The 227,582-nt window shown below is 67.5% G+C and carries 196 protein-coding genes, 1 tRNA gene and 1 pseudogene (1 of these 198 running past the window's edge); 77 read left to right on the forward strand and 121 right to left on the reverse strand.

Going from position 1 to position 227,582, the window contains the following annotated elements:
• The 3 genes from CHB69_RS20745 to CHB69_RS06045 all read left to right on the forward strand — a co-directional run.
• Positions 1 to 390, forward strand: a 390-nt coding sequence (locus CHB69_RS20745) for an IS30 family transposase (RefSeq protein WP_141133923.1), incomplete at its 5' end; no start/stop codon positions are given.
• A gap of 117 nt (positions 391 to 507) precedes the next feature.
• Positions 508 to 1,221 carry a hypothetical protein gene (locus CHB69_RS06040; RefSeq protein WP_089215107.1) on the forward strand — a complete coding sequence of 238 codons (714 nt, stop codon included), beginning with the start codon at positions 508 to 510 and terminating at the stop codon, positions 1,219 to 1,221.
• Between the two features lie 84 nt (positions 1,222 to 1,305).
• Entirely contained in the window at positions 1,306 to 1,920 is a 615-nt protein-coding gene (locus CHB69_RS06045; RefSeq protein ID WP_089215108.1) for a hypothetical protein, read from the forward strand.
• 13 nt (positions 1,921 to 1,933) lie between these two features.
• On the opposite strand, the gene CHB69_RS06050 is transcribed toward CHB69_RS06045, so the two are convergent.
• The gene (locus CHB69_RS06050; RefSeq protein WP_245836575.1) at positions 1,934 to 2,542 is read right to left on the reverse strand and encodes a hypothetical protein; all 609 of its coding nucleotides are present in this window, start codon (positions 2,540 to 2,542) and stop codon (positions 1,934 to 1,936) included.
• Positions 2,543 to 2,573: 31 nt separating this feature from the next.
• On the opposite strand from CHB69_RS06050, the gene CHB69_RS20050 reads away from it, so the two are divergent.
• The 3 genes from CHB69_RS20050 (at position 2,574) to CHB69_RS06060 (ending at position 3,959) form a co-directional block, all read left to right on the forward strand.
• On the forward strand, positions 2,574 to 2,723 hold the full coding sequence (locus CHB69_RS20050; protein WP_170935454.1) for a hypothetical protein: 150 nt from the start codon (positions 2,574 to 2,576) through the stop codon (positions 2,721 to 2,723).
• Between the two features lie 236 nt (positions 2,724 to 2,959).
• The gene (locus CHB69_RS06055) at positions 2,960 to 3,439 is read left to right on the forward strand and encodes a hypothetical protein (RefSeq protein WP_089215109.1); all 480 of its coding nucleotides are present in this window, start codon (positions 2,960 to 2,962) and stop codon (positions 3,437 to 3,439) included.
• A 178-nt stretch (positions 3,440 to 3,617) separates the two neighbouring features.
• Positions 3,618 to 3,959 (forward strand): TraR/DksA family transcriptional regulator, encoded by a 342-nt coding sequence (locus CHB69_RS06060; protein WP_089215110.1) that lies wholly within the window; start codon positions 3,618 to 3,620, stop codon positions 3,957 to 3,959.
• 273 nt (positions 3,960 to 4,232) lie between these two features.
• On the opposite strand, the gene CHB69_RS06065 is transcribed toward CHB69_RS06060, so the two are convergent.
• Positions 4,233 to 4,490 carry a DUF2171 domain-containing protein gene (locus CHB69_RS06065; RefSeq protein ID WP_089215111.1) on the reverse strand — a complete coding sequence of 86 codons (258 nt, stop codon included), beginning with the start codon at positions 4,488 to 4,490 and terminating at the stop codon, positions 4,233 to 4,235.
• Between the two features lie 148 nt (positions 4,491 to 4,638).
• Here CHB69_RS06065 and CHB69_RS06070 point away from each other — a divergent pair, with 148 nt between their 5' ends.
• A complete protein-coding gene (locus CHB69_RS06070; protein ID WP_089215112.1) occupies positions 4,639 to 5,298 on the forward strand; it encodes a hypothetical protein in 660 nt (219 codons plus the stop codon).
• A 1-nt stretch (position 5,299) separates the two neighbouring features.
• Here the strand turns inward: CHB69_RS06070 and CHB69_RS06075 are convergent, their stop codons facing one another.
• From CHB69_RS06075 to mnmA, 6 genes are all read right to left on the reverse strand, one after another.
• Positions 5,300 to 5,851 carry a thermonuclease family protein gene (locus CHB69_RS06075; RefSeq protein ID WP_089215113.1) on the reverse strand — a complete coding sequence of 184 codons (552 nt, stop codon included), beginning with the start codon at positions 5,849 to 5,851 and terminating at the stop codon, positions 5,300 to 5,302.
• A 296-nt stretch (positions 5,852 to 6,147) separates the two neighbouring features.
• Positions 6,148 to 6,453, reverse strand: a complete 306-nt coding sequence (locus CHB69_RS06080) for a hypothetical protein (RefSeq protein ID WP_089215114.1) — start codon at positions 6,451 to 6,453, stop codon at positions 6,148 to 6,150.
• A gap of 51 nt (positions 6,454 to 6,504) precedes the next feature.
• The gene (locus CHB69_RS06085) at positions 6,505 to 7,197 is read right to left on the reverse strand and encodes a DsbA family oxidoreductase (protein WP_089215115.1); all 693 of its coding nucleotides are present in this window, start codon (positions 7,195 to 7,197) and stop codon (positions 6,505 to 6,507) included.
• Positions 7,198 to 7,234: 37 nt separating this feature from the next.
• Entirely contained in the window at positions 7,235 to 7,375 is a 141-nt protein-coding gene (locus tag CHB69_RS20055; protein ID WP_170935453.1) for a hypothetical protein, read from the reverse strand.
• A 98-nt stretch (positions 7,376 to 7,473) separates the two neighbouring features.
• The gene (locus CHB69_RS06090; RefSeq protein ID WP_089215116.1) at positions 7,474 to 7,884 is read right to left on the reverse strand and encodes a hypothetical protein; all 411 of its coding nucleotides are present in this window, start codon (positions 7,882 to 7,884) and stop codon (positions 7,474 to 7,476) included.
• Positions 7,885 to 7,938: 54 nt separating this feature from the next.
• Positions 7,939 to 9,066: a tRNA 2-thiouridine(34) synthase MnmA gene (gene mnmA / locus CHB69_RS06095; RefSeq protein ID WP_089215299.1), complete on the reverse strand. Its 1,128-nt coding sequence runs from the start codon at positions 9,064 to 9,066 to the stop codon at positions 7,939 to 7,941.
• 145 nt (positions 9,067 to 9,211) lie between these two features.
• On the opposite strand from mnmA, the gene CHB69_RS06100 reads away from it, so the two are divergent.
• The 3 genes from CHB69_RS06100 (at position 9,212) to CHB69_RS06110 (ending at position 10,369) form a co-directional block, all read left to right on the forward strand.
• Entirely contained in the window at positions 9,212 to 9,595 is a 384-nt protein-coding gene (locus CHB69_RS06100) for a hypothetical protein (RefSeq protein WP_141133924.1), read from the forward strand.
• 2 nt (positions 9,596 to 9,597) lie between these two features.
• Positions 9,598 to 9,897 carry a CtrA inhibitor SciP gene (gene sciP / locus CHB69_RS06105; RefSeq protein WP_089215118.1) on the forward strand — a complete coding sequence of 100 codons (300 nt, stop codon included), beginning with the start codon at positions 9,598 to 9,600 and terminating at the stop codon, positions 9,895 to 9,897.
• A gap of 175 nt (positions 9,898 to 10,072) precedes the next feature.
• Entirely contained in the window at positions 10,073 to 10,369 is a 297-nt protein-coding gene (locus CHB69_RS06110; RefSeq protein ID WP_089215119.1) for a hypothetical protein, read from the forward strand.
• 158 nt (positions 10,370 to 10,527) lie between these two features.
• On the opposite strand, the gene CHB69_RS06115 is transcribed toward CHB69_RS06110, so the two are convergent.
• Positions 10,528 to 11,145, reverse strand: coding sequence for a GNAT family N-acetyltransferase (locus CHB69_RS06115; RefSeq protein WP_089215120.1), 618 nt, complete (start codon positions 11,143 to 11,145; stop codon positions 10,528 to 10,530).
• Positions 11,146 to 11,277: 132 nt separating this feature from the next.
• Between CHB69_RS06115 and CHB69_RS06120 the strand changes: the two genes are divergently transcribed.
• From CHB69_RS06120 to CHB69_RS06130, 3 genes are all read left to right on the forward strand, one after another.
• A complete protein-coding gene (locus CHB69_RS06120) occupies positions 11,278 to 12,486 on the forward strand; it encodes a hydrolase (protein ID WP_089215121.1) in 1,209 nt (402 codons plus the stop codon).
• Positions 12,483 to 13,484, forward strand: a complete 1,002-nt coding sequence (locus tag CHB69_RS06125) for an arginine N-succinyltransferase (RefSeq protein WP_089215122.1) — start codon at positions 12,483 to 12,485, stop codon at positions 13,482 to 13,484. The genes CHB69_RS06120 and CHB69_RS06125 overlap by 4 nt, the downstream gene beginning before the upstream one ends.
• A 148-nt stretch (positions 13,485 to 13,632) precedes the next feature.
• Positions 13,633 to 14,883, forward strand: coding sequence for an N-succinylarginine dihydrolase (locus tag CHB69_RS06130; protein ID WP_089215123.1), 1,251 nt, complete (start codon positions 13,633 to 13,635; stop codon positions 14,881 to 14,883).
• Between the two features lie 507 nt (positions 14,884 to 15,390).
• Here CHB69_RS06130 and CHB69_RS06135 read toward each other — a convergent pair.
• The 3 genes from CHB69_RS06135 to CHB69_RS06145 all read right to left on the reverse strand — a co-directional run bounded on the left by CHB69_RS06135 (position 15,391) and on the right by CHB69_RS06145 (position 20,424).
• Entirely contained in the window at positions 15,391 to 17,205 is a 1,815-nt protein-coding gene (locus CHB69_RS06135) for a winged helix-turn-helix domain-containing protein (protein WP_089215124.1), read from the reverse strand.
• Positions 17,206 to 17,209: 4 nt separating this feature from the next.
• Positions 17,210 to 18,073 (reverse strand): winged helix-turn-helix domain-containing protein, encoded by an 864-nt coding sequence (locus CHB69_RS06140; protein ID WP_089215125.1) that lies wholly within the window; start codon positions 18,071 to 18,073, stop codon positions 17,210 to 17,212.
• Between the two features lie 215 nt (positions 18,074 to 18,288).
• Positions 18,289 to 20,424: a TonB-dependent receptor gene (locus tag CHB69_RS06145; RefSeq protein WP_089215126.1), complete on the reverse strand. Its 2,136-nt coding sequence runs from the start codon at positions 20,422 to 20,424 to the stop codon at positions 18,289 to 18,291.
• 91 nt (positions 20,425 to 20,515) lie between these two features.
• Between CHB69_RS06145 and CHB69_RS06150 the strand changes: the two genes are divergently transcribed.
• Both CHB69_RS06150 and CHB69_RS06155 read left to right on the forward strand, forming a co-directional pair.
• A complete protein-coding gene (locus tag CHB69_RS06150) occupies positions 20,516 to 21,079 on the forward strand; it encodes a hypothetical protein (protein ID WP_141133925.1) in 564 nt (187 codons plus the stop codon).
• Positions 21,080 to 21,224: 145 nt separating this feature from the next.
• Positions 21,225 to 22,553 (forward strand): Gfo/Idh/MocA family protein, encoded by a 1,329-nt coding sequence (locus CHB69_RS06155; RefSeq protein WP_089215128.1) that lies wholly within the window; start codon positions 21,225 to 21,227, stop codon positions 22,551 to 22,553.
• Positions 22,554 to 22,744: 191 nt separating this feature from the next.
• Here CHB69_RS06155 and lepA read toward each other — a convergent pair whose 3' ends face one another.
• Entirely contained in the window at positions 22,745 to 24,568 is a 1,824-nt protein-coding gene (gene lepA, locus CHB69_RS06160) for a translation elongation factor 4 (protein WP_089215129.1), read from the reverse strand.
• A 41-nt stretch (positions 24,569 to 24,609) separates the two neighbouring features.
• Between lepA and CHB69_RS06165 the strand changes: the two genes are divergently transcribed.
• Entirely contained in the window at positions 24,610 to 28,317 is a 3,708-nt protein-coding gene (locus CHB69_RS06165; RefSeq protein WP_212541895.1) for a type ISP restriction/modification enzyme, read from the forward strand.
• Positions 28,318 to 28,344: 27 nt separating this feature from the next.
• On the opposite strand, the gene CHB69_RS06170 is transcribed toward CHB69_RS06165, so the two are convergent.
• The 4 genes from CHB69_RS06170 to argH form a co-directional block, all read right to left on the reverse strand.
• Positions 28,345 to 29,115, reverse strand: a complete 771-nt coding sequence (locus CHB69_RS06170) for a precorrin-2 dehydrogenase/sirohydrochlorin ferrochelatase family protein (RefSeq protein ID WP_089215300.1) — start codon at positions 29,113 to 29,115, stop codon at positions 28,345 to 28,347.
• 149 nt (positions 29,116 to 29,264) lie between these two features.
• Positions 29,265 to 30,524 (reverse strand): diaminopimelate decarboxylase, encoded by a 1,260-nt coding sequence (lysA, locus tag CHB69_RS06175; RefSeq protein ID WP_089215131.1) that lies wholly within the window; start codon positions 30,522 to 30,524, stop codon positions 29,265 to 29,267.
• A gap of 18 nt (positions 30,525 to 30,542) precedes the next feature.
• On the reverse strand, positions 30,543 to 30,800 hold the full coding sequence (locus tag CHB69_RS06180) for a hypothetical protein (RefSeq protein WP_089215132.1): 258 nt from the start codon (positions 30,798 to 30,800) through the stop codon (positions 30,543 to 30,545).
• A 1-nt stretch (position 30,801) separates the two neighbouring features.
• Entirely contained in the window at positions 30,802 to 32,172 is a 1,371-nt protein-coding gene (gene argH / locus CHB69_RS06185) for an argininosuccinate lyase (protein ID WP_089215133.1), read from the reverse strand.
• Between argH and CHB69_RS06190 the strand changes: the two genes are divergently transcribed.
• The 3 genes from CHB69_RS06190 to CHB69_RS06200 all read left to right on the forward strand — a co-directional run bounded on the left by CHB69_RS06190 (position 32,171) and on the right by CHB69_RS06200 (position 35,942).
• Positions 32,171 to 32,800, forward strand: a complete 630-nt coding sequence (locus CHB69_RS06190; protein WP_089215134.1) for a TlpA family protein disulfide reductase — start codon at positions 32,171 to 32,173, stop codon at positions 32,798 to 32,800. The two genes, argH and CHB69_RS06190, sit on opposite strands and share 2 nt — an antisense overlap.
• 181 nt (positions 32,801 to 32,981) lie before the next feature.
• On the forward strand, positions 32,982 to 34,136 hold the full coding sequence (locus tag CHB69_RS06195) for an acyl-CoA dehydrogenase family protein (protein ID WP_089215135.1): 1,155 nt from the start codon (positions 32,982 to 32,984) through the stop codon (positions 34,134 to 34,136).
• A gap of 267 nt (positions 34,137 to 34,403) precedes the next feature.
• The gene (locus CHB69_RS06200; protein WP_089215301.1) at positions 34,404 to 35,942 is read left to right on the forward strand and encodes a glycerol-3-phosphate dehydrogenase; all 1,539 of its coding nucleotides are present in this window, start codon (positions 34,404 to 34,406) and stop codon (positions 35,940 to 35,942) included.
• Positions 35,943 to 36,218: 276 nt separating this feature from the next.
• Here CHB69_RS06200 and ahpF read toward each other — a convergent pair whose 3' ends face one another.
• From ahpF to CHB69_RS06215, 3 genes are all read right to left on the reverse strand, one after another.
• Positions 36,219 to 37,802 (reverse strand): alkyl hydroperoxide reductase subunit F, encoded by a 1,584-nt coding sequence (ahpF, locus tag CHB69_RS06205; protein ID WP_089215136.1) that lies wholly within the window; start codon positions 37,800 to 37,802, stop codon positions 36,219 to 36,221.
• 140 nt (positions 37,803 to 37,942) lie between these two features.
• Positions 37,943 to 38,506, reverse strand: coding sequence for an alkyl hydroperoxide reductase subunit C (ahpC, locus tag CHB69_RS06210; protein WP_089215137.1), 564 nt, complete (start codon positions 38,504 to 38,506; stop codon positions 37,943 to 37,945).
• 115 nt (positions 38,507 to 38,621) lie between these two features.
• Positions 38,622 to 39,803: an MFS transporter gene (locus CHB69_RS06215; RefSeq protein WP_089215138.1), complete on the reverse strand. Its 1,182-nt coding sequence runs from the start codon at positions 39,801 to 39,803 to the stop codon at positions 38,622 to 38,624.
• Between the two features lie 204 nt (positions 39,804 to 40,007).
• Here CHB69_RS06215 and CHB69_RS06220 point away from each other — a divergent pair, with 204 nt between their 5' ends.
• Positions 40,008 to 40,919, forward strand: coding sequence for a LysR family transcriptional regulator (locus CHB69_RS06220; protein ID WP_089215139.1), 912 nt, complete (start codon positions 40,008 to 40,010; stop codon positions 40,917 to 40,919).
• Between the two features lie 141 nt (positions 40,920 to 41,060).
• Here the strand turns inward: CHB69_RS06220 and CHB69_RS06225 are convergent, their stop codons facing one another.
• From CHB69_RS06225 to CHB69_RS06270, 10 genes are all read right to left on the reverse strand, one after another.
• Positions 41,061 to 42,470, reverse strand: a complete 1,410-nt coding sequence (locus tag CHB69_RS06225) for an efflux transporter outer membrane subunit (protein WP_089215140.1) — start codon at positions 42,468 to 42,470, stop codon at positions 41,061 to 41,063.
• Positions 42,471 to 42,607: 137 nt separating this feature from the next.
• Positions 42,608 to 45,784, reverse strand: a complete 3,177-nt coding sequence (locus CHB69_RS06230) for an efflux RND transporter permease subunit (RefSeq protein WP_089215141.1) — start codon at positions 45,782 to 45,784, stop codon at positions 42,608 to 42,610.
• Positions 45,785 to 45,878: 94 nt separating this feature from the next.
• The gene (locus CHB69_RS06235) at positions 45,879 to 47,162 is read right to left on the reverse strand and encodes an efflux RND transporter periplasmic adaptor subunit (RefSeq protein WP_089215142.1); all 1,284 of its coding nucleotides are present in this window, start codon (positions 47,160 to 47,162) and stop codon (positions 45,879 to 45,881) included.
• A gap of 31 nt (positions 47,163 to 47,193) precedes the next feature.
• The gene (locus CHB69_RS06240; RefSeq protein ID WP_089215143.1) at positions 47,194 to 47,625 is read right to left on the reverse strand and encodes a hypothetical protein; all 432 of its coding nucleotides are present in this window, start codon (positions 47,623 to 47,625) and stop codon (positions 47,194 to 47,196) included.
• Positions 47,626 to 47,922: 297 nt separating this feature from the next.
• Positions 47,923 to 48,534: a TetR/AcrR family transcriptional regulator gene (locus CHB69_RS06245; RefSeq protein ID WP_089215144.1), complete on the reverse strand. Its 612-nt coding sequence runs from the start codon at positions 48,532 to 48,534 to the stop codon at positions 47,923 to 47,925.
• Positions 48,535 to 48,588: 54 nt separating this feature from the next.
• Entirely contained in the window at positions 48,589 to 49,959 is a 1,371-nt protein-coding gene (locus CHB69_RS06250; protein ID WP_089215145.1) for an efflux transporter outer membrane subunit, read from the reverse strand.
• Positions 49,959 to 51,053 (reverse strand): HlyD family secretion protein, encoded by a 1,095-nt coding sequence (locus CHB69_RS06255; protein ID WP_089215146.1) that lies wholly within the window; start codon positions 51,051 to 51,053, stop codon positions 49,959 to 49,961. The genes CHB69_RS06250 and CHB69_RS06255 overlap by 1 nt, the downstream gene beginning before the upstream one ends.
• Complete coding sequence (locus CHB69_RS06260) at positions 51,050 to 52,729, reverse strand: MFS transporter (RefSeq protein ID WP_089215147.1); 1,680 nt, start codon at positions 52,727 to 52,729, stop codon at positions 51,050 to 51,052. Before CHB69_RS06260 ends, CHB69_RS06255 begins: the two co-directional genes overlap by 4 nt.
• Positions 52,722 to 53,354 (reverse strand): TetR/AcrR family transcriptional regulator, encoded by a 633-nt coding sequence (locus CHB69_RS06265; RefSeq protein WP_245836577.1) that lies wholly within the window; start codon positions 53,352 to 53,354, stop codon positions 52,722 to 52,724. The genes CHB69_RS06260 and CHB69_RS06265 overlap by 8 nt, the downstream gene beginning before the upstream one ends.
• An 88-nt stretch (positions 53,355 to 53,442) precedes the next feature.
• Positions 53,443 to 55,080, reverse strand: a complete 1,638-nt coding sequence (locus tag CHB69_RS06270) for a sulfatase-like hydrolase/transferase (RefSeq protein ID WP_245836579.1) — start codon at positions 55,078 to 55,080, stop codon at positions 53,443 to 53,445.
• Positions 55,081 to 55,207: 127 nt separating this feature from the next.
• On the opposite strand from CHB69_RS06270, the gene CHB69_RS06275 reads away from it, so the two are divergent.
• A complete protein-coding gene (locus CHB69_RS06275) occupies positions 55,208 to 55,816 on the forward strand; it encodes a TetR/AcrR family transcriptional regulator (protein ID WP_089215149.1) in 609 nt (202 codons plus the stop codon).
• 171 nt (positions 55,817 to 55,987) lie between these two features.
• On the opposite strand, the gene CHB69_RS06280 is transcribed toward CHB69_RS06275, so the two are convergent.
• The 7 genes from CHB69_RS06280 to CHB69_RS06310 all read right to left on the reverse strand — a co-directional run bounded on the left by CHB69_RS06280 (position 55,988) and on the right by CHB69_RS06310 (position 65,355).
• A complete protein-coding gene (locus CHB69_RS06280) occupies positions 55,988 to 57,757 on the reverse strand; it encodes an arylsulfatase (RefSeq protein WP_245836581.1) in 1,770 nt (589 codons plus the stop codon).
• Positions 57,758 to 58,258: 501 nt separating this feature from the next.
• Positions 58,259 to 59,050 (reverse strand): enoyl-CoA hydratase/isomerase family protein, encoded by a 792-nt coding sequence (locus CHB69_RS06285; protein ID WP_089215150.1) that lies wholly within the window; start codon positions 59,048 to 59,050, stop codon positions 58,259 to 58,261.
• Positions 59,047 to 59,823, reverse strand: a complete 777-nt coding sequence (locus CHB69_RS06290; protein ID WP_089215151.1) for an SDR family NAD(P)-dependent oxidoreductase — start codon at positions 59,821 to 59,823, stop codon at positions 59,047 to 59,049. Before CHB69_RS06290 ends, CHB69_RS06285 begins: the two co-directional genes overlap by 4 nt.
• A gap of 687 nt (positions 59,824 to 60,510) precedes the next feature.
• On the reverse strand, positions 60,511 to 63,048 hold the full coding sequence (locus CHB69_RS06295; RefSeq protein WP_089215152.1) for a hypothetical protein: 2,538 nt from the start codon (positions 63,046 to 63,048) through the stop codon (positions 60,511 to 60,513).
• Between the two features lie 115 nt (positions 63,049 to 63,163).
• On the reverse strand, positions 63,164 to 63,433 hold the full coding sequence (locus CHB69_RS06300) for a hypothetical protein (protein ID WP_245836582.1): 270 nt from the start codon (positions 63,431 to 63,433) through the stop codon (positions 63,164 to 63,166).
• Positions 63,434 to 63,561: 128 nt separating this feature from the next.
• Positions 63,562 to 64,602: a serine hydrolase domain-containing protein gene (locus CHB69_RS06305; protein WP_089215153.1), complete on the reverse strand. Its 1,041-nt coding sequence runs from the start codon at positions 64,600 to 64,602 to the stop codon at positions 63,562 to 63,564.
• Between the two features lie 15 nt (positions 64,603 to 64,617).
• Positions 64,618 to 65,355: a GntR family transcriptional regulator gene (locus tag CHB69_RS06310; protein ID WP_089215154.1), complete on the reverse strand. Its 738-nt coding sequence runs from the start codon at positions 65,353 to 65,355 to the stop codon at positions 64,618 to 64,620.
• A 136-nt stretch (positions 65,356 to 65,491) separates the two neighbouring features.
• Between CHB69_RS06310 and CHB69_RS20485 the strand changes: the two genes are divergently transcribed.
• A complete protein-coding gene (locus CHB69_RS20485) occupies positions 65,492 to 66,790 on the forward strand; it encodes a hypothetical protein (RefSeq protein ID WP_089215155.1) in 1,299 nt (432 codons plus the stop codon).
• 103 nt (positions 66,791 to 66,893) lie between these two features.
• On the opposite strand, the pseudogene CHB69_RS20660 reads toward CHB69_RS20485, so the two are convergent.
• The 3 genes and pseudogenes from CHB69_RS20660 to CHB69_RS06325 all read right to left on the reverse strand — a co-directional run.
• Positions 66,894 to 67,124 (reverse strand): annotated as a pseudogene (locus tag CHB69_RS20660) (BCCT family transporter); the annotation flags it as partial.
• Positions 67,049 to 69,583 (reverse strand): glycoside hydrolase family 9 protein, encoded by a 2,535-nt coding sequence (locus CHB69_RS06320; RefSeq protein ID WP_245836584.1) that lies wholly within the window; start codon positions 69,581 to 69,583, stop codon positions 67,049 to 67,051. The gene CHB69_RS06320 and the pseudogene CHB69_RS20660, both read right to left, overlap by 76 nt.
• An 80-nt stretch (positions 69,584 to 69,663) precedes the next feature.
• Positions 69,664 to 70,632 carry an alpha/beta hydrolase gene (locus CHB69_RS06325; protein WP_089215157.1) on the reverse strand — a complete coding sequence of 323 codons (969 nt, stop codon included), beginning with the start codon at positions 70,630 to 70,632 and terminating at the stop codon, positions 69,664 to 69,666.
• Positions 70,633 to 70,810: 178 nt separating this feature from the next.
• Between CHB69_RS06325 and CHB69_RS06330 the strand changes: the two genes are divergently transcribed.
• Positions 70,811 to 71,509 (forward strand): acetylxylan esterase, encoded by a 699-nt coding sequence (locus tag CHB69_RS06330; protein ID WP_089215158.1) that lies wholly within the window; start codon positions 70,811 to 70,813, stop codon positions 71,507 to 71,509.
• Between the two features lie 37 nt (positions 71,510 to 71,546).
• Positions 71,547 to 72,989 (forward strand): family 43 glycosylhydrolase, encoded by a 1,443-nt coding sequence (locus CHB69_RS06335; RefSeq protein ID WP_089215159.1) that lies wholly within the window; start codon positions 71,547 to 71,549, stop codon positions 72,987 to 72,989.
• A 39-nt stretch (positions 72,990 to 73,028) separates the two neighbouring features.
• Here the strand turns inward: CHB69_RS06335 and xylA are convergent, their stop codons facing one another.
• The 3 genes from xylA to CHB69_RS06350 are packed head-to-tail and all read right to left on the reverse strand — an operon-like array spanning position 73,029 to position 76,930.
• Complete coding sequence (gene xylA / locus CHB69_RS06340; protein ID WP_089215160.1) at positions 73,029 to 74,348, reverse strand: xylose isomerase; 1,320 nt, start codon at positions 74,346 to 74,348, stop codon at positions 73,029 to 73,031.
• Positions 74,349 to 75,800, reverse strand: a complete 1,452-nt coding sequence (xylB, locus tag CHB69_RS06345) for a xylulokinase (protein ID WP_089215161.1) — start codon at positions 75,798 to 75,800, stop codon at positions 74,349 to 74,351.
• Complete coding sequence (locus CHB69_RS06350; protein WP_394357148.1) at positions 75,800 to 76,930, reverse strand: glycoside hydrolase family 43 protein; 1,131 nt, start codon at positions 76,928 to 76,930, stop codon at positions 75,800 to 75,802. The genes xylB and CHB69_RS06350 overlap by 1 nt, the downstream gene beginning before the upstream one ends.
• 187 nt (positions 76,931 to 77,117) lie before the next feature.
• Between CHB69_RS06350 and CHB69_RS20390 the strand changes: the two genes are divergently transcribed.
• Both CHB69_RS20390 and CHB69_RS06360 read left to right on the forward strand, forming a co-directional pair.
• Complete coding sequence (locus tag CHB69_RS20390) at positions 77,118 to 78,689, forward strand: alpha-N-arabinofuranosidase (protein ID WP_425442409.1); 1,572 nt, start codon at positions 77,118 to 77,120, stop codon at positions 78,687 to 78,689.
• Positions 78,690 to 78,691: 2 nt separating this feature from the next.
• Positions 78,692 to 81,049: a glycoside hydrolase family 95 protein gene (locus CHB69_RS06360; RefSeq protein ID WP_089215162.1), complete on the forward strand. Its 2,358-nt coding sequence runs from the start codon at positions 78,692 to 78,694 to the stop codon at positions 81,047 to 81,049.
• On the opposite strand, the gene CHB69_RS06365 is transcribed toward CHB69_RS06360, so the two are convergent.
• From CHB69_RS06365 to CHB69_RS06380, 4 genes are all read right to left on the reverse strand, one after another.
• Positions 81,050 to 81,847, reverse strand: coding sequence for a FadR/GntR family transcriptional regulator (locus CHB69_RS06365; RefSeq protein ID WP_089215163.1), 798 nt, complete (start codon positions 81,845 to 81,847; stop codon positions 81,050 to 81,052).
• A gap of 67 nt (positions 81,848 to 81,914) precedes the next feature.
• On the reverse strand, positions 81,915 to 84,578 hold the full coding sequence (locus CHB69_RS06370; RefSeq protein ID WP_089215306.1) for a glycoside hydrolase family 3 C-terminal domain-containing protein: 2,664 nt from the start codon (positions 84,576 to 84,578) through the stop codon (positions 81,915 to 81,917).
• Between the two features lie 56 nt (positions 84,579 to 84,634).
• Positions 84,635 to 86,173 carry a tryptophan halogenase family protein gene (locus tag CHB69_RS06375; RefSeq protein WP_089215164.1) on the reverse strand — a complete coding sequence of 513 codons (1,539 nt, stop codon included), beginning with the start codon at positions 86,171 to 86,173 and terminating at the stop codon, positions 84,635 to 84,637.
• Positions 86,174 to 86,256: 83 nt separating this feature from the next.
• Entirely contained in the window at positions 86,257 to 89,169 is a 2,913-nt protein-coding gene (locus CHB69_RS06380) for a TonB-dependent receptor (protein ID WP_089215165.1), read from the reverse strand.
• Positions 89,170 to 89,409: 240 nt separating this feature from the next.
• On the opposite strand from CHB69_RS06380, the gene CHB69_RS06385 reads away from it, so the two are divergent.
• Together CHB69_RS06385 and CHB69_RS06390 are read left to right on the forward strand one after the other, a co-directional pair.
• Entirely contained in the window at positions 89,410 to 90,087 is a 678-nt protein-coding gene (locus CHB69_RS06385) for a SapC family protein (RefSeq protein WP_170935456.1), read from the forward strand.
• Positions 90,084 to 91,088: a cupin-like domain-containing protein gene (locus CHB69_RS06390; protein WP_089215166.1), complete on the forward strand. Its 1,005-nt coding sequence runs from the start codon at positions 90,084 to 90,086 to the stop codon at positions 91,086 to 91,088. The genes CHB69_RS06385 and CHB69_RS06390 overlap by 4 nt, the downstream gene beginning before the upstream one ends.
• A 127-nt stretch (positions 91,089 to 91,215) precedes the next feature.
• Here the strand turns inward: CHB69_RS06390 and CHB69_RS06395 are convergent.
• Both CHB69_RS06395 and CHB69_RS06400 read right to left on the reverse strand, forming a co-directional pair.
• Positions 91,216 to 91,290 (reverse strand) — tRNA-Gln (locus CHB69_RS06395).
• Positions 91,291 to 91,362: 72 nt separating this feature from the next.
• Positions 91,363 to 92,448, reverse strand: coding sequence for a branched-chain amino acid aminotransferase (locus CHB69_RS06400; RefSeq protein ID WP_089215167.1), 1,086 nt, complete (start codon positions 92,446 to 92,448; stop codon positions 91,363 to 91,365).
• 141 nt (positions 92,449 to 92,589) lie between these two features.
• Here CHB69_RS06400 and CHB69_RS20060 point away from each other — a divergent pair, with 141 nt between their 5' ends.
• On the forward strand, positions 92,590 to 93,051 hold the full coding sequence (locus CHB69_RS20060; RefSeq protein ID WP_170935457.1) for a MarR family winged helix-turn-helix transcriptional regulator: 462 nt from the start codon (positions 92,590 to 92,592) through the stop codon (positions 93,049 to 93,051).
• A 176-nt stretch (positions 93,052 to 93,227) separates the two neighbouring features.
• Here the strand turns inward: CHB69_RS20060 and proC are convergent, their stop codons facing one another.
• Complete coding sequence (gene proC / locus CHB69_RS06410; protein WP_089215169.1) at positions 93,228 to 94,058, reverse strand: pyrroline-5-carboxylate reductase; 831 nt, start codon at positions 94,056 to 94,058, stop codon at positions 93,228 to 93,230.
• A 23-nt stretch (positions 94,059 to 94,081) separates the two neighbouring features.
• Positions 94,082 to 95,749: an alkaline phosphatase family protein gene (locus CHB69_RS06415; RefSeq protein ID WP_245836585.1), complete on the reverse strand. Its 1,668-nt coding sequence runs from the start codon at positions 95,747 to 95,749 to the stop codon at positions 94,082 to 94,084.
• A gap of 97 nt (positions 95,750 to 95,846) precedes the next feature.
• On the opposite strand from CHB69_RS06415, the gene CHB69_RS06420 reads away from it, so the two are divergent.
• The 5 genes from CHB69_RS06420 to CHB69_RS06440 all read left to right on the forward strand — a co-directional run bounded on the left by CHB69_RS06420 (position 95,847) and on the right by CHB69_RS06440 (position 100,463).
• Positions 95,847 to 97,913 (forward strand): protein-disulfide reductase DsbD family protein, encoded by a 2,067-nt coding sequence (locus CHB69_RS06420; RefSeq protein ID WP_245836586.1) that lies wholly within the window; start codon positions 95,847 to 95,849, stop codon positions 97,911 to 97,913.
• Between the two features lie 103 nt (positions 97,914 to 98,016).
• Positions 98,017 to 98,754, forward strand: coding sequence for a TlyA family RNA methyltransferase (locus CHB69_RS06425; protein ID WP_089215308.1), 738 nt, complete (start codon positions 98,017 to 98,019; stop codon positions 98,752 to 98,754).
• Between the two features lie 257 nt (positions 98,755 to 99,011).
• The gene (locus tag CHB69_RS06430; RefSeq protein WP_089215172.1) at positions 99,012 to 99,563 is read left to right on the forward strand and encodes a TspO/MBR family protein; all 552 of its coding nucleotides are present in this window, start codon (positions 99,012 to 99,014) and stop codon (positions 99,561 to 99,563) included.
• A 38-nt stretch (positions 99,564 to 99,601) separates the two neighbouring features.
• Positions 99,602 to 99,904 (forward strand): accessory factor UbiK family protein, encoded by a 303-nt coding sequence (locus CHB69_RS06435; protein WP_089215173.1) that lies wholly within the window; start codon positions 99,602 to 99,604, stop codon positions 99,902 to 99,904.
• A 55-nt stretch (positions 99,905 to 99,959) separates the two neighbouring features.
• Positions 99,960 to 100,463: a type III secretion system chaperone family protein gene (locus tag CHB69_RS06440; RefSeq protein ID WP_089215174.1), complete on the forward strand. Its 504-nt coding sequence runs from the start codon at positions 99,960 to 99,962 to the stop codon at positions 100,461 to 100,463.
• Positions 100,464 to 100,620: 157 nt separating this feature from the next.
• Here the strand turns inward: CHB69_RS06440 and CHB69_RS06445 are convergent, their stop codons facing one another.
• On the reverse strand, positions 100,621 to 101,580 hold the full coding sequence (locus tag CHB69_RS06445; RefSeq protein ID WP_089215309.1) for a right-handed parallel beta-helix repeat-containing protein: 960 nt from the start codon (positions 101,578 to 101,580) through the stop codon (positions 100,621 to 100,623).
• A gap of 168 nt (positions 101,581 to 101,748) precedes the next feature.
• Between CHB69_RS06445 and CHB69_RS06450 the strand changes: the two genes are divergently transcribed.
• Positions 101,749 to 102,948: a cation:proton antiporter gene (locus tag CHB69_RS06450; protein ID WP_089215175.1), complete on the forward strand. Its 1,200-nt coding sequence runs from the start codon at positions 101,749 to 101,751 to the stop codon at positions 102,946 to 102,948.
• A gap of 349 nt (positions 102,949 to 103,297) precedes the next feature.
• Here the strand turns inward: CHB69_RS06450 and metH are convergent, their stop codons facing one another.
• The 5 genes from metH to CHB69_RS06475 are packed head-to-tail and all read right to left on the reverse strand — an operon-like array spanning position 103,298 to position 109,458.
• Positions 103,298 to 105,919, reverse strand: coding sequence for a methionine synthase (gene metH, locus CHB69_RS06455; RefSeq protein ID WP_089215310.1), 2,622 nt, complete (start codon positions 105,917 to 105,919; stop codon positions 103,298 to 103,300).
• A gap of 19 nt (positions 105,920 to 105,938) precedes the next feature.
• On the reverse strand, positions 105,939 to 106,463 hold the full coding sequence (locus CHB69_RS06460; RefSeq protein WP_089215176.1) for a GNAT family N-acetyltransferase: 525 nt from the start codon (positions 106,461 to 106,463) through the stop codon (positions 105,939 to 105,941).
• A 3-nt stretch (positions 106,464 to 106,466) separates the two neighbouring features.
• Positions 106,467 to 107,534 (reverse strand): homocysteine S-methyltransferase family protein, encoded by a 1,068-nt coding sequence (locus CHB69_RS06465; RefSeq protein WP_089215177.1) that lies wholly within the window; start codon positions 107,532 to 107,534, stop codon positions 106,467 to 106,469.
• The gene (gene metF / locus CHB69_RS06470) at positions 107,531 to 108,469 is read right to left on the reverse strand and encodes a methylenetetrahydrofolate reductase (protein WP_089215178.1); all 939 of its coding nucleotides are present in this window, start codon (positions 108,467 to 108,469) and stop codon (positions 107,531 to 107,533) included. Before metF ends, CHB69_RS06465 begins: the two co-directional genes overlap by 4 nt.
• The gene (locus CHB69_RS06475) at positions 108,466 to 109,458 is read right to left on the reverse strand and encodes an ArsR/SmtB family transcription factor (protein WP_089215179.1); all 993 of its coding nucleotides are present in this window, start codon (positions 109,456 to 109,458) and stop codon (positions 108,466 to 108,468) included. The genes metF and CHB69_RS06475 overlap by 4 nt, the downstream gene beginning before the upstream one ends.
• Positions 109,459 to 109,694: 236 nt before the next feature.
• On the opposite strand from CHB69_RS06475, the gene CHB69_RS06480 reads away from it, so the two are divergent.
• From CHB69_RS06480 to CHB69_RS06495, 4 genes are all read left to right on the forward strand, one after another.
• Positions 109,695 to 110,015 (forward strand): hypothetical protein, encoded by a 321-nt coding sequence (locus tag CHB69_RS06480; RefSeq protein ID WP_089215180.1) that lies wholly within the window; start codon positions 109,695 to 109,697, stop codon positions 110,013 to 110,015.
• 191 nt (positions 110,016 to 110,206) lie between these two features.
• Positions 110,207 to 110,503: an entericidin EcnAB gene (locus tag CHB69_RS06485; protein ID WP_089215181.1), complete on the forward strand. Its 297-nt coding sequence runs from the start codon at positions 110,207 to 110,209 to the stop codon at positions 110,501 to 110,503.
• Positions 110,504 to 110,592: 89 nt separating this feature from the next.
• Positions 110,593 to 110,808 carry a hypothetical protein gene (locus CHB69_RS06490; RefSeq protein ID WP_089215182.1) on the forward strand — a complete coding sequence of 72 codons (216 nt, stop codon included), beginning with the start codon at positions 110,593 to 110,595 and terminating at the stop codon, positions 110,806 to 110,808.
• Between the two features lie 159 nt (positions 110,809 to 110,967).
• Entirely contained in the window at positions 110,968 to 111,645 is a 678-nt protein-coding gene (locus CHB69_RS06495) for a DJ-1/PfpI family protein (RefSeq protein WP_089215183.1), read from the forward strand.
• On the opposite strand, the gene CHB69_RS06500 is transcribed toward CHB69_RS06495, so the two are convergent.
• From CHB69_RS06500 to CHB69_RS06520, 5 genes are all read right to left on the reverse strand, one after another.
• Positions 111,642 to 112,424, reverse strand: a complete 783-nt coding sequence (locus CHB69_RS06500; RefSeq protein WP_089215184.1) for a glutaminyl-peptide cyclotransferase — start codon at positions 112,422 to 112,424, stop codon at positions 111,642 to 111,644. The genes CHB69_RS06495 and CHB69_RS06500 overlap by 4 nt on opposite strands.
• A 113-nt stretch (positions 112,425 to 112,537) precedes the next feature.
• A complete protein-coding gene (gene groL / locus CHB69_RS06505; protein WP_089215185.1) occupies positions 112,538 to 114,184 on the reverse strand; it encodes a chaperonin GroEL in 1,647 nt (548 codons plus the stop codon).
• Between the two features lie 79 nt (positions 114,185 to 114,263).
• Positions 114,264 to 114,551: a co-chaperone GroES gene (groES, locus tag CHB69_RS06510; RefSeq protein ID WP_089215186.1), complete on the reverse strand. Its 288-nt coding sequence runs from the start codon at positions 114,549 to 114,551 to the stop codon at positions 114,264 to 114,266.
• A gap of 129 nt (positions 114,552 to 114,680) precedes the next feature.
• Positions 114,681 to 116,078 carry an MATE family efflux transporter gene (locus CHB69_RS06515; RefSeq protein ID WP_170935458.1) on the reverse strand — a complete coding sequence of 466 codons (1,398 nt, stop codon included), beginning with the start codon at positions 116,076 to 116,078 and terminating at the stop codon, positions 114,681 to 114,683.
• Between the two features lie 334 nt (positions 116,079 to 116,412).
• Complete coding sequence (locus CHB69_RS06520) at positions 116,413 to 116,970, reverse strand: Pycsar system effector family protein (protein ID WP_089215187.1); 558 nt, start codon at positions 116,968 to 116,970, stop codon at positions 116,413 to 116,415.
• A 144-nt stretch (positions 116,971 to 117,114) separates the two neighbouring features.
• Between CHB69_RS06520 and CHB69_RS06525 the strand changes: the two genes are divergently transcribed.
• The 3 genes from CHB69_RS06525 to CHB69_RS06535 all read left to right on the forward strand — a co-directional run bounded on the left by CHB69_RS06525 (position 117,115) and on the right by CHB69_RS06535 (position 120,760).
• Positions 117,115 to 117,351: an acyl carrier protein gene (locus CHB69_RS06525; protein ID WP_089215188.1), complete on the forward strand. Its 237-nt coding sequence runs from the start codon at positions 117,115 to 117,117 to the stop codon at positions 117,349 to 117,351.
• A gap of 137 nt (positions 117,352 to 117,488) precedes the next feature.
• Entirely contained in the window at positions 117,489 to 118,691 is a 1,203-nt protein-coding gene (spt, locus tag CHB69_RS06530) for a serine palmitoyltransferase (protein ID WP_089215189.1), read from the forward strand.
• Between the two features lie 113 nt (positions 118,692 to 118,804).
• The gene (locus CHB69_RS06535) at positions 118,805 to 120,760 is read left to right on the forward strand and encodes an ATP-binding protein (protein ID WP_089215190.1); all 1,956 of its coding nucleotides are present in this window, start codon (positions 118,805 to 118,807) and stop codon (positions 120,758 to 120,760) included.
• Here CHB69_RS06535 and CHB69_RS06540 read toward each other — a convergent pair.
• The 3 genes from CHB69_RS06540 to CHB69_RS06550 form a co-directional block, all read right to left on the reverse strand.
• Complete coding sequence (locus CHB69_RS06540) at positions 120,757 to 121,644, reverse strand: hypothetical protein (protein WP_089215191.1); 888 nt, start codon at positions 121,642 to 121,644, stop codon at positions 120,757 to 120,759. The two genes, CHB69_RS06535 and CHB69_RS06540, sit on opposite strands and share 4 nt — an antisense overlap.
• A gap of 111 nt (positions 121,645 to 121,755) precedes the next feature.
• The gene (locus CHB69_RS06545) at positions 121,756 to 122,727 is read right to left on the reverse strand and encodes a diacylglycerol/lipid kinase family protein (protein WP_089215192.1); all 972 of its coding nucleotides are present in this window, start codon (positions 122,725 to 122,727) and stop codon (positions 121,756 to 121,758) included.
• 17 nt (positions 122,728 to 122,744) lie between these two features.
• On the reverse strand, positions 122,745 to 123,260 hold the full coding sequence (locus CHB69_RS06550) for a DUF2141 domain-containing protein (RefSeq protein ID WP_089215193.1): 516 nt from the start codon (positions 123,258 to 123,260) through the stop codon (positions 122,745 to 122,747).
• Between the two features lie 132 nt (positions 123,261 to 123,392).
• Between CHB69_RS06550 and lptF the strand changes: the two genes are divergently transcribed.
• From lptF to CHB69_RS06585, 7 genes are all read left to right on the forward strand, one after another.
• Complete coding sequence (gene lptF / locus CHB69_RS06555) at positions 123,393 to 124,601, forward strand: LPS export ABC transporter permease LptF (protein ID WP_089215194.1); 1,209 nt, start codon at positions 123,393 to 123,395, stop codon at positions 124,599 to 124,601.
• The gene (lptG, locus tag CHB69_RS06560; protein WP_089215195.1) at positions 124,601 to 125,698 is read left to right on the forward strand and encodes an LPS export ABC transporter permease LptG; all 1,098 of its coding nucleotides are present in this window, start codon (positions 124,601 to 124,603) and stop codon (positions 125,696 to 125,698) included. The genes lptF and lptG overlap by 1 nt, the downstream gene beginning before the upstream one ends.
• A gap of 253 nt (positions 125,699 to 125,951) precedes the next feature.
• Positions 125,952 to 126,290, forward strand: coding sequence for a P-II family nitrogen regulator (locus tag CHB69_RS06565; RefSeq protein WP_089215196.1), 339 nt, complete (start codon positions 125,952 to 125,954; stop codon positions 126,288 to 126,290).
• Between the two features lie 61 nt (positions 126,291 to 126,351).
• The gene (gene glnA / locus CHB69_RS06570; RefSeq protein ID WP_089215197.1) at positions 126,352 to 127,764 is read left to right on the forward strand and encodes a type I glutamate--ammonia ligase; all 1,413 of its coding nucleotides are present in this window, start codon (positions 126,352 to 126,354) and stop codon (positions 127,762 to 127,764) included.
• Positions 127,765 to 127,941: 177 nt separating this feature from the next.
• Positions 127,942 to 129,468 carry an NAD(P)/FAD-dependent oxidoreductase gene (locus CHB69_RS06575; protein WP_089215198.1) on the forward strand — a complete coding sequence of 509 codons (1,527 nt, stop codon included), beginning with the start codon at positions 127,942 to 127,944 and terminating at the stop codon, positions 129,466 to 129,468.
• Between the two features lie 52 nt (positions 129,469 to 129,520).
• Positions 129,521 to 129,892: a GtrA family protein gene (locus CHB69_RS06580; protein WP_245836587.1), complete on the forward strand. Its 372-nt coding sequence runs from the start codon at positions 129,521 to 129,523 to the stop codon at positions 129,890 to 129,892.
• Between the two features lie 143 nt (positions 129,893 to 130,035).
• The gene (locus CHB69_RS06585; RefSeq protein ID WP_141133927.1) at positions 130,036 to 131,700 is read left to right on the forward strand and encodes a hypothetical protein; all 1,665 of its coding nucleotides are present in this window, start codon (positions 130,036 to 130,038) and stop codon (positions 131,698 to 131,700) included.
• Here the strand turns inward: CHB69_RS06585 and msrB are convergent.
• A complete protein-coding gene (gene msrB, locus CHB69_RS06590; RefSeq protein ID WP_089215201.1) occupies positions 131,681 to 132,169 on the reverse strand; it encodes a peptide-methionine (R)-S-oxide reductase MsrB in 489 nt (162 codons plus the stop codon). The genes CHB69_RS06585 and msrB overlap by 20 nt on opposite strands.
• Positions 132,170 to 132,212: 43 nt before the next feature.
• On the reverse strand, positions 132,213 to 133,469 hold the full coding sequence (locus tag CHB69_RS06595) for a cytochrome P450 (protein WP_089215202.1): 1,257 nt from the start codon (positions 133,467 to 133,469) through the stop codon (positions 132,213 to 132,215).
• A gap of 188 nt (positions 133,470 to 133,657) precedes the next feature.
• On the opposite strand from CHB69_RS06595, the gene CHB69_RS06600 reads away from it, so the two are divergent.
• The 4 genes from CHB69_RS06600 to argJ all read left to right on the forward strand — a co-directional run bounded on the left by CHB69_RS06600 (position 133,658) and on the right by argJ (position 138,501).
• Positions 133,658 to 134,182 (forward strand): SRPBCC family protein, encoded by a 525-nt coding sequence (locus tag CHB69_RS06600; protein WP_089215203.1) that lies wholly within the window; start codon positions 133,658 to 133,660, stop codon positions 134,180 to 134,182.
• A gap of 67 nt (positions 134,183 to 134,249) precedes the next feature.
• The gene (locus tag CHB69_RS06605) at positions 134,250 to 135,554 is read left to right on the forward strand and encodes a M20/M25/M40 family metallo-hydrolase (RefSeq protein ID WP_089215204.1); all 1,305 of its coding nucleotides are present in this window, start codon (positions 134,250 to 134,252) and stop codon (positions 135,552 to 135,554) included.
• Between the two features lie 216 nt (positions 135,555 to 135,770).
• A complete protein-coding gene (locus CHB69_RS06610; RefSeq protein WP_089215205.1) occupies positions 135,771 to 137,204 on the forward strand; it encodes an aldehyde dehydrogenase family protein in 1,434 nt (477 codons plus the stop codon).
• A 70-nt stretch (positions 137,205 to 137,274) separates the two neighbouring features.
• A complete protein-coding gene (gene argJ / locus CHB69_RS06615) occupies positions 137,275 to 138,501 on the forward strand; it encodes a bifunctional glutamate N-acetyltransferase/amino-acid acetyltransferase ArgJ (protein WP_089215206.1) in 1,227 nt (408 codons plus the stop codon).
• Between the two features lie 96 nt (positions 138,502 to 138,597).
• Here argJ and trxA read toward each other — a convergent pair whose 3' ends face one another.
• From trxA to CHB69_RS06650, 7 genes are all read right to left on the reverse strand, one after another.
• Positions 138,598 to 138,918: a thioredoxin TrxA gene (gene trxA, locus CHB69_RS06620; protein WP_089215207.1), complete on the reverse strand. Its 321-nt coding sequence runs from the start codon at positions 138,916 to 138,918 to the stop codon at positions 138,598 to 138,600.
• A gap of 34 nt (positions 138,919 to 138,952) precedes the next feature.
• Positions 138,953 to 142,516 (reverse strand): UvrD-helicase domain-containing protein, encoded by a 3,564-nt coding sequence (locus CHB69_RS06625; protein WP_089215208.1) that lies wholly within the window; start codon positions 142,514 to 142,516, stop codon positions 138,953 to 138,955.
• A complete protein-coding gene (gene addB, locus CHB69_RS06630) occupies positions 142,516 to 145,488 on the reverse strand; it encodes a double-strand break repair protein AddB (protein WP_089215209.1) in 2,973 nt (990 codons plus the stop codon). Before addB ends, CHB69_RS06625 begins: the two co-directional genes overlap by 1 nt.
• A 108-nt stretch (positions 145,489 to 145,596) precedes the next feature.
• Positions 145,597 to 146,316 carry a nucleotidyltransferase family protein gene (locus CHB69_RS06635; protein ID WP_089215210.1) on the reverse strand — a complete coding sequence of 240 codons (720 nt, stop codon included), beginning with the start codon at positions 146,314 to 146,316 and terminating at the stop codon, positions 145,597 to 145,599.
• Positions 146,313 to 147,314 carry an aminoglycoside phosphotransferase family protein gene (locus tag CHB69_RS06640; protein WP_245836589.1) on the reverse strand — a complete coding sequence of 334 codons (1,002 nt, stop codon included), beginning with the start codon at positions 147,312 to 147,314 and terminating at the stop codon, positions 146,313 to 146,315. Before CHB69_RS06640 ends, CHB69_RS06635 begins: the two co-directional genes overlap by 4 nt.
• Positions 147,299 to 147,751, reverse strand: coding sequence for a tRNA (adenosine(37)-N6)-threonylcarbamoyltransferase complex ATPase subunit type 1 TsaE (tsaE, locus tag CHB69_RS06645; protein ID WP_089215211.1), 453 nt, complete (start codon positions 147,749 to 147,751; stop codon positions 147,299 to 147,301). Before tsaE ends, CHB69_RS06640 begins: the two co-directional genes overlap by 16 nt.
• Positions 147,748 to 150,105 carry a PAS domain-containing sensor histidine kinase gene (locus CHB69_RS06650; protein ID WP_089215212.1) on the reverse strand — a complete coding sequence of 786 codons (2,358 nt, stop codon included), beginning with the start codon at positions 150,103 to 150,105 and terminating at the stop codon, positions 147,748 to 147,750. The genes tsaE and CHB69_RS06650 overlap by 4 nt, the downstream gene beginning before the upstream one ends.
• Positions 150,106 to 150,486: 381 nt before the next feature.
• On the opposite strand from CHB69_RS06650, the gene CHB69_RS06660 reads away from it, so the two are divergent.
• The 3 genes from CHB69_RS06660 (at position 150,487) to CHB69_RS06670 (ending at position 156,059) form a co-directional block, all read left to right on the forward strand.
• On the forward strand, positions 150,487 to 153,588 hold the full coding sequence (locus CHB69_RS06660; protein ID WP_170935459.1) for a TonB-dependent receptor domain-containing protein: 3,102 nt from the start codon (positions 150,487 to 150,489) through the stop codon (positions 153,586 to 153,588).
• 85 nt (positions 153,589 to 153,673) lie between these two features.
• The gene (locus tag CHB69_RS06665; protein ID WP_089215215.1) at positions 153,674 to 154,459 is read left to right on the forward strand and encodes a hypothetical protein; all 786 of its coding nucleotides are present in this window, start codon (positions 153,674 to 153,676) and stop codon (positions 154,457 to 154,459) included.
• Positions 154,460 to 154,475: 16 nt separating this feature from the next.
• The gene (locus CHB69_RS06670) at positions 154,476 to 156,059 is read left to right on the forward strand and encodes a tetratricopeptide repeat-containing sulfotransferase family protein (RefSeq protein ID WP_170935460.1); all 1,584 of its coding nucleotides are present in this window, start codon (positions 154,476 to 154,478) and stop codon (positions 156,057 to 156,059) included.
• Positions 156,060 to 156,117: 58 nt separating this feature from the next.
• On the opposite strand, the gene ahcY is transcribed toward CHB69_RS06670, so the two are convergent.
• Entirely contained in the window at positions 156,118 to 157,524 is a 1,407-nt protein-coding gene (gene ahcY / locus CHB69_RS06675; RefSeq protein WP_089215217.1) for an adenosylhomocysteinase, read from the reverse strand.
• A gap of 406 nt (positions 157,525 to 157,930) precedes the next feature.
• On the opposite strand from ahcY, the gene CHB69_RS06680 reads away from it, so the two are divergent.
• Complete coding sequence (locus CHB69_RS06680; RefSeq protein ID WP_089215218.1) at positions 157,931 to 158,329, forward strand: hypothetical protein; 399 nt, start codon at positions 157,931 to 157,933, stop codon at positions 158,327 to 158,329.
• A 45-nt stretch (positions 158,330 to 158,374) separates the two neighbouring features.
• Here CHB69_RS06680 and CHB69_RS06685 read toward each other — a convergent pair whose 3' ends face one another.
• Positions 158,375 to 158,938 carry a YqgE/AlgH family protein gene (locus CHB69_RS06685; protein ID WP_089215219.1) on the reverse strand — a complete coding sequence of 188 codons (564 nt, stop codon included), beginning with the start codon at positions 158,936 to 158,938 and terminating at the stop codon, positions 158,375 to 158,377.
• A 68-nt stretch (positions 158,939 to 159,006) separates the two neighbouring features.
• Positions 159,007 to 160,116, reverse strand: coding sequence for a DNA replication/repair protein RecF (recF, locus tag CHB69_RS06690; protein WP_089215313.1), 1,110 nt, complete (start codon positions 160,114 to 160,116; stop codon positions 159,007 to 159,009).
• A gap of 238 nt (positions 160,117 to 160,354) precedes the next feature.
• On the opposite strand from recF, the gene CHB69_RS20665 reads away from it, so the two are divergent.
• The 5 genes from CHB69_RS20665 to CHB69_RS06710 all read left to right on the forward strand — a co-directional run bounded on the left by CHB69_RS20665 (position 160,355) and on the right by CHB69_RS06710 (position 163,377).
• Positions 160,355 to 160,483 (forward strand): hypothetical protein, encoded by a 129-nt coding sequence (locus CHB69_RS20665; protein ID WP_281252654.1) that lies wholly within the window; start codon positions 160,355 to 160,357, stop codon positions 160,481 to 160,483.
• A gap of 61 nt (positions 160,484 to 160,544) precedes the next feature.
• On the forward strand, positions 160,545 to 160,724 hold the full coding sequence (locus tag CHB69_RS06695) for a PspC domain-containing protein (protein WP_089215220.1): 180 nt from the start codon (positions 160,545 to 160,547) through the stop codon (positions 160,722 to 160,724).
• A 168-nt stretch (positions 160,725 to 160,892) separates the two neighbouring features.
• On the forward strand, positions 160,893 to 161,687 hold the full coding sequence (locus tag CHB69_RS06700) for an ABC transporter ATP-binding protein (protein ID WP_089215314.1): 795 nt from the start codon (positions 160,893 to 160,895) through the stop codon (positions 161,685 to 161,687).
• Between the two features lie 106 nt (positions 161,688 to 161,793).
• The gene (locus CHB69_RS06705; protein ID WP_089215221.1) at positions 161,794 to 162,939 is read left to right on the forward strand and encodes a cell wall hydrolase; all 1,146 of its coding nucleotides are present in this window, start codon (positions 161,794 to 161,796) and stop codon (positions 162,937 to 162,939) included.
• A 48-nt stretch (positions 162,940 to 162,987) separates the two neighbouring features.
• Entirely contained in the window at positions 162,988 to 163,377 is a 390-nt protein-coding gene (locus tag CHB69_RS06710) for a VOC family protein (RefSeq protein ID WP_089215222.1), read from the forward strand.
• Between the two features lie 102 nt (positions 163,378 to 163,479).
• Here CHB69_RS06710 and CHB69_RS06715 read toward each other — a convergent pair whose 3' ends face one another.
• The 5 genes from CHB69_RS06715 to CHB69_RS06735 form a co-directional block, all read right to left on the reverse strand.
• Positions 163,480 to 165,162: an ATP-binding protein gene (locus CHB69_RS06715; RefSeq protein WP_394357147.1), complete on the reverse strand. Its 1,683-nt coding sequence runs from the start codon at positions 165,160 to 165,162 to the stop codon at positions 163,480 to 163,482.
• A 125-nt stretch (positions 165,163 to 165,287) separates the two neighbouring features.
• Positions 165,288 to 166,061 (reverse strand): TIGR02186 family protein, encoded by a 774-nt coding sequence (locus CHB69_RS06720; protein ID WP_089215223.1) that lies wholly within the window; start codon positions 166,059 to 166,061, stop codon positions 165,288 to 165,290.
• On the reverse strand, positions 166,058 to 166,966 hold the full coding sequence (locus CHB69_RS06725; RefSeq protein ID WP_089215224.1) for a sulfite exporter TauE/SafE family protein: 909 nt from the start codon (positions 166,964 to 166,966) through the stop codon (positions 166,058 to 166,060). Before CHB69_RS06725 ends, CHB69_RS06720 begins: the two co-directional genes overlap by 4 nt.
• Before the next feature lie 104 nt (positions 166,967 to 167,070).
• Positions 167,071 to 168,150, reverse strand: coding sequence for a hypothetical protein (locus CHB69_RS06730; protein WP_089215225.1), 1,080 nt, complete (start codon positions 168,148 to 168,150; stop codon positions 167,071 to 167,073).
• Entirely contained in the window at positions 168,150 to 169,574 is a 1,425-nt protein-coding gene (locus CHB69_RS06735; protein ID WP_089215226.1) for a glycosyl transferase family protein, read from the reverse strand. The genes CHB69_RS06730 and CHB69_RS06735 overlap by 1 nt, the downstream gene beginning before the upstream one ends.
• Before the next feature lie 148 nt (positions 169,575 to 169,722).
• Here CHB69_RS06735 and nhaA point away from each other — a divergent pair, with 148 nt between their 5' ends.
• The 4 genes from nhaA to CHB69_RS06755 all read left to right on the forward strand — a co-directional run bounded on the left by nhaA (position 169,723) and on the right by CHB69_RS06755 (position 174,508).
• Entirely contained in the window at positions 169,723 to 171,006 is a 1,284-nt protein-coding gene (gene nhaA, locus CHB69_RS06740) for a Na+/H+ antiporter NhaA (RefSeq protein WP_089215227.1), read from the forward strand.
• Positions 171,006 to 172,466, forward strand: a complete 1,461-nt coding sequence (locus tag CHB69_RS06745) for a hypothetical protein (protein ID WP_089215228.1) — start codon at positions 171,006 to 171,008, stop codon at positions 172,464 to 172,466. The genes nhaA and CHB69_RS06745 overlap by 1 nt, the downstream gene beginning before the upstream one ends.
• A gap of 147 nt (positions 172,467 to 172,613) precedes the next feature.
• Complete coding sequence (locus CHB69_RS06750; RefSeq protein WP_089215229.1) at positions 172,614 to 173,381, forward strand: tryptophan 2,3-dioxygenase family protein; 768 nt, start codon at positions 172,614 to 172,616, stop codon at positions 173,379 to 173,381.
• Complete coding sequence (locus CHB69_RS06755) at positions 173,378 to 174,508, forward strand: aminotransferase class V-fold PLP-dependent enzyme (RefSeq protein ID WP_170935462.1); 1,131 nt, start codon at positions 173,378 to 173,380, stop codon at positions 174,506 to 174,508. Before CHB69_RS06750 ends, CHB69_RS06755 begins: the two co-directional genes overlap by 4 nt.
• Positions 174,509 to 174,637: 129 nt before the next feature.
• Here CHB69_RS06755 and CHB69_RS06760 read toward each other — a convergent pair whose 3' ends face one another.
• Positions 174,638 to 176,386, reverse strand: coding sequence for an N-acyl-D-amino-acid deacylase family protein (locus CHB69_RS06760; RefSeq protein ID WP_089215231.1), 1,749 nt, complete (start codon positions 176,384 to 176,386; stop codon positions 174,638 to 174,640).
• A 123-nt stretch (positions 176,387 to 176,509) separates the two neighbouring features.
• Between CHB69_RS06760 and CHB69_RS06765 the strand changes: the two genes are divergently transcribed.
• On the forward strand, positions 176,510 to 177,298 hold the full coding sequence (locus tag CHB69_RS06765) for a methyltransferase (protein WP_245836590.1): 789 nt from the start codon (positions 176,510 to 176,512) through the stop codon (positions 177,296 to 177,298).
• 198 nt (positions 177,299 to 177,496) lie between these two features.
• Here the strand turns inward: CHB69_RS06765 and CHB69_RS06770 are convergent, their stop codons facing one another.
• The 14 genes from CHB69_RS06770 to CHB69_RS06835 all read right to left on the reverse strand — a co-directional run bounded on the left by CHB69_RS06770 (position 177,497) and on the right by CHB69_RS06835 (position 193,796).
• Positions 177,497 to 178,792, reverse strand: a complete 1,296-nt coding sequence (locus CHB69_RS06770; protein ID WP_089215232.1) for an acyl-CoA dehydrogenase family protein — start codon at positions 178,790 to 178,792, stop codon at positions 177,497 to 177,499.
• A 66-nt stretch (positions 178,793 to 178,858) separates the two neighbouring features.
• Positions 178,859 to 180,190 (reverse strand): phosphotransferase family protein, encoded by a 1,332-nt coding sequence (locus CHB69_RS06775; RefSeq protein ID WP_089215233.1) that lies wholly within the window; start codon positions 180,188 to 180,190, stop codon positions 178,859 to 178,861.
• Positions 180,191 to 180,296: 106 nt separating this feature from the next.
• Positions 180,297 to 181,208 (reverse strand): energy transducer TonB, encoded by a 912-nt coding sequence (locus CHB69_RS06780; protein WP_170935463.1) that lies wholly within the window; start codon positions 181,206 to 181,208, stop codon positions 180,297 to 180,299.
• A 74-nt stretch (positions 181,209 to 181,282) separates the two neighbouring features.
• Positions 181,283 to 182,275, reverse strand: a complete 993-nt coding sequence (locus tag CHB69_RS06785) for a cupin-like domain-containing protein (RefSeq protein WP_089215235.1) — start codon at positions 182,273 to 182,275, stop codon at positions 181,283 to 181,285.
• 71 nt (positions 182,276 to 182,346) lie between these two features.
• Positions 182,347 to 183,588, reverse strand: coding sequence for a serine hydrolase domain-containing protein (locus CHB69_RS06790; RefSeq protein WP_212541897.1), 1,242 nt, complete (start codon positions 183,586 to 183,588; stop codon positions 182,347 to 182,349).
• A gap of 149 nt (positions 183,589 to 183,737) precedes the next feature.
• Entirely contained in the window at positions 183,738 to 184,667 is a 930-nt protein-coding gene (locus tag CHB69_RS06795; protein WP_089215237.1) for an electron transfer flavoprotein subunit alpha/FixB family protein, read from the reverse strand.
• Positions 184,664 to 185,413 (reverse strand): electron transfer flavoprotein subunit beta/FixA family protein, encoded by a 750-nt coding sequence (locus CHB69_RS06800; protein ID WP_089215238.1) that lies wholly within the window; start codon positions 185,411 to 185,413, stop codon positions 184,664 to 184,666. Before CHB69_RS06800 ends, CHB69_RS06795 begins: the two co-directional genes overlap by 4 nt.
• Before the next feature lie 269 nt (positions 185,414 to 185,682).
• Positions 185,683 to 186,891: an ADP-forming succinate--CoA ligase subunit beta gene (sucC, locus tag CHB69_RS06805; RefSeq protein ID WP_089215239.1), complete on the reverse strand. Its 1,209-nt coding sequence runs from the start codon at positions 186,889 to 186,891 to the stop codon at positions 185,683 to 185,685.
• Between the two features lie 126 nt (positions 186,892 to 187,017).
• On the reverse strand, positions 187,018 to 187,335 hold the full coding sequence (locus CHB69_RS06810; protein WP_089215240.1) for a hypothetical protein: 318 nt from the start codon (positions 187,333 to 187,335) through the stop codon (positions 187,018 to 187,020).
• 2 nt (positions 187,336 to 187,337) lie between these two features.
• Positions 187,338 to 188,480 (reverse strand): serine hydrolase, encoded by a 1,143-nt coding sequence (locus CHB69_RS06815; protein ID WP_089215317.1) that lies wholly within the window; start codon positions 188,478 to 188,480, stop codon positions 187,338 to 187,340.
• 136 nt (positions 188,481 to 188,616) lie between these two features.
• Positions 188,617 to 189,285 carry a peptide-methionine (S)-S-oxide reductase MsrA gene (gene msrA / locus CHB69_RS06820; RefSeq protein WP_245836602.1) on the reverse strand — a complete coding sequence of 223 codons (669 nt, stop codon included), beginning with the start codon at positions 189,283 to 189,285 and terminating at the stop codon, positions 188,617 to 188,619.
• A 771-nt stretch (positions 189,286 to 190,056) separates the two neighbouring features.
• A complete protein-coding gene (locus CHB69_RS06825; RefSeq protein ID WP_089215242.1) occupies positions 190,057 to 191,268 on the reverse strand; it encodes a pyridoxal phosphate-dependent aminotransferase in 1,212 nt (403 codons plus the stop codon).
• A 116-nt stretch (positions 191,269 to 191,384) separates the two neighbouring features.
• The gene (pabB, locus tag CHB69_RS06830) at positions 191,385 to 193,214 is read right to left on the reverse strand and encodes an aminodeoxychorismate synthase component I (protein WP_425442408.1); all 1,830 of its coding nucleotides are present in this window, start codon (positions 193,212 to 193,214) and stop codon (positions 191,385 to 191,387) included.
• Between the two features lie 45 nt (positions 193,215 to 193,259).
• Complete coding sequence (locus tag CHB69_RS06835) at positions 193,260 to 193,796, reverse strand: hypothetical protein (RefSeq protein ID WP_089215243.1); 537 nt, start codon at positions 193,794 to 193,796, stop codon at positions 193,260 to 193,262.
• Positions 193,797 to 193,943: 147 nt separating this feature from the next.
• Between CHB69_RS06835 and CHB69_RS06840 the strand changes: the two genes are divergently transcribed.
• From CHB69_RS06840 to CHB69_RS06865, 6 genes are all read left to right on the forward strand, one after another.
• Complete coding sequence (locus tag CHB69_RS06840) at positions 193,944 to 195,626, forward strand: AMP-binding protein (RefSeq protein ID WP_089215319.1); 1,683 nt, start codon at positions 193,944 to 193,946, stop codon at positions 195,624 to 195,626.
• A 97-nt stretch (positions 195,627 to 195,723) separates the two neighbouring features.
• Positions 195,724 to 196,155 (forward strand): MerC domain-containing protein, encoded by a 432-nt coding sequence (locus tag CHB69_RS06845; protein ID WP_170935464.1) that lies wholly within the window; start codon positions 195,724 to 195,726, stop codon positions 196,153 to 196,155.
• A 91-nt stretch (positions 196,156 to 196,246) separates the two neighbouring features.
• The gene (locus tag CHB69_RS06850) at positions 196,247 to 196,711 is read left to right on the forward strand and encodes a Fur family transcriptional regulator (protein ID WP_089215244.1); all 465 of its coding nucleotides are present in this window, start codon (positions 196,247 to 196,249) and stop codon (positions 196,709 to 196,711) included.
• Positions 196,712 to 196,715: 4 nt separating this feature from the next.
• The gene (locus CHB69_RS06855; protein ID WP_212541898.1) at positions 196,716 to 197,597 is read left to right on the forward strand and encodes a hypothetical protein; all 882 of its coding nucleotides are present in this window, start codon (positions 196,716 to 196,718) and stop codon (positions 197,595 to 197,597) included.
• A 190-nt stretch (positions 197,598 to 197,787) separates the two neighbouring features.
• Positions 197,788 to 199,311: a fumarate hydratase gene (locus CHB69_RS06860; protein WP_089215245.1), complete on the forward strand. Its 1,524-nt coding sequence runs from the start codon at positions 197,788 to 197,790 to the stop codon at positions 199,309 to 199,311.
• A gap of 4 nt (positions 199,312 to 199,315) precedes the next feature.
• A complete protein-coding gene (locus CHB69_RS06865) occupies positions 199,316 to 199,771 on the forward strand; it encodes a VOC family protein (protein ID WP_089215246.1) in 456 nt (151 codons plus the stop codon).
• Between the two features lie 157 nt (positions 199,772 to 199,928).
• Here the strand turns inward: CHB69_RS06865 and CHB69_RS06870 are convergent, their stop codons facing one another.
• Positions 199,929 to 201,098 (reverse strand): DUF481 domain-containing protein, encoded by a 1,170-nt coding sequence (locus tag CHB69_RS06870; RefSeq protein WP_089215247.1) that lies wholly within the window; start codon positions 201,096 to 201,098, stop codon positions 199,929 to 199,931.
• A gap of 445 nt (positions 201,099 to 201,543) precedes the next feature.
• Here CHB69_RS06870 and CHB69_RS06875 point away from each other — a divergent pair, with 445 nt between their 5' ends.
• Positions 201,544 to 201,768 carry a hypothetical protein gene (locus tag CHB69_RS06875; RefSeq protein ID WP_141133929.1) on the forward strand — a complete coding sequence of 75 codons (225 nt, stop codon included), beginning with the start codon at positions 201,544 to 201,546 and terminating at the stop codon, positions 201,766 to 201,768.
• A 16-nt stretch (positions 201,769 to 201,784) separates the two neighbouring features.
• Here the strand turns inward: CHB69_RS06875 and CHB69_RS06880 are convergent, their stop codons facing one another.
• The 8 genes from CHB69_RS06880 to CHB69_RS06915 form a co-directional block, all read right to left on the reverse strand.
• Positions 201,785 to 203,038 (reverse strand): multidrug effflux MFS transporter, encoded by a 1,254-nt coding sequence (locus CHB69_RS06880; protein ID WP_089215249.1) that lies wholly within the window; start codon positions 203,036 to 203,038, stop codon positions 201,785 to 201,787.
• A gap of 92 nt (positions 203,039 to 203,130) precedes the next feature.
• A complete protein-coding gene (locus CHB69_RS06885; protein ID WP_089215250.1) occupies positions 203,131 to 204,258 on the reverse strand; it encodes an MBL fold metallo-hydrolase in 1,128 nt (375 codons plus the stop codon).
• Positions 204,259 to 204,265: 7 nt separating this feature from the next.
• Positions 204,266 to 204,925, reverse strand: coding sequence for a DUF1013 domain-containing protein (locus CHB69_RS06890; protein ID WP_245836592.1), 660 nt, complete (start codon positions 204,923 to 204,925; stop codon positions 204,266 to 204,268).
• A gap of 158 nt (positions 204,926 to 205,083) precedes the next feature.
• Positions 205,084 to 205,956 (reverse strand): phenylalanine 4-monooxygenase, encoded by an 873-nt coding sequence (gene phhA, locus CHB69_RS06895; RefSeq protein WP_089215251.1) that lies wholly within the window; start codon positions 205,954 to 205,956, stop codon positions 205,084 to 205,086.
• 39 nt (positions 205,957 to 205,995) lie between these two features.
• The gene (locus tag CHB69_RS06900; protein WP_089215252.1) at positions 205,996 to 206,616 is read right to left on the reverse strand and encodes a molybdenum ABC transporter ATP-binding protein; all 621 of its coding nucleotides are present in this window, start codon (positions 206,614 to 206,616) and stop codon (positions 205,996 to 205,998) included.
• Positions 206,606 to 207,301 (reverse strand): molybdate ABC transporter permease subunit, encoded by a 696-nt coding sequence (modB, locus tag CHB69_RS06905; RefSeq protein WP_089215253.1) that lies wholly within the window; start codon positions 207,299 to 207,301, stop codon positions 206,606 to 206,608. Before modB ends, CHB69_RS06900 begins: the two co-directional genes overlap by 11 nt.
• A gap of 123 nt (positions 207,302 to 207,424) precedes the next feature.
• The gene (modA, locus tag CHB69_RS06910) at positions 207,425 to 208,195 is read right to left on the reverse strand and encodes a molybdate ABC transporter substrate-binding protein (RefSeq protein WP_089215254.1); all 771 of its coding nucleotides are present in this window, start codon (positions 208,193 to 208,195) and stop codon (positions 207,425 to 207,427) included.
• An 18-nt stretch (positions 208,196 to 208,213) separates the two neighbouring features.
• Entirely contained in the window at positions 208,214 to 208,864 is a 651-nt protein-coding gene (locus CHB69_RS06915; RefSeq protein WP_170935465.1) for a Crp/Fnr family transcriptional regulator, read from the reverse strand.
• 69 nt (positions 208,865 to 208,933) lie between these two features.
• Between CHB69_RS06915 and CHB69_RS06920 the strand changes: the two genes are divergently transcribed.
• Positions 208,934 to 209,818, forward strand: a complete 885-nt coding sequence (locus tag CHB69_RS06920; protein WP_089215256.1) for a sterol desaturase family protein — start codon at positions 208,934 to 208,936, stop codon at positions 209,816 to 209,818.
• Positions 209,819 to 209,883: 65 nt separating this feature from the next.
• Here the strand turns inward: CHB69_RS06920 and CHB69_RS06925 are convergent, their stop codons facing one another.
• The 9 genes from CHB69_RS06925 to CHB69_RS06965 form a co-directional block, all read right to left on the reverse strand.
• On the reverse strand, positions 209,884 to 211,881 hold the full coding sequence (locus CHB69_RS06925) for a TonB-dependent receptor family protein (protein WP_089215257.1): 1,998 nt from the start codon (positions 211,879 to 211,881) through the stop codon (positions 209,884 to 209,886).
• A 74-nt stretch (positions 211,882 to 211,955) separates the two neighbouring features.
• On the reverse strand, positions 211,956 to 212,345 hold the full coding sequence (locus tag CHB69_RS06930; RefSeq protein ID WP_089215258.1) for a hypothetical protein: 390 nt from the start codon (positions 212,343 to 212,345) through the stop codon (positions 211,956 to 211,958).
• A 392-nt stretch (positions 212,346 to 212,737) separates the two neighbouring features.
• Complete coding sequence (locus CHB69_RS06935) at positions 212,738 to 213,907, reverse strand: sterol desaturase family protein (protein WP_089215259.1); 1,170 nt, start codon at positions 213,905 to 213,907, stop codon at positions 212,738 to 212,740.
• 102 nt (positions 213,908 to 214,009) lie between these two features.
• Positions 214,010 to 216,253 carry an NAD-dependent DNA ligase LigA gene (gene ligA / locus CHB69_RS06940; RefSeq protein ID WP_089215260.1) on the reverse strand — a complete coding sequence of 748 codons (2,244 nt, stop codon included), beginning with the start codon at positions 216,251 to 216,253 and terminating at the stop codon, positions 214,010 to 214,012.
• Positions 216,250 to 216,981, reverse strand: a complete 732-nt coding sequence (locus CHB69_RS06945; RefSeq protein WP_170935466.1) for a GNAT family N-acetyltransferase — start codon at positions 216,979 to 216,981, stop codon at positions 216,250 to 216,252. The genes ligA and CHB69_RS06945 overlap by 4 nt, the downstream gene beginning before the upstream one ends.
• The gene (locus CHB69_RS06950) at positions 216,978 to 217,340 is read right to left on the reverse strand and encodes an ADP-ribosylation/crystallin J1 (protein WP_089215261.1); all 363 of its coding nucleotides are present in this window, start codon (positions 217,338 to 217,340) and stop codon (positions 216,978 to 216,980) included. Before CHB69_RS06950 ends, CHB69_RS06945 begins: the two co-directional genes overlap by 4 nt.
• A complete protein-coding gene (gene recN / locus CHB69_RS06955) occupies positions 217,337 to 219,007 on the reverse strand; it encodes a DNA repair protein RecN (protein ID WP_089215262.1) in 1,671 nt (556 codons plus the stop codon). Before recN ends, CHB69_RS06950 begins: the two co-directional genes overlap by 4 nt.
• A 307-nt stretch (positions 219,008 to 219,314) precedes the next feature.
• Positions 219,315 to 220,109 (reverse strand): outer membrane protein assembly factor BamD, encoded by a 795-nt coding sequence (locus CHB69_RS06960; RefSeq protein WP_089215263.1) that lies wholly within the window; start codon positions 220,107 to 220,109, stop codon positions 219,315 to 219,317.
• A gap of 68 nt (positions 220,110 to 220,177) precedes the next feature.
• Complete coding sequence (locus CHB69_RS06965) at positions 220,178 to 220,843, reverse strand: peptidylprolyl isomerase (protein ID WP_245836594.1); 666 nt, start codon at positions 220,841 to 220,843, stop codon at positions 220,178 to 220,180.
• Between the two features lie 108 nt (positions 220,844 to 220,951).
• On the opposite strand from CHB69_RS06965, the gene CHB69_RS06970 reads away from it, so the two are divergent.
• Both CHB69_RS06970 and CHB69_RS06980 read left to right on the forward strand, forming a co-directional pair.
• Positions 220,952 to 221,326 carry an ArsR/SmtB family transcription factor gene (locus CHB69_RS06970; RefSeq protein ID WP_089215265.1) on the forward strand — a complete coding sequence of 125 codons (375 nt, stop codon included), beginning with the start codon at positions 220,952 to 220,954 and terminating at the stop codon, positions 221,324 to 221,326.
• A gap of 276 nt (positions 221,327 to 221,602) precedes the next feature.
• A complete protein-coding gene (locus CHB69_RS06980) occupies positions 221,603 to 222,136 on the forward strand; it encodes an SRPBCC family protein (RefSeq protein ID WP_089215323.1) in 534 nt (177 codons plus the stop codon).
• Between the two features lie 260 nt (positions 222,137 to 222,396).
• Here the strand turns inward: CHB69_RS06980 and pnp are convergent, their stop codons facing one another.
• The 6 genes from pnp to CHB69_RS07010 all read right to left on the reverse strand — a co-directional run.
• The gene (gene pnp / locus CHB69_RS06985) at positions 222,397 to 224,706 is read right to left on the reverse strand and encodes a polyribonucleotide nucleotidyltransferase (RefSeq protein ID WP_089215267.1); all 2,310 of its coding nucleotides are present in this window, start codon (positions 224,704 to 224,706) and stop codon (positions 222,397 to 222,399) included.
• Between the two features lie 192 nt (positions 224,707 to 224,898).
• Complete coding sequence (gene rpsO / locus CHB69_RS06990) at positions 224,899 to 225,168, reverse strand: 30S ribosomal protein S15 (protein WP_089215268.1); 270 nt, start codon at positions 225,166 to 225,168, stop codon at positions 224,899 to 224,901.
• Positions 225,169 to 225,192: 24 nt separating this feature from the next.
• Complete coding sequence (truB, locus tag CHB69_RS06995; RefSeq protein ID WP_170935467.1) at positions 225,193 to 226,194, reverse strand: tRNA pseudouridine(55) synthase TruB; 1,002 nt, start codon at positions 226,192 to 226,194, stop codon at positions 225,193 to 225,195.
• 32 nt (positions 226,195 to 226,226) lie between these two features.
• Positions 226,227 to 226,643, reverse strand: a complete 417-nt coding sequence (locus CHB69_RS07000) for a DUF6491 family protein (protein ID WP_245836596.1) — start codon at positions 226,641 to 226,643, stop codon at positions 226,227 to 226,229.
• A gap of 72 nt (positions 226,644 to 226,715) precedes the next feature.
• Complete coding sequence (locus tag CHB69_RS07005; protein ID WP_089215269.1) at positions 226,716 to 227,258, reverse strand: GNAT family N-acetyltransferase; 543 nt, start codon at positions 227,256 to 227,258, stop codon at positions 226,716 to 226,718.
• Positions 227,251 to 227,582: the 3' portion of a thymidine kinase gene (locus CHB69_RS07010; RefSeq protein ID WP_089215270.1), read on the reverse strand. Its footprint extends 271 nt past the window's final position; only the last 332 of its 603 coding nucleotides appear in the window; its start codon lies beyond the right edge, outside the window — the gene reads right to left on this strand; the stop codon is at positions 227,251 to 227,253. Before CHB69_RS07010 ends, CHB69_RS07005 begins: the two co-directional genes overlap by 8 nt.

A 227,582-nucleotide genomic window follows, 5' to 3' on the forward strand; every position in this document is an offset into this window, starting at 1 on the left:
CAAAACAGCCTCAAGGCCGATCCCGTCGCCGACGCCATCGTCCAGTTGCTCCAGCCAATGCCCGCGTCGCTGCGACGGTCGATCACCTTCGACAATGGCACCGAATTTACCCGCCATCACCGCATCGAAAGGCAACTCGCTATCCAGGCCTTCTTCTGCGATCCGCACGCCCCATGGCAGAAAGGCGGCATCGAAAACGCCATCGGTCGCCTCCGTCGATACCTCCCCCGAAAAACCAGCCTCGACGACTTGCCCCCCAACGCCTTCGACGCCATCATCGCAATCTACAACAATACTCCCAGAAAATGCCTCGGCTTCCAAACCCCAGCCGAAGTCTTCATACCGTTGCACTTCAAATGTGAATCCACACCCGGATCAAGTCCGGGGTGACGAACGCGGGAATAGGCCGCCGTCGCCCCGTTCAAAACCGAATGCCTGTCCCACACGCGACCCACCCCCAAAAAAAATCCCTTTCCTACACGTTCCTTTTATGTTCCAAACTGGCGGATGAGCCACATTGCCCCCATCCCCTCGCCCGGCGCGGTGCCCACGCCCGCCGCCGAACCCGCCGCCACCCCCGCGCTCGACGCGCACGGGCACGACCCCGCCGCCTATGAGTGGGTGCCGGTGCTGCGCAAGCGGCGCAAGGATGGCTGGTCGCCCGACAAGCAGCGCGCCTTTATCGAGGTGCTTGCCGATACCGGATCGGTCGCCACCGCGGCGCAGCGCGTCGGCATGTCCGAATCCTCCGCCTATCGCCTGCGCCGGTCGCCCGGCGCCGAGGCGTTCGACCGCGCCTGGTCGGCGGCGATCGACGCCGCGGCCAAGAAATTGCTCGACGCCGCCTTCGAACGCGCGCTCGTCGGCACCGACGAGCCGGTGTTCGACCGCGAGGGTAACCGCGTCGGCCGCCGCTTTCGCCAGAGCGACCGGCTGCTGATGTTCCTGCTGCGCGCTTATGGCCCCGATTGTTTTCGCGGCAACGCGGCGGACGGGCGGACCGATCCCGCGCCCGTCGCGGTGGCCGAGGCGCTGGTCCATCTGCACCCCGCGCCGCCCGCCGCCCTCGAAGCCCCCGAAGCATCGCTGGCGCCCGGCGACCTGGCGGCGGCGCTGGAGGTGGCCGATCTGTGTGATGGCGCGCTGCCGCCCTGTCCTTCCGACGATCGCGACAGCGCAGCGCCGCCCTCCACCGGCGGCGGCGATGTGCAGAGCGCATGAGGCTGAACTTTACTGAACTTTGGTCCGGCCCAGCCGCCCCACGCCCCCCTTCCCCCCGCCGCCCCGGCGCGCTACCCCTTCCCCATGCGCCTGCCGACCTATATCTACGGCCTCCTCTATCCCGCCTTGCTCGGCAGTTTCCTGTTCGGCGCGCTCACCGCGCCCTTTCCCGACCGTTACCAGCTGTGGGCGGCGGGGTTGATGATCCTCTATTTCGCCGCGCAATATGGCGAGGGGGCGATCGTCGCCTATCAGGTCGATCCCGACGGCAGCCCGCGCTACGGCCCGGCCGAGGCGGCGATCGACCTCGTCGAGATTTTCGCGATGCTCGCGATCATGGCGGCGATCGGCCTGTTCGGCGCCGCGCCCACCGGGCTCGTCGCGCGGATCTTCAATCCCGACAGCGTCTTCAACCACTGGGGGTGGATGGCGCTCGCCTTTGCGGTGCCGCCGCTCGCGCGCATCGCGCTGTCGCTGCGCGGCCGGCGGCTGCGGCGCAAGACGCACGACATAAAGGCGCACGGCCGCCTGACCGCGCTGTCCTTCGCCGCCGCCTTCGGCGCGATCCTCGGCTATGCCAATCCGGCGCTCGGGCTCGGGGTGATCAGCGCCGCGCTGCTCACCTACCTCGCCATCTATCTCGGTTGGCCGCACCTTGGCGAGCGGCCGCTGCAGGCGTTTTGGGGGCGGCGGGGTTGAACCGCGCCGCGCCTCAATGCAGCGTCGGCGACAGCGGAACCGGGCGCCCGGTCGCGAACAGCACCGCGCCGCGCACCGCCTCGACCGGACCCTCCAGCATATAGAGCTTTGCCAGCTCGCGCGTCGTCTCGCTGTCATCGTCGACCACCAGCCGCAGCGAGCCGATGCCCAGCGCGCCCCGCGTCACCACGACGTCGCGGATATTGGCGAGCGGCCACGAGCGGTCGGCGCCGCGATAGAGGCGCACCCCGTCGTGGCGCAGATAGCGCCGCCGCAGCGCGAACATCCGCCCGAAATCGAAGGTCGCATAGCCGAAGATCGCAACGATCAGCGGCCCGGTCAGCGGCCCGAGCAACCGGTAGAAGCCGCTCGCGGCAAAACCGCCGCCCCACAAAAGCTCCCACAGCGCCCAGACGAGCCCCGCCGCCGCCGCACCCGCCCACGCGAGCACCGGCGCCGTGCGCAGCCGGCCGAGCACCACTTCGCGCGATCGCCGCCCTCGTGCCGTCTCCATGTCCATCGCGCCGCCATAGCGCGCCGCTGCGCCGGCGCAAAACAGGATTGCCCGCCCGCGCCTTGCGGCCAGTCGCGCCCGGCGCTTTGCCCGACTCCGGGCGGCCATGCTATGCAGGCGATCGGAAAGGAGAAAGCCCATGCAGGCCGTAACCGAAGGCGACCGCCGCAAGGAGGTCCGCTCGCTCCTCGACCGGATTCAGGCGCATCCCGAGCGCGACTGGACCGGCGCGCGGCGGCGTATCGCCACGCTCAACAAGCTGATCGCCACCGACCGTCAAGCGCACTGACGAGCGGCGGCGCGGGCGCGGCGGAGTTCGTCGCATATTTTCGGCGACCCGCCGCGTTACCGCATCTCTCCTCGCCGCCAGCTCTATTCACCAACAACCTGTGAAATCACGACATTTATCCTTTCCGGTGACCGGCTGAACGCGCGTTTTCTCCGGCGTTCATGAAACAAGCCCCTCGCTTCATTCGTTTCTTCCGCATCCCCGTCCCCGAACGGACACACGACAGGAGAGAGACGATGCGTACCACCCTCATTCTTCTCGCCGCGGGCAGCGCGGCGCTCGCCACCCCCGCTTTCGCACAGGTCGGCGGCGTCGCCGGGCAGGTCACCGGCGACGTCACCGGTCAGGTCAATCCCGGCGAGGTCGCGAGCGACACCGCCGGCCGCGTCACTCAGCCCGTCGGCGACGTCGTCGGCCAGACCGACGATATGGTGAACGACACGGCCGACTCGGCGAACCTCAAGCTCGCGACGCAGGATCAGGTCCGCGCCGGCGCCAATGTCACCGACATGAACGGCAACAGCATCGGCACGGTGCAGAGCGTCGATGGCGACAATGCGGTCGTCGTCAGCGGCGGCAAGCTCTACAACATCCCGCTGTCGGAGCTCTACAGCAAGGCCGACGGCGCCGCGGGCAGCCTCGTCAGCAAACTTCCGAAGGATTCGCTGACGCTCCATGCCGGTGCCGATGCGGGCGCCGACGCCGACGTTCGCTAAGCCGTTTCCTTTACCCGCGATCGCTTCCCCCCATGATCGCAAGCAAAGGCGCCGGGTTCCCCTTCCCGGCGCCTTTTCGCTTGCCTCGCGCCCCTGCGCGCGCATGATGCGTCGTTGACGCCGCGCAAAGACGCCCTCGTCCAGTCCGGCTAACCCGGGCGCAGCGAAAGGAATTGCCATGGCTTTCTCGACCACCGAACTCGCCGCGATCCGCGCCGGCCTCGCCGATCGCCTCGCCGACCTTCACGCCCGCGGCGCGCGCGTCGAAAGCGACATGACCGCGCCGGTCAGCCCCGACGGCGAAGACGCGGCGACCGAGCGCGAGGACGACGACGCGCTCGCCGGCGAGGATGCGCTGCTCACGCGCGAGGCGCGCGCGGTCGCCGCCGCGCTCGCGCGCATCGACGCGGGCGATTACGGCGCCTGCACCCGCTGCGGCCAGGCGATCGCCCCCGCGCGGCTCGAGGCGAAACCCGAAGCCGCGCTCTGCATCGACTGCGCCCGCGAAGTCGGGGGCTAGAGCAAATTGCAGGAAATCTGAATCATCCGCATCCCCGAGCGAAGACGAGGAGCTCGTTCGAGCGGAGCGAGAACCGCAGCGTCGCCGCCTCGACTTCGCTCGGCAGAGCCCCTCGTCTTCGCTCGGGGACACGGTGCAGATTTAAGGCTCGCTGCTCTAGACTACCGCGCCACGCCAAGAAAATGGCCCGCGCCGGAAAGGGGTCGGGCGGGCCAGTTGCGTGCCGGGGCGCCGGATTGCGCCGCGCGGCCCTCTGGTTTTTCGGGCGAGGGGCTATTCGGCCTCCTCGAACATCTCGACCGCATTGGCGGCGGTGGCCGACAGGCGCACCGTGTCGCCCTCGACCGACGCGACGAGACCGGCAGGCAGATAATGATGCTTCGCGCCTTCGCCGTCCTCGGCCTGCGGGCTGTCGCGCTTGGTCAGCTTGATCCGCTCGCCGTCGAGATGGTCGACGGTCCCGACATGGACGCCATCGGCGCCGACGACGGTCATATGTTCCTTGATCGCGCTGTGGTCATGCTCGGCCATGCTCATTCTCCTCGCTGTGAAAACGATGATACGCCTGGGTTGTGCGATTCGATGCATAGCATGGGACGGGCCGCGACGAAATTTCGCCGGGCTGGGTAATACCAAGTTGCACCTTGGTCTGGCGCGCCGCGCCCGCTAGCATCGCGGCATGCGCGCGCTCCTTCTCGTCGGCCTGGCGCTCCTCGCCGCCCCCTCGCCGGCGGCCGCCTGCTCGCCCGTTCCGGGCTACCGCGTGCCCACCAATCTCGACCTCACCGCGGCGGCCGACATGATCCTGCTCGCGGTGGTCGAAGGGCCGGCAGCGGGCAACGGCTCCGATGCGATGCGCGTCCGCATCCGCCCGGTCGCGGCGCTCAAGGGCGATGCCTCCGACGCGCCGGCAACGCTGCCCGTCGGACTCGCGAGCGGCGACTTCGCGCTGCTCAGCAATCCCTATCAGCTCGAACAGGCGCATCCGCTCGCTTATGCCGGGGGCTGCATCCGCACCATGGTGCCGCGCGGCTCGCGCCTGCTTTTCTTCCTCCGTCGCCAGGGCGGCGACTGGCTTCCCGCGGGTGGCCCGTTCAGCCGCTGGGCCGAGGATGCGCTGACCGACGACGCGCCGTGGCTGCGCGCGGTGCGCTTCTATCTGCGCGTCCTCGCGCTGCCCGAAGGCGAGCGTGCCGCCGCGCTGGAGACGCGCCGCAGCGAATGGCGCGCGATGGCGGACGATCCGGTCGCCCAGCTCCTCGCCGACGAAGTGGGCCGCCAGATCGCCGGCTCCAACCCGCCGCTGCGCGAGGAACTGCCGCCGCCGCCCGCCGGGTGAATCAGCACCACGGCCGGCGACGGCCCTCCCACGGCCGCGCCAGCCCTTCGGCGACGAGCACCGACCCGACACTCGTGCCGCCGCGCACCACGACGCGCAGCTTGCGGCCATAGCGGTCGCTGTCGCGGTCGATTTCTTCGAGGCTGAAGGCGCCCGCGTTGAGCCACACCCGCAGCCGGTCGGTCGCGGCGCGGCCGAGCCGCGCTTCCTCGGCACAGCGCGGCGGGTGCGTTTCGGGGGTGTCGATGTCGGCGATGCGATATTTCTCGCCCGCGAACCAGAAGGTGTCGCCATCGACGACGCAGTTGCGCCCGCCGCCGCTGTGGCAAAAGCCGAACTGCGCCGAAAGCGCGTCGGGCTCTGTCGAGCGGATCGCAATATCGGCGAATGCCGTTGGTCCGTCGGGCGCAAGGTGCAGCGCCGCGAGCGTGCCGCAGAAGCCGCCGACTGCCACGACCGCCAGCCATTCGGCGAAACGAAGGCGGCGGCGACGCCGTCGCTGCCGCAGCCAGCGCGGCGGCGGATAGCGGGACGGGGAATAGCGGCGGGTCATGGCGCCGACCCTGCCAGCGCGGGATTAGCAAATGGCAAAGACTCGGCTCCACTCCGGCAACGGCCTCGCGCCGATCGTCACCGGCGCGGCGCCATTTTGACCGGCATCAATGCAGCGATGGGCCGCCCGCGCGATGACGGGCCTCGAAAGGAGCGACCCCGATGTCCCACCCCCTCTTGCAGGCGCCGGTCCTGATCTTCACCTTGATGACGATCGGCTTCATGCTCGTCCTCGGCCCGGTCGCCGCGATCGACATCATCCGAGCGCGCAAGGACTGACCACAGGCGCGGGGTTAGCTAGGGCGCGCCGCGCGGCTCGTCGTCGTCGACCCCGCCGGGGCCGAGCTCATCCTCTTCGTCGTCGTCGCTGCGCTCGCCGCGATAGGCGTCCATGTCGATGCGCCCCGAATGGTCCATCTGGCGCATATGGTCGACCAGATCCTGCGCATCGTCGGTCTGGTCGCGCGCGGGGGTCTTGTCCGAATCCTCGAGGCCGCGCGCGCGGCGCGCCTCGTCGGCGACGCTTTGCGCCTGCGCGGGGTCGTCGCGTTGCTCGCGGTTGATCGCCTCGGGCGCCTCCGGGTTGCGGGGATCGTCGGTCATCGGGGGGCTCCTTTCTTTGCCCCCTCAACGCGCCGCCGCGCCGCCGGTTGCTCAGGCCGCGTCGGCCAGCACCTTGCGCTCGATCACCCGGATGAAGACCTCGGGGTCCTGCGCCCCCGGCACCAGCATCCGCCCGTCCAGAATGAAGGCCGGAACGCCGGTGATATTCTGGTCGGCCCACCAGGCTTCTTCGACACGCACCATCTCGGCATAATCGTCGCTCGCCAGAATCGCGGCGGCGCGCGCGCCGTCGAGCCCGGCCGATGCCGCGACTTCGGCGAGCACGCCATGGTCGCTCACATCGCGATTGTCGGTGAAATGCGCGCGGAACAGCGCGAGCTTGAGCGCGGTCTGCACCCCCGTCGCCGCGGCCTGTTCGGGCTCCTCGAGCGCCCCCGCCCAGCTCAGCAGCCGGTGCGCGTCGAAGCTGTTGCGCATGCGAAAGCCGGGGCCGCGGTTGAAGGTGAAGCCGAGCTCGGCCGCGATCGCCGCCATCTTGCCGCTGTTCGCGCGCGACTGCTCGGCGCTGATGCCATATTTGCGCTGCACATGGGCCGCCGCATCCTCGCCCTCGGGCGGCATGTCGGGGTTGAGTTCGAACGGATGCCATTGCACCCGGAAATCGAGCCGGCCGGCGAAATGCGCCATCACCGCCTGAAAGCGCAGCCAGCCGATGATGCACCACGGACACATCACGTCGGACACGATATCGACCGAAAGGCGCGGCGTGGCAGGGTCGCTCATCTCAAACTCCTCGCGCGCCGCGGCCTTCCGGGCGCGCTCAATCGGGCGGCGAACGGCGATCCTTGCCCGACCGCCGGTCGCCCTTGCGGCGCTCCGGTCCGCTATAGTTCGGATCGTCGGCCACCCGCCGGTCCTTCTTGCGCCGGTCGGCGTCGCGCTTGTCCTGGTCCATCGGCATCGTCGTTCCTCCCCACTCAAAGGGAATATGAGATCCGACCCGATACACAATAGCTCACACTATTGCGTAAATGACAAGTCGCCGCCGGGACCGCCCCGTCACGCCGACTCGGCGCTCCCGGGCCCGGCGGGCCGCGACAACAGGCGCCAGCTGCCCGCCATCAGCAGCGTCGACAGCGCCTCGACGATCATCGCCTGCACGATCGCGCCATTGACCGGATCGCCGCTCGCAACGCCGACCAGCCGGCCGACGAGCGCGGTGCCATAGAGCGCCGCGGGCACGAGCAGCGCGCCGCGCCACCGCGGCATCAGCGCGCCGATCGCCGCGCCGCCCGCGGAGACGAGGAAAAAGGCCGACAGGTCGGCGCGCACCGTATTCGCCGCGCCGCCGTCGACCGCGATGCCGAACATGTCGGTGAAGGTCGCGGGATCGAGGATGCCCCGCACGCCCAAAATGAAGAAGAAGGCCGCCCACAACAGGACGACGCCGCGCAATACCCAGTGAACCATCTTCGCTCTCCCCTGATTGCGCGCAGGCTGCGCGATCCGCGGGAAAGTTTCAATCTATTCCGCTGCGAAGGTTTCCTCGATCCAGCCGCCGCCGAGCACCCGGCTTCCGTCCGCCGCATCGTAAAGCACCGCCGCCTGCCCCGGCGCGACGCCATATTCGGGGGCCGCGAAGACCAGCCGGTCGCCCGTCATATGCGCGGGCACGGGCTTTGCCATGCTGCGCACCTTCGCGAGCACCGGGCGCCCCTCGACCTCGGCGAGCCAGTTCGCCTCGCCGAGCCGCGCGCCCGAAACGGCAAGCGCGCGCCGCGGCCCGACGATCACCTGCTTCGCCGCGGCGTCGAGCCGCACGACATAGAGCGGCTCGGCCTGCCCGCCGATATCGATTCCGCGCCGCTGCCCGACCGTATAATGGATCAGCCCCTTGTGCGCGCCGAGCAGCGTCCCGTCGACATGGACGATTTCGCCCTTGTCGTCGGCGTCGGGCCGCAGCTTGCGGACGAGACCGGCATAATCGCCGTCGGGAACGAAACAGATGTCCTGGCTGTCGGGCTTGCCCGCGACGCCGAGGCCCAGCTCGCGCGCGATCTCGCGCACCACGCTCTTTTCGAGCCCGCCGAGCGGAAAGCGCAGATAGTCGAGCTGCGCCTGCGTCGTCGCAAAGAGGAAATAGCTCTGGTCGCGCGCCGGATCGACCGCGCGGTGCAGCTCGGCGCCCGCGGGCCCCATCACCCGCCGCACATAATGGCCCGTCGCCAGGCAATCGGCGCCCAGATCGCGCGCGAGGTCGAACAGGTCGGTGAACTTCACCCCCATGTTGCAACGCACGCAGGGGATCGGCGTCCGGCCGGCGAGATATTCGTCGGCGAACTGGTCGATCACCGTGTCGCGGAAGCGGCTTTCATGGTCATGGACGTGATGCGCAAAGCCCAGCCGGTCGGCGACCGCGCGCGCGTCGCGAATATCCTGCCCGGCGCAGCAGGCGCCGACGCGCTTCGCCTTCGCGCCATGGTCATAAAGCTGGAGCGTGACCCCGATCACTTCGGCGCCCGAGCGCGCGGCGAGCGCGGCGACGACGCTCGAATCGACGCCGCCCGACATGGCGACGACGATTCGCCGGGCGTTCATCGGCCCGGCGAGCTGAAAATCGCCGAGTCGCGCGGGGGCAAGGGTGGTGGTCATCACGGGCGCCATCTAGGGGCGATGTTGCAAAAAAGCCAGCTTTTCGGCGCTGCGCGTCAAAATATTGACGGCGATTAAGCTTCGCTAACAGGTGCTGAAACCGGCATTTACGGGACTTTAGGCGGTTCGCGATAGAGCGATGCTCATGAACCTTGCAGCCTCCGATTTCCCGCAACCCGCCGGCACCGCGAGCCTGTCGAAGCCCGGCTTCGACATCATATTGGCGGTGTCGGGCGCGCGTCAGGCGGCGCTGCCGACGGCGTGCCTTCTCCGCGCGCGGGCGCAGCGCGCATCGCAGGCGGCAAGGCTTCATGCACGCTGCAGGACTCTGGGCGGACATGCGGGTGGGGCCCGTTCCGTCGACCAGGGGCCGGCGCGCTTCCTCGATCTGTCCGATCGCGGGGGCATGCTGCCCGAAACCGTGAACAGCCCGTTTACCAGAGGGTTTCAGCCGATGTTGAATCCCTCGCGAATAGGCAGGTGGCTGTCGGTCGAACCGATCCCCCCCGTTGAAGACTTTATGGAATGATTATGATCGAGAACCAGAAAATCCGCCCCGCCCAGGTCATCGGTCCGCTCGGCGAACCGCTGACGCTGGACTCGCTGCCGCCGCCCAACACGACGCGCTGGGTCGTGCGCCGCAAGGCCGAGGTCGTCGCCGCGGTCAACGGCGGCCTGCTCACCGTAGACGAGGCGTGCGAGCGCTACGGGCTCAGCCTCGAGGAATTCGCAAGCTGGCAGCGGTCGATCGACCGCAGCGGGATGCCGGGCCTGCGCGTCACGCGCATCCAGCATTATCGCGACCTCTACGAGCGCCAGCAGCGTTTCTGAGCCGCGCTCCGATCGGAAGGGAAGAGGGCGCTTCGGCGCCTTCTTTTTTGCCCGCCGTCGCCGCCGCGGACGCGGCACAACGGAATAACCCGCGGTTTCCCGCAGTTTGACGATTTTGTTGCAACCCACGGGTTCACCCGGCGTTAAGGCCGGGCGTAATCAAGGAGACATTCACATGCGCAAGATCATCATCTCGCTTTCCGCCGCTTCGGCGCTCGCGCTGGGAGCCTGCCAGAGCCCGCAGGCCGACAAGGTCGAGGACCAGGCCGAGACGCAGGCCGACGCCATCGACGATCAGGCCGATGCCATGCCCGAAGGCCCGGCGCAGGACGCCATGGAAGAAAAGGCCGACAAGGTCGAGGAAATGGGCGAAGAAAAGGCCAATCAGATGGACGACAGCGGCGAAATCGCCCCGTCCGAGAGCGGCACCGGCGACACCCAGACCGCGCCTGCGGATCAGACCAAGCAATAAGCCTCTCTTCGCACGAAGACGGCAAAGGGTGTCGGCGGCCATGCCCCGGCGCCCTTTTTCATTGGTGCGGGAGGGCGACGTCCGCTTTGCGGGTAGGGAGCGGACATCCTCCCCGTGCCGGGGAGGACCCTTATGACCGCAATCGGTCGAAAGCCGCCCTAAACCCCGCCCTCCAGCGCCCGGAACACATCCTGCACCCCACGCGCGTCGCGGTCCTGCCGCAGCGCTTCGACCCCCGCCGCGACGTCGAGCCGATATTCGGCGACGCCCGCCGATTCCTGCATCCAGCGCGCGGCGAGCGCGCGCACCAGCCGGGCGGCGGCGCGATTTTCGGACAGGATATGGACGTCGAGCTCGGCCAGTCCTTCGGCGCGGCACTGGATCAGCAGCGCCGCGCTCATCATCCGCGCGAGGCCCTGGCCGTGATAGGCGTCGACCACTGCGACCGAATATTCGCCGATCGGCCCGTCGGGACGGTGCCGCACCGCGCGCACCGCGCCGATCACCGGCCGCCCTTCGCATTCGGTGCAGATCGCGCCCCAGGCGATATGGTCGTGGCCGTCGACGTCGGCGAGCCGCTCGACGACATGATCGGGCGGCATCGGGGCGGGCGAGAAAAAGCGCAGATAGCGCGATTCGGCCGACAGCCTCGCGATCGCGGCGCGCAGCAGCGGTTCGTCCTTCCGGGTGATCGCCCGCAGGCAGACGGCGGTGCCGTCGTGGAGCATGCTATGCACTTCGATGCCGCTGAGCGGCGGAGCCGCCTTCGTCGCCATGCCCTGCCTCCGGCCGCTGCTGGGCGGCCACGATAGGTGCGTTTCGACAAGCGGACAAGCCGCGACGCGGCGCGGCCGGCGTTCGCGTGCGGGGGGTCGCCAAACCCCACCGTGTCTGGCTATACGCGCTCCATGACCAGCCTTTCATCCACCGAAGCCGCGGCGATCGAGCGCGCGGGCGATGCGCCGATGCTCGCGCAGGTCGAGGCGTGGGCGGCGGTAAACAGCGGCACGGGCAATCTCGCCGGCCTCAAAACCGTCGCCGGCCTGCTCGCCGACGCCTATTCGGCGCTGCCCGGCGATCTTCGCCTCGTCGCCCCCGATCCGGTCGAAAGCGTCGATGCCGCAGGTCGGGTCCAGACGATCGAGCGCGGCGCGCACCTTCACCTCAGCGTCCGGCCCGACGCGCCGGTGCAACTGCTGCTCACCGGCCATATGGACACGGTGTTCGCCGCCGATCACCCGTTCCAGTCGCTCACCTGGCTCGAAGAGGGCGTGCTGAACGGCCCCGGCACCGCCGACATGAAGGGCGGGCTCGCGGTGATCCTTGCGGCATTGTCGGCGCTCGAATCCTCGCCGCTCGCGCCGCGTATCGGCTATGACGTGATGATCAACAGCGACGAGGAAACGGGCAGCCACGCCTCGGCGGGGCTGATCGCGCGGCTCGCGAAGGGCAAGACCGCGGCGCTGACCTACGAACCCGCGCTCCCCGACGGCACGCTCGCGGGCGCGCGGCCCGGCAGCGGCAATTACTCGGTTCTCGTCCACGGCCGCTCGGCGCACGCCGGGCGCAACCCCGAAGAGGGGCGCAATGCGCTCGTCGCCGCGGCCGACCTCGCGCTGCGCCTCGCTGCGCTCAAGGCGCCCGACCTCAAGGTCAACCCCGCAAAGATCGACGGCGGCGGCCCGAACAATGTCGTCCCCGACCAGGCGATTCTGCGCGTCAACATGCGCCCCGCGACCCCCGAAGCCGCGACGGCGGCCGAGGCGGCGCTGAACGCCGCAATCGCCGCGATCGAGCGCGAGCATGGCGTGCATTGCCACCTCCACGGCGGCTTCAACCGCCCGCCCAAGCCGCTCGACGCACCGGCGACGCGGCTGTTCGAGCTGGTGCGCGATTGCGGCACCGCGCTCGGCATCGACATCGCGTGGAAAGCGACCGGCGGCGTGTGCGACGGCAATAATATCGCGGCGTGCGGCGTGCCCGTCGTCGACACGATGGGACCGCGCGGCGGCGCCATCCATTCGCCGGACGAATTTCTGATCACGGGCAGCCTGCCCGAACGCGCGCGGCTGTCGACCTTGACACTTTTACGTTTAGCGGAACGGGGGACTGTGTGAGCTATGTGATCCGGGCGGCAAAGCCGGGCGATCTCCAGAGCATTTACGAAATGGCGAAGCTGACGGGAGGGGGCTTCACCAACCTGCCCCCCGACAAAAAGGCGCTTGGCGCCAAGCTCGAACGCGCCGAGGCGAGCTTTGCGTCGGACAGGGAATATCCCGCCGACGAGCTTTATCTGATGGTGCTCGCCGACAGCGAGACCGACGAGGTGCGCGGCACCTGCCAGATTTTCGGGCAGGTCGGCCAACGCTGGCCCTTCTATAGCTATCGCATCGGCACCGACAGCAAGCATAGCGAGCAATTGGGCCGCACCTTTCACGCGCAGATACTGATGCTCAGCAACGACCTCAACGGCGCGAGCGAGGTCGGCGGGCTGTTCCTCCACCCCGCGGCGCGTGCCGGCGGGCTCGGCCTCTTGCTCGCGCGGTCGCGCTATCTGTTCATCGCCCGCCACCGCGCGCGCTTTGCCGACCGCATCCTCGCCGAGCTGCGCGGGGTGATCGACGAAGCGGGCGGCTCGCCCTTCTGGGACGGGGTTGCGGGCAAATTTTTCGGCATGAGCTTTCAGGAAGCCGACCAGTTCAACGCGGTGCACGGCAACCAGTTCATCGCCGACCTGATGCCCAAGCATCCGGTCTATGTCGCGATGCTGCCCGAAAGCGCGCGCAGCGTCATCGGCGTCCCGCACCCCAGCGGCCGCGCGGCGATGCGGATGCTCGAGAATGAGGGCTTTGCGTTCGAAAATTATATCGACATCTTCGACGGCGGCCCGACGATGACCGCGCGCACCGACCAGGTCGCGAGCATTCGCGATGCGCGGCACGTCGAGCTGACCGGGATCGCCGAGGAGGGCGAGGACGCGCTGATCGCCACCGGGCGGCTCGACGGCTTCCGCTGCTGCTTCGGCAAGGTCGGCGCGGGCGGCACGATCGACGCCAGGAGCGCCGACCTGCTCGGCGTCGCGCGCGGCGACGAGATCAGCTGGATCGGGCGGTAGGACGGAAGAAAGCCCCTCCTCTTCAGAGGAGGGGTTTGGGGTGGTGGACGCCGGTGAAGGAGCACCACCCCGCTGCGACTAGCGAGCAAGCTCGCAAGTCTCGCTGCCCCTCCTCTGAAGAGGAGGGGGAAATTATGGGACAGAATATATGCTCACCGAAATCAATTTCGACGGGATCATCGGCCCGACGCACAATTATGCGGGGCTCAGCCGCGGCAATATCGCCTCGTCGAGCCACGCCGGCGACGTGTCGCAGCCGCGCGCCGCGGCGCTGCAGGGCATCGACAAGATGCGGCACAATCTAGCGCTCGGGCTCGCGCAGGGCTTCTTCATGCCGCTCGACCGCCCCGATGCGGCGTGGCTCGCCGCACTCGGCACGACGCTCGACGCCGCCGAGCCGCATCTGCGTGCGCAGGCCTGGTCGGCCTCGTCGATGTGGGCGGCCAACGCCGCGACCGTCTCGCCCGCGCCCGACAGCGCCGACGGCAAATGCCATCTGACCGTCGCCAACCTGATGACGATGCCGCACCGCAGCCACGAATGGCAGGGCACGCTCGCACAGCTGAGGCTCGCCTTTGCCCATCCCGCCTTCGCGGTGCACGGCCCCGTCCCCGCCCCCTTCGGCGACGAAGGCGCGGCGAACCATATGCGGCTGTGCGCCGGGCACGGCGCGCCGGGGGTCGAAATCTTCGTCTATGGCGTTGGCGGCGGCCGCTTCCCGGCGCGCCAGCATCTCGACGCGTCAAAGGCGATCGCGCGCCATCACCGGCTCGACCCGGCAAAGACGCTGTTCATCCGCCAGTCGGACACCGCGATTCAGGGCGGCGCCTTTCACAATGATGTTGTCGCGGTCGCGAACGAGCGCGTGCTGTTCACGCACGAAACCGCGTTCGAGGACCGCGAAGGCGCGCACGCACAGATCCGCGCCGCCTTTCCCGAGGTCGAGATCGTCGAAGTGCCCGCGAGCGCGGTGAGCCTGCCGGACGCGATCAAGTCCTATCTGTTCAACGCGCAGCTCGTCAGCCTGCCCGATGGCGCCGGCATGGGGCTCGTCGTGCCGACCGAAGCGCGCGAAACGCAAAGCGTGTGGAACTGGCTGGAGGCGCATGTCGCGGGCAACGGCCCGATCCGCCGGCTGTTTCCGGTCGACGTGCGCCAGTCGATGGCGAACGGCGGCGGCCCCGCCTGCCTGCGGCTGCGCGTCGTCGCCGATCCCGCGACGATCGACCCGCGCTTCATCGCCGACGCGGACAAGCTCGATGCGATCGCCGATGTGGTTGCAAGGCACTGGCCCGAAGCCATCGCCCCCGGCGACCTCGCCTCCCCTGCCCTGGCCGCCGACGTCCGCCGCGCCCGCACTGCGCTGCTCGCGGCGCTGGACCTGAGCGAGCTGGGCTAGAGTGTTTTCAAGTCAGGTGGAATCACCTGACGACTTGGAAAACACGGTAAAACAAGACTCTAGGCATCCCGACGGCAGGTAAACAGGCTGGCGGCAGATTCGGCGTGGGGAATGGGCATCTTTTGGTGCGAGTAGGCGCGCGCAGAGGGCGTTGGTCGAAACCGATGGATCGGGATTTCTTGTTTCGCGCGAAGACGCGAAGACGCGAAGATGTCGTGCTTGCCGGGAAGCGGCTTTTCTCCTTTCGCGTTGCGGTGGGCGCGGCGATGAAGGAAAAGGCGGCCTTGCGGCCGCGAACCGGCCCCTTCGCGTCTTCGCGCCAAATAAATCTCGCCGGCACTCGCAGCACAGCGCGTTGCTCGCCTACTGCGCCGCCTTCGCATCCCTCCGCCGTTCTCTTCCTTCAATCCTGCGGCTGCTTTCGCCCGAAACCCGCCATTCCTCGCTCGGTTGGCAAACGCTCGTCGCCGAAACGGCACGGTCTCCCGGCCCCGCCGCCCGCGCGCCTCACTCCCCGGCCAGCAGCCGGGCCTCCGCCAACGCCGGATAGGTCGCGGGCAGGTCCGCGACCCGTTGCAGCGCCGACAGGCACCGCCTCGCTTCGTCCCGCCCCGCCCCCGCGTCGCCGCGCGCCAGCGCTATCCGCGCAGCGACGCAGTGCAGCCGCGCCCGCCAGGGATGGCTCGCCGGCACGCCGCTGCGATCCATCGCCGCCGCCGCCCGGCCGGCCTCCGCGTCGGCACCCGCCGTGTCGCCCAGCGCCGCCAGCGTCCGCGCCCGGCGCATGTGAAAGCGCACCGCGCGCCCGTCGCGGCGATACAGCACCCGTGCCCCCGTCTGCCGCGCCTCCTTGAGCAGCGCCGTCGCGCGCGCCGCATCGCCCGCCTGCGCTTCGGCCAGCGCGAGCAGCGTCATCGCGTCGAGCGTGCGCAGATGGTCGCCGCCGAGCGCGGCGCGGTAGCGCTGGAGGATCGGGCGCAGGCGATCGCGCGCGCCTTGCGGGTCGCCGCTATCGAGCGCCGCGAGCGCGCGCCCATAATCCGGCGCGAGCGCATCGACCGCATCGACACCGCGCGCCGCCGCGAACCGCGCCTCGGCGCGCGCGAAATGCCGCTCGGCGGCCGCAAAATCGCCGATCGAGGCCAGATAGCTGCCATAGTCGGCGTGCGCCCAGCCGGTCAGCGAGGGTCGCTCGCCGCCCATCGCCTCGCGCAGTGCCAGGTTGCGGCGAAAGGCCGCATCGGCGCGGGCGAAATGGCCGAGCTTTGCCTGCGCACGGCCCGCAAACCATTGCAGATCGGCACGCTCGCCGGGGGTCAGCCGCGCCCCCTGCGCCGCGGCGGCATCGAGCAGCGCGGCACCGCGCCGATAGTCGCCGATATCGACGAGCAGTTTCGCTTCGGCGAGCTGTGCAACCGCGACGGTGCGGGCATCGCTTCCCTGCGCGCCCCGCACCGCCCGCGCGCACGTCGTTTCGGCAAGCCGCGTGTCGCCCGCGCGGCGCAAATTGCTGCACAGCGCGATATCAATCGGCGTGGTCTTCGCCGCGCTCGCGCCGTGGAGCCGCTCCGCGACCGCGCGCGCGCGATGGAGGTGAAGCACCGCAGCCTCATAATCACCCCATCCGGCATAGGCGCTGGCGATCATCCGGTGAACCGTCACTCGGGTCGCCGGATCGTCGCGCAATTCGGTGTTCATCGTCGCCGCCGCGCGTGCGACCGCGGCGCGCAGCGAAGGGCCGTCCCGTCCCTGCGCGGCCAGCTCGCCCGGAGCGAACAGGTCCGATGACAGAAAGGCGACCAGCGCCTCCTTCTCGCGTGCCTCCTCCGCCGCCCGCGCGCGCGCCGCCTGCGCCGCAAACAGCGCCGCCACCGCGAGCGCTACGCAGATCGCAAGCCCGGCGAAAGCCAGCGTTGTCGCGGTGCGCCGCCGGTCGCCGACCAGCGCCTGCCGCCACCGCGACCCTGCGCCGCCCGCCATCGTCACGCCGCCCCGCTCGGCCGGTCCCTTGAGCCGATAGCCGCTGCCATAGACCGCCTCGATCCGTGCGCCCTCGGCGCCGAGCGCCTGCCGCAGCCGGCCGATCGCCTTGGTCAGCGAGTTTTCGTGAACGATCCGCCCCGGCCATCCCGCGGCGAGCAGCGCGTCGCGCCCGAGCGCCCGCCCATCCGCTGCGAGCAGCGCCGCGAGCAGCGCGCGGCACGGCCGGTCGAGCTCGACCGCACGCCCAGCGACCGTCAGCCGCCCCGTCGTCGCATCGAAGCCGGCATCTTCGATGCGCCAATGGCCGCCCTCGCTATCGTCCTCCCCGCCCGTCGCCATCGGCCTAAGGCGCCGAGGCCGCGGGCGCGAGGTCGGGAAGGATGAAGGCGTAAAGTCCCTCGGGCGTCACCGCGACCCCCTGCCCCCCGCTTTCGGCGAGCAGGTCGCGCTGCGCTTTCGACGGCAGGATAGTGTAGAGATAAAAGGGCGTCACGTCGCCGCGCGCCCGCATCGCCCTGACCAGTTCGATCCCCGCGAGCGGCTCGCCATTCCGCCCCATGTCCGAAATCACCGCGTCATATTTATACATGGCGAGCAGCTTCAGCGCATCGGCGCTCGATGTCACGTCATAAACAGCGACCTTGTGCCCAAGCAGAAAGTCCCGCTCGCTCCTGTTATTCTCCGGATGGTCGTCGACCCACAGCACGCGCCCCGTCACATCGGCGGGTTCGCCGATCTTCAGCCCCTCGTCGCGATCGGCGGCGGCGCCGTCGCCGCGGCTCCAGACGAGCGCCAGCGCCGCCGCGAGCGCGAACAGCAGCACCAGCCCCGCCGCGCGCGGCAGCCAACGACCGCGCGCCGCGACCGGCTCCGCTGACGGAGCAGCAGGCACGGCCACCGCCGCCGCGCCGGCGTTCAGCCGGTATCCGACGCCGTAAACCGCCTCGATCCGCTTGCCGTCCTCGCCCAGCGTCCGGCGCAGCCGCGCGATCGCCTTGGCGAGCGAATTTTCATGGACGATCCGCCCCGGCCAGCCCGCTTCGAGCAGCCGGTCCTTGTCGACCGCCTTGCCGACGTTCGACATCAACGCCAACAGGATGGCGAGCGCGCTGCGGTCGAGTTCGACGGGTTCGCCTCCGACGCGGACGGCGCCCGCGGTCTCGTCATATTCGAACGCCCCAAAGCGCCACTGGCCGCGATCCGGCATCCGTCCCCCCAATGCCACCCAACAGCGGGACGGACGCGCGAACGAGTGACGACTCCTCCGCGCGGCGACCCGGCGCGCATTTTTGCGGCGTGGCGGCCAAGCGTCAACGTCGAAGATCGCCCGAAACGGGCCGGGCCGCGCCAGAAATTACTGGCGCGGCCCAATATTTGCTTGGGGCAGAGACCGGGGCGGAGGGCGGCCCCGGCCCCTGCGGCTCAGAAATTCACCCGCGCGGTCAGGCGGATGTCGCGCCCGGCAAGCGGCGCATAATCCTTGAGGAAGCTCGCGTGCCGCCGCGCGTCGACGTCGAAGATATTGTTCGCCGACAGTGCAAAGCTCAGCGGGCGGTCGGTGCCCCACGGCCGGAAATTGATCTCGGCATTGACCATCGTATAGCCCTTCGTCGGCGTCTCGAAGGTCGAAATGCGATCTTGGTCGTCGACCCATTCGACCTCGCCGCGCACGTCGATCTTGGGCGAATTGACGCCGAGACCGCCGAGCAGGCGCAGCGGCGGGATGCGCGGCGCCGGGCCGACGTCGACGATCCGCGCGTGCGTATAGTCGGCGAGCCCGTCGGCGACGATCTCGGCATCGCCCAGCTTCGCGAGCGTCAGCGACCCCTGCACCTCGAAGCCGTAATAGCGCGCGTCGGCCTGGCTGAACTGATAGACGGGCAGCCCGTCCTCGATCTCGCCGGTCCGGTCGTCATAGATGAAGTTCGAGAACCAGCTATGATAGGCCGAGGCTTCGAAGGTATAGCCCGTCCCCTGCCCGCGCAGCACCGCTTCGACGCTCCACGCGGTTTCGAGGTCGAAATCGGGATTGCCGATCTCGAACGCCTCGGTCCCCGCGTGCGGCCCGTTGGCGAACAGCTCCTCGGCCGCCGGCGCGCGCTCGGTCCGCGACACATTGACGCCAAAACGCCAGTCGTCCGCAAAACGGTACGACGCGCCCAGCGAGCCCGAGAAGGAATCGAAGCTGCGGTCGCCGGCGAAAAATTGCGGCTGGCCGGGCAGCGGCTTGGCGCTCAGGCTCGTATGCTCGAACCGCGCGCCCGCTTCGAGCTTCAGCCGGTCGAAATCGAGCTGCTGCAACGTGAACAGCCCCCATTGCCCGGTGCTGTTCTTGGGCAGAAAGGCTTCCTCGCCGACCACGTTGAAATCGCGGGTATAGAATTGCGCACCGGTCGCGCCCGACCACAGGCCGCGCCTGGCCTGGGTGAACTCCAGCCGGCCTTCCATTCCCTTGTTATAGAAGGTGGTGCCGACCTCGCCATTCTCTTCCAGCTCCGAATGCTGATAGTCGGCATAGCCGAAGCGCAGCTTGATCTTGTCGATCAGGCTGCCGTTCGCATTCACCTCGGCGCGCGCGTCGATGCGGTCCTGCGACAGGCTCAGCCGCGGCGCCTCCTGCTCCTGCCCCGGCTCGGTCGCAAAGCGGATCGGCACGCCATAGAGGCTGTCATAATGGCTGTAGGCGATGCCCAGGCTGCCGCCCTCGCCGATATAGGCGATGCCCGCGCCCGCGGTCCACGTCTCCGCGGCGCTGTTGGGCAGCTTGCCGCGCACCGCGGCGTTGGCGGCGAAGTCGACCGGCTCCTCTTCGTCGGGATCGACAGGCAGCGCCGCCGATTCGAGCGCCTGCGCGCGCAGTTCGGGGGTCAGCGCATAGCCGCCGATCCGCATGTCGTCGGACTTCATATAGCTGCCGTCGGCATGGACGACGAGATGCCCGGTCAGCGGCACGTCGACCGCGCCCGCGACCGAGCGCTCCTTCGCCGCGCTGCCATAGGTGGCGATCGCGCCGACATGCACCGGCTCGCCCGGCACTTCGGTCGGGATGCGCTTGTCGAGCACGTTGACGACGCCACCGATTGCAGCCGAGCCATAAAGCAGCGACTGCGGCCCGCGCAGCACCTCGATGCGGTCGGCGAGCAGCGGGTTGACCACCGTCGCATGGTCGGCCGAGGTGTTCGACACGTCGATCGAGCCGATGCCGTCGGTCAGCACGCGCACGCGCTCGCCCTGCAGCCCGCGCAGCACCGGGCGCGACGCGCTCGGCCCGAACGAGGTCGCCGACACGCCCGGCGTGCGCGCCAGCGTCTCGCCGATCGAGGGGCGCAGCTTCTGCGTCAGGTCGGCGCCTTCGAGCACCGCGACCCCCGACAGCATGTCCTGCCGCGCGGTCGGCAGCACGCCGGTCACCACGATGTCGCGGCTCGGCTCGTCGTGATAGGCATCGGCCTGATCCGTGGTTCCGTCCGCGGCGGCGGTGTCCTGGGCGTGGGAGAGAGTGGCAGCGCCCGTCATCGCGATCATCGCGCAGCCGGCCCGCAGAAGGATCATCCGCATGAATGCTTCCCCTAATATGTTATGATATAAAAATGTGTCCGCCCGTCGCGGCAGCACGAAAGGCGAGGGTCCGGCTACGCCTTTCGTCCATATGTTACAACATCACATTTTTCGTTTCGACGCCGTTCCGCCTCGCTTCGTCGCAGGACCCGCCCGGAAAGCCGCGCAAATGCGCCCGAAAACGCGACGCCGCATTTTTCGCTTTCCTACAACAATCCTATTTGGTTCTTTTATTGAGTTTCAACGAACCGAAAGCGAATCAGCCATGCCGCAAGATATCCTGCCGCCGCTCACCGGCACCGCCCCCTCCGCCCCCGATTCCCCCGGCGAAGAGCCCTTCGTCGCCGACCCCGACGACCTGCCGCCCGAGCTTGCCTTCGATCCCGTGCCGCAACAGACGAAGCGCTGGGCGGGGATCATCCCGCACAAGCAACGCCTCTTCGTCGCGCATCTCGCCGCGACGGGGTCGGTGACGATGGCGGCAAAGGCCTCGGCGCTCTATCAGCTGCGCAAGCGCGAGGGCGCCGCCGGCTTCTCGCCGCCGCGTGAACCGCGCGGTCGAAACGTGGCCCGTGGGTCCTTCGGGATCGATAAGCGAGAGCCGTACTGCCCGCGCCAGCCTCTTCAACCATATCCGTCCCCGCATGACAGTTGAGTTGCGGCCCGGGCCAAGCCGCCTTGTGCGGTCCCGTGAGCTGGAAAGCAGTCATTGGGCCTGCCCGGCGGCCCGCACTTTACGCCTTGCGCCGGGATATGTTTGCGCTACCAACGCCGGAACGATTGTCGAGGAGAGGACCCGTATGACCGCCAGCTTCGATCGCCGCACCCTTCTCGCCGGCGGCCTCGCCGCCTCGGCCGCAACCCTCGCGCCGCTTGGCCAGGCCTTTGCACAGAACCGGCGCCGCGCGTCCGCCAACGACAAGGTCCAAGTGGGTCTGATCGGCTGCAAGGGGATGGGCTGGGCGAACCTCATGGCGATGAGCAAGGGCGCCGACGTCGCCCCCGTCGCCCTCTGCGACGTGGACGCCACGGTCCTGACCGGTCGCGGCAGCGAGCTGCAGAAGGCCTCCGGCCGCGCGCCGCGGCTTTACGACGACTATCGCCGCATGCTCGACGACAAGTCGGTGGATGCAGTGATCGTCGCCACGCCCGACCACTGGCACGCGCTCCAACTCACCGACGCCATGTCGGCGGGCAAGGACGCCTATTGCGAAAAGCCGCTCGGCAACTCGATCGCCGAATGCCGCGCCATGGTCGCTGCCAAGCAGCGCCACAACCGCGTGGTCCAGGTCGGCCAGTGGCAGCGCAGCAACCAGCATTGGGCCGATGCCGTCGCCCATGTCCATTCGGGCGGCATCGGCCGCGTGCGCAAGGTCAAGGCCTGGGCCTATCAGGGATGGATGAAGAACGTCCCGCCCCAGCCCGACCAGGCGCCGCCTCCCGGCGTGGATTACGACCGCTGGCTCGGCCCGGCGCCATTGCGTCCGTTCAACCCGAACCGCTTCCACTTCACCTGGCGCTGGTACTGGAACTATGCCGGCGGCCTGATGACCGACTGGGGCGTCCACCTGATGGACATCGCCCTGCTCGGCATGAAGGCTGAGGCACCGAATTCCGTCAGCTCGCTCGGCGGCCCCTATGCCTATCCGGATTCGGCCATGGAAACGCCGGACACCCAGACCGCCATTTTCGACTTTGGCAATTATTCGGTGGAATGGGAGCATGCGGTCGGCATCAGCCACGGCCCCTTCGGCGGCGGCGACCATGGCGTGGCCTTTGTGGGCGAGACCGGCACGCTGGTGGTGGACCGCGGCAAATGGTGGGTCTCGCCCGAGATGAGCGACGGCAAGGCGCTAACTCCGGAAATTCCCGTCACCAATGCCGTGGACAACGGGCTCGACCGGCACACGGCGGACTTCATCGCCTGCGTGAAGGATCGCGCACGCACGCCCGCTTGTCCCATCGAGTCGGCCGCCAATACCGCCATCGTCTGTCAGATGGGCAACGTCGCCTGGCGCACCGGACGCAAGGTCCATTGGGATGCCGTTGCGGGCCAGTTCAAGGATGACGCCGAAGCCAACGCCCTGATCACACCCCGCTACCGCGCTCCTTATCGCCTGCCGGCGTAAGCGGGGCCGGACACGGGCAGGGCGCGGGCCAGAGCCACCACCACGTCGCGCGCGCGGACCAGGAGGCCGGCGGTCTGCTTCTCCTCGCTCTTCACCGCAACGGAGCAACGGAGCAACGGAGCAACGGAGCACATGCCCGGCCGCTGCGCCGCCTCCCGGGGGGCGACCGGTCTTGGAGCGCGATACCGACGCTAAGCATCATCCCCCATCCGCAGCGCCGCGATAAACGCCTCCTGCGGGATGTTCACATTGCCATATTCGCGCATCCGCTTTTTGCCTTCTTTCTGCTTTTCCAGCAGCTTCTTCTTGCGGGTCGCGTCGCCGCCGTAGCATTTGGCGGTCACGTCCTTGCGCAGCGCGGCGATGGTTTCGCGGGCGATCACCTTGCCGCCGATCGCCGCCTGGATCGGGATCTTGAACATGTGGCGCGGGATCAGGTCTTTCAGCCGCTCGCACATGCCGCGGCCGCGGGCCTCGGCGCTCGCGCGGTGGACGATCATGGAGAGCGCGTCGACGGGCTCGTTGTTGACGAGGATGCTCATCTTGACCAGGTCGCCGGGGCGGTGGCCGATCTGGTGATAGTCGAACGACGCATAGCCGCGCGAAATGCTCTTCAGCCGATCATAGAAATCGAACACGACTTCGTTGAGGGGCAGCTCGTAGGTGATCTGCGCGCGGCCGCCGACATAGGTCAGGTTCTTCTGAATGCCGCGGCGGTCCTGGCACAGTTTCAGGATCGGCCCCAGATAATCATCGGGGACATAGATCACCGCCTCGATCCACGGCTCCTCGATCTCGTCGATGCGATTGGGGTCGGGCATGTCGGCGGGGTTGTGCAGTTCCATCTCGGTCGGGCCGCCCTCCTTCGACCGCGCGAGCTTCAGCTTATAGACCACCGACGGCGCGGTGGTGATCAGGTCGAGGTCATATTCGCGGGTCAGCCGCTCCTGAATGATCTCGAGGTGGAGGAGGCCCAGGAAGCCGCAGCGAAAGCCGAAACCCAGCGCGGCGCTCGTCTCCATCTCGAAGCTGAACGACGCGTCGTTCAGGCGCAGCTTGTGGATGCTTTCGCGCAGTTTCTCGAAATCATTGGCGTCGGTCGGGAACAGGCCGCAGAAGACGACCGGCTGCGCTTCCTTGAACCCCGGCAGCGGCGCCGCGGCGGGGCGCTTCGCGTCGGTCACCGTGTCGCCGACGCGCGCCTGCGCGACGTCCTTGATCTGCGCGGTGATGAAGCCGATCTCGCCCGGGCCGATCGCGGACAACTCCTGGCGCTTGGGCGTGAAACAGCCGACGCGGTCGATCAGATGGGTGGTGCCCGCCTGCATGAACTTGATCTGCTGGCCCTTTTTCAAGGTGCCGTCGATCACGCGGACCAGGATGACGACGCCCAGATAGGGGTCGTACCAGCTGTCGACGAGCATCGCGACGAGCGGCGCGGCGGCATCGCCCTTCGGCGGCGGGATTTTGGCGACGATGGCCTCGAGCGTCTCCTCGATGCCGATCCCCGACTTGGCGCTGGTCAGCACCGCATCGTCGGCGGGCAGGCCGATGATGTCCTCGATCTCGGCCTTCACCTTGTCGACGTCGGCGGCGGGCAGGTCGATCTTGTTGATGACGGGGACGATCTCATGGTCGTGCTCGATCGACTGATAGACGTTGGCGAGCGTCTGCGCCTCGACCCCCTGCGCCGCGTCGACGACGAGCAGCGCGCCCTCGCACGCGGCCAATGACCGCGACACTTCATAGGCGAAGTCGACGTGGCCCGGCGTGTCCATCAGGTTGAGCTGATAGGTCTCGCCGTCGTGCGCCTTGTAGGAAAGGCGCACCGTCTGCGCCTTGATCGTGATCCCGCGCTCTTTCTCGATGTCCATATTATCAAGGACTTGCGCCGACATCTCGCGCTCGGTCAGCCCCCCGGTGAACTGGATCAGCCGGTCGGCGAGCGTCGACTTGCCATGGTCGATGTGCGCAATGATGCTGAAGTTGCGGATATGCGAGAGAGGAGTCGTCATCGCGCGCCGTTAGCAGGCGAAAGCGCGGCTGTCAGCAAGGAGTGGGCGGCGCGGCCCGCGCGAGGCGATTTCGTCCAAAGTTCAGTAAAGTTCAGCCTTGTGACGCGTCCTTTCCCTGGTGGGGCCGCCGCACCGAAAGGCCGGCGGTGTCCGACGAATCAGTGAGCGAGCCGCCCGGTGCGGCGGCACGCGCAGGCGTTGCGACGGGAGGGCGGGATCGGACGAGTCAAAGAGCGATGGCGGCAATGCTGGCACAGCGGGATAATGTAGGAAAGCGATATTTTCGCGCGGAGACGCGGGGGGAGGCGAAGAAGAAGAAAAGAGGATCTCACGCAAAGGCGCAAAGGCACGAAGAGGCTTGCCCTGCAGCGGGAGCGACGCCACTGTGCCGCCGTCGAGAAGGGCAGATCGGGGCGAAAAGATTAATGGATATTGCCGGTTATCTGGAAGAGGTGCGTTCACAGTTCGAGAGCGGACACGCAACCGAGCATAGCTATCGCCCCGCCTTGTTCCGCCTGTTTCAGAGCATCGACCCGGCGATCACCGTGGTCAACGAACCGAAGCGCGGCGACGCGGGCATGGTCGACTTCCTGTTCGAGCGCGACGGCGTGCCCTTCGGCTGGGCCGAGGCGAAAGACATCGACAAGGACGTCATCCGACTGAAAGGCTATTCGGTCGAGCAGCGCAAACGCTATGAGGCGGCCTATCCCAACCTGATCTATACCAATGGCGTCGATTTCGAGTTCATCCGCGACGGCGCGCCGGTGCATTTCGTGTCGATCGCCGATTTCCTGTTGGGGTTGCAGCAGAACCCGGAGCGGTTCGAGGAACTGGAACGCCAGCTTCGCCTGTTTGCGGAAGCGAAGCCGATCAGCATCCGGTCGGCGGCAAAGCTGGCCGAGATGATGGCGGCGAAGGCGGCGATCATCAAGGACGAGATCGGTATCGCGCTGGCCGACGACCCCGACTATCGCAGCGGGCTGGGCGGCCAGTATCAAAGTTTCAAGGCCAATCTGCTGCCCGCGCTGACCCCCGACGAATTTGCCGACATTTATGCCGAGACGATCACCTACGGCATGTTCGCCGCGCGCTTTCACGACGACACGCCCGACACATTCAGCCGCGCCGAGGCGCTGGAGAAACTGCCCGCGTCGAACCCCTTTCTGAAAGGGTTGTTCGATTATATCGCCGGCCCGGCGCTGCCCAATCGCCTGCGTTATATTGTCGACGATCTGGCGCAGGTGCTGCGCGCGAGCGACCCGCATTCGCTGTTCAAGGATTTCGGCAAGTTCACCGCGCGCAACGACCCCTTCATCCATTTCTATGAAGACTTCCTCGCCGCCTATAACCCCAGGAAGCGCAAGAGCCGGGGGGTGTGGTACACGCCCGAACCCGTCGTCGATTTCATCGTCCGCGCGGTCGACGATGTGCTGAAGAGCGAGTTCGGCCTGCCCGACGGGCTGGCCGACACCAGCAAGGTGACGGTCGACTGGGACACCGGGCAGGACGACCCCAAGACGGGCAAGGCGCGCACGATCAGGAAGGATGTTCACAAGGTCCAGATATTGGACCCGGCGACGGGCACGGGCACCTTTCTGGCGAAGGCGGTGCAGCTGATTTCGGACCGGGTGAAGGCGCGCGCGCCGGGCAAATGGTCATCCTATGTCGAACAGGATCTGCTGCCGCGACTGCATGGTTTCGAGCTGCTGATGGCGAGTTATGCCATGTGCCACATGAAGCTGGACATGATGCTGACCGAGACGGGATACAAGCCGAGCGCAAAGCCGCCGCGCCTGTCGGTGTGGCTGACCAACGCGCTGGAACCCGCCGAGCGCGAGGTGAAGGACCTGTTCTTTCAGCCGCTCGCCGAGGAAGCACGCGGGGCGAGCGAGGTCAAGCGGCAGACGCCGATCATGTGCGTCATCGGCAATCCGCCTTATTCTGGGCACTCATCCAATAAAGGCGATTGGATCGAGAGCTTGATGGCCGACTACAAGGTCAGCCCGGAACTCAAGCGCCCCGCGCAAGCCAAATGGCTTTCCGACGACTATGTGAAGTTCATTCGTTTCGGCGAGCATATGATCGAACGGAACGGCAAGGGCGTGTTGGCCTTCATCACCAACCACGGCTACCTCGACAATCCCACGTTCCTCGACATGCGGGACCACCTGCGGAAGACGTTCGACCGCATCTATGTTCTGGATCTGCACGGCAATGCCAAGAAAAAAGAAGTTGCTCCGGACGGCTCTCCGGACAAAAATGTCTTTGATATTCAACAAGGTGTTGCTATATTCATAGCAATTAGGCTCGGCAGTGGCTCGGCAGTGGCTCGGCATGCCGAGCTTTCGGAAATCCGCCACGGCGAGCTTTGGGGCGGTCGCAACGCCAAGAACGAAGCCTTATGGGCCGGAACCGTGCAGGCGTTGTGCGACCAGGATGTTTCGCCTGAATCCCCACCGTGGCGATTCAAGCCGACCGATAAGGAAACGGAAGCCGCGTATCTTGTCGGCTTCTCCGTCGCCGACCTGTTTTCCCCGAACGGCAGCCCTGCACCGGGTATCGTAACCACCCAAGATGAGTTCGCCATTTCATGGAATAGTCTGGAAACAGCTGAAAAGGTCGAAGCGTTGTTGGCTACGCATGATGAGGCCGAAGCGCGAAGGCTGTTCCGGCTCTGTTCTCAGAACCAGTGGAATTATCAGGCAGCAAAAAAGGCTCTGCCAACTACCGATTGGAGGTCGCTGATAACCCCAGTGCTCTATCGGCCTTTCGACGTCAGGTTCACGGTCTATGATTCTCATGTTGCCGTGCATCGGCGAGAGCGAGCTATGAACCATTTCTTCAAGCGCAACGATCTTGGTTTGATGATTGCCCGGCAGGCCATTCAGGGCGACGCTGGTTACAGCCAAGTGGTTGCCGTTGATAAGATAATCGACAATCGCGCTATCTTCTCAAACAAGGGCATCTCGCAATTATTGCCTCTCTATCTCTATCCGAAGGAAGGGACACTCGACCGGACCATCCGCCTGAATCTCGATCCCAAACTCTACGCCGCCATCTGCGCCGCCGCCGGGATCGACCCCACCGATACTGCGATGTCGCGCAAGGCCGATGGCCCCCACCCCAACCCCTCCCCTGAAGGGGAGGGGTTTTATGATTTCCGCGCCGCCACGGGCGACGCGCGGCCGAGCGAGGTCAAGGTTTTCGACTATATCTATGGCGTGCTGCACGCGCCGAACTATCGCGAGACCTATGCCGAGTTTCTGAAGATCGACTTTCCGCGCATTCCCTACCCCAAGTCGCCTGAGGCGTTTCGCCATGTCAGCGAAAAGGGTGAGGCGCTGCGGCGGCTGCATCTGATGGAAGCGGCCGCGATCGGCGAGACGCCCTATCGTTATGACGGCGAAGGCGGCGATGTGGTGGCGAGCGGCTTTCCGAAGTTCGAACCCTGTTCGCAGGGGAGCGCGGGCTCGCCCTCTCCTTCCGGCGCTGACGCGCCTCCCTTCTCTCCCCCGAAGGGGAGAGGGCAGACGGGCCGTGTGTTCATCAACAAGGATCAATATTTCGAGGACGTGTCCGAAATCGCGTGGAATTTCCATATCGGCGGTTATCAGCCGGCGCAGAAGTGGCTGAAGGACCGGCGCGGGCGGGCGCTGTCGTTCGACGACATCGGCCACTATCAGAAGATCGTCAAAATCCTGTCCGAAACCGACCGGATCATGCGCGAGATCGAGCTGCCGCTCGAATAGCGCGATCGGCCGGGCGCGACGACGGCCCTATAGGGTCACCCACAGCACCAGCCCCGGCGGCGGCGCGGGCGGCGGCGCGTCGGCGGGGTGACGCACCGCGTCGGCGCGGGCGCGGGCGAGGATGGCGGGGGGGACGCCCGGCGCGTGGAAGATATGGTCGGCCTGGCCGAGCAGGCGCGCGGCGCGCAGCGTGAGGTCGTCGGGGTCGGCGCTGGTCAGGCGGATGGTTTCGAGGCGCGCGGGGCGCGCGGCCGTTTCGGGCGCGGCGAGCCAATCCTCGACTTGGCCGGCGGCGTCGGGGGCGAGCGGGTCGAGCGGGGCGCCAGGGGCGAGCGCGGCGTCGATCGCGCGGCGGCGGCTGGCGGGGTCGGGCCAGCGCGCCTTCATCGCATCGCGCGCCTTGAAGAGCGCCGCAGCGAGGTCGCCGAGCCGGGCGGGCAGCAGCGCCTCGATGCGCTGGCGCACCGCCTTGGCGAGCCCCGCCGAGGCGCCGCCGGTGCCGATCGCGATGGTGACGGGGGCGCGGTCGACGATCGCTGGCGTGGTGAAATCGCAGAGCGCCGGGCGGTCGACGACGTTGACGAGCAGCCCCTTCGCGCGCAGCGCTTCGGCGGCGGCGCGCGCGGCATCCTCGTCGGCGAGCGCGACGAAGGCGATGGTGGCGCCCGGCTCCCATGCGCGGACGATGCGGCCGCCCGCGCGCTCGATCAGCCGCGCCTTGGCGTCGGCGGCCTCCCCCTCCCCCACCAGCACGGCGGCGCGGCCGGAAAGGTTCAGGAAGATGGGGAGTTGGTGCATCGAATGTCCTTCTCGTTCGTCATGCCGGACTTGATCCGGCATCCATTCGCCCTCGCACCAGCGGGCAAGCGCCGAATGGACCCCGGATCAAGTCCGGGGTGACGAAGGAAGGGATAGACCCGCGACCGGCCTCCGCGCAACGCAGCCGATCACTCGATCCAGTCGGGCACGCGTTCGGCGGCCATGATCGTGCCCGCGGCAATGCGGTCGGCGACGGTGATATAGCGGTCGCCGTCGACGAGCACCTCGGGCACCAGGCTGCGGCTGTTGTAGGTCGAGGCCATGGTTGCGCCATAGGCGCCCGCGGTGCGGAAGGCGGCGAGGTCGCCCGATTTCACCGCGTCGATCACCCGGTCGCGCGCGAAGGTGTCGCCGGTCTCGCACACCGGGCCGACGATCGAGGCGGTCATTTTCTCGCCGTTCGGCTCGACCGCCACGAAATCGTGATACGCATCATAGAGCGCGGGGCGCGCGAGGTCGTTCATCGCGGCATCGACGATCACGAAGGGGTGGCTCGCGCCGGGCTTGACCCACAGCACTTCGGTGAGCAGCACGCCGGTATTGCCCGCGATCACGCGGCCGGGTTCGAACATCAGCGTGACGTCCCAGTCCTTGGTCACGCGCGCGACCATCGCGCCATAGTCGGCGGGCGACGGCGGATTGTCCTCGGGCCGATAGGGCACGCCGAGGCCGCCGCCAAGGTCGACGTGGGTGATGCTGTGCCCCGCGGCGCGCAGGTCGGCGATCAGGCGGCCGACGCGCTCGAACGCGGCTTCGAGCGGCGCGAGGCTGGTGAGCTGGCTGCCGATGTGGAGCGCGACCCCGCGCATCTTCAATCCCGGAAGCCCTGCGAGCCGGTCGAAGATCGCGGGCGCGACGTCGATGCCGACCCCGAACTTGTTCTCGGCCTTGCCCGTCGAGATTTTCGCGTGGGTGCCGGCATCGACGTCGGGGTTGACGCGCAGCACCGCCTGCGCGGTCGTTTCCTTCGCCGCGGCGATCTCCGCAAGCGCGACGCCTTCGGGTTCATGCTCGATATTGAACTGGCCGATGCCGCGGTCGAGCCCCTGCGCGAGCTCGGCGCGCGTCTTGCCGACGCCCGAAAAGACGATGTCCTCGGCCGCCATGCCCGCGGCGAGCGCGCGTTCGAGCTCGCCGCCCGACACGACGTCGGCGCCATAGCCCTGCCGCGCGAGCACGCGCAGCACGCCCAGATTGGGGTTGCACTTGATCGCAAAGGCGATGTGCTTCTTCGGCACATCCTTCAGCGCGTCGCGGAACACCTGCGCATGGCGCTCGAGCGTCGCGCGCGAATAGACATAGACGGGGGTGCCGATCTCTTCGGCGATGCGGGGCAGCGGAATATCCTCGGCGTGGAGGACGCCGTCGCGGTATTGAAAATGATCCATGAAAGAAGGTCCTGAAACTCAGCCCGGCGGGGGCAGGTCGAAATCGTCGGGTTCGCGCTTTTCCGAGCGTTTGAGAAGTTCGTCGCTGCGCACCGGCATGGCCTGTGCGTCAGGCGTCGTAAGCTCCTCGTTTGTCGGGGGGCGCGTCGCGCCGATGGGAATGACCGGGGCGGCCTGTCCCGCCACCGGTTTCAGATCCTCGCGCTGACCGCAACCGCCGAGGGCGGCCAGCAAGGCGGCTCCCCCGAAAGTCGCAGCGATCAGACGAATGCGCATGTCAATTCTCCAGCGCGGCGCGCGCCGCGGCGATGGCGTCTTTTACCCGCTCGGGAGCGGTGCCGCCATAGCTCTTGCGGCTCGCGACCGACGCCTCGACGGTCAGCGCCGCGAGCGCGGCGGGCGTCACCGCGGCGTGGATCGCGGCCGCCGCTTCGGCGGGCAGCTGCGACAGGTCAACGCCGAGTTCTTCGCATCGTTTCACGCAGGCGCCGACGATGTGATGCGCCTCGCGGAAGGGCACCCCCGCCTCGCGCACCAGCCAGTCGGCAAGGTCGGTCGCGGTCGAATAGCCCGATGCGGCGAGCGCGCGCATCCGGTCGGTGCGGAAGGTCAGCGTCTCGACCATGCCGGTCATCGCGGCAAGCGACAGCGCGAGCGCGTCGAACGCTTCGAAGACGGTCACCTTGTCGTCCTGCAAATCCTTCGAATAGGTGAGCGGCAGCCCCTTCACGATCACGGCGAGCCGCTGAAAGGCGCCGAGCAGCAGCCCCGCGCGTCCGCGCACCAGCTCGGCGGCGTCGGGGTTGCGCTTTTGCGGCATGATCGAGCTGCCCGTCGACCAGGCGTCGGGCAAGGCGACGAAGCCGAAGGGCTGGCTCGCCCAGATCACCACCTCTTCGGCAAGGCGCGAGAGATGGATCGCGGCGATCGACGCGGCGGCGCAGAATTCGAGCGCGAAGTCGCGGTCGGACACCGCGTCGATGCTGTTCGTCATCGGCCGGTCGAAGCCGAGCGCCTGTGCCGTCGCGTCGCGGTCGAGCGGAAAGCTGGTCCCCGCGAGCGCCGCGGCGCCGAGCGGCGATTCGTTGAGCCGCGCGCGCGCATCGCGAAAGCGCGAGCGGTCGCGGCGCGCCATTTCGACATAGGCGAGGAGGTGATGGCCGAGCGTCACCGGCTGCGCGACCTGCAAATGGGTGAAGCCGGGCATGATGCTGTCCGCATGGTCTTCGGCGCGCACGAGCAGCGCGACCTGCAAGCCCTTCAGCCCCGCGTCGATGCGGTCGCAGGCGGTGCGCGTCCACAGGCGGAAGTCGGTCGCGACCTGGTCGTTGCGTGAGCGCGCGGTGTGCAGCCGCCCCGCCGCTTCGCCGACGATCTCCTTGAGCCGCGCTTCGACGGTCATATGGATGTCTTCGAGGCTGAGGTCGACGGGAACGCCGTTCGCCGCATATTCCCCCGCGATCTGCGCAAGGCCGGCATCGATCGCCGCGGCGTCTTCGGCGGCGATGATCCCCTGCGCGCCGAGCATCGCGGCGTGCGCGCGGCTTGCGGCGATATCCTCTTCCCACAGCCGTTTGTCGACGGGGATCGACGCATTTATCTCTTGCATGATCGCCGCCGGGCCGCCACCGAAGCGGCCGCCCCACATGCTGTTACTCTCGGGAGAATTCGCCATTCGCCGCGTCCCAGATCCGAAATATGCCCTGCTCGCCCTGCTGCTCGCGGGGGCGGTCGCGGGCTGCGATAGGGAAAAGCCGCAGGCGGAGCAAGCGGACGCGCGACAAGCAAATGTTTCGCAAGGCGAAGCGAAGCGCGGGATCGAGAGTTTCGAGCATAAGCTCGACCGCAGCCATGCCGGCGAGGCGGCACCGAGCGCGACCTTCCGCGGTCCCGACGACGCGCCGGTGACGCTCGCGGCCTTTCGCGGGCGTCCGCTGCTCGTCAATCTGTGGGCGACCTGGTGCGCGCCGTGCGTCGCCGAAATGCCGACGCTCGACAAGCTCGCCGCCGCGCGGCGCGGCGCGCTGACCATAGTGCCGATCGCGCAGGATATTCAGGGCGCCGAGGTCGTCGATCCGTGGTTTCAGCAGGCGGGGCTGAGCGTGCTCCAGCCCTATCTCGACCCCGAAAATGCGCTGATCGACGCCGCCGCGGGCGGGCTGCCGACGAGCATCCTCTATGATGCCGACGGCAAGGAAGTGTGGCGGATCATCGGCGCGATCGACTGGCAGGGCGAAGAGGCGAAAAAGCTGCTGGCGGAGGTGGCAGAACGATAGCGTCGAAGAATGATCGAATCGAAGAGCGACGTGTGTCCCCGCGAAGGCGGGGACCCATCTCCTGCCGGTTCAACATGGAATCGCCGGGAGATGGGCTCCCGCCTTCGCGGGAGCACACAGCTTCTTGATCGAATGGAGTGACCTTCGCTGCGATGACGGCGACGGGCGGACAGGGGAGAAGATGTTGCACGATTATTCCGACATCCGCGAAGAGGTGGCGAAACTCTGCGCGCAGTTTCCCGGCCCCTATTGGCAGGCCAAGGACAAGGCCCGCGAATATCCGTCGGAGTTCGTCGCCGCGCTGGGGCAGGCAGGCTATCTCGCGGCATTGATCCCCGAGCAATATGGCGGCGCGGGGCTGCCGCTCTCGGCGGCCGCCGCGATCCTCGAGGAAATCCAGCGCCAGGGCTGCAACGGCGGCGCGGTCCATGCGCAAATGTATGTGATGGGCACGCTGCTGCGCCACGGATCGGAGGAGCAGAAGGCGCGCTATCTGCCGAAGGTTGCGACCGGCGAGCTGCGGCTGCAGGCGTTCGGCGTTACCGAGCCGACGAGCGGCACCGATACGCTGAGCCTGAAGACCACGGCGAAGCGCGACGGCGACGAATATGTCGTCAACGGCCAGAAATTATGGACCAGCCGCGCCGAGCATAGCGACCTGATGATCCTGCTCGCGCGCACGACGCCGCGCGAGGAAGCGGCGAGCCGGACCGAGGGACTGTCGGTCTTCCTCGTCGACATGAAAGAGGCGCTCGCCGCGGGGACGCTGACGATCCGCCCGATCGACACGATGATGAACCATGCGACGACCGAAATCTTCTTCGACCGGATGCGCGTCCCCGCCGCGAACCTGATCGGCGAGGAGGGCAAGGGGTTCCGCTATATATTGTCGGGGATGAACGCCGAGCGGCTGCTGATCGCCGCCGAGTGCATCGGCGACGCAAAGTGGTTCATCGAAAAGGCATCGAGCTACGCCAGGGAGCGCGTGCTGTTCGGCCGTCCGATCGGCCAGAATCAGGGCGTGCAATTTCCGATCGCCCGCGCCTATGCGCAGATGCGTGCCGCCGAGCTGCTCGTCCGCGACGGGATCGCCCGATATGAGGCGGGCGAGAACGCCGGCGCCGAGGCGAATATGGCAAAGATGCTCGCCGCCGAAGCAAGCTGGGCCGCGGGCGAGGCGTGCATCCAGACGCACGGCGGCTTCGGCTTCGCCGCCGAATATGACATCGAACGCAAATTCCGCGAGACGCGCCTCTATCAGGTCGCGCCGATCAGCACGAACATGATCCTCTCCTATGTCGCCGAGCATGTGCTGGGGATGCCGCGGAGTTATTGAGCGCGCGCGGACGCGAGCGACCGTTTCGGGGTGGTTAGCTGTCATTCGACCAAACCCCTCCTCTTCAGAGGAGGGGCAGCGAGACTTGCCAGCTTGCTGGCTTAGTCGCAGCGGGGTGGTGCTAGACGTCTTGCGCGCTATCGCGCGCCACCACCCCCAACCCCTCCTCTAAAGAGGAGGGGCTTATTACGCCCGCTCCCGCCCGAAAGCCGACACCACCGCCACCAACGATTCCATTTCGCCGCCAATCCCATTATGGCCGAACCCATGACCGCGCCGCCGCCACCCTATGACGTCATCGTGATCGGCGGCGGGGTCAATGGCGCAGGGGTCGCACGCGACGCGGCGGGGCGCGGCGCGCGGGTGCTGCTCGTCGAGGCGGGCGATCTCGCGCAGGGCACCTCGTCGGCGTCGACCAAGCTGATCCACGGCGGGCTGCGCTATCTCGAACATTATGAATTCACCCTCGTGCGCGAGGCCTTGAAGGAGCGCGAGGTCCTGTGGGGCATCGCGCCGCATATCGTCCGGCCGATGCGCTTCGTGCTTCCCTATCGCGACGGGCTCCGCCCGCGCTGGCTGCTGCGGCTCGGGCTGTTCCTCTACGACCATATCGGCGGGCGGAAGATGCTGCCCGCGACGCGCTCGATCGACCTTCGCAAGCATCCCGCCGGCGCGCCGCTCGAGACGCGCTATGTCCGCGGTTTCGAATATTCGGACGGCTGGGTCGACGATGCACGCCTCGTCCTGCTCAACGCGCGCGATGCCGCCGACAGGGGCGCGCGCATCCGCACCCGCACCCGCGCCGAGGCGATGCGTGTCGAGAAGGGGCTGTGGGTGGTCGAGGCGACTGGCGCGAACGGACGGAGCTACAGCTTCACCGGGCGCAGCCTCGTCAACGCCGCGGGGCCCGCGGTGCTCGACGTGCAACGCCTCGCGTCGGCGCCGCCCGATTTTGGTATGCGGCTGGTGCGCGGCTCGCACATCGTCGTGCGCAAGCTGTTCGACCACGACTATGCCTATTTCTTCCAGCTTCCCGACGGGCGGATTTTCTTCGCCATCCCCTATGAGCGCGACTTCACCTTGATCGGCACCACCGACGCCGATCATCAGGGTTCGCTGGCCGACATCCAGGCGAGCGCCGGGGAAATCGCCTATCTGTGCGAGGGCGCAAACCAATATTTCCGCGCCGCGATCACCCCCGCCGACGTCGTCTGGACCTATTCGGGGGTGCGGCCGCTGATCGAGGACGGGTCGGGCAGGCCCGAAGCGGCAACGCGCGGCTATCGCATCGACCTCGACAGCGATGAAGGCGCGCCGCTGCTCACCATCTATGGCGGCAAGATCACCAGCTATCGCCACGTCGCCGAAGAGGCGGTCGATGCGCTTGCCGAGGTCGTGCCCGCGCTGAAGGGCAAGCGCTGGACCGGCGCCTCGCCGCTGCCGGGCGGCGATTTTCCGGCCGACGGCGCCGCGACGCTGAAGGCCGAATATCGCCTCGCCCACCCGTTCCTGCCGGCCGCGACGATCGACCGGATCGTCAAGGCCTATGGCACCGACGCGCGGCGCTGGCTCGGCGGCGCGCAGGACTGGGACGCGCTCGGCGGCGAAATCGCGCACGGGCTGAGCGCGGCCGAGGTGGAGTGGATGGCGACGCGCGAATGGGCGCAGACGACCGACGACATATTGTGGCGGCGCAGCAAGCTGGGGCTGCATTTTTCCGATGCGGACGTGGAGCGGCTGGCCGAGTGCCTTGGCGCCATCACAGCGAAGCCAGCACCGCCCGAAAAATCGTCACCCCGGACTTGATCGGCGACTGTCCCGCTCGCATCCGTAATCTCGTCATTGCGAGCCCTTCGACTGCCTTGCAGGCGCTCAGGATAAACTGCGCGAAGCAATCCAGGGCGGTTTACGCCTACCCTGGATTGCTTCGCTTCGCTCGCAATGACGGCGTATCGGGCCTCCACGGATGTCCACGGGATAATGGCCGACTTGATTCGGGGTCCATTCGGGCGCCGCAGAAAATGGATGCCGGATCAAGCCTGTCCAGAGCTTGTCGAAGGGTCCGGCATGACGAGACAGATATTACGCCGCTTCGGCCTCTGCCTTCACCGGCAGGCGGATCATATAGTCGAATGCCGACAGCGCCGCTTTCGACCCCTCGCCCATCGCGATGACGATCTGCTTGTAGGGCACGGTCGTGCAGTCGCCCGCCGCGAAGATGCCCGGCTGGCTCGTCTCGCCGCGATGATCGACCTCGATCTCGCCGCGGCCCGACAGCGCGACCGCGCCCGCCAGCCATTCGGTGTTGGGAACCAGCCCGATCTGGACGAAGACGCCTTCCAGCTCGATCTGGTGCGGCGTATCCCTATTGCGATCCTTATAGGCAAGACCCGTCACCTTGTTCCCGTCGCCGAGCACTTCGGTGGTCAGCGCCGAGGTGATGATCTTGACGTTGGGGAGGCTCGCGAGCTTGCGTTGCAGTACCGCATCGGCGCGCAGTTCGCTTTCATATTCCACCAGCGTCACATGCGCGACGATGCCCGCGAGGTCGATCGCCGCCTCGACCCCCGAATTGCCGCCGCCGATCACCGCGACGCGCTTGCCCTTGTAGAGCGGGCCGTCGCAGTGCGGGCAGTAAGCCACCCCCTTGTTGCGATAGGCGTCCTCGCCGGGGACGCCCATCTGGCGCCAGCGCGCGCCGGTCGACAGGATCAATGTGCGCGCCTTCAGCGACGCGCCGCTCGCCAGTTGCACCTCGTGCAGTCCGCCTTCCTGCCGGGCCGGGATCAGCTTTTCGGCGCGCTGGAGGTTCATGATGTCGACGTCATAATCCTTCACATGTTGCTCGAGCTGCGCGGCGAGCTTCGGCCCTTCGGTGTGCGGGACCGAGATGAAATTTTCGATCGCCATCGTGTCGAGCACCTGCCCGCCGAAGCGTTCGGCGGCGATACCGATGCGGATGCCCTTGCGCGCGGCATAGATCGCCGCCGCGGCGCCCGCGGGGCCGCCGCCGACGACGAGCACGTCGAACGCGTCCTTCGCGGCGATCTTTGCAGCCGCCTTCGCCTCGGCACCGCTGTCGAGTTTCGCGATTATCTGTTCGAGTTCCATGCGGCCCTGCCCGAATTCCTCGCCGTTCAGAAAGACGGTGGGCACCGCCATCACCTTGCGCGCCTCGACCTCGGCCTGGAACAGGCCGCCGTCGATCGCCGTATGGGTGATGCGCGGGTTGATGACGCTCATCAGGTTCAAGGCCTGCACGAGGTCGGGGCAATTCTGGCACGAGAGCGAGAAATAGGTTTCGAAATGATAGTCGCCGCCCAGCGCCGCGACCTGCTCGATCAGCTCGGGCGCAGTCTTGGGGGGATGCCCCCCGACCTGCAGCAGCGCGAGGACGAGCGAGGTGAATTCATGGCCGAGCGGGATGCCGGCGAAGCGCACCGCGACGTCATGGTTGCTTGCGCGGCGGATCAGGAAGCTCGGGCGGCGCGCATCGTCGTCGGCGCGGCTGACGCCGACCTTGTCCGACAGGGCGGCGATTTCGTCGAGCAGCTCGGCAAGCTCCGCCGACTTTGCGCCGTCGTCGAGCGAAGAGACGAGTTCGATCGGTTCACGAAGATTCGTGAGAAGACCCTGAAGCTGCTGCTTCATATTGGCGTCGAGCATGGGGAGAGCTCCTGCGGGAAGGAAAGAAAGAGCCGTGTATCCCCGCGAAGGCGGGGATCCATCTCCTGAGGGTGCGAAATCGCGCCGTCCGGTGATGGGCCCCCGCCTGCGCGGGGGCACACCGCTTCATTGTGCCGGTCTTAGATCTTGCCGACGAGGTCGAGCGAAGGTGCCAGCGTGTCGGCGCCCTCTTCCCACTTCGCGGGGCAGACTTCGCCCGGGTGGCTGACCCAATATTGCAGCGCCTTGATCTTGCGCAGCAGTTCGGCGGCGTTGCGGCCCACGCCCTCGGGGGTGATTTCGAGGAGCTGGATCTCGCCCGCGGGATCGAGGACGAAGGTGCCGCGGTCGGCGAGGCCGACGCCTTCACGCAGGACTTCGAAATTGTTCGACAGCGCGTGGTTCTGGTCGCCGACCATATAATAGTCGATCTTGCCGATCGCCGGCGAGGTGTCGTGCCACGCCTTGTGGCAGAAATGCGTGTCGGTCGACACGGCGAACACCTCGACGTCCATCTTCTGAAGCTGCGGATAGATGTCGGCGAGATCCTCGAGCTCGGTCGGACAGACGAAGGTGAAGTCGGCCGGATAGAAGAAGAAAACCGCCCACTTGCCCTTCACATCGGCGTCGGTGATGTCGACGAACTTGCCCTGCTTGTAGGCGGTCGCCTTGAAGGGTTTGAGGGTGGTGTTGAGTACGGACATGGAGAGCCTCCTGTTGGTGATTGGAGGCCCTCCCCTAGTGGTTCATTGTGCAGTGCGGAAATTGGAAATCCGCGCCGCATTGATCGGAAATTTCGATCAATAATGGCTTGAATTTTCAGCGTTCCGAATATGCCACCGCCGGGCACGCCGCGGATGTCCTCCGCTGCCGCGACGCGAGCACGATCGCCAGCCCGGCAACCGCCATTGCCGCACCCGCGAGCGATACCGCCGGGAAGCCAAGCCCCAGCCCGATCACCGCGCCGCCGAGCGCCGCACCGATCGCATTGCCGAGATTGAAGGCACCGATATTAACCGCCGAGGCAAGATTGGGCGCATCGGACGCGGCCTCCATCACGCGCATCTGGAGCGGCGGCACGATCGCAAAGGTCGCGACGCCCCAAGCGAAGATGGTGATCGCCGCTGCCGCCGCCGAAAACATCGTCGCGGCGAACAGGACGAGCAGCACCGCGAGCGCCGCCAGCGCGACGATCAGCGTCCGCTCGATCGACTTGTCGGCGAACAGCCCGCCGAGCCAGTTCCCGACCGTCAGCCCGAGCCCGTAAACGACGAGCATCGCGGTCACGAACAGCGTCCCCGCCCCCGTCGCTTCGCGCAGGATCGGCGCGATATAGGTGAAGACCGTGAACATCGCCGCCGACCCGACCGCTGTGAGCGCCAGCGCAACGAGCACCTCGCGCCGCCGCAGCACGCCCAGTTCGGCGAGCATGTCGGTGCCCTCGCCACGCGGCATGTCGGGAAGCGCGACGCGCAACGCCGCCATGGTGAAGAGCCCCCACACCGCGATCGCGCCGAAGGCAGCGCGCCAGCCGAAGCTCTCGCCGATCCACGGCGCGAGCGGGACGCCGACGACGTTGGCGAGCGTCAGCCCCATGAACATCGCCGCGACCGCGCTCGCGCGCCGTTCGGGTGCGACAAGGCTCGCCGCGACGACCGATCCGACACCGAAGAAGGCGCCGTGGTTGAGCGAGGTAATCACGCGCGCGGCCATCAGCATCGCATAATCGCTCGCGATCGCCGACAAGAGGTTGCCGAGCGTGAAAATGCCCATCAACGCGATCAGCAAGGTGCGCCGCTTCATCCGCCCGGTCGCGAGCGTCATCAGCGGCGCGCCGGCCATCACGCCGAGCGCATAGGCCGAAACGAGCAGCCCCGCGGCGGGGATCGAGACGCCGAGCCCGGTCGCGATGTCGGGGAGCATCCCCATCGGCGCGAATTCGGTGATGCCGATCCCGAAGGCGCCGATCGAAAGGGCAAGGAGAGCCGGATTGATCTTCATCGTCTTTCGTCCCGTCAGACCATCGCCGGGTTCAGGCGGGCGAAGCCCTCCTGCTGGCGATAGGGGGTGTGCGCGGGAACGCGCTGGCCCGACGATCCCAATTGGCGATAATCCATGGTCATCCCTTTCAATTGCGAATAGGGCGCATAGATAGAGGCGCGTCATGCGACCGATTAGCGGCCGGATGCGCCAAGGATTTTTGCAATGGACGCAAAGATGGATGGAAGCGCCGACCGCGCGCGGGCAATGGAAGTGTTCGCCGCGGTCGCCGCGGAGGGCAGTTTCTCGGCCGCCGGGCGCCGGCTCGACCTCACGCCGTCGGCGGTGAGCCGGACGGTCGACCGGATCGAGGCGCGGCTCGGCGTGCGGCTGCTGCTGCGCTCGACGCGCGCGCTGGCGCTCACCGCCGAGGGCGAGGCCTATCTGCGCTCGGCGAAGCGCATCCTCGCCGACCTCGACGACAGCGAACAGGCGATCGCCGACCAGGGCGCGCCGCGCGGGCGGCTGCGCGTCAGCGCCGCGCACGCGCACGGCCGGCTGTGCATCGTCCCGCGGCTTGGCGAGTTCGCGCGCCGCTATCCGCATATAGTGGTCGACATCAGCCTCTCGGACCGGCTCGTCGACGTCGCGGCGGGCGAGGCCGACGTCGCGGTGCGCTTCGGCCCGCTCGCCGACAGCCCGCTCACCGCGCGCAAGCTCGGCGAGAACCGGCGCGTCGTGATCGCCTCGCCCGCCTATCTGGCGCGCCACGGCACGCCGCAGCTTCCCGAGGATCTGCTCGGCCACAATTGCCTGAACTTCAACTTCCGCCGCGCCGAGCCGGTGTGGCCCTTTCGCCGCGACGGCAAGGATTTCGCGCTGTCGGTGAAGGGGAATATCGAAGCGAACAACGGCGAAACGCTGGGACAGCTCGCGGCGGCGGGAGTCGGGATCGCGCGCGTCGGAGCGTTCAGCGTCGTCGACGAGATCGCGCGCGGCGAGCTCGTCCCGATCCTCGAAGACTATAATCCGGGCGACGTCGAGACGATCCACGCGGTTTTCGCGGGCGGAGCGAATACCCCGGCGCGGGTCCGCGTGTTCGTCGACTTCCTCGCCGAAAGATTGGGGTTGCGGTAGACTGGCTCGGTCCGATCCAAATAGCCGTGTGCTCCCGCGAAGGCGGGAGCCCATCTTCCGAACCATGCTATATGGCACCGCCGTGCGATGGGTCCCCGCCTGCGCGGGGACACACGGCCTATTGATGCTCGGACGCTGCCGCTACCCCTGCGACCAGCGGCCGCCGAGCGCGCGGAACAGGTCGACCTGCGCATCGGCGATGCGCGCGTCGGCGAGCGCGAGCGAAGCCTGGGCTTCGGCGAAGGTGCGTTCGGCGTCGAGCGCTTCGAGCCCGTCGATCGCGCCTTCGCGCTGCTGTGCGCGGGTGATCCGGACCGCGGTTTCGGCCTGGTCGCGCGCCGACTGGAGCGCGGTGCGCCGGTCGAGAAGATGTGCATAGGTCGAGAGGGCGGTTTCGGTCTCTTCGAGCGCGCCGAGGACGGTGCCGTCGAATTCGGCGAGCGCGGCCTGGCTGTCGGCTTCGGCGCCGTCGATCCGCGCGCGCACCGCTTCCTGATTGGGGAAGGACCAGCTGATCAGCGGCCCGAGCAGCCAGCGGAGCGGGCCGCCGCCGAACAGGTCGCCAAGGCCCGTGCTCGTCTGCCCGATCGAGCCGCCGAGGCTGATGCGCGGATAGAGGTCGGCGGTCGCGACCCCGATGCGCGCGGTCGCGGCGGCGAGGCGGCGCTCGGCGGCGGCCACATCTGGCCGGCGCGCGAGCAGCGCGGCGCCGTCGCCGACCGGAATCGGCTGGTCGAGCCGCAAGGTCGTCTGCCGCTCGGCCGCGATCGGCGGCAGATCGGCGGGCGCGCGGCCGGTGAGGGTCGCAAGGCGGAAGAGCGCGGCATCGCGCTCGGCGGCGATTGCCGGAATGTCGGCGCGGCGCTGGTCGCGCAGCGCGGCGACGCGCGCGGTGTCGAGCTTCGTCGTCAGTCCAACCTCGGCGCGGCGCGCGGTGAGCGCGACCGACTTGTCGAGCAGGTCGACGATATGCCGCGCGACGCCGAGCCGCTCGGCCGCTGAGGCCGCGTCGGCATAGGCGCGTGCGGTTTCGGCCGCGACGGTGACGCGCACCGCATCGGCATCGGCCTGTGCCGCCGCCAGATCGCCGCGCGCCGCTTCGACCCCGCGCGACACGCGGCCGAACAGGTCGACTTCGTAGCCGACGGTCAGCCCGCCATCGACCTGCCATCCCTCACGGTCGGCGCCGGGCAAGGTCTGGCTTTCGCTGACGCGGCCATAGGTGGCGCCGGCGCTGAGATCGGTCGACGGCAGGCGGTCGCCGCGCACTTCGCGCAAGGCGGCGCGCGCCCTGGCGATTCGCGCGACGGCGACGCGGACGTCGGTGTTCGCCGCGAGCGCGTCGGCGACGAGGCCATCGAGCACCGGGTCCTTGTAGAGCCGCCACCATTCAGCGTCGGCTGGCGCACTGGTCGTCACGCCCTCCTTGACCGAAAGGAGCGGGCCGGACGCCGCAGGGGGAGGCGTGGGGCGCGCGAAGTCCGGCCCGACCGCGCAGGCCGAAAGCGTCAGCGCGGAAACGGTTGCGATGAGGAAGCTGCGGAGGATCATTGAATGGCTCCTGAAATTTGGGACTGTGTGTCCCCGCGAAGGCGGGGACCCATCACCGACGGGTTCAAGATGGCGCCGTCGGGAGATGGGCTCCCGCCTTCGCGGGAGCACACCAAGGTTCTGCGCGGTCGCCACCATCATTCTGCTGCCACGGGGGCCGGCGCGCCCTGTCCGCCCTGCCGGCCACGCGCCGCGATGCGGTCGCCGATCGTGCGGCAGACGACATAGAAGGTCGGGGTGTAGATCAGCCCGAACAGCGTGACGCCGATCATCCCGTAGAAGACGGCGGTGCCGAGCGCCTGGCGCAGCTCGTAGCCGGGACCCGACGCCCAGACCAGCGGCACCACGCCGAGGATGAAGGCGAAGCTGGTCATCAGGATCGGGCGGAGACGCGCGCGCGCCGCCTCGACCGCCGCCTCGACCACGCTCGCGCCGCGCTCTTCGGCCTGTTTGGCGAATTCGACGATCAGGATCGCATTCTTCGCCGCGAGCGCGATCAGCACGATGAGGCCGATCTGGGTCAGGATATTATTGTCGAGACCCCGCAAATTGACGCCCGCCATCGCGGCAAGCAGCGTCATCGGCACGATCAGGATGATCGCGAGCGGCAGCATCAGGCTTTCGAACTGCGCCGCCAGCACGAGGAAGACGAACACCACCGACAGCGCAAAGATCAGCGCCGCGATATTGCCCGCCGCCTTTTGCTGGAAGGCGATGTCGGTCCATTCGGCCGAGAAGCCCGCGGGCAGGTTTTCGGCAACCTTTTCCATCACCTCGATCGCCTGTCCGGTCGAGTATCCCGGCGCCGTCTCGCCGTCCACCTCGACCGCGGGGAAGAGGTTGTAGCGGGTGACGCGATAGGGACCGGTCCTGTCGCTGAAGGTCGCGACCGCGCCGATCGGCACCATCTCGCCCGTGTTCGACCGGGTCTTGAGGCGCGCGATGTCCGACGGATCGTCGCGCGCCGCCGCTTCGGCCTGCGCGGTGACGCGGAAAGTGCGGCCGAGCAGGTTGAAGTCGTTGACATAGGCCGAACCCAGATAGACCTGCAGTGCCTCGAACACCCGCGACGGCGGCACGCCGAGCATGTCGGACTTGGCGCGGTCGATGTCGGCGTACACGCGCGGCGTCGCGGTGTTGTAGAGGGTGAAGACGTTCGCAAGCTCGCGCTGCTGGTGCGCCTCGCCGATCAGCTGGCCCGACGCCTGTTCGAGCGCCTGATAGCCCGCGTCGCTGCGGTCCTGCACGATCATGCGATAGCCGCCGCCGTTGCCGATGCCCTGAATGACCGGCGGCGGGATCACGAAGACGAAGGCGTCGTTCACGTCGGCGAGCGCCGCGCGCATATCGTCCTCGATATTGCGTTCGGTGCGGTCGGTGCCCGCGCGCTCGGCGAAGGGCTTGAAGGTGACATAGGCCGCCCCGGCGTTCGACGCCTGCGTGCCCGAGGCGCCGTCGAAGCCGGCGAACATCACCGCCGCCTCGGTGCCGGGCACGTCGAGCAGCTTCTTCACCACCTTCTTGAGCACCGCGTCGGTCTGCTGGATCGAGCTGCCGGGCGGGAGCTGGATTGCGGCGAGCGCATAGCCCTGATCCTGCGCGGGCACGAAGCCCGCCGGCGTCGCCCAGAAGATCGCGGCGGTCGCGACGATCAGCCCGCCATAGGTCGCGAGCGCCTTGCGCGGGACGGCGATGATCCGGCGCGCGGTGTCGGCATACCAGTTGCTCAGCCGGTCGAAGGCGCGGTTGAAACGGTCGCCCGCGAGCCAGGCGTAGCGGCGCCAACCCGACGCCGGAGCCTCGGCGGCGCGCGGGCGCAGCAGCATTGCAGCGAGCGCGGGCGACAGGGTGAGCGACAGGATCAGCGAGATCACGGTGGCCGTCGCAATCGTCACCGCGAACTGGCGATAGAATTCGCCGGTGATGCCGGTGAGGAAGGTCGTCGGCACGAACACCGCGCACAGCACGAGCACGATCGCGACGAGCGCCGCCGACACCTCGTCCATCGAGGTGTGCGCGGCGTCGCGCGGGGACAGGCCGTGCTCCATGTTGCGCTCGACATTCTCGACGACGACGATCGCGTCGTCGACGACGATGCCGATCGCGAGCACGAGGCCGAACATCGACAGCGTGTTGAGCGAGTATCCGAGCCCGGCGAGCACCGCGAAAGTGCCGATCAGCGATACGGGGATCGCGACGATCGGGATGATCGCGGCGCGCCAGCTCTGCAGAAAGACGATGATGACGATGACGACGAGGATCATCGCCTCGAGCAGCGTCTTCTGCACCGCGTGCATCGATTCGCTGATGAACTCGGTCGGGTTCCAGATGATCCGGTATTCGAGGCCCTTGGGAAAGCTCTTCGCCGCGTCGGCGAGCTGCGCCTTCACCCCTTCGGCGGCGGCGAGCGCGTTGGTGCCCGGCCGCTGGGTGATCCCCATGATGATCGAATCCTGGCCCGACAGATAGGCGTTGACGCCATAATCCTCGGCCCCCAGCTCGACGCGCGCGACGTCGCGCAGGCGCGTGATCGCGCCCGTCGGGTCGGTGCGGACGATGATATTGGCGAACTCGTCGGCGGTCTTGAAGCGGCCCTGCGTCTCGACATTGAGCTGGTGCGCGGCGCCGGTGTCGAACGGCGGCTGGCCGACGACGCCCGCGGCGACCTGGACATTCTGCGCGCGCAGCGCGGTGACGATGTCGCCCGCGGTCAGGTTGAGCTCGGCGGCGCGGCCGGGGTCGATCCACACGCGCATCGCATAGTCGCGGGCGCCGAACACCTGCACGTCGCCGATGCCGTCGACGCGCGTCAGCCGGTCCTTGAGCTGGGTCAGCGCATAGTTGGAAACATAGCTGCGATCGAGCGAGCCGTCGGGCGACAGGACGTTGACCGCCATCAGCCACGAGGGTGAGGTCTTGCGCACGACGACGCCCTGCCGCCGCACCTCTTCGGGCAGGCTCGGCTCAGCGAGCGCGACGCGGTTCTGGACGAGCACCTGCGCGGTATCGAGATCGGTGCCGAGCTTGAAGGTGACGGTGATCGTCAGCCGCCCGTCGCCGGTTGATTGCGACGACTGATAGAGCATATTGTCGACGCCGTTGATCTGTTGCTCGATCGGCGCCGCGACGGTGTCGGCGACGGTTTCGGCCGACGCGCCCGGATAATTGGCGCTGACCGTCACCGTCGGCGGGACGACCGCGGGGAATTGCGACACCGGCAGCCCGAAATAGGCGAAGGCGCCGATGATCGTGATGATGATCGCGATGACGCCCGCGAAGATCGGGCGGCGAATGAAGAAATGGCTGAGACGCATGTCGAGCCTCCTCGGCCCACCGGGGGCCGGCAAAAGATGGAAATCGGACGGCGGGCGGCCCTCGCCCCGGACGGCGCCGGGGCGAAGGGCGCGCTTATCCCGCGAGCGTGGCCTGCGAAGCGGCGGGCGACTGTCCCTCGCCGATCGCGGTCGCGGCGGGCGCGGCTTTCGGCTTGATCGTCGTCGGCTTCGCCGTCACCTTTCCGCCCGGCTGGGCGAACTGGATGCCCTGCACGATCACCCGGTCCTGTGCCGTCAGGCCCGACCGGATGACGCGCAGCCCGGCGACGAGCGGGCCGGTTTCGACCGGCCGCGCGGCGACGGTGCCGTCCTTCGCGACCACGAACACCTGCTTGCGCGCCTGATCGGTGCGCACCGCGGCGTCGGGGACGAGCAGCGCCGACACCTGCCCGCCCTGCGCGAGCCGCATGTTGCCGAACATGCCGGGGGTCAGGAAATTGTCGGGATTGTCGATCACCGCGCGCACGCGGAGCGTCCCCGAATGGTCGTTGATCGCATTATCGGTGAAATCGACACGGCCTTTCCAGTTGTAGTCGCTTTCATCCTGCAGCCGGACCTCGACCTGCTGTCCGGTCGTCCGGCCCGCCTGCCGGTCGCGCTGCGCCTTGAGGAACAGCGCCTCCGAACTGTCGAAGCTGAAGTAGATCGGGTCGAGCGCGTTGATCGTCGTGAGCAGCGTGCCCGCCCCCTCGCCCGCCGCGACGAGGTTGCCGGGGTCGACGCGGCGGTCCGAAATGCGGCCGCCGATCGGCGCGCGGACGCGGGTGAATTCGACGTCGAGCGACCGCGAGCGGACGCGCGCCTCGGCGGCGGCGAGCGCCGCGGTCGCCGCGCGCACTTCGGCGTTCAACTGATCGACGTCGCTCTGCGAGATCGCGTCGTCGGCGATCAGCCGGTTGGCGCGCGCGAGGTTGGTGCGCGCCAGCGCGAGGTTGCTGCGCGCGCTCGCGGCGTCAGCCTGTGCTTCGGCGAGCGCGGCGTTGAACGGGCGCGGGTCGATCGTGAAGAGCAGCTGCCCCTTGCGCACGATCTGGCCGTCGGTGAAGTGGATGCCGGTGAGCTGGCCCGAGACGCGCGGGCGCACCTCGACCGAGCGGCTTGCCTCGAAGCGGCCGACATAATCGTCCCATTCGGTGATCTCGCGCACCAGCGGCGCGGCGACGGTGACGACGGGGAGCGCCGGCGCGGCATTCGCCGGGCCTTCGCGGTGGGTGAGGCCATAGCCCGCCGCGACGAGAATCGCGAGCGGCAGGCCGATCTGGAGGGCGCGGCGCCAGCGGCGCGACGGCTGGGTAGCGGCCGACGCGGGGGCGGTCTTCGCCGCCTCCTCGCGCCGGATCGGGGAGAGCATGTTCATGGGGAGAGCGACTTTCGAAATGAGGGAGAGACTATTTCCGGAAGAGGCGCGCGACATGGACTTCGGCGACGCGCTTGCCGAGCAGTTCATAATGGTCGGGCGAATAGCCCGCGTCGAAGAAGGCCTTGAGCTCGGCCTTCGGCACCGAATAGCTGTGGTGCCATGTCAGCACCGCCATGCGGCGCAGCGCCTCGAGCTTCGGGTCGGCGAGCCGCCGGTTGACGCCGTTCCCGAACAGCGCGGCGAGGATTTTCGCGATGCGGCCGGGTTCGCGGAGGCTCGATGGCCGGTCGTGACGCGCGAGCATCACGACCGACCATTCCAGCGCCGAAAAGCCTGCGGGATTCTGGGCTTTCGGCGCTACGGGGGCTGCGGAGAGGCGCGGCGCGGGCAACAGCTTCGCGCCGGGGATTGCGGATTCGAAAGCGCGCGCAGGGCGCTCTGCAAGGGCAAGTGTAGCCATGGCCGGTCCTCCTTGGACATGGGCCGGGCGCAAGGGGGCTTTCGCCCCGGGACGCTTGCGCCCGGCGAGGGGAGATTTCGGAGTCGAAAACCCGTCCGCCGCCCCGCGGGCGTCGCAACCGGTCTTTCGCAAATTATCTGGGTTGGTCTAGCGAACTAGGCCTTGGTGAACGGACAGTTGGGCATAAGCGTTCCCTTCGCTCGTCGCGGCGAACTCGACGCCCCGACCATCTGTACTATGCGGTATATAAATCCGCCGTTCATCTTGTCAAGGAGTTTTATACCAGCTGTTACAGAATTATCTGCTCGGCCATAAAGCAAGGCTTGTTTCGACCAGCCGCTCGAGCTCGGCGCGCGGCGCGCCGGCGCTCGCCTGAACCGTCAGGCCTTGCAGGATCGCGAGCATGTGGCTCGTCAGCCCTTCGGGGTCGATATGGTCCGGCAGTTCGCCCTCCGCCTTTGCGCGCGCGAAGCGTTCGACGAGCGCGCGCTGCGACGAGGCGCGGCGGCGCACGACGTCGGCCTTGATCGAATCGGCTTCGGGGCTGCACGCGAGCGTGCCGAGCAGGCCCATGCAGCCCTTCGGATCTTCGCCGCCGCAATGGCGGTCGAGCGCGCCGCGCAGATAATATTCGGCGACCGCGCGCGCGGTCGGCTGTTCGAGCGCGGCGCGCGTATAGTCGAGCTTTTCGGATTCGTAGAGGTCGAGCGCCTTGTGAAACAGCGCTTCCTTGTTGCCGAAGGCGGCGTAGAGGCTGGGCTTGGTGATCCCCATCGCTTCGGTCAGGTCGGCCATAGAGGCGCCGTCATAGCCCTTGGTCCAGAAGACGCGCAGCGCCTCGGCGAGCGCCTGATCGACGCAGAATTCGCGCGGGCGCCCCTTGGTCGCGGGGATGGTTTCGCTTTCCATAACGGTCGGTATATAATGTATCCGCGCAAAAGGTCCAGAGGCGATGTGCGTGTGTCAGCCGGGCGCCCCGCCCCCGAGCGCCTGATAGAGCGCGACATAGGCGTTCAGCCGATCGGTGCGCAGCTGGATGAGCTGGATGTCGACCGCGAGCAGCGCGCGCTGCGCCTCGATCTGCTCGAGATAGGGCGAATAGCCCGCGCGATAACGGTTCATCGCGTGGCGCAACGCATCGGCGACCGCGGCACGCTGCGCGACGAGCGCAGTTTCCTGCACGCCGAGACGGTCGATCAGCGCAAGCTGGTCCTCGACCTCGCGAAAGGCGGTGAGCACCGCCCCCCGATAGGCGAAGGCCGCCTGGTCGCGCTGTGCGGTCGCTGCGTCGAACTGCCCCTGCAACCGCCCGCCCTGGAACAGCGGCGCGAGGATACTGCCGCCGATCGACCAGATGCCGGCCGGGTCCGACAGCGCCGACGAGACTACCGCGCCCGCCGAGCCCGACAGGCGGATCTGCGGCAGGAATTGCGCCCGCGCGGCGCGCAGATTGGCGTCGGTCGCGGCGAGCGCATATTCGGCCCGCGCGATGTCGGGGCGGCGACGCACGAGATCCGAGGGCAAGAGGTCGGGCACCGCGGGCGCGGTCAGCGCATCGAAATCGCCGCCGCGCACGATCGCGTGGGGCGTATCGCCGACAAGGAGCGACAACGCATTTTCCTGCCGCGCGATCGCTGCCTCGATCGCCGGAATCTGCTGCTCGGCGGCGCGATATTCGGCCTCGGCCTGCCTGAGTTCGAGCTGCGAGGTATAACCCGCCTCGGCCCGGTCGCGCGCGATGCGCAGCGCCTCGCCGCGCGAGGTCAGCGTCTCTTTGAGCAGCGTGCGCCGTTCGTCGAGCGCGAGCAAGGTGACATAGCCGCTCGCGGCGGCGGCGCTGACCGACAGCATCGCCGCCTCGCGCGCCGCCGCGACCGCCGCGGCATTGGCCTGCGCGGCATCGAGCTGCGCGGTGTTGCGGCCGAAGAGATCGAGTTCGTAGGACGCCTGAAAGGCGGGCTGCGCCGCGAAGGCTTCGGTCGCGACCCCGAAGGCGTTGAGGCTGCGCGATTCGGCAGCGGGACCGCCGACGCTGAGCGAGGGAAGCAGCAGCGAGCGCGCGGCGCGCTCCTGCGCGCGCGCCTCGGCAACGCGCGCCGCGGCGATCGCGAGATCGACATTGTTCGCGCGCGCCTGCTCGACGAGCGCCGTGAGCTGCGGATCGCCGAAGCGCGTCCACCAGCTGGCGTCGATCGTGCCGCTTGCCGGGAGGTCGGTGCGCCAGCCGGCGGGCGGCGCGACCGCACTCGCGGACGGGCGCGGGCCGATTGCCGGCGCGCAGGCGGCGAGCAGCAGCGGCAGCAGCAGCGCGGCGCGAGGGACGGCGCGCCGCATCAGTCGGCACCCGTATGGACGGTCGCGACCACCGACATGCCGGGGCCGAGCCGCGCGGCGAGCTTTTGCCCCGCGTCGATGCGGATGCGCACCGCGATGCGCTGCGGCACCTTCACGAAATTGCCCGATCCGGTGTCGGGCTTGATGACGCTGAACTCGCTGCCCGCCGCGGGGGCGATGCTTTCGACATGGCCGGTCAGCTTCGCGCCGCCGAGCGCGTCGACGCGAAAGCTCGCCGACTGTCCGACGCGGATCTTCGCGGTTTGCGCTTCCTTGAAATTGGCAACGATCCAGTGGCGCTGGGGGACGAGATACATGAGCTGGGTGCCGGGGTTGACGAGCTGCCCGACGCGCACCGTCACCTCGCTGAGCTGGCCGTCGCGCGGCGCGCGGATCACCGTGTTTTCGAGGTCGATGTCGGCGAGCCCGCGCTGCGCCTTCGCATTTTCGACCCCCGCTTCGAGCCCCGCGCGGCCGACCCCGACCGAACGCACCTGCTGCGCCGCGATCGCCTGCTGCGCCTCGGCCTGACGCACCGCCGCTTCGGCCTGACGCAGCGCGGCGAGCGTCTGGTCGCGCTCGCGCAGCGACACCGACCCCGCATCGACGAGTTCGTCGACGCGACGCATATCGGCCTGCGCCCGCGCGAGCTGCGCCCTGGCGCTCGCGACCGCGGCCTTTTGCAGCTGCACCTGCGCCTCGGCCGAACGCAGGCTCTGCGCGCTGTTTTCGAGGCTCGCCGACTGGGCGGCGATATTCGCCTGCCCCTGCGCGACGCGCTGGCGATAGATGCGGTCGTCGATCCGCACCAGCACCTGCCCTTTCTTCACCCGCTCGAAATCGCGCACGAGCACGTCGGTTACATAGCCGCCGACCTGCGGGGCGATGATCGTCGTCTGGCCGCGAACATAGGCGTTGTCGGTGGTCTGGCTCGCGGCGCGGAAGGGCGGCAGGCCCCAGGCATAAAGGATCGCGAGCACGCCGATCAGGATCAGCGACCCGAACAGGATGACGCGCGGCCGCGAGCGCGGCGGCTTCCAGCCCTCCTGTGCTTCGGCGGGCGTTTCGGACGATGTTTCCTGTTCCTGACTCATTGGTTTCCGGCTCTCATCTTCTGTAGGGCGGCGAGTTCGGCGGCGAGCGGATTGTGGCCGCGGCGGCGGTCGTGGATCCAGCGCGCGAACATCAGCACGAACGCCAGCGCCGCGAGCGATCCGATCACGAAGAAGACGTCGTTATAGGCAAGGATCGCCGCCTCGCGGATCGCCTCGCGCACGACCTGTGCGCCGGCGACGGCACTGCGCAGCGCAGGGTCGGTCATCGTCCCCGCTTGCGCCGCGGCGATGCGGCCGATGCCCTGCGCAACATCCGGGTCGGCGGGCGAAATGCTGTTCGCGAAGGTGATCAGATGCGCCTTGGTGCGCAGCGTGTGAAACGCCGACAGCGCGGCGACACCGGCAAGCCCGCCGAGCGTCTGCGACAGGCTGAACACGCCGACGAAGCTGACCAGATAGGACGGCCCCTTCGACAGCGCGCGCAGCAGCCCCTCCATCAGCATCGGCCCCATGAAATAGACCGCGGCAAAGGCGATCGCGGCCTGCGAGAAATAGAGGTTCACCGGGCCGGTGCGCAGCCCCGAATGGGTATCGAGGAAGGCGCCGAAAGCGATCACCGCGAGCGACACGAGCGTCTGGCGCCGCAGGTCGGCGGGGTTGAGCGTCAGGATCGCAAGCAGCGCGCCGGCGAGCGTCGCGGCCGAGAGGACAGCGTAATAGCGGACGAGCTGATCGCTGACGAGGCCGATCGTCGATAGAAGGCCGGTCGATCCGAAATTCTGCTCGGAGGTCAGCACGCGCACCAGCGCACCGGTGAGAGCGAATTTGACGAGGTCGCGGCTGCCCATCCAGCGCGTCTGGAGCATCGGGTTGGCGCGGTTGTGCTCGATCAGGAAGGCCGTCCCGATGAGCAGCACCGACACCGCGAGCGCGGCGCCGAGCCACGGCGTCGTCCACCACACGATCCGCCCCTGGACAAGGAAGGCGCAGAGCAGCCCGACGCCGACCGCGAGCATCGGAAAGGTCAAGAGGTCGAGCTTTTCGAACGAGCGGATCGTCTCGCCAGGCGGCAGATGAAGAATATTGACCAGCCCGACCGCGACGAGCGAGAGCGCGAACTGAAAGACGAAGAGATTATAGACGTCGCCGTCGGCGAGCAGCAGCGGCGAGATCGCGCGCGCGAGCGGCACCGCGACCTGCGCGAGCCCGATCGCGAGCAGGAAGCCCGCGATGCGCTTTTCCTGCGGAAACCCCTGCATCAGATAGAAGGCGGCGAGCGTCGTCAGGCCGCTCGCCGCAATCCCCGAAACCCCGCGCGCGACGAGCTCCATCCGATAGCCTGCATCGAACAGCTGGAGGAAATTGGCGAGCAGCAGCGCGATCATGATCACGCGCACGAAACGCTGGATGCCGAATTGCTGGCGCGACTTGTAGAGCAATATGCTCATGCACGCATTGGTCATATTATAGGCGACGGTGACCCAGCCGGTATCGACCGGGGTGAGGTCGAGATGTCCTTGCAGAACGGTGAGGTTGGCGATCAGCAGCCCGTTCTGAAAGCCCGCGATGATCGCGAGATAGAGGCCGATCAGCAGATAGCCGAATTTGCGCGGCGCCGGATGATCGGGCGACGCGGGCGATCCGGGCATGAACGGGCGCTCGTGCGGTTTGAAGACATAGGCGCCGCTCTCGCCGGAGGCCGCGGGATCAGCCATGACGAAGCTGCGGCGCGATCAGCGTGTCGCAGAGCGCGGCGCGAAATTCATCGTCGTTCGCGAGCTGCGGCGCATAGCCGGTAAGCATGTCGCGCCGCACGACATTGACCGCGACGCCATAGGCAAAGGTCAGGAAGGCCATCTCGGGGATCGGCGCGCGCATCTCCCCCGCATCGTGCGCCGCGCGGATCAGCGGCAGATAATGGTCGAGCAACGGCTGCGAGACATGGTCGAACACCCACGCCGCGCGCTGCGGGTCGTGCCCGGCGTCGCGGAGCAGGAAGCGCGGCACGGTGTCGTTGGCGCAATAAACGTCGATCAGCGCCTCCATCGCGGCGGCAAGCGGGCGTTCGCCGCGATCGGGCTTCGCGGCGGCGGCGGCGGCGATCTGTTCGAGCGTCACTGTGCCGACGCGCTCGACCACGGCTTTCCACAGGCCGAGCTTCGATCCGAACTTGTAGGAAATCAGCGCGGCGTCGACCCCGGCATCGGCGGCGATGTCGCGCAGGCTCGCCCTGTCAAAGCCCTGGTCGGCGAAACGTCGCAGCGCCGCGAGGCGGATGCCGCGCTCGGTGTCGCCCTGATCGGCGGGCCGCCGCCCGCGCCGCGAAGATGGGTGAGCCATCCGCCGCATCCCCTTGCTGCCTGAAACAATAACGCCCGGCGCAGATAAGGATGCAATGCGATTAATTCAACGTGCGATGAATTCCTATTCAGTTGGTCCAGTAGATATAATCCTGCCCCGCCTTCCACGGCGCGTTCATCGGCACGTCGATGCGGATCGGTCCTTCGAACAGGCCGGGCCAGATCGGCTTTGCCATGTCCCTGTTCTGCGCCGCGAGCATCGCTTGCAGTTCGGCGACGCGCTGCGGCTGCTGTGCCGCCAAATCATGCTGTTCGGTCGGATCGGTGGCAAGGTCATAGAGCCGGACCTTGGCGGGGCGCTTCGTCACTTGCAGCTTCCAGTCGCCCGCGCGCACCGCGCGATAATCGCCCGAACGCCAGTAGAGCGCGTTGCGCTTCGCGGGGCCGGCAAGAATGTCCTGGCTGTCCATCACCCGGTCGGTCGGCAGCTTCGCGCCCGCCGCGGCGGCGATCGTCGCGAAGATGTCGAGATGCCCGGTTGCGTCGGCGCGCGCCGACCCCGGCGCGATATGCCCCGGCCAGCGCATGAACAGGGGCGTGCGGATGCCGCCCTCGAAAAAGGTCGCCTTCCACCCGCGATAGGGAGCGTTGAGGTTGGGGATACCCGTGTACCAGGCGCCGCCATTGTCGCTGGTGAAGATCACGAGCGTATTATCGTCGAGCCCGGTGCGCTTGAGCTCGGCCATCACGTCGCCGATCCGCCGGTCGAGCTGCGCGATCATCGCGCCATAGACGCGCGTCTTGTGATCCTTGATCTGCGGCAGCTTCGCATAATCCTCCTTCGTCGCCTGCAGCGGCGTGTGCGGCGCGTTGAACGCCAGATACAGGAAGAAGGGGCGGTTGCGGTTGGCGTCGATCGCCGCGATCGCCTGATCGGCGAAATAATCGGTCATATGCCCCTTGGGATGGAAGCGCTCGCCGCCGTTGAAGGTCACCGCATGGCGCAGGTTCGCCCAGAGGAAGCGGTCGATCGGATCCCAGGGCAGCTTGGCGTTGACCGCGTCGGCATCGTCGTCGGGCAGGAATTTCGCTGCCCCCGCGAGCACCGCGAGGCTCTCGTCGAACCCCTGGGCATTGGGCTGGAGCGCTGGCGCTTCGCCCAGATGCCATTTGCCGATGTGGATGGTGTGATAGCCCGCCGCCTTCACCGCCTCGGCGATCGTCACCTCGCTCGCGGGCACGCCCATGTCGGGATAATCGGGAATATCGTCGGTGATCAGCTCCTGGTGAAAGACGGGTTTCAGCGGGCCGATGCCGCCCCCGTGCGCCAGATTCTCGGCGAATTCGACCGGCACCGCGGTATATTCGAAGCCGAAGCGCGTCGGATAGCGCCCGGTCATCATCGCCGCGCGCGACGGCGAGCAGGTCGCGTTGGCGGCATAGGCGGCGGTGAAATTCACGCCCTGCCGCGCGAGCGCGTCGATGTTCGGCGTCTGAACGATCCCGCCCGCAACCCCGCCGCCGTTCAGGCTGATGTCGTTCCAGCCAAGGTCGTCGGCGACGATCAGGATGATGTTCGGCGGCCTCTTGCCTTCGGGCGGCTTCGCGGGACCCTGCTGCCACGCGACCGGCCGGTTCGGCTGCACCGGGCTCTGCCAGTCCTGGATCAGGCCGGGGAGGCGGTATTTGTTCGCCTGGAAGCCGTAATAGCCGCCCGCACCGAGCAGGGCCACCGCGCCGAGCGCGAGCCATCGCTTCTTCATCATCTTTCCCCACATCCGCAAGGCGGTTGCCCCGGAACTTATGACACTATATGTGCCAATAGATGGAGCGGCGCAAGCGCATTGGCTCGCCGCCATTGACCTTGGCGGCGCGGTGGGCCAGCGGAGACCTATGGCATCGAAAACGGACATGGGGACGGCAGACAGCGACGGGCGGCGTGCGCGCAGCCGGTCGAGCCGGCGGCGCATCGTCGCGGCGATGGTCGAGCTGATCGAGGGCGGCGACCTGATGCCGAGCGCGGCGCGCGTCGCCGAGGAAGCCGGGGTCGGGCTGCGCACCGTCTTTCGCCATTTCGACGACATGGACACGCTCTATGCCGAGCTGTCGGCGACCATCGCCGCGCGGGTGATGCCGGTCGCCACCGCGCCCTATGACGGTGCCGACTGGCGCGCCGACGTGCGCGAATTGGCGCGGCGGCGCGCGCGGGTATTCGAAACCATGCTGCCCTTCCGCCTCGCCGCGAACCTCAAACGCTATCAGTCCGCCTTTCTGATGGCCGAATATGGCCGCGTGGTCACGATCGAACGCGAACTGGTGCTGCGGCTGCTGCCCGACGCCGTGAAGGCCGACCGGATACGGGTGGAGGCGCTGATCGCGGCGCTGTCGTTCCAGACCTGGCGCGCGCTGCGCCACGATCAGGGCCTGACCGCCGAGGATGCGGGCGCAGTGACCGCGCATATGGTCGCGGCGTTGCTCGCGGCGAGTCCCGAAACGCCCTGAAGTCTGTCCGGTTCGAGCGGATTTCAAAGCCTCCCGTTCGTCCTGAGGAGGGGCTGAGCTTGTCGAAGCCCCGTCTCGAAGGACCAGACGCGGCATATGGTCCTTCGAGACGCCATTTCGACGGGGCTCAATGGCTCCTCAGGACGAACGGGGGGCTTTGAATCCAGCCGATCAGGACAGACTCCAGCTTCTCGCCCGTCGGCGCCGCCGGCGCCACGCCCAGACCAAGCCGATCAGCAGCGCCAGCACGCCCCCCGCCGCGGCGGCGAGGCGGATCGCGCGTTTCTTGCCCTGATGCTCCCACGCATAGGCGTTGATCTGTGCGTCGGCGGTGTAGCCGGGCGGCATGTCGAGTACGCCATTGGCGCGCGCGAAGGCGCGGTAGTCGGCCTGCATCGCCGCGAAGCGATCGGGCATTTCGGCCGCAAGGTCGCGCGTTTCGCCGGGATCGGCGACGATGTCGAACAGCCGCCAGCGGCCGTTGCCGGTCGGCGGCAGGTTGCGCACCAGCTTGTAGTTCCCGCGAAACAGGGCCGCATTGCCCGACAGCTCGTAACCGAGCGGCGTGTCGCCATGCACGCTGTCCGCCGCGCCCTTCAGCATCGGGACAAGGCTGCGCCCGACCACGGGTTCGACCCGCCGCCCCTTCCATTCGCCCTGCGGCAGCGGCAGGCCGGCAAGCTCGGCGAGCGTCGGGACGATGTCGGTGACGTGCGCGAAGCCGTTGCTGATCGCCCCCGCGCGGACGCTCGCATGGCCGGGCCAGGCGACGATCAGCGGGACGCGCAGCCCGCCCTCGGCGGCGCTGAACTTGTAGCCCGACAGCGGCGACGCCGCGGCGCTCGCCCAGCCCGGACCGATCGCGCTCAAACTGTTGCGGCGGCCGATATTCGCAAGGGACGTGTCGTAATGCAGGTTCAGGAAGAGGCGGTTGCGCAGGCTGGCATAGGGATTGGTCGGCTCCGGCCCATTGTCCGACAGGAAGACGAAGATCGTGTTCTCATACTGGCCGGTCGCCTTCAGATGCGCGACGAGCCGGCCGATCTCGCGGTCCATCGCACTCGCCATGCCGGCATAGGCCTGCATCACCCGCGCCGCCGCCTTGCGCTCGTCGGCGTCGAGTTTCGCCCAGTCGCGCGTCGTCGCCATCGTCACCATCGGCGTGCCTTCCGGCACGATGCCGAGCGCCGCCGCACGCTTCGCCCGCGCTTCGCGCAGCGCGGTCCAGCCGTCGCGATACATCGCGCGGTAGCGCGCGATGTCGCTGTCGGGCGCCTGCACCGGAATATGGTTGGCGAGGAAATTGACCGAGGCGAGGAAAGGCTTGCCGCTCGCCGCGCCGCCGTCGATATAGTCGATCATCTTGTCGACGATGAAGCGCGACGAATAATAATGTCTGGGCAGCGTCGCGGGCTTGCCGTCCTCGAACCAGTCGGCCTTGTCGTACATCCCCTCGATCGGGCGCTGTTCGAAATTGTCGGCGCCGGCATCGGCAAGGCTGAAGGCGCGGTCGTAGCCGCGTGCGCCCGGCAGCCGCGCCCTATCCTTGCCGAGGTGCCATTTGCCCGTGAAATAGGTGCGATAGCCCGCGGCGCGCGCCATTTCGCCCATCGTCACGACGCGGTGGTTGAGCACCGTGTCATATCCCGGCTTGCCGGCATGTTCGGGCGGAATGGTTGCGGCCATGTTGCCGAGCCCGTTGCGATGGTTCATCACCCCGGTGATCAGCATCGCGCGTGTCGGCGAGCACGACCCCGCGACGTGGAAATTCGAAAAGCGCGTGCCAGCCCTGGCCAGCGCGTCGATGTTCGGCGTCGCAAATTCGGCCCCGAAGGCGCCGACGTCGCTGAACCCCCAATCGTCGGCGAGCAGCACGACGATATTCGGATGCGCGGCGCGCGCCTGGGACGGTGCGGGCGATGGAAAAGCGGGGGCCGCCACCGGAGCCGCCCGAAGGGGCATCACGGCGAACGAAGCGCATAAAGCGATGACGGCCGACCGCCCTAAAATGCCGCGCAGCGGCATCGACCCCCCAGTCGAAAAGCGTCCGGCCATCGCCCCCTCCCCGTCCTTGTAAATTATTGGCAGCGATTATGCCAATATAATTTGCGTTGGCAATCGGGGGTGATGATGACGCGGATCGAAATGCCGGAAGGTAGGGAAGATGCGTCCTGACGGCGTAGCAGGAGATTCGCGCAGAGGCGCAGAGACCGCAGAGATTTGTTCACGCGGAGTCGCGGAGGGGATTTGGGCCGTCAGGCCCCCTCATTCTCTCCCGCTTCGACGATACGGCGAGACCCGCATGAAGAAGGCCGCTTCGCGGCAAATATTGCTTCTCCGCGTCTCCGCGTCTCCGCGTGAATCAATTTTTTCCTCTGCGGTCTCTGCGCCTCTGCGCGAATCTTTGTCCGCACCCACAATGGCAGGCGGCCGGTCCCGCCTCTATCGCTCGCGATAGTCGGGCGGGCGTTTGGCGAGGAAGGCGGCGAGCGCTTCCTTGTGGTCCTCGGTCGCCGAGAGGATGACCTGCTGGCGATCCTCGATCGCCATCGCGGCGTCGAGGCTCGGCGCGTCGATGTTGAGATTGAGCGCCTGCTTCGACAGCCGCAGCCCCCAGGGGCTCGTCGCGAGCATCTCGTCGGCGAGCGCGAGGCCGCGGTCGAGCAGCTTGTCGGCGTCGACGATCTCGCTGACCAGGCCCGCCGACAGCGCGCGTGCCGCGTCGATGAAGCGGCCGGTCAGGATCATTTCGGACGCGAGGCTCGCGCCGACGAGCCGCGGCAGGAAATAGCTCGACGCCATGTCGCAGCCGCCGAGGCCGATGCGGATATAGGCGGCGTTGCAGCGGAAGTCGGGCGCGGCGTAGCGCACGTCGGAGGCGAGCAGCAGCGACAGCCCGCCGCCCGCCGCAGCGCCGTGGCCGAGCGCGATGATCGGCTGCGGACAGGCGCGCATCTTGCGATAGATATTGCCGATGCTCGTCTGGGTCCGGAGCGTGCGCAGCACCGGGGTTTCGCCGGTCGCGCGGTCCTCCTGAATGTCGAGTCCGGCGCAGAAGCCGCGCCCCGCGCCGCGCAGGATGACGACGCGCACCTCCTTGCGCTCGGCGAGCCCGCCGAAATAGGCGCCCAAGTCGTCGACGAGGCCTTCGTTCAGCGCATTCAATCGTTCGGGCCGGTTGAGCGTCGCGATCTCGACCGCGCCGCGCGCCTCGACCAGCAGCGCGCCGCTCACAGCGTCTGTCCGTCGTCGATCGTAATCACGCTGCCGGTGACCCCCAGCGAGGCGTCCGAGCAGAGGAAGAGCAAGGGTGCGTGGAGGTCGCTCGGCGGACGCAGCCGCTGGCGCGGGAAGGTCGCGACGAATTTCCGGCCTGCCTCGCTGGCGAACAGATCGGCGGTCATTTCGGATTCGAAATAGCCCGGCTGGATGATATTCACATTGATCCCGCGCCGCGCCCATTCGCGCGCGAGCGCCTTGCCCATGTGGCGCACCGCCGCCTTGGTCGCGCCATAGACCGAGGTTGCGGGAAAGATCTTGTCGGCGGTGATCGACCCGATGATGACGACGCGGCCGTGCTGCTTCTCACGGCTGCCCGCGGCTTCGAGCCGCCGCGCGCCTTCGGTCGCGGTCAGGAACACGCCGCGGACATTGGCGGCGAGCAGGCCGTCGACCTCGTCGACGCTGAGCCCGAGCGCGAGCTTTTCGGTCGCGACACCGGCGTTGGCGACGATCGTGTCGACGGGGCCGAAGGCGGCTTCGGCGGCGTCATAGGCCGCTTTGGTCGAGGCTTCGTCGGTGACGTCGAGCGATACCGCGACCGCCTGCCCGCCCGCCGCCTCGATTCCGGCGACCTGTTCGGCGAGCTTGTCGGCGCGGCGCGCGGCGAGCACGACCTTCGCACCCGATGCCGCGAGCGCCCGCGCGAAGCCCGCGCCGAGCCCCGACGACGCGCCGGTCACCAGCGCGACGCGGCCCGTCAGGTCGAAAACCGGATCCTTCGCCATATCCCTCTCTCCCGCTGCTGTGGCGCTCGCGCGCTCGGCGACGGGATAGCCGGCTTTCCCTTTACGTCAACTGCGTGGGGTGAAAAACTTTTAATGCTAAGTTTATTGGAGAGCCGCGGAAAAGCGTTGACAGGGGATTTTTGTTCCCTTATTGTTCTTATCGTGCACACACAACCTGTTCCCCCGTCGCGGCCGTCGGAGTGCGGCGGACGGGGGATAAAGGGTTTCTTTCCCGACATCGAAGAACCTTCACCGGCCTGACGGAGCGGACGTCGAGCGGGCATCCCCCGAATCCAAAGGGGTCGGATTGGAGCTAGGGTCCTGACCCTAGAGCATCGTGCCGGAAATCTGCACCGTTTCCCCGAGCGAAGACGAGGGGCATTGCCGAGCGAAGTCGAGGCGGCGACGCTGCGGTTCTCGCTCCGCTCGAACGAGCCCCTCGTCTTCGGCCAAAGGCCGAAGTTCATCCTGAGCGCCCGCCAGGGCAGTCGAAGGGCTCGGGGATGCGGATGATTCAGATTTCGCGCAATTTGCTCTAGATCATCCTTGACAGAAAAAGCCGTGTGCTCCCGCGAAGGCGGGAGCCCATCTCCTGACGCTCAATCCTGAACCCGTCGGAGATGGGTCCCCGCCTTCGCGGGGACACACCAATTTTCGCAAGCCTTTCTGGAGGGTGGCGATTTCGCCCTAGCGAATGCGCCCGCCGCGGAAGCCGCCCATCCGGCCCTGGAAGCCGCGGCCCATGGTGCTGCGGTCGAAGGCGGGGCGCTGGGTGCCCGGGCGCTCGAAGCCGCGGCCCGCCATGGTGTCGCGTTCGAAGCCGCGGTCGCGCGCCGCGCGCTCGCGGTCGAGCCCATTGTCGGTCGGGCCATAGGTCCCGCCGCCGCCGCGCTTGCCGGTTACCGACTGCCAGCCGCTCCCCGGATCGTAGCGATAGACGTGGCCATCCTTGCCCGCATAGATGTTGCCGTTGACATCGACCGCGCCGCCGCCCGAGACGCCGCCGCTCGACCGGTCGTAATGGACATAGCCCGCGCCCCTGGCGTCGCCGCCGGCGCCCTGCGTATTGAAGCCGCCCGCAGCGGTCGCGCCGCCGGCGCTGCGCGTCGCGCCGCCCGCCTCGCGCGTGACGCGGCCGGTGTTGGCGTTGACCACGGTGCGCGCGCCTGCCGCTGCGCCGCCGCCGGTGTAGATATTGCCCGCCGCGCCGCCGTGCCCGGCGACGACGCGCCCGGTCTGCGGATTATAGCGAATGCCGCCCGCCGCGGCGGTGGTGTTGCCGGTGTAGATATTGGTGTTGCGCCCGGCATAGCCCCAGCCGCGCCCGCCGGTCGCTTCATTGTAATAGCCGCCGCGCCCGGCGCGCCCGATATTGCCGGTATAGGGGTTGTACCAGGCGGCGCCGCGCCCCGCGACGACGCTGTTGCCCCAGCGGCCATAGACGTCGCCCCAGGCATAGGCGCCGCCCCAATAGCCGGGCCAATATCCCGGATAATAGCCGGGATAATACCACGGCCCCCAATAGGGTCCGTACCAGGGGTCGTACCAGCCGAAGCCGAAGGCGAGCGACCAGCCGACCGCGGCGCCGAAGGCGAAGGAGGCGCCATAACCATAGGTCGTCGGGCAGCCGTAATAATAGGCGCCGACCCACGGGTCGCACGCATAGCCGGTGCCATAGACGACGACATTGTTGTTGACGACGGTGCCGTAATAGCCCGGCGTATAGCCGACATAGACGACCTCGGGCGTCGAGCCGTAGATGCGGACATAGGTGACATAATGATATTGCGAGGTCGCGGGGATGCCATAGATCGCCGCGGGCACTTCGGTCGCGACCTGCCACGGCCCGGTCGCCGCCGAGGCGGTGAACCACACGCCGTTGCTGAGCGCGACATAGCTTGTCGGACTCACGCGGAAGACCGGCGCGGGCGAATTTTTCGCGACGCTGAGCTGCGTGCCCTCGATCGCGGTGAATTGCGGCGCGCCGTCATAGGTCGCGGTGAATTTCGCGTCGGCGCGCTGGACGGTCGCGGTCTGCGGCACCGAATTGGCGACGAGCGCTTCTTTCGCTTCGGGGGTGCCCGCGATCGACGCGAGCACCGCGCCCTTCGGACCGTCGCTGTCGATCTTCAGAAAGTCGGGCGGCAGCCTGTCGGACGCGACATAGCTCCATGGGCCGTTCGTCGATTTGGCGGTGAACCAGCGCCCCGACAGCAGCGCGTACCAGTTATCCGCGCCTTCGAGGAACAGGTCGGCGGGGGTGTTGGTGACATAGCTGAGCGACGTGCCCTGGACGTCGGCGAACTTCGGCTCGCCCTCGATCGCGATCAGCTCGGCGGGGTGAGTGCGGACATAGACGGTCTTGATCGCGTCGGAGCCGGCGGCCGCTTTCTGCTGTGGTTGCTGCTGGGCATTGCCGCCCTGTTTCAGCAGCTGGTCGAGCGCCTGGCTGACCGGCGCGGGCGGCGTCGGAGCCGCCGCCCACTGGCCGTCGAGGCTCGTCGCGGTCATCCACTGCCCGGCGTGGCCGAGATAGAGCTTGCCCTGATAGCGCAGGATCGGCGCCGATGTGTTGAGCACGCGATCGACCCCCGCCACGCCGCTCGCGCGCCAGACCGGGTCGCCGTCGACGAGCACGAGCATCGCGGGCTCGAGCGAGACGATGATTTCGGGCGCCTTGTTGGAGACCGGGACGTTGCTGGCCTTGTCGGTCTCGCCCGCGATCGCGAGCTGCGCCTCGATCGCGTCGAGGCTGACGACGAGCTGCGTCGTCGGAAAGGCCTTGCGCGCCGCCGCGAGATAGCGCGCCTCCTGATCGGGCGCGCTTGGGAAGCTGCCCTTGTCGACGGTAAGATCGTCGAGCGCCACGATCCGCGCCTCCTTGTCGGTGCCGGTCTTTGCGCTGAGCCACAGCACGCCATAGGTTTCGCTGTTCCTGGCCTTGCCGTCGGCGCCTTTGGTCTGGCCGGTGGTGACCGCCATCACCTGCCGTGCCTTGATCTCATTGCCCTCCCAGCTGTCGACCTGCGGCTGATAGAGCGCGAATTCGACGCCATCGACCTTGTAGGAGCGCGGCCAGACGCGCGCGTCGACGGTCTTGCCCGAGGGCGCGACGGCGACGGCGTCCGATTGTCCGAAGGCGGCGCGCGGCTGGAGGACGAACGGCACCGCCGACAACAGCGCGGCGGAGGCCATGAGGGCGGTGATCTGGCGGTTTCGGGTCATGCGGGCTATCCTCGTTCCGGGCGGACGGGCACGAGAATTGCGGCGATGGCGGATACGATCAATCGGGTGAAACCCGTTTGTCGCGGCCTGCCGCGCCTGATGCGAGGAAGCCGGTTCAGGACCCGTCGTGCGCGCGGTCGAGCGGCACCACCTCGGCACCGTCATGCCCGGCGGCGATCGCCGCCTCGACCATCCTGTCATGTTCGGCAAAGACGCGTTCGAGTTCGGCGCGCTTGTCGAGGATCAGCTTCGCCACGCCCGCGGTCATCCCGCCTTCCTCGCCGACCCGGCCGAGCACGCTCGACAGATCGGACAATGTCGCCTTTTCCGGGGTCGAATGAAGCCCGCCCTTTCCATCCCTATATGCGACGCATTCAGTTGCCATGGGTTCTTCCAGCCCTTGCCGGGGTCCTGCGACGATAAGCGTTTGCGGCGCGCGGGAAATCCGGGGAATCCCTGATCGCGAGGCACAAGGACGGCGAAAACGGAGCATTGGCAGGCCTGACCGAAAGGTCAGTTCAGGACGCGCATCAACCGCCGCCACAGCTGCTCGTCGAAATCGGCGTCGGGGGCGTCGGCGCCGGTGCGCACGACGACGAGGTCGAGGCTGGGCACGATATAGAGCCGCCGGTCGAGGAAGCCGAGGGCAGCGACCAGATCGGCGGGCGCAGCGGCGACGAGCGGCCCCGCGCGGCGGCGCCCCGTCGCGCCGACCGTGAAATCGCCGCCGTTCAGCCACCAGAGGCGCCCATAAGCGGGGTTCGTCGCCGACCGCGCGAACAGCGCGTTCAGGCTGGCCTGTGACAGGATGCGCGTGCCGTCTTCGGCGACGCCCCCCGCCAGGATCATGCGCCCGAAGCGCGCGGTGTCGCGCGGCGAGGTGACGAGCCCGGTCGGGTTGCCGACGTCGGCGAGCGCCGCCGGCCGCTGGCGCCATGCGGTGTCGGCCATCCCCGCGGGCCCGGTCAGCCAGTCGCGCGTGATCCGGTCGAGCGGCTGCCGCGCGGCGGCGGTCAGGATGCGCTTCGCGACCGCATAGACCGCGGTATTATAGAAGAATTGCGTGCCGGCGGGCGCGACATAGGCGAAATTTTCGTCGAGCCCCGAATTCATCTGCAGGATATGAAGGACGCGGATCTCCTTTTCCTGCGCCGGCGTCGCCCTCGACCAGCCGGTCCCGATATAATCGCTGACGGGCCGGTCGACGTCGATCAGGCCCTTGTCGATCGCGACGCCGACGAGCACCGACACAAAGCTCTTCTGCTGCGAGGCGACATCTTCGAGCAGCGCGCCGTCGGCGGTCTTGCCATAGAGAAAGATCGCCAGCATCGCATCGTCGGGGGCCGGCCAGTTCCTTTCGACCAGCGTTTCGCCGCCGCGCTGGATCAGAAGGCCCGTCGTCTTCTGCGCCCGCACATAGTCGAGCAACGCCCGCATCGCCGCATCGCGCTGGTCCGCCGCGCCGGGATTCGCGGGAGCCGCCGCGGTTGCGGGCGAACAGCCGGCGAGCAGCGCTGCCATCATCGCCGCCGTCAGTCGCAAAGCGTTTCGCATGTCCCTTCCCCCCGTTCAGCGCGCCGGTGCGGCCGTCCTTTGCATGGGCTGCGGCTGCCGTCGGTGCGCGAGCATGATCCGCGCGACCTCGCCCTGCATGAAATAGAGAATGTTGCGCGCGCCCTCGCTCGCCGCCGCCGCGTCGCGGCGCGGCAGCGCGGCGCGGATCTGCCGCCAATGGTCATAGGGGCCGCCGCCGCCATGCGCCGCCAAGGCGAGCGCGGCATAGGAAAAATGAAACCGCGTCTTGCGCCGGATCGACGCGATCATCCGCTGCGCGTCCGCGCTGGCATGGCCCGCCATCGCGCCGAAGATCGCCTCGCTCGCTTCGATGATCTGCTCGGCCGGCGCGCCCGCGGCGGCCGCATCGAGCAGCCGGTCGATGTCGTCGATCATCTGTCCGATCGCGCGATCGGACATCCGCAGGCACGCGAAGCGTGCCGCGAGGCCATAAAGCGCCGCGCGAACCTCATAGAGGTCGAACACCTCCTCCGCCGTCGTCGCCGACACGCGCGCGCCGCGATTTTCCTCGATCTCGACGAGTCCGTCCTCGCCCAGAATGCGCAGCGCGCGGCGGGCGATCGAGCGGCCGACGCCGAATTCGGCGCAGAGGCGCGCTTCGCGCAGCCACGCGCCCGGCGCGAGGTCGTTGGCCTGGATACGCTGGCGCAGCGCGTCGGCAACCGCATCGGCGGCGCGGCCGCCCCCCGCGCCAGGCAAGCCGCCTTCCCGTCTGGCTTCGCTTTCGTTCATCGGTCCCCGCGATAGCCGATGAGGCGCCCGCCCTCAAGGAAATGAGCGACAATATAATCAAGATTGTCGTACAATAGTTGACAGCTTCGGGGGCCTGCAGGATGATCGGGACAATCGAACAGGCCGGGGAGAGTCCATGACCGACGCCAGCAGACGCAGCTTCCTCGGCGCGGGCGCCTTGCTGCCGCTCGCCGCATCGGCCGCCGCCGCGGACCGGCACGCCGCCGAGCCGATCGAGCGCGACCTGCTGCGTTATGTCGGCTTCGGCAACAAGCGCGCGGGCGGTCCGGGCGACATGGCATGCGGCGCGTGGCTCGCGGGAGAGCTGGAACGCGCGGGCTATGCGGTCGAGCGGCAATCGTTCGAAGTGCCCTTTTTCGATGCCTCGGCCGCGACGCTGGCGAGCGGCAGCAAGGCCGCCGCCGTCTATCCGCAGCCGATCGTGGTGCCGACCGGTCCGGGCGGCGTATCGGGACCGCTGGTGCGCGTCGATGCGGCAGGACGCGCCGCGACCTCGCTCGCGGGCGCGATCGCGCTCGTCGACCTTTCCTTCGCCCGCTGGTCGTCGATGCTCGCCAAGCACGCGCGCGGGCCGATCGAAGCGGCCTTTGCGGGCGGCGCGCGGGCCGCGGTCGCGATCACCAACGGCCCGACGGGCCAGGTGATCGCGCTCAACACCGACGGACGCAAACCGATGTTCGGCGGCCCCGTCGCCCTGCTCGCGCCGGCGGACGCCGATCCCTTCCTCGCCGCTGCCATGCAGCGCACCGAGGCGCGATTGACGATCGACGGCAAGGGAGGCCGCCGCCCCGCGTTCAACCTCGTCGGGCGGATCGACCGCGGCAAGGGCCGCTGGCTCGCGATCTCGACCCCGCGGTCGGGCTGGTTCGGCTGCGCCGCCGAACGCGGACCGGGCGTTGCCGCGTGGCTCGATCTCGCGCGCTGGGCGGCGGGCGCGATGCCCGATCACGACCTCGCCTTCATCTGCAACACGGGGCACGAATATGAATATCTCGGCGCCGCCGAAGCGATGAAGCGGATCGCCCCGCCTCCCGCCGCGACGCGCTTCTGGCTGCACATCGGCGCCAATGTCGCGGCGCGCGACTGGCACGAAATCCCCGGCCATGTGGCGCCGCTTCCCAGCGTCGATCCGCAGCGTTTCCTCTCGCTCTCACCCGAGCTGCTGCCGCTCGCGCGTGCGCTGTTCGCCGGTCAGGCGGGCTATGAAGCGCCGGTATCGAGCGCAGCGCTTTCGGCGGGGGAGCTCGACGAAGTGATCAAGGCGGGATACGCCCCCGCCGCCGGCGTGTTCGGCATCCACCGCTATCATCATGTCGCCGACGACGACGAACGCTGCCTGAACCTGCCCGCGACGGTCGCTGCGGCGCAGGGCTTTCGCCGGCTAGTCGCGGCGGTGGCCGGCGGGAGCAGCTGACGCGGGACGCGCGCTTGCGCATGGCCCGCCGGTTTCCGGAAAGGGCGCGCCGGCAGTCGTCGACAGGTCGATGCCGATCCCGCTGCTTTCGGCCTGAAGCGCTGCCCGCGCCGAACAGCATCGCGAACCAGGACATATAGCTATATTCGGGTTCGCCGTCGTCAGCGCCCGGCTTTACATTGCCATAGCTGCTGACCATCGGGAACGGCACGAAGATGAGGAAGCCCGCGACAAACCGGCGCCGCGATCGGGCTTTGCCTATCGCATTTCGCGCTCCAGATCGCGGGCCGCATTGGCGAGCGCGATATACATCGCGCCTTCGGGCACGACATATTCATTCTCCCCCCAGAAGAAGGGCCAGTCGTCGCGATTTTCGGGATAGTCGGGCTTGAGGATCAGCACGCCGGGGACCACTCCGCCGGGGATGAAGGAGAAATCCGCCCGGTTGCTGCCATAGGCGACCTCTTTGGATTGCGCGCCGACGCCCGACACGAAGGAACGGTCCGAAGCCGGGTGGTGGCCGTGGATGAAATCGAGCGCGCGCAGCGTCGGCTCGGCGCCGACGATGTCGGGGAAGGCGCGGTGGAGCGCATAGCCGGTCAGCCCGAAGCCGAGCACCGTGCCGCTGCCCGCCCATCCGCCGTCGGTGATCGGGACGCCGAAGGGATTGGCCTTTTGCAGCGCCTCCGCCCGCGTCGCCCACTGGCGCGCCGCCTGCTCGACCGAGGCGCGATAGGCGGGCGGCATATGCGGCAACGCTTTCACCATCGTCTGCGCGGTGAAGTCGAAGGCCTTCAGCATCGCCGGCGCGAGCGCTTCGACGCGCGCGGCATAGCGGCGATCGCCCGTCGCGAGGAGCAGCTCGACCGCGGCGCCGAACTCCTCGGCCTCGAGCGGCCCTCCGGTCGTATTGCCGTGGCGAAAGAGCGCGGGCGGGCGGCTGTGCTCCTCGTCCCAGATCCGCTGCGCGCGATCGAGGCAGCGGCGGGCGAAGGCGTCGTCACGGCCGCGCCACGCGCGCGCGGTGGCCGCGAGTGCCGCGGCCGCGCCATAGTCGAGCGCGGTCGACTTGCTGGTGAAGGCCCAGCGGTCGTCGGGGGTGCCGCTGCGGCCGCCGGCGCTATCATAGGCACGCTCATAGGGCTTGAGCGCCGGATCATAGATCAGCCCGTCGGTCTTGCTCGCGGCGTCGCCGAGGTGGGTATATTGCCCGACGTCGGGCTCGACGATCCCGTTGATTGCGTGCCCGACCGCGTCATATTGCGCGAGCAGTTGCAGGCTGCCGTGCCGTGCCTGCTGAAGAAGGTCGGGGGTGCCGTCGGGGACGTGCAGCTCGACCCGGCGGCTGTCCCAGTCGACCGCGACCGTGTCGCGATCGAGGCCGAAATCCTCCCATATGTCGACGAGCTGGCGGACGACCTGATATTGCGTCTGGGTGCGGATGTCGAAATCGCCGGCGTCGAGCCAGCCGCCGACCGCGAGGCCGGGGATATGCTCGCCGGGCGCGAAGCGCGTGTCGGTGGTCGGTCCCTGGCGATATAGGTCGATATGTTCGTGATCGACCGGCGCCTGACGCGCATCGTCGCGGTGCGCGTCGCCGTGCCAGACGCGATAGGCCTCGTTGACCGCGACATGGTCCATCGCGACCGGCAGATAGACGTCGTTCGTCGCGTGCCAGGCGCTGTCGAACAGGCCCGGCGCGATCGGAAAGGGCGCGGTGCGCGTGCCGCCATATTCGAGCCGATAGACGCCGGGGGTTGTCACGCCGCTGAAATCGACCTGAAGATAGCGATAGCGCAGATAGGTGCCCCATTCGCGCGCCTGTTTCAGCGGCACCGGCACATTTTGCCCCGATGCGTCGATGCGAAACAGGCGCGGCTGGAGCTGGCGGCGGTCGTCGCGGTCGAGCTCGATCGTCGCGATCTTCGCGGCCTTCGGCAGATAGCCGAGCTGCGAATGGGCGATCACCGGCGGGCGCAGCCAGCCGGGCACGCTTTCGGCATCGAGCACCCATTCGAGCAGCTTGCCGCTGCGCCCGCCGGGGAGCAGCTGGCGCACGACATACCAGCCGTTGGTCGCCTGATTGCGCCCGTCGAACAGCTCCAGTTCGCCGTCGGCGGCGGCGATGCTGACGCGCCGCGCGGGCTCTTCGGGCGCGAAGACGAAGCGGCGCGCGCGCGCAAAGGGCAGCGGCTCGGCGCCCGGCCCGTCGCTGCGCCCCGAGGCCGCGTTGCGCTCGGCGGTCAGCTGCATCGCGTCGGCAGGGTGCCGCGGAAACAGGGCCGGGCGCCCGTCGGCGAGATAGGCGTGATGCCAATAGGCCGAGGGCACGAATTCGAGGTTGAAGCCCGCCTTGCCCACCATCTCGGCGGGCAGCGGGCGGTCGAGCAGCACCGAAATCACCACCGATCCGCCGCGCCGCTCGGCGCGGACGGTGTAGCCGAAGTCCGGATATTGCATCACCGCTTCGATCACCCCGGCCTGCTTGTCGACGCGGCGGCTGACGAACCGGGCGGCGGGGTCCCACTGGCCGGGGGTAGGCGAAAGCCGGACATCGCCATTGGTCGCGGTGCGCACGCCCTGCTGAATCAGCTCGACGCCGCTGATCTTCGCGTCGGCGAACAGCCCTTCGTTGACGTTCGAAAAGATCAACCAGTTGACGCCCGGCGCCTCGAAATAATCGGCGCGGTCGAGCCGCAACGCGACATCCTGCGGCGGCGCGTCCTGCGCGGCGGCCGGAACCCCGGCGGTGCCGATCAGCGCCGCGAGCATAATACCATATCGGCGGACCATGGCAGCCTCCCCTCATTCTGATTCTTGGTAGCGCTACCATAACAACGCGCGGGGCCGCTGCAAGACCCCGCGCGCCGGGGTCACTTCGCGGGTTTGAGATAGCCGTGCATGGCCAGCCAGCTCGCGAAGGCGTCGAACCAGCCGGTGCTGGTCGTTTCCTTGGGATACATGCCGAACCCGTGTCCGCCCTGTTCATAGAGGTGGAATTCGACCGGGCGCTTCGCCGCCTGCCAGCTTTCGATCAGGCCGAAGCCGCCGTGCGCGAAAAAGGGATCGTCGGCGGCGAGCGCGACGAACAGCGGCGGCGCGTCGGCAGGCACGGTCACCGCCGAGAGCGGACCATAGATATTGCCGATGAACGCCGGCTTGGCATCCTCGCCCGCGAGCGCCGTCGCCATGGTGAGCATCGCTCCGGCGGAAAATCCGACCATGCCGACCCGGTCGGGATCGACGTGCCATTCGCCGGCGCGCCGGCGGACGAGCGCGAAAGCGGCGCGCGAATCGGCGATCTGGGGCGCGATAGCCTTCATCGCCTGGTCGGGGTCCATGCGCGGGGGCCGCGCGTTGCCCGAGAACAGCTCGCGCATCGATTTCTCGAAGCCCGGCATGTCGGCGGGGGTCGGATTGAGCCGATATTTCAGCACGAAGGCCGCGACACCGCGATCGGCGAGCGCGCGGGCGACATCCCAGCCTTCATTCTCCATCGAGAGCGTCCGGAAACCGCCGCCGGGTGCGACGACGACCGCCGCCCCCGTGGCCTTGGCCGGATCGGGCAGGAAGGGCGTGAGCGTAGCCACCGTGACGTTGCGAGCGAATTTGCTGCCATATTGGCTGTGCCAGGATTCCTTGGCCGTCGCCCCGGGGAGCGGTCCGGTCCCGAGTTCGATCGCGGTCGGCTGCGCGGGGGTTTCGATCGGCGTCATCCGATCGTCCTGCGCCGCGGCCGGAATCGCCGCCGCGAGCGCGACCGCCGCGGCGAGCGCGGCCAGCGGCCCTCTGCGCTGCCGCGCCGAACCGCGAACCCCGATACACCTGCTCGTGTCTTTCATCACCTGTCTCCCAATATATTTGTCTTACATTTGATTGAGTCAAATCGCGACTAATCAATATTAATTCGCGATTTGATCAATATTTTTGTAGGACAAGTTGACGAAGCTGTCGAGACGTGATTAGGTCGGGGGAAAGCGGTAGCGGCGCGACAACGCGCGAGCGCAGCGGGGGAGACATATGAAAAATGGCCCGACACCCTGGATCGTCATTGCGGCGTCGATGGCGTCGCTCGCCGCGGTGGCGCCCGCTTTCGCCCGTCCGGCGCCGGGAGTGCCGCCGCTCGCCGACTTCTTCGAGCCCGCGACCACAGCCGCAGCCGCACCCGACGCCGACGGGTTCATCCGGCGCTGGCTGCTCCTCGAGCCGGTCAGCAAGCCGAATCCGACCAACACGCTGTTCACGGGCAGCTATGTGCGCGCGGCGCTGGCGCCCGAGACCTTTCCGGGCCGCTTCGGGGCGGTGCCGCGCGATGGACAGGCGGCCGCGGACGGCGCGCTGCGCTGGCACGCGCTCGATTCGAAGCTGTGGGACGTCAAGCTGTTCAACTTTGCGCAGGCGCTGGGCAAGCCGAAATATGGCGTGATCTTCTGGGCCGTCACCGTCGTCGACAGCCCGCGCGAGATGCACGATGTGCGGATGGCGGTGGGGTCGAATTCGGCGTCGGTCTGGTGGCTGAACGGCCGCGAGGCGGCGACGCTGTTCGACGACCGGCGCATGGTGATGGACGATGTGCTGTCGGACCGGCTGACGCTGAAGAAGGGCCGCAACATCCTCTATGGCGCGGTGATCAACGGCCCCGGCCTCAGCGATTTCTGCCTGCGTTTTCTGGACGCCGACGGCGAGCCGATACGCGACCTGGCCATCGCGGTGCAATGACGGCGCGGCGCGCCCTCCCCTTCGCACAGGAGCTTCCATGACCCGCTTATTCCGCCCGACGCTCGGTCTGTCGCTGGCGCTTGCCTGCCAATCCCCCGCCACCGCGCAGCTGGCGGGCGACGTCTTCATCCACGATCCGTCCACCGTCGTCGAATCCGGCGGCAAATGGTTCACCTTCGGCACGCGCGGCGGCGGACTGGTTTCGGAGGACGGCTGGACCTGGGCGAACGGGCCGGTTCGCCCCGGCGGCGGCGTCGCGCCCGATGTGGTGAAGATCGGCGATCGCTATTATGTCGCCTGGGCGGTCGGCGGCGGCGGCATGTCGGGCGGACATGCGAGCGACGTGAAGATCATGTGGACCAAGTCGCTCGATCCGGCATCGCCAGACTTCGAATATCATGAGGTCGGAACGGTCGCGTCGAGCGACGGGGTCGAAAATAATGACGCGATCGACCCCGCCTTTCTCTATCACGATGGCCGGCTCTGGCTGAGCTATGGCACCTATTTCGGTTCGATCCGCCTCGTCGAACTCGATCCGGAAAGCGGCCGGCGGCTGGAAGGCAACGAGCCCGTCGACATCGCGATCGACATGGAAGCGACCGCGCTGCTCTATCGCGACGGCTGGTATTATCTGCTCGGCACCCACGGCACCTGCTGCGACGGGCCCAATTCGACCTATAATATCCGCGTCGGCCGCTCGCGCGACGTGCGCGGCCCCTATGTCGACAATATGGGCATTCCCCTGCTCAAGGGCGGCGGCAAGCTGGTCGCGGCCGCGCAAGGGCGGATGATCGGCGCGGGGCATTTCGGGCGCATCGACCTGGGCGGCGGGATCGAGAAGATGTCGCTGCACTATGAGGCAGACATGGACCGCAGCGGGCGCAGCGTGCTGGCGATCGAACCTTTGCTGTGGCGCGACGGATGGCCGGTCGCGGGCCGCAACCTCGACCCCGGCACTTATGAAATCCAGTCGGCGCGCAGCGGCAATGCGCTGCAACTCAAGGTCGATTTCGTCCGTATCCCGTTCGACGCGCGCGCCAGTTTCATGGCGGGGCCGGACGATCCGGTGAAACCGGTGCCCGGTCAGAGTCTTTCCGATGTCGCGGGGACATGGCCGAAGGATGCGGTGCGCGTCGACCTGTCGGCCTATATGGTGCGGCCGAACCAGCATTGGACGATCACCCCGGTCCCCGAAGCGGGGGGCTGGTTCGGTGCCCCATATTACAAGATCACCGTCGCCGGCACCGAGCGCGCGCTGGCCGCGACCCCCGCCGACGAGGTTCAGGCGGTGCCTGCCTTTACCGGCGCCGATGCCGAGCTGTGGCGGATCGACCAGCTGACCGACGGCAGCTATCGCATCACCCCCAAGACGCGCGCCGGCGCCGATCTGGCGCTGGTCGCGATCGGCGCGAGCACGCCGACGCTCGCGCGCTTCGATCCGCAGAGCGACGCCGGACGCTGGCGCTTCGTGCGCCCCTGAACGGGAGCGGCGCGCACCGGAGCGCGCGCCGCGGACCCGTCAGACGAAGCGATTGACAAGATTTTCGAGCCGTTCCTGCTTGCCCGAACGGTGCCTGGGGTTGAGGTCGGCGGCAACCGCATGATCGGCGATGTCGGCAAGGCTGGTGCCCTCGCGATGGATCATCCGCCCCAGCTCGCCGTCCCAGCCCGCATAGCGCTCCTTCTTGAACGCGTCGATCCGCCCGTCGGCGATGATCCGTTCGGCGTTGAGCAGCGCCGCCCCGACGACATCGACGCCGCCGATGTGGCCGTGCAGCAGATCCTCGGCATCGACCGACTGGCGGCGCACTTTCGCGTCGAAGTTGAAGCCGCCGGTGGTGAAGCCGCCCGCACGGACGATCTCGAGCATCGCGAGCGTCATTTCCTCGACCGAATTGGGGAATTGATCGGTGTCCCAGCCATTCTGGTGATCGCCGCGGTTGGCGTCGATCGACCCGAAAATGCCGAAGGCGGCGGCGGTGGCGATCTCATGCTCGAAGGTATGGCCCGACAGCGTCGCATGATTGGCCTCGATATTGACGCGCACCTCGTCCTCGAGCCCGTAGCGCTTGAGGAAGCCATAGACGGTGGCGGTGTCGAAATCATATTGATGTTTGGTCGGCTCGTGCGGCTTGGGCTCGATCAGGATCGTGCCGGTAAAGCCGATCCTGTGCTTGTGCTCGACCACCAGGTTCAGGAAGCGCCCGAAATTGTCGAGCTCGCGCTTCAGGTCGGTATTGGTCAGCGTCTCATAGCCCTCGCGGCCGCCCCACAGCACATAGTTGGCGCCGCCGAGACGGTGCGTGGCTTCGAGCGCCGAGCGCACCTGCAGCGCCGCCCAGGCGTAGATTTCGGGATCGGGGCTGGTCGCAGCGCCGCCCGCGTAGCGCGGATCGGAAAAGAGGTTGGCGGTGCCCCACAGGAGCTTGCGCCCGGTTTCGTCCTGCAGCGCTTCGAGGTGATCGACCGCGGTGGCGAAATGGCGCCGATAGGAGGCGACGTCGGTGGCCGGCTCCATCACATCGACGTCGTGGAAGCAATAGAAGGGCAGGTCGAGCTTGCGCACGAAGCCGAGCGCGGTTTCGCGCTTCATCGCCGCCGCCTCCGCCGCATCGGCGTGCTGCTGCCACGGGCGATCGAAGGTGCCCGCCCCGAAGACGTCCGACCCCGGCCAGCAGAAGGTGTGCCACATGCACACCGCGAAGCGCAGATGCTCTTCCATCGTCTTGCCGAGGACCTTGCGGTTCTTGTCGTAGAAGCGATAGGCGAGTTCGTTGTCGGTCTCCGGCCCTTCATAGGCGATGGTCGGAAACGCGGCGAAATAATCGGTGGCAGACATTCAAGAGCCTTTCTTGGAGGAAATTCGGGGATAGGCCTGGCGAAACAGCGCCTTGCGATGCGAAAGCCGGTCGACGAGCGCCGGGTCGGGGTCGATCCGCCGCGCGACCGGCGGCGCGGCGCACACCGCCGCGGCCTCGCCGCCGTCGACCGCGAGCTGCGCGAGCCGCGCCGCGCCCAGCGCCGGCCCGACCTCGCCGCCCTTCAGATAGACGAGTGGCACTTGGAACGCCGCGGCGATGATGCGGCCCCAATAGTCCGATCGCGCCCCGCCGCCGATCACCGACAGCTGCGCGACCTGCGTCCCCGCATCGCGGAGCGCATCGAGCCCGTCGGCGAGCGCGAAGGCAACGCCTTCGAGCACCGTCTGCGCCAGCCGGCCGCTGTCGGTGTCGTGGTCGAGCCCCAGAAAGGCGCCGCGCACGCGGGCGTCATTGTGCGGCGTGCGCTCGCCCGAGAGATAGGGAAGGAAAAGCTCTTCGCCCGAACCGGGGCCGGACGCTTCGGCACGCGCGAAGAGATCGGCCGCCCCCGCCGCGCCGGTCAGCCGCGCGACCCAGTCGATGCACGACGCCGCCGACAGATGCACGCTCATCTGATGCCACATGCCGGGCAGGCAGTGGCAAAAGGCGTGGACCGCGCGCGCCGGGTTGGGCCGGAATTGGTCGGTCGCGACAAAAATGACGCCCGACGTGCCGAGCGAGAGCAGCGCGTCGCCGTCGTTGACCACCCCCACGCCCGCAGCGCCCGCGGCATTGTCGCCGCCGCCGGCGACGACGGGCACCGCGGGCATTCCCCATAGCTCGGCGACCTCAGGGCGCAGCGTGCCGGTGATCTCGCTGCCCTCAAAGAGCTTCGGCATCGCCGCCTCGGTGAGCCCGGTCGCGGCGAGGACCGCATCGCTCCACGCGCGCTGCGCGACGTCGACCCACAGCGTGCCCGCGGCGTCGGACAGGTCCGAAGCCTTGTCGCCGGTCATGCGCAGGCGCACATAATCCTTGGGAAGCAGCACGGTGCGGACGCGGTCGAACAGCGCGGGCTCATGCGCCCGCACCCACAGCAGCTTCGGCGCGGTGAAGCCCGGCATGGCGATGTTGCCGGTGATCGTGCGCAGCGCGGGAACCGCCGCTTCGAGCGCTTCGCATTCGGCTTCGGACCGGCCGTCGTTCCACAGGATCGCGGGGCGCAGCGGCCGGTCGTCGTCGCCGAGCAGCGTCGCACCGTGCATCTGTCCCGCCAGCCCGATGCCGCGGATCGAGCGCCGCACGGCGGGGTCGATCGCCTGCACCGCCGCGGTCGTCGCCAGCCACCACGCGTCGGGGTCCTGTTCGGACCAGCCGGGATGCGGGCGCTGAACCGACAGCGCGGCGACGCCCTGCCCCGCCACGGCGCCGGTCTCGTCGAGCGCGACGGCCTTCACGCCCGACGTGCCGATGTCGATGCCCAGGAACATCAGGGGACGAAGGGGTCGATCGTCGGGATGGTCCCGTCGGGGTTGAACTTGAGCTCGGTCATCTTGACGCTGCGCAGGTGGTTTTTCCCGCTGAGCTGAGTGTCATGGTAGAAGAGCCACCATTTGCCGTTCCACTGAACGATCGAATGGTGCGACGTCCATCCCTGCACCGGGGCGAGGATATGCCCCTTGTAGGTGAAGGGACCGAAGGGATTGTCGCCGATCGCATAATTCACGAAATGCGTGTCGCCGGTCGAATAGGTGTAATAATATTTGCCGTCGCGCTTGAAGACCCACGAGGCTTCGAAGAAGCGCCGGTCGTGGTCGCCGCCCTTCACCGGCTTTCCTTGCTCGTCCAGAATCACGGCGTCGCGCACCGGGCCATCGAAATGCTTCATGTCGGCGCTCATCCGCACGACCTTGCCCGAGATGGCGGGCGCATCGTCCTGCATCAGGTCGGTGTCGGACCCGTTCGGATCATAGACGCCGTCCTTCCAGCGCTGGAGCTGGCCGCCCCAGATGCCGCCGAAATACATATAACTCGCGCCGTCGTCGTCGGTGAACACCGCGGGGTCCATCGAAAAGCTGCCCGGGATATAAGAGGGTTCGGCAACGAACGGCCCCATCGGGTCCTTCGACGTCGCGACCCCGATGCGGAAGGCGCCGAGGCCGTTCTTGTCCTTCGATTTGTCGCGCGCGGGGAAATAGAGATAATAGGTGCCGTCCTTATAGGCGGCGTCGGGCGCCCACATCTGCTGCGACGCCCAGGGCACATCCTTGATGTCGAGCGCGACGGGCCCCACCGTCACCGGCCCGCCCGGCCGGTCGAGGCGGAGCACGCGATAGTCGCGCATCGCATATTGGTTGCCCAGATCGTCGTCGGCGATGCCCGCGTCGATGTCGTGGCTCGGATAGATATAGAGCTTGCCGTCGAAGACATGCGCCGACGGGTCGGCGGTATAGATTTCATCGACCAGCGGCTGCGCCAGATAGCGGCGCCCGTCGGGCGCGCGCGCGCCGTCGGCGCTCGATTCGGTCGCCTTGGTCGGCGCGTCGGGGGCGCCGCCGTTGCAACCACCCAGACAGGTGGCGAGGATTGCGAGGGAAATTGTTGCACTTCGCATCGGCATCTTCTCCTTGGCTGCCGTCTGAGCGGCGTGGGAATTTTGATAGCGCTACCATCGAACATTTCCAAGTGCCCTTTTTGTTTGACGTGCCGGCGATTTTCCTTCTACTCCTACAAAATAACGGGCGGATCGCCCGGCAAACGACCGTTCAGGGGAGAGAATCGACGTGACAAAATCATACGAAGCCGGCTTGCCGGGCCGCCGCCGCCGCGCCCTTTTCGGCGCGCTGACGCTCGCCATCGCGGGAATCGCCGCCCCGGCGGGCGCACAGGATGGCGCTACCATCACCGCGACGATTCGCGCCGACCAGCCAGGCCCAAAGGTCGATGCCGACATCTTCGGACAGTTCGCCGAGCATCTGGGCACCGGAATCTACGGCGGAATCTGGGTCGGCAAGGGGTCGTCGATTCCCAATGAGAACGGCTATCGGAGCGACGTGCTCGCGGCGCTGAAGGCGATCAAGGTGCCGATGGTGCGCTGGCCGGGCGGATGCTTTGCCGACGAATATCACTGGCGCGACGGCATCGGCCCGCAAAAAGACCGCCCGGTCAAGATCAACACCAACTGGGGCGGCGTGAACGAGGACAACAGCTTCGGCACGCATGAATTCATGGGATTCGCCGAACGGCTGAGCGCGCGCGCTTATGTTTCGGCGAATGTCGGCAGTGGCACGCCGGCGGAAACCGCGCGATGGGTCGAATATATGACCGCGGCCGCGAACAGCAGCTCGCTGGCCAGGGAACGCGCCGCGAACGGGCGCACCGAACCCTGGACGCTCGCCTATCTGGGCATCGGCAACGAACTATGGGGATGCGGCGGCAATATGCGCCCCGAATATGCTGCCGACCTGACCAACCGCTTCGCCACCTTTGCGAAGTCCGGATCGGGCAAGATGCTCAAGATCGCCAGCGGCCCGTCGGACAGCAATTATGAATGGACCGACACGATGATGCGGCTGTCGGGCAAAACCATCGACGGGCTGGCGCTGCATTTCTACACCCGCCCGCGTGACGCCGACTGGAACGACAAGGGGCCGGCGCTCGGCTTCCCCGAGGCCGAATGGGCCTCGACGCTGCAACACACATTGCAGATGGACGAATTTATCACGCGCCATTCGGCAATCATGGACAAATATGACCCCGAAAAGCGCGTGATGCTCGCGGTCGACGAATGGGGGACGTGGTACGACCCGACGCCCGGTTCCAACCCCGGCTTCCTGCAGCAGCAGAACAGCCTGCGCGATGCGATCGTCGCGGCGCTCAACATTCACATCTTCACCCGCCACGCCGAACGCGTGCGCATGGCGGCGATCGCGCAGATGGTGAATGTGCTGCAGGCGATGCTGCTGACCGACGGGCCGCGCATGGTGAAGACCCCGACCTATTGGGCCTTCGACCTCTATATGCCGTGGCAGAATGCGACGAGCCTGCCCGTCACGGTCGACGGGCCGCGCTATCGCAATGGCACGGTCGACATTCCGGCGATCAGCGTCTCCGCAGTGCGCGACACCGCGGGGGCGGTGCATGTCGCGCTGGTCAATGTCGATCCGAACCGCGCCTTGCCGGTCACCGTCGATCTGAAAGGCGTTCGCGCGACCGCCGCGTCGGGCCGTATTCTGACCGCCGAAGCGATGGATGCTCACAACAGCTTCGAGCATCCCGGCGCCGTCGCGCCGAAGCCGTTCGACGCCGCGAGGGTCGCCGGCGGCAAGCTCGCGACGCGGCTGCCCCCCAAATCGGTGGTCGTGCTGCGGCTGCGCTGAGCATGGACGGAACCGGTGGCCCCGGCGTCTCGCGGCGCGACGTGCTGCAGGGGATGACCGCGGCCGCCGCCGTCCTGCCCGCTGCCGGCGCGGCGGCGGCACCGGCGCCCCCGGCCCCGGCGTCCCGGCTGTGGTATCGCCAGCCCGCGAGCGATTGGATCGAAGCGCTGCCGGTCGGCAACGGCCGGATCGGCGCGATGATCTTTGGCGGCACCGCGCACGAACGGCTCCAGCTCAACGAGGATACGCTGTGGACCGGCGGCCCCTATGACCCGGTCAACCCGGCAGCGCGGGACGCGCTGCCCGAGGTGCGCCGTCTCGTCGCCGCAGGGCGATATGCCGAAGCCGAAGCGCTGGCCGACGCCCGGTTGATGGGCACCCCGCGCACTCAGATGGCCTATCAGTCGGTCGGGCATCTGCTGCTCGACCTGCCCGCCGCCGAGCCTGGCGAAATCACCGGCTACCGTCGCGAACTCGATCTCGATTCGGCGGTGTCGACGGTGCGCTTTCGGCTCGACGGCGTCGGCCACCGACGCGAAATTTTCGCCTCCGCCCCCGACGATGTGCTCGTGGTGCGGCTTGCCGCCGACGCGCCGTTCGACCTCGATGTCGCCCTGACGTCGGGGCAGCCCGAAGCGCACGCCGTCGCGGCGGGCGACATGGTGACGCTGACCGGCCGCAACGCCGCGCGGGCCGGTGTGGCGGGCGCGCTGCGCTTCGCCGCCCGCGCACTGGTCGAGGTCGATGGCGGCGCAGTCGCGCCGCTCGGCGACCGGCTGCGCGTGAAGGGCGCCCGCGCGATCACCGTGATGATCGCGATGGCGACGAGCTATCGCCGCTTCGACGATGTCGCGGGCGATCCCGAAGCCGCGACGCTCGACGCGCTGCACCGCGCCCGCGAGCGCGGCTTCGCGCGGCTGCGCGCCGATGCGGTCGCGGCGCATCGGGCGCTTTTCCGGCGGGTATCGCTCGATCTGGGCACGACGCCGGCAGCCCTGCGCCCGACCGACGAGCGGGTGCGCGCCGACCGCCTCGCCGACGATCCCGCACTGGCGGCGCTCTATTTCGACTATGGGCGCTATCTGCTGATCGCTTCCTCGCGGCCGGGAAGCCAGCCGGCGAATCTGCAGGGCATCTGGAACGGTTCCGACGATCCGCCGTGGCAGTCGAAATATACGGTCAATATCAACACCGAGATGAATTACTGGCCCGCCGAAGTCACCGCGCTCGGCGAATGCACCGAGCCGTTGCTGCGGATGGTGCGCGAGCTTGCGATCACCGGCGAGAAGACCGCGCGCGAGATGTATGGCGCGCGCGGCTGGATGTGCCATCACAACAGCGACCTGTGGCGCGCCACCGCCCCGATCGACGGCGCGAAATGGGGGATGTGGCCGACCGGCGGCGCGTGGCTGTGTACCCATTTATGGGAACGCTATGACTATGGCCGCGACCGCGACTTCCTGCGCGCGGCTTATCCGCTGATGCGCGGCGCCGCGCTGTTCTTCCTCGACACGCTGCAAAGCGATCCGGTCACGGGCGAACTGGTGACCAACCCGTCCATCTCACCCGAAAACCGGCATGGGTTCGGGGCCGCCATCTGCGCCGGCCCCGCGATGGACAACCAGATTTTGCGCGACCTGTTCGACCAGGTGGCGACGGCGGCGGGCATTCTGGGCGTCGATGCGGATTTCGCGACCGAGATCCGCCGCGCGCGGGCGCGGCTCGCCCCCGACCGGATCGGCGCGCAAGGGCAGCTTCAGGAGTGGCGCGAGGATTGGGACGCGCTCGCCCCCGAGCCCGACCATCGCCACGTCTCGCACCTCTATGCGCTGTTTCCGAGCGACCAGATCGACCCCGAACGCACGCCCGGCTTCGCCGCGGCCGCGCGCCGGTCGCTCGAACTGCGCGGCGACGAATCGACCGGCTGGGCGACCGCCTGGCGCGCCGCGCTTTGGGCGCGGCTGGGCGAAGCCGATCATGCCCACCGCATCCTCGCCTTTCTGCTGGGGCCGGGCCGCACCTATCCCAATTTGTTCGACGCGCATCCGCCCTTCCAGATCGACGGAAATTTCGGCGGCACGCGCGCCATCGCCGAAATGCTGATGCGCAGCCGCGGCGACGCGATCAGGCTGCTGCCCGCGCTGCCCGCCGCCTGGCCCGACGGTTCGGTCGCGGGTCTGCGCGCGCGCGGGCGCTGCCGGGTCGATATTCGCTGGCGCGGCGGCCGGATCGAGGAGGCGGTGCTGACCGCCGAGGCCGGCGGCATACGCCGCGTCTCGTGCGCCGGCCGCTCGGTCGAGGTCGCGCTTGCGGGCGGGCGGCCGGTCCGGCTGCGCGGCGAAAGCCTGACCGCCGGATGATCAGATGTCGTCGGCTGGCCCCGGGCCCGCGGGCGGAATCGCCATCACGTCCTTCGTGTCCTTGAGCGCCAGTTCGACGAGCAGCCGCATCGCCTCGCTCGCGCCTTCGGCATCGCCGGCGACGATCGCATCGAGCACGCGCGCATGGTCGGGAATCGGGTCGCGGGGCAGTGCGCGCGTGCGCTGCTTGAACTGCGTGGTCCACGAAACCGCGGCGCCGATCGACGCGCTGATCACGATCAGGGCGTCATTGTCGGTCGCGCGGAGCAGTGCATCGTGGAAATCGCGGTCGGCGGCGCGCCCCTCCGCGGTCGCGAGCGAATGGTGCCGCATTCCGTTCAGCGCGTCGCGCATCCGCTTGATGTCGGCCTTTGTCCGGCGCTGCGCCGCGAAGCCCGCCGCTGCGGGTTCGATCACCAGACGAAGCTCGAACAGGCTGCGCACGAGGCGCGCGTCGGGGGTGCCCGCAAAGGCCCAGGCGAGCACTTCGGGGTCGAGGAGATTCCAGCGTTCGCGCGGCAGCACGCGCGTTCCTGTCTTGGGCCGGCTCTGAACGAGACCCTTGGCTGCGAGCACCTGGATCGCTTCGCGATAGGCGCCGCGCGAGACGTCGAGCGCTTCCGCCGCCGCAATCTCCCCCGACAGGATATCGCCCGGCCCGAACTCACCCGACAGGATCGCGGTGCCGAGCTTGTTCGCGACCGCGCCGCGCAAGCGGCGCCCCGGCCCCCGTTCACGCGCGGCACCTGTCCCCCGTCTGGCTTTTTCGGCCCGATCGCCCGCCTTTTCCTTGTCCATGACCCATGATCAAGGCGAAGGCCGCCGACAAGTCAACCGGGAACAACCCGTAGCGGTCCCTTCCGGCTCATCGCGGCAGGTCGCGCGGCGTGTCGACCGCGAAACTCGCTTCGCTGGTGGCGACGACGCCGGTTCCGGGCTGGCCCGACCCGATCGTGACGCGGTAACGGCCCGCAGTCACCCGGCGGTCGCCGCCGGGCGTCACGCTCGACAGATCGCGCGGCGACAGCTCGAAGCGCAGCGTTTTCGTCTCGCCGGCTTTGAGCGAAACCCGCTGAAAACCGCGCAGCGCCAGTCGAGGCATTCCCGGGCGCGGCGGAAAGGAAAGATAGAGCTGCGCCACATCCTCGCCCGCCCGCGCGCCCTTGTTGACGACCTCGGTCGTGACGGTGACGCCGTCCTGCCCGCCACCGGGCGCCGCGCGCACGGTCAGCGGCCCATAGTCGAAATCCGTGTAGCTGAGGCCGTGGCCGAACGGATAGACGGGCGTGCCGGTGAAATAGCGATAGGTGCGCCCCTTCATCGCATAATCGTCGAACGGCGGCAGATCGTCGACACTGCGATAAAAAGTCAGCGGCAGGCGCCCCGACGGATTCGTCCGCCCGGTCAGGATATTCGCCACCGCGGTGCCGCCGGCCTCGCCCGGATACCAGGCTTCGAGGATCGCGGCGGCATGATCCTTGCCCCATTGCAGGTTGATCGGACTGCCGTTCATCGCGACGATGACGATCGGCTTGCCTGTCGCGCGCGCCTGTTCGAGCATCACGCGCTGATCGCGCGGCAGGTCGAGCGAGGTCTTGTCGCCGCCGGCAAAGCCCTCGATCTGGAACGATGTCTCCTCGGCTTCCATGTCGGAGGTCAGCCCGACGACCGCGACCAGCACGTCGGCGTCCGCGGCGGCGCGCGCAAGGTCGGCGGCCGGGGTCGGCGAGATGCGCTTCCACACCAGATCGGACCCGCCGCCCTCGATCGTGAAGGAATAGCGCTGTCCGGCAGTCAGCTGCATCGTCGTCAGGCTGGGCAGGTCGTTGTAGCGGCTGGCGCGGCGATCGGCGATCAGCTTTCCGTCGAAGGTCAGCACCCCGCCGGGCCCGGTCAGCCCGACGCGATAGGTGCCGCTCTTTGGCGCGACGAGGAAGCCGGTGAAGGTCCGGCGATGCACGTCGGCGACCTTGGCGAGTTCCAGCTGGCGGTCGCCGACATCGGGTTCGATCCGCGACACGACCGGCGTTGCCGAATATTCGACCGTTTTGAGGAATTTGTCGCGCTCGCCGGGTGCGAACTCGGCCGGCACGGGGGTCAGCGGATTATAATAGCGCACGAGCACGCCCGGCCGGCCGTCGGGGGTGCGCAGCGCCGAGGTCGGCACGCGGTCGCCGTCGGTGATCGACTCGCCGAACGGAACGAGCGTCACGCGTTCGTCGCCGAGCGCCGCGCGCAGCCCGTCGACCACCGAAACCGGCGGGCCGGTCAGCGTCGAGGAATAATTGCCGCGCAGCACGCGCGTCGCGTCGCCGAGCGGGCCGATCACCGCGACGCGGCTTTCGGGCTTCAGCGGCAGGACGCCCGAATTTTTGAGCAGCACCATCGCCTTTTCGGCGGCGTCGAGCGCAAGCTGGCGGTGTTCGACGGCGCCGATCGCGCTCGCGGGCACGGCGGGCGGCGCATCGGCGAGGCCCGCAAGGTCGCCGGTCCGGTAGCGGGCGGCGAAGAGGCGGACGAGGCTGTCGTCGATCTGCTCTTCGGTCAGCAAGCCCTGGGCCAGCGCATCGCGATAGCGGCGCTCGAGCCCCGCGGTATTGGACAGCGTGTTCGTGTTGCACTCATTGTCGACCCCGGTTCGCATCGCGATCGCGACCCCGGCCGCCGCGTCGGGGGCATATTTGTGATTTTCGTCGATGTCGCGCACCGCGTCGCAGTCGGAGACGACATAGCCCTCGAAACCCCAGGCGCCGCGCAGATGCGTCTTGAGCAGCAGGTCGCTCGCGCAGGCGGGCTGGCCGTTCACCCGGTTATAGGCGCACATGATCGACCCCGCACGCGCCTCGACGATCGCGGCGCGGAAGGCGGGCAGATAGCTGTCCTCTATGTCATAGGGCGACACGAAGAAATTATCGCTGTGCCGCGTCGCCTCCGGTCCGCTGTGGACCGCGAAATGCTTGGGCGTGGCGATGACATGCGGGCGGTCGGGATCGGGGCCCTGCATACCGCGGATGAACGCCTTGCCCATTTCGGCGGTCAGAAAGGGGTCCTCGCCATAGGTTTCCTGGCCGCGACCCCAGCGCGGATCGCGGAAGATGTTGATGTTGGGCGACCAGGTGTCGAGCCCGGTGCCGATCCGCCCAAGCCGGCCGGTTTGCCGCGCCAGCGTGTGGAGCCCGCGCACCTCGGTGCCGATCGCGTCCGCCACGCGCTCGACAAGCGGCGTATCGAAGGTCGCGGCGAGCCCGATCGGTTCGGGAAAATTGGTGGTCGGCACCGGGCCGAGCGCGCCGTGCAGCGATTCGGTCCACCAGTTGTAGGCGGGAATGTCGAGGCGCGGGATGGCGGGGGCGGTGTTCAGAAGCTGCGGCAGCTTTTCCTCGAGCGTCATCTTCGCGACCAGATCGCGCGCGAGACGCACCGCCGCATCCTCCTCTGCGCCGCGCTGCTCGGCGGGTTGCGCGGGAGCGACGGCGGGCACCGCCGCCGCCGCCGACATCAGGGCGGCAACCATCACGCGCCGAGCCATCCAATTCATCACTACCCCCTTCGTTCGGAAAAATGCGCCGCCCGCGCGGCGGGCGATCAAATTGGCTGCATTCCGTGCTGCGCGATCTTGTCGAGCAGCTCGCGGTGCCGCGGCAGGCCAGCCATCAGCCGCGCGGTCTGCACCTCGGTCTCGCGCCGCGCGCGCCGCGCCAGTTCGGCATCGGTCGCCCCCTCGCCCTGCGGCGTTCGGGTCTGGTGGCCCATTCCGTAGAGAACATATTGATAGCTGGCGGCAGGAAAAACCTCTTCGGCGCGGTCGAATTCGTCGTGCAGCCAGGGAGGCTGGAATTTCCACAACTCCATCAGGTCGAGCAGCCGGCCGGGAATCGTCTCGGGCTGCCGGTTGTCGCGCCAGAAATCGCTGTCGTCGCGCCGGGTCAGCGCATAGTGAAGTTTGAGGAAGTCGATGATCCGCCCCCAGCGATAATGGGTCGTCGCGTTATAGCGGCGCGCGAGGACGTCCATGACCGCGCGGTTCGGCGGCAGTTGCTCGGCGATCATCTTGGCCGACAGTTCGACGAGGACGATCGCCGACGCCTCGAGCGGCTCGAGGAAGCCAGCCGCGAGCCCGACCGCGACGACATTGCCCTTCCAGAAGGTTTCGCGATGCCCCGACCGGATGGGAATGCGGCGCACGGTCAGCCCGTCCGCCGCCGGGCCGATATAGGCGCGCAGTTCGCGCTCGGCCTCGTCGGCGCTGATGTGGCTGCTCGAAAAGACATGCCCGATGCCGCGCCGCGTCGGCAGCCCGATATCCCAGATCCAGCCCGCCGACTGCGCGGTCGAGATCGTGTGGCAGACGACCGGATCGGCCGGATCGGCATAAGGAACCTGAACCGCCAGCGCGGTGTCGCAGAACAGCGTGTCGCCGCACGGCCGGAACGGCACCTGCATCGCATCGCCGATGAGCAGGGCGCGAAAGCCCGTGCAGTCGACGAAGAGGTCGCCCTCGATCACCGGCCCCTGCTCGGTTTCGAGCGCCGCCACGTCGCCCGATTCGGTCATCCGTACCTCGGTCACGTCGGCGAGAATGTGGCGGACCCCGAGGGTTTCGCAGCAATGGCGCTGAAGAAAGGCGGAGAATTTGCCCGCGTCGAGATGATAGGCATAGTTCGCCAGCGCTTCATATTCGGGCGTCGCGATCGTCTTGGGCGCAAGCCCCGCGTCGCACAGCCGCCCCTGCGGCGTCACCGTATCGCAGAAGCTGCCGTCGCCATCCGCCAGCCAATGCGGCACCATATTCACCTGCGCGAACCCCTGCGGCAGCATCAGCGGGTGATAATAGCCGTCGTCGTCGGCGCCGGTCGTCCAGCGGTTGAAGCGCGCGCCCTGTTTGAACGCCGCGTCGCAATGACGGAAAAAGTCGGTTTCCGAGACGCCGATGCGCCGCAAGGTGGTGCGCAGCGTCGGCCAGGTCCCCTCCCCCACGCCGATAATCGGAACATTGGGCGATTCGACCAGCGTGACCTCGAACCCGTGGGGCATGCGCCCGCGATGCCGCGCGGCGATCACCCCGGCGGTCAGCCAGCCCGCCGTTCCGCCCCCCACGATGACAATGCGCTGAATCACTTGCATGCGGCCATTGTTACAAAAAATCGGGGTTACAAAAAATCGGGCGGAATGCGAATGATCGCATTCCGCCCCATGGGAGGCCCCCGTTAATAGCGGAAGCGCACGCCGAGCGTGTAGCGACGCCCATAGTCGAACACGTCGAGCAGCTGGTTCGAGAAACGCCCGTGCGTGCTTTGCTGGTTGTTGTTGAGGTTCAGCGCTTCGGCAAAGACGCTGAAATTGTCGTTGATATCGTAGCTCGTGCTCAAATCGACCTGGAAGCTCGGGTCGACGAATGTCGGCTCGGCACCGAACGATCCCGTATTCTGATTCTGCCCGAACTGGAGCAGATATTCGTCGCGCCAGTTGAGCGCTGCGCGGATCTGGAAGCCGTTCTTGTCATAAAAGCCGACGAAGTTCGCCGAATTGGCAAGCCCGGTGACCGCAAAGCCGGTCTGCGAGATGTCAAGCTCGTCATAGGGACGATTGGTATCGACGAAGGTCGCGTTGGCCTGGAAGCCGAAACCCGAATCGCCGAACACATGCTGCCACGCAAGCTCGACGCCGCGCACCGTCGCATCGGGGCCGTTGATCTGCTGCGTGACGGCAAAGATTGCGGGCTGTCCGGTGGTCGGGTCGACGACGCCGTTGATCGGCTGGGTGGTCACGCCGCCGACGATGAAGTTGCTGACATTCTTGAGGAAGGCGTTGACCGAGAAATAGGAGTTGCGCTGATAATACCATTCGGCGGCGATATCGAAATTATCCGCCAGATAGGGGCGCAAATCGGGATTGCCGCCGCTCGCGGTCAAGGCGCCGACACGCTGGCCCGACCCGACGTTGAGCACCGGGTTGAGCAGGTTGAGCGCCGGGCGGGTCAAGGTCCGCGACGCGCTCATGCGAAGCTGGAATTCGGGCGTGATTTCGAGCCGCGCATCAATGCTGGGCAGCAGATAGGAATAGTCGCTGCCGCGCTCGATCGGCTGCGTCGGACCGTAGGACACGGTGAGCAGCGTCGGGTCCGCAGTGCTCGTCGCGATCGAGACGGGAAGCCGCCCCTGCCCGATCGAGCGGAGATGAGTATTCTCGTTCCGCACGCCCGCGCTGAAGTGGAACGGCATGCCGGCAATTTCGGTGTTGAAATCGACCTTCATGAAAAGCGCCCATGTCCGCTCGCGTACATTGAGGACGCTGCCGGGATCGACCGCCTCGTCGAAGGTGCCCGTGAAGCCGTTGACCGAGCCATAGTTGAAACCCGGAATATTCTGCGTCTGCGGATTGCCGAGGCTCGTCAGATAATTCTGATAGTCGACAGGGCTGAACAGGAACACCGACGGCGGCAGGCTGCCGTTATAGCCCGGAATGAAGCCGTTGAGGCTGATGCTGCCCTGATAGAGCGAACCGGGCAGCGGCGCGATGCCGGTGTTGCGACCCGACGGGGCGCCATAGCCGGCATAGGCCTGCCAGAAATTGTTGGTGAAGGTGCTCTGGTTCAGGAAATCATAGGTGTCCTGATAATATTGCCCGCCGAACTTGACCGTCAGATCATCCTGTTCCCAGGTTCCCACCGCGCGGAACTGCCACAGTTCGTCGGTGTTGCGCTGGGTCTGGTTGACCGTGACGTGCGAGCCGATCAGCGCCTGATTGTCCCAGTCGGCGGCGCTGCCCGCGGGACCGAAATTGGCGATCGACGGAAAGGCCTTTTTGCTGTTGCCGTCGACGATGAACTGCAAATTGGTGCCGAGGTCGCCGCCATAGCCGATGTCGGCGTTGAGGCTGCCGATATTACCGCCGGGATTGCGCCAGCTCTTCGAATAGGCACCATCGAACTCGAAGTTCAGATTGTCGGTCGCGTCGAACTTGACGTTGAGGCCCGTCTGGTTGGTCTTGAGCACCTCGGTGTTCAGCGCCGAGGTGAAGTCGGTCGGGCTGCCGGCCTGGGTGAAATTGACCGCCGTGCCATTTTCGTCGAGTTCGACATTGCGCAGGTCGGTCTGGTTGAACCAAACGCCGAAAGCGTAATTTTCCGACACCACCTTCTGGCGCGAGAAATTATTGTCGAGCGTGACCATGATATTGTCGGACGGCTGCCATTGCAGCGCGAGCCGGGCGTCGATGCGCTCGTCCTTCACCCGCTGCTGCTCGGCACCATATTGCTGGGGGAACCAGCCCGGGATAGTGCGCTGATCCGACGCGGGAACCGCGGGATCGACCGTTGCTGCGGTCGGCGAGCAGGTCGCCGCACTGCTGCCGGCGAGCTGGCACGGCGCGAAATTGCCGCCCGGCCAGCCGTTCACATAGACGCGGTTGGTGTCGGTGTCGCGCCGGGTGTAGATGACGTCGGCGAGGATGCCGATGGTGTCGTCCCACGTATTGCTGATGAGCAGGCCCGCCGTCGGCACGATATCGTCGGCACGGTCCTGCATCGACCCCGATGCGGTCGCCGCGATGCGCAGGCCGGGATTGTCGAACGGCTTGGGGAACGCAATATCGACCGTCGCGCCGATGGCGCTGGCCGACAGGGCGACGTCGGGAGTCTTGAGGACGCTCAGCTGGCCGATGAAATCGACCCCGACGGTGCTGAAGTCGATCTGACGGCCGCCCGTCGCGGTCGAGATGCGCCGTCCGTCATAGAGCGTCGTGTTGAAGTCGCCGCCGAAGCCGCGAACGGTGATACCCGTCGGCTCGCCGCGCGACCCGCTGCGCTGGATCGACACGCCCGGAAGGCGCTGCAGCGACGCCGCGACGTTCGAGTCGGGGAATTTGCCGATATCCTCGGCCGAGATCACGTCGACAACGCCCGACGAGGTCCGCTTGACGTCGAGGTTGCGTTGAAGCGAGCCGCGCAGACCGGTGACGACAATCGCTTCGTCGGTCACCTCGTCCGCGGCCGGCGCCTGGCTGTCCTGCGCCGCGGCCGGGGCCGCCCATGCGAGCGCCAGCGCGCTCGTGGCACAGCCCAGCGACAAGGTGATAACGCTACCAGAAGATTTCACACGCTTGGACGCGCTCAACATCATGCCTCTCCCTCTTTCGTTGCCCCACTTCGATCAGGGCTAACTTTTCCAACGATTCGATCCGGCCGATTCCGGTCCCGAGTCGGGGCGCGAGAATCCGCTGGCCATGTCGCATTAGGTAGCGCTATCATAATCGCGATCGCAGGCGATGCAAGTTTTTGTCGGAGTTACCGGTAAATATTTGCGTTGGGATGGCGCCATCCATTAGAAAACAGGCGCATTTGATCGGGGAGGAGAGGAAATATGTTGGAGTTTTTGGATCCCCGGGCGCATGGCGCCTTGAGCGTGAACACCCGCAATGCCGCGCGGCGCAATTTCGTCCAGCTCGTCGCCGCCGAGTTTCTCGCGGCGATGCACGACTATCCGATCCTGTTCACCAAACATCCCGAGACGGGGGCCTTTTATGCCGGGGCGATCATGGGGCTGGAGCCCGGCGAGAATCTGCTCGCCGAAGAGGGCCTGCTTCCCGGCTACCGCCCAGCCGACCTGGTGCGGCAGGGCTTTTTCGTGGTCGACGACAAGATTGCGATCGACCGCGACGATGCCATTTTCGACCGCGCGGGCGAGGCGCTGTTCGACGCGGACGGCGAACCGAGCGAGAGGCTGGGCCGCATCCGGCACGCGGTGCAGACGCTCCACCACGGGCTCCCCGAAACCGAGGCGATCATCGCGCGCTTCCTCGCCCATCGGCTGATCGAGCCGATCGACATCACGCTCGATTTCGACGACGGAGGCCGGCTGCGGCTCGACGGCCTTTATTCGGTCAGCCTCGACGCGCTGCACGCGCTGCCCGACGATGCCGCGCTCGACCTGTTTCGCCGCGGCGACCTGCAGATTGCCTATGCGCAATCGGCCTCGGTCCAGCACATCCGGCGGCTCGCGCGTATCCGCAACGATCGCCTTTGCGCCGCGCTGGCATGAGCGGGGCGATCGCCGCAGCGGACGCCGAAGCGCTCGCCGATGCCGAGGCGTTTCGCGAACGGGTGATGGTGCCGGCCCGTCCCGTGCTGCTGCGCGGGGCGGCGCGCAACTGGCCGCTGCTGGAGGGCGGCGCGAACGGCGTCGTCGATACGCTGCACCGCTTCGATGCCGGGCGCGAGGCCGAGATTTTCGTCGGGCAGGCGGCGATCGAGGGGCGCTATTATTATGACGCGGCGCTGACGGGCTTCAATTTCGTGCGCGAGGAACTCGCGACGCGCGAGGGGTTGCGGCGCATCGCCGGGTCGGCGGCGGGGCCGGACGGCGAAACGCTCTATATGGGATCGCTCCCCTCGGAACGCTATTTCCCCGGCATCGAGCGGCTGACGCCCCTGCTTTTTCTTCCCGATACGGTGCTGCCGCGCATCTGGATCGGCCATGCGTCGAACGTCGCCTGCCATTATGACATGATGGACAATGTCGCCTGCGTCGCGGCGGGCCGCCGCCGCTTCACCCTGTTCCCGCCGTCGGCGATCGGCGATCTTTACGTCGGCCCGATCGACCGCACCCTCGCGGGGCAGCCGGTCGGGCTCGCGGTCGACAGCGCGCCCGGCGATCCGCGCTACCCGCGCTTCGAGACGCGGCGGCAGGACGCGCTGGTCGTCGAACTCGAGGCCGGCGACGCGATCTACATACCCAAGCTGTGGTGGCACAAGGTCGAGGCGCTGGACGCGCTCAACATTTTGGTCAACTTCTGGTGGGACGGCTTCGCCGCGGGCCCCGACAGGCCGTGGGCCGCGATGCTGCTCGCGATGATCGCGATCGCCGAGCGCCCCGAGGCCGAGCGCGCCGCGTGGCGCGCCTGGTTCGATCATTATGTCTTTCGGCCGGGCGGCCATCCGCTCGCCTTTCTGCCCGAGGAGCAGCACGGCATTCTGGGCCCGCTCGCCGACGGCAATTACCGGCGCATCCGCGCGGCGGCGATGCAGATGTTGCGCGGCTGACCGGTTATGCGCCCTTTGCCTGCCGGGCCGCGGCCCGCCCCTGCGACAGAGTTGCGCCGGGGGCAAGGCATGAGCAGCCCGTTCGTGCACATCGACGTCCACCGGCTGGCCGCCCGAACGGAGGCACTGGCTGGGGCGGCAGGATTCGAACCTGCGCATGGCGGTACCAAAAACCGCTGCCTTACCGCTTGGCTACGCCCCAAGTCGCCGGTGCGAGCGCGCTCCTATACGCGCCGCCCCGGATTGGCAAGGCGCAGCTTGGGCCGCGATCCGGTTAAAGCCGCGTGACCCAGCCGTGCGGATCGGCGGCGCGGCCGCGCTGGATGTCGACGAGCCTGTTCTTGAGCATCGCCGTCACCTGCCCCGGCCCGCCAGCGCCGATGGTGAAGCTGGTGTCGCCGCGCGTCACCTTGCCCACGGGCGTCACGACCGCAGCGGTGCCGCAGGCGAAACTTTCGGTCAGGCGCCCGCTTTCCGCATCGGCCTGCCACTGGTCGATCGCATAGCGTTCCTCGCGCACCGCCAGCCCCGCGTCCTTCGCCAGCGTGATGATCGCGTCGCGGGTGATGCCGGGCAGGATCGTGCCGGTCAGCGGCGGGGTGACGATGCTGCCGTCCTCGAAAACGAAAAACATGTTCATCCCGCCCAGTTCCTCGATCCAGCGATGCTCGGCGGCGTCGAGGAAGACGACCTGGTCGTGCCCCTTGGCGATCGCTTCCTGCTGCGCGATCAGGCTCGCGGCATAGTTGCCGCCGCATTTGGCGGCGCCGGTGCCGCCCGGCGCGGCGCGCGTATAATCCTCCGACACCCAGAGCGACACCGCGGGGGCACCCGACTTGAAATAATTGCCGACCGGCGAGGCGATGACGAGGAAATGATATTCGGCCGCGGGCTTCACGCCGAGGAACACCTCGCTCGCATACATGAAGGGGCGCAGATAGAGCGCCCCGCCCTGAACCTGCGGGAACCAGCCGGCGTCGGCGGCGACGATCTCCTTGACCGCGGCGACGAACAGCTCCTCGGGCAGTTCGGCCATCGCCATGCGGCGCGCGCTGGCGTTGAAGCGGGCGGCATTGGCCTCGACCCGGAACAGCGCCATCGACCCGTCGTCGAGGCGATAGGCCTTCAATCCTTCGAAGATTTCCTGCGCATAGTGCAGCACCGCGGTCGCGGGATCGAGCGACAGCGGCCCGCGCGGCATCACCTGCGCATCGTGCCAGCCCCTGCCTTCGCTATAGCGGATCGAGACCATATGGTCGGTGAAGACGCGCCCGAACGCTGGGTCCGCGGTCGCCGCCGCGCGTACGTCGTCGGCCGTCGGATTGGGATGCGGCAGACGGGCGAAAGCGGGAGCGGACATGGACGAGACCTTGCAGTTGGGGGCGCCGGCCGGAATTGGCCGGTGCGCGCCTCTTGCCAAAGCCGGGCGCGCGGCGCAACGGTAGTCGCCATGGCCGAAGAAAATTTTCTTTCACAAGTCCCCGCCGCATCTGCCCTTTTCTTGCGCGAGGCAGAGGTCCGCCGCGGCATCGAATATCTGTTCTTCGGCCACGCCGCGCTGTGGCGCACGATCGACGCGCGGCTCGCGGAAAATAGCCTCGGACGCGCGCATTACCGGGCGCTCTATTTCATCGCGCGCGCACCGGGGCTGACGATTTCGGACCTGCTCGCCCTGCTCGGGATCACCAAGCAGTCGCTCGGGCGCGTCGTCAAGGAACTCGAAGCGCGCGACCTCCTGACGACCCGGCCGGGCAATCGCGACCGGCGGCAGAAGGAATTGCGCCTGACCAGCGCCGGCCGCCAGATCGAAGGCGCGATCTTCACCCTGCTGCGCGACGCGATGAGCCGCGCCTATACGCACGCCGGTCAGGCGGCGGTGACCGGCTTCTGGCAGGTCAACGAAGCGCTGCTGCCGCCGGGGGACCGCGGGCGGGTCGCGCGGCTGGGACGCGAGGGGGGTTAGAGTCTGTCCTGATCAGCCGGATTGAAGCCCGTTCGTCCTGAGGAGGGGCTGAGCTTGTCGAAGCCCCGTCTCGAAGGACCAGACGCGGCGCATGGTCCTTCGAGACGCCATTTCGACTGGGCTCAATGGCTCCTCAGGACGAACGGGGGGCTTTGAATCCACCTCAACAGGACAGACTACCCCTCGCCCCTCGCCAGATCGGCGAGTTCGCGGCCGCGGTCGCGGGCGGCGCGCAGCACGTTGGTCATCAGCGCGACGAGCTGTCCGTCGGCGTCGAGGACGTCGAGACCGGCCTGCGTCGTGCCGCCCTTGCTCGCGACCTGCGCGATCAGCGTGCCCGGCTTTTCGCCGCTTTCGGACAGAAGCGCAGTCGCGCCGCCGAAGGTCGCATTGGCGAGCTTGAGCGCCTCCTCTGACGACAGGCCGAGGCGTTCGCCCGCCGCGGCATAGGATTCGATCAGGCGGAAGACGAAGGCGGGGCCGCTGCCGGTGAAGGCGGTGACCAGGTCCATCGTCATATCGTCGTCCAGCGCGACGACCTCGCCGAGCGCGTCGAGCAACGCCGCGATCATCGCGCGATCGGGCGCGCCGAGGCTCGCCACTGCCGAGACGCCCGCGCCGATCCGCGCCGCGAGATTGGGAAGGATGCGCACCTGTGCCCTGGCATCAGGGAAACGCGCGGCGAGATCGGCGAGCGAAACGCCCGCGAGGATCGAAAGCAGCGTCACCTCGCCGGTTACCATCGGCGCCAGTTCCTCCGCCACCTCGCCGAGCTGCTGCGGCTTCATGCCGAGCATGATCCAGTCGGCGGTGCCGCCGGCGGCCTGCCATTCGGCGAGCGAGGCGTATTGCGCAACCCCAGCGCGCGGCGAGGCCGCGGGATCGACGATCGCGACCCGCGCCGGGTCGAGTCCCGCGCCGAGCCAGCGGTCGAGCATCGCGCCCGCCATATTGCCGCATCCGACCAGCAGCATCCGGCCGGCGAAACTCCCCACTTTATTCGTCATCACCCTGTTCTTTTCTCTTCCTGTCAGCGGCAGCTGTCGTCCGGCCCGGAAATGAGGTCGAGGCAGCGGCCGTCGATCTTCGTCCGGTCGACCGGCAGGCCGATCTGCGCCGCGAGGGTCGGCAATATGTCGACCGTCATCACGGCATTCGGCTGTTCGAAACCGATGAGCCCCTTGCGCCAGAAGAGGATCGGCACGCGCCGGTCGTAATCCCAGACCGACCCGTGCGTCGCGACATAGCCGACCCCCGATTCGGGAATCGGCGTCACCCGCGGCTTCAGCACGACGATGAAGTCGCCCGAGCGCTCGGGATTATAGGAGGCGCGCAGCTTGTCCATCAGCGACCAGACGTCCGGTGCGCGTTTCGAGATGGGCCATTGGGCGAGTTCCTCGCCGGTGACGACCGCTTCGACCTGCGGATGCGCGCGATAGCGTGCGACGAGCGCGGCGAGCGCCGCCCGGCGCTGCTCGGGGGTCAACGACTTCGCGAGATACATGTCGCCGAAGGGGCCGTCGCCATAGAGGAGTGGCTGCGGCAGGCCCAGCTCCTCGGCGACCGCCTTGCCCATCGCGTCGGCGTCCAGCGCGGGGTCGACGCGCTGGGCGCCGGGCCAGGCGTTCTGGCGGTTGCGTTCGGGCATGTCGTGGCCGCCATGGTCGGCGGTCAGCGCGACCTCATAGTCGATCCCGGTCGCGTCGAGCTGCGCGAAGAAATCGCCGAGTTCGCGGTCGAGACTCATCATCTGCAGGCACATTTCGCTGCCCTCGGTGCCGAAGCCGTGGCCGACATAGTCGGTCGCCGACAGGCCGACGATCAGGAGGTCGGTGCCGCTGCCTTCGCCCATCTTGCGCACCTGCCGCAGCGCCGCCGCGGTCGCGAGCACCGCGCCGTCGGCTTCGGGCGACGCCTTGAAGCGGCGGAAATCGCCGCCGTCGCGCGCGAAGCGGCCAGTGCCGACGGTGCCGCCCGTGTCGAGCGGAATCGCGATGTCGTGCGACGCGCAATCGGCGGGCAGCGTCAGGCCGGGGCGCGGTTCGGCGATGGCCGCGGCGATCGCAGCGCTCGCCTGCTGCGCGGTCGGTGACAGCGTCACCCCCTTGAAGCCCGTCAGCCCCTTGGGCGTCAGCCACATCAGCTCGTCGGCCCGGCGCCCGCCCATCATGATCGCCGCGCGGTCTTTGCCCGCAACCGAGACGACCTGCGCCTTGGGATCGCGCGCCTTCATCAGATCGCCGAGCGTCGGGACGAGCAGATGGTCGATCGAGGCGACATACTCCTTCGAGCTGCTGCCCGGCGCCGTCTCGTCCTCGGCGCAATAGAGCTTCTTGTCGGCGCGCGCCGCCGACAGGTCGTAATAATTATTGGCAATGATTCCCGTGTGCGCGGGATGGTTTCCGGTCAGGATCGTCGAGTGGCCGGGGCAGGTTTCGGTCGCGCCGTGCGCCTGATAGCCCGCCGGAAAGACGACGCCCGAGGCGAGCCGCGCGAGACCGCCGGTGAAGTGGCTGCGATATTCGGCGAAGAGGTCGGCGGAGAATTGATCGACCGCAACGACGACGAGAAGTTTTGGCGCGGGGGTTGCCGCGGTAACCTTTTGCACTGCCGGCGCCGAATCCTGGGCAAGACCCGCCGCGGGGCCGGCAAGGCAGAGCGTGGCGGCGATCAGGGCGGTGCAGTTTTTGAGCTTCACGAGGCTTTCTCCGTCGTCCGGGGTTGGCGCGGGCTGTCCTCTCGACGAAAGCCGCCTATATGGCAAGTCTCGAACGAAAGGCAGACGCGCGGCGGGCATGGGACAGATCGGGGACGCTATGATGACAGCGGCGTGGCGCGCCGCGCTCGGCTTATTCGTGCTGGCGGCGCTCGCTTTGGCGCCTGCGCGCGCGCAGCCGACGCATATCGCCCCGAAGCTCGTTGCCGAATCCCCCGCGCCCGCGCCCGGCGGGGAGACGGCGATCGCTCTGGCGATGACGCCCGAGAAGGGCTGGCACGGTTATTGGACCAATGGCGGCGACGCGGGTTTCGGTCTGCGCGTCAAATGGAATGCGCCCGAGGGGGTGACCATAAGCCCCTTCCGTTATCCGGTGCCCGAGCCGCTGATCCTCTTCGGCATGATGAACCATGTCTATGAGCATCCCTATGCGCTGCTCGCCGAGGTGAAGGTCGATGACGGCGTCGTGCCGGGCACCGACCTGACGCTCTCGGGCGTCGCCGACTGGCTCGCCTGCACCGACAAGGTGTGCGTGCCCGAACGCGCGGTGGTCTCGGTCGCATTGCGCGCGGGCGACGGTGCCGTGACCGAAGCGTCGCGCGCGCGCTTCGATGCGTGGCGCGCGGCATTGCCGCAGCCGCTCGACCGCGCCGGGCGCTGGGAGCGTCGAGGGGACCGGTTGCGCTTCGCCGTGCCGCTGCCCGCGAGCACCGCGCTCTCCGACCCGCACCTGTTCGTCGAAACGCCGCGCCTCGCCGACTATGCGGCGCCGCAGAGTTTCAGCCGCAACGGCAGCGATCTGATTATCGAAACGCGCGCCAATGGCGATGCGGCGGGCGAGGTCGATGCGCTGCTCAAGCTCGCCGACGGGCGCGGCCTGTCGATTCGCTTCGACCCGGGCGCGGTGCCGCCGGCCGGCGAACCGGTCGCCGGAGCGACGGACGGCTTCGACCTTGCGCTCTTCGGCACCGCGCTCGGCGGCGCGATCCTCGGCGGGCTGATCCTCAATCTGATGCCGTGCGTCTTTCCGATCCTGAGCCTGAAGGCGCTGAGCCTCGCGCGCTCGGGCGGCGCGGCGCGCGTGGCGAAGGTCGAGGCGCTCGCCTATGCCGCGGGCGCAGTGCTGACCGCGCTGCTGCTGGGGGCCGTGCTGCTCGGCCTGCGCGCGGCAGGCGAACAGGTGGGCTGGGCGTTCCAGCTCCAGCATCCGCTGAGCGTGCTGGTCCTGCTGCTGCTCGCGGTCGCGATCACGCTCAATCTCGCGGGCGTCTATGAGCTGCCTTCCTTCGGCGGCGGGCAGGCGCTGGCCGCCAGGGAGGGCACCGCGGGCGGCTTCTGGACCGGCGCGCTCGCCGCCTTCGTCGCGACGCCGTGCAGCGGCCCGTTGCTCGGTGCGGCACTCGGCGCGACGCTGGTGCTGCCCGTCTGGGCGGCGCTGCCGGTTTTCGGCGGCCTCGGCCTCGGTCTTGCTCTTCCCTTCCTCGCGATCGGCTTCGTCCCCGCGCTGCGAGGTCGCCTGCCCCGGCCGGGACCGTGGATGGCGACTTTCCGCAAGTGGATGGCGGTGCCGATGGGGCTGACCGCGGCGGCGCTGGCGTGGCTGCTGTGGCGGCAGGCGGGAGGCGGTGCCGCCCTGATCTATCCGGCAATCGCGGTGGCGATGATCGTCATACTGCTGTGGCACATGGGTTCGGTCCAGCACGGCGACGGTCGCCGCTGGCTGCTCGCGGCGCCGGGCCTGCTCCTGCTCGGCAGCGTCGCCGGGGCTGCCGCCGAGCTGACACCCTCGCAGCGGGGTCACGCAGCCGCGGGTTCGGCCTTCTCCGATGCCGCACTCGCCAGGGCGCGCGCGAGCGGCAAGCCGGTCTTCGTCTATTTCACCGCCGACTGGTGCCTGTCGTGCAAGGCGAACGAGGCCGGCGCGATCGAGCGCGATGCGGTGCAGGCGGCGTTCGACAAGGCGGGGGTCGTCACGCTGGTCGGCGACTGGACGAACGGCGATCCCGCGATCACGCGCACGCTCGCCGCGCACGGGCGCAATAGCGTGCCGCTCTACCTCTGGTATGCGCCGGGTACGGCCGATCCCGAAATCCTGCCGCAGATCCTGACCCCGACGCTGCTGACCGGGCGGGCGAAAGCGGAATGATCCGTTCGCTCGTCATTGCGAGCGCAGCGAAGCAATCCAGGGCGGTTTGCGCGACTCTGGATTGCTTCGTCGCTCCGCTCCTCGCAATGACGGAGGATGAATGATGGCGAAGCAGCGCGCCGACCAGCTGCTCGTCGACCGCGGGCTCGCCGAGAGCCGGACGCGCGCGCAGGCGCTGATCCTCGCGGGGCTCGCCTTCGTCGGCGACCGCAAGATCGACAAGGCGGGGCAGCAGCTTCCCGCCGATGCCGACATCAGCGTCAAGGGCCGCGACCATCCGTGGGTGTCGCGCGGCGGGATCAAGCTCGACCATGCCCTGAAACATCTCGGCTGGGATGTTGCGGGCGCGGTGGCGATCGACGTCGGATCGTCGACCGGCGGCTTTACCGACGTGCTGCTGAGCCGCGGCGCCGCGCGCGTCTATGCGGTCGATTCGGGAACCAACCAGCTCGCGTGGAAGCTGCGCCAGGACGAGCGGGTGATCGTCCACGAACAGACGAGCGCGCGCATCCTGACCGCCCAGCATATTCCCGAACCCGCCGACCTGATCGTCTGCGACGCGAGCTTCATCGCTCTGTCGAAGGTGCTGCCGGTGCCGCTGTCCTTTGCGAAAGCCGGCGCGCGGCTTGTCGCGCTGATCAAGCCGCAGTTCGAGGCCGCGCGGCACGAGGTCGGCAAAAAGGGCGTCGTGCGCGACGCCACGGTGCATGTGCGCGTGTGCGACGCGGTGCGCGACTGGCTCGAAAGCGAAGGCTGGCGCGTCGTCGATCTGGTCGAAAGCCCGATCACCGGCCCCGAGGGAAATGTCGAATTTCTGGTCGCGGCGGTGCGCGAAGACTGAACGGCCGGATTCCCGTTTCTCACACAAGGACACGAAGAGGTCAGCCCGTTGTCGCTACCGGCGACCATCGAAAAGGCGCTGCGCGCGCCCGAACGAGCGGGTTTGCGAGAGATTGCCGGCGTCTTCGTGCCTTTGCGCCTTTGTGTGAGACAATTTATGTCCCCGAGTGAAACAAAACCGCAGCTGTTCGCTTGACGACCCGCGTGCCAGCCGCAACATCTGTGCTCGTCAGAATCGCAATGGGGGCTGAGCCGAGCATGACCGAATTAGCGACGCCGGGCCAGCTTCGCATGTCCTATTGGCGCTGGGCGCTCGTCACCGTGCCCGCGATCGTGCTGATCGGCAGCCTGATGGGGCTCTTGTCGAACAGCGGCTATGACAATCGCTGGTTCGCGGCGCTCGACCGTCCCGCGATCGTCCCGCCGGGCTGGGTGTTCGGCGTGGTCTGGACCGCCCTCTATGCCTGTCTTGGCCTGTCGCTCGCGATGATCCTCCACGCGCGCGGCGCGACGGGGCGCGGTTTTGCGCTTTTGCTCTTCTTCGTCCAACTGATCGCCAGCTTCGCCTGGTCGCCGCTGTTCTTTGGCCAGCATCAGGTGACGAGCGCGCTCTACCTCATCATCTTCATCCTGATGGTGACGGTCGCGACGGCCTTTGCCTTTGCGCCGATGCGCAAGGCGGCGGCGTGGCTGCTCGTCCCCTATATGGCGTGGCTGAGCTTTGCGACGATCCTCAATTTCCAGATCGACCAGCGCAATCCCGATGCCGAAACCCTTGTTCCCGCGGCGGCGAGCACCCAGATAGGGTGACGGCAAGGGGACCCGTCCCCCTACGAAGGATTTGAGACATGCAGAGCGAGAACCGGATCTTCGACGACTTCGCCAAGATGGTGAACGGCATCGCCGGAACGGTCGCCGGCGCCAGCCGCGAGGCCGAAGCGGCGATGCGCGAGCGCGCGAAGGAATTCATCGGCCGCATGGATTTCGTCAGCCGCGAGGAATTCGAGGCGGTGAAGGAAATGGCCGCCAAGGCGCGCGCCGAAGCCGATGCGCTGAAGGCGCGGCTCGACAAGCTCGAAGGCGCGGCGAAGCCCAAGCCCGCGGCCGCGAAACCCGCCGCCAAGGCAGCGACGCGCAAGCCGAAGGCCTGACCGGGCATCGTCGCACGACTCGCAACATGGCGCGACAAGCGCTAAGGCGCCCCTTATGAGCGACGATATTTACGACGACGACAATCAGGAAGCCGCACCGATGGAGATGCTGGCGTCCTATTTTGCGGCGCACGACTGGCCGCACGAGATGATCGGCGAGGACGAGATCGTCGCCACCGCGCAGGGCAGCTGGACGACCTATGAGCTGCGCGCGGTGTGGCGCGCCGAGGACGGCGTGATCCAGATGCTCGCCTTTCCCGACATCCGCGTCGTCGAGGACAAGCGCAGCGTCGCGCACGAAGCGCTCGCGCTGATCAACGAGCAGCTGTGGCTCGGCCATTTCGAGCTGTGGTCGAACAGCGGCACGATCCTGTTCCGCCACGGGATGCTGGTCGGCGGCGACGCGGCGCTGTCGCTCGACCTGGCCGAGACGCTGGTCGAGAGCGCGATCGACGAGTGCGAGCGCTTTTACCCCGTGTTCCAGTTCGTGCTGTGGGGCGGCAAGTCGCCGTCCGAAGCGCTCGCCGCCTCGCTGATCGAAACGCGCGGCGAGGCCTGATCCAGCCCACTATCGCCGATTGAAAAAGGGGTGGTGTGCTCCCGCGAAGGCGGGAGCCCATCTCCTGCCGGCGCCATTTTAAACCGGTCGGAGATGGGTCCCCGCCTTCGCGGGGACACACGGGCTTCAACCATGCGAACGGATATGAACCAGCGCGTCAGCGCCGCTCGAAACGCGTCAGCCCCGGCCCCAGATCATTCGCCCCGATCGCGAGCGGCTCGCCGCTCCAGTCGGCGACGAAGGCCGATTTGCGCCCCATGTCTTCGGGCAGGCGCGCGCGATTGCCCTCGATGACCAGCCCGCGCGAGGGATGCTTGCGCTCCTCCGCCGCGACCGCGATGATCGCCGAATAATTTTCCTTGTCGCGCCCCTGCACGAACAGATTGTTCGCGATCCGGCCGGTGGCGCCCGACGGCAAGTCGATCATATAGTTGGTCGCGCGGCCCTGGCTGTCGTCGAAGCTGTTGCCCTCGACATCGACGCGGCCCGCGCGGACCTTCAGATAATGGCCGCCGCTGCCCTTTTCGAAGCGCGTGTTGGTCACCACCACCAGGCCATAATCGCCGGTATAGACGCTGTGCGCACAGCTCAGCCCGCGATCGCAGCGGCCGAGGCGCGAGAAGGTCGAGCGGTCGATCGTCAGCGTCGCCTGCGGGTCGTTCGCGGTGAGTATCCCCTCTTCACTGCCGCGAAACAGGCTGTTGACGATGTCGAGATTGCTGCGTTCGAGCCGGATGCCGGCGCCATTGCCGTCGGGAACGCGCATATTCTGAAAGACGAGGCCGTCGACGCGCGCGCCGTCGCCGCGCAGCACCAGCGCCGCCTTGCCCTCGCACGTCACGCCGTCGAAGATCGCACGGCCCGGCTCGGCGGCGACGAAGGCGATGCGTCCCATGGTCTGCACCGCGCAGTCGCGGTGATAGCCCGGCGCGATGCGGATCGTCCCCTGCCCGCCGCCGACCGCATCGACAGCCTCCTGCAATCGCGCATAGCCGCGCCCGCTTTCGGCGACGACATAGGGGGCGGGGCCAGGCTGCGCGGGCACGGGCACCGATGCGAACAGCAGCGGCAGGGCGAACAGCGGCAGCATCTGGCGGCGGACAATCGACTGGACCATCCCCGCTGGATAGCCGCCCCGATCGCGCGAGTCTCGCGCGAAGCGGGCCGGCCCGATCGCTGTGCCAGCGCGGAACAGCCGGGTGGCCAAAGGTGAAATCCTATTCACCATTGCCGCGGACACACGCTCCGACTAGCAACCGGTAACGATCGCTTGGGGGAGTGGGGCGTGACGCATACCGAAGTTTTCCTGATCGCGCTGCTGATCATCTTCGCGGTGCCGTGGTTCGTGTGGCGCGTGTTCCGCACCGACTATTGGGCGCCGCTCGTCGTGGTGCAGATCATCGGCGGCATTTTGCTCGGCCCGGGCGTGCTCGGCGCGGTCTTTCCGGACTATTATGCCTTCGTCTTCCGGCCCGAAGTCATCGCGTCGCTCAACGGCATCGCCTGGTGGGCGGTGATGATGTTCGTCTGGGTCGCGGGGATCGAGCTCGACATCGGCCAGGCGTGGAAGCATCGCCGCGAAACCGGCATTACCGCGGGCCTGGCGCTCGGCACGCCGCTGCTGTTCGGCGCCGTTGCCGCACTGTTCATCCTGCGCACCCCCGGATGGATCGGGGCGGCGGGCGCGCATTGGCAGGTTGTGGCGGGAATCGGCATGGCGTGCGCGGTGACCGCGCTGCCCATCCTCGTCTTGTTCATGGAAAAGCTCGCCATCCTGCGCGAGCCGATCGGACAGCGCATCCTGCGCTATGCGAGCCTCGACGATATTGCGATCTGGGGCGTGCTCGCGCTGATCCTCGTCGATTGGGAGCGGATCGGGCGGCAGGCAATGTTCCTGCTGGGCTTTGCGGTCGCGGCGTGGCTGATCCGGCGCCTGATGGCCCGGCTCGATGCGCCCGACCGCTGGGCGGTGGGGCTGGTCTGGCTGATCGCCTGCGGTTTCGCGGGGGACTGGTCGGGGCTGCACTTCATGGTCGGCGCCTTTCTGTCGGGCGCGGTGCTCGACGCCAAATGGTTCGGGCACGAGCCGATGGACCGGTTTCGCAACATCGTGCTGATGACGGTGATGCCGGTCTTTTTCCTGTCGACGGGGCTGAGGACGCAGTGGGACGTCGGCGGCGCCGCGGTGTTCGCGGTCGCCGGCGTGCTGCTCGTCGCGTCGGTCGCAGGCAAGCTCGCCGGGGTGGGACTCGCCGGGCGCATCCTCGGCTGGCAGCGGGGCGAGGCAAGGCTGATCGGCTGGCTCTTGCAGACCAAGGCGCTGATCATGATCATCTTCGTCAACATCCTGCTCGACAAGGCGATCATCACCAACGAGGCGTTCACTGCGCTGCTGCTGATGGCGGTGGCGAGCACGATGCTGTCGATCCCGATGGCGACGCCGCTGCTGAAGCGGCTCGGCGCCGCCGTGGGGCGCGAAGCCTGAGAGCATGATCCCTTCGGCTGAATAAGCCGTGTGCTCCCGCGGAGCCGAAGGCGGCGCGTAGCGCCAACGCGGGAACCCATCTCCCGATCGCTCTATTTTGAACCCGCCGGAGATGGGTCCCCGCCTTCGCGGGGACACACATGCTTTATTGGAGCGCGATGACATCGCGCTCTAGAGCAGCGAGCCTTAAATCTGCACCGTTTCCCCGAGCGAAGACGAGGGGCTCTGCCGAGCGAAGTCGAGGCGGCGACGCTGCGGTTCTCGCTCCGCTCGAACGAGCCCCTCGTCTTCGCTCGGGGAGACGAGTCGATTCAGATTTCCTGCAATTTGCTCTAAAGGGCAATCATTTCTAGTCGAGGTTCGGCCGCAGCCAGCGCCTCGCGGTCTCGATGTCGACCCCGCGCCTTTCCGCATAGTCGGCGAGCTGATCCTCGCCCACCCGCGCGACGCCGAAATAGCTCGCGTCGGGATGGCCGAAGTAAAAGCCCGAAACCGCCGCGGTCGGCAGCATCGCGAAACTTTCGGTCAGGGTCGCGCCCGAGGTCCGCCCCGCTTCGAGCAGATCGAACAGGATCGGTTTCAGGCTGTGGTCGGGGCATGCAGGATAGCCCGGCGCCGGGCGGATGCCGCGATATTCCTCCTTGATGATCGCCTCGGCAGTCAGCTGCTCAGCTGGCGCATAGCCCCACAGATCGGTGCGGACGAGCGCGTGGAGCCGTTCGGCAAAGGCTTCGGCGAAGCGGTCGGCGAGCGCTTTCAAGAGGATGTCGCTATAATCGTCGTGCGCCGCCTTGAAGCGCGCGAGGTGCGGTTCGATGCCGTGGATCGCGACCGAAAAGCCGCCGATCCAGTCGCCGTCGCGGCTGACGAAATCGGCGAGGCACATGTTCGCGCGCCCTTCGCGCTTGGAAATCTGCTGGCGCAGGAAGGGGATGCGGACGTGGCGCTCTTCCTCCTCCAGATGGATGATCACATCGTCGCCTTCGCGCCGGCACGGCCAGAGCGCCGCGACCCCGCGCGCCTTGAGCCAGCCTTCGCCGACGATCCGCTCGAGCATCGCGCGGGCGTCGGCATAGAGGCTGCGCGCGCTTTCGCCGACAACCTCGTCGTCGAGGATCGCGGGATAGGTGCCCGCAAGCTCCCACGCGCGAAAGAAGGGCGTCCAGTCGAACCATTCGACGAGCTCGGCCAGATCCCAGTCGTCGAAGACATGCACGCCGGGCTTTTCGGGCGGGCCGGGGCGGATATGCTCGTCGAGCACGAAGCCGTTCGCGCGCGCGTCGGCGATCGGCACGAGCGCGCTCTGCCCCTTGTTCGCGCGCACGTCGCGGATATGCGCATAGTCGGCCTTGTAGCCGCCCACGAAGGCGTCGCGCCCCGTCGTGCTGACCAGCGAGGTTGCGACGCCGACCGCGCGGCTCGCGTCGAGCACATGGAGCACCGGTCCTTGATAGGCGGGGTCGATGCGCAACGCGGTGTGGACCTTCGACGTCGTCGCGCCGCCGATCAGCAGCGGCATCGTCATGCCCGCGCGCTGCATCTCCTCGGCGACGGTCACCATCTCGTCGAGCGACGGCGTGATCAGGCCGCTGAGGCCGATCATGTCGGCGTCATTCTCGTTCGCCGCCTCGAGGATCCTGGACCAGGGCACCATCACGCCAAGGTCGACGATCTCGAAGCCGTTGCACTGAAGCACGACGCCGACGATATTCTTGCCGATGTCGTGGACGTCGCCTTTGACGGTCGCCATCACGACCTTGCCCTTGCCCTTCGCGCCCGGCTCCTTCGCCGCCTCGATGAACGGCAGCAGATGCGCGACCGCCTTTTTCATCACGCGCGCCGATTTGACCACCTGCGGCAGGAACATCTTGCCCGACCCGAACAGATCGCCGACGACGTTCATCCCGTCCATCAGCGGCCCCTCGATCACCTCGATCGGCCGTTCCATTGCGAGGCGCATTTCCTCGGTGTCCGACACGATATAGGCGTCGATGCCCTTGACCAGCGCATGTTCGAGCCGCTTGCGCACCTCCCAGCCGCGCCATTCCTCGGCGGCCTTTTCCTGCGCCGCATCCTTGCCCTTGTAGCGCTCGGCGAGTGCGATCAGCCGCTCGGTCGGCGTCTCGGCCTCGTCCGCAACCTTGCGGTTGAGGATGACGTCCTCGCACGCGGTGCGCAACTCGGGGTCGATGGTGTCATAGACGTCTAGCTGGCCCGCGTTGACGATCGCCATGTCGAGCCCGGCGGGGATCGCATGATAGAGAAAGACGCTGTGCATCGCGCGGCGCACCGTCTCGTTGCCGCGAAAGCTGAACGACAGGTTGGAGAGGCCGCCCGAGAAATGGACGTGCGGGCAGCGCTGCCGGATTTCCTTCACCGCTTCGATGAAGTCGACCGCATAATTGTCATGCTCCTCGATCCCCGTCGCGACCGCGAAGATATTGGGATCGAAGATGACGTCCTCGGGCGGGAAGCCGATGCCCATGAGCAGCCGATAGGCGCGCTCGCAAATCTCGATCTTGCGCTCTTTCGTGTCGGCCTGCCCGGCCTCGTCGAACGCCATCACGACGACCGCGGCGCCATAGGCCATACACTTACGCGCATGGTCGAGGAATGGCTCCTCGCCTTCCTTCATGCTGATCGAATTGACGATCGGCTTGCCGGGGACGCATTTCAGGCCCGCCTCGATCACCTCCCATTTCGACGAGTCGATCATCACCGGCACGCGCGCGATGTCGGGTTCGGCGGCGATCAGCTTGAGGAAGGTCGTCATCGCCCGCTCCGCGTCGAGCAGCCCTTCGTCCATGTTCACGTCGATGACCTGCGCGCCATTTTCGACCTGCTGGCGCGCGACCTCGACCGCGGCGGTGAAATCGTCGGCGAGGATCAGCCGCTTGAACGCCGCCGAGCCGGTGACGTTGGTGCGCTCGCCGATGTTGACGAAGGTCGAGGAAGAGAGGGTGGCGGTCATCGAAAATCCAGCAAAGACATCAATTGGCGAGCGGCCGCGCGAGGACGCGGTCGTCATAGAGCTTGCCGCCGACGTCGAACCGGCGGGTCGCGATGTCGGCAAAGCCCTGCTTGCGATAGAAGGCGAGCGCCCGCTCGTTGCGCGCATAGACGCCGAGGAGCAGGCGGCGATGCCCCTTTGCTCCCGCAATGGCGCGCTCCATCAGCGCGGCGCCAAGGCCGCTGCCGTGAAAGCGCGACAGCGAATAGATGCGCTTGAGCTCGATATCGCCCTCCTCGGCCGCCGCCAGATCGGGCCTGGCGATCAGCGCGAAGCCGACCGGCGCGCCGCCCGGCTGCGCTTCGGCGATCCACGCCTGCGCGCCCGAAGCAAGCAGCGCGCGATAGGCGTCCGCGCGGTGCTGCGCGGCGCAGTGCGCAACGATCGCGTCGCCGTCGAGAATGCCCGCGAAGGTTTCGAGAAAGGTCGCCGCGCCGACCAGCGCGAGCGCGGACGCGTCATCCGGGCCCGCCTCGCGGACCCGCCATGGCAGAGGATCGGGCATCGGTCAGGCCGCCGCCATCGTGAAGGGTTCGAGCCCCGCCAGCCGCGTGCGCACCGGCACCTGCGGCACGCGCCGCGGCGCCAGCCCCTCGATCGCTTTCGCCATCGCCGCGATATGCGCGGGCGTCGATCCGCAGCAGCCGCCGAGGATATTGACCTGGCCCTGTTCGGCCCATTCGCGCACGAGGCCCGCGGTCGTGTCGGGCAGCTCGTCATATTCGCCGAGTTCGTTGGGCAGGCCCGCATTCGGATAGACCATGACCAGCGTGTCGGCGAGATCCGACAGCACGCGGACGTGCGGGCGCAGCTGCGCCGCGCCGAACGAGCAGTTGAGCCCGACGGTCAGCGGCCTGGCGTGGCGCACCGCATACCAGAAGGCCTCGACCGTGTGGCCCGACAGGTTGCGCCCCGACAGGTCGGTCAGGGTCATCGAAATCATCAGCGGCAGCTCGCGCCCGACCTTTGCCTCGGCCTCGAGCGTCGCGGCGATCCCCGCCTTGGCGTTGAGCGTGTCGAAGATCGTTTCGATCAGGATGAAGTCGGCGCCGCCCTCGGCGAGCGCGACCACCTGTTCGCGATAGACGTCCTTCAATTCGTCGAAGTCGATCTCGCGATAGCCGGGGTTGTTGACGTCGGGCGACAGTGACAGCGTCTTGTTCGTCGGCCCGACCGCGCCCGCGACGAAGCGGCGGTGTCCATCGAGCGCGGCGAATTTGTCGGCGGCCTCGCGGCCGAGGCGCGCGCTTTCATGATTGATGTCGGCGACGAGCGCTTCGGCGCCATAGTCGGCCTGGCTGATGCGGTTGGCGCTGAAGGTGTTGGTCGAGACGATGTCCGACCCCGCCGCCAGATAGGCTTCGCCGATCGCGGTCACCACATCCTGCCGCGTCAGCGCGAGGATGTCGTTATTGCCTTTCTGGTCGTGCGGCAGGCCGAGCGAGCCCGCATAATCGGCCTCGCCCAGCTTCCTGAGCTGGATCTGCGTCCCCCAGCCGCCGTCGGTGAGCAGGATGCGCTCCTTGGCCGCCACGGTCAGCGCTTCGCGGGCGCTGGAGGTCGAAGGGGAGGTCATGCTGCCTGATCCTTTGCCGAAGCGACCGGCCGAAGCCCCAGCAGATGACAAATGGCATAGCTGAGTTCGGCGCGGTTGAGCGTGTAGAAATGGAAATCGCGCACCCCGCCCGCGTAAAGGCGGCGGCTGAGCTCGGCGGCGATCGTCGCGGCGACGAGCTGGCGCGCCGCGGGATGATCGTCGAGCCCTTCGAAGAGCGCGACCATCCACGCCGGGATCGCGGTGCCGCACATATCGGCCATGCGCCGGGTCTGCGACACGTTCGACACGGGCAATATGCCGGGGATGATCGGAGCGTCGATCCCCGCCGCCGCCGCCGCATCGCGAAAGCGCAGGAAGGCGTCGGGCGAGAAGAAGAATTGCGTGATCGCGCGCGTCGCGCCGGCGTCGAGCTTGCGCTTCAGATTGTCGAGATCGGCGGTCGCGTTCGCCGCATCGGGATGAACCTCGGGATAGGCGGCGACCGAAATGTCGAAGGGCGCGATCGCCTTCAATCCGGCGACCAGTTCGGCGGCATTGGCATAGCCGTCCGGATGCGCGCGATACGGTGCGCCGCCCGGCACGTCGCCGCGCAGCGCGACGATATGGCGCACCCCGGCGTCCCAATAGTCGCGCGCGACCGCGTCGATCTCGTCGCGCGACGCCTCGACGCAGGTCAGATGCGCCGCGGCCGGCACGCGGCTTTCCTTCGCGATCCGCGCGACGGTGGCATGGGTGCGCTCGCGCGTCGAACCGCCGGCGCCATAGGTGACCGACACGAAGCGGGGGGCGAGCGGTTCGAGCGCGTGGAACGTGTCCCACAGCTGCGCCTCCATCTTCTCGGTCTTGGGCGGGAAAAATTCGAAGCTGACGCCGATATCGCCGTCGAGATCGGCGAAGAGCGGCGAAGCGGCGGCGCGGCGCGCCTCGGCGATGGAGTTCAGATTCGATGTCATGCCGCAAGCCTTTTGCGTGAGCCGTCGCCGTCGCGGGCGACCGGCGGTTGATCTTCGTCGCTGCGCCGGCGGCCGAGCCAGAGCTTGACGGCGAGCGTTCCGCCCTCGAGCGTCTGCGCGGATTCGAGCAGCAGTCCCGCCGAGGCGAACCAGCCGCGGATCTGCGCATCCGAAAAGCCGAGGCGGGCGTGCGCCGCGAGCGTGCGCAACTCCTCATCCTCGTGCGGCGCGAAATCGACGATGAGCAGATGCCCGCCGCCGCGCAGCACGCGCGCCGCCTCGGCGATCGCGCGGTCGGGCTCGTGCGCGAAATGCAGCGCCTGATGGATGACGATGCTGTCGATGCTCGCATCGTCCATCGGCAGGTTCAGGAAATCGCCCTGGACGAGGTCGATCGGGACCGTCTGGCCGGCGAGCTTGGCGCGCGCGATGCGCAGCATGTCGGGGCTGCGGTCGAGCGCGGTGATGCGGCGCGCGGTCGGCGCGAAAATCTCTGCCATGCGGCCGGTTCCGGTGCCGATGTCGAGCAGATGGCCGAGCCGCCGCCCCGCCACCATCGCCAGCATCGCCGCCTCGACCTCGCTTTCGGCGACGTGGCGCGATCGGATCGCGTCCCATTCGGCGGCATGTTCGGCGAAATAGCGCTCCGCCGCGGCCTCGCGTTCGGTGCGCACCGCCGCGAGCCGCCGCGCGTCGTGCGCGATCACCCGCGCCTCGCGCGCCGAAAAGGGCCAGTTTTCGGCGCGGGCGATGATGTCGCCGACCGGCCCCTCGCGCGCGATGCGCAGGAACACCCAGCTGCCCTCGCGCCGCCGTTCGACGACGCCCGCATCGACGAGGATGCGCACATGGCGCGAGACGCGCGGCTGGCTCTGGTCGAGCACGACCGCCAGCTCGCCGATCGCGAGCTCCATCGCGCGCAGCAGCGCGACGATTCGCAGCCGCGTCGGGTCGGCAAGGGCGCGAAAAATGTCGAGCAGCTCGGTCATGACCCATCATATAAAGATTTCTTTATATCGGGTCAACCGGATGGGCGTCCCCCTTTCCTGCCGTTTGCGCCGCCCCCGGCGACACGACTGATCGAATTGAACCGGCGCAAGACAAAAAGGGCGTTGCACCGCTTTTTTCGAGATTGTAGCTCTAGGGGCGATTGGCAAAATGCCGGGTCGAAAGGGTTCGCATCCGCATGCCGGTCGATAATTTCAATCGAGAGGGGTATACCCACATGAAGAAGTCGATCACTCTGTCGCTCGTCCTTGCCACGTCGCTCGGCCTCGCCGCCTGCGGTGAGAAGGCTGCCGACGATACGGCGGCGACCACCGAAGACACCACGGCGACCGTCGAAGGCGCTGCCGACGGCGCGATGGACGCCGCTGCCGGTGCGGCCGATGCCGCCGGCGACGCCGCAGCAGCCGCGGGCGATGCCGCCGACGCCGCTGCGACCGGAGACGCCGCGACCGCCGAAGACAAGGCTGCCGAAGCGGCCGACGCCGCCAAGGAAGCGACCGACGCCGCCAAGGGCGCGATGGAAGAAGCCAAGCAGTAAGCCGCTTCTTTCCGGCCTTCGGGCCGCAGGAAAAGAGGGTCGCCGGCACCGCGCCGTCGACCCTTTTTTCGTTTTGAAACAAGGCATGGGCCTTCCGGTCCGACCGGTGCGGTTGCCAAGCCCTTCATCCCCCGTTAATCCTGCGCCGCAGTGGCCGGTATCGGCTACCAAGCCATTCGAAAGGAATTCACATGCGCAAGTTCATCCTCGTCTCGATGGCCGCTGCCGCCGTCAGCCTCGCCGCCTGCTCGGAAAAGGCGCAGCAGGAAGCGTCGGAAGCCGGATCGGCGGTCGCCGATGACGTTGCGGCGACCGGCGACGCGATGGCCGAAGGTGCGGCCGATGCCGCCGACGCAACCGCTGCTGCGGCCGACGATGCCGGCAACGCCGTCGAGGGCGCGGTGAACGCCGCTGGCGACGCCGCCGCTGCCGCCGGCGACAAGATCGAGTCGGAAACGGCGAAGGCCGAGGCCAACGACAAGCAGTAATCGGCTGGCGCGCTACGGCGTGCAACCGGGGAAAGGGGGGCTTCGTTCCGGCATGGAGCGGAGCCCTTTTTCTTGGGAGAAGATTGGCGATGAGCCGAAAGCGAATGATGGGTATCGCCGGCGCCGCGGCGCTGTTCCTGTCCGCCGCGGGATGCAGCCGGACCGACAATGAGCCCGGCCCGGGCGGGGTCACCGTCGGCGAAGCCAGGGCGCTCGACGATGCCGCCGCGATGCTCGAAAGTCGCGAAAACCCTCCCGCCGACGATGCCGCGGACAGCAACGGCGGAGCACCGTCACACGATTAGAGCGAAATGCGCGAAATCTGAAATCATTCCGCCTCCCCGAGCGAAGACGAGGGGCATTGCCGAGCGAAGTCGAGGCTGCGACGGCGCGGGTTCTCGCTTCGCTCGAACGAGCCCCTCGTCTTCGCTCGGGGAAGCGGTTCATGTAAAAGGACCATCCCGATGCCCGACGCTGCTTCCACCCAGATCGTTTTCCTGCTGTTTCCCGGCATCACCCAGCTCGATTTCACCGCGCCCGCGCAGGCGCTGAGCCGGATGCCCGGCGCGAAGCTCGCCGCCGCCGCGGCCAGCCTCGATCCGATCGCCACCGACAGCGGCTTCTCGCTCGTCGCGACGCACGATTTCGACACCTGCCCGCTCGCCGACATAGTCTGCGTGCCCGGCGGGCACGGCGTCGTCGATGCGCTCGGCGATGCCGCGACGATCGCTTTCCTGAAGCGCCAGGCCGCCAGCGCCCAATGGGTGACGAGCGTGTGTACCGGCGCCTTCCTGCTCGGCCGCGCCGGGCTGCTCGCGGGCAAGCGCGCGACGACGCACTGGGCCTATACGCATTTGCTGCCACTGGTCGGCGCCGAGCCCGCGCCCGGCCGCGTCGTCGAGGACGGCCGCGTCGTGACGAGCGGCGGGGTGACAAGCGGGCTCGATTTCGCGCTCACCCTGATCGCACGGCTGAAGGGCGATGCGGTCGCACAGGCGATCCAGCTCGCGATCGAATATGATCCTGCCCCGCCCTTCGCCGGCGGCCACCCCGACCGCGCGCCCGCGGCCGTCACCGAAGGGCTGAAAGCGCGCGTCTATGATGCGGCGGCGGCGCGGATGGCGGCGGCGCTCGGCGGTTAATCGCAGCCGGTGAGCGCGATCTCGTAGAGCTTGGGCCAATATTTGCCCGTGACGAACAGGCGCTTCGCCTTCGCGTCCCAGGCGATGCCGTTGAGCACGCTGTCGGAGCCGTGCGCCCCGGCGTCGTCCTTCAGGCCGCGCATGTCGATCACCGCGCGCACCGCGCCGCTCGCGGGGTCGATGCGCACGATCGCGTCGGTCATCCAGATATTGGCCCAGATCTCGCCGTCGATCGCTTCGAGTTCGTTGAGCATCGGCAGCGGCTGCCCCGCGATCGTGACAGCCAGCGTTCCGGTCTCGCGCATCGTCGCCGGATCGAAGAAACGCAGCATCGGCGTCCCGTCGCTGAGCACCAGCCGGCCCTCCAGCATCGCGACGCCCCACCCCTCGCCCGCATAGCGGAAGGTCCCGAGCGGCTTGAGATCGCTGAGCCGCCAGCGGTGGCCGACGCCGCCCTGCCAGGTCACCCCGATGATCTGGTCGCGCCAGCGCACGATACCCTCGCCGAACTGGTCGGCGGGCAGCGGCGTCTGGGCGACCGCCTTGCCGCTTTCGAGGTCGAGCCGCGCAACGCGCGAACGGCCATATTGACCGGTGCCTTCGTAGAGATGACCGTCGTGCCAGAAAAGGCCCTGGGTGAAGCTTTGGGGGTCGTGCGGATAGCTGCGGACGATGCGATAGCCGCAGCGTGCGACGGCTTGCTGCGGCGCCGGTGCCGAGGGCGCCGCCTGAGCGGCGGGCGACGCGACCGCGGCGAGGAAGGCCAGGAAGAGGCTCATGCCGCCTCCGCTATGCCAGCGGCGATGAACAGGCAATGGCCGCGCCAAGAAAAAGGGCCGGAGGATTTCCCTCCGGCCCCTCTTGTCGTCGGCAGGTGCCGAGCGGTGCGGACTTAAAAGTCCATGCCGCCCATGCCGCCCATGCCGCCGGCGCCGCCCATCGGCATCGCCGGCTTGTCGTCGGGAAGCTCGGTCACCGCCGCTTCGGTGGTGATCAGCAGCCCGGCGACCGAAGCCGCATCCTGCAGCGCGGTGCGCACGACCTTGGTCGGGTCGATCACGCCGGCCTTGACCAGATCCTCATAGGTATCGGTCGCGGCGTTGAAGCCGTGGTTGGTGTCGGCCTGGTCGAACAGCTTGCCCGCGACGACCGCGCCGTCGAAGCCGGCGTTCTCGGCGATCTGGCGGACCGGAGCCTGCAGCGCGCGACGGATGATGTCGATGCCGCGGGTCTGGTCTTCATTCTCGCCGCTCATGCCTTCGAGCGCCTTGGTCGCATAGAGGAGCGCGGTGCCGCCACCGGGGACGATGCCTTCCTCGACCGCGGCGCGGGTCGCATGGAGCGCGTCGTCGACGCGGTCCTTGCGTTCCTTGACCTCGACTTCCGAGGCGCCGCCGACCTTGATCACCGCCACGCCGCCGGCGAGCTTCGCGAGACGCTCCTGCAGCTTTTCGCGGTCATAGTCGCTGGTCGTGGTTTCGATCTGCGCGCGGATCTGCTCGACGCGGCCCTTGATGGTTTCGGCATCGCCCGCGCCGTCGACGATCGTGGTGTTGTCCTTGTCGATGGTGACGCGCTTCGCCTGGCCGAGCATGCCGAGCGTGACATTCTCGAGCTTGATGCCCAGGTCTTCGCTGATCATCTCGCCCTTGGTCAGGATCGCGATGTCCTGCAGCATCGCCTTGCGGCGATCGCCGAAGCCCGGCGCCTTGACCGCCGCGACCTTCAGGCCGCCGCGCAGGCGGTTGACGACGAGCGTCGCGAGCGCTTCGCCCTCGATGTCCTCGGCGATGATGAGGAGCGGACGGCCCGACTGCACCACCGCTTCGAGGATCGGCAGCATCGACTGGAGGTTCGACAGCTTCTTTTCGAAGATCAGGATATAGGGGTCGGTCAGCTCGACCAGCATCTTTTCGGGGTTGGTGATGAAATAGGGCGACAGATAGCCGCGGTCGAACTGCATGCCTTCGACGACGTCGAGCTCGAAATCGAGACCCTTCGCCTCTTCGACGGTGATCACGCCTTCCTTGCCGACCTTTTCCATCGCTTCGGCGATCTTTTCGCCGACTTCCTTGTCGCCGTTCGCCGAAATGATGCCGACCTGCGCAATCTCGGACGAGCCCTTGACCGCCTGCGACTGCGCCTTGATCGTCTCGACGACCTTGTTGACTGCAAGGTCGATGCCGCGCTTCAGGTCCATCGGGTTCATGCCGGCGGCAACCGACTTCATGCCTTCGCGCACGATCGCCTGGGCGAGCACGGTCGCGGTGGTGGTGCCGTCGCCGGCCGCGTCATTCGCCTTCGAGGCGACTTCGCGGAGCATCTGCGCGCCCATATTCTCGAACTTGTCCTTGAGCTCGATTTCCTTGGCGACGGTGACGCCGTCCTTGGTGATGCGCGGCGCGCCGAAGCTCTTGTCGATCACGACGTTGCGGCCCTTGGGGCCGAGCGTGACCTTCACCGCGTCGGCGAGGGTGTCGACGCCGCGCAGGATGCGCTCGCGCGCGTCGCGGCTGAATTTAACGTCCTTGGCAGCCATGTGGTGCTTCCTTTCGATCCCGCAGAAAACTGCGTAACTTCACTGTGGATTATGTCCCGCCGGGGGCGGGGGAGCGGATTCAGGCGATGACGCCCAGAATGTCCGATTCCTTCATGATCAACAGCTCTTCGCCGTCGACCTTGACCTCGGTGCCCGACCATTTGCCGAACAGGATGCGGTCGCCGGCCTTGACGTCGAGCGGCGTGACCTTGCCGTCTTCGGCCTTGGCGCCGGTGCCGACGGCGACGACTTCGCCTTCCTGCGGCTTTTCCTTGGCGGTGTCGGGGATGATGATGCCGCCGGCCGTCTTTTCCTCGGCTTCGATACGGCGGACGAGCACGCGATCGTGCAGCGGACGAAATTGCATGGATGTCCCTCCAGAAATGCAATGGATGTCAGTTTAGCACTCACAGGACGAGAGTGCTAACAGGCGGGCATATGGGTTGACCCCTGAAGGGCGTCAAGCACTGCCCGAAGATTCTTTCGAACTTTTTCGTCAGGCCGGCAGAAGGCCGAGACGGGCGCGCATTCGCCAGCGAAGCAGAAGCAGCCCCGCCACCACGACCAGCCCCACCGCAAGGCCGATCCAGATGCCGACCCCGGCGAGCGGGGTCCAGAAGCCCAGATAGATGGCGGTGCCATAGCCCGCGAGCCAATAACCGCACACCGCAATGATCATCGGCACGCGCGTGTCCTGAAGCCCGCGCAGCACGCCCGCCGCCACCGTCTGCGCACCGTCGAAGAGCTGGAAGGCGGCGGCGACGACCAGGAACTGCATCGCATAGCCGACGAGCGCGGCGTTGCGCGCCGCGTCGACATCGACGTAGATCGACAGCACGAGCCGCGGGAAAATCCACATCGTCGCCGCGGTCAGCACCATGAAGCCGATGCCGAGGATCAGCGACGCCTGCCCGGCGAGCGCGATCCCGCGATGATCGCGCGCGCCATAGGAAAGGCCGACGCGGATCGTCGCCGCCTGCGCGACCCCGAACGGGATATGGAAGGCGAGCGCCGCGACCTGGAGCGCGATCGTGTGCCCCGCAAGCTGCGCCTCGCCGATCCGCCCCATCAGAAAGGCCGCGCCGGTGAACAGCCCCGCTTCGGCGAGGATGATCAGCCCGATCGGCAGCCCGATGCGCAACAGCTCGCGAAAGCGCGGCCATTCGGAGCGCCACCAGTTACCGAACAGATGATAGCGCCGCAGCCGCCGGTCGCTCTGGATGACGACGACATAGGCGAGCAGCATCACGGTGCTCGTCGTCACGCTCGACAGCGCCGAGCCGTGCAGGCCGAGCTTCGGCATCCCGAGGTGGCCGAAGACGAGCGCCCAGTTGCCGAGCGCGTTGACGAAGAGCGCGAGGAAGGTGATCGCGGTCGCGATCGTCGGCCGCCCGAGCGCCGAGACGAAGATACGCAGCACACTCGCCGCGATCATCGGGACCATGCCCCACATCAGGATCAGCAGGAAGCTCGCCGCGTGGCGGGTGATTTCGGGGTCCTGCCCTGTCGCGCGCATGATCGGCCCGCCCGCGGCGCAGACCCCCATGAACAGCGCGGAGACGATCAGGCTGAGCCACAGCGCCATGCGCACCGTGCGCCGCACCTCGCGCACCGCATGTTTGCGGCGCCCGAGTTCGGCGGCAACGAAGGGTGCGGCGGCGCCGACGAGCCCGGTGCCGGTCCACAGGAGCAGCCCGAAGATCGACACGCCGAGCGATGCCGCCGCGAGCGCCCCATCGCCGAGCCGCGCGACGAAGATCACGTCGATCGCATGCACCATCATCTGCAGCAGATTCGCCGCGGCGAGCGGCACGGCGAGCGCGAGCGTCGCCGGGAATTCGCGGCGCAGGGTGGACGCGGGTTCGCCGGTCAGGGGGGCGGGTTCGGCCAGCATAGCCGGCCCGGATATAAGAAGCGGCACGGCCGCGCCACTTCAATTGGATAGCGACGAACGAATCCTCGGCAGGGGTGGCCAAATGGCAACAGCGGGTGTGGCGCCATCGTCTGCCGCCACGTCGCCCGCCACGCGACTTGCCGGAGGATGAGCATCCCATATGCAAGCGACTCTCCCCTCCCGCTTGCGGGCGGGGTTGGGGGTGGGTAGCCACGTCGCAAGGCTCCACCCCGCTGCGGCTAGCGAGCAAGCTCGCAAGCCTCGCTTCCCCTCCCGCAAGCGGGCGGGGAGGCTGCGACACGCAGCAATCTCATACGCGATTACGCACGCCGGCCTAAACCAACCGCGCCCATCCCACCGCGAGTTCGATCACGAAGGCGATGAAGGTCAGGGTCAGCCCGACGACGAACAGCCGATAGGCATAGCCGAGATAGCGATATTTGCGCCGCGCCAGCACCACGCCATTCTGATAGGTGTCGCGCAGCATCATGTCGTACATGTCCTCTTCGCTGCGCGAACGCGCCTTGACCGCCGCGATGAACGCCTCCTCCGACATCGCGGAGAAATGGCCGAAGAAGAGAAGGTTGCGCCGCGTATCGCCCTCCGCATCGCCCTCCGCCGGCATCGACCCGAAGCGCGGCATCACCGCCGAAATCGCGAGCACCGCCGAAAGAAAGGCAAAGGTCGCGAGCACCGCGAGCGGCACCGCCATCGCGCCGCTGCGCAGCTGCCCCACCGATATGGTGAAGACGACGAAGGTCGCGCCCATCAGGATCGACGCTTTCTGGTCGGCCATCTGCGACAATTGCATCGTCAGTTGCTGGTTGGTGCGCATCAGATGCACCGCGTTGGACGGAAAGCCCGTCGCGGCCGGTTCGCCTTCATTGCTCATAGGCCAGTCCCCGTTTCGCCCCCATGCGATGCCATGTTCGGCGGGTATCGGCAAGATGCTGCCCGATTGCCGCCGCATTCGCTTGCCAATCGGGCAGCGGCGCGGCATGTCCGCGCGCAGTTTTCATTATAGGGACGCACCCCCATGAGCACCGCCCTCAAAGAGCAGATTTACGGCCTGATCGCCCCCTTCAACAAGAAGGGCGTCGAGCTGACCGACGCCACCACGTTCGCGGGCGACCTCGAATGGGACAGCCTGACGGTGATGGATTTCGTTGCCGAGGTCGAGGACAGGTTCGACATCATCATCAGCATGAACCAGCAGGCCGAGATCGAAAACGTCGGCCAGTTGGTTGCAGCGGTGGAAAAGCTGCAGGGCTAGTTCAAGGATTCCCGTTCGCCCTGAGGAGCCATCGAGCTTGTCGAAATGGCGTCTCGAAGGGCCTGCCACGGTGCTTCGAGACGGGTCTTCGCCAAGCTCAGCCCCTCCTCAGCACGAACGGATATGAGAGTATCACCATGACCGACCTCTTCACCAAATTCGATCCGCTGATCCAGCAGCGCGCCGACCTGCTCGCCACCGGCGTCACCGACCCGTTCAGCCTGGTGATGGAAAAAGTGCTCTCGCCCACCGTCGCGATCTGCAACGGGCGCGAAACGATCCTGCTCGGCACCTATAATTATATGGGCATGACCTTCGACGAGGATGTCATCGCCGCCGGCAAGGACGCGCTCGACAAGTTCGGCAGCGGCACCACCGGCAGCCGCGTTCTCAACGGCACCTATCAGGGGCACAAGGAGGTCGAGGAGGCGCTGAAGGACTTTTATGCCATGGATCATGCCATGGTGTTTTCGACGGGCTATCAGGCGAACCTCGGCATTATTTCGACGATCGCCGGCAAGGGCGACTATGTCATCCTCGACATCGACAGCCATGCGTCGATCTATGACGGCTGCAAGATGGGCGACGCGGAGATCGTCGCCTTCCGCCACAACGACATCGAGGCGCTCGAAAAACGCCTGAAGCGCCTGCCCGCCGAAGCGGGCAAGCTCGTCGTGCTCGAAGGCGTCTATTCGATGCTCGGCGACGTCGCGCCGCTCAACGAAATGGTACGCATCGCCAAGGAAAATGGCGCGATGGTCCTCGTCGACGAAGCGCATTCGATGGGCTTCATCGGCGAACATGGCCGCGGCGTCGCCGAAGCGCAGGGCGTAATCGACGACGTCGACTTCATCATCGGCACGTTCAGCAAGAGCATCGGCACCGTCGGCGGCTTCTGCGTGTCGAACCATCCGAAGTTCGAGATATTACGGCTCGTCTGCCGCCCCTATGTCTTCACCGCCTCGCTGCCGCCGAGCGTCGTCGCCACCGCGGCGACGAGCATCCGCAAGCTGATGCACGGGAGCAACAAGCGCGCGCATCTGTGGGAAAATTCGAAGACGCTGCACAAGGGCCTCAAGGACCGCGGCTTCACGCTCGGCACCGACGAGCCGCAATCGGCGATCATCGCGGTGATCATGCCCGACCTCGAAAGGGGCGCCGCGATGTGGGAGGCGCTGCTCGAAGAGGGTCTTTACGTCAACCTTGCCCGCCCGCCGGCGACCCCGGCGGGGATGACGTTGCTGCGCTGTTCGCTGTGCGCCGAACATTCGTCCGATCAGGTCGGAGAGATATTGTCGCGCTTCGAACGCGCAGGCAAGCGCGTCGGGATTATCGGCTGAGCCGGGATTTCCCGCCGACAAACCGACTCTTTTTCGCGGCGAATTGCGGGACTTGGCCATCGCCGGAATCTTCGCGGCTTTGCGGCACCGGCGATTGCCGGTAAGACGAGCCGGTGTTTGAGCAGGACAGCGACAGCATCGCCGAAGGCCGGCGCCAGCGCTTGCGCTTCTGGCTGACCGCCGGGGTCGGCGCGATTCTGGTCGGCGTCGTCACCGCGCTCGTGCTGCTGCTGATGCGCGCCAACGACAATTACGACCGCTCGCTCGGCTGGCAGGCGCACAGCCTGGAGGTCATTTCGCAGACGCGCTCGCTCGATGCCGCGCTCGCGCGCGCCGAGGCGGCGCTCGGGCGCTTCGCGGTCGGGCTTCAGAAAGAAGACGGCCGGATGTTCCAGCAGCAATGGGGCGTCGCCATGCAATATCTGGGGCTTCTGCAACGCAACGTGCGCGACAATTCGGCGCAGGCCCAGCTCGTCGCGGCGCTGACCGAAGAGCTCAACCAGCGCGGCGAACAGCTCGGCGACGCGGCGCTCAGCGCTAATTACCGGCAGACCGTCGCCGCCATCTCCAAATATAATGCCGCGGGCCACGATCCGGCGCTCAATCGCATCGACAAGCTGGTGACCCAGCTGATCCGCGACGAGCGCGCGTTGCTCGCGCAGCGCAACCGCATCGCGGCATCGGACCGCGCCAGCCTCAATCAGGCGATTCTGATGTTCTCCTTGCTCGGTGCGGCGGCGGCGGTCGTCGCGATCGGCGCGACCTTTTCGCTGCTGCGCGCCGAAAGCGAACGCCGTCTCGCGCGGCGTGAACAGCTCGCCGAAAGCGACCGCGCGATGGAGCTGGAGGCGGCGGTCGTCGCGCGCACCGCCGAACTCGCCGACGCCAACGAGGCGCTGCGCAGCGAGATGAGCGAGCGCGAGACCGCCGAGGCGCGGCTGCGGCAGGCGCAGAAGATGGAGGCGGTGGGCCAGCTCACCGGCGGTATCGCGCATGATTTCAACAATATGCTCGCGGTGGTCGTCGGCGGGCTCGAACTCGCGCAGCGCTGGCTGACCGAGGCGCCCGACAAGGCCGAGCGGCATATCCGCAACGCGCTCGACGGCGCCAACCGTGCCGCCGATCTGACGCGGCGCCTGCTGACCTTTGCCCGCGCCGAACCCGCCCGCCCCGAAATGACCGACATCGACGATTGCATCCAGGGCTTTTCGGAGCTGATGGCGCGGACGATCGGCGACCGGATCGCGCTGACGCTCGACCTCAACGCGGCGGGCCTGCGCTGCCGGATCGACCGCCAGCAGTTCGAAAATGCGCTGCTCAACCTCGCGGTCAACGCGCGCGACGCGATGGAGGGGCGCGGGTCGCTGACGATCCGCACGCTGCGCGACGAAGAAGAGGAAAGCGCGGCGCTCGCGGTGCAGGTGATCGACACCGGCTGCGGCATGTCTCCCGAGGTGATCGAGCGCGTCTTCGACCCCTTCTACACCACCAAGCCCGTCGGTCAGGGCACGGGGCTGGGGATGAGCCAGGTCTTCGCTTTTTGCCGCCAGTCGGGAGGCGAGGTGCAGATACATTCGACCGAGGGCGAAGGCACGAGCGTCGCGATGCTGCTGCCCGTCGCGCGGGCGCACGACGCGGCCGACGCCGACGACACCGCCACCGTTGTCCCGGCGACGGTGCCTGGGCACGCACTCGACATTTTGGTGGTCGAGGACGATCGCCGCGTTCTCGCCGCGACGGTCGATGCGGTGAACGAACTCGGCCACACTGCGGTCGCCTGCCCCGATCCGCTGCAAGCCGAAGCGATGGTCGAGAAGCATGGCGGGTTCGACCTCGTCCTGTCCGACGTGCTGATGCCCGCGCTGACGGGGCCGGAAATGATCGCGCGGCTGAAGGCAAGGTGGCCGAATCTGTCGGTGCTGTTCGTCACCGGCTATGCAGGCGACGCAAGCGAGCTTGCGAGCTTCGGCGACCATGACGTGCTGCGCAAACCCTTCACCCTCGCCGCGCTCGACCAGGCGATCCAGCGCAGCGGCAGCCCCCGCGAAGGCACGCGGCTGGCGAGTTAACGGATCGCGCCGCTCTTCACCAGGCGCGGAACGAGGGTCAGTGCGGCGACGAGCGGCCAGCGGCGCTGCCAGGGCTTGATCTCGATCCGGGTGCCGGCGTGGCGATTGATCTTCCACGCGAGATAGTCGATGCCGCCGGCGTAGGTGAAGGCCGCTTTCGCCAGCCGCACGATGCTGAGCGCCTTGCCCTCGATCCGCCGGCGCGTCCAGCCGCCGCTGCGTGCGCGCGCCGGAATCGCGGCGGCGACCGCGGCGGCGAAACGCGCATAGCGTTCGGGTTCGGCGTCGACGACCGATTGCGCACGATTGCTGCGCTCGGCGCGAAGCTCGACCGAATAGGTCAGCGAAAAAGCGCGGCGCCACCAGTCGAGCGGGGTTTCGCCCGCGACCTTCCCCGCCGCGGCGAGCAGGGTCGGCGCGGCGCGCGCGACCGCGGCGATCGCGCGGTCCCTTGCCGTATCGTCGACCGCCCAGACGAGCCGCGACGGCTGCGCGAAGCGCGCCCAGACCGACACGTTGCGCGTTTCGGGACCGTTCAGCCGGTCGAAATCACCTTCGCTGAGCACCGCATATTTGGCGATCAGCCCGTCGTGCTCGAAGGGAAAGACATTGGGCGGGATCAGCCGGTTGGCGAGCGCGAGCCAGCGCCGGTCATAGGCGTCGCCATAGTCCGAGACGATCAGGTAGAAATCGAGCATCAGCCCGTCGAGCGCGCTTTCGCGCAGACAGCTGCCATAGAAAAGCACCGCGCGCGCGCTGGCCGGATATTGGGCGGCGATCGCGCGGGCCATCGCCGCGACGCGCGGATCGACGGGGGTCGACAATTCCTCGCGGACCAGCTGCGTCAGTTTACCCGCATCCCCGAGCGAAGACGAGGGGCTCATTCGAGCGAAGCGAGAATTCTCACCGGGCCTCGGCTGCGCTCGGCCGGCCCCCTCGTCTTCGCTCGGGGATGCAGGGGAAAGGATAGGACCACGCATTGGCGAAACCTCGCCTCAGGCTGCGAGGCGCAGGAAGGGCACCGGCTGGGTCGAGGTCAGGATGATCGGCTTGCCGCCCTGCGCCTCGAAAATCTCGCCGTCGAGGATGACGTTCGAGCGCTTGCCCTCGATGCGTATCTCGTCGCCTTGCTGAAAATGGACGCCGGCGAGTTCATGTTGGCCGAGCGTCCCGCGCCAGGTCGCGCCGAGCATACGAAAGAGCGCGCCGACATTGCTTTCGGTCGCGAGCAATTTCATGTGACCGCCCGCGCCAGGCTTGTCGTTGGTGCGGATCGAAAGCAGCAGCTTCTCCAGCGTCGTGACGATCAGCAGCGAGAATTTGCCCTTGAATTCGCCCTGACGGATCAGCGACACGGTCATCGCCTCGGGCTTGGGCGGCAGCCGCCCGCCACCCACGCCGAACAAAATCGCGAACAGGGCGAGCATCGCCGCCAGGAAATGCGATACGCCGTTCGGCAGGCCGAGCGGATAGATGCGATTCCGGCAATAAAGCATCACATCGGCAAGATAGGCGCCGCCCAGAAACATGCCGAGCACCGGCCGCTCGCCGCCGCTGTCGAGCGCGATCAGCTGGCGCTCGATCACATGATCGTCGATATGGCCGCTTCCGACCAGCTCGACCACGCGCTCGAGCGCCTTGATCGGATCGCCGGCGGCGCCGAGGTCGAGCGCGATCAAATTGGTCTTGCCGTTGGGCAGCACCGCGACGGGCGGCGGCGAGCCGCCGAAATGGCCGCCCGAATAGAGCTCGGTCAGCGCCGCCTGGACGGTGCCGTCGCCGCCGTTGATCGCGACGACGCGCGGGGACACCATCGCGATCGTGCGGATCGCTTCGCCGATCTGGTCGACATGTTCGACCTCATAGTGGAAGATGTCGGGGTGCGCGGCGCAATATTCGCGGACCCTCGGCAGAAGGGCGCGGTTCCCCGTCGAGCGGGGGTTGGAAAGAAGCGCTACGCTGGCCACTGCCCTCCGGAGCCTCCTTAATCGACCGGCTCGAAAGAGAGGCCGCTGACATAGTTGAGTGTCACCGGCACGCGCTTCGTCGAGCCGCCGACCGCGAAGCTGACCTCGCCGAGCTTCGGCTTCCGCTTGAAGATGAAATCGGTGACCTTCATGTCGGGATTGCCCGACAGGCCGCCGCCGTCGCTGCGATCCGACTTGCCGTTGCCGTTCAGGTCGTGGCGCACCGAAATGACGTAATTGCCCGGCTGCTTGACCGGCACGCAGACCTGCATCGCGCCCGAGCCGGTCACCGGCACATCGACGCGATCGAGCCATTTGCGCTTTTCGAGATAGCTTTTGTCGGCGTTGTAGACCTGAACGCGCAGCGTCCCCGTGCGCGCCTTGAAACCATGCACGTCGACCAGCACCGCGGTCGCATTCCTGTTGCACAGATGCGCGGCCGGACCCAGCGTGGCGCCCTGCGCCGCGACGGGCGCGATCAGCGCTCCGGCAGCACCGGCGGCGAGTATCCCGGCGAAAAACATTTTCGACATGACCTCAATACCTCCAGAGGTTATAGCCACGCCAGTCGCGCCGATGCGCGCGCCGACATGGGTCCCTGTCGCCCTTGAATCGGCATATCGGAAACCTTTGCGGCCAAATCATGGTGATGGGGCGACGAAAGCTTGAACAGACTACCCGCCATCGACCGCTATATCGCGCGGCTCATCTTCTTTCCCATGCTCGGCACGCTCGTCCTTTCGGCGATGCTGCTGGTGCTCGAAAAGATGCTGCGCCTGTTCGATTTCGTCGCGACCGAGGGCGGGCCGGTCAGCGTCGTGTGGCGGATGCTGGCGAATCTGATCCCCGAATATCTCTCGCTCGGCATTCCGATCGGGCTGATGCTCGGCATCCTCCTGGCCTTCCGCCGCCTCGCGACGTCGAGCGAGCTCGACGTGCTGCGCGGCGTGGGGATGAGCTTCGGGCGGCTGATGCGGATGCCCTATGTCTTCGCTTTCGCGCTCGCGCTGCTCAACCTCGCGATCGTCGGCTTCATCCAGCCCTATGCGCGCTATGCCTATGAAGGCTTGCAGTTCGAGCTGCGGTCGGGCGCGCTCGGCGCGTCGATCAAGGTCGGCGAATTCACCAAGCTCGGCAGCCGGATGACCTTGCGCATCGAACAGAGCTTCGACGACGGGCGCAGCTTGCGCGGCATTTTCGTGCGCGGCGAGAATGACGACGGCCAGGCGGTGTCGGCGACCGCGGCGCAGGGCCAGTTCCTTGCGACCGACGACCCGAACACGATCATCCTGCGGCTGACCAAGGGGGTGTTGATCCACGAATCGCCCAAATTCCCGGTGCCGCGCGTCCTGACCTTCGACAATCACGATCTGCCGATCCCGCTCCCCAAGATCGAGGCGTTCCGCACCCGCGGCGGCGGCGACCGCGAATTGACGATTCCCGAGCTGTTCGTCGTCGGGCGCGACAAGAGCGAACCGCTCGCGACACGGCTCGAAACGCGCGCCAATTTCCATTTCCGCATCGTCGAGGTCGCCTCGATGTTCCTGATCCCGCTGCTCGCGGTCGCGCTCGCGATCCCGCCCAAGCGCTCGACGTCGGCGCTCGGCGTCTTCCTGTCGATCGTCATTCTGGTGACGCAGCACAAGATCAACCAATATGCCGAGGATATGGGCGCGCGCGGCACCGTCGATCCGATCATCGCGCTATGGGTGCCCTTCCTGCTCTTCGCGGCGCTCGCGATCTGGATGTATTACACGCTCGCGCACGTCCCCGGCGGCCAGCCGATCGGCGCGCTCGAGCGCGTCGCCGCCAAGGCGGGGCAGCGCGTCAAGGCGCTGTTCAACGTCTTTGGCCGCAAGCAGAAACCCGCCTGATGCACCAGTTCCATTTCTTTCCGTCGCGCACGATGGCGCTCTATATGGGGCGGCTGTTCTTCGTCCGCACCTTCGCCATCCTCTTCGCGCTCGTCGTCATCCTCCAGACGCTCGACCTGCTCGGCGAAAGCGGCAAGATCCTGGCCGTCGCGGGCAATGGCGACGCCGAGGTGTGGCGCTATGTCGGGCTGCGCGTCCCGCAGATCATCGAGACCTTCCTGCCCTTTTCGGTGCTGCTCGGCACGATTTTGACGCTGATCACGCTCAACCAGAACAGCGAGGTGATCGCGATGAAGGCGGCGGGCATGTCGGCGCACCAGGTGCTGGCGCCGCTGTTCCTCGCCGCGCTGCTCGTCGCGGCGATCAGCTTCGGCTTCAACGAGCGGATCGTCGCGCGCGCGACCGCGGCGCTCAGCGCGTGGCAAAAGGTCGAATATGCCGAGGTGCCGAAGGACAGCGGGGTCCGCTCGAACATCTGGGTGCGCGAGGGCGACGACCTGATCAACGCGCAGACGGTCGAGGCCGGCGGACCGGCGATCGTGCTGCGCGGCGTCAAAATCTATGAGCGCACCGGCGGCATCCTGTCGTCGGTCCTGTCGGCGGACACGGGCCGCGCGGTCGACGGCGGGTGGGAGCTGACGAACGCCAGGCGCTTCCTGCGCCGGTCGGGGACGGTCGAGGAATTGGGCACCATCGTCGCGGCCAAGGGCGTGCGCCCCGACCAGTTCACCCTCGCACAGGTCGACGGCGACCAGCTGCCCTTCCTGCAACTGAAGAGCGCGATCGCCGATCTCGAGGCCGCGGGGCGGCCGGTCGATTCGCTGAAGGGCGTGCTCTGGCACAAGATTTCGGGGCCGCTGTCGGCGGTGCTGATGCCGCTGCTCGGCGCGGTCGCAGCGTTCGGCCTCGCGCGGTCGGGCAAGCTGTTCGTGCGCGCGATCCTGGGAATGGCGCTCGGCTTCGCCTATTTCGTCGCCGACAATTTCGCGCTCGCGATGGGCGACCTCGGCGCCTATTCGCCCTTCCTAGCCGCGTGGGGGCCGTTCATCCTCTTCGCACTGATCGGCGAGATGATCCTGATCCGCACCGAAGAGTGACCCGTCCGCGGCCGGGCCCGAACGCGTTGCCGTTTTTTTAGGCACCGCCGTTACCGCATTGCCCAAAGACCGGGCAGCGGCGCAACTTCGTGCCAAAAATCTTGCCGAAAGCTTGCGATTCGCCAATTGGCACGGCTCTTGATTGATGCAAGATGGCGGGACACCGCACCGACTCGACCGGGGAACCGGACAGGCGCGCCTGTCCGGCTTTGGCCGCGAGCGACGGTGGCGAGCCCAAAGGGGGATGAGTTAAGTGAAGAAGATTGAGGCGATCATCAAACCGTTCAAGCTGGACGAGGTGAAAGAGGCGCTGCACGAGGTCGGAGTGAGCGGCATCACCGTCACCGAGGCCAAGGGCTTCGGTCGGCAGAAAGGCCACACCGAACTCTATCGCGGCGCCGAATATGTCGTCGACTTCCTGCCGAAAGTGAAGCTCGAGGTGATCGTCGACGACAATATGGCGGAACGCGTGGTAGAGGCGATCGCCGCCGCGGCGCAGACCGGCCGCATCGGCGACGGCAAGATCTTCGTCATTCCCGTCGAAACCGCGCTGCGCATCCGCACCGGCGAGCGCGACGAGGACGCGCTCTAGACAACCCAGTTCAACGCCCCGGGCCGCCCGGGATTTCATCGCAAGAAGGAAGTGTAAGACCATGGCCACCAAGCCGAAGGATATCGTCGCCCGGATCAAGGATAATGACATCGAGTGGGTCGATCTGCGTTTCACCGATCCCAAGGGCAAATGGCAGCATCTGACGATGTGCGCCGGCGTCATCGACGAGGACGCACTCGAGGACGGCCTGATGTTCGACGGCTCGTCGATCGCCGGCTGGAAGGCGATCAACGAGAGCGACATGATCCTGAAGCCCGACCTCGAGGCGGTCTACGACGATCCCTTCTCGGCCACGCCGATGCTCGTCATCTTCTGCGACATCGTCGAACCCTCGACCGGCGAAGGCTATGCGCGCGACCCGCGCACGACCGCGAAGCGTGCCGAGGCCTATCTCGCCTCGACCGGCATCGGCGATACCGTCTATGTCGGTCCCGAAGCCGAATTCTTCATGTTCGACGACGTCCGCTTCGAAACCGGCTACAACAAGTCGGGCTTCGAGATCGACGACATCGAACTGCCGACCAACACCGGCCGCAGCTATGAGGGCGGCAACCTCGGCCACCGCCCGCGCGCCAAGGGCGGCTATTTCCCGGTCGCGCCGGTCGACAGCGCGGTCGACATCCGTGCCGAGATGGTCTCGACGATGCTCGAAATGGGCCTGCCCTGCGACAAGCACCACCATGAGGTCGCCGCGGCGCAGCACGAGCTCGGCCTGACCTTCGGCACGCTCACCGAAACCGCCGACCGCATGCAGATCTACAAATATGTCGTGCATCAGGTCGCGCACGCCTATGGCAAGACCGCGACCTTCATGCCGAAGCCGATCAAGGACGACAACGGCAGCGGCATGCACACCCACATGTCGATCTGGGAAAAGGGCAAGCCGAGCTTCGCCGGCAACGGCTATGCCGGGCTTTCGGACATGTGCCTCTATTTCATCGGCGGCGTGATCAAACATGCGAAGGCATTGAACGCCTTCACCAATCCGACGACGAACAGCTACAAGCGCCTCGTCCCGGGCTTCGAAGCGCCGGTGCTGCTCGCCTATTCGAGCCGCAACCGTTCGGCTTCGTGCCGCATCCCCTATGGCGCGGGCGCCAAGGCGAAGCGCGTCGAATTCCGCTTCCCCGACGCGATGGCGAACCCCTATCTCGCCTATGCCGCGCTGCTGATGGCGGGCCTCGACGGCATCCAGAACAAGATCCATCCCGGCGACGCGATGGACAAGAATCTCTATGACCTGCCGCCCGAGGAACTCGCCGACGTCCCGACCGTCTGCGGTTCGCTTCGCGAAGCACTCGACAGCCTGACCGCCGATCACGACTTCCTCCTGAAGGGCGACGTCTTTTCGAAGGATCAGATCGAAGCCTATATCGAGCTCAAGTGGGACGAGGTCTATGCCTTTGAGCAGACCCCGAGCCCGGTCGAGTTCGACATGTATTACAGCGCCTGATCGTCACCGATCAGCGACGCCAACGGGGCGTCCGGTCTGGGGGGACCGGACGCCCTTTTTGTTGGCGTCTTCATTCTGTTCCGCAAGGAAGGATCAAGTCCTAGCGCTCCGTTAACCAGTTTTTAGAACCATTCCCCCACAGCGGACGCGAAGCATTTTGCTGCGTGGGGAAATCGGATGACAAATAGTGCGAGCCGGCCGACGAGCGTGGACGTCGCGATCATCGGCGCGGGACCGGCGGGACTGACCGCGGCCTATCTGCTGACCAAAGAGGGCTACCGCGTCACGGTCATCGAAAAGGACCCCGACTATGTCGGCGGGATCAGCCGCACGGTCGAGCATGAGGGGTTCCGCTTCGATATCGGCGGGCACCGCTTTTTTTCCAAATCGCAGGAAGTGGTCGATCTGTGGAACGAGATATTGCCCGACGATTTCATCCAGCGCCCGCGGATGAGCCGCATCTATTATGAGGGCAAATTCTACTCCTATCCGCTGCGCGCGTTCGAGGCGCTGTGGAACCTCGGCCTGTTCCGGTCGGCGCTGTGCATGGCGAGCTATGCCAAGGCGAAACTTTTCCCGAACAAGGCGGTGCGCAGTTTCGAGGACTGGACGGTGGGTCAGTTCGGGCACAAGCTCTATTCGATCTTCTTCAAAACCTATACCGAGAAGGTGTGGGGGATGCCGTGCGACGAGATGTCGGCCGACTGGGCGGCGCAGCGCATCAAGGGGCTGAGCCTCGGCGCCGCGGTGCTCGACGGGCTGAAGCGCAGCCTGGGGCTCAACAAGGCGCCGAACGACGGCATGGCGACCAAGACCTTGCTCGAAACCTTCCGCTATCCGCGGCTCGGCCCCGGAATGATGTGGGACGCGGCGGCGGGCAAGGTGATCGCCGGCGGCAACCATGTGCTGATGGGGCACAGCTTCAAGCAGCTGACGCAGGACCAGACCACGGGACGCTGGCGGCTCACCGCGACCGGACCCGACGGCGATGTCGTGATCGACGCCGCGCATGTCATCAGCTCGGCGCCGATGCGCGAGCTTGCGGCGCGCATCCATCCGCTGCCCGCTTCGGCGCTCACCGCGGCGCCGAAGCTCAAATATCGCGACTTCCTGACCGTCGCGCTCAAGATCCGCTCGGAGGATCTGTTCCCCGACAACTGGATCTATATCCACGACAGCAAGGTCAAGGTCGGCCGCGTCCAGAATTTCCGCAGCTGGTCGCCCGAAATGGTGCCCGATCCCGAGCTTGCCTGCGTCGGCCTCGAATATTTCTGCTTCGAAGGCGACGGGCTGTGGTCGTCGAGCGACGCGGATCTGATCGCGCTCGCGACCGACGAGATGGCGATCCTGGGCCTGTGCGATCCGGCCGATGTCGTCGGCGGCGCGGTGGTGCGGCAGGAAAAGGCCTATCCGGTCTATGACGATGACTATGCCGCGCATGTCGCCGCGATGCGCGAGGAACTCGAAGCGCGCTACCCGACGCTGCACATGGTCGGGCGCAACGGAATGCACCGCTACAACAATCAGGATCATGCGATGATGACCGCGATGCTGACGGTGCGCAATATCGTCGCGGGCGAACGGATATACGACATCTGGGGCGTCAACGAGGACGCCGAATATCACGAGAGCGGCAGCGAAGGCGAACGCGCCGCGCTCGCATCGGTGCGCGACGTGCCGCAGCGCGTCGGCAAGGCGGCGTAGGGCCGTAATGCCGCTGCCCCCGTTGCTGCGCCGGGTCACCGACCTGACCATCTTGCGCTATGTCGGCGCGAGCGCGGTTGCGCTCGGAGGCGATATGGCACTTTTTCTGGTCTTCCTCATGGCGGGCTGGCGGCCTGCGGCCGCTTCTGCGGCAAGCTATTGCGCGGGGATCGCCATCCACTGGCTGATAAGCTCGCGCATTGTCTTCATCGACGGCGCGCGCACCGCGGGCTTGCACCGGATGCGTCAGAAGAGCCTGTTCGTCGCGTCGGCCTTGATTGGGCTGGCAATTACCGTGGCCATCGTTGCTGTGGGGGACAGGATAGACGTCGATGCGCGCCTGTCGAAGCTGGCGGCAATCGGGATCAGCTTCGTCGCAACCTATTATTTGCGCAAGACGCTCGTTTTCGCGGACGCGCGATGACGGAAGCGGCGCGAAGACCAGCAGCTCTGCCGCCGGGCCTTGGCCGCCTCGCCTTCATGCTATGGCTCGCGGTCGTCGCGGTGAGCCTCTTCGTCTATCGCGAAGGGATCGCCGCGCTCGATCTGCGCGACGCCGACGACCTGATGCGGCTCGCCGAGGTCCGGGACCTGATCGCGGGACAGAGCTGGTTCGACGTCACCCAATATCGAATCAATCCGGCGGGCGGCGGCGGGCCGATGCACTGGTCGCGCTTCATCGACGCGCAGATTGTGGCGCTGACAGCATCGCTGCGCCCTTTCATGTCGCCTGAGGCGGCCGAGCGTTGGGCGGCGGCCCTATATCCTCTGGTCCTGATTCTGCCGCTCTTCCTGCTCCTCGGGCGGATTTCCGCGCGGCTCGGGGGCCGGGACGAGACGATCGCCGCATTGCTCATCGCGGCGGTCGGAGTAAGCTTCCTTCACTATTTCGCACCGCTTCGGATCGACCATCATAATTGGCAGTTGCTGCTTTCGGTCGCGATGCTGTGGCTCGCGCTTGGTGAACCCGATTTTCGGCGCGGTCTAGCGGCGGCGCTTGTCATCACGGCGCACCTCGAAATATCGCTTGAGGGCTTTCCCTATCTCACCCTGTTCGGCGCGCTGTTTGCATTCGACTGGCTGCGCGACCCGCGGCAAGCCCCTCGATTGAAGGGCTTCGTTGCTGGACTGTGCGTCTTTCCTGCATTGTGGCTGCTCGCCTTTCGCGGTCCCGAGGTTCTGGTGAGCGTGCAATGCGACGCCTTTTCAAGGCCCTATATAATCGCCACCACCACCACTGCGGTAGTGCTCCTGGCCGGGCTGCTGCTGCCGATGCTTGCCCATTCCTGGCAGCGGCGCGCGTCGGCTCTGGGACTGGCAGGCGTTGCGGGAACAGTGGCGTTTGCACTCTCGGGGCCATCCTGCCTTGACGGGCCGTTCGGTGCGCTGGAACCGTTGGTGCGCCATTACTGGTACGACCGGGTTCTGGAAGGGCAGCCGGTCTGGGCGCAAAAGATCGACTTCGCCGCGCTGTACGTGGCACCGATATTCGTCGGCTTGGGAGCGGCGATCATGGCATGGCGGCGCGCGCGCGGGACCGGCTGCGCATATGACTGGGACCGCATGCTTTTCGTACTTCTCGGCAGCTCGCTATTGTCGCTTCTCGTGTTCCGCACCGCTGCGACGACGCACGCCTATCTGGTGCCCGCCTTCGGCGCTATGGCAACCGGGCTGTGGCGATGGAGCCGGACACGCCGCACGGCGCTCGGTCGCGTCGGCGGCGCCATGCTGGTACTCGCCGCGCTTCCCGCGTTCGACTCATGGATTGCTGACCGTCTGGCGATAGAGTTCTTTTCCAACCGCGTGGCAACGATCGAGGATCGGGCGGAAGCGAAAAAAGCGAGCTGTCCCACGATGGCAATGCTCGCGCCGCTTGCCGGCCAGCCCCCCCAGCTGGTCTTCGCGCCGCTGGATATTGGCCCGTCGATCCTGGTCGGGACTCGGCACAGCGTGCTGGCAACCGGTCATCATCGCAGCCACGTGGAAATGAACCGCGTGATCGACACCTTTCTGTCAGATCCCGCCAAGGCCGAATTGTCGATACGCAGGAGCGGGGCTGCCTATGTAGCGCTTTGCCTGCGCCTGCCCGAAATCGGCAACTATGTCCGAGCACGACCGCACGGCCTGGCGGCGCGACTCGCGCGGGGCGAACGCATAGGCTGGCTGGACCTCGACGAGTCCTTGTCGCGGGGCGACCTTCGCGTCTACCGCGTCAGGCCGGCCGGAAGCTGAGCGCGGCGCCGTTCATGCAATAGCGTTTGCCCGTCGGCTTCGGGCCGTCGTCGAAGACATGCCCCAGATGCCCGCCGCAGCGGCGGCAGTGGACCTCGGTGCGCGGATAGCCGAGCTCGCGGTCGGTCGCGGTGCCGACCGCATTTTTCAGCGGCGCCCAGAAGCTCGGCCAGCCGGTGCCGCTGTCATATTTGGTCTTGCTCGAATAGAGCGGCAGCTTGCAGCCTGCGCACAGGAAAATGCCGGCGCGATGCTCGTCGTTCAGGGGGCTGGTAAAGGGCCGCTCGGTCGCCGCCTCGCGCAGCACGCGAAACTGCATCGGGGTGAGCCGCTTTTTCCATTCGGCCTCGGAAAGCCGCCAGCCGGATTCGGCCTGCGGCCGCCGGCCCGGCTTGGCGAACAGCATCGGCGCGCCGATGAGCGCGCCGCCGAGCGCGAGACCGCCGATAAGATGTCGCCGTTCGATCATATCGAATGATACGTGGCGGACGCGGCGGAGGTTTCAGCCCGCCTCAATATTTTTCGAGCTGCACATCCATGTGGCGATAGCCGTGAACGAAGCAGGCGTGAACCCGCTCGGGCTCGCCGAGAACGTTCACGCGCAGCCGGCGCCGCTGCATCTCAGCGATCAGCGCGGTGAGCTGCAGTTCGGCGACGCGCGCGCCGACGCAGCGGTGGATGCCATAGCCGAACGACAGGTGCCGCCGCGCATTTTCGCGGTCGACGATGATCCGGTCTCCGTCGGGGAAGATGCTCTCGTCGCGGTTCGCCGAGACATACCAGAGTGCGAGCTTGTCGCGCTTCCTGATCTGGTGGCCGAAGAGTTCAGTATCCTCGGTCGCGGTGCGCCGCATATGCGCGAGCGGGGTCTGCCAGCGGATGATCTCGTGCATCGCGTTGACCGCGAGTTCGGGGTCGTGGTTCGCCTCGAGCTTCGCGCGCTCTTCGGGAAATTGCGACAGGCCATAGGCATAGGCCGACATCGAATTGCGCGTCGTGTCGTTGCCGCCGACGATGAGGAGGATGAGATTCCCCATGAACTCATTCTCGCTCATATGACTCATCGCGTCGGACTGGAGCATGATCGAGATGAGGTCGTGCTGCCCCGGATTCCTGGCCTTGCGCGCCCAGAGTTCCTGAAAGGCGCCGCCCATTTCATAGGCGATCGCGAGCCGCGCCTGCCGCTCTTCGAGCGTATTGAAGCTTTCGATGTCGCCGAGCGCGTCGGACCAGGCGGTGAGCTTGTGGCGTTCTTCCCACGGAAAATCGAAGAGGATCGCGAGCATCTGCGTCGTCAGTTCGATCGACACCTTCTCGACCCAGTCGAACGTCTCGCCGATCGGCAGCGTGTCGAGCACCGCGGCGGTGCGCGCGATCGTGTCGGCGCGCATCCGCTCGATCTCCGACGGGCCGAAGGCGGGCGCGACGGTGCGGCGCTGCGCGGTGTGCTGCGGCGGGTCCATCGCGATGAACATCGGCATCGGGATTTCGCCCTCCTGCAGATGTTCGACGCCGTCGCCCGCGACGGTGATCCCGCCGACTTCCCACGACGAGGAAAAGATCTTGGGCAGCGCCTCGACATGCTGGATCGGCTTGTAGGTCGTCAGCGACCAATAGGGACCGAATTTCGAATCCTCGCAATAATGGATCGGCGACTCGGCGCGCAGGCGCGCCATCGGCTCCTGCCAGCGGTCCTCGCTCCAAAGCTCGGCGCGGGTGACGTCCAAAGGATCGGGATTTTCGGGGGAAACGCGATATTGGGTGGCCATCGGGGCAGCTCCTCTCGGCAGGGGGCCGTCTGGCGCGGCCTTGGTCGGTTGCAGAATGCCACTATTTACAGCTTTGTCAACGACGGCCTGGGCGAAGCCGGCACGCCGAAGCGATACCGCGATAAACGCCCGGGCTTACGCTTTGGTAAGGCATGGGGGCTAGGCAGCTCTGACGAAGGGAAGCTGTCATGGCCATGCTGCGTCATCTGTTGCTGATCGCCGCGCTGCTCGTCACGGGCGGCTGCGGCAAGGCGGTCGAGCTCGTCAGCCAGACGCGCACCGTCGCCGCGCCGCGCGAGGCGGTGTTCGCGAAGATGTTCGGCGACGACGGCGCCTTTGCCGGCCTGCCGCTCGTCACCAACGGCGGCTCGACGCGGCTTTATGAACTGGTCGTCGAAAAGGGCGAGCCCGGGTTCGAGCGGATCGCGCCGAAACAGCGGCCCGATGCCTATAAGGTCAAGATCGCGGTCGCGATGGAAATCCCGCGCGAGGCGCACATGATCTATAGCGTCGACGACGGCGCGCTCGCGACGGGCCTGAAATTCACCTTCGAGGAACTCGCGCCCGATCGCACGCGCGTCGCCTTCACCGTCGACGAATTGTCGGGGCACGACACCGAAGGGCTCGCGGTCAACAGCGCGAAGCTGCGTTCGGTCGCCCATGACGCGCTCAGGAAGCTCGACGATTTCGACGAGGTCGACGAACAGGCCTGACCCGGGCCGACCCGCTTGCTCCTTCGCCGCCGAGCGGCCACAAGGGCGGCAAAGGAGTCTGCCGCCCATGAAATCGCTCGCCGCGCTGCTCGCCCTCCCGCTCGCCCTCGCCCTCCCTGCGCAGGCGAAGCTGTCGCCGGCGGAGCAGATGATGGCAAGGACGGTCGCGGCCGAGCAGGAGCGCAACGTCGCGCTGCTCGAGCGGCTGGTGAACCAGAACAGCGGCACGTTGAACCTTGCAGGCGTCGAAAAGGTCGGCGCGATGATGCGCGCCGAACTCGAACCGCTGGGCTTTGCCGTCACCTGGACCCCGATGCCCGGGACGGGCCGCGCGGGGCATCTGGTCGCGGTTCACAAGGGGCGGCTCGATACCAAGCGCCTGCTCCTCATCGGCCACCTCGACACGGTGTTCGAACCCGATTCGCCCTTCCAGCGCTTCGAGCGCATGGGCGACAAGGCGAAGGGACCGGGCGCGGGCGACGACAAGGGCGGGATGACGGTGATCGTCGCGGCGCTGCGCGCGATGAAGACGGCGGGGACGCTCGATGGTGCCAATATCGAAATCCACCTGACCGGCGACGAGGAGGATGCCGGCGATCCGATCGAAAAGGCGCGCGCCGCGCTGATCGCGGCGGGCAAGCGCAGCGATGTCGCGCTCGGTTTCGAGGGGCTGGTGCGCGACGGCGGCGCCGACATGAGCTCGGTCGCGCGGCGCTCGTCGGAAAGCTGGACGGTGACCGCGAGCGGCAAGACCGGACACAGCTCGGGCATCTTCACCCCCGAACAGGGCGACGGGGCGATCTATGAGCTCGCGCGCATCCTGCATCGTTTCCGCACCGAGCTGCCCGAGCCCAATTTGACCTTCAACGTCGGGCTGATCGCGGGCGGCGAGCAGGCGAGCCTCGACACCGGCAAGATCCGGGCGAGCGCGAGCGGCAAGACGAACATCGTTCCCGCGACCGCGATCGCGCGCGGCGACCTGCGCACGCTGTCGGGCGAGCAGGCGGCACGGGTGAAGGCGAAGATGGCGGCGATCGTCGCCGACCATGCGCCCGGCACCGGCGCGAGCCTGGCGTTCGATCCCGGCGGCTATCCCGCAATGGCGCCGACGACAGGCAATCGCGCGCTGCTGACGCGGCTCAATGCGGTGAACCGCGACCTCGGCCTGCCCGAGATGGCGGCGCTCGACCCGATCAAGCGCGGCGCCGCCGACATCAGTTTCGTCGCCCCCGACATCGACGCGCTCGCGGGGCTCGGCACCTATTCGACCGGCGACCACGGCCCCGAGGAAACGGTCGAATTGCCCAGCATCGCGCGGCAGGCGACGCGCGCCGCGATATTGATGTCGCGCCTGGCTGCGGAAAAGCGGTAGAAAATTACTGTTTTCACAATATTACTGTGTGCTCCCGCGAAGGCGGGAGCCCATCTCCGAACGGCGTCATCTTGAACCGGCAGGAGATGGGTCCCCGCCTTCGCGGGGACACACGGACGGCCTTGGACACTTCCACTGCCTATCACGCTTGATTCATTCACCATAGCGACTAGGTAGCAATCCGAGACGTAAATTCACGCCGATGGGAGACAGGACATGAGCAGCGACCAGCATTTCAAGCAGAATTTCATCGGCGGCCAATGGGTCGACAGCAAGGGCGGCAAACCGCACGACGTCATCAACCCCGCAACCGAAGAGCCCGCCTCGACGATCATCCTCGGCACCGCCGCCGACGTCGATGATGCCGTCGCGGCGGCCAAGGAGGCCTATAAGAGCTGGTCGCAGACGAGCCGTGAGGAACGGCTCGAAATCCTGGGCCGCATCGTCGAGGAATATAAGAAGCGCGCCGGCGACCTCGCCAAGTCGATGGCCGCCGAAATGGGCGCGCCGGTCAGCTTTGCCGCGACCGCGCAGGTCGGCGCGGGCATCGGCGGCTTCCTCGGCACGATCGAGGCGCTCAAGAATTTCAGCTTCAGCGAACAAATGGGCGCGAACAAGGTCGTTTACGAACCGATCGGCGTCGTCGGCATGATCACGCCGTGGAACTGGCCGCTCAACCAGATCGCGCTCAAGGTCGCACCCTCGCTCGCCGCGGGCAATACGATGATCCTCAAGCCCTCCGAGGAATGCCCGGGCAATGCGACGATCTTTGCCGAGATCCTCGACGCCGCGGGCGTGCCGGCGGGCGTGTTCAACCTCGTGCAGGGCGACGGCCCGACGGTCGGCAACGCGATCGCCGCGCATCCGGGGATCGACATGGTGAGCTTCACCGGCTCGACCCGCGCGGGCATCCTCGTCGCCAAGGCGGCGGCCGACACGGTCAAGCGCGTCCATCAGGAACTCGGCGGCAAGTCGCCGAACCTCGTCCTTCCCGACGCCGAGCTAGAGAAGGTGCTGCCGCCGACGGTGCAGGGCGTGCTCGTCAACACCGGCCAGAGCTGCATCGCACCGACGCGCATCCTGGTCCAGAAGGACCGCAAGGCCGAAGCGGTTTCGGTGATCAAGGCGATGTTCGACGGCACCGAGGTCGGCGACCCGATGGCCGAAGGCGCGCATATCGGCCCCGTCGTCAACAAGGCGCAGTTCGACAAGATCCAGGGCCTGATCCAGTCGGCGATCGACGAAGGCGCGACGCTCGAGACCGGCGGCACCGGCCTGCCCGCGAACGTCAACCGCGGCTTCTTCATCAAGCCGACGGTCTTTTCGGGCGTCACCCCGAATATGCGCATCGCCAAGGAAGAGGTGTTCGGCCCGGTCGCGACGATCATGGAATATGCCGATCTCGACGAGGCGGTCGCGATCGCCAACGACACCGAATATGGCCTGTCCGCGGTCGTTTCGGGCGACCCCGCCAAGGCCGCCCAGGTCGCGCCGAAGCTGCGCGCGGGCATGGTCGCGGTCAACAATTGGGGTCCGGCCCCCGGCGCGCCCTTTGGCGGCTACAAGGCGTCGGGCAACGGCCGCGAAGGCGGGCTGTTCGGCCTCAAGGACTTCATGGAAGTCAAGGCGATCAGCGGCGTTCCGGCGTAATCGCCATCACCCCTCCCCTGAAGGGGAGGGGCTTTTGATTCGTGCGTCTTGCGGCTAAACGCGCTCCACCATGACCAGCCGTTCGCCGCTTGCGCCCGCCGCCTTCCCTGCCCTTCCCGACATCGCCGGGGTGACGCGCCGCATCGCGCGCGCACATTACAAGGAATGGGATCGCTGCGACCTGACCTATATCGAGCTGGCGCCCGGCACGACGGTCGCGGGCGTGTTCACGCGCAATGTCTGCTGCTCGTCCGAGGTCGAACTGGGCCGCGAGCAGGTGAAGGGCGGCAGCGGCCGCGCGCTGATCGTCAACGCGGGCAACAGCAACGCCTTCACCGGCTATCGCGGACGCGAGGCGGTCGAGGCGATCAGGGCGCAGGTCGCGGAGCATCTCGGCTGCGCGCCGGGCGAGATATTCGTCAGCTCGACCGGGGTGATCGGCGTCCCGCTGCCCAAGGACAAGGCGCGCGAGGGCGTCGCCGCCGCGCTGACCGCCGCGCCCTGCTCGTGGGAGGCGGCCGCCGAGACGATCGGCACGACCGACACCTTTGCCAAGGGCGCGCACGCGAGCGCGATCGTCGGCGATCGCACGGTAGAGGTTGCGGGAATCGTCAAGGGATCGGGGATGATCGCCCCCGACATGGCGACGATGCTCGGCTATATCTTCACCGACGCGGCGGTAGCGCCGGCGCTGCTTCAGGCCATGCTGACGAAGGCGACCGCAGGCAGCTTCAACGCGATCACCGTCGACAGCGACACCTCGACGAGCGACACGGTGCTGCTCTTTGCGACCGGGCAGGCGGGCAATGTGCCGCTCGCATCGTGGGATGATGCCGGTGCCGATGCGCTTTACGCCGCGATCGAACAGGTGGCGCTCGACCTTGCACAGCTTGTCGTGCGCGACGGCGAGGGTGCGTCGAAGTTCATCGAAGTTCAGGTATCGGGCGCGGTCAGCGACGAAAGCGCCAGGCGCGTCGCGCTCACGATCGCCAACTCGCCGCTGGTCAAGACCGCGATCGCGGGCGAGGATGCAAATTGGGGCCGCGTCGTGATGGCGGTGGGCAAGGCGGGCGAGCCCGCCGACCGCGACCGGCTCGCGATCCGCTTCGGCGACCATATGGTCGCGAAGGACGGCCTGCCGGTCGAGGGCTATGACGAAGCGCCGGTGGCGGCGCACCTCAAAGGACAGGACATCCGCATCGGCGCCGATCTCGGCCTCGGCGACGGGCGCGCGACCGTGTGGACGTGCGACCTGACGCACGGCTATATCAGCATCAACGCCGATTATCGGAGCTGAGCTTCCTTCGTCATTGCGAGGAGCGAAGCGACGCGGCAATCCAGAGCTCGCGTAAACCGCCCTGGATTGCTTCGCTTCGCTCGCAATGACGGAGTTTTACAGCGCGCCTTCGAGCCAGCCCTTGAGCGCGCTCTTGGGCGCCGCGCCGACCTTGGTTTCGGCGACCTCGCCGTTCTTGAACAGGATCATCGTCGGAATGCCGCGCACGCCATATTTCGCCGGCGCGTCGGGATGGTCGTCGATGTTGAGCTTGGCGATCACGACCTTGTCGCCCAGTTCGTCGGCAATCTCTTCGAGCGCCGGGCCGATCATCTTGCACGGGCCGCACCATTCGGCCCAGAAATCGACGAGGACGGGGGTGTCGCTGTCGAGCACGTCCGACTGGAAGCTCGCGTCGCTGATCGCTTTGGTACCCATAGTCTGACTCCTGAATTCCCTCTTGCTCTCCAAGCTAAGCAGTCGGCGCGCCGGGCTCAAGGGGCGTGGAGGGCAAATTCGCCTTGGCAGCCGGGAAGGCGGGCTTGTGCGCCGCGAGGATCGCGTCGTCGAGCTGCACGAGCTTCGGCGCCGCGGTGTAGAGCAGGGCCGCCGCGATGCGCCGCCCCGGAAAGATGACGCCGAGTGCGCCCGCATAGGCCGCCATCTGGCGCAGATAGGCGGGCGCGACCTCGGCGGCGGTCGCGGGGACCTGGCGCCCGGTCTTGTAGTCGATCACCGTCACCGCCTCGTCGGTGACGAGCAGCCGGTCGACGATCCCCGCAACGACCATGCCATCGACGACCGCCGACAGCGGCACTTCGGCGAGGCTGCCGGGGCCGAAGAGCGCGGCGTGCGCGGGATCGTCGAGAACGCCCAGCACCTCCTCCGCCATCGCGCTGCGTGCCGCCTCGTCCAGCGCCGGCGCCTGCGCCGCGAGCCAGCGCAGCGCGGCGTCGCGCCGCTTTTCGGCCGCGACCGGCGGCAGCCGCTCGAACAGGCCGTGGAGCAGCAATCCGCGCGTCACCGCATCGGCGCGCGCGCTGCCCTGCGGCGGCACCGCGACATCGTCCTCGCCGAGCGCCGAGGGGGCGAGCGGGCGCGGCGGGCGCGCTTCCTCGGGCGCTGCGGCGTGCGCCCAAGCGGGGAGCGCGAGCGGCGGCGGCGCGGTCTTCGCGGTCTTGGCGACCTTTGCCCATTTGCCCGGATTGGCGCGGTGGACGCGGCGGCGGCCCCAGTGCGGCCCCGCCTCTTCCCAATCGCACCCCATGCCCGCCAGCACGGCTTCGGCCGCGGCGTGCCAGCTCGCTTCGGGGACCGTGCGGTCGGGCTTTTTCGTCACCCCCGCGACGACGAGAATTTCCTCGGCGCGCGTCATCGCGACGTAGAAGAGCCGCCAATGCTCCTCGGCCGCCGCGAGCGCGGCCTTGTCATAGGCCTCGGCGAGCCTGCCGTGCCGTTCGTCGGCCGGCAGCGCGAACACCGGCAATTTTTCCCACCCCGCAGCATCGACGCTGAAGGGGCGGTGGCCGATGCCGGCGTCGTCGGTCGCGTCGGCGAGGATGACGATCGGCGCCTGCAATCCTTTCGACCCGTGGACGGTCATCACCCGCACGACGTCGCTGCGCGCCTCGGTCTGGCGCTTGATGTCGGCAGCGCTCCCCGACACCGCGGTCAGGAAGCCGAGCAGCGAGACGGTCTCGCGCGCCTCGAAAGCGAGCGCCTGACCCAGCAATTCGTCGATCGGGTCGCGCGCCTCGCGCCCGAGCCGCGCATAAAGTTTGCGTCGCCCGTCGATCGGCCCCGACAATATGGTTTCGAGAAAGCGGAACGGCGTGGTGAAATCGGCCATCGCGAGCAGCTGGCGCAGCGTCGCCATCGTCGCGGGCGGCAGATCGCCTTCGGTCGCGCGCAGATGCTCCCATATCGCCGCACGCCCGCGCGCCCGCGTGCGGGCATAAAGTTCCTCCTGCGTCCAGCCGATCAGCGGCGAGACGAGCAGCGCCGCGAGGTTGAGGTCGTCGTGCGGCTGCACTGCGAAGCGCATCGCCGCGATCAGGTCCTGCACGGCGAGCGGCTGGGTCAGCGCAAAGCGGTCGACGCCGGCGACGGGGACGTGCAGCGCCTGTAATCGCGCGACGATCCGTGCCGCAAGATCGCGGCGGCGGCGCACGAGGATCATGATGTCGCCCGGCGCGACCGGCCGCCCGTCCTTGCCGTGCAGGGTCCACTCCCTGACCTCGTCGGCGATCGCGCGCGCGAGGCGCATCGAGGCAGGGTCCGACGCGGGCGCCGTGCCGTCGCCGCCATCGTCGCCGTCGCCCTCCTCGGCCTCGGCATCGAGCGCCTTGCCGACGGGGAGTGGCGCCCAGAGCTCCACCTGCCCGGCGTGCGCATCGCGGAACGGGCGGTGCGGCGGCTCGGCGCCGTCGAGTCCCATCGCCTTGGCGCCGCCCGCCGCGAGCCACGCATCGGCGACCGCGAGCACCGCGGGGGTCGAGCGATAGTTGGAGACGAGATCGACCTGCCGAAATGCCTGCCCCGCGCGCTCGCCGAGCCCGTGGAACAGGTCGCGCGCGGCGCCGAAGGCGCGCGGGTCGGTGCCCTGAAAGCCGAAGATTGCCTGTTTGCGATCGCCGACGGTGAAGAGGGTGCGGACGCGCTCGGCATCGTCGGGCGCACTCGCGAAAAACTCCTCGGCGAGCGAGAGGACAATGCCCCACTGGCGCATATTGGTGTCCTGCGCCTCGTCGACGAGGATGTGGTCGGTGCGCTGGTCGAGCTTGAAGCGCACCCATTCGCCGAAGTGGCTGACGCGCAGCAGCGACCCCGCGAGCGTGATGAGATCGTCGAAATCGGCGAGCCCCGCCTCGCGCTTGGCGAGCGCATAGGCCTCGGCGAAGCGGCTGCCGAGATGCCAGGCGGCGGCGAGATCGTCGGCGACGCGCATCGCGGTCGCGGTCGTGCGCAGGCGCTGCGCCGCCTCGACGATCCGCACCGCGGCATCGAGGCAGTCGCGCATCTTGCCCTTCTCGCCCGCGAAGTCGGCGCGCAGCTCGCCCTTGCCGGTCAGGAAACAGCCGAGCAGTTCGTCGAGCATCGCCGCGCGCGCGGGGGCGTCGGCGATCAGCCAGCCGATCATCGCATCGTTGCAGGCGAGCCCGGTCCTGGTGCCCCAATTGGCGCCGCTCGCCGCGACCGCTTTGACGTCGTCGTCGGCGACCGCGCCTGCCGCGACCTGCTCGATCAGCCACCGATCGGGGTCGCCTGTCGGCAATCCAAAGGCTTCGCGCAGGTCGTGCGCGCGTGGGGGCAGCGCGGCCGCCGGCCCGCCGAATATCGGCGCGCAGCTCGACAGAAAGGACAGCGCCGCATCGGGACCGAGCCGCCGTGACAGCATGGCGGCGGCGTCGCGCAGGTCGCTCTCCTCTCCCCTCCCCTTCAGGGGAGGGGCCGGGGGTGGGGCTCCGCGGCCTTGCGCGAGGCTTCGAGGCCCCACCCCAAACCCCTCCCCTGAAGGGGAGGGGCTTTCGAGCAGTTCGCTCAGCACCTGCCGCTGCAACGCGCGCGCCTCATCCTCCTCGATGGCGCGAAAGCCGGGGAGCAGCTTTGCTTCGAGCGGGAAGCTGGCGAGCAATGTCTGGCAAAAGGCGTGGATCGTCTGGACGCGGATCGCGCCGCCGGGACTGTCGATCACCGTCGCGAACAGCGATCGCGCGCGCTCGATCAGCCCGGGCCGGTCCCAGTCGAGCCCGAGCGCGCGCAGGTCGAGCCGCAAATCGCCGTCGTCCATTCGCACCCACGCCGCGAGCCGTTCGTGGATGCGGTGCGCCATTTCGGCGGCGCCCGCCTTCGTAAAGGTGATGCAGAGGATCGCTTCGGGCGACACGCCCTCGAGCATTAGGCGCAGCACGCGCGCCGACAGCACCTGCGTCTTGCCCGTCCCCGCCGACGCGCCGAGCCAGACGTGGCTTTCAGGATCGGCGGCGGCGCCCTGCCGTGGGTCGAGATCGTCGAGGCGCTTGAACGGCGCGGCCATCACCCGCCCTCCCCGCGCCCGAACCATTCGTCGCGGCGCATCAGCTGGTCGTAATCGCCATAGCCCGCGGCCTCGCCGGGACCGAAGGGCGCATCGCCGATCAGGTAGCGCGCGGCGAGGTCGGCGAGCGCGTCGGCGGCATGGTCGATCGCTTCCCCGGCGCTCTTCAGCCCGCTGCGCGGACCATAAATGTTCGAAATCTTGCCGGCGCCGCCCGCGCGGCGATCGGGGCGCAGGCTCCAATATTCGAGGCTCGCGACCTCGGCGGGGTCGATCCGCTCCATGCCGCCGCGCTGCGCGATCAGGCCGAGCAGGCCGAGCTGGTTGTCGAGCCTGTCATAGGCCGCCTTGGCGCTCGGCGCCCCGCCCGATTTATAATCGACGATCGCGAGCCGTCCCTCGACGTCGCGGTCGATGCGGTCGGCCTTGCCGTGCAGCGTGATCCCGTCGACCACCGTTTCGCCGCGCAGCTCGACGCCGAGCGGCTTGCGCCCCTCCGCATCGAGCAGCTGCGCCGCCGCCCAGCGCAGCGCCGGCTCGACGCGCGGCAGCCAGAAGGCGCGCGCGATCGCGTCGAGCGCGGGGTCGTGGCGCAGCGCGTCGAGTTCGGCCTCGAACCCCTCGCGCGTCGCGCCATCGCGCACCCAGTCCTCGAACAGCTTGTGGACGCGCGTGCCGCGCCAGCGCGGATCGGGCGCCGCGCTCAAGGGATCGAGCTTCGACAGGCCGAGCATCGCGTTCGCATAATAGGCATAGGGATCGCGCGCGAGCCGGTCGACCGCGGTAACGCTGATCTTGCGCGGGCGGTTGGCCACGGGCGGACAAGGCGCGGGCCGCGCCGCCGGTTGCGGGTCGCCCGGCGGCACGTCGAGCATCGCGGCGAGGCGGGTGAGCGGAACGCCGCCGGGTGCGGGCTCGGGAAGGTCGCCCGCGAGCGCGGTCAGCCGCAGCCAGAAACGCGAGGCGACCGCGGGGTCGCCGCCGCTGCGCTGCGCGCGCGTGACGACGATCTCGCTCGCGCCGAGCGCGCCCGCGAAATCATGCGCCGCAAGTCCCTGCTGCCGCTCGGGCGCGGGCAGGCCGAGGAGGCGGCGGATGCCGGGCGCGAGCCACGGGTCGGGCTGCGTCGCGGCGGGCCAGCGCCCTTCGTCGAGCCCGCCGAGGATCATCAGGCCGGCGCGCTGAAGCCGCGCCTCGAGCAGCCCCCAGATGAACAGCCGCGGATGCCCGCCATAGGGCGGCCGCACACTCGCCTGCGCGAGCAACTGCCCCAGCATCGCGGGGAAATCGCCGGGATCGACGCGCGCCGGTCCGTCGCCGCGCGCGAGCGCCCACTGGTCGAACAGCTCGGCGAGCATCCGCCCGTCGGGGCCGGCCCAGACCGCCTCGCCGGTCAGATAGTCGAGCGCCGCCTGCAAGGCCGACAGCAGGGCCGCGGGGGGCTGCGGTCCCGCCGCGAAGGGCGCGAGCGCGGCTTCGAGCGCGGCCGCCAGTTCGCGCCACCATGGTTCGACCTCGACCGCGCGCCCATGCCCGCGCGCCTTCGGATCGGCGACGCGCCCCGCAATCCGCGCGGTCACGCCCGGCCACCCCGGCTCGAGTCCGGGTTCGCGCAGGATCAGGTCGAGCCGCCGCAGCTGGTCGAGCCATGCCGTGCGCTCCTCCCCCTTGCGAACGAGCGGATGGCCGAGCAGCGACACCAGCTTCACGGAATCGAAATCGGCCGCGAGTTCGGCGAGCAGCAGCAGCAGCGCGCCGGGCGGGGTGCGCGCCAGCGGCTGGCCGGCGCTATCGTCGACCTTGATCCCCCAGCGCGCGAGCGCAGCCGCGACGCGCTCGGCAAGCGCGCGGTCGGGTGTGACGAGCGCCGCGGTGCGTCCCGGCGTCTCGATCGCCTCGCGCATCAGCAGCGCGATCCCCTGTGCTTCCTGCCCGTCGTCGGCGAACACCGCGCCGCTTATGCCGGCGGTCGCCGCCGACAGATCGCCCGCCGCCTGCCAGCGCGCGCTATAGTCGGCGGGCGCGAAGAGGAGCGAGGCGAACGGCGTGCGCGCCTCGGGCCCGTCGAAGGCGGATGCCGCGGGCCATGGCTGCACCTCCTCACGGCTCATCGCCATGCGATCGAGCAGCAGCTTCAGATGATATTGCGGGTGCGTTTCGAGCGGGCGCGCGGGATTTTCAGGATCGGCCTTCGTCGGACCGAGCGCGTCCCATTGCTCGCGCGCCATCGCCTGGTCGAGCCCCGGCAGCACGACCATGCCGCGCTTCATGCCGGCGACCGTGCGCAGCAGCCGCGCGATCGCGGGCGCGGCGGTGGTGATGCCCGCCGCGACGACGAAGCGCGCGGGCGGCGCGGCGCACCACCCCGCGCTCACCCGGTCGAGCAGGCGATTGCGGCGCTCGGCGCGGTCGATGCTGCCCGTCGCCGCGAGCACCGCGGGCCAATGATCGACGAGCAGGCGCAGCCGCCCGAGCGACGCCTGCCAATGTTCGGCGAAGGCGCCGAGGTCGAGGTCGGTGAGCGCGCGCGGGCGCACCTCCTCATAGTGGAGCTGGTCGATCACCCGCGCGAGTCCGTCGGCGAGCTGGAAGGCGGCGGCGCCCCCGATCGGCGCCTCCCCCTCCGGCGTGTGCCGCTCGATCAGTTCGGCGAGCAGCAGGCGGCGGCGCAGCGGGTCGATTGCGGGCGGGATCGGCTCGGTCCCGTCCAGCGCGTCGAGCGCCAGCCCGACGCTTTCGTCGAGGTCGGCGTCGCCGATCACCGCGAGCCGCGGCATCAGCAGCCCCTTGCCCCCCGCGCGCACGAACGCCGCCTGCACCGCGCTGCGCGCGCGATTGCTGGGGAGCAGGATCAGCCCCTCGGCGAGCCCGAGCGCCCCGTCGGCATAGCGGTCGATCAGCCCCTGTGCGAGCGCATCGGCAAAGGCCCGGTGAACCGGGATCGAGAAGAGGGTGGGCCTGGCATCAGCCATCGAGTTCACGCCGCGTCATTGCGAGCGCAGCGAAGCAATCCAGAGCGGTTTGCGCAACCCTGGATTGCCGCGTCGCCTTCGGCTCCTCGCAATGACGGGGATGGCCCGTCACATCTGTGTCAGCGCAGCTTCGGTCGGGGCGATGCTGGCGGGCGTGCCGACGTCGAACCATTGCCCCATATGCGCGACGCCATAGAGCCGCCCCGCCGCAATCGCCCGTTCCCACAGGACCATGGTCGAGAAGGGCCCCTCGGGCGCCCCTTCCAGAAAGCGCCGCGAGACGAGCTGGACGCCGGTATAGACGAAGGGCGCGACGCGGCCGGGCCGCCGCCGCGACAGCCGTCCCGCCGCGTCCATGTGGAAATCGCCCTTGCCGCCATGGCCGGTCGCGCTCGCCTGGCGGATCACGAGCAGCAGCGCGTCCATCTTGCCCGCATCCCAATGACGCGCGAGGTTCGCGATGCTGTCCTGCGGCCCGTCGGTCCAGATATTGTCGCTGTTGACGATCAGGATCGGGTCGCCCCTGAGCAGCGGCAGCGCCTTGACCATCCCGCCGCCGGTTTCGAGGAGTTGCCCCCGCTCGTCGGAAATCGCGATGGTGAAGGGCCGCTTCTGCGCCGACAGATGCGCCTCCAGTGCGTCGGCCAGATAATGGACGTTGACCACGACATGGCCGATACCCGCCGCCTCGATCCGGTCGAGGCTATGGTCGATCAGCGGCTTGCCCGCGACGCGCACCAGCGGCTTGGGGCGCGTCGCGGTCAAGGGACGCATCCGCTTGCCGAGCCCCGCCGCCATCACCATCGCGCTTTCGATCTTCGCGCTCATATCCCCCGCTCCATCCACGCCTCCGCGCGCTTCGCCGCGGGGACATTGGCGTCGAACCATATCCGGACGGGGACAAGCGCCGGGTGCGCGAGATCGCGTTCGAGCAGCCCCCACATGCGCGGCTGAAAGCGGCGATAGCCCTCCTTGCCGTCGCGCTTCCACAGCCGCACGAAGACGCCGAGGATGCGCGTGTTGCGCTGCGCGGCGAGCGCCCAATAGGCGGTGCGAAACGCCTCGCCCTGCCCGGTCGCAGCGACATAGCGATCGAGCATCGCCGCCTCGACCGCCGGCGAGACGTCGCGCCGCGCATCTTCGAGCACCGAGGCGAGATCATAGGCGGGATGGCCGACAAGCGCGTCCTGAAAATCGAGCAGGCCGTAATGCGCGATGCCGTCGCGCCCGGGGACGAGCATGATATTTTCGGCATGATAGTCGCGCAGCACCGTGACGCGCGGCAGCCCGTCGGCCTCGACCGGCGCGAGCACCGCCTGCCACGCCGCGCGAAACGCGTCGCGGTCGGCGTCGATGTCCATCGCCGGGCAATACCAGTCGGTGAACAGCATCACCTCGTCGAGCCACTGGTCGAGCCCGTGTACCGGCAGCCCTTCCATCGGGGACTCGCCGTGCAGATGGACGAGCAGGTCGGTGATGCCGGCATAATGGTCGAATTCGTCGTGCGGCGCCGCATCGAGCGTCTCGCGCAGCCGGATGTCGCCGAAATCCTCGATCAGCAGCAGCCCCTTGTCGAGGTCGCGCGCAAGGATCGCCGGCGCGGTCAGCCCGCGTGCGCACAGCCATTCGGCGACCGCGATGAAGGGGCGCGGGTCCTCGTGCGGCGGCGGCGCATCCATCAGCACCGCCTGCCGCCCCGGCGCCGTCACGCGGAAATAGCGGCGGAACGACGCATCGCCGGCGAGCGGGCGGATTTGCGCGTCGCCCCATCCGTGCGCGGCGAGAAAGGCGGGCGCATGGTCGGGCGGAATCATCGGAGCGGCCATCGCGTTTCCCAAGCGGGCGGCACCGTCGCTGTCAAGACGCGCGCGTCGCCGCTTCCCGAAATGCTGAGCGCAAGCGCTTCCGGCCACGCCTCGCCGCCCAGCCGCTCGGGCCATTCGATCAGCAACGCGCCGTCATAGAGATAATCGTCGAGCCCGAGTTCGATCAGCTCGTCGGCGCCTTCGATCCGATAGAGATCGACATGTGCGATGGGCAAATCGACCTCGGGCGGCGCATAGGGCTGGACGATCGCGAAGGTCGGGCTCGGCGCCTCGCCCGCGAGCCCGCGCGCCTTCAGCATCGCACGCGCAAGCGTCGTCTTGCCCGCGCCGAGATCGCCCGACAGCAGCACGACGTCGCCGGCCGCCAGCGCCCGGCCGATCGCCGCACCGATGCGCCCGGCTTCGTCGAGATTATAGTCGCAACGAAATGGCGTCATTCGGCCCGCGGCAAAAGGATGCGCACCATCGTCCCCTGCCCCCTTTCGCTTACCACCTCCATCGAGCCGCCGTGCGCGGCGACGAGTTGGCGCGCGAGCGCTAGGCCGATGCCGCCGCTCGTCGTCGCCGTCTGCTGCCCCTCGGTCACCGCGGCGACCGCGTCGGGCATACCGGGGCCATTGTCCGATACGATGATCTCGACCCCCTTGGCATCGCCCCACGCATGGAGCAGCACGCGCCCGCCGTGGCGGCGCGCGGGCGCGGTATAGCGGATCGCATTGTCGACGAGCCCCGCGACGAGCCGCGCGAGCCGCGAGGCATCGCCGCCGATCGTCCCGATCGTCTCGGCAAGATCGCCGACAAGCTCGATCCCCTCAGCCTCGGCGAAGGAGCGGGCATCGTCGAGCGCCTCGGCGAGCAGGGTGCGGACATCGACCGCGACGCGCTCGATCGCCAGCGTCCCCGCCTCGCCCTGCGCCAGGTCGAGGACATTGTCGATCTGGCGCGACAGCACCCCGACCGAGTCCATGATCGCCTCGACATATTGGCTCTGCGGCTCGCTGAGCTTGCCGGCATAGCCCGCGCGCAGCATTTCGCCGAACCCGCCGATGGAAGTCAGCGGGGTGCGCAGCTCATAGCTCATCCGCGACAGAAAGGCGGTCTTGACCTTGTCGGCGGCCTCGAGCGCCTCGTTGCGTTCGCGCAGCGCGACCTCGATCTTGCGGCTGTCGGTGATGTCGAGCATGATGAGCAGCGCATTGCCGTCGGGGAGCGGGATCGCGGCGAAATCGAAATGGCGCCCGTCGGCGAAGCGGATCTGGCCGCCGCGCTGCGTGCGTTCGAGCGTCGCGGCGCGGATCACCTCTTGCATCAGGCTCGCCTGATCGGGCCGCGCGAGCCGGTCGGCGAGCCCCGCCATCAGCGCATCGACGCGGGGATGCGCGGCCAGCGCCCCTTCGTCGACCACCCACAGCCGGCGGAAGCGCTGGTTCCACAGGTGCAAGCGCCCGTCGGGCGCAAATACCGCGACCGCCTCGAACAGATTGTCGAAGGTCGCGGTGCGCACGCGCAGCAACGTATCGCGCGCACCCGCGAGCTGGACCTGTTCGGTGCGGTCCTCGGCGATCAGGAGCAGCCCGCCGTCGGGGGTCGGCTGCGCAACGACGCGCAGATGCGTCCCGTCGCGCAGCAGCCATTCCTCCTCGCTCGCATAGGGCAGCGCGAACCAGCCGACGCGCGCCTCGCGCCATTGCGGATAGTCGCGCACCTCGGGCGTGCGCCCGCGGTCGCGCCACGCGTCGAGCAGCCGCGCGAAGGGTTTGCCTTCGGCGACCTCTTCCGCCTCGACCTCGAACAGCCGGCGAAAGGGCTGGTTGGCGAAGAGCAGGCCCTGGTCGGGGCCGAATTGGGCGACCGCCGCCGACAGCCGGTCGAGCAGCTCGCGCTGGGTGTCGGCGAAGCGCCGGTGCGCGCCGCGCTCGCTTTCGAGTTCCTGCACGTCGATCGCATAGCCCGCAACCCCGATCGGCGGCCCGTCCTGCGGCGCGAGCGGAACGTCGACGACGCGCATCATCCGCCGCTCGCCCTCGATCGTCACCGGGATGGTGCGCATCTGCGCGCTGCCCGCCGCGCGCGCCGCCTCGGCGGCTTCGATCGCGCCGATGCCCGCGACGGGCTCGCACAGTTCGATGCCGCCGTCGATCACCGCATCGGCGCTCGCCGCCTCGACCGCGCGCACATAGGCATCGTTGACGAGCGCGAGGCGAAGCTCGGTGTCGCGGAACCACATCGGAAAGGGCGCCGCCTCGATCAGCCCCGACAGCGCCTCGAACGCGCCGAGCGCCTCGTCGCGCTCGCGGCGCATGTCGGCGAGCGCCTGTTGTCCTTCGGTCGCGTCGCTGAGCCACAGCAGCACGCAGCCGGGGCCGCCGACCGCCTGCGGCGCGGGGGCGCCGTGGACGACGATCGTGCGGCCGCTCGCCTGCGGCCGCAAGCTCAGGGTAAAGGGCCGCGCGCCGCGCTGTGCGCCGAGAATCGCCTGCCGCAGCGTGTCGAGCCCCGCGCGGTCGAGGCCGCAGTCGGCGCCCGCCAACTCGTCGAAATTGCGCACCCCGCCCTCAAGGCCGAGCCAGCGCCCGAGCCGCTCGCCCGCCTCGATCCGCCAGTCGGCGCGCACGACGACGGGCAGATAGGGCGACGCGTCGACCAGGCTCGCGAGCCGCTCGGTCTGCGCGGCGACGAAGGCGGAGCGGCGCTGCATCGCGATCCCGCGCCCGACCGCCCACAGCCCGGCGAAGAACCACAGCGCGGCGAACAGCCCCAATGCGAACAGCGCCCCCGGCGACGACGTCATCGGCGTCGCGCTCCACGAATGATGAACGGGGCCTGGAGAAGCATGGACATTGATCCGCCCTATCGGGTGTGCGGGGGCGTTTCAATCGTCGGGCGCGACGCCCGCCCCCGGGCGCGGGTCGCCTTGCCGCAGCCGGGCGCAGAGGTGAAGCAGATTGGCCACAGCGCACAGAGAAAGGATAAGACGAGACTTAACCGGGTTGACTTGTTTCCAAAGCTTTGAAACGCTGCGATCCATGGCGGGCCGGACGGCGCACAGACGCCGACGCGATCCGACGTTTCACAGGGCCAATTGGGCAATGCGGCCTTGCACTTAAAACCGGGGAATATAGATATGAAATCAATGATCGACGCTCCGTCGCATTTGCGGCGGCATCTGGGCTTGGCGAGTCTGTCTGCGATCGCGGTGGTGATCGCGACGCCGGCCTTTGCACAGACCGACGAAACCGCACCAGAAGACGGCGACGTTGCGGCAGCACCGGCGCCGGCGCCCGATGAATCGATCGTCGTCACCGGCTCGCGCATCCGCACCGTGACGCCGTTCAACAGCCCCGACCCGATTTCGGTCATCGACCCGGAAATCGCGGCGAAGGAGGGTAAGTTCGACCTTGCTTCGACGCTGCAAAGCTCGCCGGTTGCGGCGGGCTCGACGCAGATCACCGCGGCGATCTCGTCGAATTTCGTGACCAACGGCGGCCCGGGGGCGCAGACGATCGACCTTCGCGGCCTCGGCCCCAACCGCACGCTGGTCCTGCTCAACGGCCGCCGCGCCGGTCCGGCGGGGACGCGCGGCGGCGTGTCGTCCTTCGACCTCAACGTGCTTCCCGCCTCGATCGCGAGCAGCGTCGAAATCCTCAAGACCGGCGCATCGTCGGTCTATGGCTCGGACGCGGTCGCGGGCGTGGTCAACATCAAGACCAAGACCGACATCGACGGGCTCCAGCTCGACTTCAACACCTCGGTCCCGTTCGACAGCGGCGGCGAGGAATATCGCGCCAGCGCGCTGTGGGGCAAGACGTTCAGCCGCGGCCATTTCCTGATCGCGGGCGACTATACGCACGTCAAGGAACTGGCGCGCGGCGACCGCAGCTATCTGGCGTGCCCCGAAGCCTATACCTTCCGCGAAGACGGCAGCCGCGCCGACCTGATCGACCCGCGCACGGGCAAGCCGCGGTGCCAGGACCTGCCGTGGGGGCATGTGTGGACCTATAACCTCATCGACAATATGCAGCTCGACGGTCCGGGCGGCCCGAACACTGGGCTCAACACCTCGCCCAACGGCGAAACCGTCCTGATCCAGTATCAGTATCCGGGCGAAACGCTCGGCATCCCGGCCTATGGCGCGCCCGCCTATTTCGGTGATCTCGGCACGCCGGCGGGCTGGTATCCGGTCGGCTACAACACCGAATCGCAGCGGGTGCTCAACGCGTATCACCCCTTCTACGACGAACAGACGATCATCCCGAAGACGACGCTGATCACGGGCTACGCCGAGGGTTCCTACGAGCTGACCGACGATGTCGAAATGTTCGGCGAGTTCCTGTTCAACCGCCGCAAGACCTATCAGAACGGTTTCCGCCAGTTCTGGAACTTCGGCTTCACCGGCGATCTCTACGGCACCGGCAACCTCTATGGTTCGGGCACGATCTGGGCGCCGGGCTGGCAAGGCGTGAACTTCCTTAGCCCGACGGCGATCACCAATCATGCCGACAGCAGCCAGAAGGTCGACTATTATCGCGGCGTCGCCGGATTGCGCGGCGAGGCGCCCGAAGGCGAAGGCTTTTTCGGTGGCTGGCGCTGGGAAATCTATGGCCAGTACAGCAAGAGCATCGGTCGCTATCGCAGCGAACAGATCCTGCAGGACGTCTATGAGACGGGCTATTTCCAGTCGTCGTCGTGCGTCGGCACGGTCACGCCGGTATCGGGCAAGCAGTGCATCGACCTGCCATGGGCCGATCCCTATTTCCTGCGCGGCGAACTCACGCCCGAACAGGTCGATTTCCTCTTCGACTGGGAGGAAGGCAAAACCGTCTACACTCAGTTGACCGGCGAAGCGACGGTGTCGGGTGCGCTGTTCGACCTTCCCGCCGGACCGGTCTCGATCGCGCTCGGCCTGAACGGACGGCAGGACAAGATCAATGACGTGCCGGGCGAGATCACGCTTGCCGCGAACGCCTGGGGTGCGTCGGCGTCGGGGATCACCGCGGGCAAGAGCTTCACCAAGGAGGCCTTTGCCGAAATTAACGTTCCGGTGCTTGCAAACAAGCCGTTCTTCGAAGAGCTGACCCTCTCGGCGGCGGCGCGCGTCACCAGCGTGAAGGCGACGCGGCGGTCCGACGGCGTATCCGACGAGGATAATGGCAACTGGACCTACAAGATCGGTGCCAACTGGGCGCTCAACGACTGGCTGCGCTTCCGCGCGAGCTATGGCACGTCGTTCCGCGCTCCGGCGCTGTTCGAGCAGTTCCTTGCCGATGAGACGGGCTTCGTTTCGCAGCGCAATATAGACCCCTGTATCCAGTGGCAGCGCGGCCTCGACCAGGGCACGACGTCCGATCGCGTCGCAGCGAACTGTGCCGCGGACGGCATCCCGGGCAATTACCCGGGCGGCAGTATCACCGCGACGTCGATTTCGTCGGGCGGTCTTGGCGATCTGCAGTCGGAAACCTCGAACGCGCTCGTCGTCGGTGGCATTCTGACGCCGAAGTTCGACTTCCTGCCCGATACCACGCTCAACATCGCGGTCGATTATTTCGATATAAAGGTGAAGGGCGAAATCACGCAGCTCGGCGCAAGCAACATCATCTTCGGCTGCTATGATTCGGAGAGTTTTCCGAACGATCCGCTGTGCGACCTGTTCGTCCGCAGCCCCGCCGGTTCGGTCACCGAATATAATATCACAGACATCACCGACCAGTTCGTGAATATCGCGAGCCAGCGCAACAGCGGCGTCGACGTCGAGATCAACCTGCGTCACGACCTCGGCAACGCCGGCCGGCTGTCGTTCACCGCCGGCATGACCTTTCAGACGCGCGACGACTTCAAGCTGTTGCCGACCTCGCCCACGACGTCCGACAATGGCGAAGCGGGTTCGCCCGACTGGGTCGGCGATTTCCGCGCGACGTGGGAATCGCGCGGCGGCTTCACCTTCTTCTATGGCATGAACGTCTATGGCGGCACGTCCGACGTGCAGGATTTCCTCGACCGCAACGGTGGCGATCCCTGCATCGATTCGAGCATCTATGGCCGCTATTGCCCGAAGCTGACCACGCCGACGACCTTCTACCACAATGTCTCGATCTCGCAGGAGATCAACGACCGGTTCGAGATCACCTTTGGTATCGCCAACCTGTTCGACACCCGCCCGCCGCGGGTGTCGGTGCTGAACGGCGGACAGATTGCGCTGCTGGGGCCCGCGGTTCTCGCCTCGCAATATCCGTTCACCGGACGCAGGGCCTTCCTGAACATTTCGAGCAAATTCTGATCGATTTGACAGACTATGGGGCGGGGCGGCATGGAAACGTGCCGCCCCGTTTCTTTTGACCGGACAGCAAGGGAGCCGACCGGCCGTGCCCACCGTTCTCGTGAAGCCCGACACGCTCGACGACGAAAACCGCCGCTTCGCGCAGGCGCCGCTGCGCCAGCCCGTTTTCCTGAACAGCGTGCCCAAGAGCGGCAGCCACCTGCTGCGCAACATCATGCGCATGTTCGTGCCGGTCGAGCAGCAATATGGCGCCGACTTCATCCAGTGGCCCAATCTGCAGCAGCACCGCGCCGCCTTCGACCCGGCACGGCCGATGCTCAGCTGGGGGCATCTTTTCCTCGCCGACGCCTCGGCGATCGAGACCGCGCCGGCGCGGCGCATCCTCCTCTATCGCGATCCCTATGACTGGGTGATCGCGCGCGCGCGCTTCTTCGCCTCGGAGCAGTTTTCGGGCAATATGGAGCATCTGAAGTCGGGGGCGCTGACCGCCGACGAGCTGCTGACGATGATGATCTTCGGCCTTCCCGGCAAGGCTCCCTCGCTCAGCGACATTTATGAAATGAACGCCGCCGCCTGGCTCGGCGCGCGCGTCCATGTCGTCAAATATGAGGATCTGGTGCGCCACCTCTCCGACCTCGACAGCAATGCGGCCGGCGGCTTTTTCGCCGATCTGCTCGCCGCGTGCGGGATCGACCGGCCGGGCGACTGGCAGGAACGGGTCCGCGTCGGGTCCGATCGCAAACAGAGCGGGACCGCGCGCGAGAATCTCACCGGGGTCGGCATCGACTTTCCCGAAACGCTCGGGCCGCGCCACCGTGCGCTGGTCGACTATCAGGCGCCCGGCCTTCGCGCGCTGCTCGGTTATGAATAGGGGCGGGAGCGCGCGCGTGAATGTGACCGGCACCGTGACGACCTATTCGGCCTTGACCAAGGCCGACGAACTCGCCGCCGCGGGCCGGCTTGAGGCGGCGGCACAGCGGGTGATCGAGCATCTGCGCCGCCACCCCGACGAACCCAAGGGACTCGCCAAGCTCGGCGAACTCGCCATGCTTCTCGGCGCACTCGGCCAGGCCGAGCAATTCCTGCGCAGCGCGATCCTGCGCGGCGAAAACGGGATCGGCGTCCGCCGTAACCTCGCCTCGGTTCTCAACCAGCAGGAGCGGCTCGACGAGGCGCGCGCGATGTTCGAGGCGCTGGCGGAGGAAAGCGATGATCCGACGATCGCCGCGCTGCACGCGCTGGCGCTCGACAAGCTGGGACGCGCCGACGAAGCGCGCGCGATCCTCGAACAGCTGATCGAGGCGCACCCCGACCAGCCGCATTATCGGATCAGCCATGGCCATATTCTGCGCGCCGCGGGGCAGGTCGACGAGGCGGTCGCTGCCTATCGCAAAGCGGCCGAAATCGACTATGAATGCGGCGAAGCCTGGTGGGGACTTGCAAGCATCAAGAGCCGCATCTTCACCGACGCCGATATCGAGACGATGCGCAAGGGGCTGAACGTCGCGATCGACATCCGCAACAGCGCACCGCTGCATTTCGCGCTCGGGCGCGCACTCCACGACCGCAAGCACTACGCCGAAGCGTTCGACCATTATCGCGAGGGCAACCGCCAGCGTGCCGAGAGCATCGGCTATGACGCGCGCGAGCTGACCGACGAGGTCGCCGAGATCGAGCAGGTGGTGGATCGTAACTTCATCGCGTCGCTCCCCGAGGCACCGGCCGGCGACGCAACCCCCGTTTTCATCGTCAGCCTGCCGCGCTCGGGCTCGACCCTCCTCGAGCAGATGCTCGGCAGCCACCCCGACGTCGAGCCCGTCGGCGAACTCCCTTACGCCCCCGCCATCCTGCGCGGAGCGATGGAAATGGCGACCCGCCGGGGACCGTCAACCGTGCCGCAGCTGATCGCTGCCCTTTCGGACGAACAGGCGGCGGCGATGGGCGATGACTATCTCCGCCGCGCGAGCCTGCATCGCCGGACGGACGCGCGCCATTTCATCGACAAGCTACCGCACAATTGGAGCAACATCCTGTTCCTGCGTAAGATTTTGCCGCAGGCGAAGTTCCTCGACATCCGCCGCCCGGCGATGGACTGCTGCTTTTCCAACTTCACGCAGAGTTTCTCGCGCGCGCACGCCTCTTCCTTTGCGCTCGAACATATCGGGCAATGCTATGCCGATTATGTGCGGCTGATGACGCATCTGGACCGCATCGCGCCGGGGCTGATCCATCACATCGATTATGCCGCGATGGTCGAAGATTCCGAACCGCAGCTTCGCCGTGCGCTTGCCCATCTCGGGCTCGACTGGGACCCCGCGGTGCTCGAATTCCACAAGCTCGACCGCGTCGTCCGCACCCCGTCGAGCGAACAGGTGCGCCGCCCGCTCAACCGCGACGGGATGGAGGTGTGGCGGCCCTATGCCGAATGGCTCGGCCCCTTGCGCGAAGCACTGGGCAAGCTTGCCGAATGAAAACGGCGCCGGAATCGTCCGGCGCCGCCTTTCGGTTTCATGTGGTGCGAAGCTGCAATCAATACCGATAATGATCGGGTTTGAACGGCCCTTCGACCGGCACGCCGATATAGTCGGCCTGCTTCTGTGTCAGCTTCGACAGCTTGACGCCCAGTTTCTCGAGGTGCAGCGCCGCGACCTTTTCGTCGAGATGCTTGGGCAGCACATAGACCTGGTTCTGATAGTCGCCGGCCTTGGTGAACAGCTCGATCTGTGCGAGCGTCTGGTTGGTGAAGCTCGACGACATCACGAACGACGGGTGACCCGTCGCGCAGCCGAGGTTCACGAGGCGGCCCTTGGCAAGGATGATGATTTCCTTGCCGTCGGGGAATTTGACGAGGTCGGTGCCCGGCTTGACTTCGGTCCAGTCGTAGTTGGCGAGCGCCGCGATCTGGATTTCGCTGTCGAAGTGGCCGATGTTGCAGACGATCGCCATCGGTTTCATCGCCGCCATATGCTCGGCGGTGATGACGTCGGCGTTGCCGGTCGCGGTGACGAAGATGTCGGCGCGGCCGACCGCTTCGTCCATCGTCACGACCTCATAGCCTTCCATCGCCGCCTGCAGCGCGCAGATCGGATCGACTTCGGTAACGAGCACGCGCGCGCCGCCGTTGCGCAGGCTCGCCGCCGAGCCCTTGCCGACGTCGCCGAAGCCCGCGACGCACGCGACCTTGCCCGCGAGCATCACGTCGGTCGCGCGGCGGATCGCGTCGACGAGGCTTTCCTTGCAGCCATAGAGATTGTCGAATTTCGACTTGGTGACGCTGTCGTTGACGTTGATCGCGGGGAAAGGCAGCTTGCCCTCCCTGGCGATCTGATAGAGGCGATGGACGCCCGTCGTCGTTTCTTCGGACACGCCCTTGATGTTGCGCACGCTCTTGGTGAGATAGCCGGGCTTCGCGGCGAGGAAGGCCTTCAGCGCGCGGACGAATTCGACTTCCTCGGCATTGGTCGGCTCGAACAATTCCTCGCCCGCTTCGACGCGCGCGCCCCACAGCGCGAACATGGTCGCGTCGCCGCCATCGTCGAGGATCATGTTGGCGGTCTCGTCGCCCCAGTCGAAGATGCGGCCGACATAGTCCCAATAGTCGGCGAGGCTTTCGCCCTTCACCGCGAACACCGGCGTGCCACCCGCGGCGATCGCGGCGGCGGCATGATCCTGCGTCGAATAGATGTTGCACGTCGCCCAGCGCACGTCGGCGCCGAGCGCCTTCAGCGTTTCGATCAGCACCGCGGTCTGGATCGTCATGTGCAGCGAGCCGGTGATGCGCGCGCCCTTCAGCGGCTGCGCCGCGCCATATTCGTCGCGCAGCGCCATCAGGCCGGGCATTTCGGTTTCGGCGATCGCGATTTCCTTGCGCCCGAAATCGGCGAGGCCGATGTCGGCGATCACATAGTCACGGGTGTCGGCGGCGAGAGTGGCCACGGTCGATATCTCCTGTCAGGCGGTTTGCGGCCGCTTGGGCGCGGCCCGAAATGGCGAGCAATTATATTGCGCGCCTTAGCCCAAAGCGCGCCTCCCATCAAATATAAACTATTCTTTATATCGCAAGCCGGAGCCGGCCCGCGCGAGACCAGCGCGCACGATTCGCAGGCCGCCAATTCGGCGGCGGCGCGAAAAAAATTTTGAGGCGCGCCGATTGTGACAATCGGCAGCGCAGATTTGTGACACCGAGTCGCCTGCGCCAAGATTATGGAAATCAAGACTTATAATGCGACCTGCGATGAGCATAAAAAGCCTATGTGACACCTGTGTGACACATAGGCCGGAATATTGACTTTTCGGCGCCGCGGACGGAAAATCTCCTAAAGTTTTTGGGGAGATAGTTTCGATGAAAAAAATCCTGGTTCCGCTTGTCGCACTGGCCTTCGCAACCCCTGCCACGGCGCAATCAATCGTCGTCGTGACCGCGCCGCAGCCCGATTCGATGGTGCTGCCGGTCGCCTATCCCGAATTGAAGGCAGGCCAGAACGAGGCGGCGGTTGCCAAATTGACGAGCAACACGGCGCTCGGCGCGCGCGATCCGTCGCGGCTGATCAACCTCGGCACAGCCTATGCGCGCCTCGGCCGCACCGACGAAGCGCGCACCGCCTATGAGGCCGCCGCGGCGAGCCCAATCCGCTACGACCTCGAACTCGCGAGCGGTGACTATATGGATTCGCGCTGGGCCGCGCGCACCGCGCTCGCCAATCTCGACGCCGGCCGCGCGCAGATCGCGCTCGCGCGCTGATTCGACACGCCCCTCCGCTCCGGCCGGAGGGGCTTTCCTTCTTTTTCAGGCTTCACCGCCCTCGGTGGTCAGCAGCCGCGCGTCGACCCCCGCTTCGGCGAAGGCGGCCTGCCAGCGCTGATCGGGCGGGGTATCGAACAACAGCGCATCGCTGCCCGGCGTCACATGCCAGCCGTGGCGCACCAATTCCTCCTCGAGCTGCCCCGGCGACCAGCCGGCATAGCCCAGCGCGACGAGCCAGCGCGACGGCCCGCGCCCCTCGCCGATCGCGCGCAATATGTCGTGCGAGCTCGAGATCATCCAGCGACCGGCGACCTGCACCGCACCCTCGCCGCCCCAATCGTCCGAGTGGAGCACGAAACCGCGCGACGGCTCGACCGGGCCGCCGAGGAAGACGGGCGTGTCGAGCGGGTCGTCGTGCGCGATCTCGAGCTGGTCGAGCACCGCCCCGACGCTCATCCCGTCGATCGGGTCGGCGATCCCGATGCCCATCGCGCCGTCTTCGTCATGGCTGATCATCGCGATCACCGAATGCTCGAAGCGGGGATCGCCGATGCCGGGCAGCGCGAGCAGCAGCTGGCCGGTGAACCAGGTCGGTGCCATATCCATGCGCCTATCATGAACTTGCAAGCCGGTCGGGTCCAGCCTCTTTGACCGCTGGACTTTGCCGGCCACCGCTAGCCCGCGGCGATCCGCCCGTCCGCGATGCGAAAGCGCGTGACCGGCGCGGGCATCGCATCGAACAATGCGGCCTCGGTTCCGGTCAGCCACGCCTGCCCGCCCTGCGCAGCGATCCGATCGTAGAGCGCGTCGCGGCGCGACGGGTCGAGGTGCGCCGCAACCTCGTCGAGCAAAAGCACCGGCCGCGCACCGCGCAGCCGCGCCACGCAATCGCTGTGCGCGAGCACCAGCGACAGCAGCATCGCCTTTTGCTCGCCGGTCGAGCAACGCGCCGCTGCGCGCCCGGTCGCGGCGTGCCCGGCAGCGAGGTCGTCGCGGTGCGGCCCCGCGGTCGCGCGCGCCGCCGCCGCGTCGATCCGCCGCCGCCCGGCGAACAGCGTGCGCAGCGCCTCGACCGTCCACGGCGCATCGCGCGGCGCGCCCTCGCTGTCGACGAGCGTCAGCAGCGGCCGCGCGAAGGGCGCGTCGGGCTGCCGGGCGAGTTCGGCCGACAGCGCCGCCAGCATGTGCTGCCGCGCCGCGTCGATCGCGGCGCCATGCTCGGCCATCTGCGCCTCGAGGCTGGCGAGCCATTGCGGATCGGCGGCGGCGAGGTCGGCGAGCAATTTGCCGCGTGCGCGCATCGCCGCCTCGTAACGATTGCCGTGCTGCGCATGGCGCGGGTCGAGCGCGAGCACGAGCCGGTCGAGAAAGCGCCTGCGATTGCCCGCGGTCTCGACGAACAGCCGGTCCATCGCCGGCGTCAGCCACAGCACCGCGAGCCAGTCGCCGAGCGAGGCCGCCGCCGCCGGACTGCCGTTGATCCGCACCAGCCGCCGCCCGGGATGCGCGGGCTCGATCCCCGTGCCGAGCGCCACGGGCGCCGGATGATGCCCCGCAAGCACCTCTGCAAAGACCGCAAAGCCCCCGCTCGCGCCGTCGCGCACCATCTCGGCCAGCGGCGCGCGGCGGAGGCCGCGCCCCGGCGCGAGCAGCGAGATCGCTTCCAATATATTGGTCTTGCCCGCGCCATTATCGCCGTACAGCGCCACGAGCCCCGGCGCCGCGACCAGATCCGCGCCGGCGTGATTGCGAAAGTCGGTCAGGGAGAGGCGGATCAGCGTCATCATCCCGCGACTAACCCACCACTCGTCGTGGCGCCAGCCCGGCCGCGCGACCGACGCAGTGAAAATTTTCCCATCGACGGGATTTTTCACCTCCCTATCGGAAAATTTTCGGCGGCTGATTATTTCAACGTCGACGAAAACGGCGGTTAACCGCCAATGAATGAGTTTGGCACGGTCCCTGCAAAGTATCGGGTATCCACCGGATGGTCCGGCAGGACGGAACGAAAGGACTTCAAAAATGGCTCATTTCAACACCGACTCGCTCAAGAGCTACGCGATCGCCGCGGTTGCCTCGCTCTATTGCTCGATGATGTTCCTGGCCGCGGTCGGCCCCACGGGCACGGAATTCGGCCGTCTGGTCATCTGACCGGCGGCCCCCCACACCCCAGCAAGCGCCGGCCCGGGGGGCCGGCATGGAAAGGAAAGAAATGAAACAGGGTTTTCGCAAGAATCGTCGTGACGCCATGCTTTTCGGAGTGTGCGCGGGCATGGCCGACCATTTCGGCTTCGACGTCTTGTGGACGCGCGTCGCATTCGTCGCGCTGACGTTGCTCGGCTTCGGCCTGCCGGTGCTGCTCTATCTGACGGTCGCGATCCTCGCGCCCTAGCGGCTCCATGGGCCGGTCGCCCGCGCGGCGACAGATAGCGGCCCGTATATTTCCCAAGACCGATGGCCCGCCGGCCTCCGCAGGCGGGCCTTCTCTTTGATGGCGCCGCGCCGGCGCGGCAGCGATTTCCTCTTCCCTCGCGCATCGCGTCATGCTGAGGGCGCGGTCATGGCTGACGAACATCCCCTCCTCGCGCTTGCGGGCGTCCGCGTCATGGCCGACGAGGCCTGCATTCTCGACCTTCCCGTGCTCTCGATCGCGGCTGGAGAGAATACCGCGATCCTCGGCGCCAACGGGTCGGGCAAGTCGACGCTGGTCAAGCTCATCGCGCGCGAGCTCTACCCCGCCTGGGGCGCCGACGTGCGCATTTTCGGGCAGGACAGCTGGAACGTCTTCGAGCTGCGCCGGCATCTCGGCATCGTCTCCTCGACGATGCAGCTCGATTTCGACGCCGAGCCGCCGCTCGAGGTGCTCGATTGCGTCGTTTCCGGCTTTTTCGCCTCGCGCGGCCTGTGGGCGCACCAGCATTATACGCAGGACATGATCGACGCCTCGCGCGCCGCGCTCGCGGAAGTGGCGGCCGATCATCTGATCGGGCGCAGCATCGCGAGCCTGTCGACCGGCGAGGCGCGCCGCGTCCTCATCGCCCGTGCGCTCGCGCACCGCCCGCGCGCGCTACTCCTCGACGAACCCTGCGCCGGGCTCGACCCGGCGGCGCGGCACCATTTCCTCGACATGCTGCGCGGCATCGCGGCGGGCGGCACGACCTTGGTGCTCGTCACCCATCACATCGAGGAGATATTGCCCGAAATCGACCGGATCGTGATGCTGCGCGGCGGCAGGATCGCGCGCGACGGTGCCAAGGCCGAGCTTTTGACCAGCGATGCGCTCAGCGCGCTGTTCGACCTGCCGATCGCGGTTCGCACGCACGGCGCCTGGTATCGCGCCGACATCGACCACTGAGGCGCGGTTCAATCATTTATTCGCACCTCGCGCGCTATGACAGACTGCCGGGTTTCGCCCCCGCGAATCATTCGCCCGGCGACGCAATTGGAAGTATAGCGCGCGCATGAAGCCCGAACTTCATCTGACCGAGCGGGCCGGGTCGTCCGGCTGGCGCGATCCGGCGCCCGCGGCGCCGGCCGGGCCGTCGCGCAATTTCTGGGCCGGGCTGATCGCGGCGGTCACCGTCGCCTGCCTTGCGATGCTGCTGTCGGCAGGCCAGCTGCGGCCGCGCGAAAGCGGGGCGTATCGCGTCAGTGTGCCGCTCGACTTCAAGCCCTTTGACCCCGAGCGCTGGGCGATCATGAATTCGGAGAGCTATGCCGACGCGCTGAAGATCGACCCGTCGCTGCCCGACCCGCGCAGCATCGACTATGCCGATGCGACCGCGCTGCCGCCCGTCGATCCCGCCGCGCTGCGCGACGAAGCCTTCGTGGGACCGCCCGCCAAACCCTATGTCTTTCGCGGCGCGAGCGCGACCGACCGCGAGCGCGCGCATTATTGCCTGACCGCCGCGGTCTATTACGAGGCGGGGTCGGAGACCGACGCCGGGATGCGCGGCGTCGCGCAGACGGTGCTCAACCGCGTCCGCCATCCGAGCTTCCCGAACAGCGTGTGCGGCGTCGTCTTTCAGGGGTCGCAGCGCGCCGGCGTCTGCCAGTTCACCTTCGCCTGCGACGGCGCGATGGCGCGCGCGCCGAACCGCGCCGGCTGGCTGCGCGCGAGCCGTATCGCCTCGGCAGCGCTCGGCGGCGCGGTCTTTCCCGGCGTCGGGCTCGCCACCCATTATCACACCACGGCGATCTGGCCGCGCTGGGGGCAGAGCCTGGTGATGACGAACATCGTCGGCGCGCATATCTTCCACCGCTGGCGCGGGCGCTGGGGGATGCCCGACGCGTTCCGCGTGCCCTATCTCGGCCGCGAGCCGGTTCCCGGGCCCTATCTGGCGGTCGCCGACCAGCTCGCCGCGCGCGCGCTGGGCACCGCGCCGACCGCGCTGCTTCCCGCGGGCAGCGGCAGCACCGCCGCGCCGCTCCCCGATGTCGCGCCCGCCCCGCTGCCGAGCGCGATGGCTCAGGGCGATCGCGCGATCGGCACGCCCGTTCCCGGTGCAAAGCCGGCACCGGCACAGCCGACCTATGCCGATCCGCGGCTCAACCGGTCGGGCGAAGTCCGCGATGAGTTCCAGAACAGCGGGGAGTGGATTCGCTGACGCCGCGCGCCTAGACTGCCTCCATCACCTCAACGACGGAGGTTTGCCATGGGACATGTCAAGGGCATCGGCGGCTTCTTCTTTCGCGCGAGAGATCCCGACGGGTTGAACGCCTGGTATCGCGAGCGGCTCGGCGTCGGCGCCGGGTGCAGCGCGGACGCCGCCGGGCCGGTCGAGGAATGGAGCTGGAGCACCGCGGCGGGTCCGCTGGTCTTTGCGCCGTTCAAGGCCGACAGCGACTATTTCCCAGCCGATCGCCAATATATGCTCAACCTGCGCGTCGACGACCTCGACGCCGTGCTTGCGCCGTTCCGCGAGGCGGGCGAGGAAATCATCATCAAGGAGGAGTGGGACGACCCCGCCGTCGGCCGCTTCGCCCGCGTCCACGACCCCGAGGGCAATCCGATCGAGCTTTGGGAGCCGCCGGCGAGCAGCTAGATTCGTCATCCCGGCGAAGGCCGGGATCTCGACCTGGCATCCTGACGCAACGGCGAGATCCCGGCCTTCGCCGGGATGACGACATGAGGCTGGTCGGCCGTTTTACCGACCCTGGCTCCGCCAGCGCTTGACCACGCGATCGAGGATTTCGACCTCGCCGCCGGTTTCGCGCCACAGTTTCGAGAAGAGCGGATCGTTCGACGCCGGGCGCTTGTCCTCTTCGAGCGTGTCGAGATAGACGCGGATCGGGATCGACACACCCTCGCCGCAGATGATGCATTCGCGGTTGCGGAGCGCCGGGATCGAATCGATGAACCCGCGCGCGCCTTCGGGCATCGCGGCCTTGACGAAATGCTGGTCGCGTTCGTTGTTGAGGCGCATCGAGATGATCGTGCCGCACTGCGACAGCACGCCTTCGGCGAGATCCGACGGACGCTGCGTGATCAGGCCGAGCGACACGCCGTATTTGCGGCCTTCCTTGGCGATGCGTTCGAGGATCTTGCGCACCGCCTGCCCCTGGCCGACGTCCTTCGACGGAATGTAGCGGTGGGCTTCTTCGCACACGAGCAGGATCGGCCGCTGCGGTTCGCCGCGCGACCAGATCGCATAGTCGAAGGTCAGGCGCGACAGCACCGCGACGACGACCCCCGTGATGTCCGACGGCACCCCCGACACGTCGATGATCGAGATCGGACGGCCATCCGACGGCAGGCGGAAGATCTTGCCGAGGAAATTCGCCATCGTGTCGGCGACGAGCATCCCCGAAAACATGAAATTATAGCGCGGGTCGGCGCGCATTTCCTCGATCTTGCCCTTGATCCGCATGAAGGGCGCCGACGAGGTCGCCTTGTCGAGCTTGCCCATCTCGTTGGTGAGGATGCTGAGCAGGTCGGACAACAGATAGGGGATCGGCGAATCGACCGTGATCTTGCTCATCCCTTCGGCGAGCCGGTTCTTCTGCCGCGCCTGGAGCAGGCATTTGGCGAGCACGTCGCAGTCGCCCTGCCGCTCGCGCCCCTCGCTGGTGACGAAAACCTCGCAATGCTCCTCGAAGTTCATCAGCCAATAGGGCATGGCGAGATTGTCGACGTCGAACAGCGCGCCGGTGCCCTTGAAGGCCGCCGAATATTCGCCGTGCGGGTCGACCATCACGATATGGCCCTGCGGCGCGAGCTCGCAGATCTTGTGGAGGATCAGCGCCGCGCTGGTCGATTTGCCGGTGCCGGTCGAGCCGAGCAGCGCGAAATGCTTGCCGAGCATCGCGTCGACATAAAGCGAGCCGCGAATATCCCTGGTCGGATAGACGGTGCCGATCTCGACATGCGCGCGCTCGTCGGCGGCATAGATTTGCTTGAGGTCGGCGCTCGTCGCCGCGAAGACCTCGCTCCCCGGAACCGGGTAGCGCGTCACGCCACGGCGGAAATTATGGATGCGCCCGGTCAGCTTCTCCTCGTCGCCTTCGCCGAGGAAATCGACCGAGGCGGCGATCAGCCCGTCGCCGCCCTGGTGGAGCTGCTGGTCGCGGATGCTCGCAAGCAGCCAGACATTGCCGACGCGCACCTTGACCTGCGCGCCGACCTGTCCGGCCATCGCGACCGCCGCGTCGGTCGAGGCCGACAGGCGCTGCAGCGCGGCTGCATCGAGCAGGATGCGTGAGGCCGAGCCCGCTATGTCGATCACTTCGCCGACGAGCAATTCGTCGCGGTGATGCGCCGCTGCCGGGGCAGCGACCGTCGCCGGGGTAACCGTTCCGCCCCCTGCCAGCCGCACATGTTGCGCAGCCATCGCTTCGCCGGCTCGCTGGCCGCTTCCCTGCATATCCATCCCAATGCCCCGCCTGTTGTGGTCCCGGTATGGGGTATCGCAGCAGTTGGTAAAGAAAGCGCTTATGTTGTTGCCGGGCGCCGTCCCTAGCGGCGGCGGAAAATCGCCGATGCGGCATAGCCGAGCGAGACCGAGAGCAGCACCGCGGTCAGCCCATAGAGAAAGCCGTGCCGCTGCGCCGCGAGCGCGACGAAACGCTCGAACCCCGCCTTGCGGATCTCGACATCGCGCGCGGCGACCGCGATCACGCGCCCCTTGCTGATCAGATAGGTTTCGGCGCGATAATTGCCGACCGGCACGCGCGCGGGCACCGGAATGCGCGCGCGATAGAGCACGCCCTCGGTGATCTCGACCGCCTTCGGATCCTCATAGAACAGGCCTTGCCGCCGATAGAGGTCGATCAGCCCGTTCTCGAAGCGGGCCAGCGTCTTCGCTTCGGAAAAGCCCGTCGGCGACATCGACAGGTTGCTCAGCCCCAGCTCGAAGATCGCCGCGGTGCGCTCGTCGACGAGCTGGTCGATCGGGCGCGACGAACCGATCGCGTAAAATCCGGGCGAAGTGCGCAGGCGGATGCTGTCGGCATTGACCCAGATCCCCGCGACGCGCTGCTTTTCGCGCAGGATGATCGGCCGCACCGGCCCCTTCAGCACGACGACGATGTCGGCGCGGTCGTCGGGCAGCCGCTGTCCAGGATAGAGGATCGCACCGAACAGCAACAGCTCCTCGCCGGTGAAGCTGTACTGGATGTCGATCGCGCGGCTCGACACGTCGGGCACCAGCCGCGGATCGGCGGCGCGCGCGGCGATCGCCCAGCCCGCCGCGCCGAGCAGCGCGACCAGAAAGAGCGCCGCGCGCCTCATTGCACCGTATAGATTTCGTCGGGCCGGATAAAGAGATCGACAGCCATGCGCAGCGCGACGAGCAGCACGATCGCGGCGAGGATCGCGCGCAGATATTCGGGCCGCACCGTCTGCGCGAAGCGCGCGCCGATCTGCGCGCCGGTGACGCTGCCGACCAGCAGCAGCGCGGCGAGCACCAGGTCGACCGCGCCGGTGGTCAGCGCGTGAACCATCGTCGTCGCGATCGTCACGAACAGCGTCTGGAACAGCGAGGTTCCGACAACCACCTGCGTCCCCATGCCGAGCAGATAGACCATCGCCGGGACCATGATGAAGCCGCCGCCGACGCCGAGCAGCATCGTGATGATCCCCACTGCCATGCCAAGCAGCAGCGGTGCGAGCGGCGAGATATAGAGGCCCGAGCGATAGAAGCGCCAGCGCAGCGGCAGGTTGGCGACCATCGGGTGGTGGCGCCGCTTGCGGGCCGGCGGCGGCAACCCCTCGCGCATCGCGCGCAGCGCGCCCAGCGCCTCGCGTCCCATGATCGTCCCGACCGATCCCATCAGCGCGACGTAAAGGATCGAAATCACCGTATCGATCTGTCCCCAGGCGGTGAGCAGTTCGAACAGGCCGGCGCCGATCAACGACCCGATCATCCCGCCCGTCACGAGCACCGATCCCATGCGCAGATCAACCCCGTCGCGCTCGAGATAGGCCATCGCGCCCGACACGCTGGCACCCGTCACCTGCGTCGCCGCCGACGCCGCGGCGACCGTCGGCGGAATGCCATAGAAGATGAGTAAAGGCGTGGTCAGAAATCCGCCCCCGACCCCGAACATGCCCGACAGGAAGCCGACCCCGCCGCCGAGCAGGACGATGACCAGCGCATTGACCGACAGATTGGCGACGGGAAGATAGAGATCCATGGGCCTCGGGTGACGTCCACGGCGCCCGGATAGCGCCGATTCCGCTGGACCCTAGACGATTTTCGCGGGGTGGGGAATCGACTGCGGTGCGGTGTGGCAGAAAATCAGAAATCGGCGGCGAGCGTGACCGCGACGCCGCTGCCGGGCACCGCATCGCCCGCAATCCGCTGTCGCCAGTCGATCGCGATCCGGCTCCCCTTCGCGAGGCGGGGCAGGCGCAGCGTCAGCCTGGGTCCGACATCGAGCCGCGCCGCGCCCGGCTGCACCGCGCCCGCAGCGAGCGCGCCGACGCTGAACGGCAGCGACGGGTTCGATCCGATGCGGTGATCGACCACGACCGCACCATCGGCAAAACCGTCGAGACGCTGTGCGCCGACCACGCCCGCCTGCGCATAGGCCTCGAGCCGAAAGCCGGCGGGAAGCGCGACATCGCCGACCCCGCCGAAGGCCATCGCCGCGAGCGCGGTGCGCCCCTCGCTGCCGGCGGCGACGCGCTGCTCGACGGCAATGTCGACGGGCAGCGCGGGCACGGGCGCAAAAGCGATACCGGCGGCAAATTCGCGTTGCCGCGGCCGGTCGAGCGCGACAGTCGCCCGGCCATAGGCACGGGCGCGGCCGTCGCGACCCAGGCCATAGGCGATGCGCAGCCCGGCCTGACTGCCGCCGATCTGGCCCACCGCGGCGATGGCTTCGGGCGCCGCGCCCGCGCCGCTCCGCACGAAGGCCCAGGCCGACGCGCTCCAGCCCGACAGGTCGCGGCGCATCCAAAAGGGTCCGCCGCTTGCCGGCCCGGCGGTCGGCGGGAAGTCATGCGGCCCCCGCCACGACGGGGCGGGCCCGGGCACCGCCGCCGATGAAGCCCTGCCGGGGGACGAGGCCGGAAGCCCGCTCGTCGGAGCCGGGCCCGGCGCATGGCGGCCAGGACCGTCCACGCGCCGCCCGGCGGCCGCCGATGACGCCAGCATCCCGATGGCGAGCGTCCGGCGGCGCGGCCGGACACTCGCCTGCGCGGGCCCGGCGATCGCCGGTGTCGCCCATGCGCGCGCGGGCATGAGGGGCGGCTCGGGCGCCGCCGGGTTCCAGTTCGCCGCGAGGCGAAACGCGGTCCAGCCCGCGAGACAAAGCAGCAAAAAGCGCAGCGCCGGCGCGTCGCGATGCGCGCGCGTCCCCTGTCGCCGCACCATCACCGGCGGCGTATGGCGGCAAGCATGGGACGCACCGGCGCTTCGGTCACGCCATGATCGGTCTTGTCCCACACCACCTCGCCCGATCGCAGCATCCGGCTGTACAGCAGAATGGCGCGGCGGGCGGCGAGGATGGCGATGATGTTGGTGACGAACGCACGCGGCAGCGCCATCGGCGCGGCGCGGCCGCCATACCGGCGCGCCGTGAAATGCCCCCGCATCCCGAGCCGCCAGAGGAGCAGCGCCGCATCGAACGCGATCAGCAGCCGCATCCCCTCGCTCTCGACCCGCGGCACCCAGCCGAGCCATGCCTCGCCGATGAGGGCGACGGCCGCGAGGACCGCACCGCCATAGGCCGCGAGCAGGACGAGCGCCGCCAGCGGCGCGCGGCGGTCGCGCCACAGCATCCATCGCGCGGCCCAGCTTCGCACCGGCTTGCCGCCCGCAATCGGATCGAGCCAACCGAGATGATCCCAGCCCTCGAGCGCGATGCCCGCGATCCAGCGCGCCTTTTGCCGCACGGCGCAGTCGAGCCGCGCGGGAAATTCGCCGCGCGAGACGATCGGATCGCCGTCGGGGTCGGTCGCCGTGACAAAGGCGGAGCGCAGCCCATAGGCGCCGATCAGCATCCCGACCTCATAATCTTCGGTCAGGCTGTCGGCGCGGAACGGCTGGCCGCCGCGTTCGATCGCCAGCAGCGTGAGCGCCTGCCGCGTCAGCGCACAGCCGACGCCCGCCGACGGCAAGGGCACACCGAGCGCCGAGCGCACGACGAGTTCCTTGCCGTGCGCCTCGGCGAATTCGTCGCCATAATGGGCGCCGATCCAGCGGTCGCCGCGCTCGATGATCGGAACCACCGGGATTTGCACCATCGCATGATGCGCAAGTTCGAGCCGGAACAGCGCAAGCTCGCCCCGATGCACATGATCTTCGGCATCGTGCAGCAGGATCGCGGCATAGCGCAGACCCTCGGCGCGCTCGTCCTCGCCGAGCGCGGTCCACAGCCGGTTGAGATTGTCGCCCTTCGTCGTCGGCCCATCCGCGTCGCCGACGACCAGCCGCAGCCGCGGGTCGCGCGCGACGAGTGGCGAGACGGCGATCAGGGTCGCAGCATCGTTCGGATAGCAGCCGACATAGAGGCGGAAATCCTCACCCTCCCAGGCGGCGAGCGTCCGGCGGATCATCGCCGGAAGCACAGCCGCCTCGTCCCACGCGGGGACGAAGACGGCGAAGCGGCCGGCGATCGGCGTCCTTTCGCTGCCGCCGCGCGGCGCCGCGCGGCGCCGGCCGCGCATCGCCAGCCACAACGCATCGAGCATCAGGTCGTCGAGCCCGATCAGCAGCACGCCGACCGCAGCAAACAGCATCAGTTCGTGCCCGACGCGCTGGACCAGCCAGGCGAGCCATTCGGTTGCGAGTTCCACCTGTTCGCCCCGATCCCCCTCGCGGCGTTGCCGCCGCCCCCTGTCATCAAGGCGTAAGGATTGAATCGGGTTTGTAAAGGTGACGAACCCCCGTCGGGACGCTAAGAGGGCGACCAATTAGAACCAGAATGACAGGATTTTAGGCTCGATGGCTCTCAGTTCGCCCCGTTCAGCCCTGCGCGACTTCCTCGAAAGCGAAAGCGCCGGCGGGATGCTGCTCATCGCCGCGGCGGCGCTGGCGATGATCGTCGCGAACAGCACGCTCGGCGATCTCTATCACGACGCGATTCATGCGGTAACCGGCCCGGTGCTCACCGACAAGCTCGGGCCGATGACGGTCCATCTGTGGATCAACGACGGGCTGATGGCGATCTTCTTCCTGCTCGTCGGGCTCGAGATCAAGCGCGAGTTCGTCGACGGCCGCCTCGCGAGCTGGGACCGGCGGCGATTGCCGATGATCGCCGCGGCAGCGGGGATGGCGATGCCCGCGATCCTCTATATGGCGACCGCAGGCAGCACGCCGGGGCTCGCGCAGGGCTGGGCGATTCCGGCGGCGACCGACATCGCCTTCGCGATCGGCGTCCTCGCGCTGCTCGGCAAGCGCGCACCGACCTCGCTGAAGCTGTTTCTCGTCACCGTCGCGATCGTCGACGATATGGGCGCGGTCGTCATCATCGCGCTCTTCTACACCGCCAAGATCAACCTGGTCGCGCTCGGCGGCGCGGCGGCGGTACTCGGCATCATGTATCTGTTCAACCGGTCAGGGGTCAAAAGCCTGATCGTCTATCTGCTGCTCTTCGTTATCCTCTGGTATGCGATGCTGCTCTCGGGCGTCCATGCGACGATCGCCGGGGTGCTCGCGGCGATGGCGATCCCGCTCGAAAAGACCCCCGGCCACCCCGACAGCGCGACCTCGCCGCTCCATCGCCTCGAACATGCGCTGCACCCCTGGGTCGCTTTCGCGATCGTGCCGCTGTTCGGCTTCGCCAATGCCGGGGTCGACATCGGCGGGCTGACGCTCGCACAGATTTTCGCCCCCTTGCCGCTCGGCATCGCGCTCGGCCTGTTCCTCGGCAAGCAGATCGGCATCTTCGGCAGCGTCTGGCTCAGCGTGAAGCTGGGCATCGCGGGCAAGCTGCGCGGCGCGACCTGGCTGCAAATCTATGGCGTCGCGGTGCTCTGCGGCATCGGCTTCACGATGAGCCTGTTCATCGGCGGGCTCGCCTTTCCGGGCCGGCCGCTGCTCGTCGAGGAAGCCAAGATCGGCATTTTGATGGGATCGCTGCTCGCGGCGCTCACCGGCTATGCCGTGCTGCGCCTCGCGCCGCTGCACCCGCGCCATCACGAAGTCGAAACCGAGTCCGATGGCGAGATCGACGGCGACGGCGACGTGCGCGACACGTCCGACGCGCGGGGAACCGCGACCGCCTGATGCGCCGCGCGATCGCCTGTCTGCTGCTCGCGTCGGTGGCGGCGCCCGCCCTGTCGGGCTGCTATGCGCTCGATCCCGAGATGCGCCGCCACGTCGCCGAGCGCAAGGCGAAGGAAGGCGCGTCGCACGCGGCGGCACCGGAATCGCCGCCGCCGCCGGCTCCCACGCCGCCGGCCGTCCCCGACGCCTGGCCGCTCACCGCTCCAAAGGTCGATCCCGCAGCGGCGGCGCAGGCGCAGGACAGGCTCAAGGAAGCCGCCGCCGCCTACCTCATCCTGACGCTCGAGGCGGGCGCGCATGAAGAGGGCTATATCGACGCCTATTACGGCCCGCCCAAGCTGATCGCCGATGCGCTGACCGCGCCGCGCGACGTGCCGGCCCTGCAGGCCGAGGCGCGGCGGCTGATCGACCTGCTCGATGCTGCAGCGCCGAACCTCGCCGATCCGATCGAGCGCCGCCGCGCCGCCTTCCTGCGTGCGCAGCTCGTCGCCGCCGAGACGCGGCTGATGATGATGCAGGGCAAGCGCTTTCCCTTCGCCGAAGAGGCCGAGCGGCTGTTCGGCGTGCGTCCCGAGCTCAAACCGCTCGCGAGCTACGACGCTGAGCTGGCGAAAATCGCGGCGCTGGTGCCGGGCGACGGCCCGCTCGCCGACCGCGTCGAGGCGTATCTCGACCGCTTCACCATTCCCAAGGACCGCCTCGAAAAAGTCTTCGACGCCGCGATCGCGCGCTGCCGCGGGCGCACCGCGGCGCATGTGACGATGCCCGAGGGAGAGAATTTCGTGATGAAGTTCGTCACAGGCAAGAGCTGGAGCGGCTACAATCATTATGTCGGCGCCTATACGAGCATCATCGAGATCAACACCGACCTGCCGATCCGCCTGTCGCGCGCGCTCGACCTCGGCTGCCACGAGGGCTATCCGGGCCATCATCTGTTCAACATGAAGATCGAGGAGCAGCTGGTAAAGGCGCGCGGCTGGCTCGAATTCAGCGTCTATCCGCTCTACAGCCCACAAAGCCTGCTCGCCGAGGGCAGCGCCAATTACGGCATCGACCTCGCCTTTCCCGACAAGACGCGCCCCGACACCGAGCGCGACGTGCTGATGCCGCTCGCCGAGATCGCGACGCCGACCGACGATCGCTACTGGCAACTCCTCGATGCGATGAAGGCGTTGCAGGGCGCGCGGCTGACGATCGCGCAGCAATATCTCGACGGGCAGATCGACCGGCAGGCCGCAGTCGCGCTGACGCAGAAATATCAGCTCGTCTCGCGCGAGCGCGCCGAAAAATCGGTCGCCTTCACCGAACAATATCGCAGTTACGTCATCAACTATGCTATCGGCGAGGCGATGGTGAAGGACTATCTCGAACGCGGCGGTGCCGACCGCGACGAAATCTGGCGGCGCTTTTCGCTGATGCTCAGCGAACCGACGCTGCCCGCGGACCTGCTCGCGCCATGAGCAGCGCCGCCGCCATATTGTGGCTCGGCCAGTGGGGCTCGCCCCGCCGCCCGCCCGCGGGGGTCGCCCCGCGCGGCTGACGATCCGGCGCGCGTGCCCGCGCGCCCTTTCGATCGCCCGTGCCACATTTTTGAAGGGGAATTCCCCATGCTCGACAGGACCGAGACCCATCGCCGTATCGAGACGCCCGACATGAAGGATTATGGCGTCTATCTTGCCGTCGACCGCCTGCTCGGCTGCCAGAAGCCGCTCGCCGACCTCTGCACCCCCGACGAGCTGCAGTTCCAGATCGTCCACCAGGTCGAGGAACTGTGGATGAAGCTCATCGCCTTCACCCTCGCCGAAATCGACGGCCATATGGCGGCGCGCGAGACGATGCGCGTGCTGACCTTGTTCGACCGCGTCCACCGGCTGATGCGGCTGATGACCGACCAGCTGGCCCTGCTCGAAACGATGAGCCCGTTCGATTACCAGTCGATCCGGCTCCAGCTCGGCAATGGTTCGGGGCAGGAAAGCCCCGGCTTCCAGCTCCTGCTCACCCTGCCGCAGCCGCTGTGGGCGCGCTACAAGGCCGTCTATCTTGAGCCCGAGGGGCGCAGCGTCGCCGACGTTTACGACAGCGGCTACCGGCATGACGAGGCCTATATGGTCGCCGAGGCGCTGGTCGAGTATGACGAGCTGTTCCAGCTGTTCCGCGCCCACCATATCCAGCTGATCCACCGCTCGATCGGCATGGGGTCGAAGTCGCTCAAGGGCCGCCCGGTCGAATTGCTCAATGCCGGCGCGCGGCATCGCTTCTTCCCCGAGCTGTGGGACATTCGCGCCGAGATGACCGACCGCTGGGGCGCCGAATATGGCGTCAAGCGCGACAGCATCAGCGGCCATGGCGCCCCCGGCCACGGCAGCGGGCTGTGAGCGGCGCGCTGCTGCCGGAAGCGGTCGCGGGCCGCTTCCACCTGCCCCCCGGCGTCACCTATCTCAAGAGCCACAGCGTCGGCTGTCAGCCGCGCGCCGCCGAAGCGTTGCTGCGCGACAAGCTGCTGACGCCCTGGGCCGAGACCGGCGAGGCGTGGCCACATTGGCTGGAGGCGATCGACGAGTGGCGCGCCGCACTTGCCGGCCTGCTCGGCGTCGAGCCGCGCGACCTCTGCCCCGCTACCAATGTCAGCGCGGGCCTCTCGCGCTATCTCTCGGCGCTCGGCGCGGCGACGCCGCGGCGCACGATCCTGCTTGCGCCGAGCGCCTTTCCGACGATCGGCTATGTCGTCGGCGGGCTTGCGGCGGAAGGCTGGAGTGCGCGCTATCTGCCCGCCGACGCCGACGTTCGCGATCCCGCGAGCTGGGCGGCGGCGCTTGATGGCGAGGTCGCGCTGGTGATCGCGATGCACGTCAGCTCGAACAGCGGCGCGCTCGCCGACCTAGCAGGCATCGCCGCCGCCGCGCACGCCGCGGGCGCGCGCTGCATCGCCGACAGCGCGCAGGCGGTCGGCATCGTGCCGGTGACGCCCGCCCTATGGGGCGTCGATGCGCTGCTCGGCACCAGCGTCAAATGGCTGTGCGGCGGCCCCGGCGCGGCGTGGCTGTGGGTCGCGCCGCACGACCGCACCGCGCTCGACCCCGCCGAGCGCGGCTGGTGGAGCCACGAAAATCCGTTCGGGATGAACATAGCCGACTTCCGCTACGCCCCCGACGCGCGCCGCTGGTGGGGCGGCACCCCCGACGTCGCGCCCTTCATCCTGTCGACCGCGGGGATCGCCGAGATCGCCAGCATCGGGGTCGAGCGCATCCGCGCGCATAATCTGGCGCTCCAGACGATGCTCCGCGACACGCTCGAGGCGCAGACCCCGCAATGGCGCTGGCCGGCGGGGGCGATCGGCGGGACGCTGTGCATCGACACCGGCGCCGACCAGCCGCGCGTTGCAGCGATACTCGACGCGCAGGCGATCAAGGCCGATTTTCGGGGGTCGGTGATGCGGCTGTCGTTCCACGCCTACAGCGGTGTGGAGGATGTGGCGAAGACGGTCGCGGCGCTGGGAAAATAGCGCCGTCATTCAGCAAGAAGCCGTGTGCTCCCGCGGAGGCGGGAGCCCATCACCTGCCGGTGTCATCCTGAACCGGCCGGAGATGGATCCCCGCCTTCGCGGGGATACACGATGGTGCATGGCTTCCCGCTACTCCGCCGCCATCGCCATTTCGACGCGCTGCGGCCCGCGGATGACGCCGCCGGGATAGACGCCCTGCCCTTCGCCGTCCTTGAAGGTCACCTGCCCCGACTTCACCGTCGCGACATAGCCGTCGGCCTTTTGCAACAGGCGCTTGCCGCCCGCGGGAAGGTCGAAGGCCAGCCACGGCTTGCCGAGTTTCAGCCTCTCCATGTCGATGACATTGAGGTCGGCGAGATAACCCGGCGCGACGAGCCCGCGATCCTCGAGCCCATAGAGCACTGCCGTATCGCGGCACTGGCGCTTGATCGCGCGCGCGAGCGGGATGCGCCCGCCTCTTTTGCGATCGCGCACCCAATGCTGGAGCATGAAGGTCGGCGAGGCGGCGTCGCAGATCGTCCCGCAATGCGCGCCGCCGTCGGACAGGCTGTTCACCGTGTCGTCGGCGTCCTGCAATGCTTCGAGGAAGTCGAGATTGCCGTCGGCATAGTTGAGGATCGGCAGATAGGCGAAACCGGTCGCATCGTCGCGGCAGAGCAGGTCATAGGCATAGTCGGCGGGATCGACCCCCGCCGCCGCCGCGCGCGCGGCGATGCTCGCTTCGGGTCCGGGCTCATAATCGAAATCCTCGTCCATCTCGAACTGCATTGGCCAGCCGCCCGCGACGACCATCAGCAGCCCCATGATGTCCTTGGGCGCCTCGCTGAAATCATTCTCCTCGGAGAGCAGCTGCGCCTTGAACGCGGGATCGAGCAGCTTCGCCTTCTGCTCGTCCCACGGCAGATTTTCGATGGCGCGCCACGACGGGCGGAACCGAAAGGGATGCACCGTGCCGCGCCACGCCATGATGATGCCGTTGCCGCGTAGCGCGATCTGCGCGACGATATTTGCGCCCTTCGCATTTTCGCGCCGCATCGTTTCGATCTGCTCGCCCAGCGGCAATTCCTTGGCGATCGACTGGAGTGCGGCAAAGGTCACCGGCAGCCCGGTTTCGCGGCTGAGCTTCCCCATCCAGTCGAACTCGTTCCACTCACGGTTGAGGTCGCTCGCCATTTCGAACACGCCATAGCCGACGCGCCCCATCGCGCGGCCGATCTCGATCAGCTCTTCGGCGGTCGCGGTGGTGCCGGGGACGACCTCACCATCGACCGACTTGTGGATCACGGTGCGGCTGGTCGAAAAGCCGAGGGCGCCCGCGCGCACGCCGTCCTCGACGATGCGCGACATTTCGGCGATGTCTTCGGCGGTCGGCACCGCGCCCGGCTGTTCGCGATCGCCGAGCACATAGGCGCGCACCGCGCCGTGCGGGACGTGGCAGGCGACATCGACGGTGCGCGGCAGCTTGTCGAGCGCGTCCATATATTCGGGAAAGGTCTCCCAGTCCCAGCGCATCCCTTCGGCGAGCGCGGTGCCCGGAATATCCTCGACGCCTTCCATCAGGCCGATCAGCCAGTCGTGACGGTCGGGGCGCGCCGGGGCGAAGCCGACGCCGCAATTGCCCATGACGACGGTGGTGACGCCGTGCCAGCTCGACGGCGCCATTTCCCGATCCCACGTCGCCTGCCCGTCATAATGGGTGTGGACGTCGACGAAACCGGGAGTGACGATCTTGCCCGCCGCGTCGATCTCTTCGCGCCCGGCGCCGATGTCCGATCCCACCGCGACGATGCGGTCGCCCTCGACCGCCACATCGGCCACGAAAGGCTCGCCGCCCGAGCCGTCGACGACGGTGCCGCCGCGAATCACCAGATCGTACATCTCTCTCTCCCGTCATTTGGTTTCATCGCGAAACCTATCATCAAAATCGCGCGATGCAAATTGTCGCGCCAGTGTCGCGGCGAAGCGCTATGATGGCGCGGCAACAGGATGGGAGAGACCAGCATGATCCGTATGATGCTCACCGCCGCCGGCGCGCTCGCGCTGCTCGGCTGCACCGCGACCGGCTCTGGCGAAGGCGAAGCCACCGCCGCCTCGGCCGCGCCGGCGCCGATGGCGACCAACTATGCCGCGATCCTCGCCGACCCCAAACGCCCCGATGCCGACCGCGCGCGCGACGCGGCGCGCATGCCCGCCAGGCTGATCGACTTCGCTGAGGTCGCTCCCGGCGAAAGCGTCGGCGATTTCGTGATGGGCGGCGGCTATGTCACGCGCATCCTCGCGGGCGTCGTCGGGCCTGCGGGGCATGTCTATGCCTTTCAGCCGCAGGAATTCATCGCGTTCAAGGCGCAATATGGCACCGACCAGCAAGCGGTCGCCGCGGCCTATGACAATGTCGACGCCGTCGCAGGGCCCTTCGCCGCGCCCGCCTTCCCCGTGCCGCTCGACACGATCATCACGGTGCAGAATTTCCACGACCTCTATTTGAAGCCCTTCCCCGCCGATACGGGCGCGAAGGCGAGCGCGGCGCTGTTCGCGGCGCTCAAGCCCGGCGGCACGCTCGTCGTCGTCGATCACAGCGCGGCGGACGGCAGCGGCACGACGCTTTCGGACAGCCTGCACCGCATCGACAAGGCCGCGGTGGTCGATGCGCTGACCAAGGCGGGCTTCGTGCTCGACGCCGAAAACGACCTCTACGCCAACCCCGACGACCCGCGCACCGCGAACGTCTTCGACGCGGCGATTCGCGGCAAGACCGACCAGTTCGCGCTGCGGTTCAAAAAGCCGGGGTGACGATCTTCGGACAGGAGTGGCCGCAATTCTCCCCTCCCGCTTGCGGGAGGGGTTGGGGGGTGGGCAGCGACGGTGCGGTGCCCACCCCGCTGCGGCTAACGAGCAAGCTCGCAAGCCTCGCTGCCCCTCCCGCAAGCGAGAGGGGATGTCCGTTCCCCGTTCAAGCGGCGACCGGCCACCCCACGCCGATCTTTGTGATCAAATCTTCCCCAGCGTCTCGCGCCGCGGGCCGAGATAGCCGAACAGATAGGCTGCCACTTTTCGCATCTGGATTTCCTCCGCGCCCTCGGTGATCCGGTAGCGGCGGTGGTGGCGATAGATATGTTCGAACGGCTTGTGGCGCGAATAGCCGATGCCGCCGTGTACCTGCATCGCGCGGTCGGCGGCCTCGCAGACGAGACGGTTCGCCCAGTAATTGCACATGCTCACCTTGTCGGAGAGGGTGCGCTCGATCTCCTGGTGCGGCATATTGTCCATATCCCACGCGGTCTTGCGGATCAGCAGGCGGAGCATTTCGGCCTGCGTCGCGAGCTCGACGAGCGGGAACTGGATCGCCTGATTCTTCGCGAGCGCCTCGCCGAACGGTTTGCGCTCCCGCGCGTATTTCACGCTCTCTTCGATGCAATAGACCGCGGCACCCAGCGACGAGGCCGCCTGGCGGATGCGGTTCTGGTGGACGAAGCTCTGCGCGATCGACAATCCGCCGCCCTCGGGCCCGAGCCGCGCGCTGTCGGGCACCCATACGTCGGTAAAGCTGACACGCGGATGATCGGTCGGCATGTTGAAGGTCCAAAGATATTCCTCGATTCTGAGGCCCGGCGACGGGTTGGGGACGAGCAGGCAGGTGATCCCCTTGGCATTGCCATCGTCGCCGCTGGTGCGGCAAAAGGTCGCGCAGTGCGTCGCGACGTGCATCCCCGTCGTCCACATCTTCGCGCCGTTGATCCGCCAGCCCTCGACCCCGTCGCGGGTCTCCTTGACCGCGCGCGTCTCCATATGCGTCGCGTCGCTGCCATGTTCGGGCTCGGTGAGGCCGAACGCCGTCCGCCGCTTGCCCTCGAAGCCGCCGAGGATGAACTCCGCCTTCTGCTCGTCGCTCGTCGCGAACTGCTCGAACATCTCGACGAAAGGGAAATTGCCGACGATGCTATGCTCGTTCTGCAGGTCGTTGTGCAGGCCCAGCCCCTTGGCGGCGAAATGCTCGCGGATCACCGCCATCCACAGGTTCGACCCGTCCTTGCCGCCATATGTCTTCGGTGCCGAAAAGCGCCAGTGTCCCGCGGCGTCGGCTTTGCGCGTCGCCTGTTTCAAGAGTGCCTCCCACTCGGGACGCGGCAGGCCCTGATTGTCCCAGTCGGTGCGCGCATGTTCGCGGCGATGGTCGAAGAAGCGGATATTGTCGTCGGCCTCTTCCAGCGGCTTGATCTCCGCTTCGATGAAGGCATCGAGTTCGTCCAGATAGGCCTGCAAGTCGGCTGGAACCGCGAAATCCATGTCTCTCTCCCTTTGACCAAGCCCCTCCCTTCAGGGGAGAAGTGATTCGATTGCGTCAGATCGTCGCTATCCGCCCCAGTCCGCGCGCGCCGCCGCGAGCGCCGCATATTTCGGGCTGTCGACCGCGCATTTGTCGAGCACCGCGCGGCGCAGCCTGGCCAGCAGTCCGGGCTCGGCAAGCGTCGTCTGGCCGCGCATCAACGCTTCGGCGAGCCTCTTGTCTTCGGCCCGCGCGCCGGCGTCGAGATCGCGCATGACGATGCCGAGCGCGTTCATCGCGACGACGACCTGAAACTTGCCATGGCCCTCGGCCCCCGGCTTGATCGCTTCGCCGAGCCAGTCGCGCACCGCCTGCACCATCTCGCGGTTCGTCGGCTCGCCCACCGGCACCTCGGGCGCGACAGGCGATGGCGGCAAAGGCCGGGCGCGCTCGGCCTCGGGCGCCTCGCTTTCGAGGAGGCGGACGAGATCGAGTTCCTGCTCGGCGGTGCGCCGCCCGACGACGACGCGCTCGACCGTGGTGTCGGTGCCGCTCCGCCACGCCTGCCCCATCTGCAGACAGCCGAGTGCCCACCACAGGGTGCGATAGACGAGCCAGAAGCGGAAGCGTTCGCGGTCGACCGGACGCCCGCCCGCCGCCTCATAGGCCGCGAAATACGCCTCGAGGCTGCCGACCCCGAACGCGGGCCTGTCGAGCTGGCCGAAGCGCCATACCGTCATGCAACCGAACGCCAGATCCTCGTGCGCGTCGCCCAGATGCGCGAGTTCCCAGTCGAGCACCGCGGCGAGGCCGCCCGCATCGACCATCACATTGCCCATCCGGTAATCGCCGTGGACGAGCACCGGTTCGGCGGGCGCGGGCAGATGATCCTCGCACCATTTGACCGCGAGCGCGATCGCCGGCCGGTCGCCGCCATAGGAGAGGAAGCGCGCCTTGAGCTCGGCGAGCGCTTCGACGGTGTCCATCGCGGGAATGCCTTCGGGAATGACCTCGCGCGGCAGCGCGTGGATGCGCGCCAGCTCGCGCCCCAGATCGGCGACGAGCGATGGCGGCGGCGCCGCCAGGATCTTCGCCGGGCTCACCTCGGCTATGATGCGGCGCATCACATAGCCCGTCCCCATGCCGTCGCCCTCCGCGAGCACGCCGACGACTTCGGGCGCCTTCGCCCCGCCCGCGTGCGCCGCCTTGACCAGCGCCGCCTCGACCGCATGGCCATAGGGACGGCCCGCCATATAGTCGGCCGACGGCGCACGGCGCAGGACATAGGCTTCTTCCGCCCAGTCGAACGCCCAGCTTTCCATATTCGCCCCGCCCGACAGGCGCTCGAGGCCGGACAACTCTCCGGGCCCGGCGACGCGCGACATGAAGGCGGACAGGGATGCTGCAAGGTCGGTCATTACTTAATGATGCTAAGTATTTTGGCCGGCTGCAAGACCCAAAGCGCGTTTGCCGTCATGAGGACGAGGGGCATGGCGTATCTTTCGCGGCGCCCGCCGGCGTCATTCAGACGTGAAAGTTCACGGCATTGAGCCAATAGGACGGGATCGGTCGTCCGTCGCTATCGAGCGCCGGTTCGAAACGTGCCCGTCGTTTGAGGGCATCGCAAACCGCTTCGTCGAACGCTTTGTCGCCGATCGAATTCTGGATATGGCACGCGCTGACGCTGCCATTCTCATCGACATTCAGCCGGAACATGACGATCGCGCGCTGCCCCATCCAGGCCTTGCCCGGCGGATAGTCGCCGGGCAGCACCCAGCGCCCCGGATTGCCTTTCGGGATCACCGGCCGCGACAGGGTCGCATGTTTGGCAACGTCGATTCCCCAATGATCGAGCAGTTCGTCGGTGCATTGGCGCATCGCCGCGAGCGCTTTGTCGAGCGGTCCGGTTTCGAGAAGAAGGGGCTGATGCGCGGGTTTCCTCACTTCGAGAAATGTGGCCGCCGCCTCTTCCGCCGGCGTGATTCGCTTCGCTTTCGCAATCGCGATCCTGGCCGCCTTCTCGGCAGCGGCATCGTCGCCCGCGTCCGGATCGGCTGCGTCCTCGAATTCAGGTTCGTCGGGCTGCGGTATGATGCGCATCGCGCCGCGAAGGACGATCGCCGGCGTCTTGTCGGATGCATTTGCCGAATAATAGGATCGTTCCTGCATCGGCCCGACCGGCCCGAAGCGAAGTTCGGCAATGCCGTCTGACCGGCGGGTCCGCACGGGTTTGCCGATCAATTGCAGACGAAAGGGATCGCCCGGCTCATAGCGGTCGATCAATATCGTGACCTTCTGGTCGCCTTCGCCGAAGCTGCGCCCGATCCGGCAGCTATCCTTGGCGTAGTCGAGATGCCATTTCGAACTTGGGGCAAGCCGCAGCGGCTCGCGATCCTTGGCCGGCGCCGCGCCGGACGACAGCAATCCCAGCGCCATAGCGAGCAGTGCAAGACAACGCGCCCTTCCTCCCATTCGTAAATCCTGCCCCGCGCACCCGACGAAGGCAAGCCCTACAACGCCCCATAGGACGCATAATCCTCGACATGCGCATTGGGGCGGCGGAAGTTGGTGAAGCTCATGCTCGCCGACAGGTCGAGCGCCTCGACCTGGTGCCACCAGCCCACGGGGAGGAAAATGGCCTCGCCGGGGCCGATCACCGTTTCGAGCACCGGCGGCGTGCCGGCATCGCCCGGTCCGGCGGGGAGCGGTTCGTTCGCCCAGTCGGAGAAACAGTGGCGGCTATTCCTCATCCGCGCAAAAGCCCACGGCGGCGCCATGCGCACGCGCTTTCGCCCCAGTACCTGCACGAGCAGATTATTGGTGAGGTCGTGGTGCCACGGCGTCAGCGTTCCTCTCGGCCCGAGCCAGAAGAAGCCGTCGCGATTCCCGCGCGTTTCGAGCAGTTCGACGGGCGCGAGATCGTCCCACAGCGGCCCGAGCGCCTGCGCGTTGGTGCCGCTGTTATAGGCGGTCAGGTAGATGTCGTTGCTCGCCGCATCCCCCCGCAGCCAGTCGATCAGTTCGGCGAAGCGCACGAGGCGGCGGTGCGCGTCCTTGGCGAGTTCATAGTCGCCGTCGCGCTCGCGCTCGACCTGCGCCTCGACGGTCGCCGCACCGCAGGTCGCTTCGAAATGGTCGAGCGACCAGCGCGTCAGCGCCGGCCAATGATCGACAATGCCGGTGAGCCTCGCCGGACGGTTCGCCTCATAATAATGGCGGTAGAATGGCGCGGGGTCGGGCCTGTCGAGCGTGTCGAGCGCGAAGCCGCCGTCGGCCTCGCGCGCGAGGCGGTCGAGGTTCGCGAGCAGCCAGCCCTGCTTCGCCATGCGCGCACCCTGACGGCGCAGCGCCGCGGCCATCGGGTCCCTGACGATCCGGTCGACCTCATATTTCGCCGACGCCGCCGACACGCCCGCGCCGACGAGACGCGCGCGAAGCGCCGCGTCATCCTCGCCCGCGGCAAGGCCCTCGGCGAGCAAGACGCGCTTGTCGGGCTGGGGCATGTCGGACTCCTCGGACGGCCAAAGCCACGCTCAAGCGCTCCGCGGTGACAGAAACATGACAGCCGCCGCCATCAATCGCCCGCCGGCCCCTTATAGTCCGCGCCATAGACCGCCGCGCGGATGTCGTGGTGGAGCGTCCCGTCGAAAGGCATCGTCTGGGCGAAGAAGACCGCCGTGAGCTTGTTCGCGGGGTCGACCCAGAACAGCGTCGAGGCGGCACCGTCCCAGAAAAATTCGCCGACTGCACCGCGATTCTCTTCCGCCGTCTGCGGCTGGGCATAGCGAACCGCGAAATCGAGGCCGAAGCCGACCGCGCCCTTGCCGGGCAGCCACAGCCGTTCGGTCACCGCGGGGTCGAGCTGGTCGGTCGCCATCAGCCGCACCGTCGAGGGCCTCAGGATCCGCACCCCGTCGAGTTCGCCGCCATTGAGCAGCATCCGCGCGAAACGCTGATAATCGTCGAGCGTCGAGGCGAGCCCGAAACCGCCCGGGGTCAGCGCATTGTCCTGAAAGTTGAGCTTGCGCGTCTCGGCGGCGTCCTGCTGAACGAGCTTGCCGTCCTTCATCGCGTACATGGCCGACAGCCGGGCGAATTTCGCCTCGGGCTCGCGCCACGCGGTGTCGGTCATCTTGAGCGGCACGAAGATGTGGGTGCGGACATAATCGGCAAAGGGTTCGCCCGCGAGCTTTTCGACGAGCGCCGCCTGCACGGTGACCGCGGCGCTATAGCTCCACTGGGTGCCCGGCTGGAACAGCAGCGGCACGCTGGCGATGCGGCGGCTTGCTTCCGCAAGGCTGTTGGTGAGCGCGAGCGGGTCGGCGGCGACGAAGGCGTCGTGCGCCGGCGTCGGCCCCGCACCATAGGCGAAGCCCGCGGTGTGGCGCATGATGTCGCGCACGGTGATCGGGCGGTCGGCGGGCACATAGCGCGGCGCGCCCGCGGCGTCCTTTCCCGCATAGACGCGCATCTGCGCATATTCGGGAAGATATTTGGCGAGCGGATCGTCGAGGCGGACCTTGCCCGCTTCCCACAATTGCATCAGCGCGACGCCGGTCACCGGCTTGGTCATCGAAAAGATTTGCGCGATCGTGTCGCGGCGCATCGGCTTGCCCGCGGCGCGGTCGGCCATGCCCGCCGTGCCGAAATAGACCTCGCGCCCGTCCTTCCAGACGAGCGCCGAGACGCCCGCGGCACGCCCGCTTTCGACCATCGCCGCGAGCGCGGCGTCGATGCGGGCCTTGTCTATGGCTAGCGTGGGGGCAGCGGCTGTGGTCTGGGCCGGAGCGGAGGCCGGGGCCGCGACAAGCGGCATTGCGGCAACAGCCAGAGCGAAAAAGGATCGGCGCATTTTGCTCTCCCGTCTTTTATCGTGACGGGACGGTTCTGCGGGAAGCCCGCCGGCCGATCAAACGAAATGGCGGCCCCGCAGGACCGCCATTCGTATTCAAATGCTGCGCCCGATCAGATCTTGCTGGTCAGCTCGGGCACCGCGGTGAAGAGGTCGGCGACGAGGCCGAGGTCGGCGACCTGGAAGATCGGGGCGTCCTCGTCCTTGTTGATCGCGACGATCGTCTTGGAATCCTTCATGCCCGCGAGATGCTGGATCGCGCCCGAGATGCCGATCGCGAAATAGACCTCCGGCGCGACGATCTTGCCGGTCTGGCCGACCTGATAGTCATTGGGGACATAGCCCGCATCGACCGCGGCGCGGCTGGCACCCAATGCAGCGCCGAGCTTGTCGGCGAGCGGGACGATGACCTCTTCATATTTCTCGCTCGAGCCGAGCGCGCGGCCGCCCGAGACGATGACCTTGGCCGAGGTGAGCTCGGGGCGTTCCGACTTGGCGATTTCGGCGCCGACGAAGCTCGAGATGCCGGCGTCGCTGCCGCCATCCACGGCTTCGACCGCACCCGAACCGCCGCTGGCAGCGGCCTTCTCGAACGCCGTGCCGCGCACGGTGAGGACGAGCTTGGCGTCCGAGCTCTCGACGGTCGCGATCGCGTTGCCGGCGTAGATCGGGCGGGTGAAGCTCTTGTCGCCCTCGACCGAAAGAATGTCCGAAATCTGCATCACGTCGAGTAGCGCGGCAACGCGCGGCGCGATATTCTTGCCCGTGGTGGTCGCGGGGGCGACGAACGCATCGTGGCTCGCCATCAGTCCGGCGATCATCGGCGCGACATTTTCAGGCAGATTGTGCGCGAAGGCGGCGTTGTCGGCGACATGGACCTTGCCGACGCCCGCGATTTCCGCCGCCGCCTTGGCGACGCCATCGACACCTTCGCCGGCGACGAGCAGATGCACTTCGCCGAGCTTCGAAGCCGCGGTCACCGCAGCGAGCGTGGCGTCCTTGACGGCGCTGCCGTCATGTTCGACCCAAACAAGCGTTTTCATGAATGCACTCCCATGGCTTTCAGCTTGGCGACCAGTTCGTCGACGTCGGCGACCTTGATGCCCGCCTGGCGGACGGGGGGCTCCGAAACCTTGAGCAGCTTGACGCGCGGGCTCGTGTCGACGCCGTAGTCGGCGGGCGTCTTGGTATCGAGCGGCTTCGACTTCGCCTTCATGATGTTGGGGAGGCTCGCATAGCGCGGCTCGTTGAGGCGAAGGTCGGTGGTGACGATCGCGGGAAGCTTGAGCTTCACCGTCTCGAGCCCGCCGTCGACCTCGCGCGTCACGCTCACGCTATCGCCCTCGACATTGACCGCGCTCGCGAAGGTGCCCTGCGCCCAGCCGGTCAGCGCGGCGAGCATCTGGCCGGTCTGGTTGTTGTCGTCGTCGATCGCCTGCTTGCCGAGGATGACGAGGCCGGGGGTTTCGGCATCGGCGATCGCCTTCAATATCTTCGCGATGGCGAGCGGCTCGACGGCATCGTCGGTCTGCACCAGGATCGCGCGGTCGGCGCCCATCGCGAGCGCGGTGCGCAGCGTTTCCTGCGCCTTCGCCGGGCCGATCGACACCGCGACGATTTCGGTCGCGACGCCCTTTTCCTTGAGGCGGATCGCCTCTTCGACCGCGATTTCGTCGAACGGGTTCATCGACATCTTGACGTTCGCCAGGTCGACGCCCGTGCCGTCGGATTTCACCCGCGGCTTGACGTTGTAATCGAGCACCCGCTTCACGGGGACGAGGATTTTCATGGCTTTTTGAGCTCCTCTCGAAAAATTGTGCATCGCGCCATAATTGGCGTTTACGTAAACGTCAACCAGTCGAACCCGTTTATCCCTTCTCCCTCGATGGGAGAAGGACCGGGAGCCCCGGATCAAGTCCGGGGCGAACCTGGATGAGGGTGGGCGGAGCGGAGTTCCGCGCGAGCCCGTGGCTCGCATACCCTCACCCAGCTCCGACTAGCCAGCAAGCTGGCAAGTCTGCGCAACCCTCTCCCCCAAGGGGAGAGGGAAATCTGTCATCACGCCGCCTTCGCGACCTCGGCGACGATCTTCTTCGCCGCATCGCCCAGATCATTGGCGGGGACGATCGCGAGGCCGCTGCTGGCCAGGATTTCCTTGCCCTTCTCGACGTTGGTGCCTTCGAGGCGGACGACGAGCGGCACCGACAGATTCACTTCCTTCGCCGCGGCGACGATGCCCTCGGCGATGATGTCGCACTTCATGATGCCGCCGAAAATGTTGACGAGAATGCCCTGCACGGCGGGGTCCTTGAGGATGATCTTGAACGCCGCCGTGACCTTTTCCTTCGACGCGCCGCCGCCGACGTCGAGGAAGTTCGCCGGGAAGGCCCCGTTCAGCTTGATGATGTCCATCGTCGCCATCGCAAGGCCGGCGCCGTTGACCATGCAGCCGATATTGCCGTCGAGCTTGATGTAGGCGAGGTCATATTCGCTCGCCTCGACCTCGGCCGGATCTTCCTCGGTCAGGTCGCGCAGGTCCGCGAGATCCTTGTGGCGGAACATCGCGTTCGAATCGAAGCCGACCTTGGCGTCGAGGACGTAGAGCTTGTCGCCCTCGGCGGTCGGGCAGATCGCGAGCGGGTTGATCTCGATCTGCGACGCGTCGGTGGCGAGGAAGGTCCTGTAGAGGCCTTCAAGGATCTTCGCCGCCTGCTTGGCGAGGTCGCCGGAAAGGTCGAGCGCCTTGGCGACCGCGCGGCCATGGTGCGGCATCAGGCCGGTGGCGGGGTCGATCGTGATCGTGTGGATCTTTTCGGGGGTCGAGTGCGCGACCTCCTCGATGTCCATGCCGCCCTCGGTCGAGGCGACCACCGCGATGCGGCTCGTCGCGCGGTCGACGAGCAGCGCGAGGTAGAATTCCTTGCCGATGTCGACGCCGTCGGTGATGTAGAGGCGGTTGACCTGCTTGCCGGCTTCGCCGGTCTGAACGGTCACCAGCGTGTTCCCGAGCATTTCTTTCGCATGAGCTTCGACTTCATCGAGCGTCTTGGCGAGGCGGACGCCGCCCTTGGCATCGGGGCCGAGTTCCTTGAACTTGCCCTTGCCGCGGCCGCCGGCGTGGATCTGTGCCTTGACGACATAGAGCGGCCCGGGAAGCTGCTTCGCGGCGGCAACCGCCTCTTCGACGCTCATCGCGGCAATGCCCTTGGGCACCGCGACGCCATATTTCGCGAGCAATTCTTTCGCCTGATATTCGTGGATGTTCATGAGGTCTGCCGGGCCTTTCGACTCTGGAGCGGGAGAGTATCGGCGCCGCCTAAGCACAAAGAAGCGCGGATTGCCACCCCTTCGGAAGTCGCGGGGCGCCGCGGGAGGCGATAGAAATTCTTTCGCTCAGCCGAGCGCGCAAATGGCGGCGGAACTCGTTGATACCGCCAATATCTCCGGGTCCTTGAGCGCGCGGACCTTATGAAGGAACTGATCGAGCGTCAGATCGGCGACGCGCCCGTTCTTGAGGCTGCCGAGCGAGGCGAGCCGGCGAAGCTGCGTCAGCGACAGCCGGTCGACCATGCGATCGGCCATGCATGCCGCCATCGGTTCGGAAAGCCCCGCTTCGGCGAGCCCGCTCCGCAGCCGCGTCTCGGGCGTCGCGCAGCCCGCGAGCGCGAGCGGCAGCAGCAGGAGCGGCCACGCCGCGCGCTTGCGTCGCACGCCTATCGCCCGTGATAGTCCGCGACGGCGCCCGACACCGCCTGCATCAGTGCCATCCGCGCCGGGACCGACGAGGTCGTCGTGCCGAGCAGCACGACGATCGCATAGCGGGTGCCGTCGGGCGCGGTCGCGATGCCGATGTCGTTATAGCCCGCGGTCATGCCCTTGTAATCCTGGCCGGTGCCGGTCTTGTGCATGAACTCCCAGCCCGCGGGTAGCCCCGCCTTGAGCCGCTTCGGGCCGCTGCGCGTGCGGCTCATCACCCCGAGCACATATTTGGTCGATTCGGGCGAGAGCAACTCCCCGCGCGCGAGACGCGTCAGCGCGCGCGCGATCGCCGACGGGCTCGCGCCGTCGGGCGGGTCGGCGAGATAGGAGTCCATCGCCTTTTGCCGCACCCAGTCCGGCAGCTCGGCGCGCGCCTTTTGAAAGGCATAGCCCGACGAATAGGCCTGCTGCCATTTGAGTCCCGCGGTGCCGCTTTGCAGCAGGCGCTCGCCGGGTCCGAAGCGGATCGCGCCCAGATCCTTGCGCGCGATGAAGCCGTTCACCGCCTTGGGGCCGCCGACGGTGCGCAGCAGGCTATCGTTCGCGGTATTGTCGCTGTGCGTGATCGCGGTTTCGATGAGGTCGCGGATCGTCATCGTCACCGACCCTTCGCTGCGCACCCGTGCCGCGAGCGGCTGGTGGAACAGGGTCAGGTCTTCGGGACCGATCCGCACCTTCTGGTCAAAGCTCAATTCGCCGCGGTCGATCGCGTCGAGCACGGTCAGCGTCACCCACAGCTTCGATACGCTCTGCTGCGGGAAGAGGTCGTCGCCGCGCTCCGCAAACGCCCAGTCGCCGTCGATGCGCTGGACCGCAATTCCGGTCTTGCCGGGAAAGCTCTGCCACAGGCTGTGGATGCGCGCCTCGAGGCCCGCCGGGGGACGCTGGAAGCCCGGATCGACCACGCCCGCAGGCGCCGGCGGCGGCGCCGTGCGCACCGGGGTTCCGACCGGCACCGCAGCCGCCCCGTTTGCAGCACGCGGCGCGGGGGTCGCCGCCCGCGGCGCCGGGATCACGCTGCTTCCGACACATCCCGCCAGCACCACCGCGCTCGACACGACCGCGAGCAGGCGCCTGCCCGAAAATTCAACCTTCATTGCAACCCCGAATGCGAACCAAAACTCTCCCCGGCCCTGGCGGCCGGGGATCATCGTTCTGCAGCGCCGCCACTCCGGCCAGCCATTTGCGACGAACGATTCTTCGCGCACGATAAGCGGGGGAACCCCGGGCGCGTCAAGGGGCGGGCTTCGCGCGCACCATAGCGGGGTAGAGGCGCTTGAGCGCCGCAAGCTTCGGCGCGTCCCACCGGACGATATAGGCGTTCGAGGGGTGCCGCCGCATGAAATCCTGATGATAGGCCTCGGCCGGATAGAAGGCCTTATAAGGCTCGACGCGCGCGACGATCGGCTTCGCAAAATAACCGCCCTTGCCGATCTGCGCGAGATAGGCGGCCGCAACCTTGCGTTGCGCGGCGTCGAGCGGGACGATCGCAGCGCGATATTGGGGGCCGCTGTCGGGCCCCTGCCGGTTCTTGAGCGTCGAGTCTGCGACGACCGAGAACAGGATGCGCAGCAGGTCGCCATAGCTGATGACGCGCGGGTCATAGGTGATGCGCACCGATTCGGCGTGGCCGGTCGTGCCGGTCGAGGTGCGATCGTAGCTGGCGTTCGCCTTGCTGCCGCCATGATAGCCCGATTCGACCGCGATCACGCCCTTGACGTTCGAAAAGACGCCCTCGACGCCCCAGAAACAGCCGCCCGCGAAAATCGCGGTCGCGCGGCTCGCCTTGACGGCCGGATCGAATGTGGCGGCGGGCAGCCTGACGACGCTCTCCGCCTGGGCGGGCGTGCAGCCCGCGAGGGCCACCGCTGCCACCAGCGCGGCGAGCCCGGCGCGCCCGATCACAGCGGCAGCGCGATGTCGTGCGTCTTGAGCACCACGAGCAGGGTGCCGATCGCGAAGCCGGCGAGCATGGTCGGAAGCCAATCGGAGCGAAGCAGGGCGAGCATGGCGGTCTCTTTCGGTCATGGTCTGATATTCGGGGACGATGCCGTCCCGGTTACACCCAACCGGTGGCGCGCCCCGGCCGCCGTTGCAGTGATGCGGGTCACTTTTAGCCGCGCCGGCTGACTTTGCGCTGAACCGGCCGGTTGTCTGGCATTCATTAGCATCGACCGCGCGGAGGCCCCCGATACAGGGGGGGTAGCGTTGGGGCGGGAAGCGGACGTTGCGGTCGTCGGTTATCGCGGGCCGGGTCCGCGCCATCGTTTCAAAGTTCAGCAAAGTTCAGCCTTGTGCAGCCGCCGATCGGGCGCGGTTGCCGAACATACTGCGCCGGTTCCCGCCCGCATCCGCAAGCCGGGCCGTGATCGCTTTTATCCACCTATCGAAAGAGCCGAGACGAAGGCTGGCACAGCCGAATGATGTAGGACAGCGTTTTTTTTGCGGCGGATGTCCGCATTGGGGTGGGGAGCAGACGTTTCAAATCCTCCCCGCTTGCGGGGAGGTGGCAGCGCGAAGCGCTGACGGAGGGGGGTAGCGTCCTTCGGCGGCGCGTCAGGCCGACAGCCCCCTCCACCACCGCCTTCGGCGGCGGTCCCCCTCCCCGCAAGCGGGGAGGATTTCGATGTCCGCCTTCGGTCGATTCCGCACCCCGCCGTCCCGGCTTATCTCTCAGCTCAGCGCCGCGCAGGCCTGCTGGATGCGCACGCACGCTTCCTTGAGCACCGCTTCCGACGTCGCATAGGAGACGCGGAACGCCGGCGACAGGCCGAAGGCCCCGCCGTGAACCGCCGCGACGCGCGCCGAATCGAGGAAATAGTCGATCAGCGCTTCGTCGCTGTCGATCACATGACCGGCCGGGGTGCGCTTGCCGATGCAGCCGCTCGCGTCGGGATAGACATAAAAGGCGCCGTCGGGGACGGGGCAGCTCAGCCCCGGCGCGTCGTTGAGCATCGCGACGACCATGTCGCGGCGCTTCCTGAAGGCGGCGTTGCGCTCTTCGAGGAACTGCTGCGGTCCGCCGAGCGCCGCCGCCGCCGCCGCCTGCGCCACCGAGCAGGGGTTCGACGTCGATTGCGATTGCAGCTTGCCGATCGCCTTGATCAGCCACGCGGGGCCGCCGGCAAAACCGATGCGCCAGCCGGTCATCGCATAGGCCTTCGAACAGCCGTTCACCGTCAGGATGCGATCGACCAGGTCGGGGCAGCGCTGCGCGAGCGTGGTGAAGGCGAAATCGGCGTACCAGACATGCTCGTACATATCGTCGGTCATCACCATCACATGGCTGTGCCGGCGGATGACCTCGCCGAGCGCGTCCATCTCCGCCGGCGAATAAGCCGCGCCCGACGGATTCGACGGCGAGTTGAAGATGACCCAGCGCGTCTTCGGCGTGATCGCCTTGTCGAGCTGTTCGGGGGTGATCTTGTAGAGCTGCGCCGCCGACGCCTCGATCACCACGGGCGTGCCGCCGGCGAAATGGACGATGTCGGGATAGCTCACCCAATAGGGCGCCGGAATGATCACCTCGTCGCCCGGATCGACCGTCGCGACGAGCGCATTGAACAGCGTGTGCTTGCCGCCGACATTCACCGTGATCTGGTCGAGCCCATAGTCGAGCCCGTTGTCGCGGCGGAACTTGCCGCGGATCGCTTCCTTGAGCGCCATCGTGCCGTCGACGAGCGTATATTTGGTCTGCCCGGCGCGGATCGCCTCGATCGCCGCCTCCTTGACGAAATCGGGCGTGTCGAAGTCGGGCTCGCCCGCCGACAGGCCGATCACGTCGACCCCGTCGGCTTTCAGCGCCGACACGCGCGCGGTCATCGCGAGCGTCGCGGAGGGCTGGATGCGGTTGAGGGCAGCGGACGTGTGCGGCTTGAGCGTCATGGAAGAGGCTTTCCGTGGCAGCGGGTTCGACAGAAAATTGCGCGCGGCAGCGCCTATCGCCTCCGCCCGCAAATCGCAAGGCGGGCGGCGGAAAATTTACCTATGCAGCGGCGAGGTCAGCCTATCGCGTCCGCCGCGCCGCCGGCAAGCCGCGCCGGCACCAGGCCGCGCAGCGAATTGCCGATGAAGAAGCCGTCCGCAAGGTCGGCGACGCGCAGGTGCGATTCGACGGCCCTCCCCTTTTCGATCAGTTCGGCGCGCAGCACGCCGGGGAGCAGCCCGAGCGCGAGCGGCGGGGTCAGCAGCAGCCCCTCGCGCTCGACGAAGATATTGCTCCAGCTTCCTTCGGTGACAAAGCCCGGTTCGTCGACGAAGACGACTTCGGGCGTGCCCCGCTCTTCGCGCGCGGCGTCATAGACGGCGCGCAGGCTCGTCTTGTGGGTCAGGCGGAAATCATCCGCCGCCATCGGTGCCGGGCACACCGCGACCGGCACCGGCAGTTCGGCGAGGCGCGGCAGCGGCGACACTTCGACCGCGAGCGCGCCCGAGGGTGCGAGCCGCATCCGCACCCGCGCCGCGTGGCGCAGGCGGAAGGTCGCCGATTGCAGGCTGTTGCGCGCGCCGTGCCGGTCGAAGGCGAAGCCGAGCGCGGCGGCGCTCGCCTTCATCCGCGCCAGATGCCCTTCCAGTCGCTGAATGCCCTCGACCGGATCGAACTGCATCGTTTCGATGAGGTCGAAGCTTTCCCCCGCTGCGCCCACAAATTCCCCCTTGGCCAGACATTCGCGCCACTCTTCGCTCGCACGGCTGTCGGCGACGATTCCCGAACCCAGACCCAGCGTGGCGCAAGCCGGCGCATCGTGCAACCCGCTCGGTGGAAAGATCAATGTGCGGATCGCAACGTTGAACGCCGCCTCGCCGTCCGGCGCGATGAAGCCGATCGACCCGGTGTAGAGCCCGCGCGCATCCGTCTCGAGCGCGTCGATGATTTCCATCGCGCGCACCTTGGGCGCGCCGGTGATCGACCCGCAGGGAAAGGCGGCGCGCAGCACGTCGGTGGCTCCCGCCCCATCGGGCAGCGTCGCGACGACGTCGGAAACGAGCTGATGGATCGTCGGAAAGCTCTCGACCCGGAACAGGTCGGGCACCGCGACCGACCCCGCCACCGCGACCCGCGACAGGTCGTTGCGGATCAGATCGACGATCATCAGATTTTCGGCGCGCTGCTTGGGGTCCCTCGCGAGCGCGGCGGCGGCGGCGGCGTCGGCGTCGCGGTCGGCGAGCCGCGCCGCGGTTCCCTTCATCGGGCGCGCGACCACCCGCCCGCCGCGCAGCGCGAAGAAAAGTTCGGGCGACAGCGAAGCGATCGCCTGCGTCCCCGTCCAGACGAAGCCGCCATAGCCCGCGCGCGCGGTGCGCCGCAGCCGCGCATAGACGGCGAGCGGGTTGCCGGCAAAGGGGACGCCGGCGCGAAAGGTCAGGTTCGCCTGATAGATGTCGCCCGCCGCGATCAGGTCGAGCACCGCCGCGACCGCCGCTTCATAATCGGCGCGCGCGACGCGCGGTTCGACCTCGCCGATCCAGGCGCCCGCCGGGTCGGGCAGCCAGTCCGCGACCGCTTCGGCGTCGATCCGCTCGACCTGTTCGAACAAGCCGAACCAGCCGAGCGGTCCGTCCGCCCGCGATGCGCCACGGTCGGCGCCGCGCCATGCGGAGGAAAGCCCCTTTCCGGCTTCGTAGGAGAGGTAACCCGCGACATACAGACCCCGCGCCCGCGCCGCATCAAGTGCCTCCAGCAAGGCGGGCACGTCGGCGGGGGATTTGGCCGTCAGCGTGTCGACGGGGCCGCGAAACAGCCGCGCCGCCGCGGCCCCCTCGCACCGCGCATCGTCGAGCAGGACGAAGGGCTGAGCCTTTGCATCGACCGCCAACTTGCTGTCCCCCAATATCACGGGGTCCTTCTCCCGCGGCGGCTCGTCCGAATCCCGTCCCTATTGCTCGCGGCGGACGCGAATCGAGGGGCGGCCTTCGAGGCTGAGGAAATAGGTGCCCAGCGCCGCGGACTTGATCTCGATCTTCTGACCCGGACGCGGCCGCAGCGGCATGATGTCGTTGTCGGTCTGAACCCACACCGATCCGTCGGCCATCTCGATCCGGTAGCGACCATAGCCGGCATCGGACGCCGACACGACGGTCGTCTCGATATGATCGATCTTGTCGGCATCGCCGCCGCCGAACAGGCCGAGGTCGGGCAGCGAAAAGCCGAACAGTCCGCGCCGCGTCTTTTTCACCGTTTCCTTGTCGGCAAAGCTGATCTCGCGCGCCTCGTCGGCGCTCGACAGGGCGCCGACGGTGCGATCGAAGCAGGCGAGCCGCTCGGTCGGATCGGCGATATCGCGGCAGGCGTAAAGCGCTTCGATCTCAGCCGGACGCGGCGGCGGCTCCTTGTCCTTCGCGGTGGCAGGAACGGCCATCACCGCGACGATGGCGGCGAACGGCGCAGCAAGACGCGGTAACGGATGCGGCATGGCGACCCCCTGACGGCAATGACGGCCTTCTGCCTAGCCGCCGCCCGGCCGCGCTGCAAGCGCCGCCCCTGCCTTTGCGGTACGGATTGCGGCGCGCGGTTCCGGTGCCTAGGGTTGGCGCAAGCCCCTGCCGCCGCAGGCGAAGGCATGAAGGAAGCGCCCGTGAACAGCCCCTTTTCCTGGTCGACCAACTATCGCCATCCGGCCGAATGGGATCAGATCTTCGCGCCGCTGTCGCTTCCCGACATGCTGGCGGCGAGCGTCGCGAGAAAGGGCGATGCGCCGATGCTCGACTTCATGGGCCGTCATTTCTCCTACGCCGAGGTCGCCGGCGGCGCGGAGCGCGTCGCGCGCGGGCTCCAGAGCCTCGGCATCGGCAAGGGAAGCCGCGTCGGGCTGTTCCTTCCCAACGTTCCGCATTATGTCGCGGCCTATTATGGCGCGCTCGCCGCGGGCGCCACCGTGGTCAATTTCTCGCCGCTCTACACTGTCGCCGAGCTCGAAGCGCAGGTCGAGGATTCGGGAACCGAAATCCTGTTCACGATGAGCGCCTCTGCGCTGCTGCCGACCGCGCTGGAAGTGCTCGACGGGTCGAGCCTCGAGCGGCTGGTCGTCGGATCGGTCGCGGGCGCCCTGCCCGCCGCCAAGTCGGTGCTCTATCGCCTGTTCCGGCGCCGCGAGGTCACGGCGCTGCCCGACGATCCGCGCGTGATCCGCTTCTCGGCGCTCACCGACAATGACGGCGCGCCGATACCCGTCGCAATCGACCCGGAACAGGATGTCGCGCTGATCCAATATACGGGCGGCACGACGGGCACGCCCAAGGGGGCGATGCTGACGCACCAGAATCTGACGGCGAATGCGCGGCAGGTGAACATCATCGACCCCGACCATGACGCCCCCGACCGCATCCTCGGCGTGTTGCCCTTCTTCCACGTCTTCGCCAACACCTGCGTGCTCAACCGCACGATCCTGAACGGCGGGACGATCGCGATGCTGCCGCGCTTCGATGCGAAACAGGCGCTGCAGACGATCACGCGGACCAGGGCGACGGCGCTTCCTGGCGTGCCGACCATGTATCAGGCGCTGCTCGACCATCCCGATCTTGCGAGCACCGATTTTTCCAGCCTGCGCGTCTGCATCTCGGGCGGCGCGCCGATGCCCGCCGAGCTGCGCGAGAAATTCGTCGCGGCAACCGGCGCCTCGCTCGTCGAGGGCTATGGCCTTACCGAAAGCGCGGGGGTCGTCGCGACCAACCCCTATGACGGCCCGGTCAAGGCGGGGACGATCGGCCAGCCGATCCCCGCGACGCACATCCGGCTGCTCGACAAGGAAGACCCGTCGAAGGACGCGCCCGCCGGCGAGCCCGGCGAACTCGCGGTCAAGGGGCCGCAGGTGATGCGCGGCTATTGGAACCGGCCCGAGGCCGATAAGGACAGCTTCACCGCCGACGGCTGGCTGCGCACCGGCGACGTCGCGACGATCGACGGCGACGGCTATATCGCGATCGTCGACCGGCTTAAGGATATGATCGCGGTCGGCGGCTTCAAAGTCTATCCGAGCGTGATCGAGGCGCGGCTGCACCAGCATCCCGCGGTCAAGGAAGCGATCGTTCTCGGCGTCCCCGATGCCTATCATGGCGAAATGCCGAAGGCCTTCGTGACGCTCGAGGACGGGTTCGAGGTTTCGGGCGAGGCGCTTGCCGCATGGCTCAACCCCCAGCTCGGCAAGCATGAGCGCGTCGTCGGGGTCGAAGTGCGAGGGGCGCTGCCCAAGACAATGATCGGCAAGCTCGACCGCAAGGCGCTGCGGGCCGAAGCGAGCGGCTGAGGCCTTTTGCCCATTCGATGGCAGCTGCAATGTTATGTTGTAACCTCTGTCATGTTATGCCATATCGCTGCCCGTCCCACCGGCCACGGAGAATCGGGTGACCCACGTCGCCAGCCAGACCCCTGCCCTGACGCGCCTTGGCGCGATTGTGCGGGCTGCGCGCGATTCGCGGCCGCTCACCGCCTTGTCGGGCGACCAGCTCGCGATGGGCCTGTCGGGCCTGTGCCTCGTCCACTGCCTCGCGACGACGATTATCTTCGCCTCGATCGCATCGGTCGGCGGCGTGCTGCACAACCCGCTGTTTCACGAGATCGGGCTGATCATCGCGATCGGCTTCGCGCTGGTGACCCTGCTCGCGGGGGTGCTCAGCCACGGCTATATGATGCCTTTCGCGGTCGGCAGCTTCGGGCTCGGCATCATGGCGGGGGCGCTCGCCAGGCCGCACGACGGCAGCGAGGTGCTGGCGACGATGATCGGCGTCGCCGTCGTGGCGCTCGGCCACGATCTTAACAGACGCGCAACGCACTGATCCGCAATCGCCACAGCTTGCGAGGCCCTGCCGGAAGGCTTACATTGTCCGGGCACGGGGCATTTCTCCCCCCGCGCGCAGAGGATCGGCCATGGGCAAGCATGAGCATAAGCATATCGAAGCCAGCGGCGCCTCGCTCGCGAAAGCGGCGCGCGACACGCTGGAGAAGGGCGGCGAAGCCTGGACCGATATGCGCGCCGCCATCTTCGACGCGGTCGCCCAAATCGGCAAGCCCGCGAGCGCCTATGAAATCGCCGACATCGTTTCGCAAAATCGCGGAAAGCGCGTCGCGCCGAACAGCGTTTACCGGATCCTCGACCTGTTCGTCGCGAACAATCTGGTGCGCCGGGTCGAGAGCGCGAATGCCTTCGTCGCGAACAGCCACCCGGGCTGCCTGCACGACTGCATCTTCCTGATCTGCGACAGCTGCGGCGCCGCGGTGCATGTCGACGACGACAAGATAGCAGGCGGCGTCCGCGCCGCGGCCGAGGCGACGGGCTTTTCAGCCGAACGTCCGGTGATCGAAGTGCGCGGCAAATGCGCCGAGTGTCAGTGAGGCGATGATGCGCGCCGCGTCCGACGGCACGCGGCTCCAGCAATGGTTCGAGGCGCAGCGGCTTCGCGCACCCGCGCCCGCACGCGCCTGGTATGCGGCGCTGGCCTTTGGAATCGCGGTGCTGCTTTTCGGCATCAAACTCGCGCAGATCTTCCCGGCGACGGGCGCGGGGTTCGCCGACGGCTATGGCTCGCCGGTGCTCGCCTTCGAATTCGCGCGCGGCCAAGCCGACCTGCTCGCCGTCTTCGGCCGCGAAAGCGACCCGCTGCAGGTCGCGCGGCTCGCCGCGATGCGCGCGGGGAATGAGGGCGACTGTCTCTTCCTGCTCTTCTACGCCGGCTTTCTGGCGTGCGGCATCTATGCCCTGTGGCGCGAGCTGCGGTCGCGCGTGCTGTTCGCGGCCATTGCGCTGCCCTTGGCGGCCGCGCTGTGCGACGCCTGGGAAAATGCGCTGCTCTTCGAGATTCAATCGGCCTTCACCCTCGGCGACTATTCGCCTTCGATGGCGAGCCTGCCGGGGCCGGCCGGCGCGAAGTTCGTGCTGCTCGGCCTCGCCAATCTGGTCATCGCCTATGGCATGACCGAGCTTGGCCCCCGCTGGCAGCTTCCCGCTTCGCTCGTCATGGCGCCGACGATCACGATTCCGATGGCGCTGGTTTCGCCGCCGGCGTTCGGCTGGACGCTGCCCGCAGCGGTCGGCGCCGGCTGGATCGGCCTGTTCGCGCTCGCCGCGATCGGCAGCTGGCGCGCACTCGCGCACGGACGTCCGCTCGCCGATTTCGAACCGGCACCGCCGCCACGGCGCACTGCCCCGCCCCGCGAGCTTGCCCCGATCACGTCCGCCAGCCGTTTCGGCCGCAAGCGTTTAAGACATGATCATCTTTGACTGAAACGCCTGTGAACATTCGTGTGTCCCCGCGAAGGCGGGGATCCATCTCCGACCGGTGCAAGATTGGGCCGTCGGGAGATGGGCTCCCGCCTTCGCGGGAGCACACGGTTTATACCCCCCTTTTCGTGGCCGGACGCCGGGTCTAGGGAAACCCGCGAATCCGAACAACGGACGAAGGACTGCCTGCATGAATAGCGTCATCATCCGCGAAGACGATCTGGTCGAGACGATCGCCGACGCACTCCAGTATATCAGCTATTTCCACCCGATGGACTATATCCGCGCGCTCGGGGCTGCTTACGAGCGCGAAGTGTCGCCCGCCGCGAAGGACGCGATGGCGCAGATATTGTCGAACAGCCGCCTATGCGCCGAGGGTCATCGCCCGATCTGCCAGGATACCGGCATCGTCACCGTCTTCATCAAATGGGGCATGGACTGCCGCCTCGACTCCCCGCGCAGCCTGCAACAGGTCGTCGACGAGGGCGTGCGCCGCGCCTATCTCCACCCCGACAACAAGCTGCGCGCCTCGATCCTCGCCGATCCGGCCTTCAGCCGCGTCAACACAAAGGACAACACCCCGTCGGTGCTCAACGTCGAGATGGTGCCCGGCGACAAGGTGCATATCGACGTCGCGGCGAAAGGCGGCGGCAGCGAGAACAAGTCGAAGTTCAAGATGCTGAACCCGAGCGACAGCATCGTCGACTGGGTGCTCGACATGGTGCCGCAGATGGGCGCCGGCTGGTGTCCGCCGGGAATGCTCGGCATCGGCATCGGCGGCACCGCCGAAAAGGCGATGCTGCTCGCCAAGCAATCGCTGATGGACCCGATCGACATGACCGAGTTGCTCGCGCGCGGCCCCGCCTCGCCGCTCGAGGAGCTGCGCATCGAGCTGTATGAAAAGGTCAATGCGCTCGGCATCGGCGCGCAGGGGCTCGGCGGCCTTTCGACCGTGCTCGACGTCAAGATCAGGGACTGGCCGACCCACGCCGCGTCGAAGCCCGTCGCGATGATCCCCAATTGCGCCGCGACGCGCCACGCCCATGTCACGCTCGACGGCAGCGGCCCTGCCTTCCTCGAACCGCCGGTGCTCGCCGACTATCCTGAGATCGAATGGGCGCCCGACAGCGCTGCGAAGCGCGTCGACCTCGACACGCTGACGCCCGAGGTGGTCGCGAACTGGAAGCAGGGCGACCGCCTGCTCCTCAATGGCAAGATGCTCACCGGCCGCGATGCCGCGCACAAGCGCATCGCCGACATGCTGGCAAAGGGCGAGGAGCTGCCCGTCGAATTCAGGGGCCGCGTCATCTATTATGTCGGCCCGGTCGATCCGGTGGGCGAGGAAATCGTCGGGCCGGCGGGTCCGACGACCGCGACGCGCATGGACAAGTTCATGGATATGATGCTCGAACAGGGCCTGCTCGCCTGCGTCGGCAAGGCCGAACGCGGCCCCGCCGCGACCCAGGCGATCGCGAAGCACAAGAGCGCCTATCTGATGGCCGTCGGCGGCGCCGCCTATCTGGTCGCGCGCGCGATCAAGGGCAGCAAGGTCGTCGGTTTTGCCGACCTCGGCATGGAGGCGATCTACGAATTCGAGGTCAAGGACTTCCCCGTCACCGTCGCGGTCGACAGCGAAGGCCAGAATGTCCACGTCAACGCGCCGCTGGTGTGGCAGAAGCGGATCAGGGACGAGGGGTTATTGGAGGGAGCGTAAGGCCATGTCCGACCTCAACGGCGTCGCGCACGTCATCCTGACCGCGGGCGATTTCGAACGTTCGACCGCTTTCTGGCGCGACGTCATCCGCTATCTCGAGCTCAAGCTGGTGCTCGACAATGACGCGATGCTCTATGGCGTCGGCGGGCGCACCGCGATCGGCATCCGCACCGGCAGCCCCGGAAATGCCGGCAAGCGCTTCGACCAGGGCGCACCGGGGCTGCACCATGCCTGCTTCCGGATGCGCGACCGCGACGCGGTCGACCGCCTCTATGCCTTCCTGAAGGACCGCAGCGACATCGTCTTCGTCCATGGGCCACAGGAAGAGCCGTGGGCGCCCGGCTATTATTCGATCCTGTTCGAGGACCCCGACGGCATCCGCATCGAATTCAACCACGTCCCCGGCGCCGGCCTGCTTGCCGAAGGGCAACGGATCGGCGGCGCCGAAGTGTTCGATTAGAGCAAATTGCAGGAAATCTGAATCGACCCGTCTCCCCGAGCGAAGACGAGGGGCTCTGCCGAGCGAAGTCGAGGCTGCGACGCTGCGGTTCTCGCTCCGCTCGAACGAGCCCCTCGTCTTCGCTCGGGGAGACGGTGCAGATTTCCGGCACGATGCTCTAGAAGCCGTAGACCAGTGTGAAGCGCGTCAGCGTGTCGAGCTTTTCGACGCCCGGCGCCGGATGCGTGTCATAGGCGGCCGAATAGGCGATGCGCGCGGTCAGCGCGCCCGACAGTTTTGCATTGAGCGCGGTCAGCGAACTGGTCGAGGTCGTCGTTTCGCCGACGATCGTCGAGGCGGTCGAGGTAAGCTTCAGCGCCGGCGACAATTGCCATCCGAAATCGACCCCGGCGAGGCCCGTGATTTCGCTGTCGTCGGGCTCGTCGATGAAGTCGGTCTGGCGCCACGCCGGCCCCGCCTTCAGGTTGAGCGTCATCGCCTTGCCGTCGATCACCTTGTAGCCGAGGCCGCCCGACACGTTCCAGCGCGCGTCGAAGCCCTGCATATGGTCGCGTTCCCAGCGGCCGAGACCAAAGACGAAGGTGCGGTCGTTGAGCCGGTATTGCGGTTCATATTCGGCTATGAACTTCTCGACCGTCGTCTTGCCATTGGTGCGCTGATAATCGGCCTGCGCCATCACGCGATTGTTCCAGTCGAGCCCCTTGCGCGTCAGCGCGACGCCAAGGCTGAGGCCCTTCGAATCGGTGTTGCCGCTGCTCAGCGAGGCGCCGATCTGTCCCTCGCCCTTCCAGTTTTCCCAGATCTTCGCGTTCGCAAGCCGCTCGCGTTCGGCAGCGGCGGCGGCCTCCTTTTCCTGCGTGCGTTTCGCGCGATAATCGGCGAGCATCGCGTCGATCTCCGCCGCCTTGTCGGGCCGCGCTTTCTTTGCAAGTTTGCCGACCGCTTCGACGTCGCCGTCCTTCTTGCTCGCCATCGCCGCGGCGAGCATGTCGCCGACCGGATCGGGATCGGCCGCGAGGTCGCCCTGACGCCGCGCCTCGAAGGCGGCGAGGATCGCGTCGATGTCGTCGATCGAGCGCGGATTGGTCGCTTTGGCGAGCGACACCACGGTGTCGACCTCGCTCTTCTTGCCGCCATCGAGCGCGGCCTCGATCATCGCGCGCACGGCGTCGGGCAGCGGCTTGGGTGCGGTTTCGAGCACCAGGCCCGTCACCGCTGGCGGGATGAGCAGCGGCGACACCGTCGGGTCAGCCATCTGTGCGCGCACTGGCGAGGCGCCCGAAGCGAGCAGCAGGGCAAATGCCGACAGCGGTGCAAATTTCTTCATCGAACGGGTCCTTCGCCGGGGAGGAGGTGAGGATCTCTCGATCGGATCGAGGGGCTTCGCCTCCCCCCGGCCCGCTCATAAGCGCAAAGCGACTGGCATTTCCACCCCTATACCAAGATGCAATGATCGCAACCTATGAGGATTTCCAGTCCCGTTTGCTGGCGAGGAGCAGCGGAAGCGGCGATGTGGTTCATCGTCGCGACGCTGCGACGACGTCCAGCGGACGGGACTGGCAACCCTGCGGGCGGTCTTCTGGCGCCCCCCGGACAGCGTCACGCCCTCGGCACGATGCACCGCATCGCCCCTTCGGGCGCTCCTCGCCGGGAACCGCCAGAAGACCGTCCTCATAGGTTGCGATCATTGCATCTTGGTATTACCCCCCATGTGCAATCCTATGCTGATCGCATTTTTCGCCATCTTTTGCGCCGGAGTCGGTAATTTCGCGATGCACCGTGCTTTTATGGAGAGCGACGATCCGCTGGTGCAACAGATGGTGAAGCCGCTCGCCGACAAGGTCGGGCCGCACGTCACCTATGTCTTCGAATTCCTGCTGCTCGTCGGCGCGATGGGAATCGCGACGCGGAACTGGTTCACCGCCCTGATGCTCTATGGCCTCTATACCATCTTCAACGCGATGGCGTTCAGCTGGGTGATGCATCGCGGCGATTGATGCCGCACGGCATTGCTCAGAAAGGGCTTTTCGGCGCGGTTCCGGGGCGGGTGAAGAGCTTGCCGCCTTCGGCCCACAGCACGAGCGCCAGGCCGACCGCCGCGCAGAGCATGAAGGCATAGGCGAGCGGCAGGGTCGTGCCGTCATATTGCTGGCCGATCGCAGCACCGACGACCGCGGCGAGCAGCGTCTTGGCAAAGCTCTGATAGGAGGATGCGACGCCCGCCATATGACCGAAATCCTCCATCGCGATCGAACCGAAATTGCTGCCGATGAAGCCGATCAGGCCGACGTTGACCATCATCAGCACCGTGAACATCACCAGCGTCTCGGCGCCGCTCAATGCCGCGACGATCTGCATCGCCGCGGTCGCCATGAAGGCGAAGACCGCCGTCTGCGACACGCGGCGCGCGCCGAAGCGCTCGACGATGCGCGCGTTCGAGAAATTGGCGATCGCGATGCCGATCGCGACGCAGGCGAAGATCAGCGGGAACAATGTGCGCGCGTCGAACACTTCGGCGATGATCTGTTCGCTGCTGTTGAGATAGCCGAACAGCGCCCCCTGCATCAGCCCCGAAGCGATCATATAGCCCGCGGCGCGGCGGTGCCGCGTGACCGTCACCCAGCCCGCGACCATCGTGCGCCAGTCGAGCTTGCGCACGTCGTGCGGCTCGAGCGTTTCGGGGAGGCGGCGAAGCCAGAGGAGCATCAGCAGCGCCATCGCGGCGAAGAGGAAGAAGATGGCACGCCACCCCGCGATCGCGGCGACGCCGGCGCCGATCGACGGCGCGATGATCGGCACGATCATGAAGACGAGGAAGATCAGCGACATGCGCTTCGCCATCGCATCGCCGACGAACAGGTCGCGGATCACCGCAACGACGATCACGCCGAGTGCGGCGCTGGTGAGGCCGTGGCCGAAGCGCAGCGCGAGCAGCATCGGATAGCTCGTCGCGAGCCCGCAGCCGATCGCGAACAAGGTATAGGCGACGAGCGCGGGAACGAGGACGCCCTTGCGCCCGAAACGGTCGGCGAGCGGCCCGTAGACGAGCGAGCCGAAGCCGACGCCGAGCAGATAGACCGAGATCACATATTGCCGGTCGTTGGGCACGGTTACGCCAAGCGCCTGGCCGATCGCCGGCAGGGTGGGCAGCATCGAGTCGATGGCGAGCGCGTTGAGCGCCATCACCATCGCCATCATCAGCACCATCTCGCGGTCGCCGGGAAGCCGGGCCGTCGGGGCGGACGAGGGACGAGTCGAATTGTGCATTGCGGCAACGCTATGAACAGGATCGGCTCTTTTGGCCAGAGCCGACCGGCGCTTCATAGCTATTCGCCTACGGTCGGTGGGGTTTACGCCGACTATGCGACGCCGTGATACCACCAGACGCCGTCGCGATCCTCCCTGGTCACGCGCCCCTCGACCTCGAGCCGCTTCAGATGCGCGAGCGCCTCGCCGGTCGCGAGCCCCTGATTATGCTCGCCGATCGGGCGGTTGAAGAGCAGCGGGAAGGTGTCGACCGCGCGCATCGGCGCCTCGGCCGCCGCCTCGGCGAGCTTGTAGAGGCGCATGCGATGCTCGTCGCGCAGCGCGGTCAGGCGGACGTGCAGCCCCTTGAACGGCTCGCCGTGCGCGGGGCAGGTGAGCACGTCGGCGGGGACGGTCGCGAGCAGCTTGTCGATCGACGCGAGCCATTCGCCCAGGGGATCGGCGTCGGGTTCGGTGATGTTCACCGACACGTTCGAGCTGATCCGCGGCAGCACCTGATCGCCCGAAACGAGCACGCCCTCGCGCTCGTTCCACAGGCACGCATGTTCGGGGCTGTGGCCCGATCCGGTGACGACGCGCCATTTGTGCGCGCCCATGTCGAGCGAATCGCCGTCCTTGATCCGCACATAGCTGCGCGGCAGCGGAAAGATCATCGCGGCGAAGCGGCCCCAGCCCTCGCCGCGCTGGCGTTCGATCGCCGCCTCGCTCCAGCCGGCGGCGCGCGACTGGACGAGCACCTCTTCGGGCACAGTGTCGCTCGTGTCGCCGACGATCGTGCGCGCGGTGAGCATTTCGCCGCGCGTCATCCACAGCTTGACCCCGCGTTTCTTCGCGATCCAGCCGGCGAGCCCGATATGGTCGGGGTGGAGGTGGGTGCCGATCACCCGCGTGATGCGCGCATCCGACAGCGCGCCGGCATAGAGCGCCTTCCACGCATCCGAACAGAGCGTCAGGCAGATGCCGGTATCGACGACCGCGATCCCGTCATCATCGTCGAGCAGCCAGCTGTTGATATGGCCAAGCGAGCCCGGCATCGGAATGCGCGCCCAGCTGATCCCGTTCGCAACGCGGATCGTCTCGCCCGCGCCGGGCGCGGCCTCACCCCACGGATAGGTGAGGCCCGCGTGGCTCGTCGCAGTGAAGCTGTCGTCCTGCGTCAGCGAGGCGTCGGGCGAGCCGGTGCCCGTCGGGATGCCGTCGTCGTCGCCGCGCCCCGCCATGCCGCGATCAATCCCGCTCTTCGTGGATTTCCTCGGCTTCGAGCGCTTCGGCGGCCGCGGCGCGTTCGGCGCGCAGCTCCTCGAGCAGCGCTTCGCGGTCGCCTTCGAGGCGGCTGTCCTCGGGCGCCTTGATCCCCGCCTTTTTCGCCGCCTTGGCGACGATCGCATCGAGTTCGCGCTGCGAGCAGAGGCCGAGCGTCACCGGATCCTTGGGGACGATATTCGCGCTGTTCCAGTGGCTGCGGTCGCGGATCGCGCCGATCGTGTTGCGCGTCGTGCCGATCAGCTTGCCGATCGCGCCGTCGGACACTTCGGGATGGTTCTTCAGGATCCAGGCGATGCCGTCGGGCTTGTCCTGGCGCTTGCTGACCGGCGTGTAGCGCGGCCCGCGGGTGCGGCGGATCGTGTCCTGCGCCTGCACGCTCATCTTGAGCTTGTAATTGGGGTCCTTCTGGCCCTTTTCGATCTCTTCGAGCGACAGCTCGTGCGCGCGGACCGGGTCGCGGCCGGTATATTTGGTCGCCGCGGTCTCGTCGGCGATCGCCTGCACCTCGAGGATGTGGATGCCGCAATAATCGGCGATCTGGGCGAAGGTGAGGCCGGTGTTGTCGACCAGCCAGGCGGCGGTCGCGTGCGGCATCAGCGGGGTCGGATTGGCATTGGCCATGACTAGTCTCCACGGGCGGAAATAATAAGGGCCGCCCCTCGCGGGGCGGCCGGACATTGGCGGCGGCTTTATACCGGTTTGGCCAAAGCGGCAAGCCCTGCGGATTCGACGGGTTCGGCGCCGACCCTATCGCAATCGCCGGAAAAAGTCGTCCGTGCTTACCCGCTCTTTGCCAGCGCATATTCCTGCGTGCCGCGCGTGATTACCGCGTCGCCGGGCAGGATGTCGGCGATCGGAATCGGCGGCAGCGCGGCGTTGGCGGCATAGAGCGGCGCGAAATCGGTGTTCACCGTCACGTCGAGCAACTGTTCGAGGCTGTCGATGACGAAATAATTCTGCTGGAAATCGTCGATCCGGTAATCGGTGCGCATCACGCGCGCCAAATCGAAGCCGATGCGGTTCGGGCTGTCCGAATCGAGCGCGAAGACGCTTTCGGCATAGGAAGAGACGATGCCCGCGCCATAGATGCGAAGGCCCCCGCCCTCACGGATCAGACCGAACTCGACCGTATACCAATAGAGCCGCGCGAGCTGCTTCAGCGCGTCATATTTCAGGCTGCGCAGCCCGCCCTCGCCATAGGCCACCATATAGTCGGCGAACACCGGATCGGCGAGCATCGGAACATGGCCGAAGACGTCGTGGAAGACGTCGGGTTCCTTCAGATAATCGAGCTGCTGCGGCGTGCGGATGAAATTGCCCGCGGGAAAGCGCCGGTTCGCGAGATGGTCGAAGAAGACGTCGTCGGGGACGAGCCCAGGCACCGCGACGACTTGCCAGCCGGTCGCGTCCGTCAGCCGCGCATTGAGCTCGCGATAATCGGGAATGCCCGGCTTTTCGAGCTTGAGCACGTCGATCCCGCGCAGGAACGCCTCCGACGCGCGGCCGGGCAGCATCGCCGACTGTCGCGCGAACAGCCGGTCCCACATCGCATGTTCGTCGGCGGTGAACGCCCCCCAATCCTGCGCAATCGTCCAGTCGGGCGCGGCGCCCGGCGGCGGGGTTTCGTGGACGTGGGTAAAGTCGCTCTCCATGGCGTCACTTCTATCACGAAATTGGTTTCAAGTGAAACTTTATTCTCCGATGGCCACCACCTGCGTCGCGAGCCGGTCGACCTCGGCGCGGTCGTGGCTGACATAGAGGATCGGCAGCGCGAGTTCGTCGCGGATGCGCTCGATCACCGCCATGATGCCGCCGCGCCGCGCCGCGTCAAGCGACGACAAGGGCTCGTCCATCAGCAATATCTCCGGCCCGCGCAGCAGCGCGCGGCCGATCGCGACGCGCTGCGCCTCGCCCCCCGACAGGCTGCGCGGCCAGCGGTCGAGCAGATGCGCGATACCCAGGAAGGCGGCGGCTTCGTCGAGGCTCATCCAGCGCTCGGCGGGCGCGGCGAGATCGTGGCCATAGAGCAGGTTGGCGCGCACGCGGCGATGCGGAAAGAGCCGCCCGTCCTGAAACACATAACCGATGCGCCGCGCTTCGGGCGGCAGGTCGATGCCGGCGCCGAACAGCGTCCGCTCGCCGATGCGGATATGCCCGCGGTCGGGGCGGAGCAGCCCCGCGACCATGTTGAGCAGGCTCGTCTTCCCCGCCCCCGACGGGCCGAACAGCGCGGTCAGGCCGGGACCGGCGGTAAAGGCCGCGGCGATCGTGCGATCGCCGAGCCGTTTCGCGACGTCGATCTCAATCGCCATGCCGGACCCTTCCGGCGTGAGTGCGGCGCACGAGCCATTCGGAAAGGATCAGCGCCGCGAGCGACAGCGCGACCGAAAAGAGCGCGAGCCGCGTCGCCATCGCCTCGGCCCCCGGCACCTGCAACGCCGAATAGATGGCGAGCGGCAGGGTGCGCGTCTCGCCCGGGATGTTCGAAACGAAGGTGATCGTCGCGCCGAACTCGCCGATCGAGCGCGCGAAGCCGAGCACCAGCGCCGCGAGCACGCCGGGCAGCGCGAGCGGCAGGCTGATCGTCCGGAAGGCGTGCCAGCGCCCGGCACCGAGCGTGCGCGCCGCGCCCTCGTAGCGCCGGTCGATCCCCTCGATCGACAGCCGCATCGCGCGCACCATCAGCGGCAGCGCCATGATCGCCGCAGCGAGCGCCGCGCCGGTCCAGCGGAACATCACGCTGACCCCGAACCAGCTTTCGAGCCAGCGGCCGGCGGGGCCGAGCGGACCGAAGGCGATGAGCAGGAGCCAGCCGGTGACGACCGGCGGCAGCACCAGCGGCAAATGGACGAGGCCATCGACCAGCAGCCGCCCGGGAAAGCGATAGCGCGCGAGAACCCACGCCAGCGCAAAGGCGATCGGCAGCGTCGCGAGCACCGCGACCCCGCCGACCTTCAGCGACAGGACGACGATCCCCCATTCTTCCGCCGACAGCATCAGGGCGCGATCATTTTCTGGCCGTCATTGCGAGCGCAGCGAAGCAATCCAGAGCGGTTTACGCACACTCTGGATTGCTTCGCTGCGCTCGCAATGACGGGGTCGGTTTGCATCCACATGCGTTCAGGGCGCCGAAAAGCCATAGCGCGCAAAGATTGCGCGGCCCGCCTTCGATACGAGGAAGGCGCGAAAAGCCGCCGCGTCGGGATGGCGCGAGGTTTTCAGCTGCGCTACCGGATAGCGGATCGGCGGATGGCTCGATGCCGGAAAGACGCCGACCACCCTCACCCGCTTCGATGCCTTCGCGTCGGTCGCATAGACGATGCCGAGCGGCGCCGCGCCGCGCTCGACGAGCGCCATCGCGGCGCGGACATTTTCAGCGGGCGCGAGCTTGCCCGCGACGCCGTTCCACACGCCGAGCGCGGTCAGCGCCGCCTTCGCATATTTGCCCGCGGGCACCGCGTCGGGATTCGCCACCGCGAGCCGTCCGCCGCCGAGCGCGTGCGCGAGCGGAAAGCCGCGCGCCGGGGCGAGCCTTAGCGTGCCCGACGCCGGGCCGATCAGCACCAGCCGGTTGCCGAGCAGCGTCGTGCGCGTGCCCGCCTCGATCCGCCCCGCCTTCTCGGCCGCATCCATCCACGGCTCGTCGGCCGACAGGAAGAGATCGGCGGGTGCGCCGGCGATGATCTGCCGCGCGAGCGCCGACGATCCGGCGAAGGAGAGGATCGGCCGCACATGCCCCTTCGCCGCCCAGGCGTCGGCGGCGGCGGTGAGCGATTCCTGAAGGCTCGCCGCCGCGAGGACGAGCGGGCCGCGCTCGGCGGCGTGCGCGGCGGGCGCGAGCAGGATGGCGGCGAGGAAGAGCATGAACCGGCGGCGAAGAAGGGCGGGCATGTCCCGGCTATAGCCGCCTCACCCCGCAGGCGAAAGCGGCGCCTTGAGCGCGATGCGGCCATAGCCCGGCTCGACGAGGCCCCGCGCGGCGAGTTCGCGCAGTGCCGCGCCGAGCGTCACGCGCGACACGCCGAGCAGGTCGGCGAGCTGCTGCTGCGTCGCGCGGACGCTTGCACCGTCGGATCCGTCGGCCGCCATCGCGCGCAGCAGCCGCAGCAGCCGTTCGGCGACCGGCAGCCGCCGCTCGGCGTCGATGATGTCGAGCGAGACGGCGAGCTGGCGGCCCAGGCTGCGCAACAGCAGCTCGGCCCAGCCGACATCCTCCTGCATCAGCCGGCGCAGCAGCGGCCGGTCGATGGCGACGAGCCGCGCCGGCCCGCTCGCCACCGCGTCGGCCTGTCGCGGGATGCCGGTGAAGAAGGCGAGCTCGCCGAACATGTCGCCGGGGCCGATGACCCCGAAAGCCGTGAAGCCGCCATCCTCCGCATAGCGCCCGACGAGCACATGTCCTTCCATCACCGCCCAGAAGGCATCGCCGGGGTCGCCCTGATGCTGGACGAACTGCCCGTCGGCGAAGCTGCGCGCGGGTGCCAGCCCGAGCAGGCGCGCGCGCTCGTCGGCGGACAGCCGCGTGCGCTCGGCAAGGGTCAACTGATAACTTCTTTGCATTCTTGTCCGCCCTCTTGTGACAGCTGCCGGCAAAAGACAAGTGGCGCGCATCGCAGCGGGAGATACGGGATGCATCTGACTTCGGCCCAATCGAGCCTGATTGTCGCGGGAATCTACCTGGTCTTTTGCCTGATCGAGATCCTGCGCACGCAATTTTTCGCCAAGCCCGAACAGTCGCGCCACGACGCGATCGTCGAGATCGTCAGCATGTTCGCGTTGTTGGCGGTGACCCAGCCCGCGATCCTTCTCGCGGTCGGTGCGCTGGGCCACGCCTTCTTCCCCGCCTGGGAAGGCGCGCTGGTCGATACCCCCTGGTATGCCGCGCTCGCGCTGTTCCTCGTCTGCGAGGATATGGCGCAATATTGGTGGCACCGCGCATCGCACAGCACGCCATGGCTCTACAACCTGCACCGCGCGCACCATAATGCGCGCTATATGAGCGTGCGGCTCGTCTATCGGAACAACATCATCTATTATGCGATGATGCCGAACCTCTGGACTGCCGGGGTGCTCGTCTATCTGGGGCTCGGCTGGTTCTACGCCTTTTACCTGATCGTGAAGATGGCGGTGATCATCGGCGCGCACAGTGATGTCGCGTGGGACGCGCCGCTCTATCGGATCAAGGCGCTCGCGCCGGTGATGTGGGTGGTCGAACGCACGATCAGCACCCCCGCGACGCACCATGCGCACCACGGCCGCCACGCGAGCGACCCCGCCGTGAACTACAAGGGCAATTACGGGAATCTGCTCTTCTTCTGGGACGTGCTGTTCGGAACCGCCAAGATCACGCGGCGCTTCCCCGAAAGCTACGGCGTCGAGGATCTGCCGCCCGCGACGCTGGGCCAGCAACTGCTGTGGCCGATCTTTCCCGAGAACAAGGATGTGAATGCGGTGATCCCCGGCGCCGCGCCGGTCGCGTCCGCATCACAGCGGGCGGCGGCCGAACCGGCGTAGCTTCGAGTATAAGGGCGTGTGTCCCCGCGGAGCCGAAGGCGGCGCGGGAGCACACAGCATTTCTTCTAGAACCGCGCGCGAAGGCCGGCAGCGACCGCGCGGCGTTCGACCGGGTAATAGATTGCCGAAGCGTCGGTCGCGGCGATCACCGCGCCGATGTCACCGATCGCCTTCTTGCCGGTCAGGTTGCGCACATCGAGGAAGGCGTCGATGCTGCGGGTCACGCGCGCACCGGCGGTGAAGCCGAGCAGCACATAGCCCGGCGTGCGCACGGTGTTGCTGTAGTCGGCATAAGGCCCCTTCGGCACCCATTCGAAATTCGGCGCGATATGCAGCGCGTCGGTTCCGAGGCGCAGTTCGGCGCGGTAGACGTGGCGGGGCACGACCGGAAGGCGGTTGTCGCCGAACTCGACGTCGCCCCGGAAACGGAAATTGCTGTAGCTATAGACCTGCCGCAGCCGCAGCCAATCGGTCGGCGCGATTTCGACCGCAGCCTCGATCCCCTCGTGCCGCGTCTTGCCCGCGTTGAAGGTCGAGGCGGGAATGTCGGCGCTCACCGTATATTGCAGCAGCTCGTTCTTCACATCGGCGCGATAGAGCGAGAGGTCCCAGCTCAGCATCCCCGCCTGCCCGCGCGTCCCGATCTCCGCCGTCCAGGCGGACTGCGCGTCGAGCGGCACGAAGGTCGATACCTGCGCAAGCTCGATGAAGCCGGGGAATTCGGCCGAGCGGCTGTAATTGCCATAGACTTGCACGCCCGCCACGGGCTCGAACAACAGCCCGAACTTCGGCGAGAAGCTGTCGAAATCGGCGCGGCCATAGTTGTCCACTACGCCGCCCGCGAAGCCGTTGAACGTCTCGTGCTGCTCGCGCATCCCGTCGGCATAGATGCCGCCTGCGATCAGCGAGAGTGTCTCGACCGGCTTGAAGCGCAGCTCGCCATAGAGGGTCGCGGTGCGCGCATCCTGCTTCGCGTCGAAGGTCCTGGCGCCGCGCTTTCCGGCATTGTTGACGAAACGCTTCGAATTGACGTCGCCGACGCGCAGCTCGCCACCCAGCGTCGCCTCGACCGGTCCGCCTGCATAGTCGAGGCGGACATAGCCGCCGCGGTCGACGCTCTTTTGATCGACGAGCTGGAAGATCGGGTGATAGAGCGACTTGGCGTTCAGAAAGACCCCGACGTCGAGCTTCGCCCGCCCGAAATCGAAGCTGGTGCGGTTCTGGAGCCGCAGCGATTCGATGTCGCGCGCCTGATCGCCCGCGGCGCTGCCCGCATTGGCCTGACGCGGCGTGGTCAACGCCTCGTCATAGGTCAGCGCACCGGGAAGCTGCTGATCGATATTATTGTAGCTCGCATAGAGGCGCGTCGTGATCCGGTCGGTCAGCTGCATCCCGACATTGCCGTGGAAGCGCAGGCTGTGGCGCTGCGCATGGTCGCGGTCGCCGTCCGACGTGTCGGCGCTGACGGCGCCCCACGCATCGACGCGATCGCTCGCGACGCCCGCCGACACGAGGCCGCGAACACTGTCGAAGCTGCCGGCGTCGCCGCGCAGATAGACGCCCCCGGCGGTGCGTCCGGTCGGCGTCACGCCATTGATCGCGCCGCCGAGCGTCCCCGAACCGAAGCGGAGCGCATTGGCGCCGCGATAGACTTCGAGATGGTCGAAGAAGATCGGTTCGAGTTCCTGAAAATCGCCATTGTCGTCGGCGAGGTTGATCGGCACGCCGTCCTGGAGCAGCGTGATCCCGCGCATATGATAGCCGCGCGAGAGGCCCGAGCCGCGGATCGCGATGCGCACCTCCTGCCCGAAGCGCGGCTGGAGATAGACGCCGGGCGAGAAAGCGAGCGTGTCGCGCAGCGAGACGATCGACTTGTCGGCATAATCTTCATGGGCGACGACGTCGGTGCCGCCGGGGGTCTTGTCGGCACGCGCTTCGGCGGCGTCGGTTTCGCCGGGCGCGGTGACGATGATCGTGCGGTCGGCGTCTGCGGCATCGGCCGCCGCGGGCATGGCAAGGGCGAGCGCCAGCAGGGGCGCCGCGCGGGTCACTTCGGTTTTCATATTTAATCCTTCGCATGGAATACAGGTGCGGACCGGCGCACGCGGGACTGCGTGGCCGGCCGGTCAGGCTGGATTCAGGCGAAGGCGGGTGGTCCGGTGCTCGGCGGCAGCGGCGACGCGGCGCCCGGCGCGAAGCCGAACAGCGCCGCCGGCGCCGGCGCGGGCATCGCGAGCGCGAGCATCGGCGGCAGGACCGGCGTGCCGGGCACGATCGGCGCCACCGCCAGCGCGCCCCATGGGCAATGCTGGGTCTTCGACGCCTCGTGATCGCCGCTCTTTTCGAGCGGGATGGTCAAGGTGGCGCCGGGGTTCGCCGGGTCCGAACAGACGCGCACGGTGATCGACCCGCTCGCATCGCTCTCGATCATCCAGCCCGGCGCGACGAAGGTGCGCGCCGCGAGCGCCAGCAGCACGGGAAGCAGCAGCAGGATGCCGGGACGGCGCAAGGCGGCGAGGATGCCCACGGAAGCGCCCCTTATGGCGCACGCTACCGCCTGACAAGCGGACAAATCGTCCCATTCAGAGCAATCGTATAAGGCTTTGCTCCTTCCCAGCCCTTCGTCATGCTGAACTTGTTTCAGCATCCATGGCCCATCCTTTGAACAAGCGCCGCGAAGCTAGAAAGGGCAGACCATGGACCCTGAAACAAGTTGGCGAATAATCCCTTCGCATCCGTATTCTGGATATCGTCATTGCGAGCGAAGCGAAGCAATCCAGAGCGGTTTACGCACACTCTGGATTGCTTCGCTTCGCTCGCAATGACAGGGCATATGGATGCAATAGGGATAATCGCCAGACAAGTTCAGGGTGACGAGACAGGGGGTGCGGCGAGATCCTATGCGATTGCCCTGGCGCCCTATTCGGCCGGCGCCCCGTCGGTCTTCTTTCCCGTGCGCGTCCACGGATAGAGGAATTGGCCGGCATAGTTTTTCGGAACATCTTCGGGGATGCCGTAATTTTCGGGCCAGCGATCCTTGGGCAGATGAAAGGTGCCGAACAGCTTGTCGAGGAAGGGGAAGTGGATCGCGAAATTGACGTCGAACGCCTCGCGTTCGAGCCCGTGGTGCCAATGGTGGAAGCGCGGGGTCGCGAGCCAGTGGCCGAGCCGGTTGAAATTGCCCCCGACATTGGCGTGGAGCAGCGACGACCAGACATAGACGAAGCCGATATAGGCCTGCATCACCGACGGGCTGAACCCGAGCGTGAACAGCGGCAGCGAGGTGATCGAGCGCAAGAGGATGATTTCGACAAAATGCATCCGCGACCCCGCGAGCCAGTCCATCGACTTCGCGCTGTGATGGATCGCGTGGAAGCCCCAAAGGAAAGGGAAGCGGTGGAAGCTGCGGTGGAACCAATATTGCACGAAATCCGACGCGACGAGCACGATCGCGAACTGCACCACCCACGGCAGCGACGCGACCCCGGCGCGGAACGCCGCCCAGCTACTCGTATGGTCGTTGACGAACGCCTGCGGCGCGAGCGCGAGGAAGCCCAGCACCTGCACGAACATCGTGCTGACGAGATAGTAGAACAGGTCCTCGCGCCATTCGGTGCGGAAGAGCCGCTGCGCGCGGCGATGCGGAAAAGCGCGTTCCAATGGCGCGAACATGAAGCCGGTGACGAGCAGGTTCACGACGAAGAAGTCGAGCCCGAAGAAAATCCCCCAGTCGCGCGTCTCGGCGGGCTGGACGTTCGCCCCGCCCATCAGCGCGGCGGCGAGACCGATCATCAGCGCGGTGAGCCCGAGTATCTTGCGCGGACGCAGCAGCAGGCTGAGCAGCGACAGGCCGTAACTCGCGAGCAGGACGAGATGCACCGCGCCGCGAAAGCCGGTCCAGCCCTTGACCACTTCGAGCTCGGGGGTCGCGAACCAGTCGGGAAAGCGCAGCGCGACGACCATGAAGAAACCGCTGATCGCGAACAGCAGCGCGAAGAAGCCCGACAGCCACCCGCTCCCGAACCGCCGCACCTCGGTGTGCGATTCGAGGTCGCGCATCAGATTTTGCAGATAGTCGCGTTTCGCCATTTGCGCCGTCCCTCACCATCGTCATGCCGGACTTGATCCGGCATCCATTTCCGCCCCCCGCGCCGTGGACCCCGGATCAAGTCCGGGGTGACGAGCTAAAATCTATCCCGCCGCCTCGACGATCTTCGCCCACTCCGCTTCGTCGATCACGCGGATGCCAAGCGCGCTCGCCTGTTTGAGCTTCGACCCCGCGCCCGGCCCCGCGACGACGAGATCGGTCTTCGCGCTCACCGATCCCGCGGCCTTCGCGCCCAGCCGTTCGGCCTGCGCCTTCGCCTCGTCGCGGCTCATCGTCTCGAGCTTGCCGGTGAAGACGACGGTCTTGCCCGACACCTCGCTCTCCTGCGTCTCGACGACATAGAGCGGCGGCGAGACTTCGCCGAACAGATCGTCCCACAGCGCACGGTTGTGCGGTTCGTGGAAAAAGTCGCTCAGCGCCTCGGCGACCGCCGGGCCGATGCCGTCGGCGCGCACCTCGAGGATCGCCTTGATCGCGTCGAGCTTGCGGCTCGCATATTTGCCGTCGGACTCGCCTTCCTCGCGCGGATTGGCGTCGCCCCAGGCGCGCAATTCGGCCGCCTTGCCGGGCAGGCGCCTTATATCGCCCAATCCCTTGAGCAGATCGCGCGCGGTCACCGCGCCGATGTGCCGGATGCCGAGGCCGAAGAGCAGCCGCGCCGCATCGGGTTCGCGCTTCGCCTCGATCGCGGCAAGCAGATTGTCGACCGATTTCTCCTTCCACCCCTCGCGCCCGAGCAATTCGTCGCGGTGCGCCTTCAGGCGAAAAATGTCCGCCGGCCCCTTGTCGAGCCAGCCGAGCGCCAGAAATTCCTCGATGCTCTTTTCGCCCAGCCCTTCGATGTCGAGCGCGCCGCGGCTGACGAAATGGCGCAGCCGCTCGAATTTCTGCGCCGCGCAAATGAGGCCGCCGGTGCAGCGCACATCGACCTCGCCCTCTTCGGCGACCGCCTCGCTGCCGCACACCGGGCAATGATCGGGAAAGACATAGGGATCGCGCTTTTCGTCGCGGGTGAGGTTTTCGACGACCTGCGGGATCACGTCGCCCGCGCGCTGGACGACGATGCGGTCGCCCGGCCGCACGCCGAGCCGCTCGATCTCGTCGCGATTATGCAGGGTGACGTTCGACACGACGACGCCGCCGACGGTGACGGGGGTGAGCCGCCCGACGGGGGTCAGCTTGCCGGTGCGCCCGACCTGGATGTCGATGGCTTCGAGCGTCGTCTGCGCGCGTTCGGCGGGGAATTTATGCGCGATGGCCCAGCGCGGCGCCTTGGCGACGAAGCCCAGCCGTTGCTGCCAGTCGAGCCGGTCGACCTTATAGACGACGCCGTCGATGTCATAGGGCATGTCGGCGCGTTCGGCCTCGATCGTGCGATAATGGTCGAGCACGCCCGCGGCATCGTCCAAGCGCTTCAGCAACGGCGACACCGGCACGCCCCAGCTTTCGATGCGCTTCATCATCGCGAACTGCGTCGCCTCCGGCACGTCGCTGACCTCGCCCCAGCCGTGCGCAAGGAAGCGCAGCGGGCGCGACGCGGTGACGCTCGCGTCCTTCTGGCGCAGCGAGCCCGCCGCGGCGTTGCGCGGATTGGCGAACTGGCGCGCCTTTTCGGGGTCGTCGGCCTCGGCGAGCAGGCGGGCATTGAGCGCGGCGAAATCGGCCTTGGCCATATAGACCTCGCCGCGGATCTCGAAGACGTCGGGGATGTCATGAAGCCCCTCCCGCGCGCGGGAGGGGTTTGGGGAGGGCATGTCGCGCGCCGCTTCTGACGAAACAGACCCTCCCCCGACCCCTCCCGCACGCGGGAGGGGAGAAAGTTTCTGAGGAATGTCGGCGATCGTCCGCACATTGGGGGTGACGTCCTCCCCCACCGTGCCGTCGCCGCGCGTCGCCGCCTGAACGAGCTCGCCCTTTTCATAGCGCAGCGAGCAGGAGAGGCCGTCGATCTTGTCCTCGGCGGTCAGCGCGACCGCCTCGCCCTCGCCCAGTGCCAGGAAACGCCGCACGCGCGCCACGAATTCCTCGACATCCTCGGCTGCGAAGGCGTTGTCGAGGCTCATCATCCGCACCGCATGGGTGACCTTGGCGAGCGGCGACGCCTCGACCGCGGCGCCGATCAGCCGGTTCGGGCTGTCGGCGCGGATCAGATGCGGAAAAGCCGCCTCGATCGCATTGTTGCGGCGGACGAGCGCGTCATAGTCGGCGTCCGAAATCTCCGGGCTGTCCTCGGCATGATAGAGTTTGTTGTGGTGCGCGATCTGTTTGGCAAGCCGCATCAGCTCGTTCGCGGCTTCGGCCTCGGTCAGCGATTCGATATCGGTCATGCCCCGGCTTTTGCCACCGACGCGAACTCGGCGCGAGTATCCAATCGCGCGACCACCAGCACATGCACCTGTCGCCGGATGCGGAAGCCGAGCGTTTCATAGAGCGCGATCGCGCCGGCGTTGTCGGCATAGCTGTGCAGGAAGGGCGTCTCGCCGCGCGCCGCCATCGCGCGCATGACATGGCCGATCAGCGCCCGCGCGAGCCCGCGCCCGCGGCAGTCGGCGCAGGTCGCGACCCCGCTGACCTCGGCCATGCCGGGCATCAGCATCCGCTGCCCCGCCATCGCGAGCAGCCGCCCGTCTTCGCGCACGCCGAAAAAGGGGCCATAGCGATGCGTCGCCGGCCCCCACGGCCCCGGCTTCGCATGTGTCGCAAGCGCCGCCATGTCGGGCGCGTCGGCATCGGAAAGCGGCACCATCGCGGGCTCGCCGGCGCGCAGGGCGGGCGGCGGCCCTTCGGCGACCATCTGCGCGAGCACCGCGCGCTTCACCTCGCGCGTGCCCGGCGGCAGCGGCCATGGCTCGCCCTCGACGATCCACAGTTCACCGTCATCGGGGACCAGCGCCGCGAGCGCCGCCTGCGCCGCGGCGCCCCTATCGGCGGCGGCGCCGAATGGCCCATAGCCGCGATCAATCCGCACCGCCCGTGCGTCGCCCGTCGCCAGATGCGCCTGGCGTCCGGTGAGCATCGACCAGACGGGGCGGTCGAGGGGGTGTCTGGGGATCATGTTCCGTCGTCGGGATAAAATTCGCTTGTCACGACGATCTCGCCGACAATGGCGGCGTTGAAATTATCCAGATCCTCTGCGGGGATCCAATATTCCTGATGCGCGCGTCCGCCCGCTGTCTCGACCGCATAGCCATCCAGATAGGACTTCAGAACCTCGAACCGAGTGACATAGCCGCTGCCGCTCGCGCGGACGTTCCAATCGCGCGCGATTTTGATCGCATATTCTTCGGTCGTCACGGGGTAGAAAATTGGCTGCTCGGGCAATCGGGGCGGAAAGGCTCGCATGCCGCTATCGCGGATCAGGGCAAGTTCCTCAGGACCGACCGGCCGCCACAACGTGATGGTCGCCTCGCTCACCCCACGACCTCCAGCAACCGCTCCGCCTGCGCGCGAGCCTCCTCGGTGACCTCCGTCCCCGAGAGCATCCGCGCGATTTCCTCGCGCCGCCCCGCATCGTCGAGCGCGCGGACGCCGGTGCGGGTGACGGTGCCCTCGCTCGACTTGGCGATGACGAAATGCGCCGCGCCCTTCGCCGCGACCTGCGGGCTGTGGGTCACGGCGAGCAATTGCTTGCCCGCGCCGGCGAGCCGCGCCAACCGTTCGCCGATCGCGCTCGCGACCGCGCCGCCGACACCGCGGTCGATTTCGTCGAAGATGATCGTGTCGGCCCCGCCCTCTTCGGCGAGCGCGACCTTGAGCGCGAGGATGAAGCGCGACAGTTCGCCGCCGCTCGCGATCCTGGCGAGCGGCGCGAAGGGCGCGCCGGGGTTGGTCGAAATCAGGAACTCAACGCGGTCCATCCCGTCGGGACCCCAGCGCTCGGCGGGCAGCGGCTCCACGAGTGTCTGGAAGCGCGCCGCATCGAGCTTCAGCGGCGCCAGTTCGCCCGCGACCGCGGCGTCGAGCCGCGCTGCCGCCTTCGTGCGCTGGTTCGACAGCGCGGTCGCGGCGTGGGTATAGGCCGCCGCGGTGTCGCGCACCGCCGCCTCAAGCTTCGCGAGCCCCGCGCTGCCGCCCTCGATCGCGTCGAGCCGCGCGGCAAGGTCGCCGGCGAGCTGCGGCAGTTCGTCGGGCTGGACGCCGTGCTTGCGCGCCAGCGCACGCAGTTCGAACAATCGCGTCTCGGCCGCTTCGAGCCGTTCGGGGTCATATTCCATCGCGCGCGCCGCTTCGTTGAGCTTCGCCTCGGCCTCGTCGGCGTCGATGATCGCGCGGTCGAGGTTCGCGAGCGCTTCGGCGAGCAGCGGATGATCGCCTGCGAGCCGGTCGAGCCGCCGCGCCGCGCCGCGCAATAACGCCGGGCCGCCTTCGCTGCCGTCGAAGGCTTCAAGGATCGTCGCAAGGTCGCCGGCGATCCGCTCGCCCTTCTGCATCGACGCGCGCGCCTCGGCGAGTTCGGCTTCCTCGCCCGGCTGGGGGGCGAGCGCCTGCAATTCGGCGACGCAATGTTCGAGCCATTCGCGGTCGCGCTCGGCTTCGTCGAGCGCAGCCCTTGCCGCGGCGAGCCTTTCCTCGGCGGCGCGCCACGCGCCATGCGCCGCCGCGACCGCGCCGGTGTCGGCGCGCGCATAGGCGTCGAGGAGCGCGCGGTGCCCCGCGGGCGCGAGCAGGCCGCGATCGTCGTGCTGGCCATGGATTTCGACCAGATGCCCGCCGACCTCGCGCAGCAGCGCCGCCGAGCAGGGCTGATCGTTCAGAAAGGCGCGGCTGCCGCCATCGGCCTTGAGCGTGCGGCGGATCAGCAGCGGTTCGCCCGCTTCGAGCGAAATATCGTTGTCGGCGAGCAGCGCCGCGAGCGGGGTGCCGGGCGCGGGCGCCGCAAAGCTCGCCGTCACCTGCGCCTTGTCGGCCCCCTGCCGCACCAGCCCGGTGTCGGCGCGCATCCCGAGCGCGAGGCCGAGCGCGTCGAGCAGGATCGACTTGCCCGCCCCCGTCTCACCGGTGAGCACGCCGAGCCCTGCCTCGAAATCGAGGTCGAGCCGTTCGATCAGCACGATATTGGCGATGGACAGGGCGGTCAGCACGATTCGACCCTTACATTAGAACAAAGCGCGAATCTATTCGGGAGTGAAACTGTCAAGGCAGGATTTGGGACTGGCGCAGAGCTCGCAGAGACGTAGGGAAACAAGTTCACGCGGAGACGCGGAGACGCCGAGAGATGGCGCTTGCCGCGAAGCGGCTCTTCTCCTGCTGCGATGGCGACGAGGCTTGATTGGAAAAGATGGAGGGGCCTATCGGCCCTGATTCTCCGCGCCTCCGCGCCTCCGCGTGAACAAAAATCGCGGCGGCCTCTGCGAGCTCTGCGCGAATCTCCATTCCCGGCTGTCCGCCTCAGGCCGCGGGCGCGTGCTTCTGCATCAGCTCATAGGCGCGCTTGTACCATTTGCTGCCCGGATAGTTGGCGCCGAGCACGGCGGCCGACTTCTTCGCCTCCGACGGCACGCCGAGCGCGAGATAGCATTCGACGAGGCGATACAGCGCTTCGGGCGCGTGGCTCGTCGTCTGATATTTGTCGGTGACCTCGCGGAAGCGGATCGAGGCGGCGAGCCAGTTCGAACTGCGCTCGTAGAACCGGCCGATCTCCATCTCCTTGCCCGCGAGATGGTCGCGCACAAGGTCCATCTTGAGCCGCGCGTCGGCGGCGTAGCGCGTGTCGGGATAGCGGCGAATCACTTCGCCGAGCGCGGCTTGCGCCTGCAGCGTGATCTTCTGGTCGCGGGTGACGTCGCTGATCTGCTCATAATAGCTGAGCCCGATCAGATAATAGGCATAGGGCGCATCCTTGTTGCCCGGATGGATCGCAAGGAAGCGCTGCGCGGCTGCGATCGCCGGCGTATATTCGCGGTCCATATAATAGGAAAAGGCGCTCATCAGCTGCGCGCGGCGCGCCCAGGGCGAATAGGGATGCTGGCGCTCGACCTCGTCGAACAGCGCGGCGGCGAGCTTGTACTGGCCGCGGTCGAGCCGGTCCTGCGCCGCGCGATAGAGGGTGCTGACGTCGCGCGCGACATAGCGCGTGTCCTTTTTCACCCCGCCGCCCCCGGCACAGGCCGCAAGCATGGGCGTCATCACAAGGGCTGCGGCGAGCAGGCGCACGGCGGCGCGCGGGTTAGTCCGGTCAGTCATGCGGGCGGTATAGCCACAGCGCGGATGAACGCAAAATAAATGATGGGCTGTTTCGGCGCTCTACCCTGCTATTGCGCCGGTGCGGCGGGCGATGCCGCCTTGACCACGCAGCCCTGCGGCGGATTGGCGGGCGCGGGGACGCGGCGCGCGGTCCTGATCGTCACCATCGGATCGAGAATCTGCCCCTGCATCGGCCCGTCGCCCGCGGTCGGCGATACGGGAGCGGCATAGATTTTCTCCGCCACCTCGCGGCCGCCGACGATCTCGCCGAACACCGCGAAGCCCGCCCCGTCGCCGCCCTGCGCATCGGCGTCGAAGCCCTTGATGTCGGAGAGCAGCAGAAAGAAGTCGGTCGTCGCATCGCCGGGGTTGAGCCGCGCCATCGACAGCGCGCCGTCGCAATTGGTGAGCCCCGTTTCGGTCGTCGGCTCGTGCGCGATCGGCGGAAAATTATTCGCCGCATTGCCGCGATTGCCCGCCTGGATCAGCTTGCTCGCGGGTCCCCAGCTGCGCGTCGAACGATAAAATACAAAGCCGTCCATGCGCTTGCTGTCGACATAGCGGAGGAAATTCTTCGCGGTGATCGGCGCGCGCTTGTCCTCGAGCCGCAGCGTGATCGTGCCGAGATCGGTATCGAGCGCGACATAGGGCCGCGTGTCGGGAGCGGCGGAGGGCGGCGGATCGGCCGCTGCGGCTGCGGGCTGGGCGGCGAGGGCGAGGAGCGGGAGAAGCATCGTGAACATGGGCAAGGCATAACCCAAAGGCGGCGGCGATGGCGACCCCTCTCCTTATATTCAACCTTTCGGTTGACAATAAGGCGCGAATCGCGAATATTAAACCTCATGGTTGAACATGATTCGCTCCCCCTCGACACGATCTTCCACGCGCTCGGCGACGCGACGCGGCGCGCGATGCTCGGCGAGCTCGCCGCCGCACCGCGCAGCGTCGGCGAGCTCGCCGAGCCCTTCGCCATGTCGCTCGCGGCGGCGTCGAAGCATATCAAGGTGCTCGAAAAGGCGGGCCTCGTGCGCCGCGAGGTGCGCGGCCGCACGCATATGTGCAGCCTCGATCCGGCGCCCCTGATGACCGCAGACCAGTGGCTCGGCGTCTATCGCCGCTTCTGGACCGGCCGCCTCGACACCCTCGAGCAGCTGCTGCGCGCCGAGGATGCTCCGCGTCCCCCTAGAGCAGTTTTCGACCAATCTGGGTCGTCGTGATTGCGCCAGACAGCCCGCTGGCGAGGCGTCGGCGTGCGGCAGGGGCTGGTTGCCCCTGCAAGCGACGCAACGCTGTCCAGCGGGCTGTCTGGCGCAACCGCCCGGCGGCGGGCCGATTTTGGCCCATCGCAGCGTCGCTCGTCGCGCACGATGTCCCGCATCGCACGGCTCCTCGCTTCTCGCGCCGGGCCAAAATCGGCTCCGTCCCGGCGACCCAGATTGGTCGAAAACTGCTCTAAGACACCCCTCCCCCCCGAAAGACGAAGGAGAATGACGATGACTGCCATGCTGACTGAAGACGATTATGGCGTGCTCGCCGAGCCTGCGACGCTGAAGATCGAGCGCCTGCTGCCCGGCCCGATCGACCGCGTCTGGACCTATCTGGTCGACGGCGAGCTTCGCCGCCAGTGGCTCGCCGCGGGCGCGATGGAGCAGCAGGTCGGCGCGCCGGTCGAACTCGTCTGGCGCAACGACGAGCTCACCGACCCGCCGGGCCAGCGTCCCGACGAGATGGCCGAAGAGCATCGGATGACCTGCGAAGTCATCGAGATCGACCCGCCGCACAAGCTCGCGATCAGCTGGGGCAGCACCGGCGGCGTGACCTTCACCCTGGCCGAGAAAGGCGACGAGGTGCTGCTGACGCTGGTCCACAAGCGCGTCGAGGACAGCGCGGTGCTGCTCAACGTCAGCGCCGGCTGGCACGCCCATATCGACGTCCTCGAAGCGCGGCTGCGCGGCACGGCGCCGGCGCCGCACTGGGACAATTGGGCGCAGCTGCGCAGCGATTATGCCGAACGCTTTTTCGGCTGAGGCGCGATACGAAGGACCGCTTGCGGGCGGTTGCGGAGGTTCTTAAGCCCCTCCTCTTCAGAGGAGGGGTTTGGGGTGGTGGGCACCGGTGAAGGCGCACCACCCCGCTGCGACTAACGCGCAAAGCGCGTAAGTCTCGCTGCCCCTCCTCTGAAGAGGAGGGGTTTGGTCAAACGGCCGTTTCCCACCCCAAGGCCGACGCTCGCAGCACAAAAAAGGGGCCGCTTTCGCGGCCCCTTTGCTTTTCGATCCCGAAGCGATCAGTCCTTCAGGAAGTCGGGCACATGGCCCTCGTCCTCGGGGACATTGTCGCTGCGCTCGCGGCGCGGGCCGCGGTCGCCGCCGTCGCGGCGCGGCCCGCGGTCGCGGCCGCCACGGCCACGGTCGCCACCTTCGCGGCCCCGATCGCCTCTGGGACCACGATCACCGCGGTCGCCGCGCGGTTCGCGCGCCGGGCGGGTGTCTTCGAGCTCTTCGCCGCTTTCCTGATCGACGACGCGCATCGACAGGCGGACCTTGCCGCGCGGGTCGATCTCAAGCACCTTGACCTTGACCTCCTGCCCTTCGGACAGGACGTCGGCGACCTTTTCGACGCGCTCGTTCCTGATTTCGCTGACGTGGACCAGACCGTCCTTGCCGCCCATGAAATTCACGAACGCACCGAAGTCGACGAGATTGACGACCTTGCCGTTATAGATCTTGCCGACCTCGGGCTCCTCGACGATGCCGAGAATCCACGCCTTGGCGGCTTCGATCTGCGCCGGGTCCGACGAGGCGATCTTGATGATGCCTTCGTCGTCGATGTCGACCTTGGCGCCGGTGGTCGCGACGATCTCGCGGATCACCTTGCCGCCGGTGCCGATGACGTCGCGGATCTTCGACTTGTCGATAGTGATCGTCTCGATGCGCGGCGCATGCGCCGACAATTCGCTGCGCGTCTCGCCGAGCGCCTTGTTCATCTCGCCCAGGATGTGCGCGCGGCCTTCCTTGGCCTGCTTCAGCGCCGCCTCGAAGATTTCCTTGGTGATGCCGGCGATCTTGATGTCCATCTGCATCGTGGTGATGCCTTCGGACGTGCCCGCGACCTTGAAATCCATGTCGCCAAGGTGATCCTCGTCGCCCAGAATGTCGCTGAGGATCGCATAATCCTTGCCTTCGAGGATCAGGCCCATCGCGATACCCGAAACCGGGCGCTTGATCGGCACGCCGGCGTCCATCAGCGACAGCGAACCGCCGCACACCGTCGCCATCGACGACGACCCGTTCGATTCGGTGATGTCGCTGGTCAGGCGGATCGTATAGGGGAAATCCTCCTTCGACGGCAGCACCGGGTGCAGCGCGCGCCACGCGAGCTTGCCGTGGCCGACCTCGCGGCGTCCCGGAGGACCGAAGCGGCCGACTTCGCCGACCGAATAGGGCGGGAAGTTATAGTGCAGCATGAAGCTTTCGTAACGCAGGCCGGTCAGGCCGTCGATCATCTGCTCGGCTTCCTTGGTGCCGAGGGTGCAGGTCGCGATCGTCTGCGTCTCGCCGCGGGTGAAAAGCGCCGAACCGTGCGCGCGCGGCAGGAAGTGCGTTTCGGCCTCGATCGGGCGGATCTGCGTCGTCGAGCGGCCGTCGATGCGCGTGCCGTCCTTCAGGATCGCGCCGCGGACGATTTCGGCCTCGAGCTTCTTGACCAGCTTGATGCCGGCCATCACCGCCTGCGGGTCGAGCCCGTCGGCGACGAACTGCTCCTTGGCCTTCGCGCGCGCCTCGTTCAGCGCGTTCGAGCGCGCCGACTTGTCGGTCAGCTTGTAGGCCGCGGCAATATCCTTGCCGATCAGCTTCTTGAGCTTGTCCTTGAGCGCGGCATTGTCGTCCGAAGCGGCGAGTTCCCACGGGTCCTTCGCGGCCTGTTCGGCAAGGCCGATGATCGCCTTGATGACCTCGCGGCACGCGTCGTGCGCGAACATCACCGCGCCGAGCATCACCTCTTCCGACAGCTCATTGGCTTCGGATTCGACCATCATCACCGCGTCGTGCGTCGCCGCGACGACGAGGTCGAGGTCGCCTTCGGCGACCTGTTCGTCGGTCGGGTTCAGGATATATTCGCCATCGACATAGCCGACGCGCGCGGCGCCGATCGGCCCCATGAAGGGGACGCCCGAGATGGTGAGCGCGGCCGACGCCGCGACCATCGCGAGGATGTCGGGCTCGTTGTGGCCGTCATAGCTCAGCACCTGAGCGATGGCGTTGATCTCGTTATAGAAACCTTCGGGGAACAGCGGGCGGATCGGACGGTCGATCAGGCGGCTGACCAGCGTTTCCTTTTCGGTCGCGCCGCGTTCGCGCTTGAAGAAGCCGCCGGGAATGCGGCCGGCCGAGGAATATTTTTCCTGATAATGGACGGTCAGCGGGAAGAAGTCCTGGCCTTCCTTCACCGACTTGGCGGCGGTGACGGCGCACAGGACGACCGTTTCGCCGAGGGTGGCGACGACGGCGCCGTCGGCCTGACGGGCAACCTTGCCCGTTTCGAGGGTCAGCGTTTCACCGCCCCACTCGATCGATACTTTTTTCACATCAAACATTTGGTTTCCTTCGCCCGCCGGGCCCTATGCCGGGCGGGGCCTCTGTTTTCCGGGCAGTCCGGCCCGGACGGTGTGGGGCGTCTGTCTGCCCCGATGGCGGACCCGCCGGATGCGGGAAAGCCCCTTATGGCATGCACATTTCGCGCAGACCAATATGACAGCGGCCCCGGATGCCGGGGCCGCTGAAAATTCTTATTTGCGAAGTCCGAGCTTCGCGATGAGGTCGGTGTAGCGGCCCTCATCCTTCTTTTTCAGATAGTCGAGCAGGCTGCGGCGCTTGTTGACCATCATCAGCAGCCCGCGGCGGCTGTGATTGTCCTTGTGGTGCGACTTGAAATGCTCGGTCAGCGTGTTGATGCGGTCGGTCAGAATCGCGACCTGCACCTCGGGCGAACCCGTATCGCCCTTTTCGCGGGCATGTTCCTTGATGAGCTCGGCCTTGCGCTCGGCGGTAATCGACATGTGCTTCTTCCTTCGAACATCGCTTTAGAGATTGAAGCCCCGCACGACCTTCAGCGTTCCCGCCGAAACCTCTATCAGCGCGACGGGCCGCTTTTCGCTGTCCCGTCCCCAATAGAGCCCGTCTTGCGTGCTTCCCCCGGTCCAGACGCGACCCTGACGGATCGCCCCTGCCGCTTCCGGGGAGAGGTCCAGAGCCGGGATGTCGACCAGCCCTGCCTCGAGCGGCAGAATCACATCTGATTGCGCGGCGCCTTGGCCGAACGCGTTCAATTTGTCCAGCGAAATCGCCTGATCGAGCGCGAATGGCCCCGCTTTCGTGCGGCGAAGCATCGTCACATGGCCGACGGTTCCGAGCGCCCGGGCGATGTCGCGCGCGAGGCTGCGGATATAGGTGCCCTTCGATACATGGGCAGTGAGGGTGATGCTCTCCAATTCCTCCCCGGTACGGGGAGGGGGACCGCCCGAAGGGTGGTGGAGGGGGGGCGCAGCATCAACCGAAGCCTCAGGCCGCCAACCCCCTCCGTCAGCGCTTCGCGCCGCCACCTCCCCACAAGTGGGGAGGATTTGAAGCGAATGGATCGTCACCCCCCGCGCCTTCATCGCGACCGCCTCGCCCTTGCGCGCGCGGTCATAGGCGCGCTGTCCGTCGACCTTGATCGCCGAAAAGGCCGGCGGCACCTGTTCGATCGCACCGGTGAAGCGCGGCAGCACCGCCTCGACCTCGGCCAGCGTCGGCCGGACCTCGCTGGTCGCCACCACCTCGCCCTCGGCATCGAGCCCCGCGGTTTCGGTCCCGAACGCGACGGTGAAATCATAGACTTTGCTCGCATCGAGCATCCGCCCGGTGAGCTTGGTCGCCTCGCCCAGGGCGATCGGCAGCACGCCCGACGCGAGCGGGTCGAGCGTCCCGCCGTGGCCGACTTTGACCTTGCCGAGCCCCGCCTCGCGGCACACGCGCTTGACCGCGCCCACCGCCTGCGTCGAGCCGAGGCCCACCGGTTTGTCGAGAATGACCCAGCCGTTCATGCGCCGCGGCTAGGGCGCATGGGCCGGGCTTGTCAATTTGCCTTCGATTTTTCGGCCTTGTCGCCCGCGATGTCCTTGCTCTTGTCGCGCTTCGACGGCGGCGGTGCGGAGTTGACGAACGAGACGAGCGGGCAGCGCTCGCCGCGCACGATCAGCGTCGCGAACCGGTCGAGCCGCGACGCGCCGCGCGTTTCGAAGCCGATCGCATGGGCAAAATCGAGGTCGCGGCAAAGCCCCGCGAACTGGCCGTAATACCAATCGCCGTGACGGTCCTGAATCCACACGCCGCGATCGTCGTCGCCTTCCCAGTTGCGGATCGTCGAATCGCTCGGGAAGACGATGCTCGCCTCAGCACCGATTTCGCGCACGGGCTTGCCGGGCTCGTCGGCCGCCGCTGCCGAAAGGGGAAGCAGACCGGCGGCCAGGGAGAGTGCGAGATTCCGTATCATGCGGGCGCGTCTAGCAGGGCGCGGCTGAACAAAGGCTGACCCAGCCTTCCCCCTCCTCTTCAGAGGAGGGGCTTAAGCGCCCGTTACCCACTCCTCCGCCAGCAACGACCAGAGCCCGGTGTCGCGCACATGCCCGGTCCAGGTGATCCGCTCGGCGCGCAGCACAGCTTCCTTCGTGCAGCCGAGCTTCGCGACGGCGGCCTGGCTTCGCGCATTACGCTCGTCGATGCGGAATTCGACGCGGCGGATGCCCACCGCGAAGGCGTGATCCAGCATCAGCGCCTTCACGCGGCCATTGAACCCGGTGCCGCGCGCATCGGGGTGGATATAGCTGTTGCCGAGCTCGATCGTCTGCGCCGACACGTCGGGACGCAGCCAGGCGGTCATGCCGACGACCCGGTCGCCGTCGAGGATCGCATAGGGCATACGGCTTTCGTGCCCGACCAGCGCATCGAAGCTCGCGTCGAAATGATCGGGGTCGAAGCTCGACGAATAGATCGGCCAGATGTCGGCATCGGCGGCGCACGCCGCACGCAGTCCCTCGCGGTGCGGCTCGGCGAGCTTGACGAGACGAAGATCGCCGTCGGCGAGTTCGACATAGAGGCGGTCAAGCATCGGCGGGCGCCTTTGCGGCGGCGCGCCGCTTTTCCATGAAGTGCCGCCGGCACATCGCGACATAGCGGTCGTTGCCGCCGATCTCGGTCTGCGCGCCCTCGACCACCGCATGCCCATCGCCGTCGACGCGCAAGTTCATCGTCGCCTTGCGCCCGCATTCGCACACGGCCTTGAGTTCGACGAGCGCGTCGGCAAGGCCGAGCAGCGCCGCCGAACCCGGAAACAGGTTCGCGGCAAAATCGGTGCGCAGGCCATAGCAGAGCACCGGAATATCGGCCTCGTCGGCAAGCCGCGCGAGGTCGAGCACCTGATCGCGCGTCAGGA

Source organism: Sphingopyxis indica (assembly GCF_900188185.1).
Classification (GTDB): Bacteria; Pseudomonadota; Alphaproteobacteria; order Sphingomonadales; family Sphingomonadaceae; genus Sphingopyxis; species Sphingopyxis indica.

What these genes read in the sequence shown, in the direction of transcription:
- CHB69_RS06040 (WP_089215107.1), top strand. Translation starts at nt 508, where the DNA reads ATGAGCCACATTGCCCCCATCCCCTCGCCCGGCGCGGTGCCCACGCCC.
- CHB69_RS06045 (WP_089215108.1), top strand. Translation starts at nt 1,306, where the DNA reads ATGCGCCTGCCGACCTATATCTACGGCCTCCTCTATCCCGCCTTGCTC.
- CHB69_RS06050 (WP_245836575.1), bottom strand. Translation starts at nt 2,542, where the DNA reads ATGGCCGCCCGGAGTCGGGCAAAGCGCCGGGCGCGACTGGCCGCAAGG.
- CHB69_RS20050 (WP_170935454.1), top strand. Translation starts at nt 2,574, where the DNA reads ATGCAGGCCGTAACCGAAGGCGACCGCCGCAAGGAGGTCCGCTCGCTC.
- CHB69_RS06055 (WP_089215109.1), top strand. Translation starts at nt 2,960, where the DNA reads ATGCGTACCACCCTCATTCTTCTCGCCGCGGGCAGCGCGGCGCTCGCC.
- CHB69_RS06060 (WP_089215110.1), top strand. Translation starts at nt 3,618, where the DNA reads ATGGCTTTCTCGACCACCGAACTCGCCGCGATCCGCGCCGGCCTCGCC.
- CHB69_RS06065 (WP_089215111.1), bottom strand. Translation starts at nt 4,490, where the DNA reads ATGGCCGAGCATGACCACAGCGCGATCAAGGAACATATGACCGTCGTC.
- CHB69_RS06070 (WP_089215112.1), top strand. Translation starts at nt 4,639, where the DNA reads ATGCGCGCGCTCCTTCTCGTCGGCCTGGCGCTCCTCGCCGCCCCCTCG.
- CHB69_RS06075 (WP_089215113.1), bottom strand. Translation starts at nt 5,851, where the DNA reads ATGACCCGCCGCTATTCCCCGTCCCGCTATCCGCCGCCGCGCTGGCTG.
- CHB69_RS06080 (WP_089215114.1), bottom strand. Translation starts at nt 6,453, where the DNA reads ATGACCGACGATCCCCGCAACCCGGAGGCGCCCGAGGCGATCAACCGC.
- CHB69_RS06085 (WP_089215115.1), bottom strand. Translation starts at nt 7,197, where the DNA reads ATGAGCGACCCTGCCACGCCGCGCCTTTCGGTCGATATCGTGTCCGAC.
- CHB69_RS20055 (WP_170935453.1), bottom strand. Translation starts at nt 7,375, where the DNA reads ATGCCGATGGACCAGGACAAGCGCGACGCCGACCGGCGCAAGAAGGAC.
- CHB69_RS06090 (WP_089215116.1), bottom strand. Translation starts at nt 7,884, where the DNA reads ATGGTTCACTGGGTATTGCGCGGCGTCGTCCTGTTGTGGGCGGCCTTC.
- mnmA (WP_089215299.1), bottom strand. Translation starts at nt 9,066, where the DNA reads ATGACCACCACCCTTGCCCCCGCGCGACTCGGCGATTTTCAGCTCGCC.
- CHB69_RS06100 (WP_141133924.1), top strand. Translation starts at nt 9,212, where the DNA reads ATGAACCTTGCAGCCTCCGATTTCCCGCAACCCGCCGGCACCGCGAGC.
- sciP (WP_089215118.1), top strand. Translation starts at nt 9,598, where the DNA reads ATGATCGAGAACCAGAAAATCCGCCCCGCCCAGGTCATCGGTCCGCTC.
- CHB69_RS06110 (WP_089215119.1), top strand. Translation starts at nt 10,073, where the DNA reads ATGCGCAAGATCATCATCTCGCTTTCCGCCGCTTCGGCGCTCGCGCTG.
- CHB69_RS06115 (WP_089215120.1), bottom strand. Translation starts at nt 11,145, where the DNA reads ATGGCGACGAAGGCGGCTCCGCCGCTCAGCGGCATCGAAGTGCATAGC.
- CHB69_RS06120 (WP_089215121.1), top strand. Translation starts at nt 11,278, where the DNA reads ATGACCAGCCTTTCATCCACCGAAGCCGCGGCGATCGAGCGCGCGGGC.
- CHB69_RS06130 (WP_089215123.1), top strand. Translation starts at nt 13,633, where the DNA reads ATGCTCACCGAAATCAATTTCGACGGGATCATCGGCCCGACGCACAAT.
- CHB69_RS06135 (WP_089215124.1), bottom strand. Translation starts at nt 17,205, where the DNA reads ATGGCGACGGGCGGGGAGGACGATAGCGAGGGCGGCCATTGGCGCATC.
- CHB69_RS06140 (WP_089215125.1), bottom strand. Translation starts at nt 18,073, where the DNA reads ATGCCGGATCGCGGCCAGTGGCGCTTTGGGGCGTTCGAATATGACGAG.
- CHB69_RS06145 (WP_089215126.1), bottom strand. Translation starts at nt 20,424, where the DNA reads ATGCGGATGATCCTTCTGCGGGCCGGCTGCGCGATGATCGCGATGACG.
- CHB69_RS06150 (WP_141133925.1), top strand. Translation starts at nt 20,516, where the DNA reads ATGTTACAACATCACATTTTTCGTTTCGACGCCGTTCCGCCTCGCTTC.
- CHB69_RS06155 (WP_089215128.1), top strand. Translation starts at nt 21,225, where the DNA reads ATGACCGCCAGCTTCGATCGCCGCACCCTTCTCGCCGGCGGCCTCGCC.
- lepA (WP_089215129.1), bottom strand. Translation starts at nt 24,568, where the DNA reads ATGACGACTCCTCTCTCGCATATCCGCAACTTCAGCATCATTGCGCAC.
- CHB69_RS06170 (WP_089215300.1), bottom strand. Translation starts at nt 29,115, where the DNA reads ATGCACCAACTCCCCATCTTCCTGAACCTTTCCGGCCGCGCCGCCGTG.
- lysA (WP_089215131.1), bottom strand. Translation starts at nt 30,524, where the DNA reads ATGGATCATTTTCAATACCGCGACGGCGTCCTCCACGCCGAGGATATT.
- CHB69_RS06180 (WP_089215132.1), bottom strand. Translation starts at nt 30,800, where the DNA reads ATGCGCATTCGTCTGATCGCTGCGACTTTCGGGGGAGCCGCCTTGCTG.
- CHB69_RS06190 (WP_089215134.1), top strand. Translation starts at nt 32,171, where the DNA reads ATGCTGTTACTCTCGGGAGAATTCGCCATTCGCCGCGTCCCAGATCCG.
- argH (WP_089215133.1), bottom strand. Translation starts at nt 32,172, where the DNA reads ATGTGGGGCGGCCGCTTCGGTGGCGGCCCGGCGGCGATCATGCAAGAG.
- CHB69_RS06195 (WP_089215135.1), top strand. Translation starts at nt 32,982, where the DNA reads ATGTTGCACGATTATTCCGACATCCGCGAAGAGGTGGCGAAACTCTGC.
- CHB69_RS06200 (WP_089215301.1), top strand. Translation starts at nt 34,404, where the DNA reads ATGACCGCGCCGCCGCCACCCTATGACGTCATCGTGATCGGCGGCGGG.
- ahpF (WP_089215136.1), bottom strand. Translation starts at nt 37,802, where the DNA reads ATGCTCGACGCCAATATGAAGCAGCAGCTTCAGGGTCTTCTCACGAAT.
- ahpC (WP_089215137.1), bottom strand. Translation starts at nt 38,506, where the DNA reads ATGTCCGTACTCAACACCACCCTCAAACCCTTCAAGGCGACCGCCTAC.
- CHB69_RS06215 (WP_089215138.1), bottom strand. Translation starts at nt 39,803, where the DNA reads ATGAAGATCAATCCGGCTCTCCTTGCCCTTTCGATCGGCGCCTTCGGG.
- CHB69_RS06220 (WP_089215139.1), top strand. Translation starts at nt 40,008, where the DNA reads ATGGACGCAAAGATGGATGGAAGCGCCGACCGCGCGCGGGCAATGGAA.
- CHB69_RS06225 (WP_089215140.1), bottom strand. Translation starts at nt 42,470, where the DNA reads ATGATCCTCCGCAGCTTCCTCATCGCAACCGTTTCCGCGCTGACGCTT.
- CHB69_RS06230 (WP_089215141.1), bottom strand. Translation starts at nt 45,784, where the DNA reads ATGCGTCTCAGCCATTTCTTCATTCGCCGCCCGATCTTCGCGGGCGTC.
- CHB69_RS06235 (WP_089215142.1), bottom strand. Translation starts at nt 47,162, where the DNA reads ATGAACATGCTCTCCCCGATCCGGCGCGAGGAGGCGGCGAAGACCGCC.
- CHB69_RS06240 (WP_089215143.1), bottom strand. Translation starts at nt 47,625, where the DNA reads ATGGCTACACTTGCCCTTGCAGAGCGCCCTGCGCGCGCTTTCGAATCC.
- CHB69_RS06245 (WP_089215144.1), bottom strand. Translation starts at nt 48,534, where the DNA reads ATGGAAAGCGAAACCATCCCCGCGACCAAGGGGCGCCCGCGCGAATTC.
- CHB69_RS06250 (WP_089215145.1), bottom strand. Translation starts at nt 49,959, where the DNA reads ATGCGGCGCGCCGTCCCTCGCGCCGCGCTGCTGCTGCCGCTGCTGCTC.
- CHB69_RS06255 (WP_089215146.1), bottom strand. Translation starts at nt 51,053, where the DNA reads ATGAGTCAGGAACAGGAAACATCGTCCGAAACGCCCGCCGAAGCACAG.
- CHB69_RS06260 (WP_089215147.1), bottom strand. Translation starts at nt 52,729, where the DNA reads ATGGCTGATCCCGCGGCCTCCGGCGAGAGCGGCGCCTATGTCTTCAAA.
- CHB69_RS06265 (WP_245836577.1), bottom strand. Translation starts at nt 53,354, where the DNA reads ATGGCTCACCCATCTTCGCGGCGCGGGCGGCGGCCCGCCGATCAGGGC.
- CHB69_RS06270 (WP_245836579.1), bottom strand. Translation starts at nt 55,080, where the DNA reads ATGATGAAGAAGCGATGGCTCGCGCTCGGCGCGGTGGCCCTGCTCGGT.
- CHB69_RS06275 (WP_089215149.1), top strand. Translation starts at nt 55,208, where the DNA reads ATGGCATCGAAAACGGACATGGGGACGGCAGACAGCGACGGGCGGCGT.
- CHB69_RS06290 (WP_089215151.1), bottom strand. Translation starts at nt 59,823, where the DNA reads ATGGCGAAGGATCCGGTTTTCGACCTGACGGGCCGCGTCGCGCTGGTG.
- CHB69_RS06295 (WP_089215152.1), bottom strand. Translation starts at nt 63,048, where the DNA reads ATGACCCGAAACCGCCAGATCACCGCCCTCATGGCCTCCGCCGCGCTG.
- CHB69_RS06300 (WP_245836582.1), bottom strand. Translation starts at nt 63,433, where the DNA reads ATGGCAACTGAATGCGTCGCATATAGGGATGGAAAGGGCGGGCTTCAT.
- CHB69_RS06305 (WP_089215153.1), bottom strand. Translation starts at nt 64,602, where the DNA reads ATGCGAAACGCTTTGCGACTGACGGCGGCGATGATGGCAGCGCTGCTC.
- CHB69_RS06310 (WP_089215154.1), bottom strand. Translation starts at nt 65,355, where the DNA reads ATGAACGAAAGCGAAGCCAGACGGGAAGGCGGCTTGCCTGGCGCGGGG.
- CHB69_RS20485 (WP_089215155.1), top strand. Translation starts at nt 65,492, where the DNA reads ATGACCGACGCCAGCAGACGCAGCTTCCTCGGCGCGGGCGCCTTGCTG.
- CHB69_RS06320 (WP_245836584.1), bottom strand. Translation starts at nt 69,583, where the DNA reads ATGGTCCGCCGATATGGTATTATGCTCGCGGCGCTGATCGGCACCGCC.
- CHB69_RS06325 (WP_089215157.1), bottom strand. Translation starts at nt 70,632, where the DNA reads ATGAAAGACACGAGCAGGTGTATCGGGGTTCGCGGTTCGGCGCGGCAG.
- CHB69_RS06330 (WP_089215158.1), top strand. Translation starts at nt 70,811, where the DNA reads ATGAAAAATGGCCCGACACCCTGGATCGTCATTGCGGCGTCGATGGCG.
- CHB69_RS06335 (WP_089215159.1), top strand. Translation starts at nt 71,547, where the DNA reads ATGACCCGCTTATTCCGCCCGACGCTCGGTCTGTCGCTGGCGCTTGCC.
- xylA (WP_089215160.1), bottom strand. Translation starts at nt 74,348, where the DNA reads ATGTCTGCCACCGATTATTTCGCCGCGTTTCCGACCATCGCCTATGAA.
- xylB (WP_089215161.1), bottom strand. Translation starts at nt 75,800, where the DNA reads ATGTTCCTGGGCATCGACATCGGCACGTCGGGCGTGAAGGCCGTCGCG.
- CHB69_RS06350 (WP_394357148.1), bottom strand. Translation starts at nt 76,930, where the DNA reads ATGCCGATGCGAAGTGCAACAATTTCCCTCGCAATCCTCGCCACCTGT.
- CHB69_RS06360 (WP_089215162.1), top strand. Translation starts at nt 78,692, where the DNA reads ATGGACGGAACCGGTGGCCCCGGCGTCTCGCGGCGCGACGTGCTGCAG.
- CHB69_RS06365 (WP_089215163.1), bottom strand. Translation starts at nt 81,847, where the DNA reads ATGGACAAGGAAAAGGCGGGCGATCGGGCCGAAAAAGCCAGACGGGGG.
- CHB69_RS06370 (WP_089215306.1), bottom strand. Translation starts at nt 84,578, where the DNA reads ATGGCTCGGCGCGTGATGGTTGCCGCCCTGATGTCGGCGGCGGCGGCG.
- CHB69_RS06375 (WP_089215164.1), bottom strand. Translation starts at nt 86,173, where the DNA reads ATGCAAGTGATTCAGCGCATTGTCATCGTGGGGGGCGGAACGGCGGGC.
- CHB69_RS06380 (WP_089215165.1), bottom strand. Translation starts at nt 89,169, where the DNA reads ATGATGTTGAGCGCGTCCAAGCGTGTGAAATCTTCTGGTAGCGTTATC.
- CHB69_RS06385 (WP_170935456.1), top strand. Translation starts at nt 89,410, where the DNA reads ATGTTGGAGTTTTTGGATCCCCGGGCGCATGGCGCCTTGAGCGTGAAC.
- CHB69_RS06390 (WP_089215166.1), top strand. Translation starts at nt 90,084, where the DNA reads ATGAGCGGGGCGATCGCCGCAGCGGACGCCGAAGCGCTCGCCGATGCC.
- CHB69_RS06400 (WP_089215167.1), bottom strand. Translation starts at nt 92,448, where the DNA reads ATGTCCGCTCCCGCTTTCGCCCGTCTGCCGCATCCCAATCCGACGGCC.
- proC (WP_089215169.1), bottom strand. Translation starts at nt 94,058, where the DNA reads ATGACGAATAAAGTGGGGAGTTTCGCCGGCCGGATGCTGCTGGTCGGA.
- CHB69_RS06420 (WP_245836586.1), top strand. Translation starts at nt 95,847, where the DNA reads ATGGGACAGATCGGGGACGCTATGATGACAGCGGCGTGGCGCGCCGCG.
- CHB69_RS06425 (WP_089215308.1), top strand. Translation starts at nt 98,017, where the DNA reads ATGGCGAAGCAGCGCGCCGACCAGCTGCTCGTCGACCGCGGGCTCGCC.
- CHB69_RS06430 (WP_089215172.1), top strand. Translation starts at nt 99,012, where the DNA reads ATGACCGAATTAGCGACGCCGGGCCAGCTTCGCATGTCCTATTGGCGC.
- CHB69_RS06435 (WP_089215173.1), top strand. Translation starts at nt 99,602, where the DNA reads ATGCAGAGCGAGAACCGGATCTTCGACGACTTCGCCAAGATGGTGAAC.
- CHB69_RS06440 (WP_089215174.1), top strand. Translation starts at nt 99,960, where the DNA reads ATGAGCGACGATATTTACGACGACGACAATCAGGAAGCCGCACCGATG.
- CHB69_RS06445 (WP_089215309.1), bottom strand. Translation starts at nt 101,580, where the DNA reads ATGGTCCAGTCGATTGTCCGCCGCCAGATGCTGCCGCTGTTCGCCCTG.
- metH (WP_089215310.1), bottom strand. Translation starts at nt 105,919, where the DNA reads ATGACCGCCACCCTCTCTTCCTCGACCTTCGTCAACATCGGCGAGCGC.
- CHB69_RS06460 (WP_089215176.1), bottom strand. Translation starts at nt 106,463, where the DNA reads ATGCCCGATCCTCTGCCATGGCGGGTCCGCGAGGCGGGCCCGGATGAC.
- CHB69_RS06465 (WP_089215177.1), bottom strand. Translation starts at nt 107,534, where the DNA reads ATGACCTCCCCTTCGACCTCCAGCGCCCGCGAAGCGCTGACCGTGGCG.
- metF (WP_089215178.1), bottom strand. Translation starts at nt 108,469, where the DNA reads ATGACATCGAATCTGAACTCCATCGCCGAGGCGCGCCGCGCCGCCGCT.
- CHB69_RS06475 (WP_089215179.1), bottom strand. Translation starts at nt 109,458, where the DNA reads ATGACCGAGCTGCTCGACATTTTTCGCGCCCTTGCCGACCCGACGCGG.
- CHB69_RS06480 (WP_089215180.1), top strand. Translation starts at nt 109,695, where the DNA reads ATGAAGAAGTCGATCACTCTGTCGCTCGTCCTTGCCACGTCGCTCGGC.
- CHB69_RS06485 (WP_089215181.1), top strand. Translation starts at nt 110,207, where the DNA reads ATGCGCAAGTTCATCCTCGTCTCGATGGCCGCTGCCGCCGTCAGCCTC.
- CHB69_RS06490 (WP_089215182.1), top strand. Translation starts at nt 110,593, where the DNA reads ATGAGCCGAAAGCGAATGATGGGTATCGCCGGCGCCGCGGCGCTGTTC.
- CHB69_RS06495 (WP_089215183.1), top strand. Translation starts at nt 110,968, where the DNA reads ATGCCCGACGCTGCTTCCACCCAGATCGTTTTCCTGCTGTTTCCCGGC.
- CHB69_RS06500 (WP_089215184.1), bottom strand. Translation starts at nt 112,424, where the DNA reads ATGAGCCTCTTCCTGGCCTTCCTCGCCGCGGTCGCGTCGCCCGCCGCT.
- groL (WP_089215185.1), bottom strand. Translation starts at nt 114,184, where the DNA reads ATGGCTGCCAAGGACGTTAAATTCAGCCGCGACGCGCGCGAGCGCATC.
- groES (WP_089215186.1), bottom strand. Translation starts at nt 114,551, where the DNA reads ATGCAATTTCGTCCGCTGCACGATCGCGTGCTCGTCCGCCGTATCGAA.
- CHB69_RS06515 (WP_170935458.1), bottom strand. Translation starts at nt 116,078, where the DNA reads ATGCTGGCCGAACCCGCCCCCCTGACCGGCGAACCCGCGTCCACCCTG.
- CHB69_RS06520 (WP_089215187.1), bottom strand. Translation starts at nt 116,970, where the DNA reads ATGAGCAATGAAGGCGAACCGGCCGCGACGGGCTTTCCGTCCAACGCG.
- CHB69_RS06525 (WP_089215188.1), top strand. Translation starts at nt 117,115, where the DNA reads ATGAGCACCGCCCTCAAAGAGCAGATTTACGGCCTGATCGCCCCCTTC.
- spt (WP_089215189.1), top strand. Translation starts at nt 117,489, where the DNA reads ATGACCGACCTCTTCACCAAATTCGATCCGCTGATCCAGCAGCGCGCC.
- CHB69_RS06540 (WP_089215191.1), bottom strand. Translation starts at nt 121,644, where the DNA reads ATGAGCCCCTCGTCTTCGCTCGGGGATGCGGGTAAACTGACGCAGCTG.
- CHB69_RS06550 (WP_089215193.1), bottom strand. Translation starts at nt 123,260, where the DNA reads ATGTCGAAAATGTTTTTCGCCGGGATACTCGCCGCCGGTGCTGCCGGA.
- lptG (WP_089215195.1), top strand. Translation starts at nt 124,601, where the DNA reads ATGCACCAGTTCCATTTCTTTCCGTCGCGCACGATGGCGCTCTATATG.
- glnA (WP_089215197.1), top strand. Translation starts at nt 126,352, where the DNA reads ATGGCCACCAAGCCGAAGGATATCGTCGCCCGGATCAAGGATAATGAC.
- CHB69_RS06575 (WP_089215198.1), top strand. Translation starts at nt 127,942, where the DNA reads ATGACAAATAGTGCGAGCCGGCCGACGAGCGTGGACGTCGCGATCATC.
- CHB69_RS06585 (WP_141133927.1), top strand. Translation starts at nt 130,036, where the DNA reads ATGCGGCTCGCCGAGGTCCGGGACCTGATCGCGGGACAGAGCTGGTTC.
- msrB (WP_089215201.1), bottom strand. Translation starts at nt 132,169, where the DNA reads ATGATCGAACGGCGACATCTTATCGGCGGTCTCGCGCTCGGCGGCGCG.
- CHB69_RS06595 (WP_089215202.1), bottom strand. Translation starts at nt 133,469, where the DNA reads ATGGCCACCCAATATCGCGTTTCCCCCGAAAATCCCGATCCTTTGGAC.
- CHB69_RS06600 (WP_089215203.1), top strand. Translation starts at nt 133,658, where the DNA reads ATGGCCATGCTGCGTCATCTGTTGCTGATCGCCGCGCTGCTCGTCACG.
- CHB69_RS06605 (WP_089215204.1), top strand. Translation starts at nt 134,250, where the DNA reads ATGAAATCGCTCGCCGCGCTGCTCGCCCTCCCGCTCGCCCTCGCCCTC.
- CHB69_RS06610 (WP_089215205.1), top strand. Translation starts at nt 135,771, where the DNA reads ATGAGCAGCGACCAGCATTTCAAGCAGAATTTCATCGGCGGCCAATGG.
- argJ (WP_089215206.1), top strand. Translation starts at nt 137,275, where the DNA reads ATGACCAGCCGTTCGCCGCTTGCGCCCGCCGCCTTCCCTGCCCTTCCC.
- trxA (WP_089215207.1), bottom strand. Translation starts at nt 138,918, where the DNA reads ATGGGTACCAAAGCGATCAGCGACGCGAGCTTCCAGTCGGACGTGCTC.
- CHB69_RS06625 (WP_089215208.1), bottom strand. Translation starts at nt 142,516, where the DNA reads ATGGCCGCGCCGTTCAAGCGCCTCGACGATCTCGACCCACGGCAGGGC.
- addB (WP_089215209.1), bottom strand. Translation starts at nt 145,488, where the DNA reads ATGGCTGATGCCAGGCCCACCCTCTTCTCGATCCCGGTTCACCGGGCC.
- CHB69_RS06635 (WP_089215210.1), bottom strand. Translation starts at nt 146,316, where the DNA reads ATGAGCGCGAAGATCGAAAGCGCGATGGTGATGGCGGCGGGGCTCGGC.
- CHB69_RS06640 (WP_245836589.1), bottom strand. Translation starts at nt 147,314, where the DNA reads ATGGCCGCTCCGATGATTCCGCCCGACCATGCGCCCGCCTTTCTCGCC.
- tsaE (WP_089215211.1), bottom strand. Translation starts at nt 147,751, where the DNA reads ATGACGCCATTTCGTTGCGACTATAATCTCGACGAAGCCGGGCGCATC.
- CHB69_RS06650 (WP_089215212.1), bottom strand. Translation starts at nt 150,105, where the DNA reads ATGACGTCGTCGCCGGGGGCGCTGTTCGCATTGGGGCTGTTCGCCGCG.
- CHB69_RS06680 (WP_089215218.1), top strand. Translation starts at nt 157,931, where the DNA reads ATGAAAAAAATCCTGGTTCCGCTTGTCGCACTGGCCTTCGCAACCCCT.
- CHB69_RS06685 (WP_089215219.1), bottom strand. Translation starts at nt 158,938, where the DNA reads ATGGATATGGCACCGACCTGGTTCACCGGCCAGCTGCTGCTCGCGCTG.
- recF (WP_089215313.1), bottom strand. Translation starts at nt 160,116, where the DNA reads ATGACGCTGATCCGCCTCTCCCTGACCGACTTTCGCAATCACGCCGGC.
- CHB69_RS20665 (WP_281252654.1), top strand. Translation starts at nt 160,355, where the DNA reads ATGGCTCATTTCAACACCGACTCGCTCAAGAGCTACGCGATCGCCGCG.
- CHB69_RS06695 (WP_089215220.1), top strand. Translation starts at nt 160,545, where the DNA reads ATGAAACAGGGTTTTCGCAAGAATCGTCGTGACGCCATGCTTTTCGGA.
- CHB69_RS06700 (WP_089215314.1), top strand. Translation starts at nt 160,893, where the DNA reads ATGGCTGACGAACATCCCCTCCTCGCGCTTGCGGGCGTCCGCGTCATG.
- CHB69_RS06705 (WP_089215221.1), top strand. Translation starts at nt 161,794, where the DNA reads ATGAAGCCCGAACTTCATCTGACCGAGCGGGCCGGGTCGTCCGGCTGG.
- CHB69_RS06710 (WP_089215222.1), top strand. Translation starts at nt 162,988, where the DNA reads ATGGGACATGTCAAGGGCATCGGCGGCTTCTTCTTTCGCGCGAGAGAT.
- CHB69_RS06715 (WP_394357147.1), bottom strand. Translation starts at nt 165,162, where the DNA reads ATGGCTGCGCAACATGTGCGGCTGGCAGGGGGCGGAACGGTTACCCCG.
- CHB69_RS06720 (WP_089215223.1), bottom strand. Translation starts at nt 166,061, where the DNA reads ATGAGGCGCGCGGCGCTCTTTCTGGTCGCGCTGCTCGGCGCGGCGGGC.
- CHB69_RS06725 (WP_089215224.1), bottom strand. Translation starts at nt 166,966, where the DNA reads ATGGATCTCTATCTTCCCGTCGCCAATCTGTCGGTCAATGCGCTGGTC.
- CHB69_RS06730 (WP_089215225.1), bottom strand. Translation starts at nt 168,150, where the DNA reads ATGGTGCGGCGACAGGGGACGCGCGCGCATCGCGACGCGCCGGCGCTG.
- nhaA (WP_089215227.1), top strand. Translation starts at nt 169,723, where the DNA reads ATGGCTCTCAGTTCGCCCCGTTCAGCCCTGCGCGACTTCCTCGAAAGC.
- CHB69_RS06745 (WP_089215228.1), top strand. Translation starts at nt 171,006, where the DNA reads ATGCGCCGCGCGATCGCCTGTCTGCTGCTCGCGTCGGTGGCGGCGCCC.
- CHB69_RS06750 (WP_089215229.1), top strand. Translation starts at nt 172,614, where the DNA reads ATGCTCGACAGGACCGAGACCCATCGCCGTATCGAGACGCCCGACATG.
- CHB69_RS06760 (WP_089215231.1), bottom strand. Translation starts at nt 176,386, where the DNA reads ATGTACGATCTGGTGATTCGCGGCGGCACCGTCGTCGACGGCTCGGGC.
- CHB69_RS06765 (WP_245836590.1), top strand. Translation starts at nt 176,510, where the DNA reads ATGATCCGTATGATGCTCACCGCCGCCGGCGCGCTCGCGCTGCTCGGC.
- CHB69_RS06770 (WP_089215232.1), bottom strand. Translation starts at nt 178,792, where the DNA reads ATGGATTTCGCGGTTCCAGCCGACTTGCAGGCCTATCTGGACGAACTC.
- CHB69_RS06775 (WP_089215233.1), bottom strand. Translation starts at nt 180,190, where the DNA reads ATGACCGACCTTGCAGCATCCCTGTCCGCCTTCATGTCGCGCGTCGCC.
- CHB69_RS06780 (WP_170935463.1), bottom strand. Translation starts at nt 181,208, where the DNA reads ATGGCGCTGGGATTGCTGTCGTCCGGCGCGGCGCCGGCCAAGGATCGC.
- CHB69_RS06785 (WP_089215235.1), bottom strand. Translation starts at nt 182,275, where the DNA reads ATGCCCCAGCCCGACAAGCGCGTCTTGCTCGCCGAGGGCCTTGCCGCG.
- CHB69_RS06790 (WP_212541897.1), bottom strand. Translation starts at nt 183,588, where the DNA reads ATGCCGCTTGTCGCGGCCCCGGCCTCCGCTCCGGCCCAGACCACAGCC.
- CHB69_RS06795 (WP_089215237.1), bottom strand. Translation starts at nt 184,667, where the DNA reads ATGAAAACGCTTGTTTGGGTCGAACATGACGGCAGCGCCGTCAAGGAC.
- CHB69_RS06800 (WP_089215238.1), bottom strand. Translation starts at nt 185,413, where the DNA reads ATGAAAATCCTCGTCCCCGTGAAGCGGGTGCTCGATTACAACGTCAAG.
- sucC (WP_089215239.1), bottom strand. Translation starts at nt 186,891, where the DNA reads ATGAACATCCACGAATATCAGGCGAAAGAATTGCTCGCGAAATATGGC.
- CHB69_RS06815 (WP_089215317.1), bottom strand. Translation starts at nt 188,480, where the DNA reads ATGAAGGTTGAATTTTCGGGCAGGCGCCTGCTCGCGGTCGTGTCGAGC.
- CHB69_RS06825 (WP_089215242.1), bottom strand. Translation starts at nt 191,268, where the DNA reads ATGACGCTCAAGCCGCACACGTCCGCTGCCCTCAACCGCATCCAGCCC.
- CHB69_RS06835 (WP_089215243.1), bottom strand. Translation starts at nt 193,796, where the DNA reads ATGCCGCATCCGTTACCGCGTCTTGCTGCGCCGTTCGCCGCCATCGTC.
- CHB69_RS06840 (WP_089215319.1), top strand. Translation starts at nt 193,944, where the DNA reads ATGAAGGAAGCGCCCGTGAACAGCCCCTTTTCCTGGTCGACCAACTAT.
- CHB69_RS06850 (WP_089215244.1), top strand. Translation starts at nt 196,247, where the DNA reads ATGGGCAAGCATGAGCATAAGCATATCGAAGCCAGCGGCGCCTCGCTC.
- CHB69_RS06855 (WP_212541898.1), top strand. Translation starts at nt 196,716, where the DNA reads ATGATGCGCGCCGCGTCCGACGGCACGCGGCTCCAGCAATGGTTCGAG.
- CHB69_RS06860 (WP_089215245.1), top strand. Translation starts at nt 197,788, where the DNA reads ATGAATAGCGTCATCATCCGCGAAGACGATCTGGTCGAGACGATCGCC.
- CHB69_RS06865 (WP_089215246.1), top strand. Translation starts at nt 199,316, where the DNA reads ATGTCCGACCTCAACGGCGTCGCGCACGTCATCCTGACCGCGGGCGAT.
- CHB69_RS06870 (WP_089215247.1), bottom strand. Translation starts at nt 201,098, where the DNA reads ATGAAGAAATTTGCACCGCTGTCGGCATTTGCCCTGCTGCTCGCTTCG.
- CHB69_RS06875 (WP_141133929.1), top strand. Translation starts at nt 201,544, where the DNA reads ATGCACCGTGCTTTTATGGAGAGCGACGATCCGCTGGTGCAACAGATG.
- CHB69_RS06880 (WP_089215249.1), bottom strand. Translation starts at nt 203,038, where the DNA reads ATGCACAATTCGACTCGTCCCTCGTCCGCCCCGACGGCCCGGCTTCCC.
- CHB69_RS06885 (WP_089215250.1), bottom strand. Translation starts at nt 204,258, where the DNA reads ATGGCGGGGCGCGGCGACGACGACGGCATCCCGACGGGCACCGGCTCG.
- CHB69_RS06890 (WP_245836592.1), bottom strand. Translation starts at nt 204,925, where the DNA reads ATGGCCAATGCCAATCCGACCCCGCTGATGCCGCACGCGACCGCCGCC.
- phhA (WP_089215251.1), bottom strand. Translation starts at nt 205,956, where the DNA reads ATGGAGAGCGACTTTACCCACGTCCACGAAACCCCGCCGCCGGGCGCC.
- CHB69_RS06900 (WP_089215252.1), bottom strand. Translation starts at nt 206,616, where the DNA reads ATGGCGATTGAGATCGACGTCGCGAAACGGCTCGGCGATCGCACGATC.
- modB (WP_089215253.1), bottom strand. Translation starts at nt 207,301, where the DNA reads ATGCTGTCGGCGGAAGAATGGGGGATCGTCGTCCTGTCGCTGAAGGTC.
- modA (WP_089215254.1), bottom strand. Translation starts at nt 208,195, where the DNA reads ATGCCCGCCCTTCTTCGCCGCCGGTTCATGCTCTTCCTCGCCGCCATC.
- CHB69_RS06915 (WP_170935465.1), bottom strand. Translation starts at nt 208,864, where the DNA reads ATGCAAAGAAGTTATCAGTTGACCCTTGCCGAGCGCACGCGGCTGTCC.
- CHB69_RS06920 (WP_089215256.1), top strand. Translation starts at nt 208,934, where the DNA reads ATGCATCTGACTTCGGCCCAATCGAGCCTGATTGTCGCGGGAATCTAC.
- CHB69_RS06925 (WP_089215257.1), bottom strand. Translation starts at nt 211,881, where the DNA reads ATGAAAACCGAAGTGACCCGCGCGGCGCCCCTGCTGGCGCTCGCCCTT.
- CHB69_RS06935 (WP_089215259.1), bottom strand. Translation starts at nt 213,907, where the DNA reads ATGGCGAAACGCGACTATCTGCAAAATCTGATGCGCGACCTCGAATCG.
- ligA (WP_089215260.1), bottom strand. Translation starts at nt 216,253, where the DNA reads ATGACCGATATCGAATCGCTGACCGAGGCCGAAGCCGCGAACGAGCTG.
- CHB69_RS06945 (WP_170935466.1), bottom strand. Translation starts at nt 216,981, where the DNA reads ATGATCCCCAGACACCCCCTCGACCGCCCCGTCTGGTCGATGCTCACC.
- CHB69_RS06960 (WP_089215263.1), bottom strand. Translation starts at nt 220,109, where the DNA reads ATGACTGACCGGACTAACCCGCGCGCCGCCGTGCGCCTGCTCGCCGCA.
- CHB69_RS06965 (WP_245836594.1), bottom strand. Translation starts at nt 220,843, where the DNA reads ATGCTTCTCCCGCTCCTCGCCCTCGCCGCCCAGCCCGCAGCCGCAGCG.
- CHB69_RS06970 (WP_089215265.1), top strand. Translation starts at nt 220,952, where the DNA reads ATGGTTGAACATGATTCGCTCCCCCTCGACACGATCTTCCACGCGCTC.
- CHB69_RS06980 (WP_089215323.1), top strand. Translation starts at nt 221,603, where the DNA reads ATGACTGCCATGCTGACTGAAGACGATTATGGCGTGCTCGCCGAGCCT.
- pnp (WP_089215267.1), bottom strand. Translation starts at nt 224,706, where the DNA reads ATGTTTGATGTGAAAAAAGTATCGATCGAGTGGGGCGGTGAAACGCTG.
- rpsO (WP_089215268.1), bottom strand. Translation starts at nt 225,168, where the DNA reads ATGTCGATTACCGCCGAGCGCAAGGCCGAGCTCATCAAGGAACATGCC.
- truB (WP_170935467.1), bottom strand. Translation starts at nt 226,194, where the DNA reads ATGAACGGCTGGGTCATTCTCGACAAACCGGTGGGCCTCGGCTCGACG.
- CHB69_RS07000 (WP_245836596.1), bottom strand. Translation starts at nt 226,643, where the DNA reads ATGATACGGAATCTCGCACTCTCCCTGGCCGCCGGTCTGCTTCCCCTT.
- CHB69_RS07005 (WP_089215269.1), bottom strand. Translation starts at nt 227,258, where the DNA reads ATGCTTGACCGCCTCTATGTCGAACTCGCCGACGGCGATCTTCGTCTC.